At 63.4% G+C, this 227300-nt stretch carries 216 protein-coding genes, 2 tRNA genes and 2 pseudogenes (1 of these 220 running past the window's edge); 74 read left to right on the top strand and 146 right to left on the bottom strand.

Annotated features, from left to right (window positions below; translation table 11 throughout):
• Together DAD99_RS14825 and DAD99_RS14820 are read right to left on the bottom strand one after the other, a co-directional pair.
• A protein-coding gene (locus DAD99_RS14825; RefSeq protein WP_193342127.1) for a hypothetical protein crosses the window boundary here: on the bottom strand, positions 1-294 show its 5' portion. 81 nt of this gene lie to the left of the window's left edge; the window shows 294 of its 375 coding nt (coding positions 1-294); its start codon is at positions 292-294; the stop codon falls past the left edge of the window.
• 119 nt (positions 295-413) lie between these two features.
• Entirely contained in the window at positions 414-1268 is an 855-nt protein-coding gene (locus DAD99_RS14820) for a PHP domain-containing protein (RefSeq protein WP_193342126.1), read from the bottom strand.
• Positions 1269-1350: 82 nt separating this feature from the next.
• On the opposite strand from DAD99_RS14820, the gene DAD99_RS14815 reads away from it, so the two are divergent.
• From DAD99_RS14815 to DAD99_RS14800, 4 genes are all read left to right on the top strand, one after another.
• A complete protein-coding gene (locus tag DAD99_RS14815) occupies positions 1351-2949 on the top strand; it encodes an aminopeptidase P family protein (RefSeq protein ID WP_193342125.1) in 1599 nt (532 codons plus the stop codon).
• A gap of 202 nt (positions 2950-3151) precedes the next feature.
• Positions 3152-4516: an ABC transporter substrate-binding protein gene (locus DAD99_RS14810; protein WP_193342256.1), complete on the top strand. Its 1365-nt coding sequence runs from the start codon at positions 3152-3154 to the stop codon at positions 4514-4516.
• Between the two features lie 33 nt (positions 4517-4549).
• The gene (locus DAD99_RS14805) at positions 4550-5536 is read left to right on the top strand and encodes a carbohydrate ABC transporter permease (RefSeq protein WP_193342124.1); all 987 of its coding nucleotides are present in this window, start codon (positions 4550-4552) and stop codon (positions 5534-5536) included.
• An 80-nt stretch (positions 5537-5616) separates the two neighbouring features.
• Entirely contained in the window at positions 5617-6450 is an 834-nt protein-coding gene (locus DAD99_RS14800; RefSeq protein WP_227008080.1) for a carbohydrate ABC transporter permease, read from the top strand.
• 110 nt (positions 6451-6560) lie between these two features.
• On the opposite strand, the gene DAD99_RS14795 is transcribed toward DAD99_RS14800, so the two are convergent.
• Complete coding sequence (locus tag DAD99_RS14795) at positions 6561-7562, bottom strand: general stress protein (RefSeq protein WP_227008040.1); 1002 nt, start codon at positions 7560-7562, stop codon at positions 6561-6563.
• Positions 7563-7639: 77 nt separating this feature from the next.
• Here DAD99_RS14795 and DAD99_RS14790 point away from each other — a divergent pair, with 77 nt between their 5' ends.
• Genes DAD99_RS14790 through DAD99_RS14780 form a run of 3 tightly spaced genes read left to right on the top strand, consistent with a single transcriptional unit; the run spans position 7640 to position 10810 of the window.
• On the top strand, positions 7640-8923 hold the full coding sequence (locus tag DAD99_RS14790) for a magnesium transporter MgtE N-terminal domain-containing protein (protein WP_193342122.1): 1284 nt from the start codon (positions 7640-7642) through the stop codon (positions 8921-8923).
• Positions 8916-9671, top strand: a complete 756-nt coding sequence (locus DAD99_RS14785) for a DUF1003 domain-containing protein (RefSeq protein ID WP_193342121.1) — start codon at positions 8916-8918, stop codon at positions 9669-9671. Before DAD99_RS14790 ends, DAD99_RS14785 begins: the two co-directional genes overlap by 8 nt.
• An 11-nt stretch (positions 9672-9682) precedes the next feature.
• Positions 9683-10810: an Mrp/NBP35 family ATP-binding protein gene (locus DAD99_RS14780; protein ID WP_193342120.1), complete on the top strand. Its 1128-nt coding sequence runs from the start codon at positions 9683-9685 to the stop codon at positions 10808-10810.
• 25 nt (positions 10811-10835) lie between these two features.
• Here the strand turns inward: DAD99_RS14780 and DAD99_RS14775 are convergent, their stop codons facing one another.
• The 3 genes from DAD99_RS14775 to sigE all read right to left on the bottom strand — a co-directional run bounded on the left by DAD99_RS14775 (position 10836) and on the right by sigE (position 12823).
• Entirely contained in the window at positions 10836-11246 is a 411-nt protein-coding gene (locus DAD99_RS14775; protein WP_193342119.1) for a Sec-independent protein translocase TatB, read from the bottom strand.
• 69 nt (positions 11247-11315) lie between these two features.
• The gene (locus DAD99_RS14770; protein WP_193342118.1) at positions 11316-12197 is read right to left on the bottom strand and encodes an anti-sigma factor; all 882 of its coding nucleotides are present in this window, start codon (positions 12195-12197) and stop codon (positions 11316-11318) included.
• Positions 12198-12205: 8 nt separating this feature from the next.
• Complete coding sequence (gene sigE, locus DAD99_RS14765) at positions 12206-12823, bottom strand: RNA polymerase sigma factor SigE (RefSeq protein ID WP_185261101.1); 618 nt, start codon at positions 12821-12823, stop codon at positions 12206-12208.
• A gap of 227 nt (positions 12824-13050) precedes the next feature.
• Between sigE and DAD99_RS14760 the strand changes: the two genes are divergently transcribed.
• Positions 13051-13683: an O-methyltransferase gene (locus DAD99_RS14760; RefSeq protein ID WP_058931857.1), complete on the top strand. Its 633-nt coding sequence runs from the start codon at positions 13051-13053 to the stop codon at positions 13681-13683.
• A gap of 84 nt (positions 13684-13767) precedes the next feature.
• Here DAD99_RS14760 and DAD99_RS14755 read toward each other — a convergent pair whose 3' ends face one another.
• The 4 genes from DAD99_RS14755 to DAD99_RS14740 all read right to left on the bottom strand — a co-directional run bounded on the left by DAD99_RS14755 (position 13768) and on the right by DAD99_RS14740 (position 16618).
• On the bottom strand, positions 13768-13935 hold the full coding sequence (locus tag DAD99_RS14755) for a DUF3117 domain-containing protein (protein WP_009357720.1): 168 nt from the start codon (positions 13933-13935) through the stop codon (positions 13768-13770).
• A 235-nt stretch (positions 13936-14170) separates the two neighbouring features.
• Positions 14171-15418: a hypothetical protein gene (locus DAD99_RS14750; RefSeq protein WP_227008039.1), complete on the bottom strand. Its 1248-nt coding sequence runs from the start codon at positions 15416-15418 to the stop codon at positions 14171-14173.
• A complete protein-coding gene (locus DAD99_RS14745) occupies positions 15415-15813 on the bottom strand; it encodes a DivIVA domain-containing protein (protein WP_193342117.1) in 399 nt (132 codons plus the stop codon). Before DAD99_RS14745 ends, DAD99_RS14750 begins: the two co-directional genes overlap by 4 nt.
• 22 nt (positions 15814-15835) lie before the next feature.
• Complete coding sequence (locus DAD99_RS14740; protein WP_193342116.1) at positions 15836-16618, bottom strand: TIGR00730 family Rossman fold protein; 783 nt, start codon at positions 16616-16618, stop codon at positions 15836-15838.
• Between the two features lie 116 nt (positions 16619-16734).
• On the opposite strand from DAD99_RS14740, the gene DAD99_RS14735 reads away from it, so the two are divergent.
• The 4 genes from DAD99_RS14735 to DAD99_RS14720 all read left to right on the top strand — a co-directional run bounded on the left by DAD99_RS14735 (position 16735) and on the right by DAD99_RS14720 (position 20053).
• Entirely contained in the window at positions 16735-17490 is a 756-nt protein-coding gene (locus DAD99_RS14735) for an amino acid ABC transporter ATP-binding protein (RefSeq protein WP_193342115.1), read from the top strand.
• Positions 17491-17561: 71 nt separating this feature from the next.
• Positions 17562-18449 (top strand): glutamate ABC transporter substrate-binding protein, encoded by an 888-nt coding sequence (locus tag DAD99_RS14730; RefSeq protein WP_193342114.1) that lies wholly within the window; start codon positions 17562-17564, stop codon positions 18447-18449.
• Positions 18450-18548: 99 nt separating this feature from the next.
• On the top strand, positions 18549-19199 hold the full coding sequence (locus DAD99_RS14725; RefSeq protein ID WP_193342113.1) for an amino acid ABC transporter permease: 651 nt from the start codon (positions 18549-18551) through the stop codon (positions 19197-19199).
• A complete protein-coding gene (locus tag DAD99_RS14720) occupies positions 19196-20053 on the top strand; it encodes an amino acid ABC transporter permease (protein ID WP_193342112.1) in 858 nt (285 codons plus the stop codon). Before DAD99_RS14725 ends, DAD99_RS14720 begins: the two co-directional genes overlap by 4 nt.
• A 63-nt stretch (positions 20054-20116) precedes the next feature.
• Here DAD99_RS14720 and dapE read toward each other — a convergent pair whose 3' ends face one another.
• Entirely contained in the window at positions 20117-21253 is a 1137-nt protein-coding gene (dapE, locus tag DAD99_RS14715) for a succinyl-diaminopimelate desuccinylase (RefSeq protein ID WP_193342111.1), read from the bottom strand.
• A gap of 50 nt (positions 21254-21303) precedes the next feature.
• Between dapE and dapD the strand changes: the two genes are divergently transcribed.
• Both dapD and DAD99_RS14705 read left to right on the top strand, forming a co-directional pair.
• The gene (dapD, locus tag DAD99_RS14710; protein ID WP_193342110.1) at positions 21304-22332 is read left to right on the top strand and encodes a 2,3,4,5-tetrahydropyridine-2,6-dicarboxylate N-succinyltransferase; all 1029 of its coding nucleotides are present in this window, start codon (positions 21304-21306) and stop codon (positions 22330-22332) included.
• Positions 22333-22339: 7 nt separating this feature from the next.
• Positions 22340-23197, top strand: coding sequence for a hypothetical protein (locus DAD99_RS14705; protein ID WP_375372244.1), 858 nt, complete (start codon positions 22340-22342; stop codon positions 23195-23197).
• A 38-nt stretch (positions 23198-23235) separates the two neighbouring features.
• On the opposite strand, the gene DAD99_RS14700 is transcribed toward DAD99_RS14705, so the two are convergent.
• Both DAD99_RS14700 and DAD99_RS14695 read right to left on the bottom strand, forming a co-directional pair.
• Positions 23236-23847 carry a hypothetical protein gene (locus DAD99_RS14700; protein ID WP_193342108.1) on the bottom strand — a complete coding sequence of 204 codons (612 nt, stop codon included), beginning with the start codon at positions 23845-23847 and terminating at the stop codon, positions 23236-23238.
• A 94-nt stretch (positions 23848-23941) separates the two neighbouring features.
• On the bottom strand, positions 23942-24553 hold the full coding sequence (locus DAD99_RS14695) for a TetR/AcrR family transcriptional regulator (protein WP_193342254.1): 612 nt from the start codon (positions 24551-24553) through the stop codon (positions 23942-23944).
• A 64-nt stretch (positions 24554-24617) separates the two neighbouring features.
• Between DAD99_RS14695 and galE the strand changes: the two genes are divergently transcribed.
• Positions 24618-25631, top strand: a complete 1014-nt coding sequence (gene galE / locus DAD99_RS14690; protein WP_193342107.1) for a UDP-glucose 4-epimerase GalE — start codon at positions 24618-24620, stop codon at positions 25629-25631.
• Positions 25632-25714: 83 nt separating this feature from the next.
• Here the strand turns inward: galE and DAD99_RS14685 are convergent, their stop codons facing one another.
• From DAD99_RS14685 to fdxA, 3 genes are all read right to left on the bottom strand, one after another.
• Positions 25715-26998, bottom strand: coding sequence for a citrate synthase (locus DAD99_RS14685; protein ID WP_193342106.1), 1284 nt, complete (start codon positions 26996-26998; stop codon positions 25715-25717).
• Between the two features lie 229 nt (positions 26999-27227).
• Positions 27228-28376 (bottom strand): succinyldiaminopimelate transaminase, encoded by a 1149-nt coding sequence (gene dapC, locus DAD99_RS14680; RefSeq protein WP_193342105.1) that lies wholly within the window; start codon positions 28374-28376, stop codon positions 27228-27230.
• A gap of 13 nt (positions 28377-28389) precedes the next feature.
• Entirely contained in the window at positions 28390-28716 is a 327-nt protein-coding gene (gene fdxA, locus DAD99_RS14675; protein ID WP_056344030.1) for a ferredoxin, read from the bottom strand.
• Positions 28717-28850: 134 nt separating this feature from the next.
• Here fdxA and DAD99_RS14670 point away from each other — a divergent pair, with 134 nt between their 5' ends.
• On the top strand, positions 28851-29096 hold the full coding sequence (locus tag DAD99_RS14670; RefSeq protein WP_309233283.1) for a hypothetical protein: 246 nt from the start codon (positions 28851-28853) through the stop codon (positions 29094-29096).
• Between the two features lie 87 nt (positions 29097-29183).
• On the opposite strand, the gene typA is transcribed toward DAD99_RS14670, so the two are convergent.
• Complete coding sequence (gene typA, locus DAD99_RS14665) at positions 29184-31112, bottom strand: translational GTPase TypA (RefSeq protein ID WP_193342104.1); 1929 nt, start codon at positions 31110-31112, stop codon at positions 29184-29186.
• Between the two features lie 270 nt (positions 31113-31382).
• On the opposite strand from typA, the gene DAD99_RS14660 reads away from it, so the two are divergent.
• The gene (locus DAD99_RS14660; protein ID WP_193342103.1) at positions 31383-32237 is read left to right on the top strand and encodes an SGNH/GDSL hydrolase family protein; all 855 of its coding nucleotides are present in this window, start codon (positions 31383-31385) and stop codon (positions 32235-32237) included.
• 97 nt (positions 32238-32334) lie between these two features.
• On the opposite strand, the gene DAD99_RS14655 is transcribed toward DAD99_RS14660, so the two are convergent.
• The 6 genes from DAD99_RS14655 to ychF form a co-directional block, all read right to left on the bottom strand.
• Positions 32335-34041: an ABC transporter ATP-binding protein gene (locus DAD99_RS14655; RefSeq protein WP_193342102.1), complete on the bottom strand. Its 1707-nt coding sequence runs from the start codon at positions 34039-34041 to the stop codon at positions 32335-32337.
• Positions 34042-34052: 11 nt separating this feature from the next.
• Positions 34053-35000, bottom strand: coding sequence for an ABC transporter permease (locus DAD99_RS14650; protein WP_185261118.1), 948 nt, complete (start codon positions 34998-35000; stop codon positions 34053-34055).
• Positions 34990-35919 (bottom strand): ABC transporter permease, encoded by a 930-nt coding sequence (locus tag DAD99_RS14645; RefSeq protein ID WP_185261119.1) that lies wholly within the window; start codon positions 35917-35919, stop codon positions 34990-34992. Before DAD99_RS14645 ends, DAD99_RS14650 begins: the two co-directional genes overlap by 11 nt.
• Before the next feature lie 125 nt (positions 35920-36044).
• Positions 36045-37730 carry an ABC transporter substrate-binding protein gene (locus tag DAD99_RS14640; protein ID WP_193342101.1) on the bottom strand — a complete coding sequence of 562 codons (1686 nt, stop codon included), beginning with the start codon at positions 37728-37730 and terminating at the stop codon, positions 36045-36047.
• Between the two features lie 279 nt (positions 37731-38009).
• A complete protein-coding gene (locus DAD99_RS14635) occupies positions 38010-39773 on the bottom strand; it encodes an ABC transporter family substrate-binding protein (protein WP_193342100.1) in 1764 nt (587 codons plus the stop codon).
• 24 nt (positions 39774-39797) lie between these two features.
• Positions 39798-40883: a redox-regulated ATPase YchF gene (ychF, locus tag DAD99_RS14630; RefSeq protein ID WP_193342099.1), complete on the bottom strand. Its 1086-nt coding sequence runs from the start codon at positions 40881-40883 to the stop codon at positions 39798-39800.
• A 130-nt stretch (positions 40884-41013) separates the two neighbouring features.
• Here ychF and DAD99_RS14625 point away from each other — a divergent pair, with 130 nt between their 5' ends.
• Positions 41014-42222: a DNA recombination protein RmuC gene (locus DAD99_RS14625; protein WP_193342098.1), complete on the top strand. Its 1209-nt coding sequence runs from the start codon at positions 41014-41016 to the stop codon at positions 42220-42222.
• Positions 42223-42238: 16 nt separating this feature from the next.
• Here the strand turns inward: DAD99_RS14625 and DAD99_RS14620 are convergent, their stop codons facing one another.
• On the bottom strand, positions 42239-43318 hold the full coding sequence (locus tag DAD99_RS14620; RefSeq protein WP_160672795.1) for a 4-hydroxy-3-methylbut-2-enyl diphosphate reductase: 1080 nt from the start codon (positions 43316-43318) through the stop codon (positions 42239-42241).
• A gap of 9 nt (positions 43319-43327) precedes the next feature.
• Positions 43328-44179 (bottom strand): hypothetical protein, encoded by an 852-nt coding sequence (locus DAD99_RS14615; protein WP_193342097.1) that lies wholly within the window; start codon positions 44177-44179, stop codon positions 43328-43330.
• Positions 44180-44400: 221 nt separating this feature from the next.
• On the opposite strand from DAD99_RS14615, the gene xseA reads away from it, so the two are divergent.
• Together xseA and DAD99_RS14605 are read left to right on the top strand one after the other, a co-directional pair.
• Positions 44401-45726 (top strand): exodeoxyribonuclease VII large subunit, encoded by a 1326-nt coding sequence (gene xseA, locus DAD99_RS14610; RefSeq protein WP_193342096.1) that lies wholly within the window; start codon positions 44401-44403, stop codon positions 45724-45726.
• Entirely contained in the window at positions 45707-45925 is a 219-nt protein-coding gene (locus DAD99_RS14605; RefSeq protein ID WP_193342095.1) for an exodeoxyribonuclease VII small subunit, read from the top strand. Before xseA ends, DAD99_RS14605 begins: the two co-directional genes overlap by 20 nt.
• Before the next feature lie 76 nt (positions 45926-46001).
• Here the strand turns inward: DAD99_RS14605 and DAD99_RS14600 are convergent, their stop codons facing one another.
• From DAD99_RS14600 to DAD99_RS14575, 6 genes are all read right to left on the bottom strand, one after another.
• Positions 46002-46856 carry a PPK2 family polyphosphate kinase gene (locus tag DAD99_RS14600; RefSeq protein ID WP_193342094.1) on the bottom strand — a complete coding sequence of 285 codons (855 nt, stop codon included), beginning with the start codon at positions 46854-46856 and terminating at the stop codon, positions 46002-46004.
• Between the two features lie 49 nt (positions 46857-46905).
• The gene (locus DAD99_RS14595) at positions 46906-48126 is read right to left on the bottom strand and encodes a pyridoxal phosphate-dependent aminotransferase (RefSeq protein WP_193342093.1); all 1221 of its coding nucleotides are present in this window, start codon (positions 48124-48126) and stop codon (positions 46906-46908) included.
• Between the two features lie 133 nt (positions 48127-48259).
• Complete coding sequence (locus DAD99_RS14590; protein ID WP_185261130.1) at positions 48260-49213, bottom strand: ABC transporter substrate-binding protein; 954 nt, start codon at positions 49211-49213, stop codon at positions 48260-48262.
• Complete coding sequence (locus tag DAD99_RS14585) at positions 49210-49956, bottom strand: ABC transporter permease (RefSeq protein WP_185261131.1); 747 nt, start codon at positions 49954-49956, stop codon at positions 49210-49212. Before DAD99_RS14585 ends, DAD99_RS14590 begins: the two co-directional genes overlap by 4 nt.
• Entirely contained in the window at positions 49953-50663 is a 711-nt protein-coding gene (locus DAD99_RS14580; protein ID WP_185261132.1) for an ABC transporter permease, read from the bottom strand. Before DAD99_RS14580 ends, DAD99_RS14585 begins: the two co-directional genes overlap by 4 nt.
• Positions 50663-51763 (bottom strand): ABC transporter ATP-binding protein, encoded by a 1101-nt coding sequence (locus DAD99_RS14575; protein ID WP_305072215.1) that lies wholly within the window; start codon positions 51761-51763, stop codon positions 50663-50665. The genes DAD99_RS14580 and DAD99_RS14575 overlap by 1 nt, the downstream gene beginning before the upstream one ends.
• A gap of 230 nt (positions 51764-51993) precedes the next feature.
• Here DAD99_RS14575 and DAD99_RS14570 point away from each other — a divergent pair, with 230 nt between their 5' ends.
• A complete protein-coding gene (locus DAD99_RS14570; protein ID WP_193342091.1) occupies positions 51994-53022 on the top strand; it encodes a pirin family protein in 1029 nt (342 codons plus the stop codon).
• Here the strand turns inward: DAD99_RS14570 and DAD99_RS14565 are convergent.
• Together DAD99_RS14565 and DAD99_RS14560 are read right to left on the bottom strand one after the other, a co-directional pair.
• Entirely contained in the window at positions 53008-53949 is a 942-nt protein-coding gene (locus DAD99_RS14565; protein ID WP_227008073.1) for a BadF/BadG/BcrA/BcrD ATPase family protein, read from the bottom strand. The genes DAD99_RS14570 and DAD99_RS14565 overlap by 15 nt on opposite strands.
• Before the next feature lie 121 nt (positions 53950-54070).
• The gene (locus tag DAD99_RS14560) at positions 54071-55057 is read right to left on the bottom strand and encodes a LysR substrate-binding domain-containing protein (RefSeq protein WP_185261136.1); all 987 of its coding nucleotides are present in this window, start codon (positions 55055-55057) and stop codon (positions 54071-54073) included.
• 92 nt (positions 55058-55149) lie between these two features.
• Here DAD99_RS14560 and DAD99_RS14555 point away from each other — a divergent pair, with 92 nt between their 5' ends.
• Together DAD99_RS14555 and DAD99_RS14550 are read left to right on the top strand one after the other, a co-directional pair.
• On the top strand, positions 55150-56436 hold the full coding sequence (locus DAD99_RS14555; protein WP_193342090.1) for an MFS transporter: 1287 nt from the start codon (positions 55150-55152) through the stop codon (positions 56434-56436).
• A 120-nt stretch (positions 56437-56556) separates the two neighbouring features.
• A complete protein-coding gene (locus tag DAD99_RS14550) occupies positions 56557-57060 on the top strand; it encodes an Lrp/AsnC family transcriptional regulator (protein WP_185261138.1) in 504 nt (167 codons plus the stop codon).
• On the opposite strand, the gene DAD99_RS14545 is transcribed toward DAD99_RS14550, so the two are convergent.
• A complete protein-coding gene (locus tag DAD99_RS14545) occupies positions 57057-58298 on the bottom strand; it encodes an MFS transporter (protein ID WP_185261139.1) in 1242 nt (413 codons plus the stop codon). The genes DAD99_RS14550 and DAD99_RS14545 overlap by 4 nt on opposite strands.
• Positions 58299-58466: 168 nt before the next feature.
• Here DAD99_RS14545 and DAD99_RS14540 point away from each other — a divergent pair, with 168 nt between their 5' ends.
• The 3 genes from DAD99_RS14540 to corA are packed head-to-tail and all read left to right on the top strand — an operon-like array spanning position 58467 to position 60435.
• A complete protein-coding gene (locus DAD99_RS14540) occupies positions 58467-59003 on the top strand; it encodes an Lrp/AsnC family transcriptional regulator (RefSeq protein WP_185261140.1) in 537 nt (178 codons plus the stop codon).
• 9 nt (positions 59004-59012) lie between these two features.
• Entirely contained in the window at positions 59013-59438 is a 426-nt protein-coding gene (locus DAD99_RS14535) for a DUF1761 domain-containing protein (protein WP_185261141.1), read from the top strand.
• Between the two features lies 1 nt (position 59439).
• On the top strand, positions 59440-60435 hold the full coding sequence (gene corA / locus DAD99_RS14530) for a magnesium/cobalt transporter CorA (protein WP_185261142.1): 996 nt from the start codon (positions 59440-59442) through the stop codon (positions 60433-60435).
• Between the two features lie 54 nt (positions 60436-60489).
• On the opposite strand, the gene DAD99_RS14525 is transcribed toward corA, so the two are convergent.
• A complete protein-coding gene (locus tag DAD99_RS14525) occupies positions 60490-62085 on the bottom strand; it encodes an ABC-F family ATP-binding cassette domain-containing protein (protein WP_193342089.1) in 1596 nt (531 codons plus the stop codon).
• A 105-nt stretch (positions 62086-62190) separates the two neighbouring features.
• Entirely contained in the window at positions 62191-63633 is a 1443-nt protein-coding gene (gene merA / locus DAD99_RS14520; RefSeq protein ID WP_193342088.1) for a mercury(II) reductase, read from the bottom strand.
• A gap of 285 nt (positions 63634-63918) precedes the next feature.
• Here merA and DAD99_RS14515 point away from each other — a divergent pair, with 285 nt between their 5' ends.
• The 5 genes and pseudogenes from DAD99_RS14515 to DAD99_RS14500 all read left to right on the top strand — a co-directional run bounded on the left by DAD99_RS14515 (position 63919) and on the right by DAD99_RS14500 (position 67119).
• A complete protein-coding gene (locus DAD99_RS14515) occupies positions 63919-64308 on the top strand; it encodes a heavy metal-responsive transcriptional regulator (protein WP_193342252.1) in 390 nt (129 codons plus the stop codon).
• A gap of 262 nt (positions 64309-64570) precedes the next feature.
• Positions 64571-65251, top strand: a complete 681-nt coding sequence (locus DAD99_RS14510) for a haloacid dehalogenase type II (RefSeq protein ID WP_193342087.1) — start codon at positions 64571-64573, stop codon at positions 65249-65251.
• 651 nt (positions 65252-65902) lie between these two features.
• Positions 65903-66631, top strand: a complete 729-nt coding sequence (locus DAD99_RS14505) for an SDR family NAD(P)-dependent oxidoreductase (protein WP_193342086.1) — start codon at positions 65903-65905, stop codon at positions 66629-66631.
• Positions 66632-66763: 132 nt separating this feature from the next.
• A pseudogene (locus tag DAD99_RS22305) lies at positions 66764-66856 on the top strand (hypothetical protein); the annotation flags it as partial.
• A gap of 17 nt (positions 66857-66873) precedes the next feature.
• Positions 66874-67119 (top strand): hypothetical protein, encoded by a 246-nt coding sequence (locus DAD99_RS14500; RefSeq protein ID WP_193342085.1) that lies wholly within the window; start codon positions 66874-66876, stop codon positions 67117-67119.
• Between the two features lie 220 nt (positions 67120-67339).
• On the opposite strand, the gene DAD99_RS14495 is transcribed toward DAD99_RS14500, so the two are convergent.
• The 3 genes from DAD99_RS14495 to DAD99_RS14485 form a co-directional block, all read right to left on the bottom strand.
• Positions 67340-67627, bottom strand: a complete 288-nt coding sequence (locus tag DAD99_RS14495; protein WP_193342084.1) for a hypothetical protein — start codon at positions 67625-67627, stop codon at positions 67340-67342.
• A 139-nt stretch (positions 67628-67766) separates the two neighbouring features.
• Positions 67767-68957: a type II toxin-antitoxin system HipA family toxin gene (locus DAD99_RS14490; RefSeq protein WP_193342083.1), complete on the bottom strand. Its 1191-nt coding sequence runs from the start codon at positions 68955-68957 to the stop codon at positions 67767-67769.
• Positions 68950-69189 carry a helix-turn-helix transcriptional regulator gene (locus DAD99_RS14485; protein ID WP_375372242.1) on the bottom strand — a complete coding sequence of 80 codons (240 nt, stop codon included), beginning with the start codon at positions 69187-69189 and terminating at the stop codon, positions 68950-68952. The genes DAD99_RS14490 and DAD99_RS14485 overlap by 8 nt, the downstream gene beginning before the upstream one ends.
• An 817-nt stretch (positions 69190-70006) precedes the next feature.
• Between DAD99_RS14485 and DAD99_RS21805 the strand changes: the two genes are divergently transcribed.
• Positions 70007-70225, top strand: a complete 219-nt coding sequence (locus tag DAD99_RS21805) for an ATP-binding protein (RefSeq protein ID WP_227008036.1) — start codon at positions 70007-70009, stop codon at positions 70223-70225.
• A 314-nt stretch (positions 70226-70539) separates the two neighbouring features.
• On the opposite strand, the gene DAD99_RS22190 is transcribed toward DAD99_RS21805, so the two are convergent.
• From DAD99_RS22190 to DAD99_RS14415, 14 genes are all read right to left on the bottom strand, one after another.
• Positions 70540-70731: a hypothetical protein gene (locus tag DAD99_RS22190; RefSeq protein ID WP_309233279.1), complete on the bottom strand. Its 192-nt coding sequence runs from the start codon at positions 70729-70731 to the stop codon at positions 70540-70542.
• Complete coding sequence (locus DAD99_RS22185; RefSeq protein WP_309233312.1) at positions 70719-70850, bottom strand: DUF202 domain-containing protein; 132 nt, start codon at positions 70848-70850, stop codon at positions 70719-70721. The genes DAD99_RS22190 and DAD99_RS22185 overlap by 13 nt, the downstream gene beginning before the upstream one ends.
• Before the next feature lie 9 nt (positions 70851-70859).
• Positions 70860-71270: a YidH family protein gene (locus tag DAD99_RS14470; protein WP_193342250.1), complete on the bottom strand. Its 411-nt coding sequence runs from the start codon at positions 71268-71270 to the stop codon at positions 70860-70862.
• Positions 71271-71434: 164 nt separating this feature from the next.
• Positions 71435-72514, bottom strand: coding sequence for a hypothetical protein (locus tag DAD99_RS14465; protein ID WP_227008035.1), 1080 nt, complete (start codon positions 72512-72514; stop codon positions 71435-71437).
• A 171-nt stretch (positions 72515-72685) separates the two neighbouring features.
• Positions 72686-72913, bottom strand: coding sequence for a hypothetical protein (locus DAD99_RS14460; RefSeq protein WP_193342081.1), 228 nt, complete (start codon positions 72911-72913; stop codon positions 72686-72688).
• Between the two features lie 131 nt (positions 72914-73044).
• Positions 73045-74292 (bottom strand): IS256 family transposase, encoded by a 1248-nt coding sequence (locus tag DAD99_RS14455; protein WP_193342080.1) that lies wholly within the window; start codon positions 74290-74292, stop codon positions 73045-73047.
• 495 nt (positions 74293-74787) lie between these two features.
• Positions 74788-75618, bottom strand: a complete 831-nt coding sequence (locus DAD99_RS14450; RefSeq protein WP_309233311.1) for a formylglycine-generating enzyme family protein — start codon at positions 75616-75618, stop codon at positions 74788-74790.
• Positions 75619-75857: 239 nt separating this feature from the next.
• Complete coding sequence (locus DAD99_RS14445) at positions 75858-77606, bottom strand: glycoside hydrolase family 36 protein (protein ID WP_193342078.1); 1749 nt, start codon at positions 77604-77606, stop codon at positions 75858-75860.
• A gap of 197 nt (positions 77607-77803) precedes the next feature.
• The gene (locus tag DAD99_RS14440; RefSeq protein ID WP_193342077.1) at positions 77804-79342 is read right to left on the bottom strand and encodes a sulfatase-like hydrolase/transferase; all 1539 of its coding nucleotides are present in this window, start codon (positions 79340-79342) and stop codon (positions 77804-77806) included.
• Entirely contained in the window at positions 79339-80100 is a 762-nt protein-coding gene (locus DAD99_RS14435) for a carbohydrate ABC transporter permease (protein ID WP_227008034.1), read from the bottom strand. Before DAD99_RS14435 ends, DAD99_RS14440 begins: the two co-directional genes overlap by 4 nt.
• 109 nt (positions 80101-80209) lie before the next feature.
• A complete protein-coding gene (locus DAD99_RS14430) occupies positions 80210-81184 on the bottom strand; it encodes a carbohydrate ABC transporter permease (RefSeq protein ID WP_227008033.1) in 975 nt (324 codons plus the stop codon).
• A gap of 6 nt (positions 81185-81190) precedes the next feature.
• Positions 81191-82456, bottom strand: a complete 1266-nt coding sequence (locus DAD99_RS14425; RefSeq protein WP_193342076.1) for a sugar ABC transporter substrate-binding protein — start codon at positions 82454-82456, stop codon at positions 81191-81193.
• Between the two features lie 40 nt (positions 82457-82496).
• Positions 82497-84752: an alpha-galactosidase gene (locus DAD99_RS14420; protein ID WP_193342075.1), complete on the bottom strand. Its 2256-nt coding sequence runs from the start codon at positions 84750-84752 to the stop codon at positions 82497-82499.
• Positions 84727-85650 (bottom strand): ROK family protein, encoded by a 924-nt coding sequence (locus DAD99_RS14415; protein ID WP_193342074.1) that lies wholly within the window; start codon positions 85648-85650, stop codon positions 84727-84729. Before DAD99_RS14415 ends, DAD99_RS14420 begins: the two co-directional genes overlap by 26 nt.
• A gap of 1354 nt (positions 85651-87004) precedes the next feature.
• Here DAD99_RS14415 and DAD99_RS14410 point away from each other — a divergent pair.
• Together DAD99_RS14410 and DAD99_RS22300 are read left to right on the top strand one after the other, a co-directional pair.
• A complete protein-coding gene (locus DAD99_RS14410) occupies positions 87005-87679 on the top strand; it encodes a DUF4192 family protein (RefSeq protein ID WP_227008067.1) in 675 nt (224 codons plus the stop codon).
• Between the two features lie 24 nt (positions 87680-87703).
• The gene (locus DAD99_RS22300) at positions 87704-88321 is read left to right on the top strand and encodes a site-specific integrase (RefSeq protein ID WP_193342248.1); all 618 of its coding nucleotides are present in this window, start codon (positions 87704-87706) and stop codon (positions 88319-88321) included.
• Positions 88322-88480: 159 nt separating this feature from the next.
• On the opposite strand, the gene DAD99_RS14400 is transcribed toward DAD99_RS22300, so the two are convergent.
• From DAD99_RS14400 to galU, 4 genes are all read right to left on the bottom strand, one after another.
• A tRNA-Ala gene (locus DAD99_RS14400) sits at positions 88481-88553 on the bottom strand.
• Between the two features lie 127 nt (positions 88554-88680).
• Positions 88681-89574: a hypothetical protein gene (locus tag DAD99_RS14395; protein ID WP_193342072.1), complete on the bottom strand. Its 894-nt coding sequence runs from the start codon at positions 89572-89574 to the stop codon at positions 88681-88683.
• A 148-nt stretch (positions 89575-89722) separates the two neighbouring features.
• Entirely contained in the window at positions 89723-90340 is a 618-nt protein-coding gene (locus tag DAD99_RS14390) for a GNAT family N-acetyltransferase (protein WP_185261155.1), read from the bottom strand.
• A 5-nt stretch (positions 90341-90345) separates the two neighbouring features.
• Positions 90346-91251, bottom strand: a complete 906-nt coding sequence (gene galU, locus DAD99_RS14385; RefSeq protein WP_193342071.1) for a UTP--glucose-1-phosphate uridylyltransferase GalU — start codon at positions 91249-91251, stop codon at positions 90346-90348.
• A gap of 108 nt (positions 91252-91359) precedes the next feature.
• On the opposite strand from galU, the gene DAD99_RS14380 reads away from it, so the two are divergent.
• From DAD99_RS14380 to cpaB, 3 genes are all read left to right on the top strand, one after another.
• The gene (locus tag DAD99_RS14380) at positions 91360-91980 is read left to right on the top strand and encodes a 5-formyltetrahydrofolate cyclo-ligase (protein WP_193342070.1); all 621 of its coding nucleotides are present in this window, start codon (positions 91360-91362) and stop codon (positions 91978-91980) included.
• Positions 91981-92096: 116 nt separating this feature from the next.
• The gene (locus tag DAD99_RS14375) at positions 92097-92360 is read left to right on the top strand and encodes an FmdB family zinc ribbon protein (protein WP_193342069.1); all 264 of its coding nucleotides are present in this window, start codon (positions 92097-92099) and stop codon (positions 92358-92360) included.
• Between the two features lie 99 nt (positions 92361-92459).
• On the top strand, positions 92460-93206 hold the full coding sequence (cpaB, locus tag DAD99_RS14370; protein WP_193342068.1) for a Flp pilus assembly protein CpaB: 747 nt from the start codon (positions 92460-92462) through the stop codon (positions 93204-93206).
• Positions 93207-93225: 19 nt separating this feature from the next.
• Here the strand turns inward: cpaB and DAD99_RS14365 are convergent, their stop codons facing one another.
• The 17 genes from DAD99_RS14365 to DAD99_RS14285 form a co-directional block, all read right to left on the bottom strand.
• The gene (locus DAD99_RS14365; RefSeq protein WP_193342067.1) at positions 93226-97332 is read right to left on the bottom strand and encodes an AAA family ATPase; all 4107 of its coding nucleotides are present in this window, start codon (positions 97330-97332) and stop codon (positions 93226-93228) included.
• A 129-nt stretch (positions 97333-97461) separates the two neighbouring features.
• On the bottom strand, positions 97462-99051 hold the full coding sequence (gene guaA, locus DAD99_RS14360; RefSeq protein ID WP_185261161.1) for a glutamine-hydrolyzing GMP synthase: 1590 nt from the start codon (positions 99049-99051) through the stop codon (positions 97462-97464).
• Between the two features lie 101 nt (positions 99052-99152).
• Entirely contained in the window at positions 99153-99653 is a 501-nt protein-coding gene (locus DAD99_RS14355) for a DUF3817 domain-containing protein (protein ID WP_185261162.1), read from the bottom strand.
• Positions 99650-100501: an SURF1 family protein gene (locus tag DAD99_RS14350; protein WP_193342066.1), complete on the bottom strand. Its 852-nt coding sequence runs from the start codon at positions 100499-100501 to the stop codon at positions 99650-99652. Before DAD99_RS14350 ends, DAD99_RS14355 begins: the two co-directional genes overlap by 4 nt.
• 111 nt (positions 100502-100612) lie before the next feature.
• The gene (locus tag DAD99_RS14345) at positions 100613-101101 is read right to left on the bottom strand and encodes a PTS sugar transporter subunit IIA (protein ID WP_193342065.1); all 489 of its coding nucleotides are present in this window, start codon (positions 101099-101101) and stop codon (positions 100613-100615) included.
• A gap of 45 nt (positions 101102-101146) precedes the next feature.
• Positions 101147-102886 (bottom strand): glycerol-3-phosphate dehydrogenase/oxidase, encoded by a 1740-nt coding sequence (locus tag DAD99_RS14340; protein WP_193342064.1) that lies wholly within the window; start codon positions 102884-102886, stop codon positions 101147-101149.
• 136 nt (positions 102887-103022) lie between these two features.
• Positions 103023-104159 (bottom strand): GuaB3 family IMP dehydrogenase-related protein, encoded by a 1137-nt coding sequence (locus DAD99_RS14335; protein WP_193342063.1) that lies wholly within the window; start codon positions 104157-104159, stop codon positions 103023-103025.
• Positions 104156-106018, bottom strand: a complete 1863-nt coding sequence (locus DAD99_RS14330) for an ABC transporter ATP-binding protein (RefSeq protein ID WP_193342062.1) — start codon at positions 106016-106018, stop codon at positions 104156-104158. Before DAD99_RS14330 ends, DAD99_RS14335 begins: the two co-directional genes overlap by 4 nt.
• 43 nt (positions 106019-106061) lie before the next feature.
• Positions 106062-107573, bottom strand: a complete 1512-nt coding sequence (gene guaB / locus DAD99_RS14325) for an IMP dehydrogenase (protein WP_111906560.1) — start codon at positions 107571-107573, stop codon at positions 106062-106064.
• Between the two features lie 213 nt (positions 107574-107786).
• On the bottom strand, positions 107787-109829 hold the full coding sequence (locus tag DAD99_RS14320; RefSeq protein WP_193342247.1) for an acyltransferase family protein: 2043 nt from the start codon (positions 109827-109829) through the stop codon (positions 107787-107789).
• A 127-nt stretch (positions 109830-109956) separates the two neighbouring features.
• Entirely contained in the window at positions 109957-111063 is a 1107-nt protein-coding gene (locus tag DAD99_RS14315) for an NAD(P)/FAD-dependent oxidoreductase (RefSeq protein WP_193342061.1), read from the bottom strand.
• Positions 111060-111413: a hypothetical protein gene (locus tag DAD99_RS14310; protein ID WP_193342060.1), complete on the bottom strand. Its 354-nt coding sequence runs from the start codon at positions 111411-111413 to the stop codon at positions 111060-111062. Before DAD99_RS14310 ends, DAD99_RS14315 begins: the two co-directional genes overlap by 4 nt.
• A 109-nt stretch (positions 111414-111522) precedes the next feature.
• Positions 111523-113175 carry a helix-turn-helix transcriptional regulator gene (locus DAD99_RS14305; RefSeq protein WP_193342059.1) on the bottom strand — a complete coding sequence of 551 codons (1653 nt, stop codon included), beginning with the start codon at positions 113173-113175 and terminating at the stop codon, positions 111523-111525.
• Positions 113176-113277: 102 nt separating this feature from the next.
• Positions 113278-114801, bottom strand: coding sequence for an ATP-dependent DNA ligase (locus DAD99_RS14300; protein WP_193342058.1), 1524 nt, complete (start codon positions 114799-114801; stop codon positions 113278-113280).
• A gap of 169 nt (positions 114802-114970) precedes the next feature.
• On the bottom strand, positions 114971-116581 hold the full coding sequence (gene groL / locus DAD99_RS14295; protein ID WP_185261169.1) for a chaperonin GroEL: 1611 nt from the start codon (positions 116579-116581) through the stop codon (positions 114971-114973).
• Between the two features lie 77 nt (positions 116582-116658).
• Entirely contained in the window at positions 116659-116952 is a 294-nt protein-coding gene (gene groES, locus DAD99_RS14290; RefSeq protein WP_056344177.1) for a co-chaperone GroES, read from the bottom strand.
• A gap of 211 nt (positions 116953-117163) precedes the next feature.
• Positions 117164-117547, bottom strand: coding sequence for a hypothetical protein (locus DAD99_RS14285; protein ID WP_193342057.1), 384 nt, complete (start codon positions 117545-117547; stop codon positions 117164-117166).
• 55 nt (positions 117548-117602) lie between these two features.
• On the opposite strand from DAD99_RS14285, the gene DAD99_RS14280 reads away from it, so the two are divergent.
• On the top strand, positions 117603-118832 hold the full coding sequence (locus tag DAD99_RS14280) for a class I SAM-dependent methyltransferase (RefSeq protein WP_193342056.1): 1230 nt from the start codon (positions 117603-117605) through the stop codon (positions 118830-118832).
• Between the two features lie 27 nt (positions 118833-118859).
• Here the strand turns inward: DAD99_RS14280 and DAD99_RS14275 are convergent, their stop codons facing one another.
• Positions 118860-119678, bottom strand: a complete 819-nt coding sequence (locus tag DAD99_RS14275; protein WP_309233277.1) for a shikimate 5-dehydrogenase — start codon at positions 119676-119678, stop codon at positions 118860-118862.
• A 50-nt stretch (positions 119679-119728) separates the two neighbouring features.
• On the bottom strand, positions 119729-121180 hold the full coding sequence (locus tag DAD99_RS14270; RefSeq protein ID WP_193342246.1) for a glycoside hydrolase family 3 N-terminal domain-containing protein: 1452 nt from the start codon (positions 121178-121180) through the stop codon (positions 119729-119731).
• Positions 121181-121521: 341 nt separating this feature from the next.
• Here DAD99_RS14270 and DAD99_RS14265 point away from each other — a divergent pair, with 341 nt between their 5' ends.
• A complete protein-coding gene (locus tag DAD99_RS14265; RefSeq protein ID WP_185261173.1) occupies positions 121522-122673 on the top strand; it encodes a glutamate--cysteine ligase in 1152 nt (383 codons plus the stop codon).
• Between the two features lie 92 nt (positions 122674-122765).
• Here DAD99_RS14265 and tsaD read toward each other — a convergent pair whose 3' ends face one another.
• The 6 genes from tsaD to DAD99_RS14235 are packed head-to-tail and all read right to left on the bottom strand — an operon-like array spanning position 122766 to position 128092.
• A complete protein-coding gene (gene tsaD, locus DAD99_RS14260) occupies positions 122766-123890 on the bottom strand; it encodes a tRNA (adenosine(37)-N6)-threonylcarbamoyltransferase complex transferase subunit TsaD (protein ID WP_227008031.1) in 1125 nt (374 codons plus the stop codon).
• The gene (gene rimI, locus DAD99_RS14255) at positions 123887-124420 is read right to left on the bottom strand and encodes a ribosomal protein S18-alanine N-acetyltransferase (RefSeq protein ID WP_193342054.1); all 534 of its coding nucleotides are present in this window, start codon (positions 124418-124420) and stop codon (positions 123887-123889) included. The genes tsaD and rimI overlap by 4 nt, the downstream gene beginning before the upstream one ends.
• A 2-nt stretch (positions 124421-124422) precedes the next feature.
• Positions 124423-125094, bottom strand: coding sequence for a tRNA (adenosine(37)-N6)-threonylcarbamoyltransferase complex dimerization subunit type 1 TsaB (tsaB, locus tag DAD99_RS14250; RefSeq protein ID WP_185261175.1), 672 nt, complete (start codon positions 125092-125094; stop codon positions 124423-124425).
• Positions 125094-125711 carry a tRNA (adenosine(37)-N6)-threonylcarbamoyltransferase complex ATPase subunit type 1 TsaE gene (gene tsaE / locus DAD99_RS14245; protein WP_193342244.1) on the bottom strand — a complete coding sequence of 206 codons (618 nt, stop codon included), beginning with the start codon at positions 125709-125711 and terminating at the stop codon, positions 125094-125096. The genes tsaB and tsaE overlap by 1 nt, the downstream gene beginning before the upstream one ends.
• A 2-nt stretch (positions 125712-125713) precedes the next feature.
• Entirely contained in the window at positions 125714-126952 is a 1239-nt protein-coding gene (gene alr, locus DAD99_RS14240) for an alanine racemase (RefSeq protein WP_193342053.1), read from the bottom strand.
• A 48-nt stretch (positions 126953-127000) separates the two neighbouring features.
• Positions 127001-128092: a carbohydrate kinase family protein gene (locus DAD99_RS14235; protein ID WP_185261177.1), complete on the bottom strand. Its 1092-nt coding sequence runs from the start codon at positions 128090-128092 to the stop codon at positions 127001-127003.
• 70 nt (positions 128093-128162) lie between these two features.
• Between DAD99_RS14235 and DAD99_RS14230 the strand changes: the two genes are divergently transcribed.
• The 3 genes from DAD99_RS14230 to DAD99_RS14220 all read left to right on the top strand — a co-directional run bounded on the left by DAD99_RS14230 (position 128163) and on the right by DAD99_RS14220 (position 132730).
• Positions 128163-129614, top strand: coding sequence for a 6-phospho-beta-glucosidase (locus DAD99_RS14230; RefSeq protein WP_193342052.1), 1452 nt, complete (start codon positions 128163-128165; stop codon positions 129612-129614).
• Between the two features lie 113 nt (positions 129615-129727).
• On the top strand, positions 129728-130993 hold the full coding sequence (gene mshA, locus DAD99_RS14225) for a D-inositol-3-phosphate glycosyltransferase (protein ID WP_193342051.1): 1266 nt from the start codon (positions 129728-129730) through the stop codon (positions 130991-130993).
• A gap of 54 nt (positions 130994-131047) precedes the next feature.
• Positions 131048-132730, top strand: a complete 1683-nt coding sequence (locus DAD99_RS14220) for a formate--tetrahydrofolate ligase (RefSeq protein WP_193342050.1) — start codon at positions 131048-131050, stop codon at positions 132728-132730.
• A 60-nt stretch (positions 132731-132790) separates the two neighbouring features.
• Here DAD99_RS14220 and DAD99_RS14215 read toward each other — a convergent pair whose 3' ends face one another.
• From DAD99_RS14215 to DAD99_RS14180, 8 genes are all read right to left on the bottom strand, one after another.
• Entirely contained in the window at positions 132791-134686 is a 1896-nt protein-coding gene (locus tag DAD99_RS14215; RefSeq protein WP_193342049.1) for an LVIVD repeat-containing protein, read from the bottom strand.
• Between the two features lie 260 nt (positions 134687-134946).
• Positions 134947-136032 carry an inositol-3-phosphate synthase gene (locus DAD99_RS14210; protein ID WP_185261182.1) on the bottom strand — a complete coding sequence of 362 codons (1086 nt, stop codon included), beginning with the start codon at positions 136030-136032 and terminating at the stop codon, positions 134947-134949.
• A gap of 158 nt (positions 136033-136190) precedes the next feature.
• Entirely contained in the window at positions 136191-137228 is a 1038-nt protein-coding gene (gene mgrA, locus DAD99_RS14205; protein WP_193342048.1) for an L-glyceraldehyde 3-phosphate reductase, read from the bottom strand.
• A gap of 390 nt (positions 137229-137618) precedes the next feature.
• Complete coding sequence (gene treZ / locus DAD99_RS14200) at positions 137619-139409, bottom strand: malto-oligosyltrehalose trehalohydrolase (protein ID WP_193342047.1); 1791 nt, start codon at positions 139407-139409, stop codon at positions 137619-137621.
• A complete protein-coding gene (gene treY, locus DAD99_RS14195) occupies positions 139406-141733 on the bottom strand; it encodes a malto-oligosyltrehalose synthase (protein WP_193342046.1) in 2328 nt (775 codons plus the stop codon). The genes treZ and treY overlap by 4 nt, the downstream gene beginning before the upstream one ends.
• Positions 141730-143985 carry a glycogen debranching protein GlgX gene (gene glgX / locus DAD99_RS14190; protein ID WP_193342045.1) on the bottom strand — a complete coding sequence of 752 codons (2256 nt, stop codon included), beginning with the start codon at positions 143983-143985 and terminating at the stop codon, positions 141730-141732. Before glgX ends, treY begins: the two co-directional genes overlap by 4 nt.
• A 65-nt stretch (positions 143986-144050) precedes the next feature.
• Positions 144051-145646, bottom strand: a complete 1596-nt coding sequence (locus tag DAD99_RS14185) for an NAD(P)H-hydrate epimerase (RefSeq protein WP_193342044.1) — start codon at positions 145644-145646, stop codon at positions 144051-144053.
• A gap of 37 nt (positions 145647-145683) precedes the next feature.
• Positions 145684-146031, bottom strand: a complete 348-nt coding sequence (locus tag DAD99_RS14180; protein WP_056344245.1) for a holo-ACP synthase — start codon at positions 146029-146031, stop codon at positions 145684-145686.
• A gap of 132 nt (positions 146032-146163) precedes the next feature.
• Between DAD99_RS14180 and DAD99_RS14175 the strand changes: the two genes are divergently transcribed.
• Together DAD99_RS14175 and DAD99_RS14170 are read left to right on the top strand one after the other, a co-directional pair.
• Entirely contained in the window at positions 146164-146391 is a 228-nt protein-coding gene (locus DAD99_RS14175; RefSeq protein WP_193342043.1) for a helix-turn-helix domain-containing protein, read from the top strand.
• Positions 146384-147679 (top strand): HipA domain-containing protein, encoded by a 1296-nt coding sequence (locus tag DAD99_RS14170; protein ID WP_193342042.1) that lies wholly within the window; start codon positions 146384-146386, stop codon positions 147677-147679. Before DAD99_RS14175 ends, DAD99_RS14170 begins: the two co-directional genes overlap by 8 nt.
• Here DAD99_RS14170 and DAD99_RS14165 read toward each other — a convergent pair.
• Together DAD99_RS14165 and glmS are read right to left on the bottom strand one after the other, a co-directional pair.
• Complete coding sequence (locus tag DAD99_RS14165) at positions 147672-148826, bottom strand: hypothetical protein (RefSeq protein WP_193342041.1); 1155 nt, start codon at positions 148824-148826, stop codon at positions 147672-147674. The genes DAD99_RS14170 and DAD99_RS14165 overlap by 8 nt on opposite strands.
• A gap of 10 nt (positions 148827-148836) precedes the next feature.
• Entirely contained in the window at positions 148837-150729 is a 1893-nt protein-coding gene (glmS, locus tag DAD99_RS14160; RefSeq protein WP_193342040.1) for a glutamine--fructose-6-phosphate transaminase (isomerizing), read from the bottom strand.
• 88 nt (positions 150730-150817) lie between these two features.
• Between glmS and coaA the strand changes: the two genes are divergently transcribed.
• The 3 genes from coaA (at position 150818) to mscL (ending at position 153113) form a co-directional block, all read left to right on the top strand.
• Positions 150818-151783, top strand: a complete 966-nt coding sequence (gene coaA, locus DAD99_RS14155) for a type I pantothenate kinase (RefSeq protein WP_185261190.1) — start codon at positions 150818-150820, stop codon at positions 151781-151783.
• A gap of 5 nt (positions 151784-151788) precedes the next feature.
• Positions 151789-152658 carry a D-alanyl-D-alanine carboxypeptidase family protein gene (locus DAD99_RS14150; RefSeq protein ID WP_193342039.1) on the top strand — a complete coding sequence of 290 codons (870 nt, stop codon included), beginning with the start codon at positions 151789-151791 and terminating at the stop codon, positions 152656-152658.
• Positions 152659-152723: 65 nt separating this feature from the next.
• Positions 152724-153113 (top strand): large conductance mechanosensitive channel protein MscL, encoded by a 390-nt coding sequence (mscL, locus tag DAD99_RS14145; RefSeq protein ID WP_193342038.1) that lies wholly within the window; start codon positions 152724-152726, stop codon positions 153111-153113.
• A 78-nt stretch (positions 153114-153191) separates the two neighbouring features.
• Here the strand turns inward: mscL and glmM are convergent, their stop codons facing one another.
• The 3 genes from glmM to rplM all read right to left on the bottom strand — a co-directional run bounded on the left by glmM (position 153192) and on the right by rplM (position 155682).
• The gene (gene glmM, locus DAD99_RS14140) at positions 153192-154553 is read right to left on the bottom strand and encodes a phosphoglucosamine mutase (RefSeq protein WP_193342037.1); all 1362 of its coding nucleotides are present in this window, start codon (positions 154551-154553) and stop codon (positions 153192-153194) included.
• A gap of 140 nt (positions 154554-154693) precedes the next feature.
• Positions 154694-155200, bottom strand: a complete 507-nt coding sequence (rpsI, locus tag DAD99_RS14135) for a 30S ribosomal protein S9 (RefSeq protein ID WP_056344277.1) — start codon at positions 155198-155200, stop codon at positions 154694-154696.
• A gap of 38 nt (positions 155201-155238) precedes the next feature.
• Positions 155239-155682 (bottom strand): 50S ribosomal protein L13, encoded by a 444-nt coding sequence (rplM, locus tag DAD99_RS14130; RefSeq protein WP_058931751.1) that lies wholly within the window; start codon positions 155680-155682, stop codon positions 155239-155241.
• Between the two features lie 296 nt (positions 155683-155978).
• On the opposite strand from rplM, the gene DAD99_RS14125 reads away from it, so the two are divergent.
• The 18 genes from DAD99_RS14125 (at position 155979) to DAD99_RS14040 (ending at position 171906) form a co-directional block, all read left to right on the top strand.
• Positions 155979-156644 (top strand): prepilin peptidase, encoded by a 666-nt coding sequence (locus tag DAD99_RS14125; RefSeq protein ID WP_309233275.1) that lies wholly within the window; start codon positions 155979-155981, stop codon positions 156642-156644.
• A gap of 270 nt (positions 156645-156914) precedes the next feature.
• The gene (locus DAD99_RS14120; RefSeq protein WP_193342036.1) at positions 156915-157106 is read left to right on the top strand and encodes a Flp family type IVb pilin; all 192 of its coding nucleotides are present in this window, start codon (positions 156915-156917) and stop codon (positions 157104-157106) included.
• 117 nt (positions 157107-157223) lie between these two features.
• Complete coding sequence (locus DAD99_RS14115) at positions 157224-157631, top strand: TadE/TadG family type IV pilus assembly protein (protein WP_193342035.1); 408 nt, start codon at positions 157224-157226, stop codon at positions 157629-157631.
• On the top strand, positions 157619-158659 hold the full coding sequence (locus DAD99_RS14110; RefSeq protein WP_193342034.1) for a TadE/TadG family type IV pilus assembly protein: 1041 nt from the start codon (positions 157619-157621) through the stop codon (positions 158657-158659). Before DAD99_RS14115 ends, DAD99_RS14110 begins: the two co-directional genes overlap by 13 nt.
• Positions 158660-158712: 53 nt before the next feature.
• Positions 158713-159489: a Flp pilus assembly protein CpaB gene (locus DAD99_RS14105; protein ID WP_185261196.1), complete on the top strand. Its 777-nt coding sequence runs from the start codon at positions 158713-158715 to the stop codon at positions 159487-159489.
• The gene (locus tag DAD99_RS14100) at positions 159489-160688 is read left to right on the top strand and encodes an AAA family ATPase (RefSeq protein WP_185261197.1); all 1200 of its coding nucleotides are present in this window, start codon (positions 159489-159491) and stop codon (positions 160686-160688) included. The genes DAD99_RS14105 and DAD99_RS14100 overlap by 1 nt, the downstream gene beginning before the upstream one ends.
• Complete coding sequence (locus DAD99_RS14095) at positions 160685-162157, top strand: CpaF family protein (protein ID WP_185261198.1); 1473 nt, start codon at positions 160685-160687, stop codon at positions 162155-162157. The genes DAD99_RS14100 and DAD99_RS14095 overlap by 4 nt, the downstream gene beginning before the upstream one ends.
• A gap of 179 nt (positions 162158-162336) precedes the next feature.
• Positions 162337-163101 (top strand): type II secretion system F family protein, encoded by a 765-nt coding sequence (locus tag DAD99_RS14090; RefSeq protein ID WP_227008030.1) that lies wholly within the window; start codon positions 162337-162339, stop codon positions 163099-163101.
• 9 nt (positions 163102-163110) lie between these two features.
• Entirely contained in the window at positions 163111-163989 is an 879-nt protein-coding gene (locus DAD99_RS14085) for a type II secretion system F family protein (protein WP_193342032.1), read from the top strand.
• Positions 163990-164273: 284 nt separating this feature from the next.
• Positions 164274-164501, top strand: a complete 228-nt coding sequence (locus DAD99_RS14080) for a Flp family type IVb pilin (protein ID WP_193342031.1) — start codon at positions 164274-164276, stop codon at positions 164499-164501.
• 89 nt (positions 164502-164590) lie between these two features.
• Complete coding sequence (locus DAD99_RS14075; protein WP_193342030.1) at positions 164591-164965, top strand: TadE/TadG family type IV pilus assembly protein; 375 nt, start codon at positions 164591-164593, stop codon at positions 164963-164965.
• Positions 164953-165978, top strand: coding sequence for a pilus assembly protein TadG-related protein (locus DAD99_RS14070; RefSeq protein ID WP_193342029.1), 1026 nt, complete (start codon positions 164953-164955; stop codon positions 165976-165978). The genes DAD99_RS14075 and DAD99_RS14070 overlap by 13 nt, the downstream gene beginning before the upstream one ends.
• Positions 165979-166019: 41 nt before the next feature.
• Complete coding sequence (locus DAD99_RS14065; RefSeq protein ID WP_193342028.1) at positions 166020-166790, top strand: RcpC/CpaB family pilus assembly protein; 771 nt, start codon at positions 166020-166022, stop codon at positions 166788-166790.
• Positions 166787-167983 carry an AAA family ATPase gene (locus tag DAD99_RS14060; protein WP_193342027.1) on the top strand — a complete coding sequence of 399 codons (1197 nt, stop codon included), beginning with the start codon at positions 166787-166789 and terminating at the stop codon, positions 167981-167983. The genes DAD99_RS14065 and DAD99_RS14060 overlap by 4 nt, the downstream gene beginning before the upstream one ends.
• On the top strand, positions 167984-169519 hold the full coding sequence (locus DAD99_RS14055) for a CpaF family protein (RefSeq protein WP_193342026.1): 1536 nt from the start codon (positions 167984-167986) through the stop codon (positions 169517-169519).
• Positions 169520-169522: 3 nt separating this feature from the next.
• Entirely contained in the window at positions 169523-170455 is a 933-nt protein-coding gene (locus DAD99_RS14050; protein ID WP_193342025.1) for a type II secretion system F family protein, read from the top strand.
• 7 nt (positions 170456-170462) lie between these two features.
• Entirely contained in the window at positions 170463-171347 is an 885-nt protein-coding gene (locus tag DAD99_RS14045) for a type II secretion system F family protein (protein WP_193342024.1), read from the top strand.
• A gap of 94 nt (positions 171348-171441) precedes the next feature.
• A complete protein-coding gene (locus DAD99_RS14040; protein ID WP_193342023.1) occupies positions 171442-171906 on the top strand; it encodes an Hpt domain-containing protein in 465 nt (154 codons plus the stop codon).
• On the opposite strand, the gene DAD99_RS14035 is transcribed toward DAD99_RS14040, so the two are convergent.
• Entirely contained in the window at positions 171903-172706 is an 804-nt protein-coding gene (locus DAD99_RS14035; RefSeq protein ID WP_185261209.1) for a response regulator transcription factor, read from the bottom strand. The two genes, DAD99_RS14040 and DAD99_RS14035, sit on opposite strands and share 4 nt — an antisense overlap.
• 254 nt (positions 172707-172960) lie before the next feature.
• Here DAD99_RS14035 and DAD99_RS14030 point away from each other — a divergent pair, with 254 nt between their 5' ends.
• Together DAD99_RS14030 and DAD99_RS14025 are read left to right on the top strand one after the other, a co-directional pair.
• Positions 172961-174628, top strand: a complete 1668-nt coding sequence (locus DAD99_RS14030) for a cell wall metabolism sensor histidine kinase WalK (RefSeq protein WP_193342022.1) — start codon at positions 172961-172963, stop codon at positions 174626-174628.
• Between the two features lie 129 nt (positions 174629-174757).
• Positions 174758-175051 (top strand): GIY-YIG nuclease family protein, encoded by a 294-nt coding sequence (locus DAD99_RS14025; RefSeq protein WP_185261211.1) that lies wholly within the window; start codon positions 174758-174760, stop codon positions 175049-175051.
• A gap of 104 nt (positions 175052-175155) precedes the next feature.
• On the opposite strand, the gene DAD99_RS14020 is transcribed toward DAD99_RS14025, so the two are convergent.
• From DAD99_RS14020 to DAD99_RS13985, 8 genes are all read right to left on the bottom strand, one after another.
• Positions 175156-176049, bottom strand: a complete 894-nt coding sequence (locus tag DAD99_RS14020; protein WP_185261212.1) for a tRNA pseudouridine(38-40) synthase TruA — start codon at positions 176047-176049, stop codon at positions 175156-175158.
• 31 nt (positions 176050-176080) lie between these two features.
• Entirely contained in the window at positions 176081-176683 is a 603-nt protein-coding gene (gene rplQ, locus DAD99_RS14015; RefSeq protein WP_185261213.1) for a 50S ribosomal protein L17, read from the bottom strand.
• A gap of 77 nt (positions 176684-176760) precedes the next feature.
• Positions 176761-177771, bottom strand: a complete 1011-nt coding sequence (locus DAD99_RS14010; RefSeq protein ID WP_056344331.1) for a DNA-directed RNA polymerase subunit alpha — start codon at positions 177769-177771, stop codon at positions 176761-176763.
• 132 nt (positions 177772-177903) lie between these two features.
• The gene (gene rpsK / locus DAD99_RS14005; RefSeq protein ID WP_018769149.1) at positions 177904-178305 is read right to left on the bottom strand and encodes a 30S ribosomal protein S11; all 402 of its coding nucleotides are present in this window, start codon (positions 178303-178305) and stop codon (positions 177904-177906) included.
• 51 nt (positions 178306-178356) lie between these two features.
• Positions 178357-178731 (bottom strand): 30S ribosomal protein S13, encoded by a 375-nt coding sequence (gene rpsM, locus DAD99_RS14000; RefSeq protein ID WP_066293239.1) that lies wholly within the window; start codon positions 178729-178731, stop codon positions 178357-178359.
• A 176-nt stretch (positions 178732-178907) separates the two neighbouring features.
• Positions 178908-179021 (bottom strand): 50S ribosomal protein L36, encoded by a 114-nt coding sequence (gene rpmJ / locus DAD99_RS13995; RefSeq protein WP_009358722.1) that lies wholly within the window; start codon positions 179019-179021, stop codon positions 178908-178910.
• 69 nt (positions 179022-179090) lie between these two features.
• Positions 179091-179312 carry a translation initiation factor IF-1 gene (infA, locus tag DAD99_RS13990; protein WP_009358723.1) on the bottom strand — a complete coding sequence of 74 codons (222 nt, stop codon included), beginning with the start codon at positions 179310-179312 and terminating at the stop codon, positions 179091-179093.
• 168 nt (positions 179313-179480) lie between these two features.
• Positions 179481-180482: a P1 family peptidase gene (locus DAD99_RS13985; RefSeq protein ID WP_193342021.1), complete on the bottom strand. Its 1002-nt coding sequence runs from the start codon at positions 180480-180482 to the stop codon at positions 179481-179483.
• Between the two features lie 222 nt (positions 180483-180704).
• On the opposite strand from DAD99_RS13985, the gene DAD99_RS13980 reads away from it, so the two are divergent.
• The 3 genes from DAD99_RS13980 to DAD99_RS13970 all read left to right on the top strand — a co-directional run bounded on the left by DAD99_RS13980 (position 180705) and on the right by DAD99_RS13970 (position 183998).
• Positions 180705-181664 carry a carbohydrate ABC transporter permease gene (locus tag DAD99_RS13980; protein WP_193342020.1) on the top strand — a complete coding sequence of 320 codons (960 nt, stop codon included), beginning with the start codon at positions 180705-180707 and terminating at the stop codon, positions 181662-181664.
• Positions 181661-182581, top strand: coding sequence for a carbohydrate ABC transporter permease (locus DAD99_RS13975; RefSeq protein ID WP_193342019.1), 921 nt, complete (start codon positions 181661-181663; stop codon positions 182579-182581). The genes DAD99_RS13980 and DAD99_RS13975 overlap by 4 nt, the downstream gene beginning before the upstream one ends.
• A gap of 70 nt (positions 182582-182651) precedes the next feature.
• On the top strand, positions 182652-183998 hold the full coding sequence (locus DAD99_RS13970; protein ID WP_185261217.1) for an ABC transporter substrate-binding protein: 1347 nt from the start codon (positions 182652-182654) through the stop codon (positions 183996-183998).
• A 102-nt stretch (positions 183999-184100) separates the two neighbouring features.
• On the opposite strand, the gene map is transcribed toward DAD99_RS13970, so the two are convergent.
• The 23 genes from map to rpsJ form a co-directional block, all read right to left on the bottom strand.
• A complete protein-coding gene (gene map, locus DAD99_RS13965) occupies positions 184101-184928 on the bottom strand; it encodes a type I methionyl aminopeptidase (RefSeq protein WP_193342018.1) in 828 nt (275 codons plus the stop codon).
• 71 nt (positions 184929-184999) lie between these two features.
• A complete protein-coding gene (locus tag DAD99_RS13960; protein WP_193342242.1) occupies positions 185000-185569 on the bottom strand; it encodes an adenylate kinase in 570 nt (189 codons plus the stop codon).
• Between the two features lie 5 nt (positions 185570-185574).
• Positions 185575-186885: a preprotein translocase subunit SecY gene (secY, locus tag DAD99_RS13955; protein ID WP_185261218.1), complete on the bottom strand. Its 1311-nt coding sequence runs from the start codon at positions 186883-186885 to the stop codon at positions 185575-185577.
• Positions 186886-187104: 219 nt separating this feature from the next.
• Positions 187105-187587 carry a 50S ribosomal protein L15 gene (gene rplO, locus DAD99_RS13950; RefSeq protein ID WP_104062629.1) on the bottom strand — a complete coding sequence of 161 codons (483 nt, stop codon included), beginning with the start codon at positions 187585-187587 and terminating at the stop codon, positions 187105-187107.
• Positions 187588-187794, bottom strand: a complete 207-nt coding sequence (rpmD, locus tag DAD99_RS13945) for a 50S ribosomal protein L30 (RefSeq protein WP_056344352.1) — start codon at positions 187792-187794, stop codon at positions 187588-187590.
• 3 nt (positions 187795-187797) lie between these two features.
• Complete coding sequence (rpsE, locus tag DAD99_RS13940) at positions 187798-188538, bottom strand: 30S ribosomal protein S5 (RefSeq protein ID WP_056344356.1); 741 nt, start codon at positions 188536-188538, stop codon at positions 187798-187800.
• Positions 188535-188918 (bottom strand): 50S ribosomal protein L18, encoded by a 384-nt coding sequence (gene rplR / locus DAD99_RS13935; protein ID WP_056344358.1) that lies wholly within the window; start codon positions 188916-188918, stop codon positions 188535-188537. Before rplR ends, rpsE begins: the two co-directional genes overlap by 4 nt.
• A 2-nt stretch (positions 188919-188920) precedes the next feature.
• Positions 188921-189457: a 50S ribosomal protein L6 gene (rplF, locus tag DAD99_RS13930; RefSeq protein ID WP_056344361.1), complete on the bottom strand. Its 537-nt coding sequence runs from the start codon at positions 189455-189457 to the stop codon at positions 188921-188923.
• Positions 189458-189475: 18 nt separating this feature from the next.
• Complete coding sequence (gene rpsH, locus DAD99_RS13925; protein WP_056344363.1) at positions 189476-189874, bottom strand: 30S ribosomal protein S8; 399 nt, start codon at positions 189872-189874, stop codon at positions 189476-189478.
• 78 nt (positions 189875-189952) lie between these two features.
• On the bottom strand, positions 189953-190534 hold the full coding sequence (gene rplE / locus DAD99_RS13920) for a 50S ribosomal protein L5 (RefSeq protein WP_185261220.1): 582 nt from the start codon (positions 190532-190534) through the stop codon (positions 189953-189955).
• Positions 190534-190893 carry a 50S ribosomal protein L24 gene (gene rplX, locus DAD99_RS13915; protein WP_185261221.1) on the bottom strand — a complete coding sequence of 120 codons (360 nt, stop codon included), beginning with the start codon at positions 190891-190893 and terminating at the stop codon, positions 190534-190536. The genes rplE and rplX overlap by 1 nt, the downstream gene beginning before the upstream one ends.
• A gap of 3 nt (positions 190894-190896) precedes the next feature.
• Positions 190897-191265, bottom strand: coding sequence for a 50S ribosomal protein L14 (rplN, locus tag DAD99_RS13910; protein ID WP_024366126.1), 369 nt, complete (start codon positions 191263-191265; stop codon positions 190897-190899).
• Positions 191266-191799: 534 nt separating this feature from the next.
• Positions 191800-192108 carry a 30S ribosomal protein S17 gene (gene rpsQ / locus DAD99_RS13905; protein WP_056344371.1) on the bottom strand — a complete coding sequence of 103 codons (309 nt, stop codon included), beginning with the start codon at positions 192106-192108 and terminating at the stop codon, positions 191800-191802.
• Positions 192105-192434: a 50S ribosomal protein L29 gene (rpmC, locus tag DAD99_RS13900; protein WP_185261222.1), complete on the bottom strand. Its 330-nt coding sequence runs from the start codon at positions 192432-192434 to the stop codon at positions 192105-192107. The genes rpsQ and rpmC overlap by 4 nt, the downstream gene beginning before the upstream one ends.
• Before the next feature lie 2 nt (positions 192435-192436).
• A complete protein-coding gene (rplP, locus tag DAD99_RS13895; RefSeq protein WP_056344375.1) occupies positions 192437-192853 on the bottom strand; it encodes a 50S ribosomal protein L16 in 417 nt (138 codons plus the stop codon).
• Positions 192854-193696 carry a 30S ribosomal protein S3 gene (gene rpsC / locus DAD99_RS13890; protein ID WP_056344378.1) on the bottom strand — a complete coding sequence of 281 codons (843 nt, stop codon included), beginning with the start codon at positions 193694-193696 and terminating at the stop codon, positions 192854-192856. It abuts the gene before it with no gap.
• Positions 193697-194062, bottom strand: a complete 366-nt coding sequence (gene rplV / locus DAD99_RS13885; protein ID WP_056344381.1) for a 50S ribosomal protein L22 — start codon at positions 194060-194062, stop codon at positions 193697-193699. It lies immediately after the preceding gene.
• Between the two features lie 38 nt (positions 194063-194100).
• Entirely contained in the window at positions 194101-194382 is a 282-nt protein-coding gene (rpsS, locus tag DAD99_RS13880) for a 30S ribosomal protein S19 (RefSeq protein ID WP_011775591.1), read from the bottom strand.
• Positions 194383-194394: 12 nt separating this feature from the next.
• On the bottom strand, positions 194395-195234 hold the full coding sequence (gene rplB, locus DAD99_RS13875) for a 50S ribosomal protein L2 (protein WP_185261225.1): 840 nt from the start codon (positions 195232-195234) through the stop codon (positions 194395-194397).
• Positions 195235-195263: 29 nt separating this feature from the next.
• A complete protein-coding gene (rplW, locus tag DAD99_RS13870) occupies positions 195264-195569 on the bottom strand; it encodes a 50S ribosomal protein L23 (RefSeq protein WP_018773664.1) in 306 nt (101 codons plus the stop codon).
• Entirely contained in the window at positions 195566-196189 is a 624-nt protein-coding gene (gene rplD, locus DAD99_RS13865) for a 50S ribosomal protein L4 (RefSeq protein WP_056344389.1), read from the bottom strand. Before rplD ends, rplW begins: the two co-directional genes overlap by 4 nt.
• Positions 196190-196193: 4 nt before the next feature.
• Positions 196194-196844 carry a 50S ribosomal protein L3 gene (gene rplC, locus DAD99_RS13860; RefSeq protein ID WP_160673120.1) on the bottom strand — a complete coding sequence of 217 codons (651 nt, stop codon included), beginning with the start codon at positions 196842-196844 and terminating at the stop codon, positions 196194-196196.
• Positions 196845-196861: 17 nt separating this feature from the next.
• Positions 196862-197170 carry a 30S ribosomal protein S10 gene (gene rpsJ / locus DAD99_RS13855; RefSeq protein WP_038464699.1) on the bottom strand — a complete coding sequence of 103 codons (309 nt, stop codon included), beginning with the start codon at positions 197168-197170 and terminating at the stop codon, positions 196862-196864.
• Positions 197171-197616: 446 nt separating this feature from the next.
• On the opposite strand from rpsJ, the gene DAD99_RS13850 reads away from it, so the two are divergent.
• A complete protein-coding gene (locus DAD99_RS13850; protein ID WP_193342017.1) occupies positions 197617-199068 on the top strand; it encodes a GH1 family beta-glucosidase in 1452 nt (483 codons plus the stop codon).
• A gap of 83 nt (positions 199069-199151) precedes the next feature.
• On the opposite strand, the gene DAD99_RS22050 is transcribed toward DAD99_RS13850, so the two are convergent.
• The 9 genes from DAD99_RS22050 to DAD99_RS13810 form a co-directional block, all read right to left on the bottom strand.
• Entirely contained in the window at positions 199152-199277 is a 126-nt protein-coding gene (locus DAD99_RS22050) for a hypothetical protein (RefSeq protein WP_255527485.1), read from the bottom strand.
• The gene (locus DAD99_RS13845) at positions 199265-203548 is read right to left on the bottom strand and encodes a hypothetical protein (protein WP_193342016.1); all 4284 of its coding nucleotides are present in this window, start codon (positions 203546-203548) and stop codon (positions 199265-199267) included. Before DAD99_RS13845 ends, DAD99_RS22050 begins: the two co-directional genes overlap by 13 nt.
• A gap of 154 nt (positions 203549-203702) precedes the next feature.
• Positions 203703-204893: an elongation factor Tu gene (gene tuf, locus DAD99_RS13840; protein WP_111906637.1), complete on the bottom strand. Its 1191-nt coding sequence runs from the start codon at positions 204891-204893 to the stop codon at positions 203703-203705.
• A gap of 245 nt (positions 204894-205138) precedes the next feature.
• Complete coding sequence (gene fusA / locus DAD99_RS13835) at positions 205139-207253, bottom strand: elongation factor G (protein WP_185261229.1); 2115 nt, start codon at positions 207251-207253, stop codon at positions 205139-205141.
• A gap of 69 nt (positions 207254-207322) precedes the next feature.
• The gene (gene rpsG / locus DAD99_RS13830; protein WP_011692813.1) at positions 207323-207793 is read right to left on the bottom strand and encodes a 30S ribosomal protein S7; all 471 of its coding nucleotides are present in this window, start codon (positions 207791-207793) and stop codon (positions 207323-207325) included.
• A gap of 1 nt (position 207794) precedes the next feature.
• A complete protein-coding gene (gene rpsL / locus DAD99_RS13825) occupies positions 207795-208169 on the bottom strand; it encodes a 30S ribosomal protein S12 (RefSeq protein WP_011692814.1) in 375 nt (124 codons plus the stop codon).
• 333 nt (positions 208170-208502) lie between these two features.
• A complete protein-coding gene (locus DAD99_RS13820) occupies positions 208503-212402 on the bottom strand; it encodes a DNA-directed RNA polymerase subunit beta' (RefSeq protein WP_185261230.1) in 3900 nt (1299 codons plus the stop codon).
• A gap of 118 nt (positions 212403-212520) precedes the next feature.
• Complete coding sequence (rpoB, locus tag DAD99_RS13815; protein WP_185261231.1) at positions 212521-216039, bottom strand: DNA-directed RNA polymerase subunit beta; 3519 nt, start codon at positions 216037-216039, stop codon at positions 212521-212523.
• 295 nt (positions 216040-216334) lie between these two features.
• On the bottom strand, positions 216335-216805 hold the full coding sequence (locus DAD99_RS13810; protein WP_193342015.1) for a hypothetical protein: 471 nt from the start codon (positions 216803-216805) through the stop codon (positions 216335-216337).
• Between the two features lie 238 nt (positions 216806-217043).
• Here DAD99_RS13810 and DAD99_RS13805 point away from each other — a divergent pair, with 238 nt between their 5' ends.
• On the top strand, positions 217044-218243 hold the full coding sequence (locus DAD99_RS13805; RefSeq protein ID WP_193342014.1) for an acetyl-CoA C-acetyltransferase: 1200 nt from the start codon (positions 217044-217046) through the stop codon (positions 218241-218243).
• 16 nt (positions 218244-218259) lie between these two features.
• On the top strand, positions 218260-218757 hold the full coding sequence (locus DAD99_RS13800; protein WP_193342013.1) for an aminoacyl-tRNA deacylase: 498 nt from the start codon (positions 218260-218262) through the stop codon (positions 218755-218757).
• Between the two features lie 123 nt (positions 218758-218880).
• Here DAD99_RS13800 and rplL read toward each other — a convergent pair whose 3' ends face one another.
• The 9 genes from rplL to DAD99_RS13755 form a co-directional block, all read right to left on the bottom strand.
• Positions 218881-219258: a 50S ribosomal protein L7/L12 gene (rplL, locus tag DAD99_RS13795; RefSeq protein ID WP_056344416.1), complete on the bottom strand. Its 378-nt coding sequence runs from the start codon at positions 219256-219258 to the stop codon at positions 218881-218883.
• An 80-nt stretch (positions 219259-219338) separates the two neighbouring features.
• Positions 219339-219938, bottom strand: coding sequence for a 50S ribosomal protein L10 (rplJ, locus tag DAD99_RS13790; protein WP_160673150.1), 600 nt, complete (start codon positions 219936-219938; stop codon positions 219339-219341).
• A gap of 296 nt (positions 219939-220234) precedes the next feature.
• Positions 220235-221353: a GNAT family N-acetyltransferase gene (locus DAD99_RS13785; RefSeq protein ID WP_193342241.1), complete on the bottom strand. Its 1119-nt coding sequence runs from the start codon at positions 221351-221353 to the stop codon at positions 220235-220237.
• An 8-nt stretch (positions 221354-221361) separates the two neighbouring features.
• Positions 221362-222480 carry a GNAT family N-acetyltransferase gene (locus tag DAD99_RS13780; RefSeq protein ID WP_193342012.1) on the bottom strand — a complete coding sequence of 373 codons (1119 nt, stop codon included), beginning with the start codon at positions 222478-222480 and terminating at the stop codon, positions 221362-221364.
• 116 nt (positions 222481-222596) lie between these two features.
• Positions 222597-223304, bottom strand: a complete 708-nt coding sequence (rplA, locus tag DAD99_RS13775) for a 50S ribosomal protein L1 (RefSeq protein WP_111906643.1) — start codon at positions 223302-223304, stop codon at positions 222597-222599.
• 141 nt (positions 223305-223445) lie between these two features.
• Positions 223446-223877: a 50S ribosomal protein L11 gene (gene rplK, locus DAD99_RS13770; protein WP_024365990.1), complete on the bottom strand. Its 432-nt coding sequence runs from the start codon at positions 223875-223877 to the stop codon at positions 223446-223448.
• Between the two features lie 130 nt (positions 223878-224007).
• Positions 224008-224904 carry a transcription termination/antitermination protein NusG gene (gene nusG / locus DAD99_RS13765; RefSeq protein ID WP_193342011.1) on the bottom strand — a complete coding sequence of 299 codons (897 nt, stop codon included), beginning with the start codon at positions 224902-224904 and terminating at the stop codon, positions 224008-224010.
• Between the two features lie 116 nt (positions 224905-225020).
• Positions 225021-225305: a preprotein translocase subunit SecE gene (secE, locus tag DAD99_RS13760; protein ID WP_185261237.1), complete on the bottom strand. Its 285-nt coding sequence runs from the start codon at positions 225303-225305 to the stop codon at positions 225021-225023.
• Between the two features lie 81 nt (positions 225306-225386).
• Positions 225387-225459 (bottom strand) — tRNA-Trp (locus tag DAD99_RS13755).
• Between the two features lie 275 nt (positions 225460-225734).
• Here DAD99_RS13755 and DAD99_RS13750 point away from each other — a divergent pair.
• Complete coding sequence (locus DAD99_RS13750) at positions 225735-226952, top strand: pyridoxal phosphate-dependent aminotransferase (RefSeq protein WP_193342010.1); 1218 nt, start codon at positions 225735-225737, stop codon at positions 226950-226952.
• Positions 226953-227035: 83 nt separating this feature from the next.
• Here DAD99_RS13750 and DAD99_RS13745 read toward each other — a convergent pair.
• Positions 227036-227300 (bottom strand): annotated as a pseudogene (locus tag DAD99_RS13745) (hypothetical protein); the annotation flags it as partial.

Here is a 227300-nt window from a genome sequence, read left to right as displayed (position 1 = left end):
GACCAGCAGGGCATAACCGCTGCCATTCTGAAAGTTTCCCTTCTGGCCGATTGGCGCGGTTGGATCGAGCGCTTTGAGCGATCCCGGCGGTACAAAGACCCAAGCGTTCTCCGCCACGATGAAGGCCCAATTGCCCTTGATATACAACTCGAAGCCCGGGTACGGCTCGTGGAAGGTGGCGCCGGTGAGATTGGCCGGGCGGCTGACGTTACTACAGTCCAGCGCATTGGCGGCCACAGGGACGAACAACAGTGCTACGGTCAGACCGGCCGCGGCCAGGGACTTTTTGAACATGGATTTCCTCCGTCACTCGTTGGGCACTGCTTACGACGAGACACGCAATGGGCCTTCGCCGCACCCCAGTAAGCGCTAGAGTACTCAGCGTTGACTAATAGTCAATGAGCGCTCGTTAGCTACAGATCCGCGCGCACAACGGCGGTTCCCGTGCCCAATTCCTCTATCCTTGCGAGTACCTCCGGTGCAGTGAGATTCTCACCGAAAAGATTGGGTTTTCCAGTCCCGTGGTAATCCGAAGAGCCCGTGATCAGCAGTCCGTGCTTGGCGGCAAGGCCCCTGAGGAAATCGCGCCCCTCCTCCGGGTTGTCGCGATGGTCGATCTCCAGGCCCACCAGGCCGGCGTCGATCATGTCGCGGTACGTGCGCTCCTCCACGATCCGGCCACGGCCGGACGCAACGGGATGAGCGAACACGGGAACACCACCTGCGGCACGGACAAGTTCAACGGCGGTGGCCGGGTCCGGTGCGTAGTGCTGGACAAAGTAGCGCGAATGGGACGTCAGGATGGAGGTGAACGCCTCGGAGCGGTCCGAAACCACTCCTGCCGCCACCAGGGCATCAGCAATATGCGGCCGCCCCAGGGTGGCCCCGGGAGCCACATGGTGGATGACGTCGTCCCACGTGAGCGGGTAGTCCTCGGCAAGCAAGGTCACCATGCGTTCGGCCCGGGTGAGGCGAGCGACCTTGGCCTTGGTGATCTCTTCAAGCAGTCCCGGGTGGACAGGATCGTGCAGATAACTCAACAGATGAACGCTGATGCCCTGCCCGGTCCGGCAGGAAACCTCCATGCCAGGAACCAGCTCCACTCCGTTTTCCAGCGCCGCGAGGGACGCCTCGGCCCAGCCGTCGGTCGAGTCGTGATCGGTCAGTGCCACCACGTCCAGGCCCGCCCGGGCAGCCGAAGCCATCACTTGGGCAGGGGGTTCGGTGCCGTCCGAAACATTCGAGTGGGCATGCAGGTCAATCCTCACCTGCCCAGCCTAGTTGACCGCGCCCGCGCCGGTATTGGCTCCTTTGTCGCGCGTGCCCTGATGCTGGTGAGACGATGGTGCCGTGAACGATGCCGAAAACACCCTGAACTCTGCCTCCCAGCCCCTCGACGAGCGCGTCAACAACCGCTCTCAGCGGCCCAGTTCCGCCGCCTTCAAGGCCTTTATGGCCAGCAACTGGGCGCCTTCCGAGCAACAACTGCCGGCACTCGACGCCGTGGCCAACTATGCCGCAGCCCGGCGCAAGGCCATCTCGGAGAAGTTCAAAGGCGAACGCCTGGTCATCCCCGCCGGTCCGCTGAAGGTCCGCTCCAACGACTGCGACTACCGGTTCCGTCCGCATTCCGGCTTTGCGCATCTCACCGGCCTGGGCCTGGACCACGAACCGGACGCTGTCCTCATTATGGAACCTGCCGGTGAAGGAACGGGCGACGGCGGCAGTCACCACCGTGCCACGCTGTACTTCCGTCCGCTGGCCGGCAGGGATACAGAACAGTTCTACGCTGACTCCCGTTCCGGCGAGTTCTGGATCGGTGCACGGCCCACGCTTGCCGAGTTCGAAGCGCGCCTGGGCCTGCCCACGGCCCACATCGATGGACTTGAATCCGCGATCACCGAGAACGTGGGCGCCCCCGAGATCGGCGGCATCTCCATCCGGTTGGTCCGCAAGGTGGACGAGAACATCGACGCCCTGGTGGATACTGCCCGATACAACACTGCCAAAGACCCGGACAACCTGGACCTCGCTGTCCTGGATGCACTCGATGAAAAGCTTTCCGAAGCGCTGTCCGAACTCCGCCTCCTGAAGGATGAGTGGGAAATCGAACAGATGATGACTGCGGTAGCGGCGACCGTCGAGGGCTTTGTGGAAGTGGTCAAGGCCCTGCCCCGCGCCCTGACCCATGCCCGCGGCGAGCGCGTCGTCGAAGGCGCGTTCTTTGCCCGTGCCCGCGAGGTAGGCAACGAACTGGGCTACGACACCATCGCAGCCGCCGGCAACAATGCCACCGTCCTGCACTGGACGCGGAACACCGGCCGGATCAACGCCGGCGAGCTGCTGCTGCTGGACGCCGGCGTTGAAGCGGACTCGCTCTACACCGCCGACGTCACCCGGACGCTGCCGGTTAACGGCACGTTCACCGCCGTCCAGCGCAAGGTCTACGAGGCAGTCCTGGATGCTGCCGACGCCGGATTCGCCGCTGCCCGGCCAGGTGCGAGGTTCCGTGACATCCACACCGCCGCCACCACCGTGTTGGCGGAACGCCTCGCCGAGTGGGGGCTGCTCCCGGTGAGCGTCGAGGAAGCCATCAGCCCGGAAGGCCAGCAGCACAGACGCTGGATGCCCCACGGCACCAGTCACCACCTCGGCTTGGATGTCCACGACTGTGCCCAGGCAAAGCGGGAACTTTACCTCGACGGCATCCTTACGGAGGGCATGGTCTTCACTATCGAACCGGGCCTGTATTTCAAGAACGAGGACCTGGCCATCCCCGCTGAGTACCGCGGCATCGGAGTGCGGATCGAGGACGACATCCTGATGACCGCCGATGGTCCGGTGAACCTCAGCGCCGCGCTGCCCCGCAAGGCCGATGACATCCAGTCCTGGATGGCAGGCATCTACCAGGAGCTGGCCGGCGGGTTGCCAACCCGCGATATCGGCTAGAGAACGTACGTCCAGCGCATCTCCGCGGAGATGCGCTGGACGGTCATATCCCTTGGTGAAACTCTCATAACAGTTTTTGGCAATCGCTTGCCAAAAGTTGGCGTTGATGATTACGCTAGCCCCGGAGAAAGAAATCATAGACTGACTTTTAGTCTCGGGTCTCTGCCGCAATGTACGTCTTCAAAGGAGAAGTCTCATGGGTATGTCCAAACCGCGTCGCCTCGGCACTATCGCCGCCGCGGCAGTGTCCGTTCTTATGCTTGCCGCGTGCGGCGGCTCCGGCGGCTCGGGGGGCGCCACGTCCGGCGCACCGGGCGGCAAGGTGGACGGCACCGGAAAAACGCTTAACGTCCTGATGAACGTCACCGCACAGTACCCCCAGGAACAGCAGGCCTGGTTCAAGGAAATGAGCGCCAAGTTCAAGACGGAAACCGGAGCGGACATCCAGTGGGAGACCTTCGCAACCGCCAATGACGAGATGACCCGGATCCAGACGTCAGTCGTCTCGGGCCAGGGACCAGACGTCTACGGGCTCGGCACCACCTTCACCCCCACGGCGTACTCCACCGGTGCATTCGTGAAACTGGGCGACAACGAATGGGACCAGCTCGGCGGCAAGGACAAGTTCGTTCCCGCAGCGCTCGGCATCTCCGGTCCGGATGAGGCCAACCAGATCGGTATCCCCTTTGTGAGCCGGCCGTTCGTGATGGCCTACAACACCGAGCTGCTGGCAGCTGCCGGTATTGAAAAGCCTGCCACAACGTGGGATGAGTTCACCGAGCAGGCCAAGAAGCTCACCAATGGGGACCAGTACGGTGTCGCAATTGCCTACAAGGACAACTTCGATCCCTGGAAATACATCTGGGGCATGTCCATCCAGGCAGGCAACCCCCTGATTGACGGAAGCAAGGTCCGTCTCGATGACCCCATCACGAAGAAGGCCTACGAGACCTACTTCGGGTGGGTGACCAAGGACAAGGTAGTTGACCCCTCCTCCGTTGGTTGGGCCAACCCCCAGGCCCTGGCCGCCTTCGCGGCAGGAAAGGCAGCGTACTTCCCCATGACGTCGCCGCTGTCCATCCCCGCACTGGACGCCTCGGCAGTCAAAGGCAAATACAAATACGCCCTGATGCCCACTGTTCCCCCGGGGGCGACCTCCAACCCTTCCGACGGTAAACCTGCCGCCAGCATCCTCTCCGGCGACAACCTCGTGGTGGCTGACTATTCGAAGCAGAAGGACCTCGCCTTCGCGTTCATCAAGATGATCACCGACAAGGACGTCCAGCTCAACTACTTCAAGGTCTTCGGCCAGCTTCCCGCCAATCAGGAAGCCGCGAAAGAACTTGCAACCAACGAAGTCATTGCGCCGGCCCTTGAGTCCGGAGCCAAGTCTGTAGCCACCCCGTTCAGCGGCGCGTGGGGCGATGTCCAACTGTCGCTGACCAACGTGGTTGTCCAGTCCATTCCGGATCTTTCCTCCGGTGCAGTCAGTGATGCCAGCCTGTCCCAGCGGCTCAAGGACGAACAGGCCAAATCGCAGACCGCATTGGACCGGGCCAAGAAGTAAGACCGACCCACCAACTGCGGAAGGTTACGGAAAATGGCTAGCAGCGTTACCGAGCCCCGGCCATCAGACAGCAATCCGCTGGCCGGGGCGGACGCCGGACTTGGCGAAACGACACCCCCCGGGAAGCGACGCAAGGGGCTCAGCGAGAAGAACCGGCCCCTGTGGCTCCTGATCCCCGGCGGACTGCTGATGACCCTTGTCATCCTTGTCCCCTTGGCCATGGGCATCTGGATGTCCCTGATCGATCTGGATCAGTACACCCTTCGCCAATGGGTTAATGCCGAATTCATTGGCATCCAGAACTACATTGAAGCGGCCGTCAGCAGCGAGTTGCTCCGCTCCATCTGGCTCTCCGTTTCGTTCGCGGTGATTTCCACTGTGGTGACCGTCCCGCTGGGCGTCGCCGCCGCCGTCGTCACCCAGAACGCGTACCGTGGCCGCGCAATGGTGCGCTCTGTCTTCCTGATCCCCTATGTCCTGCCGTCATTTGTGGTGGCCAGCGTGTGGCGGACAATGCTGCAGCCGGATGGCATCGTGAACGTGACGCTGACCAACCTGGGAATGGACGGCGGGCTGTGGCTCAACGGGCCCAACGCATACTGGACACTGGTCTGGGTGGAAATCTGGGCGGCCTGGCCCTTCATCTACCTGCTGGCGCTGTCCGGCCTCCAGGCGGTGGACCACGAGGTCCACGAGGCATCGGCCCTGGACGGGGCACTGTGGTGGAACAAGCTGCGGTACGTGATCTTCCCCTACCTCAAAGGACCGGTTTCGCTCGCCTTCCTGCTGGCCACACTGAACCACATCAACAACTTCACTCTCCCCTATGTCCTGTTTGGTGCGCCGGCACCGTCCGATGTGAATGTGCTGCCGATCCTGGTTTACGTCACCAGCTTCCAGAGCTTCCGGTTTGGCCTCAGCGCCGCGATGGCGGTCGTTTCGCTGATACTCATTGCCATTCCGCTCTTCATCTACCTGCGCGCAGTCCGGCTTGATGTGCACGAAGGAGGAAAGAAATGACCATCGACGCGGCCAACCCGATCAAGCAGCAGAAGAAGCAGCCCATCCGGCGTGACGCAGCCCTGGAGGTTACACGCCTGATGCCGAGGCCGCTGCTTGCAACGCTCACGGTCCTGCTCTGCGCCGTGGTCCTCATCCCGATCGCGTATATCTTCCTGGCGTCGCTGAACACGGATGTGGGCGTCGCCAGCGGCGAGTTCTGGCCCAGCAGCTTCTCCTTGGACAGCTACACCAAGATCTGGGATTCCGTGGGGCTGGCGAAGGCCATCGGCAACAGCCTGATCGTTTCCGGCGCCACGGCAGTCGTCTCGGCCATCATGGCTATCGGCACGGCTTACGTGCTGGTCCGGTTTAAGTTCCGGGGGCGCCTGACCGTGCTGCGCGGGCTTCTGGGTCTCCAGTCCATTCCGGGAACCCTGATGCTCCTGCCCGTATTTGTGCTTTTCTCTTCCGCAGGCACCTACTTGGGTGTGACCGTCATCGGCACGCTCTGGGGCCTGTTTATCGCCTACCTGACGTTCGCGCTGCCGTTCTCAACCTGGGTGATGGTTACGTACCTCCGCGGCCTGCCGAGGGAATTGGAGGAAGCAGCACGCATCGATGGAGCCTCCAACCTCGGGATCCTTTTCCGGATCATCATTCCGCTCAGCTGGCCCGGAATCATCGTTTCGGCTATTTTCGCTTTCCTTCTGGGCTGGAATGACGTGCTGTTCGCGTCTGTGTTCACCCGGCCGGACACGCACACCGCCGCGGTTGCGCTGCAGGTCTTCGCGTCCGCCGTCGAGGGTGGAGCGATTCCGGTGTACTCGCAGATGATGGCGGCTTCGCTGGTCTGTGCCGTCCCTGTGGTGGTGCTGTACTTCATGTTCCAGAAGTACCTCGTTGGCGGCCTGACTGCCGGCAGCGTCAAGTAGGACGGCTTCACAAACAACTCCGCCCGGTGCAGCTGCACCGGGCGGAGTTGTTTGTTTACTGCCGGCATCGCTCCTCGGACCATGGATCACCAGGCCTCCGGGGGCGCGGCCTAAGGTGTGGATTCTCCGGAGTCCTTGGGGGCCTCAGCCTGGGACTGCGTCCGGGACTGTTCTGTGGGCCGCTGGCCTGTTCCGGGTTGTTCCGAACCGGGCTGTTCTGAGCCAGGCTGTTCTGAGCCAGGCTGTTCCGTGCCGGGCTGGCCTGTAGTGGCCTGGTCTGTGACACGGACTCCGTACTGGGGCCGGCCGTCAGGGAGGTCCGGGTAGCGGACGGCGGCCGCGGGAGCCTTCGCCGGCTGGGCCGCTGCCTCCGGCTGCTGCGCGCCCTGCTCCGGGCCGGCGGCGTGGCCTACACCTTGGGCTGCCCCCTGGCCCGGAGTACCAGCACCCTGCTGTCCGTAGGGGTCATTCCAGCCGGCAGGGCGCGCGGGTGCCGGACCGGACTGATTGCCGGGCTGGTCCTGCTGACCGGACTGCTGGCCCGTTTGGCCGTACTGCTGGTTCTGGTAGCCCTGCGGATTGTAGGGGGCCGCTGCTGCGTCCGAACGGTTCATGGGCAGTTGCTGGAGCAGCCGGCGCGCATCATGGGCGGCTTCCACCGACACCACAACGTCGTAGGTGGTGGCCACCACCTGGCTGGTGGAGGTGAAATCCCGCTTTCCGCGCTGCATGGCATACGTGACAATCCCGAACAGCATAAAGAAGGCAGCGCCCATCAGCACAGACGCCAGGATCGAGAAGTAGCCGGGCGAGGGTGCGAAGAACGAAAGCATAACGCCAACGAAAAGGCCGAACCACATGCCGCTGAGCGCCCCGGAGAGAGCTACCCGGGGGTAGCTGAGGCGGCCGGTCACCCGCTCAACCATCTTCAGTTCGTTGCCCACGATCGAAACCATGTGGACCGGGAACTGCTGGTCGGCGAGGTAATCCACCGCCTTCTGGGCATCCAAGTAGGAGGTGTACGAGCCCACGGTATCGCCGGTAGGCACCGTCCGGGCGTCGTCGGGCCCGCTGGGGCCACCGGCCTTGGGAGCACCAAAAATGTTTGACATACACCCATTCTTGCCCATCCGCATGTATGCCGCCTGTAGATTCAGCTAAAAGAGAGCAGACTCGGTAGCCTGTAGACGTGAGTACAAATCTTTCGCGCGTCTTCGTGGCCCGTCTGCTGGGTCTTGACGTCTTCGACCCTTTAGGCGACCGCCTGGGCAGGTTGCGCGATGTGGTGGTGCTCTCACGTGGCAGCCGCGGTGCCCCGCACGTGGTGGGCATCGTCGTCGAAGTTCCCGGCAAAAAGCGGGTCTTTGTACCGATGACACGCATTACCTCCATCGACCAGACACAGATCATCTGCACGGGACTGGTTAACCTCCGGCGCTTTGAACAGCGCGGCGCGGAGACGCTGGTGGTCGCGGAAATGTTCGACCGCCGCGTAACCCTCCGGGACGGCAGCGGCGACGCCACCATCGAGGACATCGCCATGGACCAGCACCGGTCCCGCGACTGGTTCGTGAGCAAGCTGTTCGTCCGCCGGGGCCACTCGCTGTCCCCGCTCAGCCGGCTGCGCCGGAACGAGACCATGATCATCGACTGGGCCGACGCCCTCCAGGGTGCCCGCACTGAACCGCAGGCAGCCACGCAGTTCGTCGCCAACCACGAGGACCTCAAACCCGCAGACTTTGCCGAAGCCCTGCAGGAAATGAGCGACAAACGCCGGTTCGAGGTGGCCAGCGAACTCCAGGACGAGAGGTTGGCTGACGTCCTGCAGGAGCTGCCCGAGGACGATCAGGTGGAAATCCTGTCCGCCCTTGACGTCCAGCGCGCAGCCGACGTCCTGGAGGAGATGGATCCCGACGACGCCGCCGACCTCCTCGGCGAACTGCCGACAGCACAGGCGGAGGAACTGCTCCAGCTCATGGAACCCGAAGGCGCCGACGACGTCAGGCGGCTCCTCGAATACGACGAGGACACCGCCGGTGGCCTGATGACGCCGGTTCCGGTGATCCTTCCCCCGGAGGCGACTGTCGCCGAAGCACTGGCCCACGTCCGCCGCGAGGAACTCTCCCCCGCCCTGGCCTCGTCCATTTTCATCACCCGGCCTCCGCTGGAAACTCCCACCGGACGCTTCCTCGGTGTGGTCCACATCCAGCAGCTCCTGCGTTTCCCACCCTTCGAGCCCTTGGGCAACCTGGTGGACAAGAACCTTGAACCGTTGTCCGATCAAGCCCACATCAGCGAAGTAGCCCGCACCCTGGCAACGTACAACCTGAACTCCCTTCCCGTGGTCAACGACGCCGGCCGGCTTGTAGGGGCGGTGACTGTTGATGACGTCTTGGATCATCTGTTACCCGATGACTGGCGCGCCCATGATGGCGAAGCCCCGATAAGAAAACTGGGAGGCCGCATTGGCTGACACCGGCGCCCCCAAGAATCCCAACAAGCAGGCCGCGGCCAAGGGCGGGCTCGACACACCCCTAAGCGGCCGCCAACGCATCCTGCCAAAATTCTCGCCGGATCCGGACGCGTTCGGCCACGCCACGGAAGGCTTCGCCCGGTTCATGGGCACGCCACAGTTCCTGGTCTACATGACGGTCTTCGTTGTCATCTGGCTGGTCTGGAACACGTGGGCACCGGAGGCGTGGCAGTTCGATTCGCGCATCCTCGGCTACACGCTCCTGACGCTCATGCTGTCGCTGCAGGCCTCGTACGCAGCTCCGCTGTTGCTGCTTGCCCAGAACCGGCAGGATGACCGGGACCGCGTCTCGCTCCAGCAGGACCGGCAGCGCGCCGAACGCAACCTGTCCGATACCGAGTACCTCACGCGGGAACTGGCCTCCCTGAGGATCGCCCTGCGCGAAGTTGCCACCCGCGACTACGTCCGGGCCGAACTGCGAACACTCCTCGAGGACATGCTGGAAGCCCAGGAGGAACTGCGGACCCATGATCACGCCGGAGCCGGCAGCCACGAGTCACCGCGCGAAAAGATCAAGGACAGGCTCAAGGAAAAGCGGGATAAGCAGCGGAATCCCCGCACGCAGCAGATTCCCAAGGTCAAATCCAGCCACGCCGCCAAAGAGCAGGCAGCCAAGGACCAGGCCCATAAGGAGTCATCCGTTCAGGACCCGGCCGTCCCGGAGCACCACCCCACCACCGAAAGCTGAGCCCTGCCCCTATGAGCCACCCCCTGGAGCAGGCAGTCAACGCTGCACTGGCCACCGTAATCGATCCCGAGCTTCGCCGTCCCATCACGGAGCTCGGCATGGTGGAGTCCGTGGACATCTCTGCGGACGGCCACGTCAGGCTGGCCGTCCTGCTGACAATCGCGGGCTGTCCCCTGCGCGGGACCATTACTGCCGACTCCGAAAAGGCGCTGTCCGCAGTGCCGGGCGTGACCGCCGTCGACGTTGAACTGAAGGTGATGAACCAGGCCCAGCGGGACGCCCTGAAGGAGCAGCTCCGCGGCGCCCCCGGCCAGCGCGGGATTCCGTTCAACGAGCCGGGGTCGCTGACCAAGGTATTTGCGGTGGCCAGCGGCAAAGGCGGTGTGGGCAAGTCATCGCTGACGGTCAACCTGGCCTGCGCCCTGGCCGCCCAGGGGCTACGGGTTGGCATTGTGGACGCCGATGTCCATGGATTCTCGGTTCCGGCCCTGATGGGCATCACGCAGGCGCCCACCCGGGTGGACGACATGATCCTGCCGCCGGTGGCCTACGGCGTGAAAGTGATTTCCATCGGCATGTTCGTGGCCGGAAACCAGCCGGTTGCCTGGCGTGGGCCGATGCTCCACCGGGCCCTGGAACAGTTCCTGACCGACGTCTACTTCGGCGACCTCGACGCCCTCTTCCTCGACCTGCCGCCCGGCACCGGCGACATTGCGATTTCGGTGGCCCAGCTGCTGCCGAAGGCGGAGATCCTGGTGGTCACCACGCCACAGGCCGCAGCTGCCGACGTCGCCGAGCGCGCCGGTGCCATCGCCACCCAGACAGGTCAGACGGTGGCCGGCGTCATCGAGAACATGTCATACCTGGAAATGCCCGACGGCGGAAGGATGGAGCTGTTTGGCAGCGGCGGCGGGGCGGTCCTCGCCGAAAGACTCACGACGACGGTGGGCACCGAGGTTCCGCTCTTGGGACAGATTCCGTTGGACATCCTGCTGCGGGAAGGCGGCGATGCGGGCGCCCCGATCGTGCTGGGCCGGCCGGAGACCCCGGCGGCCATTGCCCTGATCGAGATTGCGGGAAAACTTGCTGCCAGGCCCCGAGGCCTCACTGGGATGAACCTGGGCCTGCAGCCGCGCTAGCGCAGCCCATCAGGGGCGACGGCGCCTAGGTTGCTTCGGTATCGAACGGGGCTGGCTCGCCCAGGGGCAGTGACTGAACCATGCGTTCCGGACGGGACGAAGCCGTCCCGTCCGTGGCAACGGCCCCTGCTCCGGCGACGGCAGCCACCGCCGCCGGCGCGCCGGCACTGACGGGTTTGGCGTCGTCGTCCAGGAGCGCTTCCTTGATGATGCGCCGCGGATCATACTGGCGGGGATCGTATTTCTTCCAGTCGACATCATCGATGTCGATGCCGACTTCTTCCTTGATCTGCTCCCGCGCACCGGACGCCATCCGGCGGACTTCCTTCACCAGATTCGCAAGTTTCTGGGTGTATTCCGGCAGGCGCTGGGGACCGATCACCAGGATGCCGATGATCAGCAGGAGGAAGAACTCCGGGCCGTTGATTCCAAACACTTTAGGAAGATTACCCTCTCCGGAGCCCGGCTGACGATTCCTGCCCGCCAGCGCCGCAAAGTGCCTGCATCACGGAGCCAGCATCTCCCCGAGTTTGCGGATTCCACGCTCCAACCGCGCCGCGGGAGAGTCGTCCGCTGCAGCCGTCGGGGAGGCGTTGGTCTCCGGGCTGGCACCCGTGTTAATTCCTTCAACGGCGAGGACGCTGAGCCGCTCCAGCAGCGGAACTGCGTCGTCGGCCTGTTCCGCCGGGAGGTCTGACTCAACCGTAAAAATGCCGGCCGTGGTCTTAATGGTGGCCGTCCAGGGGGCCAGGTTGCTGACCATCAGCTTCTCATGCGCCTGGTTTGTGCTCAGGTCTGCATCCTGACCGGACTCCTGCCCGGCGTCCGCAGGATGTTGTTCGACGATCGTGGCGTAATGGCTCCCATCGGACAGGCGCAGTTCCACCGCCGGCCGCCCGTTAAGTGTTATGGCATGTGCGCTCCGGACGTGGAAGCCAAGTTGCTCCAGTTCCGGACAGACCCACCCTTCCGAGCGAAGGGCGAGCAATTGCGGGGTACCGAGTTCCCTGCCGTCGGCCGGCAGTTGGGCCGTATGCTGTACCAGGCTCCCCTTGATGGCCGTTTGGGCGACTGGCGTGCTGTCCCCCGCCAGTCCAAACGCACTGACCGCAAGAATTCCAGCGGCTGCGGCTGTACCGCCGGCGGCGAGCGCAATGACTTTCACGGGCCGGTAGGGGCGCTGGGCTGGCGCGGCCGCGGCCGCCAGCAACTGCGTCCTGGCCAGCAGCCGGGCCGTCAGGTCATCGCTGGCAGGTGGCACGGCCGCATCACGGAGACGCTCGATGTACTGGCGTTCACGCTTCAGCGCCGCTGCACATTCTGCGCAGGCCTGCACGTGTTCGGCGCCGCGGTGGTGCCGGCGGCCGAAGGGGTTCTGGGGCGTCATGGTGCCGATCAGAGGATGCTGGCGATGCGTGGCAGTGAAAGTTTCGGCTTTCGTCCTTGCTGTGGCCGGGGATCGCGGTGGGCCAGTTTCTCGCGCAGCATGGTCCGGCCCCGGTGGATACGGGAACGGACGGTACCCAGCTTGACGCCGAGTGCAGCGGCCACTTCGTCGTAGGACAGGCCTTCCAGGTCGCAAAGCACAACGGCGGCGCGGAAGTCCGGGGGCAGGTCCTCCAAAGCAGCCTGGACGTCGAGGTCCAGGTTGTTCAGTTCGAAGCTCTGTTCAGGTCCGGGTTCACGCCCGGGAATCCGGGATTCGGCGTCGTCGGCCAGCGCGTCAAACCTGATACGGGTTTTCCGACGGGCCTGGTCCAGGAACAGGTTGGTTGTGATGCGGTGCAGCCAGCCATCCAGTGTCCCTGGCTTGAAATTCTCCAGTGACCGGAAGACGCGGACAAACACTTCCTGGGTGAGATCCTCGGCGTCGAACTTGTTCCCCGTCAGGCGGTATGCCAGCCGGTAGACCTTGGCGGAGTGGTTGGCCACCACTTCCTCCCAGGTGGGCATGACCCATTCAGCGGAGGAATCTTGCGTCGCTGGCACAGGTGCCATACTCGATGCTGACATCGTCCACTCCCATCGTGGATTGCTATCGCCCGGATACTGTTGACATCTCTGGTTCGGCGCCGATCACCTCACGGATGACCGGATATCCATCATTTCAAATTTGGCTGGGAATTTCCTGACCAGGGCCGTTCTTCAGCCAGAGGCACAACGATTCCCTTCCCCGGCTGGCACCCCCGCACACAGTAGGCTGTACTAAACACTCCCCTGCCGCCCAGAAAGCGAATCACATGAGCGCCGACAAATCCACGAGCTGGTCCTATGCAGAAGATCTGCCCGCAGAGGATGAGGTTATGCTTCGTGCCAGGGAGCGCTCCTTCGAACTGGGCGTGACCCCCATCGGCGCAGGTGTTGGTGCGGTGCTGACGGTGTTGGCTGCCGGCTCGAAGGCCCAGACCGCCGTCGAAATCGGCACAGGCGCAGGTGTCTCGGGGGTTTGCATCCTGCGGGGTCTCGGACCGCAGGCCGTGCTGACCACCATCGACGTGGACGTCGAACATCTGAAGGCGGCACGTGAGGCTTTTTCGGAGGCTGGCAGTCCGGCCAACCGCACGCGCACCATTTCCGGCCGCGCCGGTGATGTCCTGCCGCGCCTGACCGACTCCGCTTATGACCTGGTGTTTGTTGACGCGGACAAGCCGGGCCTGCCCGGCTACGTGGACCAGGCCGTCCGGCTCCTGAAGGCCGGCGGGCTGCTCATCATCAATGACGCCCTGGACAAGGACCGCGTGGCCAACCCGGCTGTCCGGGAGTCCAACACTGTGGTGCTCCGCCAGGTGGGGAAGGCAATCCGCGACGACGACCGTCTGGCGTCCGCTATGCTTCCCACCGGCGACGGCCTGCTGGTCGCGGTCAAGAAGTAGATCCTCAGAAAATAAGCCAGGGTCCGCAGCCGGTTGGCTGCGGACCCTGGCCCTGCGGGATTATTCGGCATCGCCGAACAGGATTTATTCCGTTACGCCGACGAGGCATTCCTTAAGGTTGGCCGCCTCCGCAGCGTTCAGTTCCACCACAAGCCGTCCGCCGCCTTCGAGCGGTACGCGCATGATCAGGCTGCGGCCCTCTTTGGTGACTTCCATAGGGCCGTCGCCGGTGCGTGGTTTCATAGCCGCCATGAGGAATTTCCCCTCCATTTAGTCCCAGGACATATCAGCCCGGATGGGCTGTGTCCGCATGGTCAAATCAAGCCGCTATGGCGGCCCGTACTGATGCCGCCACGGCTGAACATTTCTGAATGCTTTTTGTCCCTGCTTACTTACTATTATCCCGTAATGACCCGCACGTAGCTAATCGATGGACATTTACGGCCGCGTCGGATTCCCCAATCCGCCGGCCAGGCGCCGCCCGCGATCACGGCGGATAATCTCCGCCGCCCGGAAGCTGCGCCCATGCCCACAGCCAGACGATCCAAACGATCTGGAGCAGGATAAACATTGTTAGGACCGTGCCTCGGTACGCCTTGGACCGGGACAACAGCGCAGCTGCCAGGGCCAACGGGAACAGCGGGAGCAACATCCGGAAGGTACTGGTCTGGGGATGGAGGAACAGGAGGAGGTAGCCCATATAGCAGGCGCACCAGAGGCGCAGCTCCACACCAAGCCGGACCACCGGCGGGGAGAAAAGCAGGAGCACAAAAAGGCCCGCAAAGACGAATGGTGCCACGATCCCCAGGACGGGGCCAAAGAGGTCGACGCCGGTGTCGAACCAGGGCTTGAAGGGCACCAGACCGTGGCCGCGCCACACTGTCTCGGTTTTGGTATACGCCTCAATGTCGCCGGTGGCGGCCCAGGCCGTTGCCGGCCACAGCAGTGCCGAGGCACCGCCGATAACGGTCAGGCCCGCCAGGGACGCCAGCTTTCCCAGGCTGTGGGTGCCCGGCCGCTGCTCGCGCCTCCGTTCCACGAGGCGCCACAAGAAGAGAAGCCCCACCATTGCGGCAAAGGGAACGCCCACGGGACGGGAGAGACACAGCAGGACCACCACTGGCATAGCCGCGAAATAATGATGCCCGATGACCAGCAGCAGCGCCGTGGCCAGCAGGAGAATGGTCAGGGGCTCCGCGTACGGGGCCTGGAGAATGGCGGACACCGGAAATGTCGCGAAAAATGCCACCCCCCAAAGCGCCGCAGTGTGCGAAGCCTTGTGCCTGAACAAGCAGTACAAAACCAGCGCCGCGCCCAACCCTGCGAGCATGGCGACGACCGTGAGCGCCGTGGCAGGACTGATTCCTGTCAGGCCCGCGAGCGCCTGGCCCAGGGCCGGGAAGAGCGGATAGAAGGCCCACGCATTTTCCTGCACATTGCCGGCGGCATCCGTTGGAAGTCGTGAGGGATATCCGTCGGTGATGATCCGGCCGTACCATCGCGCATCCCAGATATTGATGAAGTTCCAGTAGTCAGGGACGGCCGGAAACCACGGATTGGGGCCTTGGTGCAGGGCTGCTGCCATAAAGATGCACGCACTGACCAGGCGGGCAGCGACGTAGAGGGCGCCAACCTGCAGCCACCATGGCCAGCGTTGGACCGCACCCGCTGCGCGGGCGCCGAATGCAGTGATCAACGCCGTCGGGCCCGTCCGGTGCCCCGTGTCAGTGCTCAAGCGCCGGCCTCCGGGTGCGCCGCACGTTCCACTTCCAGCAGCCGTGCCCGGAGCATGCCCAATTCTTCGTCTTTGGCCTCGATCTGATCCCGCAATTCGTCAAGGACCTGGTCCACCTGGTCCATCCGGTATCCACGCAGGCCGAGGGAGAAGCGGACCCGGTCGACGTCAGCAGGAACAGCCTCCGCCGGCAGCAGCACCGGCGGAAGGTTGGCGGGCGGCTGCCCGAACCCCGGGTAGAGAATCGGATTCTCCGGGACCTCGGTGCTATCGGCCGGTTCACTGCCCCGGCGGAGGAGACGCAGGATGCTGCGACGGCCACCGGCGCCTGCCCACAGGGTGGCGGCGATCAGCGCGATGGCGAGGTAGACCAGGAAAAAACTCACAGCACCCATCGTGCCAGACCCGGCAGGCGGCCTATTCGGGCCGTTGCTCGCCATTGGTGGGAACGGGGGGCGTCCCGTGCAGCACCAGCTGCACCGCTTCGGCAGGATCGTCCACCACCTGGATAAGGTCCAGGTCCTTTGCGGAGACCATTCCTTCGGCCACGAGGGTGCCCTTGATCCATTCGATCATCGGCCCCCAGAAGTCGACGCCCAGGAGCACGATCGGGAAGGAAGTTACCTTGCGGGTCTGGACCAGGACCATGGCTTCGAAGAGTTCATCCAGTGTCCCCAGTCCGCCCGGAAGAACGATGAAGCCCTGGGCATATTTGACGAACATGGTTTTCCGGGCGAAGAAGTACCGGAAGTTAATGCCGAGGTCCACCCACTGGTTCAAGCCCTGCTCGAACGGTAATTCAATGCCCAGCCCGACGGAGACGCCGTTGCCTTCCACGGTGCCGCGGTTGGCGGCCTCCATGGAGCCCGGACCGCCGCCGGTGATGACGGCCACGCCTGCGGCTGCCAGCTTCCGGCCTACTTCCATGCCCATTTCGTAGTACGGGCTGCCCGGCTTGGTACGGGCCGAGCCGAAGACACTGACGGCGGGCCCCAGATCGGCAAGCGCGCCGAACCCTTCGACGAACTCGCTCTGGATCCGGAGGACCCGCCACGGGTCTGTATGGACGAACTGTCCGGCGCCCTTGGTATCAAGCAGATGCTGGTCGGACATTTCCACAGCTGCCTGCTTGCGGCGGAGTTCAAGGGGCCCCTTACGGCGCGGCTGGGAAGTTTTGGCCGGATCTGCGTTGATGCTCATCCTCCAAGGCTAATGCCAAGGCCGGCGTGCCCGTGGCAGGTATCTCTTGAATCACGATCCGCGCGAACTTGGCGTGATTCACCTCATATCCAGCCAATGTTCGCTAGATTCTTCTTATGACTACTCATGTGCCCGGCGATGCGCTCGTCTCCCTGAATGGTGTGAATAAGCATTACGGTCAGTTACACGTTTTGAAGGACATCAATCTCAACGTCCGCAAGGGCGAAGTGGTGGTGGTCATTGGCCCGTCAGGCTCAGGAAAGTCCACGTTGTGCCGTGCCATCAACCGTCTCGAAACCATTGAAGGCGGCACCATCAGCATTGATGGAAAGGTGTTGCCGGAGGAGGGGAAGGAGTTGGCGCAGCTCCGCGCCGACGTCGGCATGGTCTTTCAGTCATTCAATCTTTTCGCGCACAAGACCATCCTTGAGAACGTGACGCTTGGTCCCATCAAGGTCAAAGGCGTTGCCAAGGCCCAGGCCGACAACGAAGCCATGGCGTTGCTTGAGCGTGTGGGCGTGGGTCACCAGGCCCCCAAACTTCCGGCGCAGCTCTCCGGCGGCCAGCAGCAGCGCGTGGCAATCGCCCGCGCCCTGGCCATGAAGCCCAAGGTCATGCTCTTTGATGAGCCCACCTCGGCGCTGGACCCCGAGATGATCAACGAAGTGCTCGATGTCATGATCCAGCTGGCCAAGGAAGGCATGACCATGGTTGTGGTCACGCACGAAATGGGTTTCGCCCGGAAGGCCGCCGACCGTGTGGTCTTCATGGCGGACGGACAGATCGTCGAGGACGCCAAGCCGGAAGAATTCTTCACCAATCCGCAGAGTGATCGCGCCAAGGACTTCCTGTCCAAGCTGCTCACCAACTGATTCCACCAACGAACAGGCACACCAGTTCGCACCCAGGCCGTGACCCACGGCCAACCAATGAAAGGAATGTCATGAAGGCATTTATGACCCGCCGGAAGTCGTTCTTCGTGGCGGCTACTGCTGCCCTGGCGCTGTCCCTGAGCGCATGTGGCGGCGGTACCCCCGGTACCACCAGCGATCCCACTGTGGCCGAAAAGCCCACGTTCGCGGCCGGCACCACCATGGAGAAGCTGGCCTCTGCCGGAACCATCAAGATCGGCACCAAATACGATCAGCCGCTCTTCGGTCAAGTTGGCCTGGACGGCAAGCCCGTGGGATTCGACGTTGAGATGGGTAAGCTGATCGCAGCCAAACTGGGCATCGCTGCGGACAAGATCGAATGGTCCGAGACGGTCTCCGCCAACCGCGAGCCGTTCATTGAGCAGGGCAAGGTGGACATTGTCATCGCCACCTACACCATCAACGACAAGCGCAAGCAGGTTGTCAGCTTCGCAGGCCCCTATTACGAGGCCGGCCAGGCTTTGATGGTGAACAAGGACAACGATTCCATTAAGAAGCCCGAGGACGTCGCGGGTAAGAAGGTCTGCTCAGTCACCGGCTCGACGCCGGCCGCCACAATCGTGGACAAGTACCAGGCCGAACTCGTTCCGGCCGCCACATATTCTCAGTGCCTGGAGCCGCTGCGCAACAAGCAGGTTGAGGCCATCACCACCGACAACGTGATCCTGGCCGGTTTTGTGGATAAGGAACCCAACGCCTTCAAACTGGCCTCGGACGAGACATTCACCAAGGAGCCTTATGGCATCGGCCTGAAGAAGGACGACACCGAGTTCCGCAACTGGATCAACGACCAGCTCGAGGCGTTTGGCAAGGACGGGTCCTACAAGAAGGCCTGGGAAGCAACTGCAGGTTCGGTCATCAAGACCGCCCCCGAGCTTCCCGCGATCAACCGCTACTAGGTAAAAACGGCGCCTTCCGGGGAATGAGCTGCACAGCCCGTTCCCCGGAAGCCGCCAACCTGCTCACGAGAACGTCTACGCCCAGAGCCGAAGGACCCTATGGAAGTCATCATTGAAAACCTGCCCCTTTATTGGGAAGGACTTCTGCGCACGCTCTTTCTTTCCGTCGTCTCCGGGATCATCGCCCTCATCCTCGGAACACTCCTGGCAGCCGCCCGCGTCTCCCCCGTCGCGGCTCTTCGCGGTTTCAGCACTGTCTACGTGGAAATCCTCCGGAACACTCCGCTCACCATTGCGTTCTTCTTCGCGGCAATCGTTCTGCCCCGCCTGGGTGTGACCTTTGAACAGTTTGAGGTCGCTGCCATCATTGCCCTCAGTGCCTACACCGCCGCATTTATTGCCGAAGCCGTGCGCTCGGGCGTGAACAGCGTCCCTCTTGGCCAGGCCGAGGCCGCACGCAGCATCGGCATGAAGTTCGGCCAGGTACTGTCCCTCATCATCCTCCCCCAGGCCTTGCGGACGGTGATCCCACCGTTGATCAACATTCTGATCGCTCTCGTCAAGAACTCCTCCGTCGCCGGTGCGTTCTTTGTCCTGGAACTCTTCGGCTACGGCCGCCAGATGGCCAACGCCAACGGAGACCAGGTCCTGACGGTGCTGCTGGGCGTGGCGTTCTTCTATCTGCTCCTCACCGTTCCGCTGGGCATCATGGCCAGCGCGGTGGAACGAAAGGTGGCGATTGCCCGATGACTTCAGTCCTCTACGACGTCCCGGGTCCCAAAGCCCGCCGGATATCGCTCATTGGTTCCGTGGTCGGCTCTGTCCTGATTCTCGGACTCATTGCCTGGATTGTCATGACCCTCGCCCAACAAGGGATCTTTGAGGGCCGCCGCTGGGCCATCTTCACACGTGCCGATGTGTGGTCCCTGCTCGGAAACGGTGTCATGTCGACGCTCAGCGCCGCAGCCATCGCAGCGATCATCGCGTTTCCGCTTGGGCTGATGCTGTCACTGCTGCGGATCTCCCTGGTCGCCTGGATCCGGATCCCCGCGCGGGTGGTCCTTGAGTTCCTGCGCGGCATGCCGGTTGTCCTGATGATGTTCTTCGTCCTGCTGGTGTTCGGGACCAGTTCATTCATCGCGGTGGTGAGCGGTCTGGTTCTGTATAACGCCGCCATCTTCGCGGAGATCATCCGGGCCGGCATCCAGTCATTGCCGAAGGGGCAGCGTGAGGCGGGCCTGACCATCGGCCTGACAAGCTTCCAGTCCCGGATGCTCATCGAACTGCCCCAGGCTGTTCGCCGCATGATGCCGTCTCTGGTGGCACAGTTGGTGGTACTCCTGAAGGACACGTCACTTGGCTACATCGTGGCGTATGGCGAGCTCCTGCGCGCAGTGCAGGTCATGGCGGACTTCCTGGGCACCGCTTTCCTGTTTCCGATCTTCTTTGTGGCCGCTGCCATCTACATCGCCATCAATATTTCGGTATCCCGGATCGCGGTCTGGATCGAGCGCCGGGGTTCGAACAAGGCGGCCGGTGGCGTGGCCAAGGTGCCGACCGCAGTAGTGGCACCTGAACTACCGGACGTGCGCGAACCCAAGTAGCAATACTTCCACGCAAGCAGAAGGGTCCGCAGCCTGCTGGCTGCGGACCCTTCTGCTTGCGTGCTACGCCGCGAGCCAGCTCCGTAACGCCCGCAGGCACTCCCGGATGGCGTCGGCGTCAACGTGCTCGTTGTCCTTGTGGGCCAGCAACGGATCGCCGGGCCCGAAGTTCACCGCGGGGATCCCCATTTCGCTGAAACGCGCGACGTCGGTCCAGCCGTATTTCGGTTTCGGCTCGGCTCCCACGGCTGCGACGAAGGACGCCGCGGCAGGGTGGTTCAGCCCGGGCCGCGCGCCGGCGGCCGCGTCCGTGCGGACCACGGCGAAGCCCGCCAACAGTTCCCGGACATGCGCCTCCGACTGGTCCGGCGTTTTGTCCGGGGCGAAGCGGTAGTTGATTTCCACGACACACCGGTCGGGAATGACGTTACCGGCCGTGCCGCCGTTGATCTTCACGGCGTTGAGGCTCTCGCGGTAGTCCAGGCCATCAACATTGATGGTCTGCGGTTCGTAGGCTGCGAGCCGGGCAAGGATGGGGGCCGCCGCGTGGATGGCGTTGCTGCCCATCCACGCACGCGCGGAGTGCGCTGCCTCGCCCACGGTGGTGGCCTCAAAGCGGCTGGTGCCGTTGCAGCCACCCTCGACGGTGCCATGGGTCGGCTCCAGGAGGATGGCAAAGTCGCCGCCCAGGAGGCTGCCGTGGTTTCGGACAAGGCGGCCCAGCCCGCTCTTGACTGCTTCCACTTCCTCGTGGTCATAGAACACGAAGGTGACGTCGTGCTTGGGTTCCGCGCCGCCGTCGAACATTGTGGCCGCCAGCGCCAGCTGCACGGCGACGCCGCCTTTCATGTCGGTGGCTCCGCGGCCGTAGAGCACGCCCTCCCCCGGGATACCTGATTCCCAGGTGGACGGGACGGTTCCGCGCGCTCCTTCGGTGACGGGCAACGGCACTGTGTCCAGGTGTCCGGCGAGGATGACGCGTTCCGCCCTGCCCAGTTCGGTGCGGGCGATGATGGAGTCACCGTCGCGGACCACCAGGAGTCCGGGGATGGCCCGCAGCGCGGCTTCGACGGCGTCGGCCAGTACCGTCTCATTCCCGGAGACGCTGTTGATGTCCATGATGGCGGCCGTGAGCACAGAGACATCCTGACGGAGGTCCAAAGGCACGGTGATGGATTCAGGGGCGGTTTCGGCAGTCACGTTGCCAGTCTAGTTCGATCGCGGCGCCCGCCTCTCGCTAGACTGGGGCCATGACTGAGACCGCTACCTCCGCCGCGCCCGAGAACCAAAACGCAACTTCCGAAGCCCGCTCCGCCTACGGGTTCGGCCTGGCAACCATCGCCAGCGCCACGGGCGAAGCCACCGTCCTTGACGTCTGGTTCCCCGCGCCCGCCCTGGGCGTTGCGGCCGACAACCTGCGCGCTGTGGAGAACGCCGACGAATCCCTGGTCCAGCTCGCCGAAAGCGGCAACGACGCGGACCGCGGGACCGAGCAGAAGGTGGTCTTCGTCCAGATCAACCTCGATGAAGCTCCGGCAGACACCGCCGATGCGTACCTCCGCCTGCACCTCCTCTCCCACCGGCTGGTCCGGCCCAACACCATCAACCTGGACGGAATCTTCGGCAAGCTCCCCAACGTGGTGTGGACCAACTTCGGTCCCGCCGCCGTGGAAGGCTTCGAACTGACCCGGGCCAGGCTTCGCCGTCGTGGTGCCGTCACCGTTTACGGCGTGGACAAGTTCCCGCGCATGGTGGACTACGTGGTGCCCGCCGGTGTCCGGATCGCCGACGCCGACCGCGTCCGCCTCGGCGCCCACCTCGCCGAAGGCACCACTGTCATGCACGAAGGCTTTGTGAACTTCAACGCCGGCACCCTGGGCGCTTCCATGGTGGAAGGCCGTATTTCGGCCGGCGTAGTGGCCGGCGACGGCAGCGACGTAGGAGGCGGCGCGTCGATCATGGGCACGCTCTCCGGGGGCGGCAAGGAAAAGATCGTCATCGGTGAGCGCGTCCTGCTGGGCGCCAACTCCGGCGTCGGCATCAGCGTCGGCGATGACTCCGTGGTGGAGGCAGGCCTCTACGTCACCGCAGGAACCCGCGTGCTTGTTCCCGGGCCCAAGGACGAGAATGGCGAGGACACCGCCAAGATCGTGAAGGCAGCCGAGCTGTCGGGCGTCCCCAACCTCCTGTTCCGGCGCAACTCCACCACCGGTGCCGTAGAGGTGCTGCCGCGCAAGGGCCAGACCGTGGAACTCAACGACGCCCTCCACGCCAACTGACCTGTCCGTGGCACGTGGTCGCAGTTTCGTTCGCCCCACCGTGCTGTTGCTTACCCTGGCGCTGGCCGGCGCCGGCATCTACACGGCGGTCACCTTCCTGCAGCGCTCCGAAACCCTGGTCTCGGAGCGCTGCACGGCCGACGTCGGAAGCCAGAGCGCGGAGCTTGCAACGGACCAGGCGGTTAATGCCGCACTGATCACAGCGGTGGCGGTGCACCGGGGGCTGCCTCCCCGGGCAGCCAGCATCGCTCTTGCCACCGCCATGCAGGAATCCAAGCTGCGCAATATCACCCATGGCGACCAGGCAGGCCCGGATTCCCGGGGACTCTTCCAACAACGCCCCTCGCAAGGGTGGGGAACCGAGGCCCAGGTCATGGACCCGTACTACGCTGCCAATGCGTTCTACGATGCCCTGGTCAAGATTCCCGGCTATGAGTCCTTGGAGATCACCGACGCCGCACAGCGCGTCCAGCGCTCGGCATACCCCCTCGCCTACGCACAACACGAAGATCTGGGCCGCTCCTTCGCGTCCGGCCTGACCGGCCAGACGCCCGCCTCCGTGCAGTGCACTTTGCGAGCCCCGCAGGAGCCGGGCATCCCCGCCGCCGTCGAGTCCGGGCTCGCCCTGGCGTACGGGCCGCTCGCGATCACCACGGAAATTGAGTCCCTCGTGGTGGAAGCTGACGGCACCCAGGCATGGTCCGTGGCGCATTGGGCAGTTGCCAACGCTAAGGGCCTGGCGGTAACGCGTGTGGACGTTGCCGGCCGCAGCTGGGACCGTGAGGATCAGGGCGGCTGGCGGGAATCTGACGCTCCGGCCGGCCAGGTCAGCATTACTGTGGCACCGGCCGGCACCGGACGCTGACTGCCCGTTACTGAGGCCCGCGTGGTGTCCGCGGCACCTCAGACCAGGATGTCCACGACGGGCTGGACGTAGCTGCGGAAGAGCGCCGGCGCGGACATCAGGTTATGGCTCATGATGATCTTGTCCGGCTCCAGGTACCACGCCCGCTGTTCGTTCAGCGGAAGTTCGATAATGGTGAGGGTGAAGTCCCGCGAACCCCGGCCCACCTCCAGCAGGCGGTCATCCACCATGTCGCCCAATAGCTGGTCCGAACCGCTGGCCACCCGTTCGGCTTCCAGCCTGAAGTACTCGCTGCGGCGCTCCCGCGCCCAGGTCAGTGCTGACCCGAAATGCGCCTGCAGGACACGCTGGAGGGCCGGGGAATTTCCGAATTCCGAAAAATCCGGAGGGGACAGCTCCGGCGAGGTCTGGGGGTGTGCCTTCAGCAACTGCTCCCACCAGGCTTCCCATTCGGTTTTGAGCGCACTCTGCCCGCCGACGTCGGCCGTGAGGTGCGAGTGGTCTGCATGGCGGATCTTCGGCGCGGCATGTGACAACGCCGGGTGGCCGGCGCCGTCGAGCCCTGCCGCGTCCCGGACAAAGAGCGCGATCATCAGAGGCCCGGACGTATCCGTGGTGATCTGCCAGCCGGAACCACCTGTGTGATGCATCCCTACTCCTCCTGTGGCGTGCCTGCACCGGCCTGACCAGCCGGTTCTGCTTCCCCGGCTCCCAGTCTATTCCCCATGCCACCGGACGGTAATGTCAGGCGGCCAGGCTCCTGAGGTGTCGGTCCAGGACATCATGGCACATCTGTGCCGTCATCCAGGCGGGCTGCAGGAGGGCATGCATGCACAGCCCGTCCAGCGTAGCCAGCAGCCTCTCTGCCTCTACCGCCAGCGATTGCTGCCCGTCGCCGTCGTACGGCACAAGGGCCGTGATGACCTGCCCGACGACGGCCGCCACCTCCCGGTGACTCCGGTCGGCCTCAGCCGCGAGGAAGGGACGGATCCTGGCGGCGTTTTTGAAGGCCATCCATACACAGGCGTCCACGGCCCGTTCCTCGTCGAGCGGCAGGAATTCGCCCAGCAGGGTTAAAACCGCTTCACGATGCGGGCCGGTCCCGGGTACGCTGGCGGCCATCGCCGGCAATGCCGCCGTGAGGCGGACCATGATCCGGTCCACCACCGCGGCAAAGGAATGGCTGAGCAGTTCTTCGCTGCCGGCAAAGTAGTGCCGGACAGAGCCCACGGCGAGGCCGGCTTCGTCGGCCACCTCCCGCAGAGACGCACGCTCGAGGCCGTCGACGGCGATGATCCTGAAGACCGCTTGAACGATTTCTGCGCGCCGGGCTTCGGCATCAACAAGTTTAGGCACCATTATTATTTAGCACACCTGTGCTGAAATCCACTCATCGCCGGAATTGGGATAGCGTAGGGGCATGAAAATTCTGGTCACAGGTGGCACCGGGTACATCGGTTCGCACACAGTCTTGTCCCTGCAGGAAGCCGGCCATGACGTGGTGGTGATCGATAACCTCGTGAACTCCAGCCAGGAGTCCCTGCGCCGGGTTGCCGAACTCAGCGGCAAGACCGCGGAATTCCACAACGTGGACCTGGTGGACGAAGCCGCCGTTGAAGGCGTCTTTGCCGCCCACGCGATCGACGCCGTGATCCACTTTGCCGGGCTTAAGGCCGTGGGCGAGTCGGTCCGCGAACCGCTCAAGTACTACTACAACAACCTCGTGGGCACGCTGAACCTGATCCGGGTCATGGACCGCCACGATGTCCGCTCCATCGTCTTCAGTTCATCCGCCACCGTATACGGGGAGCACAATCCCGTCCCCTACGTGGAAAAGATGGAGATCGGCGCCAACAACCCGTACGGCCGCACCAAGGAGCAGATCGAGGACATCCTCGCCGACCTGGGCGCCGCTGACAGCCGCTGGCACATAGCCCTGCTGCGCTACTTCAACCCGGTGGGCGCACACCCGTCGGGCCGCATCGGCGAGGATCCCCAGGGCATCCCCAACAACCTGGTGCCCTTCATAGCCCAGGTGGCCGTGGGACGCCGCGACAAGCTCATGGTCTTCGGCGGCGACTACGACACCCCTGACGGCACCTGCCTACGGGACTACATCCACGTCGTCGATCTCGCCGAAGGCCACGTGGCCGCGCTCAACCACGTTGCGGACCGCCCAGGCGTCTACCGCTGGAACCTGGGCTCCGGAAAGGGTTCCTCGGTCCTGGAGGTCCTTCGGTCCTTCGAGAAGGCGGTGGGCCAGCCCATCCCCTACGAGGTCACCGGACGCCGTGCGGGCGACCTCCCGGCCTTCTGGGCGGATGCAACCTCCGCCCTGGCCGACCTGAGCTGGTCCACCACCAAGACCGTGGACCAGATGTGCGAGGACCACTGGCGCTGGCAGAAGAACAACCCCCTCGGCTACTCGGCTTAAACAGCAACGCGGGGTCACTTACGGCCCGTCCCGAAGCTCGGGATGGGCCGTAAGTGACCCCGCGTTGTTCTGTAGCGGAGTTCTTAGCGGGCCGGGTAGTCGCGCTCGGGCTCGCCGATGTACAGCTGGCGCGGGCGGCCGATCTTGGTGTTCGGGTCGCTGATCATTTCACGCCACTGGGCGATCCAGCCCGGCAGGCGGCCGATCGCGAACAGGACGGTGAACATCTTCTCCGGGAAGCCCATCGCCTTGTAGATCAGGCCGGTGTAGAAGTCCACGTTCGGGTAGAGCTTGCGCTGGATGAAGTAGTCATCGTTCAGCGCCTTGTCTTCCAGACGCATGGCGATCTCGAGCAGTTCGTCGTTGCCGCCGAGCTTGGTGAGGATTTCGTGGGCCGTGGCCTTGACGATCTTGGCGCGCGGATCGTAATTCTTGTAGACGCGGTGTCCGAAGCCCATAAGGCGGACGCCGTCTTCCTTGTTCTTGATCTTCTCCATGTAATCCTCCGGCTTGGTGCCGTCGGCCTGGATCTGGCGGAGCATCTTCAGCACTGCTTCGTTGGCGCCGCCGTGGGCGGGACCGAACAGGGCGTTGATGCCGGCCGACACCGACGCGAAGAGGTTGGCGTTGGAGGAGCCCACCAGGCGCACCGTGGACGTCGAACAGTTCTGCTCGTGGTCGGCGTGCAGGATCAGGAGAAGGTCCAGCGCCTTGGCGATGACCGGGTCCACTTCGTACTGCTCGGCGGGAAGGCCGAAGCTGAGGCGGAGGAAGTTCTCCACGAGGTTGTGGGAGTTGTCGGGGTACAGCATGGGCTGGCCGATGCTCTTCTTGAGAGCGTAGGCGGCGATGACCGGCATCTTGGCCAGCAGCCGGTACGTAGAGACCTCTACCTGCTCAGCGTTGAACGGATCCAGCGAGTCCTGGTAGAACGTGGACAGCGCCGACACAGCCGAAGAGAGCACAGGCATCGGGTGAGCATCACGGGGGAAGCCGCTGAAGAAGCCCTTGAGCTCTTCGTGCAGCAGCGTGTGGTGACGGATCCGCTGGTCGAAGGCTTCCAGTTCCGTGGGGCTGGGCAGGTTGCCGTAGATCAGCAGGTAAGACACTTCGAGGAAGCTGGAGTGCTGCGCCAGCTGTTCGATGGGGTACCCGCGGTAACGCAGGATGCCGGCATCGCCGTCGATGTAGGTAATTGCGGACGTGGTTGCTGCGGTGTTCATGAAGCCGGGGTCAAAGGTGACTGCGCCCGTCTGCTTGAGCAGCTTGGAAACGTCGTAACCTTCGTTTCCTTCAACAACCTGGATGCGCGGGAGCTTGAGCTCGCCTCCTGCATGGTGCAGGGTTGCGCTGTTGGTCTCAGTCATGGAGTCCCCTTCATGAGGCGCGTGGGCCTCTGTCGAAAGCTTGATCCAACATCCGGTGAGCCGTGGCACTGACCCTGTTCTTCCAGGAATCCAACACCCGGGCTGCCTTCTTGTAGAAAGCCACCATTGATAGTCACTTAAAAAGTACCGCCCGATTGCGGGTGTCACTAATCGGAGGCGCGGGAAACCCCCGCAAAATGCCGTCTTTGTGGCGCGAGTCACATGATTGTTACGGCGTCGTGGCCAGTCTGGCCACGGCCGCGTCAATCCGCTCATCCGTGCCCGTCAGGGCGACACGCACAAACCCGTTGCCGGCCTCGCCGTAAAATACGCCCGGACCCACCACGATGCCCCGCTCAGCCAGCCGCGCCACCGTGTCCCAGGTGCTCTCTCCGGCGGTGGACCAAAGGTACAGTCCGGCGTCGGAATCCTTGATCTCCAGCCCGAAGCCCTGCAGCGCCGGCACCAGTCGCTCCCGGCGTCCGCGGTACAGGTTTTTCTGGGCCTGGACATGGATGTCATCGCCCAGCGCAACCCGCATTGCTTCCTGCACCGGGTAGGGGACGATCATGCCCGCATGCTTGCGGCTGTTGACGAGGTTAGCCATGATGGCCGGGTCACCGGCCACGAACGCGGCGCGGTAGCCTGCCACGTTGGACTGCTTGCTCAACGAGTACACAGCCAGGAGTCCCTCGTGGGACCCGCCGGAAACGCGATGATCCAGGATGCTGGGAACTGGCTCGCCGCCTCGCTGTGCGTCCCAGGCGCCCCACCCGAGCTCGGCGTAGCACTCGTCCGACGCCACCACGGCGCCCAGGTCGCGGGCGTGCGCCACAATGGCTTGGAGTGACTCAACACCCCTTACGCTTCCGGTGGGGTTGCCCGGAGAGTTCACCCAGATCAGCCGCACGCGGGAGCGTGTGCTCTGGTCCAACTCGTCGAGGTTGTCGGTAGCCACAGAAGTAACGCCGGCGAACGTAGCCCCGATGTCATAGGTGGGGTAAGCAACCTTGGGACGGACGACGACGTCGCCCGGTTTCAGCCCGAGCAGGAGCGGCAGCCACGCCACCAGTTCCTTGGAGCCCACGGTGGGCATGACGTTCTTAGGGGCCAGACCGGGGACGCCGCGGCGGCGCTCGAACCATGCCGCAATGGCTTCCCGCAATGGAACGGTGCCGTGAACGGTGGGGTATCCCGGCGCGTCCGCGGCGGCCTTGAGGGCAGTCTGGATCAGTGCGGGAGTAGGGTCTACGGGCGTGCCGATCGACAGGTTTACGGCCCCGCCGGGGTGCTCAGCTGCCTTGGCCAGGTACGGAGCCATGGCCTCCCACGGGTAGTCGGGCAGGCTCAGGCCAAAGCTGTTCACGGCTGCCGTCAACGCGCTGCCCGGCTCAGTGGTCTTGGTTCTGCAGCGGCAGGGCGGCGATCATCGGGTGGTCCTTGCCCGTGTTGCCCACCTTCGCGGCGCCACCGGGCGAGCCCAGGTCATCGAAGAATTCGACGTTGGCCTTGTAGTAGTCAGCCCACTCTTCAGGAGTGTCATCCTCGTAATAGATTGCCTCCACGGGGCAGACCGGTTCACAGGCACCACAGTCGACACACTCGTCGGGGTGGATGTACAAGGAACGCTCACCCTCATAGATGCAGTCAACGGGGCACTCCTCAATACATGCCTTGTCCTTGACATCTACACACGGCTGCGCGATTACGTACGTCACGTCCCTTGCCTCTCCACGATATTTCCCGGCAATGGCCGGCACTTGAATCCGGCACCGGCCGGACAATTGACTTCTGAGCTTATTATCTCCCAGCCCATCCACGCGAACCTAGCGGGCCGCCTTAGTATGAACTGGTGAGTCCCGCCCAGCCTACGCCCCGAGAATTTCTGGCCAGCGCCCCGCCCGGAACCCGGGTTGTCGTCCGTTACCGGATCGACGGCGGCCTGACCGACTCCCTGGGGCACCTGGTGGCCACTGACGACGGCGGCTGCACAGTCCGCACGCGGAAGGCCGACATCGTGATCCCCCTGGACCTCGTGGTGGCGGCCAAGGAAGTGCCGCCGGCGCCCGAGCGCCGCCCAGCCCGCGTCCGCAACTGACACTCCCCTGACACAAAAGAAACTGCCGGCACGACGGCGGGGTTCCCGCCTGCCGTACCGGCAGCTTCAGTGACGTGCTATTCAGGACTAGGCCTTGGCGCGTGCCCGGGTGGACTTGGCGCGTTCGCTGGCGTCCAGGATGAGCTTCCGGATACGGATGGACTCCGGGGTGACCTCGACGCACTCGTCTTCACGGGCGAATTCCAAGGATTCTTCCAGAGTCAAGTTGCGCGGCGGCGTCATGTTCTCGAAGGTGTCCGAGGACGCTGCACGCATGTTGGTGAGCTGCTTTTCCCTGGTGATGTTCACGTCCATGTCATCGGCGCGGGAGTTCTCGCCAACGATCATGCCTTCGTAGACCTCGAAGGTGGGCTGCACGAAGAATGACATGCGTTCCTGGAGCTTGATCATCGCGAACGGGGTGACCACGCCAGAGCGGTCAGCCACGATCGAACCGTTGGTGCGGTACTCGATGGGGCCGGCCCACGGCTCGTAGCCCTCGGCGATGGAGGAAGCAATGCCGGCACCGCGGGTGTCGGTGAGGAACTTGGTGCGGAAGCCGATCAGGCCACGGGCCGGAACGATGAACTCCATGCGGCACCAGCCGGTGCCGTGGTTGGCCATGTTGGTCATGCGGCCCTTGCGGGCTGCCATCAGCTGGGTGACGGCGCCGAGGTACTCTTCCGGCACGTCGATGGTCATGTGTTCCATCGGCTCGTGGATCTTGCCGTCGACGGTGCGGGTGACAACCTGCGGCTTGCCGACAGTCAGTTCGAAGCCTTCACGTCGCATCTGCTCAACCAGGATGGCCAGCGCCAGCTCGCCACGGCCCTGGACTTCCCAGGCGTCGGGACGCTCGGTGGGCAGAACCTTGATGGAGACGTTACCGATCAGTTCCTTGTCCAGGCGGTCCTTAACCTGGCGGGCCGTGACCTTGGCGCCCTTGACCCGGCCGGCCAGCGGCGAGGTGTTGATACCGATAGTCATGGAGATCGCGGGATCGTCCACGGTGATCAGCGGCAGCGGCTGCGGGTTGTCGACGTCGGTCAGGGTCTCACCAATGGTGATTTCCTCGATACCGGCAACGGCGACGATTTCGCCCGGACCTGCAGACTCGGTGGGAACACGGTCCAGTGCCTTGGTGGCCAGCAGTTCGGTGATCTTGACGTTCTTGAGCTCTCCGTTGGCGCGGGCCCAGGCAACGGTCTGGCCCTTGCGCAGGGTGCCGTTGTAGATGCGCAGCAACGCGAGACGGCCCAGGAACGGGGAGGCGTCCAGGTTGGTCACGTGTGCCTGGAGGACACCGTTCGGGTTGTACGTCGGGGCCGGGATGTGCTCGATGATGGTCTTGAACAGCGGCTCAAGGTCCTCGTTGTCCGGAGCGGAGCCGTCGGCGGGCTGGTCCAGGGAGGCGCGGCCCACCCTCGCTGCTGCGTAGACAACCGGAACTTCAAGGATCTTGTCCAGGTCCAGGTCCGGAACTTCGTCGGCGAGGTCCGAGGCGAGGCCCAGGAGGAGGTCCATCGACTCGTGGACAACTTCCTCGATCCGGGCGTCGGGGCGGTCCGTCTTGTTGACGAGGAGAATGACCGGCAGGTGCGCGGCCAGGGCCTTGCGCAGCACGAAGCGGGTCTGGGGCAGCGGGCCCTCGGATGCGTCAACGAGGAGCACAACGCCGTCCACCATGGAGAGGCCGCGCTCTACTTCGCCGCCGAAGTCGGCGTGGCCGGGGGTGTCGATGACGTTAATGGTGATGGTTTCACCGTTGGAAGACGGTCCGTTGTAGGCCACGGTGGTGTTCTTGGCCAGGATGGTGATGCCCTTTTCGCGTTCCAGGTCACCGGAGTCCATCACACGGTCTTCGAGGTGGTTGTGTTCGGCAAAGGAGTTGGTCTGCTTGAGCATGGCGTCGACCAGAGTGGTCTTGCCGTGGTCAACGTGGGCCACGATCGCGACGTTGCGGAGGTCACTGCGTGATGCAGTGGCTACCGCAGTGTTGGTGGTGGTTTCAGACATGCGTGATTGCTCGATTCAGTGGTGAAGTCAGCTGTTGTATCGCGACATTTCCAACCGGAACGCACGACGGATTAGCCCAATAACACAGGGCTCCTTCCCTCATTCTAAACGCTGAGCCTATTGTTGGCCTAAAAATTTCGGATCGGCCCAGTTTGTCCGGTAAGCAATTTCGGCGCGCCACGCCTCAAAGAGTGATCAAGCTCACTGGATATTTATGACTTGATGCCACATCATTGCTGTGATAGCCACAGCAAGCCCGGAGAACCCCTGATGCGAAAAGCCTCGGCTCTGACCCGCTTTGTCGCATCTGGAATCGCGGTAACCGCGCTCCTGGGCGGCTACGGACAGGCCCCAGCAGCCACAACGGATTCCGGCGCGCCGTCCCCGGTTCAGGCGGCCGCGGCCGGGGCTTACCAGGCCGGCCGCGGGGATCCGATCGGTTTGCCTGCCGGCTCTGTATACAGCAACCCGGCCAGCGGACGTGACGAAGTGGTGGTGCCGGACATGCGGCACACTGCCCTCCTGATCGGCGACTCCCAATCCGAACCTACTGACGGGTGGCCGCGGCTTGGCCTCGCCGCCGTTGGTTACAAGGTCCATTTCTGCGGGCTCGGCGGGACGGGATTCGTGGCGTCCAACGGCAAGACCGGCAACTACATCGACGCCTTGCAGCGCGGCGACTGGAAGCTGCCCTACGGGACGCCCGCCCTGATCGTCATCCAGGGCGGCGGCAACGACGCCGCGCGCGGCGCCACCGATGCCCAGATTGTGGCCAACGCCGACCGTCTGATCGCTGCACTGAAGGACCGCTATCCAGGCGCCAGGATGGCCATGATCGGCACCCTGGCCCGCGGCGCCAACTACGGCGGCGGGCGCAGGACCCAGGTGGATGCGCTTCTCGGTACTGTGGCGGCCCGGCACGGCCTTCCGTTTGTGGGCGTGGGCGACTGGCTGTCGAAATACAGCCTCACGAAAAACCTGGCAGATGCCGTCCACATGGATGCCGCAGGCCGCCGGTCACTGGGCGGCCTGCTTGAAACCAGGCTTCGGCAGCTGGGGCTCGAAGGCCCGGCGCTGGACGGCACAGTCCCGGCGACAGCTTCCGCGCTCACTCCTGCGGACTGAACATTCCCTGAGCGGACTGAGCGGAATCTCAAAAGCGACGGAGCCGGTGCCCTGAGGCACCGGCTCCATCTTTTTAACTCGGGATACTGCGGCCGGATCAGGCCACTTCGGGCGGAAGCATGAGCTTCGCACCGGGAATGGCGTTGAGCAGTGCCTTCGTGTACTCCTGCTGAGGGGACTCGAAGACATCGTCCGTGGAACCGGTCTCCACCAGCTTGCCCCTTTCCATGACACAGACGTGGTCGGCGATCTGCCGCACTACTGCCAGGTCATGGGTGATAAAGAGATAGGTCAGTCCGAGGTTGGCCTGCAGGTCCGCGAGCAGGTTAAGTACCTGCGCCTGGACCAGGACGTCCAGCGCGGATACGGCCTCGTCGCAGATGATCACCTCTGGATCCAGCGCCAGGGCACGGGCAATGGCAACACGCTGCCGCTGCCCGCCGGAGAGCTCGTTCGGGTACCGCTGCATGGCGGACTGCGGCAGTGCCACCTGGTCCAGCAGTTCCCGGACCTTCTTCTCTCGGCTGGCCGCGTCACCAATCTTGTGAACGCGCAACGGCTCCTCGATGGTGCGGAAGATGTTGTACATCGGGTCCAACGAGCCGTATGGATCCTGGAAGATGGGCTGCACGCGCCGCCTGAATTTGAAGAGTTCCGACGATTTCAGCAGCGAGGTGTCGACGCCGTCGAACAGGATCTTTCCCTCGGTAGGCCTTTCGAGCTGCAGCACCATCTTTGCGACGGTGGATTTGCCCGAACCCGACTCCCCCACGATAGCCGTGGTGGTACCCCTCTTAACATCGAAGCTCACCCCGTCAACGGCCGCGAAATCCGTCGTTTTCCCCAAGCCCTGGCGGAGCTTGTAGACCTTGCGCAGGTCCTGGATCTGCAGGACGTTATCTGCGGCAGTTGCCTCCGCAGCTGGAGCCAGCAGGTCTGACGCTTCGAGACCCTGCTCCCTGGCGACCTGGATCCTTCGGCTCGCCAGTGACGGCGCAGATTCAACCAGCCGCTTGGTGTACGGGTGCTGCGGGTTCTGGAGCAATGCCAGCGAAGGTCCGGCTTCCACCACCTGCCCCCGGTACATCACCACAACCTTGTCGGCCCGTTCTGCGGCCAGCCCCAGATCATGGGTGATCAGCAGGACTGCTGTACCCAGGTCGGCGGTCATGGTGTCCAGGTGATCCAGAATCTGCCGCTGGACCGTGACATCCAATGCCGACGTCGGCTCATCCGCAATCAGCAGGCGCGGCTGGCAGGACAACCCGATGGCAATGAGGGCACGCTGGCGCATACCGCCGGAAAACTCATGCGGGTACTGCTTGGCGCGCCGGTGGGCATCCGGCAGTCCTGCCTCGGACAGTACCTGGGCGACATCATCCGGGCCGCTGGGCCTGCCGTTGGCGCGGAGAGTCTCCTTGACCTGGTAGCCGATCTTCCAGACCGGGTTCAGGTTGGACATGGGGTCTTGCGGGACCATACCGATCGTATTGCCCCGCAGTTCGATCATCCGTTGCTCCGTGGCGTGGGCGATGTCCTCGCCGTGGAGCAGGATCTGGCCGGCGGAAACGCGGCCGTTGTTGGGCAACAGGCCGATGGCAGCGAGTGCCGTCGTCGACTTGCCTGAGCCAGACTCCCCCACGATCGCCACGGTTTCTCCGGGCATGATGGTCAGATGCGCATTGCGCACGGCCTGGACTTCACCGCTGCCGGTGGTGAAGGTGATTGCCAGGTCGCGAATTTCCAGCAGTGGCTTCACTCCCGCCGACCCGGCCTCATCGATGTGGATTTCTGGAGTAATCATCTCTTCCTTTCTCATCGCTGGCGGCTCTTCGGATCGAGGGCGTCACGGACAGCATCGCCGAGCATAATGAAGCTCAATACCGTGATGGACAGGGCCGCAGCCGGGTACAGAAGGATCTCCGGTTGGGTCCGAACAGAGGACTGTGCAGCGGCTCCAATGTCGTTACCCCAGGACATGATGCTCTGGGGCAGGCCAATGCCCAGGAAGGACAGCGTTGCCTCGGCCACGATGAAGACGCCCAGTTCGAGGGTGGCAAGGACGATAATCGGTGCCAGGGCGTTAGGCAGAACGTGGCGGACCAAGGCACCAAACTTTGAAACGCCCAGTGAACGGGCAGCCGTCACAAAGTCGGCATTGCGCACTTCAATGACCGCACCGCGGGTGATACGTGCCATCTGCGGCCAGGCCAGCAACGAAATCACAAACACGACGCTCCAAACGCCCCTGTTTTCGCGGAAGAAAGGCAACTGCGTGATCACCAGTGCGCCGAGGATCAGCGGCAAAGCGAAGAAAATATCGCCCAGGCGGGCAAGCACGGCATCGACCCAGCCACCGTAGTAGCCGGCAAGGGCACCAACGGTCACACCAATAACCAGGACGCAGAGCACGGAGAGCAGACCTACTGAAAGCGAAGCCTGGGTTCCATGGATGACCCGGGAGTAGATGTCGCAGCCCTGGAACGTGAAGCCAAACGGATGCCCGGCAGAGGGGCCGCCTTCCGAATTGGACAGTAAGCACCCGTCGTTCGGAGCGACGGAGGAGAAAAGGCCCGGGAAAAGTGCCACCACGGCAAGTGCCAGGATCAGCAGCGCCGAAATAATGAACAGCGGCCGACGGCGGAGCTTGCGCCAAGCGTCCGACCACAGACTCAGCGGTGCCTGGTCGGTCTTGACGGTGTCGGTTGCCAGCAACGGAGTTTCGTCGATGGGCGCCACAAAGTGGCTGTTATTACTGGTCATAACGGATCCTCGGGTCAAGCCAGGCATATAGGAGATCAACGAGCAGGTTGGCCACCACGAAGACCAACACAAGAACGCTGACAATGGCGACGATGGTGGGGCCCTCGCTGCGCAGGACGGCCTGGTAGAGCTTGTTGCCGACGCCGGGGACGTTGAAGATGCCCTCCGTCACGATCGCACCGCCCATAAGACCGCCGAGGTTGGCGCCAAGATAGGTCACCACCGGAATCAACGAGTTACGCAGGATGTGTGCGATGACCACCCGTGGCCGTGACAGGCCTTTGGCGGTAGCAGTCCGCACGTAATCGGCGTTCATGTTTTCGCTGACCGAGGCGCGGGTCAGGCGGAGAACATAGGCGAACGACACGAGGCCCAGGACCACTGCCGGAAGCAGCAGGCTGCCCCAGTCGGCATTGGCGCCGACGGTGGGTTTCGCCCACCCGAGTTGCACGCCAAAGACGAGTTGAAAGACAAAACCCAGAACAAAGGTTGGGACAGCGATGACAACCAGCGAAACTACCAGGACGGTGGAGTCAAACCAGCCTCCGCGGCGGAGACCTGCGAAGACGCCGAAGGCCACTCCGAAGATTGCCTGGATGGCCAGCGCTTCCACCGCAAGCATTGCCGTCACGGGGAAGACCCGCGCCAAGCTTGCCGCGATGGGCTGGCCGGTGAAGTCGTTGCCGAGGTTGAACGTGAAGAGGTTCTGCAGGAAGAGTCCGTACTGGACCCAGAATGGTTCGTCCAGGTGGTACTGGCTTCGCAGGGTATCGATGACTGCCTGCGGGGGCTGGCGGTCTCCGAAGAGCGCCGCAATGGGATCGCCGGGAAGGGCGAAGACCATGTAGTAAACCAAAAGCGTGGTGCCTATGAAGACAGGGATCACTTGTAGGAGGCGTCTCAGAATAAAGCGGACCACCGGATCACCAGCCTTCCGGATGCGAAGAAAGGTGTTTCATTTGTGCCTTCCTGCCGTGCAGGACAATGGGGGCCCGGCTTTGTGCCGGACCCCCATTCGCCTGGCGGCAAGTTAGATCCTGGAGACTACTTGGCCGTGATGTTGTAGTAGAGGATTCCGCCATTCCAGCCAGTTTCGGCCTTCAAAACGTTTTCGCTCCACACAATCGGCTTTGCCTGGTCCCAGAGCGGCAATCCGGGCAGGTCCTCGAAGAGGATCTCCTGGGCCTGGTTGAACTTGTCGTTGGCCGCATCGGTGGTCTTGGCGGCAAGTCCTTCCTGGAGCAGCTTGTCGAACTCGGGGTTCGAGTACTTCTCGTAGTTGGAGGATGCGCCCGTTGCCCAGACCGGTCCGAGGAAGTTGTAGAGCGACGGGTAGTCGCCCTGCCAGCCGGCGCGGCTCAGGCCCGGGAGGGACTGGGACTTGCGCAGGTTCAGTACTTCAGCGAACTTGGCGAAGGGCTGGATTTCGGCCTGGATGCCGAGGTTGTTCTTGAAGCCATTGGCTACGGCGTCAATCCATTCCTTGTTGCCACCATCAGTGTTGGAGGCAATCTGCAGCGGCTTGGATCCGTCGTACGGCTGGATCTTGTCAGCCTGGGCCCACAAGTCCTTGGCCTTGGCAGCGTCGAAAGTGAGGACTTCGCTGCCCTTGAGGTCTGCCTTGAATCCGTCGATGACCGGCGGGGCGAAGGCCTTGGCCGGGGTGCGGGTGCCGTTGAAGACTACCTTGGCGATCTCTTCGCGGTTGATGGCGTAGGACAGAGCCTGACGGCGCAGCTTGCCGGCTTCTCCCTGGAAGTTCGGGTTGTAGCCCGGGATGTTCAGGGTGGAGTTGGTGGCCACAGCCTTGGTGGCGTTGCGGTCCTGGAAGTCCGAGACGTATGTCTTCAGTGCGTTGGACGGCAGTACGTCGGTGACGTCCAGATTATTACCCTGAAGGTCCGTGTATGCGGGGCCCGGATCGGTGTAGAACTTGAAGGTCACTCCGCCGTTCTTCGCTTCGCGGGGACCACTGTAGTCGGCGTTCTTGACGAGCGAGATCGACTGGTCGTGTACCCAGGAGCCGGTCTTTTCGAACTTGTACGGACCGTTGCCTACCGGGTTTTCGCCGAAGGCCTTCGGATCCGCCAACGCTGCGGACGGCAGCGGGAAGAATGCTGAGTAGCCAAGGCGGAGCGACCAGTCAGCTTCCGGCTGTGCCAGCTTCACCGTGAGGGTCGAATCGTCTGTAGCTGTCAGACCCGACATCGTTTCGGCGGTAGGCGCCGGGGTGGTGGTCTTCTTGCCATCGGCCGCTGTTTCGGTGGTCACGGCAGAGACGTCTGCATAGCCAGCGATGGACTCAAAGAAGAATCCGTTGTTCTGCAGGTTCTTGGAGTTCGCGGCGAAGTTCCAGGAATCAACGAACGTCTTGGCAGTGATCGCTTCGCCGTTCGTGAACTTCTGGCCCTGCTTGACCTTGATGGTCCAGTTCTGGGCGTCAGGCGACTCAATGGACTCTGCCAGCGAGTTGACCGGCTTGCCGTTGGCGTCGTAGCTTCGAAGGCCTTCGAAGAGCAGCTCGACGACGCGGCCGCCGTAAACTTCGTTCGTGTTTGCCGGAAGCAACGGGTTCTGTGGTTCGTTGCTGTACGCGGTGATGACCTTGTTGGGATCACCGGCCGACTGGCTGGCACCGTCATTGCTGCCGCCTCCGGCGCCGCAGCCGGTCAGGGCAAGAGCGGCGATCGCCACCATGCCGAGTGCTTTGGAAGTGCGCGTGAAACGCATTCCGCCTCCTATGAGTTGTGGGAGATGTTTAGGGGAAATCTTTTGCTCCCCGGCAGGTCCGTCACAGGTTCTCACTGTGACGTGGCCTACATATACGAGTAGCCTAACCGCACAAAGTCCAAATACTGGTACTCCGTTGCCAAACCGTAACCAGTTAACCGCCAATAACTAGCCGGCACCCGGAACGTTGCGCAAGTCACATGCTACTCGCTGGTAAGGATGGCTGCGAATCGCGGGCGGGGCGGGCTCCCACAACGGCGACACGCCCCCAAGGACGTCCTATTTCAGGCGCCACTCCCACGCATTCCACCAGACGCCCAAAGGGCCGGAGCTGGGCTTGACACCCGTCACGCGGCTGCTGAAGGCGACAGTTCCCGTGGTCTGGTACAGCGGCAGGCCGTAGGCGCTTTCCCAGACGCGTTTGTCGATGTCAGCCAACAGTTCGTCCTGCTTCGCCAGGTCCGTGGTGCCAGCCAGCTGCTCCATGGCTTTGTCTGCATCGGCGTCGGAAAATCCGTTGAAGTTGCTGCCGCCACCGGTCTTGAAGATCTGCGGGACGCGACTCACGCCAACCCCGGGTCCGACGAAGCCGACGATGGCGGCGTCGTAGCTGCCGCCTCCGAGCGCTTTGGCCCAGTCCGAGCTGCCAAGGCCCGCGTCTTCAACCGTGAATCCGGCCAAGCGGGCGGAGTCGCGGATCAGGGAAAAGGCCCGCACGCGGTTGGGGTTGTCCTTGTTGTACAGGATGCGGACGGTAGGAGCAGCATCCCGCAATTGCGACCTGGCGCCTTTGATATCCACGTCGGCGTAGTCGGCCGAACCGTTGTCCTTCACGGCGTCCCGATATTTGGGCTGGGCTGGCAGGAAGACCTGTGAGTCCAGCGGTTTCGCGTCGGCGACAAATCCGCCCACCACGTCAGCCACGATCTTCTGCCGCGGAACGGTCTTCAGAAACGCTTCCCGGACGTCCTTGTCCGTGAACGGTCCCGAAAAGTTGAGATCGAGGTGGTCGTAACCGGACTGGCTGAAGCGCTGGACGGTATTGCCCTGCTCCGCCAGTCCGTCGAAGAGACTTTCGGTACCGGCAGAAGGCTGCGGGGCGATGATGTCCGCCTGTCCGTTCCTGAGGGCGGCAATGGCTGTGGAGGCGGCACCGGTGAACCGCACGGTGATGTCATCCAGATAGGGCTCCGGCCCCCACACATAGTCCCTGTTCCGGACCAGCCGGATGGAGGCGTCCGGAACGATGTCCCGGACGATGTACGGGCCGCTGGAAAGGTACATGGCAGGATCATCAGGAAGCTTTTTGGTGTCGAAGCCTGAATTCCAGAAGTCGCTGACCCGCTTCAGCGGGGTGTTGACCGCGGGCCGTTCGGTGACGCCCCTAGGCGAGTCCCTGATCAGGTCCACGAGGTCATCTTCGTCGTTAAGGCCGCTTTTGGCGGCGACAACATGGGCGGGGAGCCCGACGTCGAACGCTACTTCCCAATCAGCGTACGGGGAGGCGTATTCCAGCGTGATGGAACGCCCGTCACTCCCGATCTCCGGGAGTGCAGTGGCGCCCAAGCCGCTCTTGTCAGCCGCGGCCGAAAAGTACGTAGTGCCCGTCCCCAACCGGGGATCAGCGTCGTCGAAATAGCCCGAGCCGGCTGCCCAGGACAGGAGGAGGTCGCCGGTGTCGATGGCTTCGCCGTCGGACCATTTCACACCCTCGTTGACGGTGTACTTCACCTTCAGCGGCCTATCGGAGATCTTCTCGATCCGGCCGAATTGCTCGTTCCGGACCACCTTTTCGGTGTCATCCACATAGTAGAACCCGGAATGGGTGATGTAGCCGATCTTGGTGTTGATGTCCGTGTTTCCGGCGGCGCTGAACGGGTTGAAGGAGCTAAAGGCATTCGCCTCGGCCACGGTGGCATTGCCGCCACGGTTCGTTTCACCGACTACCACCGGGGGCGCCCCCCCGGAAGCAGAGCACCCCGAGATAACCAGCGCCGCAGCGACGGCCCCGGTGATGACCTGAATCAGATGCCTCAGGGGCATGCCGTCTCCTTTGCCTGTCCGGAATCAGACGTTGAAGCGGAACTCCACCACATCGCCGTCAGCCATCACGTACTCTTTGCCTTCAATACGTACCTTGCCACGGGACTTCGCTTCAGCCATGGACCCCGCCTCGATGAGGTCATGGAAGGACACCACTTCTGCCTTGATGAAGCCGCGCTGGAAATCGCTGTGGATGACGCCTGCTGCCTGCGGCGCGGTGTCGCCCTGGTGGATGGTCCAGGCGCGTGTTTCCTTCGGACCGGCCGTGAGGTAGGTCTGGAGGCCCAGGGTGTGGAAGCCGACGCGCGCCAGCTGGTCGAGGCCGGACTCGTCCTGGCCGTTCATTTCCAGCATTTCGCGGGCTTCCTCCTCGTCCAGCTCCACGAGGTCGGATTCGAGCTTCGCGTCCAGGAAGATGGCGTCCGCGGGGGCCACCATGGCCCGCAGCTCATCCTGCTTCTCCGGGCTGCCCAGGATGCCTTCGTCGGAGTTGAAGACGTAGATGAACGGCTTGGCGGTCAGGAGGCTGAGCTCCTTGAGGTTCTCCATCTCCAGCTTGTCGCTCTTGATCGAAGAGAAGACTGTGTCGCCGCGTTCCAGGACCGCCTGCGCAGCCTTGATGGCAGCCAGCTCGGCGGCTTCCCGCTTCTTGATCCTGACTTCTTTTTCGATCCGGGGAATCGCATTTTCAATGGTCTGAAGATCAGCCAGGATCAGCTCGGTGTTGATGGTTTCCATGTCGGAGCGGGGATCCACTTTGCCATCGACGTGGATGACGTCGGGATCATCAAACACCCGGACAACCTGGGCGATGGCCTCGGCCTCACGGATGTTGGCAAGGAACTTGTTGCCCAGGCCTTCGCCCTCAGACGCGCCCTTCACGATGCCGGCGATGTCCACAAAGGACACCGGAGCGGGAAGGAGTCGCTGCGAACCGAAGATGTCAGCCAGCTGCTGGAGCCGGGGATCGGGCAGGTTCACGACGCCGACATTAGGTTCGATGGTAGCGAACGGATAGTTCGCAGCCAGCACCTGGTTCCGGGTCAGTGCGTTGAAAAGAGTTGATTTGCCGACGTTGGGCAGTCCGACGATGCCAATAGTAAGAGCCACGAGCATTGATTCTACCGGTTGCCGGACACATGGGCCCCAGCCGGTCCCCCGCGGTGCCACACCTTGGTGGAACGGGTGGCCGAATATGTCGCTTCCGTAAATTGTCACAGGGTCATGCAACAGTGAGGATATGGATGCTGTAGCCGTGATTCTTGCCCTGTTAATGCTGCTGGTGGGTGCCGTCGCCGGCGCCGCCGCCACCTACTTCCCCTTACGCCGGCACAGTGGTGCCCTGGAGGACGACTTCGACGCCGTCTCGTCGCGGCTTTCCGAGGTCAGCGCCCAGTTCGCCGCAGCGGATGCGGAGCGCCGCCTCCTTTCCCTACAGAACCGGGAGCTGGGCGAGTCCCGCCACCAGGACGGCAGTGTGCTCCGCGCGCTGGCGCCGGTGGCGGAAAAGCTGACCGCCGTGCAGCAGCAGGTGGCCCTGCTGGAACGCGACCGCCTTGAACAGTACGGCCAGCTGGCGCAACAACTGCAGGAGGCCAGGCTCTCTGATGCCCAGCTGATCCGCTCCACGCACGCCCTCGAGTCCGCCCTGCGCTCCAACAGTGCGCGTGGGCAGTGGGGCGAAGTTCAATTGCGCCGAGTGGTTGAAGCGTCGGGCATGCTCAAGCACGTGGATTTCCTGGAGCAGGTCCACAGCGCCGGCACCGATTCAGCGGTCCGCCCCGACCTCGTGGTCCAGCTTCCGGGCCAGAAGCAACTGGTGGTTGACGCCAAAGTGCCGTTGTCCTCGTACCTGGAGGCCCAGGAGCTGGGTTCGCGTCAGGATTCAGGCATGGCCGGGAACCCCGGCAGCCAGCAATCCCTGCTTGCTGCCCATGCCAAGGCGCTGCGGGCCCACGTGGACTCGCTAAGTAACAAGAAGTATTGGGACATCCCGGGGAACTCCCCTGAGTTGGTGATCTGCTTCCTGCCGGCGGAATCCATCCTGGCTGCCGCCCTGACGGCCGACGCGACGCTGTTGGACCACGCGCTCTCCAAGAATGTGGTGCTCGCCTCCCCAAGCACGCTGCTCGCAGTACTCAAATCGGTGGCCTTCACGTGGCGCCAGGATGTGCTGACGGACAGTGCACGCGAACTCTTTGACCTCGCCCGTCAGCTGTACGAACGCATGGGAACACTCGGGGACAACGTGGGCAAGCTAGGTTCGTCACTCAAGTCTTCAGTGGACCGGTACAACGCCATGATCGGCACCCTGGAAGCGCGGATCCTGCCCACCGCACGGAAGCTCAATGCCATGGATGAATCAGGGCTGCTCACCCCGCCGGCACTCGAGGTCACGCCGCGCACGCTGGCGGCGCCGGAGTTTCAGCAGGACGAGGCCGCCGCCTGACGTTGCCGGAGACTGGTCAGTCGCGGGAGCGGCGTCCGCCGAGCGCCCGGCTGACGTCCCCGGCTTCCTTCAGGGTTGCGCGGAGTTCCTTGGGCAATGAGAAAAGGAGGTCCTCTTCGGCCGTGACAACTTCTTCTACGGAGCCGTAGCCGTAGTCGGCCAGCAGGCGAAGGACGTCCGTGACCAGGATCTCCGGCACTGAAGCCCCTGACGTGACTCCGACCGTTGCCACGCCTTCAAACCACGCTTCGTCCACTTCATTGGCGAAGTCCACCCGGTAGGAGGCCTTGGCCCCATACTCCAGGGCGACTTCCACCAGACGGACCGAGTTGGAGGAGTTAGCCGATCCCACCACAATGACCAGGTCGGCCTGGGGCGAGATCTTTTTGATGGCCACTTGACGGTTCGTGGTGGCGTAACAGATGTCGTCGCTGGGCGGATCCTGCAAGGTAGGGAACCTCGCCTTCAGCAGGCGGACCGTTTCCATGGTCTCGTCCACGCTGAGGGTGGTCTGGGACAGCCAGATGACCTTTTCGGGATCCCTGACGGTTACCTTGTCCACTTCGTGGGGACCGTTAATGATCTGGATGTGCTCCGGAGCCTCGCCGGCGGTCCCTTCAACTTCTTCGTGACCGTCGTGGCCGATCAGCAAGATGTCGAAGTCGTCCTTGGCGAACCTCACGGCTTCCTTATGAACCTTCGTAACCAGCGGGCAGGTGGCGTCAATGGTGCGCAGCCCGCGGTCCTCGGCCGACTGGACGACGGCCGGCGATACCCCGTGGGCGGAAAAAATCACCAGGGCGCCTTCCGGGACCTCGTCAGTCTCGTCGACGAAGATTGCGCCCTGTGCCTCCAGCGAGCTCACGACGTGGACGTTGTGCACGATCTGCTTCCGGACGTAAACCGGCGGCCCGTAGTGTTCCAAGGCCTTCTCGACGGCGATCACGGCCCTGTCCACACCGGCGCAATAACCGCGGGGCGCGGCCAGGAGTACCTTTTTGGGACCGGTTACCGGAGCCGCCGCGGCTACCTCCTCAGGCGAGCGCCGCCTGCGCGGGACAGTTGGCATCGAGAGGGACACAGCAGAGGAAGTCATTTCTCCATGCTACCGGGTTGGGGGCCGCCGCCCCGGCGAGGCGATCCGGATCACAAGGGCCGCCGCGACCAGCACACCGCCGGTTATCGCGGCACCGCCGACCCAGGATTGGAAGCTGCTGGACGCGGCCGCCACAAACGCATTCTTGAACATGTCCGCAAGTCCGTTGCCACTCGCAGTCCCCACTACAGCGTCCCTGGCGAATTGCGAGCCGGCGGCCCACAGGCCGGCCAGCGCAAGTGCCGCAAGTCCCACCGCGAACAGCACTGACCAGCGACGACGGGCGGAAACCAGGGCAAGTGCAAAGGCGATACCAGCCCCGATAGCCAAAGAGTAGCCGAGCGGCGCGTAGGCGGACACCCTCTCGACCAGCTGGCGCTGCTCCGGTTCTCCAACGTTGATCAGCGTCTGCTCCGGCGCAGTCAGCGGCAGTCCCGTGGTGCGCGCGAGTTCCTCCGTCGCCAGCGCGACCAGTGGCGCCAAGTCCAAAGTGAGCGACGACGGGGAGCCCGGTTCGGCAGGAGCTGCTGCCGGTGCGGCGAAGCTGAGCCGGTGGCTCTTCCGCAGTGTCTCCTCCCAGGCCGCCGGGTAACCCGGTAATGCGGTGAGTGAACCGGCCGCCGCCTCAAGCACTGGCCTCACCAGACCTGCCAGAGCGTCCGGGATAGTCCCCGTGTCAATGGTGCCAACAGCGGCTGTGGCCAGCCGCTGTTGGAATTCTGCGTCCTTCCCCAGCGGACCGGCCAGCGCCACAAAGCCATCCTCCTGAACCACGTTGCGGTCAAGCCAGATGGCGGGAACGGCCAATGCGGACAGCAAAACGCCCAGGACGACGGCGATGGCTGAAACGAAGGTGCGCAAAACGGGTCCTCACGGGTTGGCGGCAGCACAGCCATCATAGGGCCGGTGTCTGGACAACGAATGTCAGTCTCGGGTGATACAGCTTATGGATAAGGTTGAATGGCATCCGCCAGCCCGCTGACAGCAGCCAGTTGACTGACCGCCGCCATTCAAACACGAACCTCCACCTCCCGAACAAAGGACCGCAATGCCGCCACCCACAGCTTCCCGGGGCAGCGGACATGTCTGACCAGGCCGCCCTGCCAGGCACTGCTGCCACTACGCTGCCTGCCACAGCCGCTGAGACCAGCCCGGACAATCCCTGGCCGCTGCAGTTGCTGTCCCAGAAACTCAAGGCCCATATCGACCGCACACCGTCGGCGTGGGTGGAGGGTCAGGTCATCGAGATGAACCGCCGGGGCGGCAATGCGTACCTCACCCTCCGGGATGTGGACGCGGAAGTTTCCCTGCCGGCGTCAGTCTGGACGAAGGTCCTGGACCGGCAGAACATGCCCCTGGAACGTGGCTCCCGCGTGGTGGCCTTGCTCAAGCCGGAGTTCTGGCTGAAGACCGGGCGGATTAACATGCAGGTAAGGGACATCAGGCCTGTAGGGCTTGGCGATCTGCTGGCGCGGATCGAACGGTTGCGGCAGGCCCTCTCAGCCGAGGGGCTGTTTGCCGATTCACGGAAGAAAGCATTGCCGCTGCTCCCCCGCCGTATCGGCCTGATTACCGGACGGGACTCCGACGCCAAAAAGGACGTCGTCCAAAACGCCGCACTGCGCTGGCCCGCCGTCGAATTCGAGATCCGGGAGGTGGCCGTCCAGGGCAACACCGCGGTCTCGCAGATCATCCGCGCCCTGCAGGAGTTGGACGGCCGCCCCGACGTTGACGTCATTGTCATCGCCCGGGGGGGCGGAGCGTTGGAGGACCTGCTGCCTTTCAACAGCGAGGAACTGATCCGTGCCGTCGCGGCGACGGCTACCCCTGTGGTCAGCGCCATCGGACATGAGGCGGACCGCCCCCTCCTCGACGACGTGGCGGACCTCCGTGCGTCCACGCCAACTGATGCCGCCAAGCGGATCGTGCCTGACGTTGCCGAGGAACTGGCCAGTGTGCGCCAGGCACGCGAGCACCTGCGCAGGAGCATCGGCAGGCTCGTGGACCGGGAGTCGGACCGGTTGTCCGCACTCCATTCCCGGCCGGTTCTGGCCACGCCCGAAGCAATGGTCACCGTACGCGCGGAGGAAATCGAACGCCTCCTCAGGAGATCATCGGCCGCCGTCAGCTCAACGGTGGTCCGGGCGGCTGACCAACTGGTTCACCTGCAGGCACAGGTCCGAGCCCTGTCACCGCAAAAGACGCTGGACCGCGGCTACGCCGTGGTCGAACTGGCCAACGGCCGGCCGGCCCACGCCGCTGAAGCTGCCGGCCACGCTGTGGTCCGCGACCCTTCGGAGGCGCCGTCGGGAACTGCGTTGTCCGTACGCGTGGCCCAGGGCCTGTTCGGCGCCACATCCACTGGGGAACTTCAACAAGGAGAAGCACATGCCCGAGACAAAGCCTGACCCGGAAATCGAAGCCCTGAGCTACGAGGAAGCCCGCGAACAGTTGGTACACGTGGTGGGGAGGCTCGAGGCGGGCGGCGCCAGCCTTGAGGACTCCCTGGCACTGTGGGAACGCGGCGAAGCCCTGGCTAAGCGCTGCGAGGAGTGGCTGGAGGGCGCCCGCAAGCGGCTTGCTGCCGCCCGCGACCAGCCGCTCTGACGAGCCCTCTGACCACCCAGTGCGGGCCTACCCTCGGAGCAACCGGCCCCAAACAAGTCAGGACCGATCGACCAAATCAGGACCGATCGACCAGTTCCCGTTCGATGGGGACGTCGAACTCAGCTTTCGGCCATTCCAGCTTCATCTCAGACATCGCGCCCAACACCAACTGCTGCACTGCGATCCTGGCATACCATTTTTTGTTGGCCGGAACCACATGCCAGGGTGCCGCTTCCGTGTTGGTCTCGTCGAAGGCAGCCTGGTAGGCGCCCATGTAGTCGCCCCAGAACGCCCGTTCCTTGAGGTCGTTGCTGCTGTATTTCCAGTGCTTGGCGGGGTTGTCAAGTCGGGCAAGCAGCCGGGTCTTCTGTTCATCCTTGCTGATATTGAGCATCACCTTGATGATTTTGGTTCCAGCCTCGGTCTGGCGCGCCTCGAACTCATTGATGGCCCGGTAGCGACGCTTAAGTTCGTCAGGCGAAGCCCAGTTGTGAACCCGGTGGATCAGGACGTCCTCATAGTGGGAGCGGTCGAAGATGCCCACCATGCCGGCTCCGGGAACCTCCCTCTCGATCCGCCAGAGAAAGTCATAGGACTTCTCTTCCTCGGTGGGTGCCTTGAAAGCCTTGAACTGGACGCCCTGCGGATCCATTGTGGCCATCACATGGTTGACGATTCCGCCCTTGCCCGCCGTGTCCATGCCTTGCAGGATCAGCAGAAGCCGTTTTTTCCCGCCGAAGCGCGACACCGCGAACAGCTTTTCCTGAAGTTCGGCCAACGCGCCGTCCAATTCAGCCAGAATTGTCTGGCCATCAGCTTTATTGCCCTTGTAACCGGGCGTCGCGTCAGGGTCGGCCTCGGCCAGCGAAAAGCCCTTCCCCACCCTCAGCGTATCGACGGGGTGCTTCTTGAACTCAACCAAGTCGGCCATTGGGGTCCTTTGTCCGCAGTGTCCGCGCCATCTGGCGCGTCCCCACAGGCTAGTTCCCTTTGTACCTGCTCAGGAAGTCCCCCATACGGTTGATGGCCTCCTCAAGGTCCTTCACCAGCGGGAGGGTAACCATCCGGAAGTGGTCGGGGCGGACCCAGTTGAAGGCCCGGCCGTGGGAGACCAGGATTTTCTGCTCGCGCAGCAGGTCCAAAACGAACTTCTCGTCGTCGCGGATGTGGAATACCTCGGGATCGAGTTTCGGGAAGAGGTACATGGCTCCACGGGCCTGCTGCGTGCTCACGCCGGGGATGGCGTTGAGCATGTCGTAGGCCTTGTTCCGCTGTTCCAGCAGCCTGCCGCCGGGCAGGATGAGGTCGTTGATGCTCTGGTAGCCGCCGAGTGCGGTCTGGATGGCATGCTGGGCGGGCACATTGGCACAGAGGCGCATGTTGGCCAGGAGGCTGATGCCCTCCAGGTAGTCCGAGGCATCCTTCTTCGGGCCCGAGATGGCCATCCAGCCGGCACGGTAGCCGCAGACGCGGTAGGCCTTGGACAGTCCACTGAAGGTGAGGCACAGGACGTTGTCGCCCGTAAGCGCGGCCATGTTGATGTGCACGGCGTCCTCATACAGGATCTTTTCGTAGATTTCATCCGCGAAAAGGATCAGTCCGTGCTTTTCGGCCAAGGCCACGATCTTCTTCAGCGTCTCTTCCGGGTAGACCGCGCCCGTGGGGTTGTTGGGGTTGATCACCACAACGCCCTTAGTGCGCGGCGTGATCTTGGCTTCAAGATCCTCAATGTCAGGCTGCCAGCCTGATTCCTCATCGCAGAGGTAGTGCACGGGCTTCCCGCCCGCCAGGGCAACGGAAGCCGTCCACAGCGGGTAATCCGGTGTGGGGATCAGCACTTCATCGCCGTCGTTGAGCAGCGCCATGAGGGACATAGTGATAAGTTCGCTGACGCCGTTGCCCAGGTAGATGTCGTCCACATGGATGTTCTGGATTCCGCGGGTCTGGTAGTACTGGGAGACGGCGGTCCGGGCCGAGAAGATGCCCCGGGAGTCGCTGTAGCCCTGGGCATGGGGCAGGTGGCGGATCATGTCCACCAGGATGGCGTCCGGGGCTTCAAATCCAAACGGCGCGGGGTTTCCGATGTTCAGTTTGAGGATCCGGTGACCCTCCGCCTCCATCTGCTGGGCGGCCTGAAGGATCGGTCCACGGATGTCGTATAGGACGTTGTGAAGCTTGGTGGACTGCTTGAATTCTGCCATCCATCAAATATGCCATATGACGGATGTACTTCCGTTGAGACCTCAGACACAGAAGCGCGGCGACGGACGACGGCGGCTGCCGGCCCATGTGGGTCCGGCAGCCGCCGTCGTGATTTGGTTCTGGAGTCAGGTGTTACTTGACGATGCCCTTGTCCTTGAGCCAGGTGGCGGCGGCGTCTTTGGCATTCTGCTTCTGGCTTCCGCTGACTGCCCGGTTGAGGTTGACCAGGTCCTCAGTGGTCAGGATCTTCGATACGGCATTGAGCGCGTCCTTGGCCTTGTCGGTCATTTTTGCCTTGTTGTAGAGCGGCAGGACCTGCTGGGCCTTGAAGTTGTCCTTTGGATCCTCGAGCACCACCAGGTCGTTGTCCGCGATGGACGGTGTGGTGGTGTAAATGTCAGCGACCTGGACGTCGTCGGTCAGAAGTGCTTGCAGGGTCAGGTTGCCGCCGCCGTCGCTGAAGGGCTTCAGCGCCTTGAGTTCGCAGCCGTAGTTCGCTTTTAGCCCGGGCAGGCCATAGGCACGGGTTTCGAACGTGGCCGGGGCCGCCATGGTCAGGTCCTTGCAGACTTTGGCCAGGTCCTCAATGGACTTCAGCTGGTACTTCTCCGCCGTAGCCTTGGTGACCACCATGGCATCCTTGGACTCAGCCTTGGACGCCTCCAGCACTCCAAGCCCTTCGGGGAGCTTACCCGGCAAGGCCTTGTATACGTCCTCGGCCGAGACCTCGGCAGCTTCAGGATCCACGTGCGAGAGCAGGTTGCCGGAGTAGTCAGGGACGAGGTCAACGGAGCCGTCCTGAACCGCCTTGAAATAGATTTCGCGGGCACCGATGTTGGGCTTGGTGGTTGCCGTGACCCCTGCAGCAGTCAGTGCCCCGGCATAGATCTCTGCCACGATCTGGCTCTCCGGGAAATCAGCCGAGCCGACCACCAATGATCCGCCGCCGGCGCTCCCGGCACTGGTGCTGGGGGTTGCCAACGGGTCGCTCCCGCCGCAGGCTGTCAGCGCAACGGCAAGGCCGACGCCAGCAGCCATGCCGGCCAGTCGCCTGCGGGTAAGGATTGTCCTGGTGTTGTCTTTCATGGGGTACCTCCTTGAACGGCAGCTGACGCAGGCGCGGCAGCTGGGAGATCAGCGGCGGCCTGCTGGCCACCGTGCAGATCGGATGTGAGGCCAGGCGAAAGAAGGACTCTTTGCACCGCGGCAAGGATGAGGTCAACAATGATGGCCAGCCCTGCAATCAACAAGGACCCGGCAAGCATCCGCGGGAAGTCCTGCAACGCCAAGCCATCAAAAAGGTAGCGGCCCAAGCCGCCCAAGGGGAGGTACGCAACCACGGAAACCGTCGCGATGACCTGCAGAACTGCCGTTCGGACGCCGCCGAACATCACCAGCAGCCCGTTGGGCAGCTCAACACGGAACAGGATCTGCACCTCGGTCATGCCAACGGCCCGGGCAGCGTCCACCACAGCCCTGTCCACGCTCGAAATGCCGGCGTACGTTCCGGCAAGGAGCGGCGGCACGGTCAGGATGACCAACGCCCACACCGGTGGCATCAGGCTGCTCCCGGCCAGGAGGGCGAAAAGGACCAACAGGCCCAGGGTAGGCAGCGCCCGCAGCGCACCTGCCACCGCTACTGCCACCACGCGCCCGCGGCCCGTATGGCCGATGTAGAGCCCGGCCGGGACCGCGACGGCGGCGGCAATCACCAGGACCAGCCCGCTGTACTGCAGGTGCTCCAGAAGCCGGACGGGGATGCCGGAACTGCCGGTCCAGTGCACCGGATCAGCTATCCAGGCGAGGGTGTCCACAAAAATATTGCTCATGGTGCGGCCCCCGCGTGAACGTTGGCATCGGCCAGGTAGCCGGCGGCCGAAGTCACCGAGGGGCCAGACGCCTTAGCGGCGCGGGTCCACGGCGTGAGCAGCCTTTCCAGGACGACCAGCACGGCATCCATCAGCAGCGCGAGGACGAGGATGGCAATGATCCCCACCACCACTTCCGTGACGAAGTTCCGTTGCAGTCCATCGGTAAACAGCATGCCCAGGTTTCCCACGCCCAGGAGCGCCGCGACGCTCACCAGGGAGATGTTGCTGACGGAAACCACCCGCAACCCGGCGAACATCACCGGCAGGGAGAGCGGCAGGTCAATCTGGACAAAGCGGAGCCACGGCTTGTACCCCATGGCGATCGCAGCCTGCCGGAGATCCTCCTCTACGGAGTCAAAAGCATCCAGCGCGGCCCGGACCAGCAGCGCCACTGCGTAGATGGTGAGGGCAACAATGACGTTGAGCGGGTCCAGGATCCGAGTTCCGAGAATCGAGGGCAGGATGATGAACAGCGCCAGCGAGGGGACGGTGTACAGCAATGAACTTGCGGTCACCACCACCGACCGCAGCGCCGGGTGGGTCCGCGCCAACTGCGCCAACGGAATGGAAATAACCAGCCCCAGCACCATCGGAATGAGGGCCAGGACCAGGTGCTGGCCGGCCAATCCCATGACCATGCCGCTGTTTGCCAGGAACCAATCCATCAGAGCGCAGCCTGCCTGACCTGGCGGGCTTCCTCAATGACACCGATGACTTCCTGAGCCCTGACGGTTCCCAGGACCTTGCCGTCGCCATCCACCGCAACACCTTGGCCGGATGGGGATGATAAGGCCGAGTCCAGTGCACGCCGTAGTGTCTCGCCGGGCCGGAAGAGTGACCCGCCCGGAATGAGCTCGGAATCCGTCCCCGGCCTCGCCCAGCCCAGGGGGCGCAGGTCCGGATCCACCACGAGCTGCCAGTCGGTCACCGCGGCGGGATCGCCGGCAAACTGGCCGGCACTCATCACAAGCGTGGGCACCGGGTGAATGGTGATGGCGTCGGACGTGGTGAACCCCAGGTGGCGGAAGCCACGGTCCCGGCCCACGAAGGAAGCCACAAAATCATTCGCCGGTGCCCGGAGGATTTCCTCAGGGGTGGCGTACTGGGCCAGCCGGCCGCCGACAGCGAAAACGGCCACCTTGTCGCCAAGAATGGTTGCCTCGTCGATGTCGTGCGTGACGAAAACGATGGTTTTTGCGAGGTCTTTCTGCAGCCTCAGGAGTTCCTGCTGTAGTTCGTCGCGCACCACGGGGTCAACGGCGCTGAAAGGTTCGTCCATCAGCAGGACGGGTGGATCGGCTGCGAGCGCCCGGGCTACGCCGACTCGCTGCTGCTGGCCGCCGGAGAGCTGGGACGGGTACCGCTTCCCGAGCGCGGAAGCCAGCCCGACGACGTCGAGCAGGTCCGTTGCGCGCTTGCGGGCTTCAGCCTTGGAAACGCCGTTAAGCCGGGGCACGGTGGCGATGTTGTCCAGCACGGAACGGTGCGGCATCAGCCCGGAAGACTGCATCACGTAGCCCATGGACCGTCTCAGCTCCGCGGCAGGCACCGAGGTCACGTCCCGCCCGTCCACGGTGATCACACCGGACGTCGGTTCCACCATACGGTTGATCATCCGCAGCGAGGTGGTCTTGCCGCAGCCGGATGGCCCCACAAAAGCGGTGATGGTGCCCCTGTCGATGGACATGGTGAGCTGGTCCACAGCAGGCTGCCCGCCCTGATACTGCTTGGTGACGCTCTGGAACTCAATCATGGCTTGGTCCATTCCCGGACTTACCTGTTCTGTTGGACGGCATCGGACAGTGTTGGGTCATAAGCTCACTGACATTCACGGTAACGCAATCCGTGATCAGCGTAACTGGATCTTCGGGCAATCCGGGCAAGAAAATCCCTACTGTAATCATTCGTTGCACAACCCCGCGTGGATGGGTCCCTCCGATCACCCCGTGCCGGGATGCGCTTACGCCCGGCTGTGCCCGCGCCTAGAGTTGGACCGTGACCAACTTGGAAGCAGCTCCCCAACAGGAACTTTGTCCGCCCGCCGGCCCTGAAGGGACGTCCGGCCCCTGCCTCCAGATCTGGCCCGAACGGGAGGTCCCGCTGGGCGGCGTGCGGGCCATGACCGTCCGGCGCACGCTGCCGCAGCGGGGCTTGCCCACCATCGGCGCCTGGTGTTTCCTGGACAGTTTCGGCCCGGACCGCACCGCGATGTCCGTCCTCCCGCACCCGCACATCGGGCTGCAGACGGTCACCTGGCCACTTGCCGGGAACATCCGGCACCGGGACAGCGTGGGCAGCGATGTTGTGGTCCGCCCAGGTGAGCTGAACATCATGACGGCCGGGCACGGGGTGTCCCACTCGGAGTTCGCCGTCCGGCTGGATCCCGACGCCGCCGCGCAGTTGCCCGTGCAGCGCGGCCTGCAGCTCTGGGTAGCGTTGCCGGACGCGGAACGCCACCGCGAACCCGCGTTCGAGCAGCACCGGGAACTGCCCTCCGTGACGGGGCCGGGTTTCACTGCGACTGTGATGGTGGGCGAATTCGCCGGGGCGGTGTCACCGGCCACGATGTACTCCCCCATCGTCGGAGCAGACATCTCCTGCGAGGGGCCGGCCGTCCTACCAATGAACGCACACTTTGAGCATGCCGTGCTGGTGCTCGACGGCGGGCTGACGCTGGACGGGCAGGAGGTCCCGCCCGGTCCGCTGGGCTACCTGGGCGCGGGACGCCCCTCACTGGAGTTCCAGGCCCTGCCCGGAACCCGGTTCCTCCTGATCGGCGGGGAGCCGTTCCAGGAGGAACTCCTGATGTGGTGGAACTTCGTGGGCCGCACCCACGACGAAGTGGAGCAGGCCCGTCACGACTGGGAGGCGCAGGTGGCACTGGCCGACGATGCCGCCTGTGGGGCCCGCTACGGGCTGGTTGAGGGGCACGGCCCGGACGCAGGCGCCGAAGCCGGACGCATCCCCGCCCCCATCATGCCGGCCGTCAGACTGACACCCCGCAAGCGGTCAGTGGGCCCCTGACCCTTCCGAGACCAGCTTCAGGACGCCAAACACGGGGTCCTGGTCCAGGACACGGACATCGATTACGCCGGCGTCGGCCAAGTGGCTCCGGAAAGAGTCCTGCAGCGGGATCACGTTCATGCCCAGTCCGCTGCCGAGAATAACGGGTCCGTCGATGCCAAGCTTCTGCAATGCCTGGGCAGCCAGGCCGGCAAGGTCCTTGCCGGCCTGGTCCAGCAGCTCCTGGCACGCCGGGTGGCCGGCCGCTGCCGCGTCCACCACCAGGCGTGCCTGCTGGGCCCAGAACCGGCGGCCGGTATCCGGAGAATGAAAGAGCGCAATCAGCCGGTTGGGGTGGTCCACTCCGCACGAGGCAAGCAGGGCCTCGGTCAGCTGGTCCGCCGGGAGTCCCTGGTTCATCCGGCGCAGGCTGTGCCGCACCGCCTCACGGCCCAGCCAGTAGCCGCTGCCTTCATCACCGAGCAGGTAGCCCCAGCCGCCGGCCCGGGCCTCGTCGCCGGTGGCGTTCCGTCCCCAGGCTGCGGAGCCGGTTCCTGCGATCACGGCCACACCCGTGCTGGCTCCGCCTGCGGCCAGCAGCAGCCGCGAATCGTGGACCACCGTGACCTTGGCTCCCGGAACATGCGGTTCTATCAGTGCGGCAAGGGCGGCGGCGTCGTCGTCGGTGTCAATGCCCCCGGCCCCCGCATATACGTGGACCACCTGGCCGCCGCCGATCCGGGAGAAGAGATCCGCGAGGTTCAGTGCCGCCTGTTCGCGGCTGACGTTCTGCACGTTGGAACTGCCGGCGGACTCGTCGGCCACGGCTACTCCGTCCACAAACCTGACGCCGCGGGTCTTTGTACCGCCGATGTCCAGGCCGATGATGACCCCCGCGAGGGGATCCGGGGCGGACGCGGCGCCGCCCACCTGGTGGATTCCGGGCAATGCGGTCTGGGGGTGCTCGCTGTCAGTCACACACCCAGCCTACTGAAATGCTGCCGGCGAATCGCGGCCGGGCCGGGGGCCGCCGTCGTGTCTCAACACGTCGTGCCTCAACATCCCGCGGTTATCCCGTCCCTGAGCGGGCGGCCACCAGGCCCGCCAGCAGGTGGGGCCCCTCTTGCAGGACCATCTCCCGGAAGAACCGGACCGGATCGGGCTCGGCATCGGGACCGGGTTTCCGCCGCCGCCAGCCCAACCCGATCTCGCGGTACGCAAGCCCGGATTCCAAGGCAAGCTCGACCCAGCCCAGGTTGCCCGTTTCCGGGCTGACATGGCGCCCCGGCGCATTGCCCCCGGGCGGAAGGATGCTGACTCCAAGGCCCGCGGTGACCAGGCCACGGGCTGTGTGGGTGTCCTGGCTTTCGAACGCGATCCGCGGCCGGAATCCTGCCTCCCGGAACAGCGCATCGGTCAGTGACCGCATGCCGTACCCCGGCTCCAGCGCCACGAAAGGGTCCCGGCGGATGTCCTGCACACTGACGCTGCCCCGGCCGGCCAGCGGATGGCCATGGTGAACCACCAGGCGGAGGGGCTCACGGTAGAGCGACGCCGAGGAGACGATGCTGCTTGCGGACGGAACCGGTGCTGTCAGTGACAGATCCGCCTGCCCCGAGGCGAGTTCCGCGAGGCAGGTGTCCCGCGCCCCCTGGCGCAGGATGAAGCCGGCCTCCGGGTGGCGGCTGCGGAAGGCGCTGATGAGCAGCGGCAGGGTGGCCTCGCCGAACGTGTGCTGAAAGGACAGCGACACCTTCCCCCGCACCACGTCCGACTCGTGCCGGACCAGGTCCAGCCCGGCCTGGAACTCGGTCAGGGCCGATTCGATGTACGGGAGCAGCGTCCGGGCGGCCGCCGTGAGGCGGATGCCCCGTCCGTCACGGATCAGCAGTTCGGTTCCGACGACGGCGCTGGCCCGGGACAGTGCCCGGCTCACCGTGGACTGGGGTACTCCCAGGAGCTCGGCCGTTTCCGTGACGTGCTGGGTCCGGCCCAGCTCAGCCAGGATAGGCAGCAGCGGCAGGAGCTTCACCAACTGCTTGTGGTCGGCGTGCATTGGCCCCACCTCTCCAAACGTTCCATTACTGACATGAATTGCGGCCAAAAGATGCATTGGAAGCATACATTGCGGAAGCCTACCCTTGGGCTATGCCACAAAATGCCGCAGCCCCGGGAACATTCGCTCCACCGCAGGGTGGCTGGGCGGGACATCCCAAGGGCTCCGCTGCCTACAGCAAGATCCTGGCCGGCCTGGCCTTCGCGGGCGTGGCCACGTTCGCCCAGCTCTACTCCACCCAGGCAGTGTTGCCGCTCCTGGCCGCAGACCTGAAAGTGACCGCGGCAGAGGCGGCGTTGACCATATCGCTGGCCACTGTGGGCCTGGCCATCACCGTCATTCCCTGGTCCTTCCTCGCGGACAGGATCGGCCGGGTCAAGGCCATGGCCTGGGGCATCTCCGCTGCCACCGTCCTGGGCCTGCTGGTACCCCTCGCCCCCACGTTCGGCGCGCTGCTTGCTTTGCGGCTGCTTGAAGGAATGGCGCTGGGCGGGATCCCGGCCATCGCCATCGCCTACCTGAACGAGGAAGTGAACAGGGCCCATGCGGCCATGGCCGCAGGCAGCTATGTTGCCGGCACAACGCTGGGCGGACTGGCCGGCCGGCTGGTGGCAGGGCCGGCCGGTGAGCTCTGGGGCTGGCGCACAGCCGCCCTGGCCGTTTCCCTGCTGGCAACAGTGGCCGCAGTGCTCTTCCTGGTTCTGGTACCGCAGGCCAAGGGATTCACAGCCGCCAAAGCCTCCGGGATCCGGGGTGCCATGGCTACGCTCGGCGGACATGTGCGCAATCCCCGGCTGCTGGCGCTCTACATCCAGGCCTTCCTCATGATGGGCGGGTTTGTAGCCGTCTACAACTACCTTGGCTTCCGCCTGTCCGCTGAGCCCTTCACGATGCCGGCAACCCTCATTAGCCTGATCTTCCTGGCCTACCTTTCGGGAACGTTTTCATCCCGCTGGGCCGGCGGGCTGACGGCGAGGCTTGGCCGCAGGGATGTGCTGCTTGCGGGCATCGTCCTGATGGTGGTTGGGCTGGCACTGACGCTGACGCCGGTGCTCGCCCTGATCCTTGCTGGCCTGGTGATCTTCACCGGCGGCTTCTTCGCGGCCCACAGCATCGGTGCAGGCTGGACCGGAAGCATCGCCACCACCGGCCGCGCCCAGGCATCGTCGCTCTACAACCTGGCCTATTACCTGGGCTCGAGCGTCATCGGCTGGGCGGGTGGACTGGTGTTCCAGTCACTGGGCTGGACGGCGCTTGCAGCGGCAATCATGGTCCTCGCCTGCATCACGGCGGTGACAGTCGCCGTCGTACATCCCCGGCGAACCCACGAAACGGCACCGCCCTGCACACGAGACCGAACGAAAGCCGCGCGGCCGTAGAACTATCGGCCAACAAATGACGGCTTCGTCTGGCGAATATTCGGAAGGAAGGATGCGTCCCAGGGTGAGCAGCAGGAATCCGCCGTCTAGGATGAATGGACGGACATTCAAGGAGATTCCATGAGCAGCAACCCAAAAAACATCCGGCCGGCCAGCCACTTTGAGCCGCTGGATGCCATTGATGAACGGCTTCTCGCCGCCTTGGTGGACGATGCACGGATCTCCAACAAGCAGTTGGCTGAACTCGTGGGAATCGCCCCGTCCACCGCGCTCATGCGGACCCGCGCGTTGTCCGAACGTGGCATCGTCCAGGGATTTGAGGCGACACTCAGCCTCTCGGCCATCGGCAGGTCCGTCCAGGCACTCGTAGCCGTCCGGTTGCGGGCCCACGACCGGGACCAGATCGACCGCTTCACAGCCCGCGTTCCGCACCTGCCCGCGGTTCTCTCCACCTTCCACACGTCAGGCTCCGTGGACTACCTGCTGCACATCGCCGTCGCCAGCACCGAGGACCTGCGGGACTGGGTCCTCGACAACCTGGCCACCGATCCTGTGGTGGGCCACACCGAGACCACCCTCGTCTTTGAGCACATCCAGGGAAACCACGGTCCGCTGCCGGATTAGGCTCCGCGCTGCAGCGCTTTCCGAAACGTGACCGCGGACAGCGCCAGTGCGGCGGCGCTGCAGAGCACCACGAAGCCCCCGACCGCCGTCGGCAGCCCGAACACCGCAGTGGCCCAACCCAGCCCGATGACCGGCACGGCACTGCCCAGGTACGTGATGACATAGACCGTGCTGATGACCTGGGCATGCTGTGACGATTCCACCTTCGCGGCCACATCGTTGAAGACCGTGCGGAAGGCGACTCCCTGCCCCAGACCAGCCAGGACGCTGGCCGCGGCCAGCAACAGCGGACTGCTCCAGGCCGCTGCTGCGGCAAGGAGCAACACCGAGCCTCCCAGGACCGCCAGCCCGGCGGGCACCACAAAGCGGCCGCGCACGGACAGCACCTGGCTCAGCGCTGAGGCGGCGAGCGTCATCCCGGCCAGGGCGCCGATCAACGGACGTGAATCCGTGTGAAGGATCGGAGCGAAATAGGCCGGGGCCAGCGACAGGCAGAATCCAAAGACCGAGAAGCTGAGGAACCCGACGGCGGCCGCGAGCCAGAACGCGCCCCGCGCTTCAGTGGATACCGCGGGCCGGCGGGGAGCCAGGACCATGACGGGGCGCCGGCCAGCCGGAGGCTTGATGGCCGGCCGGGCCTGAAGCAGGTAGAGCGGCACCAGCATTGCCGCCAGGACCAGCGAGTGAACATAGTACGGGGCGGTGGTGGGCCCCGGCAGCAGCGACAGCAGGCCACCGATGACCGGACCGGCCGCCACTCCACCCGCCGTCGCCAGCAGGGTGAAGCGCGTGGCCCACTCCGGCCGGGACGGGAGCAATTCCCGCAGCGCGGCGGCACTGGCACCGGTGGCCAGGGCAACGGCCACCCCTTGAAGGGCCCGTCCGGCCGAAAGCGCCACCAGGTTTCCGGCCTGCGAGAAGACCCAACTGCCCGCCAGTCCGGCGAAAACAGCCAGGATGAGCGCCGCCCGCCGGCCGATGTGGTCCGACCAGTGGCCTGCCAGCATCAGCGTGGCCACCAGCGCCAGCACATAGCTGGCAAAGGCCGCCGTGACCCCAAGTGCCGAGAGGCCAAGGTTTGCCTGGAGCAGCGGATACAGGGGCGTGGCCAGATTCGCACCGACCAGCAGGGTGAAGATGACGGCACCGGCCATCACCAGCCGTGCGGTGGTGGATGCATCCCAGCCCTGACGCCCGGCGGTAGCCGGACGCATACGGAGTTCATTAAAGACTGTCATTGCTGCTGCCTTGGCGTCGACCGGGGCGGGAGGTCCTTGTGGGAAGCCGCCCCGGGTGGAAATTGATACCTAAAGAATGCTTGACTGTTGACTGATTGGTTCCTTGCTAGTGAAACTATTGCGCAAAATACGCAATTTCTGGTGTCTCCAGTAACTGAAAGTGACAGTTTGCCTACCCTTGATCCCACTGACCTGAAGATCCTGCTGGAACTCATTCGCGATCCACGCGTCCAGATCGGCGAGTTGGCCGAGATGCTGGGCATTGCGCGCAACACGGCACAGTCGCGCGTGCGGCGCCTGCTCCGCGCCGGGGTGCTGCACGATGGCGGCCGCGAGATCGACCTCGAGGCGGTAGGGTACGACGTCGTCGCATTCGTCACGATCGAGGTGACGCACCGGGAACTGGACGGAGTTGTGGGCGCCCTTCGGCTGCTCCCCCAGGTTCTGGAGGTCCATGAGATCTCGGGTCGGGGTGATGTCTGGTGCCGGGTGGTGGCCACCGATACGCATAATCTGCAGTCCGCCCTCCGCCAGATTCTTCGCGTCAAGGGCGTCATCCGGACCGAAACAGTCCTGGCGCTCCACACGCATATTCCCTACCGGACCGAACCCCTGATCAGCCGCCTCGCACAGGCCGTGCCCGGCACCCCAACACGGCCGAAGCAATTGTCCGAGCGCGGCGGCGGCTCCCCAGATGGCAGTTAGGATTCGAGCATGGAGTGGCTTTCACATATTTCACAGATCAACTGGCTCGCCGTGGCACTGGCCTTCATCTCGAGCATGGCGATCGGCTTTATCTGGTACATGCCGGCCGTGCTGGGCAAGCGGTGGATGGCCGCCATCGGAAAGACTGAAGATGACCTGAAGAACATCAGCGGCGGCGCGGGGATCTGGGTTCCCATGACGGTTGCGGCCGGCCTGACTGCCATCCTGCTGGCGGTCCTGATCAGCAAGCTGGGCCTGGACAGCGCCATGGCAGGCGGCGGGTTCGCCCTGGTACTCGCGCTGGTGTTCCGCGCCGGCGGGCATGTCATCCATAACGGGTTCGCAGGCCGCCCGACCGCTGTCACGCTGATCGATTCCGGACACGATCTGCTCGCCATGACGGTGGCCGGCGCCATCATCGGGACCATGCCCTGACGTGACCATCATCGACAATGCCGTCTACGTGGACGGCGTCCGCAGCGCAGAGCCGCAGAGCCTGGAACAGACCTTCGAAACCCTCTCAGAGCACGGAGGCATGGCGTGGATCGGGCTGTACCGGCCCACGGCGGCGGAAATGACGGCCGTGGCCACCGAATTCGGGCTGCATGCCCTGGCCGTGGAGGATGCCATTTCGGCGCACCAGCGGCCCAAGCTTGAACGCTACGAGGACAACCTCTTCACGGTGCTCCGCCCGGCGCGGTACCTGGATGCCACCGAGACCGTGGAGTTCGGCGAACTGCACATCTTCACCGGCCGGAATTTCGTGGTCACCATCCGCCATGCCGAAATGGCCGGCGTTGCCCGGGTCAGGCGGCGTCTGGAGAGCCGCCCCGACCTGCTCCGGCACGGCCCCGAAGCCGTACTCTACGCGCTGCTGGACCTGGTGGTGGACGACTACGCACCGGTGGTAGCCGGGCTGGAAAACGACATTGACGAGATCGAGGACCAACTCTTCAGCGGGGACACCACCGTCTCCCGCCGCATCTATGAACTGGCCCGCGAAGTCATCCAGTTCCAGCGCGCCATCCACCCCCTGCCGGACATGATGCAGCAACTCAAACGGGGCTTTGAAAAGTACGGCGTGGATTCCGAACTGCAGCACAGCCTGCGGGACGTCGAGGACCATGTGGCGCGGGTCATCTCCCGCGCGGATTCATTTCGCGACCTGTTGCAGAACGCCCTCACGCTGGACGGAACGCTGACCGCCAACCGGCAGAACGAGGCCAGCGCCGAACAGAACGAACAGGTCAAGAAGATCTCCTCGTGGGCGGCGATCTTCTTCGCACCTTCCTTCGTGGCCGGCGTCTACGGCATGAACTTCGACCACATGCCCGAACTCCACTGGACCCTGGGCTATCCTATGTCCATCGTGCTGATGGCCGGCACCGCAGGCCTGATGTACGCCATTTTCAAGAGGAAAGGCTGGCTGTAGAGCCTCGGTCGGCGCGGGCCTCAGACGGCGCGGGGAGTCAGACGGCCCGGGGAGTCAGGCCACCTGCAGGTCCACACTCCCGTGGCCCGAGGCTTCAGCGCTGAATACCAGACGCCGGTTGGCAATCTTGTCCGTAAAGAAACGGTCGTGGCTGACCACCACCACTGCACCAGGGAAATGCAGCAGGGCACGCTCCATGACCTGGGTGCTGGAGAGGTCGAGGTGGTTGGTGGGCTCATCCAGCATCAGGACCGAAGCACCCGAGAGCAGGCACTGGGCCATAGCCACACGGGCGCGTTGGCCGCCTGAGAGGTTGCCGATCTTTTGCTTGAGGTCAGCTTCGGAGAACTGGAACATAGCAAGGAACCTGTTCACCGACTTCTTCGTCGCAGTCAGGGCCAGGCTGTCAGGCATGGCGTTGACCGCATGACTGACCGTGTCGTCGTCGTCCAGTTCTTCCAGCACCTGGTTGTAGGAGACCATTCCGGCACCCTTGGCCCAGGCCACGCTGCCCGAATCGGCCGGCTCTTCGCCGGTGAGTGCCCGGAGTAACGTGGTCTTGCCGCTTCCGTTGGACCCGATGACGGCGATCCGGTTACCGCGCCCGATCTCGAAAGTGAGGCCGCTGAACAGCGTTCTGCCGCCATATGCCTTGCTCAGGGATTCCACCCGGCACAGGACGTCCTTGACGTACAGACCGCCGTAGATCTCCGTGATGATCTGGTCTACGGGCCGGGGCGCACGGGACTTCTTGATCCTGGCCAGCTGGTTTGCGAGTCCCTTGCCAGCCCCCTTGGCGGCTTCCCGCCGGTCCGAAATACCTTCGGCTTCGAAGGCGAGCAGCTCGGACTCGTGGACGAACTGGCTCTCCAGGCTCTTGAGTTTGAACTGCTTGGCAACCACGTATTCGGCGAAATTGCCCGGGTATTCGTGGAGGTGGAAGTTCTCCACCTCGATAATCCGGGTGACCACGGAGTCCAGGAACTTCCGGTCGTGCGAGACGATGATCGCAGCGCCCTTGAAAGTCCGGAACCAGCCTTCAAGCCATTCGACGCCGGCCACGTCAAGGTAGTTGGTGGGTTCATCAAGCAGGAGGACGTCCGGGGCTTCCAGCAAAATCTTTGCCAGTGCGGCCCGGTTCCGCCAGCCGCCGGAGAGCTCGTCGATGGCGCAGGTGCGGTGGTGGTCGCTGAAGCCGAGGGTGGTGAGTACTTTGTCGATGCTGCGCTGATAGTCCCAGCCATCCAGCCGGTCCATCGCCTCAAAGAGTTCGGACTGGCGGTGGATGAGTTCATCCAGCCGTGCTGCGTCCGAGGAATCGGCGGCGATGGCCGCATCGATGCCGGCCAGCTCGGCTTCGATCTCTTTCACGTGGGCGAAGAGCCCGTCCAGGACCTCCGCAATAGTGGATTCGCCGTTCAGCTCTGAGAACTGGGAGAAGTAGGCGGCCTTGGTTCCGAGCTCGACGGCGACGGTCCCGGAATCTGGAGCCACCTGGCCCTGGATCAGCTTCAGGATAGTGGACTTGCCCGAGCCGTTCTTGCCGATCAGGCCAACCCTGTCCCCCGCTTCAAGCTTGAAAAAGGCTTCGCGGAGAACCTGGGTTTTGTCAAAGCTGACGTTGACGTCGTTCAGCCGGATCAAACTCATTGATGGTGTCCAATCCAGTCATGATAAAGCGTGGAAGCGGTGGGGGTCCTGCAAGCCTATTCGAAACCAGCATGGAGGTCTTCATCCGCGTGGTGGGTAAGTGGGTCAGAAGGCGCAGCAGGAGAGTTTGGAGACGTCCGTTTTGTAGGACTGGGCGGCGATCTTGATTCCTTCGGCCATGGTCAGATAGGGGCTCCACAGGTTCGCAACCTGGTCCACGGTCATCCCGGCTTCCAAGATGTAGACCCCGGCCGCAGCCAGGTCCCCTGCGTCCTTCGCGACGGCGGTGATTCCCACGATGCGTCCGGTGTCGGCGTCGGCGACGATCTTGATGAAGCCGCGGGTGTCCCTGTTCACCAGGGCCCGGGGGACGTATTTCAGGGGCAGGACCCGGCATTCGCACCGAATGCCGGCCTCGTTGGCTTCCTTGTCCGTCATCCCGACTGCGGCCAGGGCTGGGCTGGTGAAGGTGACCCGGGGCAGGTGCCGGTAGTCGACCTCGCGGCCGGCGTTGTTGAAGGCGTTCTCCACCACCAGGGATCCGTGGGAGGCTGCGACGTAGACGAATTCTCGGTGCCCGGTCACGTCTCCGGCGGCCCAAATCCGTGCATTGGAGCTGGCCAGCTGGCTGTTGACCAGGATCTCGCCGCTGTTCCCGGTCCTGACGCCGACGGCGGCCAGGTTCAGGCCGTCCGTGACCGGGCGGCGGCCCGTGGCGACGAGCAGTTTGGCGGCCCGGACTTCCTCCTGCCCGCCGGAGACGGCCGCGGTCGCGACGATCCCGCCGGTGGCCGGGTCCGTGCGCACGGAGGACACGGCCGCCCGACGGACGACACGGATCCCTTCGTCCGCGAAGACACCCATCAGGGCACGTGAGGCCTCGGGCTCCTCGGCCGAGGCCAGACGGGAGCGGACCACCATGGTGACCTTGGACCCGAGCCGGGCGAAGAGCTGGGCTTGCTCCAGGGCCACGTACCCGCCGCCGATGACGAGCAGGGACTCGGGGACCTCCTCGAGTTCCATCGCCGTGGTGGAGGTCAGGTAGCCTGTGTCCGCCAGCCCATCGATGGGGGGTGCCCACGGGGCGGACCCGGTGGCAACCAGATAGTGCAAGGCCCTTACGGATTCCCGGGTCCCGTCGCTTCCTGTGATTTCCAGGAACGGATCGTTCTGGGTGCCTGCGAACACTGCATTGCCTTGGCGCAACTCCCAGCCGTAAGCCGTGATCAGGTCGACGTATTTATCCGACCGCATTGTCTCCACCAGGGAACGCTTACCGCCGATCAGCCCGACCATGTCCACTTCCTCGGCAGTGGTGCTGATGCCGGGGAACCGGCCGGACGCGTCCAACGCGACATGCCTGGCCTCGGCCGCCGCGAGGAGCGCCTTGGAGGGAACGCAGCCGGTGTTCACGCACGTCCCGCCGACGGTGGAACGCTCGATCATCAGGACGCGTTTGCCCAGGCTGGTCGCCCGGATCGCGGCCGCGAACGCTCCGCCGCCGGAGCCGATGATGGCAAGGTCGAAATCAGGTGTTGGTTCAGACATGAAATCCTCCAAAGTCGTACAATATCGCCGTCCCACAAGCCCTCGACGGTGCCTCGTATAGGGGTCTTCCCCCAGTCTGCACCTTCCACTATGGGGGAAGGTCAAGAGCCAGACCCGTTACCGGCCCCGAACCCTTGAGCCACCACCCGGCTCACCGCCGCCGAAAAGGGTGGGTAATTGGGTAATGACTGTCCCAAGCCGGGAGATAAAAGTTCCTTTATCCGTTCTTGACCTTCCACTAATCTGGAAGGTCAAGAGGGAAATCCCCGGGACAAGAGGTGCATGATGCGTATTGGCGAAACCGCCACAGCTGCCGGCTTGACGTCCAAGACCATGCGGTTTTACGAGGACCGGGGCCTGCTGCCGGCCGCTGACAGGGCGCCGAACGGATACCGCGACTACCCCCAGGAAACGGTCGGAAGGTTGGAATTCATCCGCCGCGGCCGCACCGCCGGGCTGACCCTGGCCCAGATCGGAGACATCCTCGCCGTCCGAGACACCGGCCAGGCCCCCTGCATACACGTACGGGACACGCTGGCCAAACAACTCCGGGACCTCGACGCCCGGATCGCAGAACTCACGGCACTGCGGGCGACCGTCTCCGAATTTCATGACGCCGCGGCCGCAGGGGACGCAGCCGCCTGCGACCCCGAACGCATCTGCAGCTATCTCTAACGAGAGCCAGAGCCGTGCCAGTTCCCGCTGCTGAATTACCCAGTGCCGTCTATCTCTTCGACGACGGGGAAAACAGGGCTTCCGGTATCGGCACGCGGTCCAAGCAGTCCTCCAGAAGGAGTTTGCATTCACACGTGCGGTTCACATCCTCCGGGAACACCGGACGCCGATACGCCCGGTTGGCACCGCCAGTGGTTCCCTGTCTTTCCGTGAAGGCGGCAGACTTGCACTGGAGCCGTAAACGCGACCACAAGGAGAACCCATGACCACCGCCATCTCAGTCATTGTCTTTGATGTCAACGAAACCCTGTCAGATATGTCACCCATGAGGGAACGCTTCAGCGAGGTCGGGGCTCCGGCAGAACTGGCCAAACTCTGGTTCGCCACGCTGCTGCGTGACGGCTTCGCACTGACGGCCACCGGAGACAACGGATCGTTCGCCGCCATCGGGGCCGACGCACTCCGGGGACTTCTGACCGGGGTGGAGCTTAACCGCCCTCTTGAGGCGGCGGTCGACCATGTCATGGGCGGCATGGCCGGCCTTGGGGTACACCCGGATGTCCCCGAGGGGATCAAGGCCCTCGCCGCTGCAGGACTCCGACTGATCACACTCAGCAACGGCTCCGCCCAGATCGCCGGGAAGCTGTTCACCGAAGCCGGGATCCGCGACGCGTTTGAGTCACTGCTTTCGGTCGAAGACGCGGCCGCCTGGAAGCCGGCCCGGGCCTCCTACGAATATGCCGCCGACGCTTCCGGGGCCGACCCGGCCGGCATGCTGCTGGTCGCCGTGCATCCCTGGGACATTCACGGCGCCGCCCGTGCCGGGATGCGTACAGCATGGCTGAACAGGACCGGGGGCAGCTACCCGGGATACTTTGAGGCCCCTACATTCGTCGTCACAGCTTTGACCGAACTTCCCGCGGCCCTCGCAGCAGCGCACTGACGAGGACCGTGCCCCGCCCGGACCGGGGCCGGCCGCTGCCTGCTGGTTTGAACGGTTAAACCGCGGACCGGGGGAAGGGGGCCGAGGCTCCCTTTCACCTTCCCGGTGTTTCAGGCCGTGTTCGGCGATAGCGGCGGACATCCCCATGTAGGAGGCGATCACGGCCGGTGAGTGGGCCATCCCGGCGTGGATCTTGAGCAGTTTGCCCATCTTCTGCTCCAGTTTCCGGGCGTTGCCTTGGGAGGCTTCGGGGGCTGTGGCAACGGTGTGGGCGGGAATGCGTGGCATGCGGAAACTCTCTTAACTTTTGGGACTTACAGGACAAAACTGTGGGGCGGAGGAAGCGGCAGACGCGACCGGTCAGGGCCGGGCGCCGCTGACGATATCGCCCCCGCCGGCGGCCAAGGCGACGTTCGTCCCTGAGCAGGCCCGGATCTGATTCTGGTCTGGTTCTGGTTCACATTCAGCTCTTCAGCCGCCTGCGCGATGGTGAGAAAACGGTGATTCTTGGGTCCGTCGGAAACAGGTTCATCCTATGTGGGGGCTTGGTGCCTGGCGCTCAACTTCTGCCCAGGAATTGGGTCTGGCGTTCAAGGCCGGCCAGGCCCATAGTGTCTCTACCTGTTCATCAAGAACTAGCAGGAGGCATCAATGGCTGGCGAACGGACCGTCTTGGTAAGCGGCGGCGCACGCGGCATCGGCCGGGCTATTACCGAGAGGCTGGCGGAGGACGGCTGGAATGTCATTGCCACCTATCTCACCGGTGTCGACGAAGCGAAGGAACTGGCCCGGACCCACGAGGTCCAAATGCACCAGGTTGACCTGGCGGACAGAGCAAAAACAGTTGAGTTCGCTCATCGAATCTGCGACGAATTCCCCCTGACTGCCTTGGTCAACAATGCCGGGATCCTCGAGAAGCAGCGATTCGAAGAGATGACGCTTGAGGCTTGGGACAGGACGATGGAGGTCAACGTCACAGCCCCTCTGATCCTTGCCCAGGCGATAGGCCCCCGCCTTCCCCTTGGTGGCAGCATCGTCAATATTGCCAGCACGGACGCGTATGTCGGGTCGTTCCGGGGCATCGGCTACTCAGCCAGCAAGGCGGCTCTCCTCTCAGTCACCCGGAGCCTCGCCAACGTCTTTGGGCCCCGCGGCGTCCGGGTCAACGCGGTAACACCAGGCTGGATCGACTCCGGGATATTGACCGAGTCGTACGAGGCAGCAACGCTCACTCCACTAGGCCGGAACGGCAGCCCCGAAGACATTGCGAAAGTCGTCGCCTTCCTTCTCAGCTCGGAGGCTGCGTTCATCACCGGAGCATCGATCGTGGCTGATGGTGGATACACCAACGTCGACTACTTCATGAAGAAGGAGGAGTAATTCTTCTGCTGACGGTTCGCCGGGCCCACACAGTACTTTGCCGCCCGCCGACTGCAGCACGGACTGTGAAGGCCGAGGGCGACGCGATTGCAGTTCAACGGGTCCAAGCTCGCCTGCGCATATAATTCGACCGTGCGACGAGTCTTCGACACCACATTCGATTACAAAACGGACAAGCCTGCGAGGACCAAGCCCGACGCGGACCGGGACAGCCTGCTACTTCGTGCGGATCATGAGCTGCTGTGGTCGAAGGACCTGCCCTCCAGGAAGGACTTGCCCTCCAGAGAATTTTCAAACCGGAAGCGCCGGCGGTCCGCCGGAAGGGCTACCTCATCTTCGCCGGCCCCTCGACCGAGGCAATGCACTGGTACGGCAGCGACACCATCACCAGCTCCTACGCCAGTTGGCTGGCGCCTACGAACCCGAGGCCGAAAGCTTTGGTCGACGCCATCGCCGGGCTGAGCAAGGACGAGAAGGCCCTTACCTGAACCCTCCGTATAGCATCGGCAGCCGATGATCTGGCCGGTCCGAAAGAAGGACTACTGGACCGACGCCGGCAACCCAAGGAAAAGGGTCCAGAAGGGTCTGCCAGTACAGGCGGTGGCCGGCAAGCCGCAGACAAAAGTTCACCGCCCAGAACAGACCGACACCGATGTTCCTCCAGTCCGACGTCATTGGCTTCGGAGAGCATCATAGTGCTTCCGCCTGCTACGGTCCGACTGGGCTTTTTCGGGCCGTGGTGTCCCTGAAAATCGTGGTTCCCATCACCAGGAAGACTTCCAGGAACCCAACGACAAGCCAGGTCAGGATGGTGGTCAGCGCGAAAGCGAGCCCCATCATGCCGCCCAGTAAGACCATCGACACGGCCGACAGTGGCAGGCCGGCGAGGAGAATCCCGCGGGTCCAGACGTACGCGCGGTTGCCGGTGATGGCCAGGAAAGCGTGAATCAGCCAGAGAACACCGACGACGGCCGGTACCGTGCTGAACGGGCTCACCTGGCAGCGCGTTCTTTGGCCCTGGAGTCTCTCGCGTCCACACGTGGCTCCGCCGCGTCTCCCAACGTCATGGCCCCAGCCTATCGTTCACCGATGACGCCGCAGACGGACCCCTCCAGCCCCGGCAATGGTAGCCCGATCAGCCATCGAGCTGTGCCCGACGGAACCTCAGCTCGCGCAGGGCACCGTTCAGGGGCGATCCGGTGAAGGGCAGGGCTTCCAGGTCGATGGCCTGGGCAGCGGCCACTGCGATTTTGTTGGCGGCGGTGGCCGCCCGTTCTGGGAGCCCGATACTGGCAGCGAACTCCTGCCAATGCTTGGCCTTGAGGTTTTTCACCTTGCCGGCGACCGTCAGCGCCATGGTGTCGTCGCCGTAGAGCAGGGTGCACGGGATGTCATAAACGGGTGCCACCACCCAGCCTCCGTGCCGGCCTTCCAGCACCGAGGCGTTCTTGGCGTGCAGGTCGCCGTTGCCCGTCAGCCAGCCGAAGACGAACTGCAGGTACAGGTTCCTGACGGCGACGGCCCTGGCTTTGCACAGCCCAGCCAATGCCAGCACTGCTTCCTCAGAGCTCACGGCGTATTTTGATGCCGGCGGGAGGTTCAGCACCTGCGCAGCGTCCTCCAGGGCCAGGCGAAGTGGCCCGCCGTCCGCGGAGCGGTCGAACCGCTCAACCAGCAGCCCGGGCAGTCCTTTCCGGTCCGTGACGACACTATGCCTGGCGACAGGAATTTTCAGCGACTTCGCTCCGGCGAGATGCGCTGCCTCGTTGAGGACCAGATGCGGATGCTGCGGCGGATCCAGCTTGAGCAGGTAGCGGCGGCCCGCCATGGCTAGCGGAGTCGTCGGCATCGAGGCGCTGGCTTTGGCCTGGACCCCCGGCAGACCATGAGGATCCACGGCGTCGGCGAGGGCAGCAAAGTCCAAGTCCTCCGGCCGCGACGTGTCCGCCAGGGGCGGCGGCTCTTCGGGCGGCTCCCCGGCAGGAACGATCTGGACATCGCCCGGTACGTCTGCGCCGACGGCCAGGAGGAGGCTGAGCTCATCCCCCAGGCTGGTCTTCACGGCATCCTTGAGCACGGTCAGGCGGTGCCCCTCGGGAAGGAGGCCTGAAAAGAAGGATGGCAGCGCCCCGCTGGGTGCCTCCACGGGCCCTGCGTCGGAGGGCAAAGTGGTACTGACTGGACGGCCACCGGAGCTGAGGTAGCCGGCCGTATAAGAGAAGACGACACTGCCCTGGTCGGTCCTGTCCAGGTGGCCAGCCAGCATGCCGGCTTTGTAGACGTCGGCGCTGCGGACAAATTTGAGGCGGGGCAGGTCCTCAATCATCGGCGGCCTTGAGATGCAGCCCCACCGCGTTGGCCGCGGCGGCAACTGTGACCAGGGAGGGGTTGCCGGTCCCGGTTTCGATCGCGTGAACGGTGCGGGAGGACGTCCCAATCAGGTCGGCCAGCGTAGCCTGGGTGATACCAGCCTCTTTGCGGGCCTGCCGGATGCTGGCACCGATGGCCGTGACGTCGTCCACCCCGGTCCCTTCTGAAATATATTGCTGAAACAGCACTGTCACCCTCCACCATGCCTCATGAGTACGCAAATCTGCAACATATTTCTGAAACCGCTTATCCAGGTGTGGTCACGTCAGGCCGAGGCGAGATTCGGCAACATATTGCTGGCATGGACTCATCCACCGCATCCGATCGGGCTGAATGCCAGCGCCCAGGAGCGCCGGCGTTCTGTTGATCCTCGGTCTCGTACATTCAGCGTTGGAGCGGATACGTGAAGTCAGCGGGGCTACCACCTTGGAGCGGCAGGTGTACCCCCGTGGACCTGGAGTCGGCTGACCAATTGACGGGAATGTAGCCAGAAGCAGCCTGGCCCAGTAATAGACTGCCCGAGGAGAATGGCCCAGAAACGGGCAAGGAAAAATCCCTCCAACCCAACGTTTCCGCAGGCCAAAGGGATTTCAAAGTGGAGCTAAGGAGATTCGAACTCCTGACCTCTTCTCAGAGGACAGCATATTTCATTGGTTGCCGAGGTCTTGCATTGCCTTGCTAATCCGCGGAATCTAGGCGTTTTTGGAGTGAGGGACAACCCCTGACATGTCAACGTTTTTCATTATTTCCGTGGGGTAAACGTGTGGCGGACACGAGCCAGAACAGCTCGCCGGGCAAGAGCGCGCGCCTACACCGCGCGTATCCGATTAGAGTCGTTGCTACCCGCTCCAAGTGTCTCGTATCTAAAGGTCAGGACCGCGATTCAACCACAGGGTTTCGATACTTAGTTATGAGAATCGCCGACTCGCAGCGGCTCCGCCGCTGTGAGTTGCAGCCGTAAATGGCGGTGTTTTCGCAGCGCTGAATGGCCCCCATTACGTCCGCATGCACCGACCTCGAGGAAGCCTGGGCCACGGCGGAAGACACCCTGGCGGCGCCGGGAAGTTCCTGCGCAAATACGCCGCCTTCACCCAGCTGGTCATTGACGAGTGGCTTCTGGGCCCGCCCACGGAATCGATGCGCGGCATGCCGCTGGAGTTGATGGAACGCCGCAACGACGCCACGTCGACGGTGTTCTGCACCCAGCATCAGCAGAAGGACTGACACCAGCGGCTCGGCTCTGGTGTCCATGCGGACGCGAACGTTGACCCGATCATCCATAACACGATCTGGGTCGAGACCGGCACCTACAACGTGCGAGAGCACACCGCCCGGGCCAGCACCCAAATCCGATGGAGGGCGTCAGCGGGCACCATGCCACACCGCTGCTGGCGTTCTCTCGCACGATCGGTGGCGCCCAACTGCGCGATTGGGTGGCGCTCAAGGCCTCGTTCCGGCTCTTCCGGGTCGAGGCTCTGACCGAGTCCTTTTGTGGGTCGGATCACTGAACCCGGGGAGCGACAGCCGATAGTCGGCCTCTAGAACGTCAGCCGTGCGATCATGCTGAATGCGCCCAGCAGCAGAACTGCAGTGGACAGGGCAAATACCCCGCTCACGTCGGCACGTATTTGTTCTGTGCACACTCCTTGGGAGCCGCGGCGGTAGCGTTTGTTCTGTGTGGCAAAGATGCAGGTAGCAGCCGCGGCCGCGGTGGCGATCAGAGCAAGCACAGGTAGCCCGTGGGCGGGCAGCCAGCGCAAAAGATGGTGCTCACGGTGACCAATGCCAGCAGCGTGCGGCCCCAGGCTATGACGGTTCGTTCGGGCTGGAGCCCGGGATCTGAGTGCATGGACATAGATCAGTTTTGCAGGATCAGAAATATGATTGTGGCCGCCGCCAGGGCTCCGCCGAGGCCCAGCACCGGCACAATCAGCGGCAGCGGCAATGGTGCCTTGTGACGCATGCTCCGTTCGACTGAAAGCCATCTCACGGCTGCCCCGGCACTGATGAACATACCCAGAACCAGCATCAGTGTGGACAGACCTTCCCGAATAGGTCCTAAGAAGATTTCGTTTGCAAAAGCTTCGATTGCGATGCCTCCGGCCAAGAAGGCCAGTGATGTTCGGATCCAGGCCAGAAAAGTACGTTCGTTGGCCAGGGTGAAACGGGGATCCGGTTCGGTACCGCCAGCCAATATCTTCCTGGCCAGACGGCCCCGTGGCTGTGGCACGGAATCTGACGCGGATTGTGGGAGGGGTGAAACCCGCATAGCTTTATCAGGCTGCGGTTCTTGTCGGGTCTTCCTGAGATTCGTCAGCCGGCGCCATTTGGGCGCGTCGGCTGTTACGGCTTCCACACAGCATTTTCGCTTCAGAAATCGCCGGGTTGTGACCTGTCCGCTCAGTCTTCGTTGGTGGAGTAGCAGACGACGTTTCACTGGGAATAGCCTTTGTCTTCGGCGTGCCGGACGGTTTCGGGGGGCCACTCCAGGCGGACCCGTCCGTGACCGCTGTTGACGACGACCATCTGGGCCTGATCATCGAGGGCGGTGAAGGTCCGCCAGGCACCCGCCGGTACGGAAATCGTGTCGTAAGGATATAAAACTGTCGCTACTTTGTAGTCGCCTTCATTCAGGGTCACCAGCCAGGTGCCGCGGTAGCCCACCAGCACCTGGCTGTGGCCGTGGCGGTGCTGAAGCATGCCTTCGTCCTTGACGGCCCGCAGCCATGCAAGATTGAAGTCATGTGGGGAGTGGACCGGCGGAACCTGGTCCCGGTCCTCGGTCATTCCGTAGCCGATGACCATGGCGAGCTCGGCCCCGCCCCCGGGCAGTTCATGGCACCGGAACGGCTGGCTGCTCCAGTTCAGGTCCCGGTGACGGACCACACGCTGCTGCATCTGCTCGACGGTCCAGATGCGCACCCGGTCACTCTCGGCCTGAGGCAGGGACGAAATGACCTCAACGTCTTCGGGCACGGTGTCGCCGGACACGGTCTCGATCAGCTGGTTGTCCAGGGTCCGGAACAGGCCGTGGTTTCCGGCCTCCTTCAGCACCAACGGTCCCCAGGTCATGTCCCCGGTGTTGTCGAAGCCCCGGGCCGTGAAAAGCCACCCATGGGAACCGCCCACGTTGGTGAATCCACGGGAGATCCAGGTCGGCACACTGACGATGTCACCTTCGTCGCAGATGAGTTCACCGTCGGCGCCCCAGCGCATCTTCCAGGTTCCGCTCCAGTTCAGGAGCACTTCAGCGGTGGAGTGGAGATGGAGGTTGTTTACGCCTCCGTCCGGCATGGCGGCAGCACCGATGTTGAAGCCGTCCGGTTCCCGAAGATTCATGGCCTGCTGGGCGCTCTGGGCCACCCCGGGTCCGATGATCGAGTCGTTCTCCTTGGTGTCGCTGCCGGGGGTATGGCCGTCGATGAAGGCCTGGCTGACGTAGTCGTTGCGGCGGATGATCCGACGTCTGAGTTCTTTTTCATCGACGACAGGGGCTGCAGTTTTCTGTTTCACGTCAACTTCCATGGCGTCATGTACGCGTGTGGGGCATTTAAGCCGTTTTGCTTGTCCACGCGGGAGGGGCACCCAGAGCACTGGCTTTCTCGTCCAGCTGCTACGGCGTGTCTCCGCATAGATCTTTTGGGCCCGTCCGGCTGGACGCGCGGGCCCAGTGAATGCAGACCGTCAGGCGGTTTGGCGTCGGAGGTCGAGTTGATCCGTATGGCCAAAGGGGACTGCCTTGCTGAGGCCGACGACGAAGTGCCCGTCTCCGAGCCGGATTACCAGGATGCCGTGCGTCCTTTGCCCCCTGGCGCTCTCGATCATTCGGTCGACTGCCACAGTGATACAGCGGTCCATGGATGCCCTGTCGGGGACCTTGATTTCGATGGGTTGAACATGCTGCATGTTCATGACTTGCTCACCTCGCTGGTCGGATAGATAGGACGGTATATCCCTGCGCTTTTTCATACAGGGTTCGAGATTCGGGTTACGTCCCGCTGAGTGGTGGAGTTTTCTCGACACCGTGCAGGTCAGTTATTTGATTATGCTGCCGTTAGTTCGGGGAGCAAAATCGTGTCCTCTATCGGCGTGGCGGGTGCGGTGTTCATGGCCTTGAGTTCGGCCATGGAGGCCTCGGAGAGGTAGCGGCGGTCTCCTGCTTCCCATTCATCGTGTTGCTCGACGAGGACGGCGCCGGCGAGCCGGAGGAGGGCAGCGGGGTTGGGGAAGACCCCGACGACGTCGGTCCGTCTTTTGATTTCCTTGTTGACCCGTTCCATGGGATTCGTGGACCAGATCTGGCGCCAGTGCCTGGCCGGGAAACCGGCGAATGCGAGGACGTCGTCCCGGGCGTCGCCGAGCATCGCGGCGACCTTCGGGTGGGATTTGGCGAGCATCCGGGTGACTTCGTCGAACTGGGTGTTCACGTGTCCGGCGTCGGGCTGGGCGAAGGCGGTGCGGATGATCGAGGCGACCATGTCCTGAGATCCCTTCGGCACGGTCGAGAGCACGTTACGCATGAAATGCACCCGGCAGCGCTGCCATGCTGCGCCCTGGAACACCGTGCTGATGGCTTTCTTCAGGCCGCTGTGGGCGTCTGAGATCACCAGCTTCACCCCGTCCAGCCCGCGGGCCTTCAAGGACCGCAGGAACGCGGTCCAGAATCCCTCGTTCTCGCTGTCGCCGACGTCGAAGCCGAGGACTTCCCGGCGCCCGTCCGCGGCGACGCCAAAGGCAACCACGATCGCCTGGGAGACAACGCGGTTCCCGACGCGGGCCTTGCAGTAGGTCGCGTCCAGGAACACGTACGGGTAGTCCATGGCAGACAGATCACGGTCCCGGAACGCACCGACCTCGTGGTCCAGGTCCTCGCAGATCCGGGAGACTTCGGACTTGGAAATCCCGGTGTCGGCCCCGAGCGCCTTGACCAGGTCATCGACCTTGCGGGTCGAGACCCCGTGCAGGTAGGCCTCCATCACGACCGCGTACAGGGCCTGGTCCACGCGCCGGCGGCGTTCCAGCAGTGCCGGGAAGAATGATCCGTTCCGCAGCTTCGGGATCTTCAAGTTCAGGTCCCCGGCGGTGGTCGTCAACGTCCTGGACCGGGACCCGTTGCGCTGCGTCGTGCGTGCCTCGGAGCGTTCGAACGGGGCAGCGCCGATGAACGCGGTTGCCTCCGCCTCGATCAGCTGCTGGTACAGGGTTTCGGTCGCGGCGCGGATCCGGTCGGAGACATCGGTGAGTTTCAGTTGGCCAAGGAGGTCAAGCAGGGCAGACTGGTCTAGAGCCATCGTGTGTTTGTGTCTTTCTGTGAGTGACTTTGATCGGTACTCACTGACCATCGCACGATGGCTCACTACGTCGCCGGAGCAACGCGCAACTGCGGAGATCTACACCACTCCACGGGACGTAACCGAGATTCGGCGCCGTAGGCTTCCAGCCAGAGAGCATCCGCAGTGACTGTAACGTCCTTGACATACCCGGTCCGGATGGTGCGGCCTTCTTTCCGAACCTGGACCTGCCTACCGGCCAAATCCTTCCAATCTGCATGTTCGCCCATGGAGCTGCCTTTCGTATCGCAATTCACTGTTTTGCTTGTGCCTGCGGCTTATTGCCAAGGGAATTTCCGCCCCGCGGTCAATCCGGACTGGCATCTGCGGTCCGAGCCAGGAAGCATCTCGCTGTTACTACCGGGCAAGGCGCGCTCCATGGGTACTCTCCAGCAACGCCTATTGGGAGACACGCTTTAGCTGCAGCCTGCCGAGTCACAGTGGATGCGGACGGATTCAGGGTGAGACTGTTCTGAAACCAGCGTTGCCCATGGAGGAATCCGGAGTGTTGGAGGACCGGGCAGCGTTCCTGTATCGGTTGCAGTATGAATCATGGCAGAGGTACGAACCTCCCCTTATTGATCGTTGGCTTCCTTGTTCTGGGCCTTTGGGGTTCATTTCGGGGGAGATCCGGTAGTAGTCGTGATCGAACCGATCTGCGCACCACTCCCATACGTTCCCTACCATTTGCCAGAGTCCCCAGGCGTTGGGTTCATAGCTGCGGACAGGCGCCGTGGTGAGTGCCCCGTCTTCCAAGGTATTCACCGTGGGAAACAGCCCCTGCCAGATGTTGCAGCGCCAGCCGTTTTCGGCGTCGAGCTCGTCGCCCCATGGGTAGCGCATATGCTCGCGCCCGGCCCGTGCAGCACGCTCCCATTGGGCTTCGGTGGCTAATGCCCTATCGGCCCAGGCACAATACGCCAGGGCGTCATTCCAGCTCACGTGGACGACCGGGTGGTCTTCGAGATTGTCAAGACCCGACAGCCGCCCGTGGGGGTGTCTCCAGTCCGCGCCGCGGACGCCTACCCACCATGGTGTCCCGGCTGCTGTACCGATGAGGTCTGACGGGTGTGCCTGCACGGCCAGGTGGAAAACGGCGGAAAAGCCGAATACCTCCGCTTCAGTGCGGTATCCGGTTGCCGAGACAAATTCGGTGAACGCCGTATTGGTCACTGTCGTTGCATCGATTGAGTACGAATCCGTGAACACCCGATGCACGGGAGTTTCACCGTCTGCGTTTAGGCCGTCTCGATGTGAGTCGCCCATATCGAAATAGCCTGCCGGGATATGGATCTGTTCAATAGGGTGTGCCCCGTTGCCAATGTGCCGCGCTGCACCCCAAGCGGGTGCAGCGCGGCGCGGTTGCGATGCCGGGACACAGCAGTTGGGCCGGTCTGCAGGGTTGCCGTCTGAGACTGCAGTTCGTCTTTTTGTCATGAGCTTTCGACTCTCTGTAGCTACCAATGCTTTCGGCGATGCCCATTTGGGGCTGTGCCGAACATGCCTAAGCTATGGCCACATTCCCTTCAGGGTGTCATTTGAGTCAGTCGTGCCCATCCGCAGCGCGGAATTTTGAGTTTGATAAGGCCCGTCAAGTTCTGCTTCTCTGTGCTGTGCTTGACTCCCGCTGCATCAAAAACTTCGACGAGAGTCGGCGCCGATCCTTCAACGTCTATCACGACCATGTCCTCGGCCGTGACGTTGAGTATCAGGCATTCCTCACCGATTTGCGTGTTGTACTTAACCACTGACGGCGCGTAGAGCCCAATAACGGTTTGTTTACCGGGACGTTGTGCCAGGACGGTTGTATATCCATCGATCGGAAGCGAGGGTTCCAGTTGGGCTTCCAGGACGGTCGCACTGCAGTGTTTCCACAACCCGAGGAACGCCTTGATCGTATCCAGGTGCCCGCGGTCAAGTGTTGACAGGGGCATCGAGATCTGTGGAACACCAAAGAACGCATTCATGAGTTGGCGTGTGCTGACAGCCGGGTCGGCTGTTGGATCCCACATGATGGGATCTGAGTGAACAATACGACTGCCGGCAAGCATGCGGGCATCGATGATAGCGCCCCGGTTCATGTAGGCGTCTCCGGGGCAGTCGTCGGCGCGTAGAACATTTGCAAAGGGTGCGATTGCGGGGCTTACGTAGGGATGTCTGAACTCGATAAGGAGGTCGCTGAGTCCCCGGAGCTCCAAAGCGCTATTAAGGTCGGCAAGAAGCTGCTGCATCGCTTGCCCGACGTCGGGGATATCGCCGTCGGTTGGCGTGGACGCATAGATCATTGATTCGTTGAGGAAATCGATCTTGAGTCCATCAAGATCGAAGGTTTCGATGAGGCGGACGCAGGTGCTAACAATGTGCTTTCGAGCTGCAGCGATCCTGGGGTCGTAAATGTGGCAGTTGAGGCTTGGTTTGAAAGCGGGCGCCAGGTCCGACAGTTCGGCGAAGTCCGCGCTCTCGGTGCCCAACAGCAGCGGTGCCACCCATAGGACTACCCGCATTCCCTTTTTGTGGACGGTTTCGATTAATCCCTTTAGGTCAGGGAACTTCTGCGGGTCGGCTGTCCAGTCACCGCATCCTTGGTAGCCCCGCCCGTTTCCGAAGTTTTGCCAGCCGTCGTCGATGAAGAGCGTTCGGATGCCCAGGTCCGCAGCAACATTGACGTCGGCGAGAATCTTGGTTTCAGAGATGCGTTGGTTATAGGCATACCACGTCGAGTAAACGGGTTCCGACGCGAAGCCGGGTGCGTTCATCGGATCGGCGTGTTTACTGGCTAGCCAGCTGGCGAGGTGGGGAACACTCTCATTTAGCGTGCCGTCCGATGATCGAAGAGCCAGCTCATGGGTGGCACTTCCTTCCGGGAGCACCAAGTGCACAACAAATGATTTTCCCTCCTCCGAGACCCCATATTTCATTGTCACTTCACGCACGGTTTCATCCAAAGCAAAAGAAAGCAGGGAGTGGCCGCCCCCGTCGTAGAGACAGCCGAGTGGCACCGAGTTCACGATGCTCGCGACTTGCCGTCCCATCCAGTCGGGATCGAGTGAGCGATGATTCCGCGCTGAAGAACCAGCGTTCCAGAAGCCAGCAGAATCCCCCAGCGGTACTTCGATGGCCACTACGCCAGGGTTCGCGCTGTTGTTTCGAAGCCGGAATATGGCAAGCTTGTCGTCATCAATTCGCCCGGTTACTTCCACGCCGTGAGTAAAGATCCTGGCGTTTCGCACGTCTGCGACGTGGCTAAGATTTCCTTGAAAAAGTTCCTGCAGCAAAGTCTCTCCCTTGATTCAATATTGCGATACTAAGGACGTCCCGTGGAAGTCAACGTCTGCTCTACGAGCCGGATTTTTCGTCCCTCTCGTGCCAGTCCTTTTCCGTCCGCGACGATCCGCCCGAATAATGTCTACGGCCGAGTTGTGCTGCCGTATTAGCCGCACCTGCTGGCCAAAACATCCGCATTGCCTGGACATCAGCTCGGATTTACTACCAGCTGCGGGATCGGGCCAAACGTGGCGAGAGCTGTCAAAATATACTCGTTGACTACCTCGTCGTCGTGGTCGATCGCGAATCGCCAGATTTTTTCATAGAGCTCATGAACGATCGGCACATACTCATGTGGCACGTTGGCAAGTGGCGGCCTCCCGACTTCGCGTCCGGTCTCCTCAATCGCTAGAAGATTGGTGAGTTCGTCCGGGTCCTGATGAATGTTGTAAAGCTCGTCGAAATCGAAGAGGTTGACGACGAGCTTCCACTTCCCTGAGATGACTGCCCGCTGTATCCCATATGTCTCGTTCCCATTGGTTTGGAAGAAGACATCTCTTGGGGTGTGTGGGTCATGTGTTCCTCGTACGATTCCACTCAAATCCAGCCCCGAACGCTCCCGGGCCGATTCCACGCCGCAAATCTCCATCAGCGTTGGGCCGATGTCCACCAGGGTGATGGGCGAAGTAGCGACTGTCGGGCGCCCGTCCTGCTGTGGCCTTGGATCGCGGAGGATGACCGGAATCTCGTACGCCGGGCTGAAGGCGGGAAGTCCTTTGCCCCAGAGTCCGTGCTCCGCCGTGTAATCGCCATGATCGGAGAGGTACGCGACGATGGTGTTCTCTGCCTTACCGGACCGTTCCAGAGCCTCCAGCAATCGGCCGAAAAGGTGGTCTTCGTAGCTACAAAACGCCAGGTAGTGCAGCAAGGCTTCCTGATGTTCCTTCACGGTCAGTTGATCGAAGCGATCGCGTGTCCGTCGATAGAGATTCGGCTTGTCTGTCATGGGATCGTGAAAGCTCGCCGGAAGCTCGATTGAGTCCAGGTCGTAGAGGTCAATGAATTGCTGTGGCGGGATATAGGGGTCGTGCGGGCCGAGCGTGCCTACGTAGAGGAACCACGGTTCGTCGCCTGTGGTCTGAATGAATTCGATGCCGGCGTTCACGATGGATGAATCACCGAACGGGTCTTCTTCCGAGCCGTACAGGTGGTAGGCCGGCCAGCCGGGGCGGATGATTTCGCCCCTGCCTCGGAGCCCCGGGTCCGGGCTTTGAGGCATTGTTCGAAGAACACCCAGTTCTCGCTCGCGTGCTGCTGCCCGTTGCTCCTCAAGGGTCCCGCCGTCGTCCCTGACGTACTTCTTCGATTGCAACTCTTTCCACCCATAGGATGCCGGGGGTTCCGAGTTACTCACGTGCCATTTACCGCTGATTCCCAGCGCGTAGCCTGCGTCGAGGAACTCTTGGGACCAAAACGGCGTGTCGGAGCGCGGACCTCTGCTGAGGGCATTCGTGACGTTGACGTTGTTCCACACGCCGTGTTCAGACGGGTACACCCCTGAAAAGAAGCTGGCCCGCGAGGGGCAACAGTGGGGTGATGGTGCATACCCGTTCGTGAAGGCAACCGCTCCCTCTCTAAAACGGTCAAGGTTGGGGGTGATTGCCCTCGTGGGGCCGTCGCCGAAGACGGTGCTGGCGCGTTGTTGATCCGTCATGAACACGATGACGTTAGGCTTTTCGGTACTCACGATTTAGCTCCCGAAAAAGCAATTCCTTCGATGAACTGTTTCTGCATAAACAAAAAGAGAACAATGAGCGGCAGCTGCGCGAGAAAAGAGCCTGCCATAAGGAGTGGATACGGCGTGATAAATTCTCCACCAAAGGTGGAGAGTCCCGCCGCCAGATTGAGCTTTTCGGGGTCTGAGTTGACGATCAAGGGCCACAGCAGTTCATTCCAGGAATAGATGGAAGTGAAGATTGCAAGTGCAATCAGCCCGGGTTTAGCAAGCGGGAGCATGATAGCGAAGAATATTCTGAAGGGCCCTGCACCATCGATGCGGGCAGCCTCTTCGAGTGATGCCGGCAAGGATAAGAAAAACTGACGCATGAGGAAGACGCCAAATGCGCTGATGAAGCCCGGCAGTACCAGGCCGGTGACGGTGTTGAGGAGCCCCAGTGACCCAAGTATCTCAGTCTGAGGTAGCAGGTAGAGCTCGCGGGGCACCATCATAATGCCGAGCAGTGCAAAGAAGAGGATGTTCCGGCCCGGGAATCGAAGCCTTGCGAAAGCATAGCCAGCGGCCGAGCAAAGGATCAACACGACCGCGGTTCTCGACAGAACAGAGATTGTCGAGACAAGCAGCTGGTCAAAAAATGGGATAAGAGTCGTCGCTGAGATGTAATTGTCAAGGCGCCACTCGGACGGAAAAAGCGTGGCAGGGACTGACAAGGATTCCGAAGTCGTCTTGAAAGAAGTCAGAAACTGCCAGATGAACGGGAAGAGCATGACAGTGGCGCCTGCAATGAGTACCACATGGACAGCCAGGCTCTCCCAATTAATCGGCTTACGGACAGGTCCTCGAGAGCTAATGGTGTGGCTCTCCTGAGTCGTTAGGCTACTCATAATGAACCCATTTCTTTTGAAGTCTGAACTGAGCAAGGGTAAGAAGGAGAGTCAGGACGAGCAGGACGCATACTATCGCGGCACCGTAACCACGGTTCTGTTCGACGATGGCAGTCTGATAGAAGTAATAAACAATAGTCTCCGCGTTGCGCACATTCGGGCTGGTGGGACCGATCATGACAAACACCAAATCGAATACCTGCAACGATCCGATGACGGTGAGCACTGATACGAGAAATATTGTCGGGCTCGCTATCGGAACGCTGATCCGGAAGAACCGTCGGATGGATCCCGCACCGTCGAGGGCTGCAGCTTCAAGAAGGTCGGACGGGACTGTCTGGAGTCCTGCAATCATCAGCACGATGTTCTGTCCCAGGGAGGCCCAAATGCCGACCAGCGCGATGGTGATCATTACGGTGTTTGGATCTGTCAGCCAGGCAATGGGTGGAATGCCGACTGTCGACAGTGATTGGTTCACGAGCCCATACTCCGTGCTGAAAAGGAACTTCCAGACGAGGCCAACGGCAACCGGCATGGTGACGACCGGTATGAAGTAGATGATCCGATAGCCGGAAACGAAGCGTAGTCCTTTGCGGTTGAGGAGTCCCGCGATCATCACCGCAATTGGTATTCCGAGCAGACCCACGACGGCGTAGGTAAGAGTATTGCCGAGGGCGCGCCACATCTCCGGGTCCTGCAGCAGCTTCGTGTATTGCTCCAAACCCACGAAGGTTTCCCCGGAGAAAAAGCCGGTTTCTGTCAGGGACAAGTAGAGGCTGCGGACTATCGGATAGAAGTTGAAGATGATGGCACCGATAAATAGTGGCAGCAGGAACAGGTAGGCAGTGAGCGCTTCGTTCCTTTTTCGCCGTGAACTCACCGTCATCATCGTTTTTCTGGCGGTCTTGGACCGGGCACCTTCCCGGCCCTGAGGCCGGGAAGGCTCCGCTAGAGTCGTATCGCGCATGGAATGCTACTTCTTCTCCGCGTCCAGCGCCGCTTGGATGTCGTTGTTCGCCTTCGCCGCAGCATCAGCAACCGATGTTTTTCCTTCAAATGCCGGCGTGAGGTCGGTGGCCATCTTCCTGGACCACACTGAGGTGTTGTTTGAACGTTCGATCGGGTAAGCCTTCGCAACCGCATCGGAGAAGCTACGCACATCAATTGTGCTGGCGAAGTGATCAATGAAGGTCTGATCAAGTTCCGGATACGCGGTGAGACCAATTCCGCTATCTGCGTAGATCTTGGCAGCCTCCTTTGAACCCAGGAATTGGACGAGCTTCAGGGCCTCTGCCGGATGCTTTGCCTTTTGAGGCATAACGTTTCCAAGCGAGGATGTGGAAGTTTCGTTGGTTCCCGCTGACCCCTTCGGGTAGGGAGCAACACCAATACGTCCGGCTTTACCAAGAGGTGAGTCTGCGAAGCTGCGGCTCATCCAGGATCCGTCAGGGTGCATTGCCGCTTTTCCAGAGAGGAACAGACTGATCGGATCCGTCTCTGATTGTTGGGTAAGGGTTGGTGCACTGCCCTGGGCGATGAGGTCTGTCCAGAACTGAATACCCTTAATGGCCGCGGGCGAGTCAATTTCGGCTTTCGTTGCGTCCGAATTGATGATGTGGCCGCCTTCGTTGTGGATAGTTGCACCATAAGTGGCGCGGCTATCCAGCGGTGCCGTCGTTCCCCATACCTGTGTCCCTGAATTTGCGAGCGACTTGGCTGTTGCAGCGTAGTCAGACACAGTCCAGTTATCCGCCGGGTACTTGACCCCGGCCGCGTCGAACAGATCCTTGTTGTACCAGATCCCGATAGCATCCCGGTTGTTCGGGAATGTGTACAGTTCGTTGTTCCAGGTGTACAGCCCGCGCATTGTCGCAGGGATGGCATCGGCCGTGACGCCTTCCCCTTCCTTGACAGGAGCAAGTATTCCCTGCGATGCGTAGATGGGGAAGTTCTGCGGGTTCGTCCAGAACACGTCAGGAAGAGTGCCGTTGCTGGCTTCTGTCTGGCGTTTGGTCCAGTAGTCACCAAAAGCGAGGACCTGGGTCTTAACCGTAATGTTCGGATTTTTTTTCGAAAATTCGTCGAACATTTTTCTGAAGACTGGTTCTTGGGTGGTGTCCCACATTGCGTATGTGAGCTCCACCGGTTCGTCCTTGGCGCTTGTCGCCCCGGTGGAGCAGCCTCCCAGGACCATGGCTGCGACAATACTTGTCGCTGCTGCAAGAATTCGTTTCCTCATTTTGTTCCTATCTGTATCGCCGCTGTTTTCATAGCGGACATTAGTTAGAGCAGGTAACTTCAAATAACACGAGTGATTCGGGTTGGAGAGACGGAGCAGGGAGCCCCACCGTGGAGAGCAGCTCACCCGAGATCGTCGGGGATCCTGTACCACCATGAAGATCTCGGAGCCAGCGCACGTTGCGCCAATGCCCAACGAAATCCGGCGAATCCACCAAATCAATGCGATAGAGCCGGTCGGGAGCCAAGCCCGGAAACCTGATACGTCCCGGAACGCCACTGGCCGACTGACGCATCCCAACAAGTGCGTAAAGACCCACCGACTGGTCTCGAGCCACGACACCGTGCAGGAGCTGGCAGTCATCGTCCATGTCAGCTCGGACCACCCGGCCGCTATGCAACAAGGGGCGCCACGTCTTGTAGATTTCGAGCCATCTCGCCAGCCCCTGCCGTTCTGTTTCGTCGATCTCCGAGATATCCCACTCGATGCCAAAGTGCCCGAACAGTGCCGTCCCCGCCCGGAAGGCAAGTGAATGTGTCCGTCCGGTCGTGGTTGACTGCGGACGTGCTACATGTGCGCCGATAAGTTCCGGAGGAACGAGCTGCCCCGTCCAGCGTTGAATAAGTTGCCTGTCCAACGCATCATGGTTGTCAGAGGCCCAGAATCGGTCTGTGGTTTCGGCAATACCGAGATCGATTCTCGCCCCGCCGGCGCTGCAGGATTCGATCTCAACTCCGGGAAACTCGCGCTTAAGCTCGGCCATCAAGCGGTACACCGCAACTGTCTGCCGGTGCACGGCAGGCGCATGATTAATCGACGACCCGGCTTCGAGGAGGTCTCGATTGTGGTCCCATTTGATGTATGCGATGTCGTTGTCGCGCAGCAACGCACGCAACTGCGCCAAGATGTGGTTGTAAGCCTCTACGCGCGTGAGGTCCAGTACATACTGGGTGCGTGCACTTCGGGGAAGTTCGGCCGATGCCTGGAGGAGCCAGTCAGGATGTGCGCGGATCAGGTCCGAATCCAGGTTCACCATCTCAGGTTCAATCCATATACCGAACTCCATGCCGAGACGCTTTACGGACTCGATCAGGGGCCGGAGACCGTCTGGCCACCGCTCCTCGTCCACAACCCAGTCACCGAGACCCGCCTTATCGTTCACGCGGCCCTTAAACCAACCGTCGTCCAAAACGAAGCGTTCGACTCCGATGCCCGCGGCCTTCTCCGCGAGAAATATCAGGTGTTCGGGAGAATGGTCGAAGTACACCGCCTCCCACACGTTAAGAACCACGGGACGCGGCTTCCAAGGGTGCTGTTCACGATTCCTCAGAAATTCGTGGAACCTGGACGCCGCAGCATCCAGGCCGTCGCCATATGTCCAATAGACCCACGGAGTCGCGAAGTCATCGCCGGGCCGGATAGTGACCTCCCCCGGAAGCAGAAGCTCACTGCCACCCAGGACCTGGACTCCATTTCCCAGCCGTTCGAGGAAATGCCTATGGTTTCCGCTGAACCCTACATGAACCCCCCAAACCTCGCCCGATTCGAAGCCAAAGCCTGGCACCCCGGCATGCAGTACATATGCGCTGTCGTGACCCGTACGGCCGCGACGGTTCTCCCTTACATGCGAACCGATACTGATCGGTGCCCGTTGCGGTGCCCGTTCGTAACCCCAGTGGCCAGAGAAGTCCAGCCGCTCCGAGGCCCTGAGCGGCACGGGGAAAGCCATGGCGAGCTCGTCAAGGGAGTAACTCGGGAAGGGTTCCGAACTTCCCGCGGTCTGGTGAGGAACGGCGACCGTTGCGCGGGTTCGTACCAGGCCGGACGCTGTCATCTCGATTTCGAGCCGAACCCGGAGGCCACTGTTGCTGTCAACAAGGTCGTACTCGACGTGTCCCCCGGGAGCTTCGATCTCAGATTGATGTACTTGTTCACCATTCAAAGAGACCGACTGGACATGAAATCGAGGAGACCATGAAGAGCCGTTCGAGTGTCCGCTCAGACCGAAGCGCCCCATCCATCCCTCATGATGAGATGGGAGTATCGCAAGTCGCGTAGGTGTGTCAGCGGTGCTGTTCGCCGATGGCATTTCATCGAGTTGGGCCCACAGCCGCAACTCTTGAATCGGCGATGTCAGGGAACGGCCCCAATGGACAACAGCTGGGGATCGACGCTGGGAAGTGTCTAAGACGAGGGAGACGCCTCCGCTAGAGAGGTGAATAAGCTCAGATACTGAGTCCTGGGTTGCAGCCGTGGACCCTTCTTCGACTTCAGTTGATGGGTGCTGCGCTGTCACGAATGACGCTCCTTAATGCCACTGCTGCGGCGCCTTTGGACCATCCTGCAAGTGGCAGGTGGTCAACGAGTGTTTCTGACTTCGCGGCCCGCCAGTGCCGCGCGCGTTCGAATTCGCGATCCACTGCGTGCCCGTAGGTCGTGTAGACGGCGATGCCGTCACCGGTGACGATTACGCGTTCAGGTCCAAGCATGTTTACTACCAACGCCAGCGCCCGACCGATGGCAATAGCCGCGTCATTGAAAATCCGATCGGCAATGGCATTGCCCGTTCCTGCTATCTCAAGCAAGTCCTCGAATGAGCGGCCCGGAAAATACGGTGACGCTTGCCTCAGAATTGATGGAATGGACGCGTAGGAAGACAGGCACCCGCGGTGTCCGAGATCGCATATCGGCCCAGATCGATCAATTTCCAAATGGCTCAGCAACCCTGAACGACCCTCAACACCATGCACAATCTCGCCGCTGACAATCAGCCCGCATCCGATACCCGTTCCCAGCGTCAGCACCGCAAGGTCCTTGCATCCCCGCCCGAGACCGAACCAATGCTCGTAGGTCGTCGCTGCGTTAACGTCATTGCTTAGAACCGTCCTGAGCCCTGTTCTCGCCTCGACCGCGTCAGCGAGCCGCCCTGAACTCCAACCAAGGTAAGCAACATCATGAACCCCACGGCCATCTGGATCGACGGTGGCTGGCAAGCCCACACCGATTGCCGCCACATCATATTCAAATGGCGTGCGCTCCATCAGTTCAGCCGTTGCTTTAACAGCGGCGTCAATGCTCGCCTCTTCAATCGAAAGCTCAGCGTAATGCAGCTGTTTTCCTTGCATGTCAATCCACGTGCCAAAGGCCATATCCGGCGTTAACTTGACGCCTAGAGTAATGATCCGATCCGCCACGGGGAGGAGAATACGGGCTGGCCGGCCTGTGCCTCGGAGTATCTCTTCCGACTCTTCGAGATACCCATGAGAGATCAAGGACGCTATCAACTTACTGACACGGCCATTCGAGAGGGCAAGAGCCTGTGCTACCTGCGCTCGACTGGAAACCTGCCCGGAAACTATGAGCTCGAGGGCGCGCCGTTCGCTGTCCCCCAACTGTGTGAGGTGTGACTCTTTGTACATGCCAACACTGTATCTTAGTTTCCTAAGGAAAGGAAGGTTCTCATAAATGAACTGTTACACCCCTTGTTAACGCGTACTTAAATACCAATGGAAAGTATTAGGCGTTGCGCCTTGGCTGTGCGCTCGTTTGCGTTTTCCATGACTCACTGCGTGCGCCCCAATGCTTCGACAACCCGGCCTCCGGCCCCGGCTCGGAGTCCGGGGGATGCTCGCGTGGGCATCCGACGTATGTCCGTGGGGGCCGGTGAAATTCAGTGATTCATTCATGATTCTCGTACTTCGCTGAGGATTCCGGGGCCGTCTTCAGGGACACCGATCCGGTGTACCGGGGCGTGAACCTTCCGCTGGTTTTCTTCAAAGTCGCCGTATTCCTCCACGGCAGGGAGCTCGCGGCCACCGGCTAGATCGCGGACCAGACACCGCAGCTGCCAGACGTACTAGGGCCCGGGGCCGTGGACGAGGCCCCCCGCGGGGTCCGCGCCGGACCTTCCAGGTCCCCGTCCGGGACATAGCCGCCCTCACCGGCCTGGACATGGACCAGCGAAAACAGAATGCCGCCGCCCAGCCCTGAAATCCGCAGGACCGCGCGTGGATACCCCCCATAATGTCCCTGAACCCAAGTCACAAGCGTTCAATTTCGGTGCAAAAGACCACGGCGGAGTCGGACTAACCGTACTCAAGCACGCAAACCCGCTCCGGAACTCAGCGGACACAATAGGGTTAACGCCAATCAGCAACGACGCCCCGGCATCATGCCGCGCCATGCAAGCCGAGCCATGAATGGTCAGAAGCATCATCGCTGTTTGTCATTCTGATCCCCATCATCGCCGGGCGGGTCCTCCGCGAAACCAGTGCGCGCAGCGCCGGTCACGAACCAGATTTTCGTTCGGCACTCCTCCGTCGCCTATTCTCCTCGCGAAATTTTGGCTCGCTCCCGGTTCCCCAAGTTGCACTCCGGCCCCTCGTACCCGCGGTGATTCGTCTATCAGAACGGCGCACACATCTGACTGACGCGCCCTGTGCCGGCCAGCCGCTGAAGGAGAAAGAACATGGAACCGCTCACCATCAAAACCCCCGCCGACGTCCTCAGTTTCATTGGCCACACCTTGGGTTTTGGCCCCAAGAAAGCCTGGTCTTCATCACCCTCGCCGACAACCACGTAGGGGCAACCCTCCGCGTCGACCTGCGGAAGCCAGACGCCGAAATCAGTTACGCAAAGATGGTCGCCGAATACCTCGGCCACGACACCAGCGCCGAAGGTGTGATCCTCGCCGTCTATACCTCGGAGCCCATGAATGGCGGCCACAAGCCACACGCGGCAACTATCGCTGCGCTCACGGGCGCCCTGGCCGGGCGAGGACTCACCATCGGGGAAGGACTCCTCGTCGGAGATCAGACGGTGTCACAGTACGACGGCGATCCTAAGAAGGGCGTCCGGCTCCCCTTGAGTGCCACCCAATCCAGCCAGACCAACGCCGCATTCCGTCCCGTGCGATCCTCCGACGAAATCGAGAACAACGGTCGAGCAGGCCGAAGGACCATCGATGGCTACCGCGACACCTACCGGCGTGTCATCAAACCCGCGCTGGCCGGTCTCCGCCTCCACGAGCTGAGCATCGGCCGTATTGACCGGTTCCTCAAGAACGTCGCCGCAGACCACCCTGCCACCGCACGTCATTCCAAAATCGTGCTGACCGGCATGATCGGTCTCGCGGTCCGGCATGATGCCCTGCACAGCAATCCAGTCCGGGATGTCGGACCCATCAAAATCGCAAGGAAGGACGTCAAGGCCTTTTCAGTCTAAGACGTTCAGAAGCTCCGGACTGTCATTGGCAAGTGGCAGGAGGACCCCACACACCAAGGACGGCCACGCGCAGCAGACATACTGGACGCTCTCGATATCTTCCTTGCCGCCAGCGCCCGGATTGGTGAGGTCCTGGCCATCCGGTGGCAGGACGTTGATCTCCAAGCCGAACCGCCAACCATCACCATCTCGGGAACTGTAGTCCTGGAGAAAGGCCGCGGCGCCTACCGCCAAGACCATCCGAAGACAAAAGCCGGCTTCCGCACCATGAAAGTTCCGCCCTTTGCCGTGCCAACACTCCAACGCAGGCATTCAGCCGAGCAGCCCAAACCCGAAGACATGTTATTCCCCTCCTCCACAGGAACTGTTCGCAGCCCACATAACTTCCGCAGGCAGTGGCGGGACGCCCGGGCCGGATCTGACTATGAATGGGTCACCCCGCATGTCTTCCGCAAATCCGTTGCCACCCTCATCGACCAGGAATACAGTTCCAAGCAAGCTGCCGCCCAGCTCGGTCATTCAGGAACCGCAATCACAGAGAAGCACTACATCGCCAAGGCAACCGAGTCACCGGATCTCACGGCAGCCCTGCAAAAGTTTGGGACAGAATCACCATCCGGTCCGGAACGCATGTCCAGATGAATAACGGCCACCGTCACCTAGTCCGGACGCACGGAATGAAATACCTCAAGTCCAACCCAAATTTTTCGAAATCGTGTGGTTTCCGTGTGGTTGCGCCATCGCGAGGCAAAGAAAAAGCCCTCCAACCCAACGTTTCCGCAGGTCAAAGGGCTTTACTAGTGGAGCTAAGGAGATTCGAACTCCTGACCTCTTCGATGCGAACGAAGCGCTCTACCAACTGAGCTATAGCCCCGGAACAGTCCGCCTTCCCTGGTGAACGGGCGGTACCGGTGACCTTAGGCTACAAATTTTCGTCCCGCATTGCGAATTGACACTCCGCACACGGGCGGGCAAACGGCGTGGGCTGCTCTGGCAAGCTATCAGGCGCGGCGGCGCTGCAGGACGTCGTCGAGGTTGCTCAGGGCGCTCTGCGCCTTGGTGAGGGGCTTCGCGGCAGGCGTGGCAGCGGGTACGCCCTGCTTCAGGAACGGCTTGCCGACGGCTTTGGGTGCCTCAGGAAGATCAAGCGGCTGGGGAGCCGGGCGCTCTGCCTTGGCGGCTTCAACGTAGACCGGCTTCGGCACGTCTACCGGTTCCCAGGTGGTGTCAGCCGGCTTCAGCGATACGGCGGCGCTGGTATCTCCGGCGGCAACGGCAACAGCCAGTGCCGCTTCCCGGAGTTCCATCGCAGTCAGGGGCTTGGGCTTCGGTTTGGGCTGGTGGGCCTCGGCGTCAAAGAGCCGGCTTTCCGGCCGGGCGGCGGGACGGGCCACGGTATCCGTGGCGACAGATCCTGAACGCCGCACGGGGGCACTCATCGCTGAGCGAAACGCGGCGTTCACCTTCGCTTGGCGGTCCCGGACAGCCAGGGACCGGAGCACCGCCACAGCTGCGACGGTGGCGGCCAGGCCGGCCACCGGCAGCAGCGCGCTTCCGATTCCGAACGGCAGAAGAACACCCGAAACAAACGCGGTCAGCAGCGACAGAACACCGACGAGGGCGATCGCTGTCCTGCCATAGCGGATCCGGAACGCGCCGCCCGTCGTCGAACTGCCGGACGTTTCCGTTGCGGTCTCGGGGCTCTTCCTGATCTCCATGGCTTTCTCCTGCTGGGCGGTGATGTTCAGTACCGTCCCGGCTCTCGGTTCCGATGATTCAATGGCTGGTACTTCTGCCAGGAAATCGCCAGCGGCCTGGGCCTGGTGCCGGCGGTTCCGCAGAACGTAGGGCGCAACCCACACGATCCAGAGCACAACGGCAACCACTAGGATCACTGAGCTGCTTAGGGGGAAGTCCACAATCAAAACCGTATGAGTATTACGGCAGCCGCCCCCGCATTAGCCACGGTGTGTCGCGGGCAACGTGGCAATTGATTGGATTTATGACTTTGGAAGTACGTCTGGCGGGTTCAGCTGCCGGGGGTCAGGACCGGGACGCGAGCCACCGCGCGAGCAGCCCCTCCGGGACCTCTTCAGCGGTCAGCGCGAAAGTCCGGTGGTCCGCCCACTCGCCGTTGATGTGAAGGAAGCGTGGACGATAGCCTTCGTCGCGGAATCCCAGTTTCTCAACCACGCGCAGGCTGGGGCCGTTCTCGGGCCGGATGTTGATCTCCATCCGGTGCAGGCCGAGGGCCTGGAAGCAATGGTCCGTGGCCATGGCCACGGCGGTAGGTGCGATGCCATGACCGGCGCGGGCCTGGTCAACCCAGTAACCCAGTGTGGCCATCATGGCGGAACCCCACACAATCGAGGACACGGTCAGCTGGCCAACAATGACCGGGGCGGCCAACCTGGGTGTGCGCTCGGCGATCAGGAACGGCAAGGCCGTCCCTTGGGCGGCCTGGATTTTCAAGGACCGCACCATCTGCCGGTAGTCAGGCAGCGCACCGCCTGACGCCGGGTTGGATGCTTCCCAGGGCGCCAGCCACTCGCTGTTGCGCCCCCGGACCTGGGTCCATTCCCTCTTGTCCCGGTACCGGATGGGGCGCAGGATCAGGTCGCCGCATTCGAGTGTCACGGGCCAGATGGCTCCGGGGCGCACGGCAGCTATTTAGTGAGGCCGGCCGCGAAGCCCGGCAGCCACTCCCGAAGGCCGGGGCCGAGGTCGTCGCTGTCGATGGCGAGCTGGACGCAGGCCTTGAGGTAGCTGAGCTTGTCACCGGTGTCGTAACGGCGGCCTCGGAAGACCACGCCGTAAACTCCATAGCCCTCGCCTTCGCCGGCCGCCAGTTCCTGCAGGGCGTCCGTCAGCTGGATTTCCCCGCCCCGGCCCGGGCCGGTGCGCTCGAGCACGTCAAAAACTGCCGGGTGGAGGACGTAGCGGCCAATGACGGCCAGGTTGGAGGGCGCCTCCTCCACGCTGGGCTTTTCGACGAGCTTGTTGATCCTGACGTAGCCTTCACCGTCGATCTCCTGCACGTCGGCACAACCGTAGGCACTGATCTGGGAGGGCTCCACCTCGATGAGGGCCACCACGGATCCGCCGGTCTTGGACTGGACATCGATCATGGTGCTGAGAAGTTCGTCCCGGGCATCGATCAGGTCATCGCCGAGGAGGACAGCAAACGGTTCGTTGCCAACGTGCTGCTTTGCACGCAACACTGCGTGGCCCAGGCCGTTGGGGTCACCCTGCCGGACGTAGTGGATGTCACCGAGGTTGCTTGCTGCCTGGATGGACTCAAGTTTGGCGAGGTCGCCTTTGGCTTCCAAGGTGTCCTCCAGCGAAGGAACCCTATCGAAGTGGTCCTCCAGGGCACGCTTGTTGCGTCCCGTGATCATCAGGATGTCGTTCAGGCCAACGCTGACAGCTTCTTCAACCACGTACTGGATGGCCGGCTTGTCCACCACCGGGAGCATTTCCTTGGGCATGGCCTTGGTGGCCGGCAGGAACCTGGTGCCGAGTCCGGCAGCGGGAATAACGGCCTTGCGTACTGTCTGCTGAGTGGTAGTCACTGGACTAATCTAACGGAGGGGCTGATCATTCAGTAATTATTGGTGGCTCCCGGGCCAACGAGCCGCAGCGACTGCGACGGCCACAGTGAACGGCAACGAAGGAGCGGCATGTCCGAAGGCAGCAGCGCAGCCAAGGCGGACATCCGCGCACGCCATCGTGCGCGCCGTGCCGCGACGGATCCCACTCACCGCGACGCCGCCGGTGCCGCCCTGGCCGCCCACGGCGCCGCGTGGGCCGAACAGTTGACCGGCGGGACGCCGTCGACCTTTTGCGCATACCTGGGCGTAGAACCCGAACCACCCACACTGCCCCTGATCATCGAACTCCATCGGCATGGCCACGCAGTCCTGCTCCCTGTCTGTGAGCCCGGACGCCGGCTGAGCTGGACGCAGTGGACCCCCGGCGTCGAGTTTGTCCGCAGCCGTTATGCGCCGGTGCTGGAACCGGCCGGACCTCGCCTTGGCCTCGGCGTCATGACGTCTGTTGCCGCACTCTTCATCCCCGCCACGGCCGTGGACAGGGACGGCAACCGCATAGGCCAGGGCGGCGGCTACTACGACGTCCTGCTGGGCTCCCTTGGCCGGGACGGACTTGAGATCCCGTTTGCGGCCGTCGTCTTCGATGCCGAACTGCTTCCGGCCGGAAGCATTCCCGCCGAAGTCTTTGACCGGAGGGTGCCGGCTGCCCTGACGCCGTCAGGTTTGATCCGGCTACCGGACCCTGCCTGACGGAGGGCTACTTTCCGGGGGTGATAGAATTGGCACTCAGGCCCTGCGACTGCTAATGGACGGTTTGCGTTCAGCGCGGCACAGGACCTCTCGTTTGCCCCCGAGGAGGATCACCAGTGCCCACTTATGCTTACGCCTGCAAGGATTGCGGCCACGCCTTCGACGTTTTCCAGTCGTTTACCGACAGCACCCTGACGTCGTGCCCGGAGTGCCAGGGCGCCTTGCGCAAGAAGTTCAACAGCGTGGGTGTGGTCTTCAAGGGCTCCGGTTTCTACCGGACCGACTCCCGGGATGCCAAGGGAAGCACCGTTTCGGCTGCTCCCGCCGCCCCCGCGGCCGCACCGGCGCCGGCACCTGCCACCGCCGCTGTCGCCAGCTGACCTCCGGTCTGACAAGACGTACGACGCCGGCAGCACGGTTGTCCACATAGGCACCTTTGGTTCTATCGGGTTCGCTTGCCGCTCCGTAGCGTGGTTCCCATGCCCGCAACCCTCTTTCGCTCCGGCCGCGGATCCGCCCCGCCGGGACGCCAGGTCCGCCGCCCGCTTCCGCCAGCACGCCCCCGGGGCGCGCGCGGCCCCAGGCTGTTGTCCTGGCTTGGCCGGAACCGGCGACTTGCGATAGCCCTCCTGCTCAGCCTTGCTGCCGGCATCACGGTCCATCAGCTCACTCCCCCGCCCGCTGATACGGTCTCAGTGTTGGCGGCGGCTCGGGATATCCCCGCAGGCACGGCGTTGTGGGCCACAGACCTGACGGCAATGCATATCCCGCCGGGGATGCTCACTGAAGGGTCCATGTCCGACACCAGTGAAGCCGCGGGAAAACAGCTGGCAGCGCCGTTGCGGCAGGGCCAACTGGTGACGGACTCCCTGCTTCTGGGACCCGGACTCCTGACAGGCACGCCTCCGGGATCCGCGGCCGTGCCGTTGAGGATGGCCGATCCTTCCTCCATCCAGCTGGTATCGCCCGGGCAACTGGTCAACGTGGTACTAACCCGGGCGAACGGCTACGATCAGCAGTCCCCCTCAGAAGTGCTGGCAACGTCCGTTCCCGTCCTGTGGACGTCAGGACAGGGCGGCAAGACGGGTCAGTGGTTGGGCACCGGCGAAACCGACGGGCTGATTGTCGTGGCGGCGGCCCCGGAGCAGGCTGCGCGGCTGGCCGGGGCCTCCACCCAGGGCAAACTGTTTTTCGTTCTGGTGGGACCCGAAGGCGGGGCGGGGTGAAGCCGTTGCAGCTTGCAGGTCAGCCCCAGTGCGGCGGCTTGTTTTCCTTCAGCCAAGCATCGTGATCGTTGTCGGGGCCATCGCCCCAGCGCTTCGGGTCATCCTCCGCAGCCTTGTTGGGCAAGATGCCAGCTGCCCCTGGCAGCTGGCGGTCCGGCGCAGCGGCCGTCCCGTTTCCTGCCTCATCTGGCTGGCCGTTACCGCGTGTCTCGGCCTGATCGGCATTTCGTGGCGTCACAACAACCGCCTCCTCACTGGCCAGGCGTCCGGCCTGGTCTTCGTTCCTGTCGTTTTCAATATTTCCCAGCGCGAGCGCGTCCATGTCCTCGTCAAAGAATCCGCCCGAGGCTGTTCCTCGTCCGGGCGGCAGAACATTCTCAAGGCCCAGGTAACCCGCGATCCGGTCCGCGCAGGCGGACGGGTCCGTAAAGACTTCGATGGTCCATAGCGGCATGTACCGCCAGCCCATCCGTTCCAGCAGCTGAGGGCGGAGCCGGCTCCGCTCGCGGACACTCATGGTGCGGTACTGCTCCGTGCCATCCGATTCGATGGCCACCGGTCGCGGAATCTCGGCGTCGTCCTGGCCCATGGTGCTGAGCGGGTCTGCTGCAGCCACCACGTCAATCACGCCGTCGTACTGGTGCCAAACTCGGGCGCCGCGGGCACGCAGCCGGTCGCCAAGATCGGCCACGAGGGGATCTGCCCCAAGCGCCTGCTCGCTGGCGGCCGCACGCGAGGCCGGGGTACCGAGATCGGTCTTTCCGGCAATTTCACGGTTGAGGAGCTCGTAGAAGTCCACCGCCCCGTAGGACAGCCGCGTGTGGTCAAGGTCTTCGGGCTGGAAACACGTCAGTACGTGGAGCGATCGGCGGGCACGCGTCATGGCCAAAGCGAACTTTTCCCGCCCGCCCTCAGCCGACAGGGGTCCGAAGTTGTGCAGCGCCCGGCCATGCGGAGTGCGGCCGAAACCGGGTGAGAAGATCACGTGGTCACGGACCAGGCCCTGCGCACGCTCAAGGTCAACCACCCGGAAGGACTCAGGTCCTGCGCTGAAGAAGCTGGCCAGCCCCGGGTGGTTCGGGAGCTGAAGACGGATTGACTCACCGATCCGGGCAGCGTGGCGCAGGCTGGCGGTGACCACTGCCAGCGACGTCCGCGGCCGCGTCCGGGCGTGCTCAAAGACCAGCTGGACCACACGGTTAACCTCGGCCACCACGGATTCCACGCCTTCGTGGTCGGCGCTGGGCAGCCCCGTGCCGTCGGGCAGGTACTCGACCAGGAGCGCCCTGTCCAGTCCCGTGGCCGATTGCCCCTCCGGGAGCCTGCGGAGGGCGCCGTCGTAGGAGTTCTTGCTCAGCTGCAGGACCAGGTCCTCGTCAACCGCGCGGTAGACAAAATTCAACCGCCAGACAGGCAGGACCGCAGACAGCGCCGAATACGCGCTTTCGACGCGATGGTGGGCCGCTTCACCGGCGGCCAGCCGCTCAACACCAACAGTGAAAGTCCGGGGGCTGGCGATCTTGGCATCACCGAAGGCAATGACCTGCCCGGCTCGGGCGATGGCAGGCAGGACGGCCTGGAGCGACGTCGCTTCGGCGTCCAGGATGACCACGGCGTCGAAGTGCCGTTCGGCCGGCAAGAGCCCGGTCATGAGGTACGGGCTGACCGACCAGACCGGCACCAGCATGGGAACCAGCTCGGGGGCCTGGGCCGTCAGCGCCGCGAGGGTAACCCTGCCGTCCTTGAGCAGGCTCCTGAGCAGCTGGGCCTGGCGCGGGTGTTCCGCAAGCGCGGTCCCCCACCGTTCGGACAGTTCCCAGCGGAGGCGCGCCGCGCCGCTGGCAATATGGGCGTTGTCCGCGAGCCGGTATTCGGCCTCAAGCTGCCGGAGCGCGTCCCCGTCAGACATGGCAAGGTAATCGTCGCCGCTGATCATCGCTTCCAGCGCGGACTGCCACCAGGCCAGTTCAAGCTCTGCTGCGACGGAACCTGCCGGAACCTCCCGGTCCGCAAGATCGGCCAGGAGCTCCCCCAGGCCGTGCTCGCGCATGTTTTCCACGAGCAGCGTGCGCTCGGGAAGCGTTTTGAGCGTGTGGGTGTCGGCCACGAGCCGCTCCAGCCGCTCCATGAGTTCCTCATAGCGGGCCGTTGCCAGCGAGCCACCGGCCTGGGTGTGCCGGAGGGCCTCGCCCAGCTGGGTCAGCTCCCGGTCCAGCGACCGGTACATCACATTCATTTCGGCAAGGCCCGAGGGGACGGCCGGGTGGCGCTGCGAAGTGGCGTACCCGGACCAGAGGGCACGCTGGTCCTGCACCAGCACCAGCGAGCTGTGGAGATCGCTGATGTGGACGCCCGGGCGGACGTACTCTTTCGCGACCCGGCGCAGGCGGGAACGCTGCATGGAGGCCATGTCGACGTTCCGCTCCCGGCGCCAGACGGAGGACGCCGTGGCGGAAATCAGATCGTTGACCGGCCTGTCGAAGATGTCCGGGGTGAACTTATCAAGGCTTTCGCGGACAGCCATGAGGAGTTCGAGCTGCTCCCCCCATTCCGAGAAGGACGAGCCAAGCCGGATTTCGGCATGTTCGGCCACGCTGTTCATCCGGTCACGCAGAATAGGCAGGTTCTTCGCCACTGACCGGGCGAGCTCCTGGGCTTCCTCGGTCTCCTTGCGGGTGAGCAGCCGGGCGCCGTGCCACGGGCTGGCGGTGGACGCGCGGCTGAAGCTGCCAAGCTCGGCGGCGCGGCGGAGCCGGCCGGCGAGCTCATTGCGGTCGCGGATGCTGTCCAGCACACTGCGCTTGAGACGCACCGTGGTGGCGGGAGCCGGATGGATGGACGTCAGCTCGGCCAGTGACTGCATGGCCTGATACGGCGAGCAGCCCCAGCGCTGGCGCACGTTATGCAGAGACGCCACGTGGTCCATCAGCGCGTGCCGGTGCTCGGTCAAGGTCCGGTGGAGATTCCCCAGCTGCGGCTCGAGTGATTTTTCGTTCCTCACAATGGCCCGCACCAGCTGGGCCTTGAGCTGCTGGGGGGTGGCTGTGCCGGAGAGCTGGAACAGGATGGATTCAAGTCCAAGCGATTCCAGTTGCGCCGATACTTCGTTCAGGCTGGCCCGGCGGTCGCCCACCACCAGGACAGACTTGCCCGCATCCACCAGGGCACCGATGGTGTTGATGGCCGTCTGGGTCTGTCCTGTGCCCGGCGGGCTGCTGACCACCAGGGAGTCGCCTGCACGGGCGGCATCTATAACGTATTGCTGGGCCGGATCGGCGTCGAGGAGGAGCAGTTCGTCGTCCGGGTGGCGCGCGTCCACACTCGGGAAGCGGGAGGGGTCCGGCACAGGTACTTCAATGACCTCACCGCCGGCTGCCTTGGCCAGGGCGGCGACCAGCGGGTTGCCCTCATTGATCCAGGGATCGTCCAGGTTGCCGGAGAGGTCCGCGAAAGTGGACACCAACAGATTGTGCTGGGCTTCGGCGCCGTGGATGGGCCGGATGAGCGTTGCGAGCCTGTCCAGGACAGGCTGGGGATCGAAGCGCGCGGTGCTGTAAGCGAGGCGGGTCACGGCGTTAACGTCAAAAACGATGCCGTGGACGGTTTTCAGGTGCCGGACCAGGGCCGGGTTGATGTTGGCCTGCTCGGTGAGCTGCAGTTCGTAGTCGTCCTCACCCGGCCGGACCGTAAGCGAAATTGCCGTTAGCATCACCGGCGCGGAAATCCGCTGGGGTTTGCCGCCAACGGCGGAGGTCCACACAACGGTGCCTGCGGATAGGTAACCGGCATCAATGCCCCGGTCATTTCCGAGTTCGAAGATTTTGGAGCGGATGTTCCGCGATGCCCGGGCCGCGACGACGTACTGTTGGTGGTCGCGGATGAGTGTGGACAACCGTGTGCGGCGGCCGGCCATAAGCTGGGCCAGGCCGGAAGGGTGCGCATGGGTCAGGTCAATGGAACCTTCGGGGGTCTTGGTGAAGCGCAGCATAGTGTCTGCCCCGGTGACGGGCTTAAGCCCGGACAGCCATTTTCCAAGCTCCTCAGAACCCTCCGGGTGGCCTTGACCAACTGACACTACTGCCTTCTTTTCTGCGTTTGCACGTGACGCCCTGGACCATACCGGCATACTTTCGAGCGTAGCCGCAAAGAAGCCGGGATGAGAGACCGCAACACTGAATCAGGCCAAATTGCGGTGGATTCCAACGGATGATAATAATGGCCGGCCTCCGCTGACGGAGACCGGCCACTCACACTGCTATTCCCACTCGATGGTTCCCGGCGGCTTGCTGGTCACGTCCAGCACCACCCGGTTGACGCCTTCCACCTCGTTGGTGATCCGGTTCGAAATCCGGGCCAGGAGATCGTACGGCAGGCGGGACCAGTCCGCCGTCATGGCGTCCTCGGACGAAACGGGACGGAGCACAATCGGGTGGCCGTACGTGCGGCCGTCACCCATGACGCCGACACTGCGGACATCGGCCAGGAGGACTACCGGCATCTGCCACACCTCGTTGTCCAGCCCGGCTGCGGTCAGCTCGGCACGCGCGATGGCGTCTGCCTTGCGGAGCAGGTCCAGGCGCTCCTGGGTGATGTCGCCGACGATGCGGATTCCCAGTCCGGGGCCGGGGAACGGCTGGCGCCCGACGATTTCCTGTGGCAGGCCCAGCTGGGCGCCCACGGCGCGGACCTCGTCCTTGAACAGTGCGCGGAGCGGTTCAACCAGTTCGAACTGCAGGTCCTCGGGAAGGCCACCGACGTTGTGGTGGCTCTTGATGTTCGCGGCACCTTCGCCGCCGCCGGATTCGACGACGTCCGGGTACAGCGTGCCCTGGACCAGGAACTTGATCTTCTCGCCGTGGGCCGCGGCCTCGGCGATGATGGCCAGCTCGGCCTCTTCGAACGCGCGGATGAACTCGCGGCCGATGATCTTACGCTTGGTTTCCGGATCGCTGACGCCGGCCAGGGCCGACAGGAAACGCTCCTGCTCGTTGGCTACGTACAGCTTGACGCCGGTGGCGGCAACGAAGTCGCGTTCCACCTGTTCGGCTTCGCCTTCGCGCAACAGGCCGTGGTCAACGAACACACAGGTCAGCTGGTCGCCAACGGCCCGCTGAACGAGCGCCGCCGCAACGGCAGAGTCAACGCCGCCGGAGAGCCCGCAGATAACCCGGGCGTCGCCGATCTGCTTACGGATCCGGTCCACCTGCTCCTCGAGGATGTTCCCCGTGGTCCAGTTGGGCTCCAGCTTTGCGCCCTTGAACAGGAAGTTTTCCAACACCTGCTGGCCATAGGCCGAGTGCTTGACCTCGGGGTGCCACTGCACGCCGTAGAGGGCCTTCTCTTCGTTGGCGAAGGCAGCCACTTCAGCGCCGGCCGTCGTCGCCAGCACTTCGAAGCCTTCGGGGGCCTCGTGCACAGAGTCGCCGTGGCTCATCCAGGTGTTCTGGTGCTGCGGCATCCCTTCGAGGACGGAGCGGCCCTCACCGAGGATGGTGGTTTCGGTGGAGCCGTACTCGCGCAGGCCGGTCTTGTCGACCTTCCCGCCCAGGGCATTGGCCATGGCCTGGAAGCCGTAGCAGATGCCGAAGACCGGAATGCCGGCCTCAAACAGGTCGGCGCCGACGGCGGGTGCCCCGTCCGCGTAAACGCTGGAGGGACCACCGGAAAGGATGATGGCGGCGGGGTCCTTGGCCAGGAGCTGCTCGGTGGTGAAGGTATGCGGAACCACTTCCGAATACACATTCGCTTCCCGGACGCGGCGGGCAATCAGCTGCGCGTACTGGGCACCGTAGTCAACAACCAGCACCGGCTTCTGGGAAGTCTGGGATGCAGTGGGAGTAGTCACCGCACTAGCCTACTTGCGTGGTCGCCCTGCCGCACCTTGGCGGGCCCCGCTGTGACGGAGCAGACTCTCCCCGTCCCGGCGGCGCTCCCGTTTACGCCGTCTCAGTAGCGCTGTGTGGCCTGGGGGTTCGCCGCCAGTTCAGCCTCCACCTCGGCGTGGAACTTCTTCTCCACGATAAAGGAAAGGAAAGGCACCACGCCTCCCAGTGCCAGGAGGATCAGCTTCATAAAAGGCCACCGCATCAGCGACCACAGGCGGAAGTTGGAGATCAGGTAAACCACGTACATCCAGCCGTGGAGGATCAGCACGGCGACGGAGATGTTCACGCCGCCCTCCACGCCCTTGGGCTCGGCGTCGGCGAAACCCAGGCCGAACGGCTGCCCCGTGCCGGCGCTGGTGCCGCCGGCAAAAAGGTACTGGCCAAAGGCGTAACGTGCGATGAGTTCGGCGCAGAGCAGCAGCAGCATGGCGCCGGTGAGGTACGCCAGCACCTTGTAGAACTTCAGGGCGGAACGGATCTGCCGCTCGGTACCGCCGAAGCGGCGCTTCTTGCCCTTGCCCTGCGCAGGTCCCTGCTGGATGGCCGGTTTCGGTTCGATCATGGCTTTACCTTTTGTTGGAGCTGTTCAGAGGTTGCTTCGGCGGGCGGAGCATCATGGTGAGGATTGTCGTCGAGTTCCTCTTCGAGGTCCCGCCGGTAGTCGTCCTTCACGAGGCGCCACCAGATAAACAGGGCGAAGCCAGCGAACACCACCCACTCGAGCGAGTAGAAGAGATTGAGCCAGTTGACTTGCTGGGCGGGCGGCTGGGGACCGATTTCCAAGGGCTTCAGGGCTCCGTCAACGGCCGCCGCGGACAGGTCGGACCCGGCCGCCAGTTCCGAGGTCGCGGCCACGAATCCCGGGTACATGCTGATGTGCCAGTAGTTGATGAGTTCGGCAACCGACACGGCAGAGGCGCGTCCGGCGTCCGGCGCGGTGGACGGCAGCGGCGATTCAGACGGCAGCAGCCGTCCGGTCAGGTTCACAATGCCCGACGGCGGTGCGCCGGCGTCGTCGGGATCTGCCACCCAGCCGCGGGCTACGGGAATCCAGGTCTGCGGGGAAGCCGCGACACCGGTGACCGCGGGCGCTCCGGTCACGGCGAAGGCGGAAACCACCCAGTAGCCGTTCTCGCCATTCTTCAGGCGTTCTGGCACCAGAACCTGTTTGGCGGGGTCGTAGGTTCCTTCGGCGGAGACCATCTGGTCTGACACTGACCCGGGGAAGAATGATCCGGGGACAAGCGTCTCCGTCAGCACCCTCACGTCCTCGGTGTCGGGATTCACCGCAACCTCGGGCTGCGTGGAGCGCCCGAACTGCCACTGGCTGAGCAGGACAAACACCCCGGAGACAACGATCGCGAAGACCAGGCCTGCGATCCATCGGGGCTTAAGGGCTGTTTTCCACACGTCTTAACCGTACTTCGTTCCTCTGTAGAACAACTAATAGCCCACACCTAGAGTGGGGCAGCCGGGTCCCTACGTGGCGACGGAGTCGACACGAAAGGGCCTGCCCCAATCTCAGTGGTCGAAGAACACCAGGCTGGAGTTGATGAGTTCGGCGATGACTTCGGCATCGTAGGCCCGGCGCAGCGACTCCCGAAAGGATTCCTTGGACAGGGAGCGCGCCAGCGTGGCCAGGACTTCGAGGTGATCGGAAAACGAGCTTGCCGGGGTGGCGATCAGCAGGATGACGGTGGCCGGACCGTCAGCGGCACCGAAGTCCAGGGAGTGGCCGTACTTGGTGATGCCCACGGCGATGGACGTCCGCGAGACGAATTCGCTGCGGGCGTGCGGGAGACCGATCCCGCCCGGCAGGCCGGTGGCGAGCTGGTGTTCGCGGGCGTTGACGTGCTCCAGGAACCGCGGCAGGTCTGTGACGCGCCCGGCGGCGAAGAGACGTTCTGCGAGTTGCGCCGCGGCGTCCGACTTGCCCGTTGCTTCCAACTCCAGAATCACCAGATCGGAGGTGGTGAGATCGGCATCGTACCGGTCAAGTGGTTCCGCCAAGGCGTATCCCTTCAGTCAGGAGAAATGCTGGTATGCGGTGCCGCCTCAGCGCAAAGGGACAATGTCCTCCACACCCACCCGTGCGGCGTCTGCGGATTCGTCGTCCGGCTGCTGCTGGCTCAGCCGTTCAGCTTCAACGCGTGCTATGTAGTGCTTTATTTCGCTTTCGCGTTGTACATCGCTCCAGCCAAGGACTTCGCCCATAAGTTTAGCGACAACCGGCACGGCCGATACACCACGGTCCCAGGCCTCGATGGAGATGCGTGTCCGCCGGGTCAGGACGTCATGGACATGCCGGGCGCCCTCGTGGGTTGCGGCGTACACGGCTTCGGCCTGCAGGTAATCGTCAGCACCCGGTAACGGCTCCGCCAATTCGGGATTCCGGGCGATGATGTCCAGTACCTCCGGAGTCATGGACCCGTAGCGGTTCAGCAGGTGCTCCACCCGGGCCACGTGTACGCCGGACTCTTCGGCGGTCCTGCTCCTGCGGTTCCAGGCGGCCTTGAATCCGCCGGCACCGAGCAGCGGGATGGTTTCGGTGCAGCTCGCCGGGACCCGCTCATCCATGGTGCGGGTGGCCTCGTCCACTGCGTCCTTGGCCATAACCCGGTAGGTGGTCCATTTGCCGCCGGCCACCACCACCAGGCCCGGTACGGGGTGGGCCACGATGTGTTCACGCGACAGTTTCGCCGTGGAATCGTTCTCCCCCGCCAGGAGGGGGCGCAGCCCGGCGTAGACGCCTTCAACGTCCTCCCTGGTCAGCGGGCGTTTCAGGACCCGGTTGACGTGCTCGAGGATGTAGTCGATGTCCTTGCTGGAGGCCGCCGGGTGGGCCTTGTCGAGGTTCCACTCAGTGTCCGTGGTGCCGATGATCCAGTGCCTGCCCCACGGAATAACGAAGAGCACGGACTTTTCGGTGCGCAGGATCAGCCCAACCGTGGACTGGAACCGGTCGCGGGGCACTACGAGGTGGATGCCCTTGGACGCCCGGACTTTGAGCTGCCCACGGTCCGTGACCATCGCCTGGGTTTCGTCAGTCCATACACCGGTGGCGTTGATGACCTGCTTGGCTTTGACGTTGAAGTGTGTACCGTCCTCGTGGTTGACCACTTTTGCCCCCACCACGCGTTCACCTTCCCGCAGGAAGTCCACCACCGCCATCTGGTTCACCGCATGGGCGCCGTAGTGTGCGGCCGTCCGGACGAGGTTTGCCACGTACTTGGCGTCATCCACCTGGCCGTCGTAATAGCGGATGGAGCCCACAAAGGCGTCTTTTTTCAGGCTGGGGGCGGCTCTGAGGGTGCCCCGCCTGCTGAGGTGCTTGTGGAACGGCACGCCGCGGCTGTGCCCGCCGCTAATGGACATGGCGTCATAGAGTGCGATCCCGGCGCCCACATAGGGCCGCTCGAGGAACGGTTTGGTCAGCGGATACAGGAACGGCACGGGCCGGGCCAGATGCGGTGCCAGGACCGAAAGAATCAGGCCGCGTTCGTGCAGCGCCTCCTTAACCAGCCCGAAATCCAGCATCTCCAGGTAGCGCAGGCCGCCGTGGATCAGCTTGGAAGAACGCGACGACGTGCCGGCCGCCCAGTCGCTGGCCTCCACAATCCCCACGCTGAGGCCTCGGGTCACGGCGTCCAGCGCCGCCCCGGCGCCCACGATGCCACCGCCGACGATCAGGATGTCCAGTTCGTTGCCGGGTTCCGAGGTAGCCCTGAGCCTGGCGATCGATGCTTCCCTGGCCGCGGGACCAAGGACCCCGCCTTCGTTTGGAACATTGTTCACTGAACGCCTCCCTTGCCGCTGCTGCCGGTAGTTCATCAACACTACTTCTTTGCTGCCCGGTTGGGCAGGGCAGGGTCCACCGACGGAGGCGCTCCGGATGACGTCAGCGGTATCCGCCGCTCACTGTTTGAGGTTGTCAGTTACCGGTGTATGGAGAAACTACGACGTCGACGCGCTGGAATTCCTTGAGGTCCGAGTAGCCGGTGGTCGCCATCGAACGGCGGAGTGCGCCGATCAGGTTGGACGTGCCGTTAGTGTGATGGCCGGGCCCGAAAAGCACCTCTTCGAGCGGTCCGACGGTGCCGACGTTGGCGCGGTCACCGCGGGGAAGCTCCAGGTGGTGGGCCTCCTGGCCCCAGTGCCAGCCCTTGCCGGGGGCTTCTTCGGCGCGGGCGAGGGCGCTGCCCAGCATCACGGCGTCGGCGCCCATGGCAATTGCCTTGACGATGTCACCGGAGGTGCCCATGCCGCCGTCGGCAATGACATGGACGTACCGTCCGCCGGACTCGTCCATGTAGTCACGGCGGGCGGCCGCGACGTCGGAGATGGCGGAAGCCATGGGCGAGTGGATGCCCAGGGCGCGCCGGGTGGTGGCGGTGGCTCCGCCGCCGAAGCCGACCAGGACGCCGGCGGCGCCGGTGCGCATGAGGTGCAGGGCGGGCGTGTAGCCGGCCGCGCCGCCCACAATCACGGGGACGTCCAGTTCGTAGATGAACTGCTTGAGGTTCAGGGGTTCGTGGTCTTTCGAGACGTGCTCGGCTGACACTGTGGTGCCGCGGATGACGAAGATGTCGACGCCGGCAGCCACCACGGTTTTGTAGTGTTCCTGGGTGCGCTGCGGGGTCAGTGAGCCCGCCACCGTAACGCCGGCCGCGCGGATCTCGGCGAGGCGGGAGGTGATCAGTTCCGGCTGGATGGGGGCACGGTACAGCTCCTGCATCCGGCCGGTCACCACGGGGCTGTTGACCTCGTCCTGGAGGGCGCTTATCTCGTCGAGGACGGGCTGCGGGTCCTCGTAGCGGGTCCAGAGGCCTTCGAGGTCCAGCACGCCGAGTCCGCCCAGCCGGCCCAAGGCGATGGCCGTCTCCGGGGACATGGCCGAATCCATGGGGGCGGCAATCACGGGCATGTCGAACTTGTAGGCATCGATCTGCCAGGAAACGGAAACGTCCTTGGGGTCGCGGGTACGACGGTTGGGGATAATCGCAATGTCATCCAGGGAGTAGGCACGACGCCCACGCTTGCCACGGCCGATCTCGATCTCGTAAGTCACTGCTCTAGGTTATCCTCCACGGCTGTCAACTGCGATTCGAACATCCTGAAGTAGCGGCCGCGCAAGGCCACCAGCTCCTTGTGCGTCCCCTGTTCCACAATCTGACCGTCTTCGAGCATGTAGACAATGTCGGCCTTCTCAATGGTGGCGAGCCGGTGGCTGATGGCAATGATGGTGCTGCTGCGGTCCGCGAACAGCCGGGTGAAGATCCGGTGCTCGGCCAGCGCGTCAATGGCAGATGTCGGCTCGTCCATCACCATGAAGGTGGCGTTGCGGTAGAAGTTCCGGGCCATCGCGAGCCGCTGCCACTGGCCGCCGGAGAGCCCGCTCCCCTTCCGGCCGCGCGGATCCTCCATCCAGTTGCTGACGTAGTTATCCAGGCCGTTGGGCAGCTTATTGATGAACTCCAACGCTTCGGCGTCGCTGGCCGCCCGGCGGATCCGTTCATCATCCCGGGGCGACTCGACGTCGCCAAAGCGGATGTTGTCGGCGGCAGTGGCGAACTCGTACTTCAGGAACTCCTGGCTCAGCACCGCCAGGTGGCGGTGCCAGGACTTCACGTCGACGGCAGCCAGATCGACGCCGTCGAGCATTACCTGCCCTGAGTCCGGCCGGTAGAGTCCGGCGAGGACTCGGATCAGGGTGGACTTTCCGGCCCCGTTCTCACCTACGACGGCGATGTGCTGGCCCTCGTGGATGGTCATGTTGATGCCGCGGATCACCTCGGTGTCGCTGCCTGTGTAGGTGAAGCGGATGTCGCGCAGTTCCACTGTTTTGGGTGCCTGCAGCAGCGGCGGCGAATGGTCCGAATGCACGAGCATGGCCATAAACAGCTCGTAGTCCTTGAGATTGGCGAGGTCCTCGTCAATCGAACTGAGGGAGGAGACCAGGCTGTTGGCTGTGGACAATGCGCGGCTGACGATCTGCTGGACATAGAGGAACTGGCCAACAGGCTGGGCGCGGACGATGATCTGGCCCACCACCCAGATCAGGGAGATCACCTCGGCGCCGTACTGCAGGGCCTCGGCGGCGAGTTGCTTGGGAATGTAGCGCTTCTGGAAGTCCAGGCGGCGCCGCTCATCAGCATCGCGCAGCCGGGAGCGGAGATCCATCAGGTAACCGACAATCCCGTAGAGCCGCATCTCGGCGATGTGCTGCGGACGGAGCAGGTTGGTTTCGATCATCCGCCGCTGCCGGCGGGAGTCCACCTGCGTGTTCCAGTGGGCGATCTGTTCGCGCGAGAGCTTGAACTGCAGGTAGACGCTGGGCACGATGGCCACCAGGACAATCACCGCAATCCACCAGCTGACCAGAAGCAGGGCTCCCACGGCCAGGATCACCGAGACCAGCTGGGTGAAGATGGCGGCGATCCGGTCCAGCACGCGCGCATAGGAATCGGAGAACCGCTTGGCCCGGTCGTAGAGGTCGACGGTTACTTTATCGTCATACCGCCAGAACTCCAGGGCCAGGAAGCGCTCATACATCTGGTCGCCCACAATGGCGCCCACCTTGAAGCTCATGAGCTGCTGGATGTAGCGGTCCACGCTGCTGAAGCCGCCCCAGAAGAGCCCCAGGGCAGCCGTGATGATGACGTACACAATGGCCTGCTGGCCTGCTGCGGAATCACCGGAGTAAGCGGCCGCCAGCGCCGTGGTGGACAGCGCTGCGAAGTAGGTGGTCACCAATGGCAGCGTCGCCGAAATGAGCGAACCGATTACTTTCATCACGACGGCGGCTGGCGAGGCCCGGAAGCTGACCCGCAGCACCTGCGCCACAGCCCGGGCGTAAGGCCTCAGGGCCAACCGCCGCTGAGGGTCCTTTTTTTGGTTCAGCTCGGCGGGATGGCGTGGATGGGACATGGCTTCAGCCTAGTTCCCAGCTGTGGACCCACGCCGGTGGGGATTAGCGCGAACCGTAGTTCGGGGCCTCCACAGTCATCTGGATGTCGTGCGGGTGCGATTCCTTGAGGCCGGCCGGGGTGATGCGGACGAACTTACCGCGGGCTTTGAGCTCCGGGATGGTTGGCGCGCCGGTGTAGAACATGGTCTGGCGGAGGCCGCCGACCAGCTGGTACGCCACTGAGGCGAGCGGGCCGCGGTAAGCGACGCGGCCTTCGATGCCCTCGGGGATGAGCTTGTCATCACCGGAGACGTCCGCCTGGAAGTAGCGGTCCTTGGAATAGGACGTGTTCTTGCCGCGGGACTGCATGGCTCCCAGCGAGCCCATGCCGCGGTAGCTCTTGAACTGCTTGCCGTTGACGAAGATGAGCTCGCCCGGGGACTCATCGCACCCGGCCAGGAGGGAACCCAGCATGACGGTGTCGGCGCCGGCAACCAGCGCCTTGCCGATGTCGCCCGAGTACTGCAGGCCGCCGTCGGCGATCAACGGTACGCCGGCAGGGATGGCTGCCTTTGCGGACTCGTAAATGGCGGTGATCTGCGGGACACCCACGCCGGCCACCACGCGGGTGGTGCAGATGGAGCCGGGGCCCACGCCCACCTTAATGCCGTCGGCACCGGCGTCGATCAGGGCCTGGGCGCCTTCGCGGGTGGCAGCCTGGCCGCCGATGATGTCCACGTGCGCCGTGACGGGATCGGACTTCAGGCGGCGGATCATGTCCAGCACACCCTGGGAGTGGCCGTTGGCGGTGTCAACGAACAATGCGTCCACGCCGGCGTCGACGAGTGCCATGGCGCGTTCCCAGCCGTCACCGAAGAAGCCGATGGCGGCACCTACGCGGAGCCTGCCCTCGTCATCCTTCGTGGCCAGCGGGTACTGCTCTGCTTTGGTGAAGTCCTTGGTGGTGATGAGGCCCTTGAGCCGCCCCTGCTCGTCAACGAGCGGAAGCTTTTCGATCTTGTTTGTGGCCAGCTTGTGGGAGGCTTCCTCACGGCTGATGCCCACATGACCGGTGATCAGCGGCATCTTGGTCATGACGTCGCTGACCAACCGCAGCGGGAAGTCGGCTTCGGGCACAAAACGGGTGTCGCGGTTGGTGACAATGCCGAGGAGCCGCATGCCCTCGTCCACAACGGGGAGTCCGGAAACCCGGTACTGCGAACAGATCTCATCCAGTTCCGCCAGCGTTGCTTCAGGGCCGATGGTCAGCGGGTTGGTGATCATCCCGGACTCGCTGCGCTTCACGCGATCCACCTGGTCCGCCTGGTCCTGGATGGACAGGTTGCGGTGGATCACACCGAGGCCGCCCTGGCGCGCCATGGCAATCGCCATCCGGGATTCGGTGACCGTGTCCATAGCCGCTGACAGCAGCGGTGTGTGGACGGTGATCCGCTTCGAAATCCGCGATGACGTGTCAGCCTCGGACGGGATGACATCCGTGTGGCCCGGAAGGAGCAGGACGTCGTCGTAGGTCAGGCCGATGAAGCCGAAAGGATTGTGCTCGGGCTGGGTCATGAGTGCGCCTCTTACCTTGGTTATGGGGTCACGGGTAGGGGTTGCAGCTAATGACCAGCCCGTCATTACGGGACTGGTCCGTGCAGGGCCTTAGTACATGCGGGTGCCTCATGCGCGGACACCGTGCAGAAAGCTTTGAATAAATATTAGAACCTCGACGCCGATCCCCCTATTCCGGGAGTCCATTGTGAGCAACGGCACGCAGGGCGCACGTCAGCTCCAGCCCGTCGCCGCCAGCAGCCGGTCCTCAAACATGGGAATCATGCTTTCCACATACGTCCTGCTGAGGTGGTTGTCGTCCTTATACACGTAGACGTTGCCTACCACTGCCGGGCAGATACCGCCGGCGCAGATGAAGTCGCTAAGGTCCATCAGGTACAACCCGTCCACTTTCCCGCGGTAACTGTCCAGCGGGGACGGCTCCGCCAGCGATTCGTTCAGCGGCGGGTTGCAGGCCGGGGCGTCCAAGCTGTGGCGCTGGACGCACTCGGGCATGTTGATGGTGAAGCGCGGGTTGTCCCGGATACCGACGATCTCTATGCCGGCGTCCGCGATGGGCTGGATTCCTTCGAGGTACGCGGGCACCTCGGTCTCGAACGGTGCTTCCTCATGAGTCAGGGTGGCCACGGTGAAGACGGCATCGGGCCGGTGTTCCAGCACGTACGCTGCGCTGGCCCGGTTGTAGGCGTTGCACTCGGCGTTCCGGGTCGCGGATTCGGCCCCGAACCGGCAGGCCGGCATCAGCAGGGTGACCAGCTCCCAGCCGCGGGCTTCGGCGATGGGAGCCAGGGCGGCAAGATACTGCTGGGCATGGGAGTCGCCCAGGACAACGATCCGTTTGGTGGGGTCGCCTTCGGGGAGCGCCTGCCGGCACCCTTCCAGCACAGGGTCTTCGGTGGCGTTGGGACCGACGCAGGGCGCATCTATGCCGGCCCAGTCGTTGTCCAGCGCCGCGGGCCCCGGAATGATCCTCCCCTGCGGAGCGGACGCCCCGGCGTTGCCGGGGGCCAGCATGGCGGCTCCCGGCGTCAGCTCGCGGGGCTGGGCGGCAGTGGCGGCTTCCTCCGCTGTGAGGCTCGTCTGCCAGACCGCCACCGGTCCGGCCAGCAGGGCACAGCTGGCAACGACGACGACGGCGGTGCGCCAGGTGCGCACCTGCGGCCAGCGCCACTCCCGGAGGGGTTTTTCCACAAAGCGGGTGGTGAGGACGGCCAGGAACACCGAGGCGGCGATGATTGCCGCGCCCTGGATGAGGGTGGGCGCCTCGACGCCGGTAGCTGCCAGGGCAAGCACCAGGACGGGCCAGTGCCACAGGTAGAGGGCGTAGGAGTTGTCGCCCAGCGAGACCAGCGGCTTCCAGCTCAGGAGACGGTCCACGCCGTACGGGCTCCCGCTTTGTCCAGCCACGATGATCGCCGCGGCAGCCAGCGTGGGCCACAGCGCCACGAAACCGGGGAACGCCCGGTCCACGGTCAGCAACAGACCGCAGGAGACCATGGCCACCAGGCCGGCCCAGCCGAGCACCACACGCAGGAGTTTCCCTGGTTTCAGGTACGGCAGGACAAGCGCCAGCAGCGAGCCCAGCGCGAATTCCCAAAGCCGCGTCCGGGTGTCGAAGTAGGCGTACGCCTGGTTCGTGGCCGTCTGGTCAATAGAGAACGCGAGCGAGGCAACGAGGATCCCGGCGAACGCGGCTGCCACCACGGCCCGATAGCTGGCGTTGTACCGGTGCCGGAGGAGCCGCCACAGTACAGCGGAAGCGGCAAAGACGAGCGGCCACAGGATAAAGACCTGCCCTTGGATGGACAGGGACCAGAAGTGCTGCAGGGGGCTCGCCGCGGCGTGGTCCTGGGCGTAGTAGTCCACGGCGGTGTCCGCCAGCAGCCAGTTCTGCCGGTACAGCAGCGCCGCCCAGGCCTGGTCCAGGATTACGGGCCAGCGGCCTTGCGGGAGGATGAGCCAGGTGCCTGCCAGGACCCCGAGGATTACCACGACGGCGGCGGGCAGCAGCCGTTTGAAGAGGTGCAGCCAGTGCCGGAGGAGATTGAGGGAGGCCCCGGCTTCCACCTTCCGGACGAAGGACAGCGTCAGCAGGAAGGCCGAGATCAGGAGGAAGACATCCACCCCGCCGGACACCCGGCCAAGCCACACATGGTAAGTCACCACCATCAGTACGGCGAGCGCGCGGAGGCCCTGGACTTCGGGACGGAACGTCAGTTTCCGGACGGGCGTCCGCGTGCCGGTCTTTGCGTCCAGCGCAGGGCGCGGGGCAGCCTCGGCTGGTGCACTGGACACAGAGACCTCTCCAAGCGGGTAAGCAAAGCATCAAGCCTACGGAGCCGCAGGGCCGATGGCCAATCAGGGTCCGGCCCCGTGGGGCATTTCAGGTCGCTGCGCGTGCCGCTACGCGGCGGGACGGAACAGGTATCTGCGCCGCCAGATAGCGCGCATCACGGGATGCTCCGGGAAGTGTCGCCGACGCCGCCGCGTACATGAATTCCTGGCCCAGGAAGAACAGTCCGGGAGTATCCAGGGCCACTCCGCGCCGCTGCCTGGGCAGCGCGTCGCCGTCGAGCATTGCCGGATCCATCCAGCTGAAGTCATCCCGGAATCCTGTGCACCAGATCACGTTTGAGACCTCCAACAGGGTCCCGTCCGCGAGGACAGGAAGCCCGCTCTCAACCCCGGCAACCCGCGGCGTAAGCCTGACGCCTGCGGCGGCCAGATCTTTGGACTTCGTCCTGATCAGCGGCGCCGCGTGTGTTTTGAAGGACGGTGCCGCTTTGCGGCCGATCGGGCTATTGAGGGTGAGGACGTGGAGTCCGACGAACCGCACCACCGGCAGGAAGTACCGGGCCGCCGTCGGGCCGTGCTTTACGGGAATCTCACCGCCGGGTTTGCCGGCCAGGACAGTGGGATGGCTGCGGGAGACTTCGAGGCCGATCTCCGCTCCCGAGTTCCCCAGCCCCACTACCAGGACAGGTCCTTCCTGCAACTGCCCGGGATTGCGGTACTCGCTGGAATGGAACTGGACGACGGCGGGGTCCAGTTCGGCGGCGAAGTCCGGTATCTTTGGCGCCTGGCTGCAGCCGGTGGCGACGACAACGTTATGCGCCTCCCAGCGGCGGCCGTTGCAAGCGGCGAAGAAACGGTCATCTTCCCGCCACAGGTGGTCGATCCGGACCCCGTTAAGGACGGGCAGGTCGAACCTGGCGGCGTACCCCTCAAGGTATCCGGCCACCTCATCCTTGCTGGGGAAGGACAGTCGGTCCGCCGGGAAGGGAAGGCCCGGGAGTCCGTCGTACTTTGCGGGCGTGAAGACCCGCAGTGAATCCCAACGCTGGCGCCAGGCGTCCCCGGTTCGGGGGCTCGCGTCCAGGATGAGGAACGTCCGGTCCTGCGCTTTCAGGTAGTAGCCCAGGGCAAGGCCTGCTTGCCCGCCACCGATGATCAGGGTGTCCAGCGTGCCGGTCACGTCGCTGTTGTTCATGGCTGCTCTCCTTTGCTTTCCATGGGGATGGTGATGGCAGAACCTTCCGTGGGTCCGCTGTCCCGGCCGTGCGCGTCATCGCTGCCCTGTCCGGCTTCCCGGTACCGGAGCCACCATGCCAGCATCAGCGCGGATGCCAGGAGATAGGCCAGGTGCAGGGCCCAGATGGGTCCGGCGGGTAGGTTGAAGACGTACACGGAGTGGACGGCGTTGGCAATGTTGGTCAGCATCAGGTTCCCGAGGCTGTAGGACGCCAGGTTCCTTGTCCGGGCCGCCTTGACCAGCATCGGCAGCATTCCGGCGGCGAAGAGCACCGTCGAAAGTGTGCCGGCGAGGACTGGAAGGTTCATGCTTTGAGGCTATGGCCGCGGCCGTGGTGGCCGCGTCGGCCGAATCATGCAAAGTGGGCCACGCGCAGCTGGGTATTTCTATGTAGCCGGCGAGGTACTGCGTAGGACGTCAGCCCGCGAGTCCGTGTTCGTAGGCGTAGCTGGTGGCGGCTGCCCGTGAAGACAGGCCCAGTTTCAGGAAAATGTTGCTGACATGCCGGGCCACAGTCTTCTCGCTCAGGTACAGCTCGCCGGCAATGGCCCGGTTGCCCTTTCCGGTTGCCACCGACTGAAGGATTTCAAGCTCGCGGCGGGTGAGAGGACCCGCGGAGACGGGAGTGGCCCCGCTGTCCACCATCTCTTCGTGCAGCAGCGAAGCGGCCCAGGCTGCGGCCGGCGCCGCACCCAGGTCCAGGAGCGCGGCGTGGGGTGCCTCCAGGTACATCAGCGCAGAGGCCTCATCACCGAGCACGCGGCAGGCGCGACCCGCCAGCGCCTGGCAGCGCGCCCCTTCGTACGGCACACCCAGCTCCTGCCACAGTATCCACGCCTCACGGAGCGGTTTCAGGGCCGCGGAGGGGTCGCCGTCGGCGAGCCGGAACTCCCCGTCCGCCTGGCCGGCAACGGCCCTGATCATGGGCATTTGGCACTCTCGGGCCAGGGCTTCCAGCTCCTGAACACCTCGCCGCGCGGCTTCCAGGTTGGAAGCGGCAAGCTCGATCTCCACCAGTGCCGGCAACATGTTCCGGCGGGTAGCGACGTCTGCCGCGCCGGCTGCCCTGCGGATCATCGCCTGCGCCTGCTGCGCATTTCCACGGGCAAGCCAGAGCAGCGCGAGGCCAGGCTGTGGCTCATAGCCAGAGCGGGCAGCCTGCCGGTAGGAAGTTTCGGCGTCGTCCAGTCTTCCACTCAGCCGTTCCACCTCTCCTTGCTGGTAGTAGCCTCCGTAAAACGCCTGGGGATCACCCATTACGGAAAGTCCCTGCGCAGCCGCGGCGGCCATCAGTGCTTCGGCCCAGGCCCCGTGGAGCATGAAGAGTTCGGCGCGGTGTGACTGGCACTGGCCGCTGAATGACACCATGTCAGGGCGTGCACTGCACCAGCTATCGAGGGCCGCCGTCCATTCCAGGGCCCGCTCCAGGTCGAAGGCCAAATGGCAGTTGCCGATTACTGAACAGTAGATAATCCCTGAGGGGACCGGGGAGAGTTCACCTGCCGTGACGGCCACCATGACCTCGTCGAACATCTTGAGTCCCTTCTCAGGGTGACCAAGCATCAGCGTGGCCTGGCCTGTGCCGAGCAGGCCCAGCGCGGACACGTCTTTGTCGTGGAACCGCTGGCCGAACTCTGCGACGCGGGAGAAGACCTGAAGCGCGCCCGCCGGATCACCGCTGTAAAGTTTGCCCAAGCCCTCTGGGAGGAGCAGGAGGCCCTGCACGGCGCCCGGCTCGGCCAGTTCATCCACGAGCCGCTGGCCGCGCGCCAACCACCCTCCGGCCCGAGCCTGCTCCCCCAGGAACATCAGTTGCATGCCCATCCAGCCCGCGCACCGCGCGGCGCTCTGGACGTCGCCCATCACCAGGTACTCCTCGTGGGCACGGGTGAGTGTCTGCATCCCCGTGCTGATTTCGCCGGTCAGGACTTCGGCCGTGGCCAACCGTTCGAGGTCGGCTGCCAGCAACCCACCGCGCTTGTCGGCTTCACGGAAGTTCTGGTACGCCTCGGTCCAGCGATGTTCCTGGAAGGCTGACCTTCCCCGGTCAATGCCTGTTTCAGCTGACATCTGGCCCCTTTCGGATATCAACCGCCCCACCTGTTGGCCGCCGCACGCTCGACGAGACGGTGCCTAAGCGCCACGGTACGCCCGCTCGAGAACCGGCACAACCTACGAACGCAGCAGCGCGCGGAGCGTCTGAATGGTGTCGGCCTCCGCCGCCGTTTTGTCGTCGCGGTAACGCTTGACGCGTGCGAACCTCATCGCGATTCCGCCCGGATACCGCGAGGATTGCTGCACGCCGTCGATCGCGATCTCAACCACCGTGATGGGCTCAACCCAGACGGTGCCCGCCGTTCGCCGCACCTCAAGTTCCTGGAACCTCTCGGTCTGCCAGCCCAGCAGCGCGTCGGTGAGGCCTTTGAAGGTCTTGCCCACCATCACGTAGCCGCCGGGTTCGCCGAACTCGCCGCTCGGGTCGAGGGCTCCCAGGTGCAGGTTCGAGAGCAGCCCGGTGCGGCGTCCCGATCCCCATTCGCAGGCGAGCACCACCAGGTCGTAGGTGAGCACCGGTTTCACTTTGATCCAGTTGGAGCCACGCCGGCCGGCCGCGTAGGCCGATCCGACCGCCTTCACCACCACGCCCTCATGGCCCGCGGCCAGCGCATCGCGCGAGACCCTCTCAGCAACGGCCGCATCCGCCGTGATCTCCCCCGGGATCCGGTACCCGGGGGCGATGTGCTCGAGCACGCCGATGCGCGTCGACAGCGGCTCCTCAAGCAGGTCGCGCCCGTCAATGTGCAGCACGTCGAAGAACCACGGATGCAGCACTGTAGCGCGCACGGCATCCGCCCCGAACCGCGACATGGTCTCCTGGAACGGTCGGGGGCCGCCGTCCTCGTCGAGGGCGAGGGTCTCGCCGTCCAGGATCACATCACGTACCGGCAGTCCGCGCACCACCTCCACCACCTCGGGCAGCCGGTGGGTCACCTCGGCCAGGGTGCGCGTGTAAATGCGCACATGGTCGCCGGCGCGATGCACCTGGATGCGCGCCCCGTCGAGCTTGTATTCCACGGATGCTTCCCCTGTTACCTCAAACGCCGCGCTGGCACTGGCCGCCGTTGCGGCGAGCATGGGCTGCACGGGACGGCCGACGACGAGGCCCACGTCGTCAAGCTCGGCCGCCGTACCCGTGATGGCCAGCAGGGCGGTTTCGCCGAGATTGCCGGAGAGCATCGCGGCGCGGCGTACGGCGTCGACGGGCCGATCGGCGGCGCGGGCAACAGCCTCCGTCAGCACGCCCTCAAGCGCACCCGTTCGCAGTTCACCGAGCAGCACGCCGGCGATGAAGGTCTGTTCACGCTCGGTGGCCGCCGCAGTGACCATCCGGAGGGTCGCGGCGCGCTCCGCGGCTGATCCAGCGCCTGAGGTGGCAAGCAGCCGGTCCAGGGCAGCGTCGAGGTCGGCCACCGTCAGGCTCGGCTCGGCGGCCGGCTCTCCCATGGCTGCCGTCATGCCGCGCCAGCCGATTCCGACGCGGCCTTGCCGAGGCTGGGCGATAAGCAAGCCGACGGCCGTCGCGATGTCCACTGGCTCGAGCCGGCGCAGGAGATCGGCCAGTGCGTCGACCTTCGCGAGCCGGGAGCGGGTGGACGCGACGGTATCCGAGGTTTTCACGAGCTCATCGAGCAACATGGCATCAGTCTGCCACGTTCGGCAACGGCGTCCTCCTCCATCCGCTGCCATGAAACGCGCACGGACATGCCGGGCGCATAGGGCGGCAAAGCGGGCCGCAGGTGGGCTGTGAGCACAAAAAACCGGCCCAGCAAAGGCTGGACCGGTTTTTTATGAAGAGACGCGGGAACTAGTGGCTGTGGCCTGCGTGCTCGTCTTCGTTTGCGGGCTTCTCCACTACGAGGGTCTCGGTGGTGAGAACCAGCGCAGCGATGGATGCCGCGTTGCGCAGGGCTGCACGGGTGACCTTGACCGGGTCGATGACACCGGCGGCGATCAGGTCCTCGTACTCACCCGTCTTGGCGTTGAAGCCATTGTTGGTTTCGAGTTCGGCAACCTTGGCGGTGACAACGTAGCCATCGAAACCGGCGTTCTGGGCGATCCAGCGAAGCGGCTGCACCAGCGCGCGGCGGACGATGCCCACAGCAGCGGCGGCGTCGCCTTCGAGGGCCTTGACTGCAGGATCCTCGTCGAGGGCCTTCAGCGCGTGGATCAAAGCGGAACCGCCACCGGCCACGATGCCCTCTTCGAGGGCAGCGCGGGTGGAGGACACTGCATCTTCGATGCGGTGCTTCTTTTCCTTCAGCTCAACTTCGGTGGCTGCGCCGACCTTGATGACGCCGATGCCGCCGGCCAGCTTGGCCAGGCGTTCCTGGAGCTTTTCCTTGTCCCAATCGGAGTCGGTGCGGGTCAGCTCGGCGCGCAGCTGGGAAACCCGGGCTGCGACGTCTTCTGCGGAACCGGCGCCGTCAACGATGGTGGTGTTGTCCTTGGTGACCGTGATGCGGCGGGCGGTACCCAGCACCTCAAGGCCTACCGAATCCAGGCTGAGGCCCAGTTCCGCGGAGATGACCTGCGCACCGGTGAGGGTGGCAATGTCCTGCAGCATGGCCTTGCGGCGGTCGCCGAAGCCCGGAGCCTTGACGGCAACAACGTTCAGGGTGCCGCGGATGCGGTTGACGATCAGCGTGGACAGGGCCTCGCCCTCAACGTCTTCCGCAATGATGAAGAGCGGCTTGGAGCTCGCCAGCGCCTTCTCCAGCAGCGGCAGGAAGTCCTGCACAGAGGAGATCTTGCCCTGGTTGATCAGGATAAGGGCGTCTTCGAGGACGGCCTCCTGGCGTTCGGAGTCGGTCACGAAGTACGGGGACAGGTAGCCCTTGTCGAACTGCATGCCTTCGGTGAGGACCAGTTCGGTCTGCGTGGTGGAGGACTCCTCGATGGTGATCACACCATCCTTGCCGACCTTGCCGAATGCCTCGGCGAGGAGCTCGCCGATTTCGTCGCTCTGGGCCGAGATGGCTGCAACGCTGGCAACCTGGGTGCCTTCAACCGGGCGTGCGTTCTCGAGCAGGCGGGCTGCAACGGCTTCTACGGAAACTTCGATGCCGCGCTTGATCTGGCCAGGAGCGGCGCCCGCCGCAACGTTGCGCAGGCCTTCCTTGACCAGGGCCTGGGCGAGCACGGTGGCCGTGGTGGTGCCGTCGCCGGCAACATCGTTGGTCTTCGTGGCGACTTCCTTGGCCAGTTGCGCGCCAAGGTTTTCGTACGGGTCATCAAGCTCAATTTCGCGCGCGATGGTGACGCCGTCGTTGGTGATGGTGGGTGCCCCCCACTTTTTGTCGAGGACAACGTTGCGGCCGCGGGGGCCGAGCGTCACCTTGACAGTGTTGGCGAGCTTATCGATGCCGGCTTCAAGCGACCGGCGGGCAGCGTCGTTAAACGCAAGCTGCTTTGCCATGGTTTTGTCCTTTCAAGACAGAACCCCGCACAGCTGACCAGCGGAATGCATGATCAGCGGCACGGGGATCCAAAGAGTTACTTTACGACGATCGCCAGAACGTCGCGGGCGGACAGCACGAGGTACTCGTTGCCACCGGTCTTGACTTCGGTTCCACCGTACTTGGAGTAGATAACAACGTCGCCAACGGCTACGTCGACAGGGACGCGGTTGCCGTCTTCGAAGCGGCCGGGGCCTACTGCAACAACTTCACCCTCCTGCGGCTTCTCCTGTGCGGAGTCCGGGATAACCAGGCCGGAAGCCGTGGTCTGCTCGGCTTCGAGCGGGCGGACAACAATACGATCCTCAAGAGGCTTAATAGAGACCGACACTCGGACCTCTCCTTCTACGTCAGCGAAATTTGTGGACAGTTGAGCTGTTTCGCCGTGGCTGGCTAACCGTCGTCGCGGTGCCGGCAGCAGCCTGGCTGGCAGCTCGTCATGTGTTAGCACCCTCCTAGGGAGAGTGCTAATGATGACTCTATGTTTTGGTTAGCACTCGGTCAAGGCGAGTGCCAGAATTATGTCTCAGGCGAACAGCCTGTTACCGGCCGGTGAGGTCCTCGAGATCGACGTCCTCGTCGCCGTCGTCCCCTTCATCGGCTGTGCCCCGCCGCAGATACAGCACCACGGCGCCGCCCACGGCAGCCAGCAGTGAGACCACCAGCAGGATGATGCCGCCTACGCGTGCCCCGGCGTAGAGCCCGCGAATCTCCCCCGCTTCGTCCGTGGCGTCCTGGATGTTCTTGCCGCCCACTGAGTAGACAGTGGCGTTGAACGTGTCCAGGAAGAAGATGATCACGAGCAGTGCGACGCAGACAACGGCCACTGCGGATCCTGCAATCAGCGCGGGGCGGGCGAACTTCACCAGGTCCGGTTTACTGGCTTGGGGTAGTCCGGACGGCTGGGTGCCTGCGCTGTCTTCCATGCCTTCAACCCTAGCGGGATCTGGCCACCGGGCCACCTCCACTAGGCTTGAACCCATGGCTCAAGCACCGCAGGACCAGATCGCCCCACTGCTCACGAGCGAAGGCTGGGAGCTCCTGGCGTCCCTGGGCCCGTATCGGGAGGACAAGGCGTTCGAGCTCAACGCGGCCCTCCGCAAGGCCGGCCACTCCCCTGCATTGGTCTCCGCCGTCCTCACCCAGTCCCGGCTCCGCACCAAGGCCGAGCTGAAGTTCGGCGAGTTCGCCCGGAGCATGCTCTTCACGCAGGCCGGGCTGGAACAGGCCACGCGTCTTACGGTCGCGGCAAGGCATGCCGAGCGCTTTGCGCAGGCCGGCGTCCGCCATGTGGCCGACCTCGGGTGTGGCCTTGCCGCGGATTCCCTGGCCCTGGCCTCAATGGACATCACGGTCACGGCTGTGGAAATGGACGAAACCACCGCCGCCTGCGCCACGGTCAACCTGATCCCCTTCCCCAACGCCACGGTGGTGCATTCGGACGCCACCACCCTACCTTTGGACGGGGTCGACGGCGTCTGGCTGGATCCCGCACGCCGCGTCACCTCCACCTCGGGTACCAAGCGGATCTGGGATCCTGAGGCGTTCTCACCGCCCCTGTCATTTGTGGAATCACTCGCGGCCACCGGGCGCGCCGTTGGCGTCAAAATGGGCCCCGGCATGCCGCACGAGTCGGTTCCCGCTGGCTGCGAGGCGCAGTGGATATCGGTGGGCGGCGACGTCACCGAGGTGGCCCTGTGGTTCAACTCCGTGCGCCGGCCCGGAATCCGCCGGGCCGCGCTGCTGCTAGGCCCGCAGGGTGCCGCCGAGCTGACCAGCGCTGACGACTTCGACGGCGGTCCCGCGGCGCCGGTGGGTCCGGCTGCGGGCTACCTGTATGAGCCCGATGGTGCGGTGATCCGCGCCGGCCTGGTGGCCGACGTCGCGCTGCAATTGGGCGGGCACCTGCTGGACGAGCACATCGCCTACATCTGCGCTCCGGAACTGGTGGACACGCCCTTCGCCCGGGCGTACAAGGTCCTGGAGGTGATGCCGTACAACGTCAAGGCACTGAAGGCCTGGGTGAAGGAGAACGGCATCACGGTACTGGACATCAAAAAGCGCGGCACGTCGGTAACCCCGGAGGAACTGCGCAAGCAGCTGTTCGCCGGCAACAAAGGTGCCGGCAAGAAGGCCGGACAAAAAACAGCCACCCTGGTCCTGACCCGTATTGGGGAGGATCGGGTGGCCATCTCGGTGGAACCAGCCTGAGGCAGCCAACGCTCCCGAGACCGGGCCCTACTGGGCGCGCATAAAGTCTTCGGCGGCCCGGACCTGCTCGTCGGTGGGCCGCACGCCGGTATAGAGCACAAACTGCTCGAGCGCCTGGATGGTGGCCACCTCTGCGCCCGTGATCACCTGTTTCCCGGCGGCCCGGGCGGCCTTGATCAGCGGCGTCTCGGCGGGCAGCGCCACAACGTCGAACACCACTTTGGCTGCCGCGATGGCATCTTCCGGGAAGGACAGGGAGTCCGCCTCCGGACCGCCCGCCATACCAATGGGAGTGACGTTGATGATCAGGTCCGCGGTGCCGCCGTCGAGCGTTGCCCGCCACTGGAACCCGTACTGCTCAGCGAGCGCCCGGCCGGCGTCTTCGTTCCGGGCGATGACCGTGACGTCCGTGAAGCCGGCGTCGCGCAGGGCCGCGACGGTGGCCTTGGCCATGCCGCCGGCGCCCTGGACCAGCACCGAGTAATCCGCAGGGACGGCGTTGCCGGCGAGGAGCTGTTCGATGGCGGTGTAGTCGGTGTTGTAGGCCAACAGACGTCCGTCCGTGTTCACGATGGTGTTGACCGAATTTATGGCTTTGGCGGAGGGATCCAGCTCATCCACGAGGGCCATGACGTCCTCCTTGTACGGCATGGACACCGCGCAGCCGCGGATGCCCAGGCCCCTGACGCCGGCGATCGCCTGGGCCAGGTCGGTGGGGGCGAAGGCCTTGTAGATCCAGTTCAGATCCAGCTGGTCGTACAGGTGGTTGTGGAACCGCGTCCCGTTATTGCTGGGCCGGGCCGACAGCGAAATACACAAGGTCATGTCTTTATTTAGAATGGGCACCTGTCCATTAAACCGCCGTTGACCGATTCGGCGATGTGTTGCGGGCCAAGTTACGGGCAGCCTGTCCCGGCCGGATAGCTTCCGACGGCGGCGGGCAGCTTTCCCGGTGCAGTCGCCTTGCCTGCCAGCACGGCAACGAGGGCGTCAAAGGCACCCGGTGTCCGGCCGTAGAGCGCAATTTTCACCGGAGCGCTGGAATCCTGCAGCGGCCACGGCGCATCCAGTGCGACGGCGATATCGCCCCCGACCGGACGGCCGGCGTAACCGATGAGGCTGACCAGTGGGCCCGCCCCGGTGCCGAGCCCGGCCTTCGCCGCGGCAGCCTCAAACCGTGCCCTGTCTTGCGGTGATCCGCCCGCGATCCGGATGCTTCCCTGGACTATTGGCGCGCCGCAGTGTCCGGACAGAACTGTGACGGCGCCCGCGGAGACCCGCGCCGAGATATCGCCGCCGCTGCCGGGGGCTGCGCTGGCGGGGGCCGAGCCGGCGGGCGGCGAGGTGACGCGGCCGCGCCAAATCATCATGGTGGCCACCCGGATGGCTGCTTCGTCCAGGCGCGCCGCGGGCAGGGTTCGGGCCGCCACGGCGCTCACGATGGCCGCGTGGGCCTGCCCCACATCCGTCGGCATCAGCAGCAGGTCCGCGCCGGCAGCCAGCGCCGTCGTTGCTGCGGAGCCGCCAGGGTATTGCTTTTGAACTGCCCCCATGTTGAGGGCATCGGTCACGGCCACACCCTTGAAACCCATGCCGCGCAAGGCAGCGTAGGCGGGGCCGGACAACGACGCCGGGACGCCCGGTTCCAGGGCCGGTACGGCGATGTGCCCGGTCATAACCATCGGCACACCGGCGACGATGGCTGCCCGGAACGGCTTCCAGTCCCGGGCCTCGAGCTCCGCAATGCCCGCGGGCTGCACAGGAAGGTCCTGGTGCGAGTCAACCGTCACGGAGCCGTGGCCCGGGAAGTGTTTGAGGGCCGGCAGGACGCCTGCCTCCTGCATGCCCTGTGAGAACCCCACTGCCAGCGCTCCCGCTGCGTCCGGGTTGCCGGACATTGACCGGGCACCGATGGTCGGATCTGCGGGGCCGATGGTCACGTCAGCAACGGGCGCGAAGTCCACGGTGAAGCCCAGCGACCCGATCTCCGCGGCCAGGCCGCGGCCTGCATCCTTGGCGAGCGGCACATTTGCGGCGGCTCCGTAGCTCAAGGCTGTTGGCCATTCGGTCAGGGGCGCACCGATCCGCGCTACGATCCCGCCCTCCTGGTCGACGCCGATGAGCCCGGGCCAGGGCCTGCCGTCGGCTTTTGTGGACTGGGCCAGCCGGGCGTTGACCGTCGCCATGGCAACCGGATCCGCCTGACCGCGGGCGTCGAGCGGGACGTTGTCGCCCATGATGATGGACCCGGCCAGATGGAGGCGTTCAATGGTTGCGGCCTGGGCTTCGGCGTCGGTACCGGCATACATCGGGATCAGCACCTGACCGGCTTTCTGCTCCACCGACATCGCCGCCACGGCGGCAGCGGCGGCATCCTGGTCCCGCTGTTCAGGGCCCCAGCCCAGCGGCAGCAGCCCGGTGTCAGGTGAAGGGGAAGCGGACGGAGGTGCCGCCGTCGGACGCTCTGATCCCGGGGTCGACGCCGGCGCGGGGCTGGAGGTCGCCGGGGTGGTGGTGGGAACCGCCGTGCATGCCGTCGTAGCGGCCACGGCGGCGGCCGCGAAAAAGAGGGTGGATTTGTGAATACTCTCACGGCTCCATATGAACAAGGCCATCAAGACGATGCTACCCCTGGACTAGACTTGAACGCGGCGCGTGCCCAGTGATATCCGAACAGTTAGGGGAACGCATGAAGATTGATTTCGCTTCATCGAAGCAATCAACTCTTGGTGTGGAATGGGAGCTGGCGCTGGTGGACGGCCAGACCGGTGAACTGGCATCGGTCGCCAACGAAGTGCTCAGCGGCGTGGTTGCCAAGCACCCCGAACTCAACGAAGACGACGAGCACCCGCACATCAAGCAGGAACTCCTGCTCAACACCGTGGAGCTGGTCACCGGCATCTGCGAAACTGCCGCCGAAGCCAAGGAGGACCTCAACCGGTCCCTGGCCGCGGTGCGCGAAATCACCGACCCCATGGGCGTGGAGGCTTTCTGCGCCGGCAGCCACCCGTTCAGCCCGCCGCAGCTGCAGCCCGTGACGGACAAAGCCCGGTACGCCAAGCTGATCGACCGTACGCAGTGGTGGGGCCGGCAGATGGTCATCTATGGTGTGCACGTCCACGTGGGCCTGGACCGGCGCGAAAAGGCACTCCCCGTCCTGGATGGCCTGGTCAACTACTTCCCGCACTTCCAGGCTCTCTCGGCGTCGAGCCCGTTCTGGGGCGGCGAGGACACCGGCTACGCTTCGCACCGCGCCCTGATGTTCCAGCAGCTGCCGACCGCGGGCCTGCCCTTCCAGTTCCCGTCCTGGGGCGAATACGAGTCCTACGTCCAGGACATGTTCACCACCGGCGTCATTGACACCCTGTCCGAGATCCGCTGGGACATCCGGCCGGTTCCCAACCTCGGCACCATCGAAATGCGCATCTGCGACGGCCTGGCCACCCTGGAGGAAGTGGGCGCGATTGCCGCCCTCACCCAATGCCTGGTGGATGAATTCTCCACCACCCTGGACAACGGCGGCACCATCCCCACTATGCCGCCGTGGCACGTCCAGGAGAACAAGTGGCGTGCCGCCCGCTACGGCATGGAGGCCATCATCATCCTCGACGCCGCCGGCAACGAACGGCTGGTCACCGACCACCTCCTGGAGACCCTGAACCGGCTTGAGCCAGTGGCCGCGAAGCTCGGCTGCCCCGACGAACTGGCAGACGTCGAAAAGATCATCCGCCGCGGCGCAGGGTACCAGCGGCAGCGCCGCGTCGCTGCCGAGCACGGCGGCGACCTGCAGGCCGTGGTGCTGGACCTGGTCAAGCAGATGCGGAACGGGCCCACGGGGTAATCCCCACCCGTTGCTCTATCAGCGGGGCAGTCAGCTGGGCGGTCAGGCGGGGCAGTCAGCTGGGCGGTCAGGCGGGGCAGTCAGCTGGGCGGTCAGGCGGGGAGTGACACCGCGGTGACCGGCATCGAGGAGTCGGGGGCGAAGCGGATGCCGCTGGGCCCGATCCCGGCCATCACCAGCTGGGCACCGAGGGCCGCCACCATGGCGCCGTTGTCCGTGCACAGCTCCAGCGGCGGCACATGGAGCTTGATTCCGGCGGACGCACAGCGCTGACCGGTGAGTTCCCGCAGCCTGGAGTTGGCGGCCACTCCCCCGCCTAAGAGAACGTCTTTGATGCCATGCTCGCGGCAGGCCAGGACGGCCTTGGACGTGATGACGTCCACCACCGCTTCCTGGAAGGCTGCGGCGACGTCGGCCACCGGCACCTCTTCGCCGCAGGCCTCGAACTGCTCGACGCACCGCGCCACTGCCGTCTTCAGGCCGCTGAAGGACCAGTCGTAGCGGTGCTTTCCAGGCTCCTCGGCGGTGCCCATGTACTTGGGCTGGCTGAGGCCGCGCGGGAAACGGATGGCTTTGGGGTTGCCGGTGCGGGCGAGCTTGTCGATGGCCGGGCCGCCCGGGTAGCCGAGGCCCAGGATGCGGGCCACCTTGTCGTAGGCTTCGCCGGCGGCGTCGTCGATGGTGCAGCCGAGGAGCTGGACGTCGCTGGTGATGCTGTCGATCTTCAGGATCTCGGTGTGCCCGCCGGAGACCAGCAGGGCACCCAGGTTCTCCGGGAGACGGCCGCCGTGGCCGAGCCCAACCGCAGCACCCGCAGCAGCACCGCCGTCGGGGTTTACGTCCAGTAGCCCGACGCCGACGTGCGCCACCAGGTGATTGATGGCATACAGCGGCTTGCCGGTGGCCACGGCCAACGCCTTCGCGGCGCAGACCCCCACCATCAGGGCGCCTGCCAGCCCGGGGCCGGAGGTGACGGCAATGGCGTCCACGTCCTCCAGCGGCACGTCGGCGTCGGCCAGGGCCTGCCGCAGAGTGGGCACAAAGGCATCAAGGTGTGCGCGGGAGGCGATCTCGGGGATCACGCCGCCGAAGCGGACGTGCTCGTCCATCGAGGAGGACACCGTGTTGGTGAGCAGCGCGGTGCCGCGGACGATGCCCACGCCGGTTTCGTCGCAGGAGGATTCGATGCCCAGCACCAGGGGCTGCGAGCGGTTCATGCTTTGCCTGCTTCTGTTGTGGGGTCCGGGGCTGGTGCCGGGTCGGCTGGTGCGGGGGCTGTGCCTTCGGGGACCAGTTGCAGCCGCATGATCAGGGCGTCAACGCCGTCGCGGTAATACCCGCGGCGGACATGGATCTGTTCGAAGCCGAACCGCACGTACAGCTGCTGCGCCCGGGGGTTGTCCGCACGGACCTCCAGGAGGACGTCCGCTGCTCCCCGGTGCCGGGCTTCGTCAACCAGCCGGGTCAGGAGTGTTGAGCCGACACCCCTGCCTTCGAATTCAGGCACCACGGCGATGGTCTGGACATCCGCGACGGGCTCGATGCACATCAGGCCGGCGTAGCCCACAATGTCCCCGCCACTTTCCGCCACCAGGTACCGGCGCGTTTCGTGCTGGGACAGTTCGGACAGGAACATGTGCAGCGGCCACGCGTCCGCCGGGAACAGCCGCTGCTCCAGAGCGTCCACTGCGGGCACGTCTTCCAGGGTCATATCCCGGAAGACCACTCCGTCTGCGCTGGTAGGCATGCTCACAGGGCCCGCTTCCGTGGGCCGGGGACCTGGGCGTCCGACTCGCGGAGGTACAGGGGTGTGGAGTCGAGCAGTTGCCCGCCGGAGGCGAGCCGGGCCAGGGCGAACTGTCCGAGGTAGAGAGCGTCGGGCTGCTCGTTGCTGAAGCCCGGGTCTGCGCGCAGCACGTCACTGTAGAGTCCGGCGCCTGCGCCGTAGGCCGGGAGGTGCGGGAGGTCGGCGGCGAAGCTGACGTGCGGGCCGTCCTCGAGCTGCGGCAATTGGCCGTCGGCGAGACTGTACCGTGCCCAGTAAACTTCTTTGCGCCGGGCGTCCGTGACCACCAGGAATTCGGCCGCGGCATCAGTGGACTCTGCCACTTCCAGCGCCACAGCGTCCAGGCTCATCAGCCCGTACAGCGGTTTGTCCCAGACGAAGGCGAGCGTCCGGGCGGTTGCGATCCCCGAGCGCAGGCCGGTGAACGGGCCTGGGCCCACGCCTGTCACGATCGCGTCAATGTCCCGGCCGGTGACGCCGGCAGAAGCCAGCAGGTCCTCGATGCCGGGGGCCAGTACTTCGGCGTGGCTGCGGGTGTCCTCGGTGGAGAAGCTGGCCACAACGCCTTCAAGGGCGTCGTCCGAAACCAGCGCAGCACTGGCTACGGCGGAGGTGTCGATGGCAAGAATAAGCATCAGGGTGTCCCTTCGAAGGCCCCGCCCAGGGCAGGGATGGTGCTCCAGCGGGGACCGAAACCGCGCAGCACGATGGTGCGCGGCTCGTCGAGGTCCTCGGTGTCGAAGTCCAGGATTTCAGTGTGGGCGGGGTTGGGTTTCCGTTCCGCCGCGTCCGCCACCCCGTCCGGCCCGACCGGTTCCAGCCCGATCGCGCGGTGCAGGTCCACTTCCAGCCGGCTCTCGCTCAGGTGCTCCACCCGGCCGCGTCCCCACTCCACCACGGTCACGGCCGAGTCCAGCGTGTTTTCCAGGTCAATGTCGTCAATTTCCGACGCCGATCCCAGCCGGTACGCGTCCACGTGCACCAGGTCGGGGCCACCGGGCCGCGGGCCGTCGGGCAGGTTGGGGTGGATGCGGACCAGGACAAACGTGGGCGAGATGATGCCCGAGCGCACGCCCAGGCCTTCGCCAAGGCCCTGCGTGAAGGTGGTTTTCCCGGCACCCAGCTCGCCGGTCAGTACCACCAGGTCCCCGGCCTGCAGCTCCGCCCCCAGAGCGGCGGCGAGCGCGTGGGTCTGGTCCGCCGTCGTGACTCTCAGCGACTCTTCCCAGTGGGGCATCTCTGCCGGCGCCATGCTCACGGCGTTGCCTGCCCGGCGTCGGGATTTCCCACGGCAGGACGGCCGACGGCGGGACTTTCGTTGATGACCCGGCGTGGCACCCGCGGGCTGATCCGGGTCACGATCTCGTAGTTGTTGGTGCCGGCGGCGACCGCCCAGTCGTCCGCCGTGGGACCGCCGTCGTCCCCGTTGCCGAACAGCACCGCTTCGGCGCCGAAGAGGTCTGCGCCGGTGGGGCCGATGTTGCCGAGGTCGATGACCATCTGGTCCATGGCGATCCGGCCCACCACGGGGTAGGTCCGGCCGGCCACCCGGACGGGACCGCCGGTGGCAATGCGGGGCACGCCGTCCGCGTAGCCCAGCGGGATCAGCGCCAGGGTGCTGGGGCCGCTGGTGCGGTAGCGCAGGCCGTAGGAAACGCCCTGCCCATCAGGGACCTGCTTGCACTGGGACACCAGGGTGCGCAGCGTCATCGCGGGACGGAGGCCCAGTTCGGCGGACGTCTGGCCTTCAAAGGGCGAGAGACCGTAGATGCCCAAACCCACGCGGACCATGTCAAAGTGGGTATCGGGGCGGGACAATGTGGCCGGGGTGTTGGCCAGGTGGCGGACCTCGGGGTCCACGCCCGCGTCCTCAGCCACAGCCAGCACCTCGCGGAAGGCCGCCAGCTGATCATCGGTTTCCGGCCGTTCGGGTTCATCGGCCACGGACAGATGGGAGAAGATGCCCACCACCCGCAGGAGGCCCTGGTCCTGGTACTCCATGGCCTCGCCCAGCAGCTGGTCCCAGGCATCGAGCGCTACGCCGTTCCGGCCCAAACCGGTGTCCACTTTCAGGTGGATCCGGGCGGGACGCTCCTGGTCACGCGCGGCGGCCACAATCCGGTCCAGTTCCCACCCGGAGCAGCCGATGTCGACGCCGGCAGCCACGGCTGCGGCGAAGTTGCTTTCCGCCGTGTGCAGCCAGGCCAGCAGCGGAGCTTCGATGCCCGCCGCCCGCAGTGCCAGCGCCTCGGAGATGTGTGCGACGCCCAGCCAGGACGCGCCGGCGTCCAGGGCGGCCCGGGCTACAGGAACCGCGCTGTGTCCGTACGCGTCAGCCTTCACCACGGCCATGACCTTGGCGGGCGAGGCCGCGTCTGCCAGCCGTCGCACGTTGTGGCGGATTGCGTCCAGGTCGATAACGGCGGACCGCTCGTACCGAGGATCGGGTCCTGAGGCCGCGCGGAAGTCACCTGTTGTTACGGGATAAGTCACGCTAGTGATTCTAGTGCGGGCGCTCAGGGCGGGATAATCGCGGCGCCCTCAGGCATCGGAAAGGTGCGCGATCGTGGCGGTGGCCCGGCGCTGGGCCGCGAGCGGTATGTCGTGGAGAATGTCGGCCAGGAAGCCGAAACGGCGGAGCCACTGACTGCTCTGGCGTTCCGGCCTGGAGTTGGCCCGCTGCCACCAGTCCGCGATGTCTCCCCAGCCGGGTGCCGCCAACGAACCGCCCACCTCCTGCACGGCGAGGGAGGCGCAGAGGTTTGCGAAACGAAGCCTGTTGCCCAGCGGCCAGCCAGCCAGGCTGCCCACGATGAAGGCCGCGTCGAAGCAGTCTCCGGCGCCGGTGGGATCCAAAGCAGTGACCGGCGGCGACGGTACCCACTCCTCCTCCCCCGTCTCCGAGTCCACGGCCATGGCACCCTGCGCGCCGAGCGTCACCACGGCCACGGGCACGCGATCGGCGAGGGCGTACAGCGCGGACCACGGATTGTCCTTCCCGGTGAACGCCATGGCCTCGCGCTGGTTGGGCAGGAACGCATGGAAGTACTGCAGGTTGTCCAACCGGACCGGTGACCATTCACCGCTGGGATCCCACCCCACATCCCCAAACAGCTTCACGCCCCCCTTCTGTGCGGCCACGGCCCAGGGTTCAATCTCGACGCCGAGCTCGGCAATGCCGGCGAGCGCCCGGGGCGGTGAACCAATCAATTCGGACGACGTCACGGGGGCCGGGTGGCCGTGGGTCACCAGCGACCGGTCCTTCTCCACACAGAGCGAGACGGTGACCGGCGAATGCCACCCCTCGACTTTGCGCGACATACTCAGGTCCACATGCTCTTGCCGGGCCAATATCTTCCAGTTGTAGTCCCCGTAACCGTCGTCGCCGAACGCGGCGGCCAATCCGGTGCGCAGTCCCAGCCTCGCCGCCGCAATAGCCTGGTTTGCGACGCCGCCGGGGCAGCTGCCCATGCCGTTGCTCCAAATTTCCGTGCCCGGCTCCGGCGCGTGGGGCAGGCCGGTGAAGATGATGTCCTGGAAGACCGTTCCGGCGAGGATCAGGTCGAACCCGCCGCCGGACTGCGCGCGGACGGACGAGAGCGGATCGAAGCGACGGTCCGGGATGGCGTCCATGTCCGGCACACTACGCCCTGTCGACGCCACGCGGTAGGGGCGCGCCCCGCGGAGGCCTACACTGCTGACTATGCGGCTTATGATTGCCGGCGGCGGCGGATTCCGCGTGCCGCTTGTCTACCGGGCGCTGTCCTCGGGCGCGTTCGCGGAGCTGGTCAGCGAACTGGTGCTGTTCGACGTCGATCCCGCCCGCCTGAGAGCCATCAACGCGGTTCTGCATGCCATGCCGGATTCCGGCGGCCCTGCCGGCGGCCCTGCCGGCGGCCCCACCGCTGGCCATCACACCGGTGCCCGGCCGCCTGCCGTGCGTTCCACCACGTCCCTGCCCGAGGCCCTGGCGGGGACAGACATGGTGTTCGCGGCGATCCGCCCCGGCGGTACAGCCGGCCGGATCCACGACGAACGGGTGGCCCAGGACCTCGGCCTTCTTGGCCAGGAAACCACCGGCGCGGGCGGCATCTCCTACGCGCTGCGCACCGTTCCGGAGATGCTGCACCTGGCGCGGCAGATGCGGGAGTTTTGCCCGGACGCGTGGCTGATCAACTTCACCAACCCGGCCGGCATGGTCACCGAAGCCCTCCTGCCCGTCCTGGGCCGGAAGGTCATCGGGATCTGCGATTCTGCGGGCGGCCTGGTGCACCGGGCGGCCCGCGCGGCCGGCCTGTCGCTGCCGGACGGAAAGCTCGACGGCGTGGGCTACTTCGGTCTGAACCATTTGGGCTGGCTCTACCAGCTGGAGTCCGGCGGCCACGATCTGCTGCCCGGCCTGCTGTCCGACCCGGCCGCCCTCGGCACATTCGAGGAAGGCCGGCTCTTTCCGCAGCCCTTCCTCCAGGGCCTCGCCGCCCTGCCGAACGAATACCTCTATTACTACTACCGGCGGGACAGCGCCGCCGCGGCCATGCGCGCGATGGCGCGGACCCGCGGAGAGTCCATCCATCACCAGCAGACAGAGCTGTACCCGCGGCTCGCCACTGCCGGGGCGGACGCCTACAGACTGTGGGACGCCGCCCGCCGCTCGCGGGAGGAAGGCTACCTCGCCGAGGCACGGATCCACGGCGAGCAGCGCGACGAGGACGACCTCGCCGGCGGCGGCTACGAACGCGTGGCCCTCGCCGTGATGCGCGCGTTGGCAGGGGCCGGGGATTCCCAGCTCATCCTCAACACCCCCAACTCACTTCCGTCCGATCCTGGCGGGGCGACCGCCCCCGGGGGCATCCCCGCGGAACCGGCCATTCCGGGACTCCCCGCGGACGCCGTCGTCGAGGTCCCCTGCACCGTAACGCCCGACGGCGCGGCGCCGCTTCCACAGTCAGCCCCGGGGCCGGAGCAACTCACCCTGCTCCGGCGCATCAAGGAGGTCGAGCGGCTCACCGTCCGGGCCGCGATGCACGGAGACCGGGCGGCCGCCGCCGACGCCTTCAGCCGGCACCCGCTCGTGGACTCACCCGCGCTCGGGGCCAAGCTGCTGGCCGGCTACGAGCGTGCGTTCCCTGCGCTGCTGGAGCTTTGGCGCAGCTAAAGTTTCCGGTACATCACGTGCCGGGAGGCCGCCCCGGAGCGGCTGGAGTAGTGTTTTACCGAGCGGGCAACATCAGGTCCCGCGCCGCGCGCCAGCGGTGGGAAGGAGAAGCCATGACATTGATCCGCAGGGTCGCTTTACTCTCCCTCCACACCTCCCCGATGGAGCAGCCCGGCGCCGGCGACGCCGGCGGGATGAACGTCTACATCCGGGAGCTGGCCTCGGCGCTGGCCGAGACTGGCGTGGAGGTGGAGATCTTCACGCGCTCCACCTCAGCCAAGCAGGCCGCCGTCGAACATCCCTTCCCCGGCGTGTGCGTCCACAACGTGCTGGCCGGGCCGCCGCGGAAGATCCCCAAGGAAGAACTGCCCGCGCTGCTCCACAGCATGGTGGCCGAGATCGACCAGATCCGCCGGCGCCAGCCGCACGGCCGCTATGACGTCATCCATTCGCACTATTGGGTGTCCGGGATCGCCGGCCTGGAGCTTTCGGAAGTTTGGGGTGTGCCGCTCGTCCACACCATGCACACCATGGCCAAGGTCAAGAACCTCCTGCTGGAGTCCGGCGAACTGCCCGAGCCACGTCGGCGTGAGGAGGGCGAGCACCGGATCGTCGACGGCGCCGCCCGCCTGATTGCCAACACCACGGCCGAAGCCGAAGAGCTGGTGTCCCACTACGGTGCAGATTACGACCGTATCGATGTGGCGCCGCCGGGCGTGGACCTCAGCACCTTTACACCCGCGTTCCGCGCGCGGTCCCGGGCCGAACGCGGTGTTTCGCCGGAGACGTTCCACCTGGTGTTCGCCGGCCGGATCCAGCGGCTGAAGGGCCCGCAGATCCTGCTCAAGGCCGCGGCCCTTCTTCGCGCCCGGCGGCCGGGGATCGATCTCCGGCTCACCATCCTGGGCGCCCTCAGCGGCAACAAGGACTTCAACCTCCGGCACCTGATCGCGGAGTCCGGAATGGACGACGTCGTCACGCACCTTCCCCCGGTCAGCGCGGCTGACCTGGCGTCCTGGTTCCGGGCGGCGGACGTTGTGGTGATGCCTTCCTACAGCGAATCGTTCGGACTCGTGGCCATTGAGGCGCAGGCCTGCGGAACCCCCGTGGTGGGCACCCGGGTGGGCGGACTGTCCCGCGCCATCTGCCATGGCCGGACCGGGCTGCTGGTGGACGGGCACCACGCCTCGGACTGGGCGGACGCGCTCGAAGCCATGTACGACGATCCGGACACCCGCGCCGATATGGGGCGGGCCGCGGCCATCCGCGCGGAGAACCTGGGGTGGAACCGCACTGCCGCGATCACGCTCGAGACTTACCACGCCGCCGTCGAACAGCAGCTGGCCAGCCGGCTGATCCCGGCGGTGCCGGCACCGTAAGCGGCGGGCAACCGCCGTCGGCCTTCAGTACCCGGCCCCAACCAAAGGACAAGGATGTCTGAACGGAATACCCTCAGCGACCTCGAGATCGCACGGCAGGCTACGATGCGGCCCATCGGGGAGATCGCAGCGGCCGCGGGCATCAACGCCGCCGCGCTGGAACTGTACGGGCGTTACAAGGCGAAGGTTGACCCGGCACTGCTGACCGCTCCCGCGCCGGCGGGGAAAGTGGTGCTGGTCTCGGCGATGTCGCCCACGCCTGCTGGTGAAGGGAAGTCCACCACCACGGTGGGGCTCGCCGATTCGCTGGCCCGGGCCGGGCACAAGGTGATGATCGCGCTGCGGGAACCCTCGCTGGGTCCCATCCTCGGCATGAAGGGCGGCGCCACCGGCGGCGGCTACTCCCAGGTGCTGCCGATGGATGAGATCAACCTGCACTTCACCGGTGATTTCCATGCCGTGACCTCAGCCAACAATGCCCTCATGGCGCTCGTGGACAACCACATCTACCAGGGCAACGAACTGAACATCGACCCCCGGCGGATGACGTTCAAACGGGTCCTGGACATGAACGACAGGTCGCTCCGCGAGGTGATCATCGGCCTCGGCGGTCCCACCCAGGGTGTCCCCCGGCAGGACGGCTTCGACATCACCGTGGCTTCGGAGATCATGGCGGTTTTCTGCCTGGCCTCCAGCCTTGCTGACCTCCGCGAGCGCCTGGGCCGGATCACGTTCGGCTACACGTATTCCCGGTTTCCGGTCACCGTGGCGGACCTCGGAGTCCAGGGCGCCCTGACCCTGCTCCTGAAGGAAGCCATCAAGCCCAACCTGGTGCAGACCATTGCCGGCACTCCCGCGCTGGTGCACGGCGGGCCGTTCGCCAACATCGCGCACGGCTGCAACTCGCTGATTGCCACCCAGACGGCGCGGCGGCTCGCGGACATTGTGGTCACCGAGGCCGGTTTCGGCGCAGACCTGGGCGCGGAGAAGTATATGGACATCAAAGCGCGGATCGCGGACGTGGCGCCGTCGGCCGTCGTGGTTGTGGCCACCGTCCGTGCGCTCAAGATGCACGGCGGCGTGCCCAAGGACCGGCTGACGGAGCCCGACCTTGAGGCGCTGCAGGCCGGCGTCGCGAATCTCCGGCGGCACGTGCACAACGTCGAGAAATTCGGGGTGGCGCCCGTGGTGGCCATCAACAGGTTTTCGTCCGACACGGAAGAGGAGCTGGACTGGCTGCTGGAGTGGTGCGCGGCGGAGGGGGTCCAGGCTGCGGTGGCGGATGTGTGGGGCCGGGGCGGCGGTGGCGACGGCGGCGACGAACTGGCCGCGAAGGTCGCCGCTGCGGTTGCCGGGCCGAGCAGCTTCCACCATCTGTATCCCTTGGACCTGCCTGTGGAGGAGAAGATCCGGACCATTGCGCAGGAGATCTACGGCGCGGACGGTGTGGACTTCTCCGTCCCTGCCCTGAAGCGCCTGGCCGAGATCGAAAAGAACGGCTGGACCGAGCTTGCCGTCTGCATGGCCAAAACCCAGTACTCCTTCACCGACGACGCCTCCCGGCTGGGGGCTCCCAAAGGCTTCACCGTGCACGTCCGCGACCTTATTCCCAAGACCGGAGCGGGTTTCATCGTGGCACTGACCGGTGCCGTCATGACGATGCCCGGCCTCCCCGCCGCCCCCGCCGCCATGCGTATGGACGTGGACGACGCCGGCAACCCGGTAGGCCTCTCCTGATACTTCCCTGACGCGGCGAAGGGGGCATTGCCGCCCCCTTCGCCGGTTGTTCCGGGCCCCCTACGGGTCCCTGAAGATCCACAGGCCGCTGTCGCGGTCGCTGGCGAGGATGTAGGTCATGCCGTCCTCACCGATGAACGTTTCCACTCCCCAGAAGTCGTTTCCTTCCGGGTCGAGGTAACTGCCAACTTCCACAAGTTCACAGGTGGAGTTGTCTGCAGGGTTACTGCACTGGATCTGGACGGCCCGCAGACCGCCGGAGTAGTACGACAGGTAGGCGAGGGACGGATCCTGCGGGTCCACCGCTACTTCGTGGACGCTCAGATCCCCGTAGCCGAACGCAAATGCCGGATCATGCGCTTCCGGGATGGCGTATGTGTCCAGTTCCTCGAGCGTGTTGGCGTCCAGGAGGTGGACGTAGCCCCAGCCATCAAAGATGGAGCCGACTTCAATCTCCGCCCCGATTGTGCCGACGGACAAGTCTTCAGGGTAGGTCCAGGGTCCGTCGACCGGAGCCCGGTCGAAGAGCCGGTGGAATGCTGCGTGTGTGGTGCAGATGGCAACGATCTCATCCACGAAAGCACCGGAGCCGCAAAACGGCTCGCCGCCGACTGCCTCGCCGCTGTGGTGGTTCACGAATACCACAGCGTCCCAACCGGCCAGGGCCGCTTCATGGGCCTTCTCGCCAGGAAAGCAAGCGCCTTCCGGGGCACTGGCGTCACCAACGGGGCCCCGCTGGAGCACCAGGATGGTCTCTTGGCCGGCTACCAGTGACTCCAGATAGCCGGGGACGCTCGCAGGGGTGGGAATTGGCGCTGAGTCCGGGCAGCCGTAGCCACCGTATACAACCGGACCGTTCAGGGTTCGGTCCGCCAGAATCGCCGGGGCCTGCCCGCCGGAGACGATCGCCGATGGGTAGATGCCCTGGAAGGCGCCGCTGGTGATCGTGAAGTCGTCAGTGCGGTAGGGCGCGAAGTCCTCATCGGTTCCGATGATAAACCGGTTGTCGGTGGTGAATTCAGCCTGGTGGGCGTTACCCTCCGGAGTCAGCGATACGCCGAGGGATTCCAGCAACTCGGGGTCAACTGGGGCGAATTCGGAGTCACCAAGGAACACGGCATTAGCGGGATCATCGACGTTTAGGAGAACGTAGCCGCCGTCCCAGTAAGAGAGCAGCATGATGAATTTCCCGTTGATTTCCTTGACCACCATGTCATGCAGGAAAGAGTCGGTGAGTCCCAGGTCGGGTTGTTGCACGCCGAAATCATTCAGGTCATATTCCGCGACCAGACGGGGCCGGTGTGGGTTGGTGATGTCGAAGATGTCCACATCCGTGGCTTCTGCATTGTCGGTTACCACGACGTAGGCGTTGTCGCCGGCATCCCAGGCGAACGCGCTATGGATTTCGTTAGAGTCCCGGCTGCCCGGTTCGCGGTCACCGAAATTTTCGGACAGTTTCTTCGGCTTGAGCGGGTTGGTGACGTCAAAGAGGGATAAGCCGCCCTTGCCGTTCTTTCCGCACTGTTCGTTGTTCACGACGAGGACATCGCCGCTGAAGCGTGCGGTGGTGATCTCCACAACCTGCAGGCCTTCGCCTGGTCGGGTGTCCTGGTGCGATGGGATGAATCCGACCTGTTTCGGTTCGGATCCGGGCGGGGAATCCGACTGGTCCACGCTGGAAATATCTACAATGTAGACCCCGGCGTCGGGGCTGGTTTGGCCGCCGGTTTCCGGTCCGGCGCAGTCGGGCTCGCCCCAGTTGGCGAGAAAAGCGGTATTGCCGTCGGGTGAGACGGCGACATCTGCGATCAGGTCGGGCGTGTTGGTCAGTCTGACGACGTCCACGAGTTGAATTTTTCCGGACTCTCCGTCTCCGAGGAGATGTCCGTCGTCGGTGCCGTCCTGACCGTCAGGGTCCGCGATGGCACCGGTCAGTCCGAATGTTGATAGCGCCAAGGTACTCAATACTGCACAAACAACCAATCTACTGCGTTGTAGCATGGTTTGCCTCCGGCTGTGATTTTTTGGGACCCCCCAATGGCGCTCAGCCTAAACGTGCCTTTTTCCAATGTCCAGCTAAATTTCAGACTCCTTTCAGATCCGGAAGGTCATGTCTGGTTCCGCTGCCAGGTGAGCACGTGTCACTCCGGAGCATGAACGCAAACGCTCCCCCACCAAGCAGGTGAGGGAGCGTCCGCCATGCAGGGTAGAGCGGGTCAGCGCTCCAGGTCGCCGCGGATGAAGGCCTCGACCTTTTCCCGGGCGAGGTCGTCGTTGAACTGCTCGGGCGGGGACTTCATGAAGTAGCTCGAGGCGGAGAGCAAGGGGCCGCCGATGCCGCGGTCCAGGCCGATCTTGGCGGCGCGGATGGCATCGATGATCACGCCGGCGGAGTTGGGTGAGTCCCAGACTTCCAGCTTGTATTCCAGCGACACGGGGGCGTCACCGAAGTTGCGGCCTTCGAGGCGGACGAAGGCCCACTTGCGGTCATCGAGCCACTGGACGTAGTCGGACGGACCGATGTGGACGTTGCGCGGTGCAATGTCAGCTTCAACGTTGGACGTCACCGCCTGGGTCTTGGAGATCTTCTTGGACTCGAGGCGGTCCCGCTCCAGCATGTTCTTGAAGTCCATGTTGCCGCCGACGTTCAGCTGGTACGTGCGGTCCAGCGTGACGCCGCGGTCTTCGAAGAGCTTGGCCATCACGCGGTGAGTGATGGTTGCACCGATCTGGCTCTTGATGTCATCGCCCACGATCGGGACGCCGGCGGCGGTGAACTTGTCGGCCCATTCCTTGGTACCGGCGATGAACACGGGAAGGGCGTTGACGAACGCCACGCCGGCGTCGATGGCAGCCTGCGCGTAGAAGTGTGCAGCGTCCTCGGAACCAACCGGGAGGTAGCAGACCATAACGTCTGCCTTGGATTCGCGGAGGGCTGCGACGATGTCAACGGGCTCTTCGGCGGACTGTTCGATGGTCTCGAGGTAATACTTGCCGAGGCCGTCGAGGGTGTGGCCGCGCTGGACGATCACACCTGTGGGGGGCACGTCGGCGATTTTGATGGTGTTGTTCTCGCTGGCCAGGATGGCGTCGGCGAGGTCCACGCCCACTTTCTTGCCGTCAACATCAAAAGCGGCAACAAACTGGACATCGTTGACGTGGTACTTGCCGAACTCTACGTGCATCAGACCCGGGATCGTGGCCTGGGGATCGGCGTCACGGTAATACTGCACGCCCTGGACGAGCGAGGCGGCGCAGTTACCTACACCAACGATGGCAACACGAATCGGATTTGCAGACACGGAACTCCTTTGAAGAAAACTTCAGCCGCCAGGACGGTCAGTACCGGAAAGGTACGACGGCGGCACGCTGGCAGTGCGCCATTCGGCGCCATTTCATCTTACCCAACCAAGAGGGGGCCGGGATTGTTCCCGGCCCCCTCTGTCGAAGCGTTACGTGGTTACTTTTGCTTCCACAGGTTGATGTCCGACTCGACGGCGAACTCGTCGATGGCATCAACCTCGTCGGCGGTGAAGTCCAGGTTGTTGATGGCGGACAGGGTGTCTTCCAACTGCCGGACGCTGGATGCGCCGACGAGCGCCGAGGTCACGGAGGAGCCCTTACCCTGCTCACGCAGGATCCAGCCGATCGCCATCTGGGCCAGGGTTTGGCCCCGGCCCTCGGCGATGCGGTGGAGCCCGCGCACGCGGTCCAGGTTTTCTGGACTGATCATGGCTTGGTCCAGGGACTTGTGCTGCGCTGCCCGGGAATCTGCGGGCACGCCGTTGAGGTAGCGGCCTGTGAGCATCCCCTGGGCCAGCGGAGAGAAGGCGATGCAGCCGGCGCCCACCTGCTCCAGCGCCTCGTAGAGGTTGGGGCTGCCGTTCTCGGTCCAGCGGTTCAGCATGGAGTAGCTGGGCTGGTGGATCAGCAGCGGCGTGCCCAGTTCCTTCAGGATCCGGGCCGCTTCGAGGGTCTGCTGCGGGGTGTAGGACGAGATGCCGGCGTAAAGGGCTTTGCCCGAGCGGACTGCGTGGTCCAGCGCGCCCATGGTCTCTTCCATGGGCGTTTCCGGGTCCGGCCGGTGGCTGTAGAAGATATCCACGTAGTCCAGGCCCATTCGTTCCAGGGACTGGTCCAGGCTGGCCAGCAGGTACTTGCGCGAGCCAAAGTTGCCGTACGGGCCAGGCCACATGTCGTAGCCGGCCTTGCTGGAGATGATCAGTTCGTCGCGGTACGGCTTGAAGTCGTCCTTGAAGTGCCGGCCGAAGTTGGTCTCGGCGGCGCCGTAGGGCGGACCGTAGTTGTTCGCGAGGTCGAAGTGGGTGACGCCCAGATCGAAGGCGCGGCGCAGGATGGCGCGCTGCACTTCGAAGGGCTTGTCGTCGCCGAAGTTGTGCCAGAGGCCCAGGGAAATGGCTGGCAGCTTCAGTCCGCTGCGTCCGACGCGGCGGTAGGGCATGGTGTCGTAGCGGTTCTCCGCAGCGATGTAAGTCATGTTGACTATCCTGCCAGCCCCGTCTCACATAACAGCACAAAAGCGAACTATTAAGCCCGGGGCTGAGGTCCGGCCTGAGGCAATCCACTCACGACGTCGTCAATCGCCTCTTGGTACTGAGGCGTCTGGAGGTAAGAACCGGGATACCGAGGTAATCGGTCTTGCGGTAGAGATTCACCCATCGATTCGGGCCGGCGCCGAGGACGTGGCTGAGATTCACATCGAACTGAACCGTCGGTTCGCCCGTGATGATGCGCTCATCGTCCGGGATTACGGCCGCGGTGAGTTTTGTCCGGCCCACCGGTGCCGTGGCGAGTACGGCCGGCCCGAGCCGCCCATCACGGCTGGTCAGTACGCGAATAGTACGCCCGTGTCACTCCAGTGTCTACGTTAACTCGAGGTTACTTCTGCCCCTGTAGTAAGAACCGCCCCACTGTGCGCCGCCAGCACGAACGAATCGCCGTGGAGCAGGGTGGCCTCGTCCGTCGACAGCAGCACCGAGCCGCCCAAACCGTCCAGCCGCACCGGCGATGCCGAGAAATTCAGCAGCACCTCCATCGACCCGCGCCGGAAGCGCAACCAGCCGGCGTCGTCGTCGAACGTCACGTCCGTTTCCTCGAACCCCAGCCCGGCCAGTTCCGGGTAAGCCCGCCGCAGCGCCGTCAGCGAGCGGTAGAGCGACAGGAGGCGCGCGTGGTCACCCTCAGCGGCCTCCGCCCAGTCGAGTTTGGAGCGCAGGAACGTTTCGGGATCCTGTGGATCGGGGACGACGGCGGGATCCCACCCCATGCGTTCGAACTCTCGGATTCTGCCCTCCGCCGTCGCCTTGCCCAGCTCCGGTTCGGGGTGCGAGGTGAAGAACTGCCATGGGGTGGAGGCCCCGAATTCCTCGCCCATAAACAGCATGGGCGTAAACGCCGCGGTCAGGGTCAGCACTGCGGCCACGGCCAGCGGGCCGTACGGGAGGGACTGGGACAGCCTGTCGCCGATGGCACGGTTGCCGATCTGGTCGTGGTTCTGGCTGCAGACCACCAGGGCCGCGGGGTGGACCAGCGAGGTGTCGATGGGCCGGCCGTGGTGGCGTCCGCGGAAGCTGGAGTAGCTGCCATCGTGCAGGAAGCCATCCTTGAGGACCTTGGCCAGCACGCCGAGGGACGCGAAATCGCCGTAATACCCAGCAGTCTCGCCGCTGACATTGACGTGCACCGCATGGTGGAAGTCGTCGCTCCACTGCCCGGCAAGACCGAAGCCGTTGGAATCGCGGGGATAGACCAGCCGCGGATTGTTCAGGTCCGATTCGGCGATGAGGGTCTTGGGAAGCCCTGTCTCCGTGGAGATGGCATCGCCCAGCGCGCCGAACTCCTCCAGGAGGTGCACGGCCCGCTCATCGCGGAGTGCGTGGACGGCATCCAGTCGCAGCCCGTCCACGTGATAGTCGCGCAGCCACAGGGCCGCGTTGTCCAGGATGTATTCACGGACGACGTCGGAGCCCGGGCCGTCGAGGTTGACCGAATCGCCCCACGTGTTGGCGTCCCCCTGCTTGAGGTAGGGGCCGAATTTGGGCAGGTAGTTGCCGCTGGGTCCCAGGTGGTTGTAGACCACGTCCTGGATGACGCCCAGTCCGGCGGCGTGGGCGGCGTCCACAAAGCGCTGGTAGGCCGCAGGCCCGCCGTAGCCTTCGTGGACCGCGAACCACTGGACACCGTCGTAACCCCAGTTGTGGGTGCCGTTGAATCCGTTGACCGGCAGCAGCTCCACAAAGTCGATGCCGAGGTCCGCGAGGTAACCGAGCTTATCCGCGGCGGCGTCCAACGTTCCTTCGGGGGTGAAGGTTCCCACGTGAAGTTCGTAGATGACCGAACCGCGCAGTTCCTTGCCCTGCCAGCCGGCGTCCTGCCACCGGTGCGCGGCGGGATCGAAGGTTCGCGAGAGACCGTGGACGCCGTCCGGAACCCGCCGGGACCGGGGATCCGGCACGGGGGTGGTGTCGCCGTCGAGCAGGTAACCATAATCCACTTCGCCGCCGGCCGGCGCGTCCGGCGCGGACCACCAGCCTTCAGAGCCGGGAGCGGAACGGACCTTCTCCATGGGGTACTCCCGGCCGTCAGCCACGAGCACCACGGCGGCGGCGTCCGGCGCCCAGACATCAAAACGGCCGGTTCCCACGTTGGCCAGGGTCATCGTGTTTCTCCATTCGCTGGTACCAGCAGGGCCACCGGATAGGTGCCCAGCAGTTCGGCCACCGGAACGCTGCCGGGCCGGTACCCGACACCGGTGAGTTCATCACGCATCGGAACGGAAAGCTCGACGGCGGTATCGCGCCATCCGCCGCCGGCCGCCAGTCCCGCAGGGAGCCTGGTGGCCAGGGCGAGCACGCCGGGGGCGTCCGCCGCCGCGCCGCGGGAGAAGGCCACAAGGTGGCCGGCCGCCGCGCCGGCTGCCTGCACCGGGCTGTAGCCGCCGAAAAGCTCCGGCTGGTCCCGGCGCAGCCGCAGTGCCCGCGAGGTGACCAGGAGCTTGCTGGCCTCCGTGCCCGCGGCGGGCAGGGTGCCGGCGTCGATGGTTGCCAGTTCGTCGCGGCGCTGCCCGAAGTCCACAGGGCGGCGGTTGTCCGGATCGGTCAGGGACCGTTCCCAGAACTCGCTGCCCTGATAGACATCCGGGACTCCCGGCATGGCCAGCTGGACCAGCTTGGCCGAGAGGGAGTTGGACGCTGCATGGGCATCGATGCGGTCCACAAACGACGTGAGGGCTGCCGCCACCTTGGTGTTGTCGAAGACCGCATCCACGGCTGCCGTGACGGCCGCCTCGAAGGCTTCGTTGGGTTCAGTCCAGGTGGTGGAGTTGCCGGCCTCGCGGGCCGCCTTCTCCGCGTAGCCCTGCAGCCGCTCCAGGCTGGCCGGCCACGCGCCCACAATGGCCTGCCACAGCAGGTTTTCAAACGGGCCGTCCGGAATGGGGGCCAGCCGGCGGAGGGTACCAAGGGTGTCGGCCCATTCAGCGGGGAGTTCGGCGATCACAGAAATCCGGGCCCGCGCGTCCTCGCTGCGTTTGGTGTCATGGGTGGACAGCGTGGTCATGGACAGCGGCATGTCGCGTTGGCGCCGCTCCATCCGCCGGTGGAATTCCGCCGGCTCCAGGGCGAACTCGGTGGGTTCGGCGCCCACTTCCGTGAGCGTGCCCAGCCGGGTGTACCGGTAGAAGGCGGTGTCCTCCACACCCTTGGCCATGACCATGCCGGAGGTCTGCTGGAACCGGACGGCGATGGCATTGTCCGGATCCAGCAGCAAGGGCAGGAGCGTGTCCACGGCGCCTGCCAGCTCGGGGCGGTGGCCTGCTGCGGCGCCGGCTGCTTCGTTCAGCACTTCGGCGCCTGTGGGCAGGTAGGTCCGGTAGACCGGGAAGGCGGCGATGATTTCGGCGAGGGCGTCCGCAGCCTCGGTTACGGACAACCCGGCGGCCTCCGGCACGAGCCGGGCCAGCCGCAGCACCTCGGAGCGCAGGATGCCGTCCGCGATCATGCGCTTGGTGCCGAGGATCATCCCGGCGTAGTCGGCGGGGCTACCGCCGCGCAAGGATGCGTCCAGATCATCAAGACCCGGCTGGCCGGCCGGGTCCACAAAGAGCCGGTCCACGTCCGCCAGGGCGTCGTAGCCGGTGGTCCCTTCGCAGGCGAATTCGCCGGGCAGGACTTCCCCGGGTTCGAGGATTTTCTCCACCAGGATGTACGCACCGCCGCTGAGATCCTTGAGCCAGCGCAGGTATCCCCCGGGATCGGCCAGGCCGTCCGGGTGGTCCACGCGGAGCCCGTCCACCAGGTCCTCGGTGAACCAGCGGCCCACTTCAGCATGGGCTTCCTCAAAGACGCTCGGGGTTTCCACGCGGATGCCCGCCAGGGTGGTGACGGCGAAGAAGCGCCGGTAGTTCAGGTCGGCGTCGGCCCGCCGCCAGCCCACCAGCTGGTAGTGCTGGCGGTTGTGGACGTCCTGCGCGGAGTCCCCGGCCGAGTACGTTCCGATGGCCAGCGGGAACCGGTGGTCGTAGTACCGCAGCTCGCCGTCCACAATTTCCAGCTGGGCCAGGTCATCGTCCGAGCCCAGCATGGGCAGGCGCACCTTGCCCCCGGCGAGGTCCCATTCAACGTCGAACGCGTCCGCGTATGGAGAGTCCTTGCCTTCCTTCAGCAGGGACCACCACCACGGGTTCTGCACAGGAGTGGCAACACCCACATGGTTCGGCACGATGTCCACCAGGACACCCATGCCGTGGGCACGGGCGGCCTGGGACAACGCCAGAAGACCTTCGGGGCCGCCGCGTTCGGGGTCCACAGCGGAAGGGTCGGTGACGTCGTAGCCGTGGTCCGATCCCTCCTCTGCCGTCAGGATGGGTGACAGGTAGACCCAGTCAGCACCCAGGTCTTTCAGGTAAGGGACGGTGGCTGCAGCGTCGAAGAGCGTGAAGCTGCGCCGGATCTGCAGCCGGTAGGTGGAGGCAGGGACCTTCACTTTTCGTCCGCCTTCGCTTCACTTGCCCTCGCTTCGCTGGCTTTGGCTGCCTGGGTCTGCGCCTCCACCATTTCTTCCTGCGCTTCTTCATGATCGGCCATGGAAGCCAGGGACGCGGCGGCGGACAGGTCCACGTCAGCTTCGGGGCCGGAGTAGGCCCGCAGGACCACCATGGATTTGGCATGCAGGGTCAGCGTGGCGCCGGCCTTGAGCGGTTCGTAAGCGTCTGCCTGGGTGGCGGTGTCGATCATGACCTCCCAGGACTGGGCGTACTCCTCCGACGGAAGGAGGAAGTCCACACTGTCGTCATGGGCGTTGAACGCCATCAGGAAGCTGTCGTCGGTGATCCGGCGGCCGCGGAAATCCTTCTCCTGGATACCGTCGCCGTTGTAGAAGACACCGATGGTCCGGCCGAAGCCGTTCCCCCAGTCCTCGGGCAGCATCTCGGTGCCGTCGGTCCGCAGCCAGACGATGTCCGGCAGCTTCTCACCTTCGCCGCGGCGGACAGGACGTCCGTCAAAGAAGCGGCTGCGGCGGAACGTGGGGTGGTCGCGCCGGATCTTGTTCACAAAGGCTGTGAACTCGACCAGGGGCTGGTCCATGGCATCCCAATGGATCCAGCTCAGTTCCGAATCCTGGCAGTAGGTGTTGTTGTTTCCCTGCTGCGTGCGGCCCAGCTCGTCGCCGTGGAGCACCATGGGCACGCCCTGGGAGAGCAGGAGGGTGGCGAGGAAGTTCCGCTGCTGGCGGGCGCGGAGCGTCAGGACTTTCTCGTCGTCCGTGTCGCCCTCTTCGCCGCAGTTCCAGGACCGGTTGTGCGACTCCCCGTCGTTATTGCCTTCACCATTGGCGTCGTTGTGCTTCTCGTTGTAGGACACGAGGTCGCGCATGGTGAAGCCGTCGTGGGCGGTGACAAAGTTGATGGAGGCCACCGGCCGGCGGGCGGAGCTTTCGTAGAGATCCGCGGAGCCGGTCAGCCGGGAAGCGAATTCCCCCAGTGTGGCGTGCTCGCCACGCCAGAAATCACGGACTGTGTCGCGGTACTTGCCGTTCCATTCGGTCCACTGGGGCGGGAAGTTACCCACCTGGTAGCCGCCCGGACCGATATCCCAGGGCTCAGCGATCAGCTTGACCTGGGAGACAATCGGGTCCTGCTGGATCAGTTCGAAGAAGGTGGACAGCTTGTCCACGTCGTAGAATTCGCGGGCCAGCGTGGAGGCGAGGTCGAACCGGAAGCCGTCAACGTGCATTTCCGTGACCCAGTACCGCAGGGAGTCCATCAGCAACTGCAGGGAGTGGGGGTGCCGGACGTTCAGGGAGTTGCCGGTGCCGGTGTAATCCATGTAGTGCTTATTGTCGCCGTCGACAAGGCGGTAGTAGGCCTGGTTGTCGATGCCCTTGAAGGACAGGGTTGGGCCCAGGTGGTTGCCCTCGGCGGTGTGATTGTAGACCACGTCCAGGATGACTTCGATGCCGGCACGGTGCAGGTCGCGGACCATGGCCTTGAATTCCTGGACCTGGTTTCCCACGTCCCCGGCGGAGCTGTAGGTATTTTGCGGGGCGAAGAAGCCGATGGTGTTGTAGCCCCAGTAGTTGTTCAGGCCCTTCTCCACCAGGGTGCCGTCATTGACGAACTGGTGGACCGGCATCAGTTCGATCGCTGTGGCGCCGAGCTTTTTGAGGTGCTCGATGACCGCGGGGTGGGCAACGCCGGCGTAGGTGCCGCGCTGCTCCTCGGGAATTTCGGGGTGCAGCTGGGTGAGGCCCTTGACGTGTGCTTCGTAAATGACCGACTGGTGGTAGGGAATACGGAGCTGGCGGTCGCCATCCCACTCGAAGAACGGGTTGATGACCACGCCGTGCATGGTGTGCGGCGCCGAGTCGGCGTCGTTGCGGGAATCGGGGTCGCCGAATTCATAGGAGAAGAGCGCAGGGTCCCAGTCGATCTGGCCCTCAACGGCCTTGGCGTAGGGGTCCATCAGCAGCTTGTTGGCGTTGAACCGGCTGCCGCCTGCAGGATCGTAAGGTCCGTGGACCCGGTAGCCGTACTTCTGGCCGGGCTGGATGTGGGGCAGGTAGCAGTGCCATACGTAGGCGTCCACTTCAGTGAGCTCGATCCGGGTCTCGGTGAGGTCATCGGCCAAGAGGCAGAGTTCCACCCGCTCCGCCTGTTCGCTGAACAGGGCAAAGTTGGTGCCGGTACCGTCGAAGGTAGCTCCGAGGGGGTAAGCGGTTCCAGGCCAGACTTCCATGATGCTCCTCTTTGGTTGCTGCAGCAGGGGAAACGGAACGCCCCACTGCAGGTGCGAACGTATGCCTACCGTAGCGGCAGGCTGTGACTATTACGTGAATGGGGCCCAGAGTTACTAAGCCTGCTGACTTTACCCCAGGTGTAGGGTAAGGCATCGGCGACACTGCCGGCGGTGATGGGCCCGCCCTCGCAGGCGTCCGACGCCGACCTGCCGGCCTTGCCGTGCATTGCGGCGCCCAGTGCGGCCAGCGCAGCCCAACGCGCCGGGCCTGGAATGTCCAGTGTTTGGAACCGCCCGACGTCGGTCCCTGACTGCGCCAGCAGCGCACCAATGATGCCGGCCAGGACGTCGCCGCTGCCGCCCGTGGCCAGCCACGGGACGCCGTCGGCCTGGCTGAACACGGCTCCGTCTGGGGCCGCCACCAGCGTGGTGGCGCCTTTCAGGAGGACCGTGGCGCCCGTCAGCCCGGCGGCTTTGCGCGCGGCCGCCAGCGTTCCTGCCTCCACCTCCGGGCGGTCGGCGGGTTCGCCCAGCCGCGCCAGCAAGGCGGCAAGCTCGCCGGCGTGCGGCGTGAGCAGCACCTGCGGCCCCAGGACCGCGGGCAGGGCAGGCAGCGCCCCGGCGTCGGCGATGACGGGCAAGCCGGATTCCACGGCGTCGCGGGCGCGCTGGAGCTGTTCGGTGTCGCCGGGCCCCATGCCCGAACCCACGAGCCACGCCTGGACGTGGGTGTCCGCCACGGAGCCCGTACTGCACACCCCTTCCGGGCAGGACTGACGCACCAGGTTGGCTACCTCGGGCGGGCCCAGGTAGCGGACCATGCCCGCGCCGGCAGCCAGCGCACCGCGGCAGGCCAGCACGGCGGCGCCCGGATAATCGGCGGATCCGGCCACGACGCCCAGGACGCCGCGGGAATACTTGTGCGAGCGCCTCCCGGGCTGCGGCAGGAGCCGGGCCAGGTCCGCCAGCTCAAACCTGCGCAGTGCCGGCCATGGCAGGTCTTCTTCGATTCCGATGGGCACCACCTGGACGCGGCCGGCGTGATCGGCGCCCGGGTCGGCCAGCAGCCCCACCTTGGCTGCGCCGAATGTTACGGTCACCTCCGCGGACAGCACCGGCGCATGGGCTTCCCCGGTATCGGCATCCACGCCGCTGGGGACATCGCACGCCACCACGATCCCCGGCTCCCCGGACGAGAGCCGCAGTTCCGAAAGACCCCTGACCAGGTCAGCGGCCGCCCCGCGTAGACCCCCGTTGGCGCCCGTTCCCAGAATTGCGTCAATCACCACGTCGGCACTCGCCACGTGTGCCGCAAGCTCGCCGGCGTTGAGTTCGGTAAGGAGGTACACCCGGCCGCCGGCGCGCTCGAAAGCAGCCAGCGCCTCGGGGTGGGCGGTTCCGGCGGCGAGCACCGCCGTCGTACGCATTCCCCTGGCCGCCAGGAACGAGGCGGCGAAGAGGCCGTCTCCCCCGTTGTTGCCTTTGCCCGCCAGGACGGCCACGCTGGCGCCGTAGATGCGCCGCCCGCGTGACTTCAGCTCGTGGACCGCCGCGTTGGCGAGCCCGTAGGAGGCCCGTTGCATCAGAACAGCACCCATCCCTGCAGACAGGAACGGCTGTTCGGCGGCCCTGATTTGGGTTCCGGTATAAGCGCTGATCATGGCATCAGGTCCGTTGGCGGGTTGAGCAGGAGGTGGCTCAGCCTTCGGCCAGTACCGTGGCGGTGGCGATACCGCCGTCGTGGCTCATGGAGACGTGCCACCGCTTGACGCCCTTGGACTCGGCCACTGCCAGGACGGTGCCTTTAACCTGGATGGTGGGTCCATGCTGGTCCAGCCCGATCCAGCAGTCCTGCCAGTTCATGCCTGCAGGCGCGCCGAGCACCTTGGCCACGGCTTCCTTGGCGGCGAACCGCGCGGCCAGCGAGCGGGTGTTCAGCTCACGTTCAGCGGGCACGAACAGCCGGTCCCGGAGCCCGGGGGTGCGCTCAAGCTGGCGGCCGAACCGCTCTATGTCTACAACGTCTACGCCAATGCCAACAATCATGGCGCTATTCTACGGGGACGCTCCGCGCTTGCAGTGCACAGGGCCGCCATTACGTTTTCGTAATCACGCTGGTATGATTACGAAAACGTAATCATTTCTCGGCTATTACGAATAACTCATTAAGGAGGCTGCGTGCACGGCGTCATGAAGTCAGTAGCGGACCTTGGCCTGTTGGTCTACGGCGTCCGCCAGCGCAACGGGCTCTCCCAGCGCGAGCTTGCCGGCCGGCTCGGCGTCAGCCAGCGGTACCTCTCCGAACTGGAGACGGGCAAGCCCAAGGTGCTCAACGACCAGTTCTTCGCCGTCATGGAAAAAATGGGCATTGAACTGACGTTCCGGGAAGGCGCCGACCGTGGCTGAAGCGCAGGAAGTCCACCTCTACGGCACCGTCATCGGCCGCATGGTCCGCAACAGCGCGTCCACCGTGACGTTTGAATCTTCCGACGCCGGGATGGCCCGCTTCGGGATCGGCTCGCGGATCCTGTCCGCCAATCTGCCCCTCGGACCCCGCCCCTCGACCCCGGAGGCGGCCACCGCGTTCTTTGGTGGACTGCTGCCGGAAGGATCTGGCAGATCCAACCTAGCGAAACAGGCGCAGGCCGGCCGCGATGATGTCTTCGCGTTGGTATCCTACGCCGGCCGTGACGTCGCCGGCGCCATCCGCGTCGGCGGGGACCCTGGGGAACCGACGGAATCCTATGAGTCGCTGACGGATGAACAGATCGCGGAGCGGTTGACCCTCATCAACGACTACGCGTTGGGCGCTATCGGCGGCGGCGGCTCCTTGGCGGGCTACCAGCCCAAGACCACCCTTGCCCTGTTGGACGGGGTCTGGCATGCCGGCATCGACGGTGCCGCCTCCACCCACATCATCAAGCCGGTGGCCGCCGGGAACGAGCATGCCCTGCACGCCGAGGCGTTCTGTCTAGAGCTTTCGCGGCGGATCGGTCTGACCACGTTCGCCAGCGACGTGCGCTCCTTCGCCGGCCGGACCGTCCTCGTGCTGGAACGCTACGACCGCCGCGTGGCCGGTCGGAGCGTGGAGCGTATCCACCAAGAGGATGGCGCCCAGGCCCTCGGACTGCCTTGGGACACGGACAGCAAATTCGAAGGCGTCAATCCCACCGCAAACCTGAAGACCCTCGCTGGGCTGCTGCGACGACGCCGGGACATCCTCGGAGCCGGGCCCGACGACCGCGAGACACTACTCGCGCACACGGCCTTCAACACCGCCGTCGGCAACACCGACGCCCACGCCAAGAACTTCTCCACCCTCCGGAGTCCGAACGGAACCGTCACTCTGGCGCCGCTCTACGACGTGTCAACACACGCCCTTGCCCCGAACGGCCAGCTGAATATGTCCCTCCGGATTAATTCACGCGCCTATCAGCCGTCAGTGACCGTAGATGACCTTGTCGCCGAGGGCCTCTCCTGGGGACTCGACGAACGGCATGCACGGCACTCGGTCACCGGCACACTCGAGGAATTGGCCCACGCCCTCGAACAAGCGGACGCATCCGCCGTCGGGGAGAAAGTGGCACGCTACATCGGCCACGGGACGAGGAATCTTCTGGACGGCAAGGCCGCCGGGATCGGTGGCGCGCACCCGTCCCTTGCCGCACTGGGTCCAGTTCCGGGCTCTAGCTGAGCCGGCGGTATTCATCGATCAGCGATGAAGGCACCGGCGAGACGCCAGGAAGTTCCTTGCCCCCGCCGAAATCCGGCTTGTGCCGGCGGAGCAGGGCCGCGCCATCAAGTTCCCAGCGGAATCCGGGGCTGGACAAGGCAGCCCGGTAGGCTGCGTCGACCGTGTCCGGGTATTTCGCCGCGAGGTCCTCAAGGACGTAACCGGGAACCGTCTTGTCCTCCACATAGCCACGCAGGACTTCCGCAGCGGGGTCCTCCGCATTGGCTGGCGGCGTACGGTACGCGGCCTCGACCTGCCCGTAGCAGACCAGGAAGGACACACCCATCAGCGGATGATGGTAGAGCGCTACGTCGCCGGACTCTGCCAGCTCCGGCGGGAAGGAATCATCCGGCGCGATCTGTTCGGCGGCGGTCACCAGCGCGGAAGCCTTGGGATTTGCAGCGACGGACGCCTCGCTGCAGGCATTCAGAAAACTGCGGTACGCCGCGATGATGTCACCCCCGGTACCGCTCACGATATGCGCGCCAAAGAGGTCCAGGAACGTGGTGTGGTGCTCTCCGACGATCCTGCGTCCCTGCTCGACGTTCGCCGGATTATTGAATACCAAGGTGGGAAAGCGTTTGAGCAGCGACGCCGCCAGGGTCCGGACGCCGGGGAGGTCCCGCGGGCCGAACAGGCGCATGGTCCCGCTGATCGTCCAGAGATCCCCGATGGGCACCAGTCGCGTCATGACGTAGCCGCCTCGCTGGACGAAGCTGATTGCCTCCGCCCCGGCGGTGGCGTAGGAATCGTAATCCATCTGATCGATGAGGTTATGCAGGCTAAGCTTGGCACCTTTGCGGGCATCGACGCGGAAGACGCCGATAACATTACGCTCCCGCCAACCCTCGTAGACGAGTCGCTCGTCAGGCCCAATATTCTTGTTGGTGCGCAGATAGCGGTCAAGCAGCGGCTCGCGTCCGCCCTGGTCCGGGTCATAGAGCAGCGACTCGATGGCCTCCGCCCATTGATTCCGTTCCCCACCCCCAAGCCCGGAGAAGTCTGACATGGCCTGCGAAAGACGCCGGGCGAACCCCGGGGAGGATGCGTAGGCGACCAGGGCTTCCTTGAGGTTCCCCGCCCGGTCCAACAGTTCGTCGGTGTTCATCAGCCTGCGGTTACTCTACGGTGACGCTCTTGGCGAGGTTGCGGGGCTGGTCCACGTCGTAGCCCTTGGCCGAGGCGAGGGCCAGGGCGAAGATCTGCAGCGGGACCGTGCTGAGCAGCGGGGCCAGCAGGGTGTCGGTCTCCGGGATGTAGAAGACGTGTTCGGCGTAGGCCTTCACGGCCTCGTCGCCCTCTTCGGCGATCACGATGGTCTTGGCGCCGCGGGCCCGGACTTCCTGGATGTTCGAGACGACCTTGGCGTGCAGCGAGTCGCGGCCGCGCGGGGACGGGACCACCACAAACACGGGCTGGCCTTCTTCGATCAGCGCGATCGGGCCGTGCTTGAGCTCACCGGCGGCGAACCCTTCGGCGTGGATGTAGGCGAGCTCCTTGAGCTTGAGTGCACCTTCCATGGCCACCGGGAAGCCAACGTGGCGGCCCAGGAACAGCACCGACTTCGCATCCTTCATGGACACGCCGAGTTCCTTGATCTGCGCCTCGTTGTCCAGGATCCTCTGGATCTTCGCGGGGATCTTGTTCAGGTCCGCCAGGATGTCCTTGATCTCGCCCTGGAACTTGTTCCCGCGCAGCTGCGCCAGGTACAGGCCCAGCAGGTACGCGGCCGTGATCTGCGCCAGGAACGCCTTGGTGGAGGCAACGGCGATTTCCGGGCCGGCGTGCGTGTAGAGCACGGCGTCGGATTCCCGCGGGATGGTGGAACCGTTGGTGTTGCAGATCGAAACCGTCTTGGCGCCCTGTTCCTTGGCGTACCGGACGGCCATCAGGGTATCCATGGTCTCCCCGGACTGGGAGATCGAGACGATCAGGGTGTTCGCGTCCACGATCGGGTCGCGGTACCGGAACTCGTGGGAGAGCTCCACCTCGGTAGCGATCCGGCACCAGCGCTCAATGGCGTACTTGGCCACCTGCCCGGCGTACGCGGACGTACCGCAGGCCAGCACAATGATCTTGTCGACGTTCTTCAGCAGCTGCGGGTCAATGCGGAGCTCATCCAGGGTCAGTCTGCCGTTAAGGTCCGAGCGGCCCAGCAGCGTCTGCAGGACGGCGTTGGGCTGGTCATGGATTTCCTTCTCCATGAAGGACGGAAACCCGCCCTTTTCCGCGGATTCGGGGTCCCAGTCAACGTGGTATTCCTTGCCTTCGGCCGGGGCACCGAAGAAGTCCGTGATCTCCACCGTGTCGGCGGTGATGGTGACAATCTGGTCCTGGCCCAGCTCCACCGCACGGCGGGTGTAGTCAATGAACCCGGAAACATCCGAACCCAGGAAGTTCTCGCCCTCGCCCAGGCCAACCACCAAAGGTGAGTTACGGCGGGCAGCGACCACAACGTCCGGCTGGTCAGCATGCACGGCCAGGAGGGTGAACGCACCCTCAAGGCGCTGGCAGGCGAGCTGCATCGCAGTGGTCAGGCCGCCGTCGGAAACGTCGCCGTTAAGTTTGGTGCGGAAGATATCGCCCAGCAGCACGGCAGCGACTTCAGTGTCCGTCTCGGACTCGAAAACATAGCCCTTGCCCACGAGCTCGAGCTTCAGCTCGGCGAAGTTTTCGATGATGCCGTTGTGGATCAAGGCCAGCTTGCCGCCGTCGGCCAGGTGCGGGTGCGCGTTCTGATCCGTGGGACCGCCGTGCGTGGCCCAGCGCGTGTGGCCGATACCGGTGAAGGTCTCCGGCAACGGACGCTCCTCCAGCTCAGCAAGAAGGTTGCTCAGCTTGCCGGACTTCTTCCGGGACTGAATAGACCCCGCAGAGACCACTGCCACCCCCGCGGAGTCGTACCCCCGGTACTCGAGACGGCGCAATCCCTCAAGGACTACATCCAACGCACTGTGACCGGCAATCCCACGGCCAGCAGAATGGCCCACATATCCAACGATTCCACACATGGACTCCAGCTTATCGGCAGCCGGGTTGAGTTCTAAACTCAGGGTCCTCCATTTCGCTCTGAGCCGCGCGCGGGGCAGAATCTCTATAGTGACTTTGCAACGCAACGAAGCGAATGGAGAGGGTGCCTCCCCATTCGTTGAGCTGGACCGTCAGACCTGGTCCCGGCTCGCCGCCCAGATGGAGCAGCCCCTTAACGAAGAGGACATTGTCCGCCTGCGTGGCCTCGGCGATCCCCTGGACATGAAGGAGATCCGCGAGGTCTACCTGCCCCTTTCCCGGCTCCTGCACCTGTATGTGGAGGCCGCGGGCCAGCTTCATTCGGCCACCACCACCTTCCTGGGTGAGCAGACCCAGCGGACTCCCTTTGTCATCGGCGTGGCCGGCTCGGTGGCCGTGGGCAAGTCCACCATCGCCCGCGTGCTCCGGGAGATGCTGCGGCGCTGGCCCGGCACTCCCAACGTCGAGCTGATCACCACGGATGGTTTCCTTTATCCCCTGGCCGAGCTCAAACGGCGCCAGCTGCTGGAACGCAAGGGCTTCCCGGAGTCTTACGACCGCCGCGCACTGCTGCGTTTTGTGAGCGAGATCAAGGGCGGCGCGGAGGAGGTCCGGGCACCCTGGTACTCCCACGTTACCTACGACATCGTGCCGGAGAAGGAAGTGGTGGTCCGCCGCCCGGACGTGCTGATTGTGGAGGGCCTGAACGTGCTGGCCCCGGCCCGCCCGCGCCACGACGGCAAGCAGGGGCTGGCGCTGAGCGATTTCTTCGATTTCTCCATCTATGTGGATGCCAAGACCTCCTTCATCGAGGAGTGGTACGTGGAGCGGTTCCGGAAACTCCAGAGCACCGCGTTCGCGCAGCCGGAGTCCTATTTCCACAGGTATGCCACGCTGTCCGACGAGGAAGCCGAGCGCACCGCCCGGGACATCTGGAAGCGCATCAACGAGCCTAACCTGGAGGAAAACGTCCTGCCCACGCGCGGCCGCGCCCAGCTGGTTCTGACCAAGGACGCGGACCATTCCATACGCCGCATGCTTCTGCGGAAGGTTTAACCCACATGTGCCACGACTGCGTGGCCGGAGGCCCTTCGGGGGCCAGCCGCCGCTCCTTTGCCCGCTTCCTCGCCGCCGGAGCGGGGCTGACCGTCCTGGCAGCCTGCACGCCGGAGGCGTCGGCCGGGGTGCCGCCGTCGTCGTCCTCCGCTGCCCCGGCGGTGACCTCCCAGGTCCCATCCCCGGTCGCGGCCCCCTCGGTGGAAAGCACGACGGCGGCAGTTAAGCCGCCGCCGCAGGCTCCCGTGCCGCCGTCGGCAACTCTCCCCGGTCAGTTCTCGCTGACGGATCCGGCCAGTCCGTGGCTGGTGGTCAACAAGCACCGTCCGCTGTCGCCGGCGGACTACGTTCCGGCGGATCTGGTCCAGCCCAACGTCCGGCTGGCTGTTTCGGGCGAGGCGGCCCTGTTGAACAGCACGACGGCTGCTGCCGCGGAAGCGATGTTCGCCGCCGCCGCGCAGGACGGCGTGAGCATAACGCTGGCGAGCGGCTACCGCTCGTATGGCACCCAGGTGGCCACGTACAACGGCTATGTGGCCACCCGAGGCCAGGCCGATGCCGACACCGCCAGCGCAAGGCCCGGCTACTCCGAACACCAGAGCGGCTGGTCCTTTGACATCGGCGACGGCGGCGGGGCATGCGGCTTCCAGCCATGCTTCGCGGACCAGCCCGCGGCGGTGTGGGCGAAGGCGAACGGCCACCGCTTCGGATTTGTGGTGCGGTACCCGTGGATGTTCCACCCGGTCACCGGCTACTACTACGAGCCGTGGCACCTACGGTATATCGGAGTGGACGCTGCCACCGACATGGCGGCCCGGGGCATCAGCACCGTGGAGGAGTACTTCGGGGTGGATGCGGCGCCGGGGTACCCCTGACCACCGTGGTGGTGTGTTGCAGGCGCGTCATCCCCTGTTAACGGCGATGCGCTAGCTTGGTACTCATGCTGACAGGATTCAAGAATTTCATTATGAAGGGCAATGTCGTTGACCTTGCCGTAGCAGTTGTGATGGGTGCCGCATTCAGCTCCGTCGTGACCTCTATCGTCCAGGGCCTGCTGACGCCCCTGATCGGACGTCTGTTCAGTGCCAAGGGCGTTGAAGAGATGCAGTGGGAGGGATTCATGTATGGGTCCGTCATCTCCTCCATCATTTCTTTCGTACTGGTGGCCGCCTCCATCTACTTCGTGGTGGTACTTCCCATGAACCACATGATCGAGCTCCGTAACCGCCGCCTCGGCATCAGCCCCGATGTGAAGGAAGAGGCTGCGGAAGATCCGCAGATCGCGCTTCTGACCGAAATCCGGGACTCGCTGCAAAGCCGAACCCAGTAACTTCACGGCAACCATCTGTGGCCCGCTTCCTGAAGGAGGCGGGCCACACTTTGTTGTCTTGGATCAGTTGCTCAGCGGTCAGTCGGTGACCAGCTCGAGCGCGAGTTCTGTGCGGACCACGTGGACGAGACGCTCGGCGATGGCCTCAGCCGTCGCTTCATCGGCAGCTTCCACCATGACGCGCACTACAGGCTCAGTTCCAGACGGACGGAGCAGGACGCGTCCGGTGTCGCCCAGTTCAGCTTCGGCCTCGGCCACGGCCGCTGCAAGCACCTCGGAGCTGTGCACGCGGCTGCGGTCTACGCCCTTGACGTTGATAAGTACCTGCGGGAGCTTGGTCATCACGGTGGCCAACTCCTTGAGCGGCTTGCCCGTCAGGGCGATCTGCGCGGCAATCTGAAGCCCGGTGAGGACGCCGTCGCCTGTGGTGGCGTAGTCAGCGAAGATCACGTGGCCGGACTGCTCCCCGCCGAGGTTGAAGCCGCCGTCGCGCATGCCCTCCAGAACGTAGCGGTCCCCCACTGCCGTTTCGCGGATGCTGATGCCTGCCTCGCGGAGGGCAATCTTGAGGCCGAGGTTGCTCATGACGGTAGCCACCAGGACGTCGTCGGTGAGCTTGCCCGAGGCTTTGAGGGCGACGGCCAGGATCGCCATGATCTGGTCACCGTCCACTTCGGTGCCTTCGTGGTCGACGGCGAGGCAGCGGTCGGCGTCGCCGTCGTGGGCGATGCCGAGGTCGGCTCCGTGCTTCAGCACGGCGGCTTTGAGCGGACCGAGATGGGTGGAGCCCACGCCGTCGTTGATGTTGTGGCCGTCCGGCTCGGCGCCGATCACGATGACGTCGGCGCCGGCGTCCTTGAAGACCTGGGGTGAGCAGCCGCTGGCGGCGCCGTGGGCGCAGTCCAGCACTACCTTCAGCCCGTCCAGGCGGTGCGGGAGGGTGCCCAGGAGGTGCACGATGTAGCGGTCCTCGGCGTCGGAGAAGCGCTGGATCCTGCCGACATCACTGCCGACGGGACGCTCCGGCTCTTTGCCCATCTGCTCCTCGATGGCGTTCTCCACGTCATCAGGGAGTTTCTGGCCACCGCGGGCGAAGAACTTGATGCCGTTATCCGGGGCAGGATTATGCGAGGCCGAGATCATGACGCCGAAATCGGCGTCAAGGTCTGCCACGAGGTAGGCCGCGGCGGGCGTCGGGAGAACACCGGCGTCGTAGACATCAATACCGGAACTGGACAGCCCTGCCTCGACTGCGGCGGCGATGAATTCCCCGCTGGCGCGGGGGTCGCGCGCCACCACGGCGCGGGGCCGGGCGCCGTTGGTATTGCGGTCATGACCAAGCACGACGGCGGCCGCCTGGGCCAGGTTCATCGCCAGCTCGGCAGTCAACAGGCCGTTAGCCAGGCCCCGGACACCATCTGTTCCAAATAATCTAGACATCGTGGACAAGTCTAGAGGATGGACACGCGCGGGCTTGAACCGACTGGTCAGCGTGACGCCGTCTTTGCTTGGCGGGAGCACAGCATTAAAGGCAGAAGCCCGCCCCACCAACAGTGGGACGGGCTTCTGCGTAAGCGGGTTTAGCGCTTGGAGTACTGCTGAGCCTTACGGGCCTTCTTGAGACCGGCCTTCTTACGCTCGATGACGCGGGCGTCGCGGCGCAGGTAACCGGCCTTCTTCAGGGTGGCGCGGTTGTTCTCGGTGTCGATCTCGTTCAATGAACGGGCGATGCCGAGGCGCAGGGCGCCGGCCTGGCCGGAGATGCCACCACCGTGGATGCGGGCAATGACGTCGTACGCGCCATCAAGATCGAGGATCTTGAAGGGCTCGTTGACGTCCTGCTGGTGCAGCTTGTTCGGGAAGTAGTTATCCAGCGCGCGGCCGTTGATGGTCCACTTGCCGGTGCCGGGGACGATGCGCACGCGGGCAACAGCTTCCTTGCGGCGGCCAACTGCGGCGCCGGCGACGGTCAGTGCCGGGCGCTCCTTCTTGGGCGCTTCTGCTTCTGCAGGACCGCTCTCCGAGGTGTAGCTGGTCGGGTTTTCCTCAGCCACAACGGCCTCGGTGGTCTCTTCGTTCTGAGCCACGATTCTCCTTGTATAGATAAGTTGTTTGGTGGCCAGGACTACTGGGCGACCTGGGAAATTTCGAACGTCTTGGGCTGCTGGGCGGCGTGCGGGTGCTCTGCACCGCGGTACACCTTCAGTTTGCCCAGCTGCTGTGCAGCGAGGGAGTTCTTAGGGAGCATGCCCTTGATGGCCTTCTCAACGGCGCGGACCGGGTTGGATTCCAGGAGTTCCGCGTAGTTGACGGAGGTCAGGCCGCCCGGGTAGCCGGAGTGGCGGTATGCGCGCTTCTGCTCCAGCTTGGCGCCGGTCAGGGCAACCTTCTCAGCGTTGATGATGATGACGAAGTCGCCCATGTCCATATGGGACGCAAAGGTGGCCTTGTGCTTGCCGCGCAGCAGGATTGCGGTCTGGCTCGCAAGACGACCAAGGACAACGTCTGTGGCGTCAATGACGTGCCACTGGCGGTTGATATCGCCGGGCTTCGGGGTGTACGTACGCACGGTTTTTGCCTCGTTCTTGTTCTGGCGTTCTTGTTTAGGTGTCACTCAAGCGTGTGCACCTACTATCTATGCGCTACCGGAACAGAGGTGAGGGCTCTATGTAACCAGTAATCCTGAGGTCCCGAATGTGCTCGTTGAGTAGTCATCCTGCAACCGGATTCTCAAGCGGGCACGCATCATCGAGAAAGGACACGCACAACGACTACCAATGTTAGCTTGAACCTGGCCTCAGGGTCAAAATGGGGTAGCCGGACACCCATGAGTAATTCCGCCGGCCCGACATAACAGGGGATGCAGTGACTACTTGGGGCGACGCTGGCTTAGCAGAACCACTTTTTGTGGCCGTCATCGGCCTGATAGGACTCATCGCCTCACCGTTGGCTGAGCTGCTTATCGCAAAGATGCTCCCCCGTGTCGGCCCGATGCCCGGTTGGGGAGCAAGGATCACGACGGCGGCGATCACCGGAGCCCTCAGCGGAGCCTTCGCACTCCGTGTGGGCGCCGACCCCGCACTGCCGGCCTTTGTACTTTTCGTCATTTTGGGTGTGCAACTGGCTCGAATTGACATCTCGCTGCATTTGCTGCCGGATCCGCTGGTTCTTTTGCTGCTAACAGGATGCCTTTTCTTACTTCTAGGGGCCGCCTTGAGCGGGGGACCCTGGTCCAGCCTCGCTCGCGCACTGGCCGGGACCGCAATTCTTTTCGTCATTTACCTGGCTCTGGCGTTAATTTCGCCAGCAGGCCTGGGAATGGGCGACGTTAAGCTCGCCGCACCCGTAGGCCTCTACTTGGGGTACCTAGGCTGGAGCCAACTCCTTTATGGCGGACTGCTGGGGTTCGTTCTCAATGGCGTTGTCACTGTTGTAGTGGTAGCGCGAAAGCGCAAAGAACGTACAGCAGAGGTGGCTCATGGGCCGTCAATGATCGGCGCCGCCGTGGGTATCGGGCTTTTGTTTTCCTAGTCCTGGAATCGGACACGACCCCAAGGCCAGGCTGCCCAGAGCAGCAATCCAAGTAGCAGCGCCTCCAACCGTCTGAGTAGTCGCGTACGGTTCCGAGTACGCGCTGAAAATACCAGGAAAAAAGTCGAGTACTACTACGCATTGTTGCGCTGAACGTCCGAATGCCAATCTCGTCTTAGCGAAGTCCAGCAAGCGCTAAGAAGTATGGGGCAGCTGGAAATTCGTTGAAATCAATTCACATCAAATTTCACCGAATCTAAGGAAAATAAAATGACTTCTCTCATGGTCTCAATGACTGCTTTCATCGCCGGCATCAAGGATCGCCTCGCTTCCGAAAAGGGCGCGACGATGGTTGAGTACGGCATCATGGTGGCTCTAATCGCGGTCATCGTCCTCGCAGCCGTCGGTCCGCTCGGCACCGCCATTCACGATATGTTCGTCGGCGTCACCGGCGCGCTCTAACCAAAAGCCTCGTTGGCCGGCTCTGCTAGCTCTTTGGCTCCAGAGCCGGCCAACTCCTTTTGAAGAAAAAGGGAGTCCAGAACTCTATTTAGTGGCATCGGGCCCGGGGAGACGGTTGTGCAACCGAAACAGAAAGAACGCGGCGCGGTAGCCGTGGAAATGGCTATGATTTTGCCGCTACTGCTTCTCATAGTTATGGGAACTATCGAATTCGGCCGGGTCCTTAATGTCCAAATCTCTATGACCCAGGCAGCACGTGAAGGCGCGCGATACGCAGCCATTCATTACAAGGACTCGAACTTGGATGTAAGAGCAGCGACGCTCGCTGCAGCGCCGTCACTCGCGGGTCTGCCCGTCGGGGTTACCCACAATGCTGGCAGCTGTACTAGTGGTGCCAACGTCACAGTCACGACCAAGGTGTCGCTGCCTTCCCTCTCCGGCTTTCTGGACGCCGGCTTTTTTGGGTCTCCTGGGATGTTTCCCATGACCCTCACCGGAAAAGGAGTCATGAGATGCGGCGGTTAGATCAGGTTCGGGCTCAATACGGGCATGGAGCGAAGGCCGAAAATTCCCAGCGGGGCGCCGCGAGCGTTATCGTGGCCATTCTTTTGGTGGTCCTCCTGGGCTTCTCGGCGTTGGCCGTCGATGTTGGTGCCATGTACGCGGAGAAAGCCCAGCTGCAAAACGGCGCGGATTCCGCCGCCCTGGCTGTGGCGAACCAATGCGCCAAGGGCGCTTGTGGCAACAGCACTGCGACAGGGCAGCTGTTTGCCAACAGCAACGCCAACGACGGCGCGAGCGGAGCCACCGTAACATTTCCCAGCGCCACCACCGTTCGAGTCGTAACCAAGGCCAGGGCAGCCGGCGCAACCGCGGACGGATTTTCCCTGTTCTTCGCCCGCGTAATGGGGTTCAACACCACCCAGATTGGCGCGACTGCCCAAGCCAAATGGGGGGCGCCTTCTGCAGCTACCACCCTGCCCTGGACATTCAGCGAGTGTGTTTTCAAGAAATACCTCAGCGCTACCCAACTCAATGAATTCAATTCGACCGGAACCTTCACGGGAAGTCCTACACCCACACACATTCTGCTCCGCTACGACACGAATGCCCCAGCGTACCCCGGCTGCGCCTCACAAAACGGCTACATGCCTGGTGGATTTGGTTGGCTGGATACGGACACAGGGTGCTCCACGGATGTCAATGTTGCAAACGCCGAAGTCGGCAGCAATCCGGGCAACGACCTACCCGCAGCTTGCCGCGATATGCCGGCCACCATAAAAGACTCACCGGTCCTCATCCCTGTCTACACATCTGCCGTTCAGAACGGTCAGAAGACAACTTATACGCTCAAGGGCTTCCTAGCGTTCCAGGTTACCGGTTATAAATTCGGCGGAGCCGTCCAAAGCCTCGACCCACTCGCCCCAGCCTGTAACGGCAACTGCCGCGGCATCCAGGGCTACTTCACCCGCTTTGTCTCCCTCCAGGAAGGGCTGACCACAACGAGCGGGACGCCCAACTACGGAGGCTCCGTAGTTTCACTCACTGAGTAGACACTGGCCTTATCCGCCGAACCGATGTACACAACTTTGGAAGGAGCAAGAAAGTGAAATCTCGCCTGCTGGGAGGCATTGCCGCACTATTGCTAGCAATCACCGGGACCATACTGCTGGCCGTTTACGTCCAGGCAGCCGATAGCAGGGCAGCCCAAGGGCTGAACCCTGTGAAAGTACTCGTCGCGAAGGAACACATTCCCGCCGGCACGAAAGTGGAGGATCTGGCCAGCAAGCTGAAGCTGGAGTCCCTGCCACAGTCAGCCGTACCGGCTGCCGCCCTGGAGAGCCTCGACGGCCACGCCGGCAAAGTCACATCCGCCAGCTTGGAGCCCGACGAACAGTTGCTGGCCGCCAAACTGTTGGATCCCAAGGAACTGGTTCCCGGGACTGTGCCGGTGCCGGATGGGCTGGAGGAAGTAACTTTCCTGCTGGCCCCGGAACGAATCCTGGGCGGCAGGCTCGAAGCCGGAGATGTCGTAACTGTTTACGGCTCTTTCAAGACTGAGGATGGAATTCCGGCTGACGCCAACGTGCCGGCGGAGGTCAAAGGTTGGAAGCAATCCACTGGTCTGCTCTTCCACGACGTTCTGGTGACAGCTGTCCAAAAGGCCGCCCCGGAAACAGCCAACTCGGGCTCTAATGGCTCCTCCGCCGATTCCGCGGTTGCCATGCCTAACGGCTCCGCTTTTGTCACCGTGGCAAGGAGCGATGCAGACGCCGCGAAAATGGTCTTTGGCGCTGAATTCGGAACACTGTGGCTCGCCAAGCAGACCGCCACGAGCACCAAATCGCAGCCTCCGGTCACTACCTTTGGTGGGCTGTACTGATGAGCCGGTTTGTTGCTATCACCGGGGTCCGCGACTTCGAATCCCGGGTGCGCCAAGCAGTATCCACCGCGCTACATGGCGAGCTGCAAACCCTGTCCCCGGAGGTTTTGTTCGGGGGGCCCGATGATGTCTTGGGACAGCTCACCGGCGCAGCGCCAGAAGTGCTGATCCTCGGTCCTGGAGTCAACGCGGAAGATGCACTCAAGCTGGCAACAGTGTTTGATCTGCAATTCCCCGAGATCAGTCTGCTCCTTGTCGCAGAGCCAACACCCGAGCTCGTTCTTCGTGCGATGCATTCCGGGATCCGCGATGTGGTCACCCCTGAAATTGAGACAAACGAGCTTCGTGTTCTTTTGGAGCGTGCCTGCTTGGCATACGCCAGCCGCCGCCGAGGGATGGCACTGCCCACGGATCCTGGTCAAGAGCGGGGCCGCGTAATAGCCGTCATGTCGCCCAAAGGAGGTGTAGGTAAGACCACCGTTGCAACGAACCTGGCGATCGGTTTGGGCAAAGTGGCGCCGATGAGCGTGGTGATCGTTGATCTTGACCTGCAGTTTGGCGATGTTGCATCAGGATTGTTGCTCGAACCCGAGCATTCGATCACGGACGCCGTTCACGGAACAGCCTCGCAGGACTCGATGGTCCTCAAAGCGTTCTTGACCGTGCACCCCGCGGGAATCTATGCTCTCTGCGCCCCAAGGACCCCCGCGGAATCGGATTACATTACAGGGGAGCATGTGAGCCGGCTCCTTGACCAGTTGGCAAGCGAATTCAAATACGTCATTGTGGACACCGCGCCGGGCCTGGGCGAGCACGTGCTGGCAACGTTGGAGCGGGCTACCGATGGGGTGTGGGTGTGCGGCATGGACGTTCCGAGCGTGCGCGGGTTGCACAAGTGCTTCGGGGTTCTGAGGGAGCTGCAATTACTGCCGCAGGGCCGTCATACAATCCTTAATTTCGCGGACCGTAAAAGCGGACTGTCGGTCCAGGACGTAGAGGCCACCATAGGAGTCCCCGTGGACGCAATAATTCCACGGTCAAGGACCCTGCCCTTCTCCACCAACCGGGGCGTACCCGTCCTCCAAGCATCCACCAGGGATGCGGCTTCGAAGGGGCTGAAAAAACTAGTGGACCGGTTCGACCCAGAGTGGGTAGCTTCCTCTCGCAATAAATTGCACCGAAGGGTGGTTGTGTCATGAAACTTTCAGATCGGCTCGCCAAGTCACAGAGCACTTCCACCCCCGCAATTGACACAAGCCACGGCTTACAGGCTGTACCCGAGCCAGCCATTCCACCTTCCCCGCCGGAAGCCTCCGGTTACGCTTCGGCAAGCCCGCCGCTGGCTCCGCTCTCCCTTGGGGGCATTCCCGTTGCCACACCCACCGACGCCCTCGCCGGGCTCAAGCAACGAGCCGCCCTGGCCCTGTTCCAGCGGCTGGGAACACGCTTCGGAGACACAACCTCTTCGGAGGAAGAACTGCGCGCTATAGCGGTTGACGAACTTTCGGCGGTCATCGACGAGGAGCAGGTACCGCTGTCCCCCGAGGAACGGCGCAGGCTCATCCGGGAAATCGCAGACGAGGTCATGGGATTCGGCCCACTCCAGCGGCTGCTCGAAGACCCTTCGGTCACTGAGATCATGGTCAACAAGTTTGATCAGATCTACATAGAACGTAACGGCCGTTTGTCTCTAACGGGATCGCAGTTCAGTTCCGACGACCACCTGCGCAAGGTTATCGAACGGATCGTTTCCAAAGTAGGCCGACGCATTGATGAATCGTCGCCGCTGGTGGACGCCCGGCTCGAAGACGGTTCGCGCGTGAATGCCATCATTCCGCCCTTGGCTGTAAATGGCCCATCACTGACGATCAGGAAGTTCAGCAAGGTTCCGCTGACAGTAAAAAATCTCATTGACTGGGGCTCGCTGACCCCCGAAATGGCTGAACTGCTGAGCGCCTGTGTTCGGGCCCGGCTTAACGTCATAGTCTCCGGCGGAACCGGCACGGGTAAAACTACCCTCCTGAACGTGCTCTCGTCGTTCATCCCCGAGGATGACCGCATTGTCACCATAGAGGACGCGGTGGAGCTTCAGCTTCAGCAAGAGCATGTAGTCCGGTTAGAAAGCCGCCCTCCCAACATTGAAGGGAAAGGCGCCGTGGGCATCCGGGAGCTCGTCCGGAATTCGCTACGTATGCGGCCTGACCGGATCATTGTGGGGGAAGTACGCGGCGGCGAGTCCCTGGACATGTTGCAGGCAATGAACACTGGTCACGACGGATCACTGTCCACCGTCCACGCGAACTCGCCACGGGATGCCATCGCCCGGCTTGAGACGCTTGTGCTCATGGCCGGGATGGACCTTCCGCTGCGTGCTATCCGTGAGCAAGTCTCCTCGGCCGTGGACCTCATTATCCAAGTCACCAGGCTGAGGGACGGTAGCCGGCGGGTTACGCACGTTACAGAGGTGCAAGGAATGGAGGGTGACATTGTCACACTGCAGGATGCATTCCTCTTCGACTACTCAGCAGGCGTTGATCAGCACGGAAGATTCCTCGGCAAGCCGATCCCCACGGGTATTCGGCCGCGGTTTCTGGACAGGTTCGCGGACCTTGGCATAGCTATTCCCCCTGCTATCTTCGGTACGCCGATTTCAGTGGGGAGGGGGTAGCAGTGGACTCACCGGCTCTTTTTGTCGCGGCAGTCGCGTTATGCTTCGGTGCCCTCCTTGTCCTTGTCCTTGTTGTCCTTAAGCCTCGCTTCACTCCAATTCCCGTGGAACGCCGTCGACCCCATGGCGGTCCGGATAGAACTGCGCTAGGCCGGGCCTCGGAGTCGGCGACAAAATTGATGGGCGGATTCCTCGGCAAATCCGGGGGTCCCTATAACCAGGACCTGCTCTACAACGCGGGCGTAAAGCTGACCCCGGCCGAATTCTCGGTTTTGGTGGCCACTGCTGCCTTTTTGGTCGGGTTGCTTGGCGGGCTGCTTAGTAGCCCGCTTATCGGAACGATGCTGGCGCTTGCCACCCCGCTGGGAGCACGTATGGTCTTGGCATTCCGCCGGGACAAGCGACGTGGCCAGTTCGACGCCCAACTATCGGGCACCATTCAAGTGCTCATCGGCGGACTCCGCGTGGGCCACAGCGTGATGCGCACCATTGAGGCCGCCGCTCACGAATCCGACGCACCCACCTCCGAAGAACTCAACAGAATTGTCAACGAAACCCGGATCGGCAAGGACGCCCGGGAGGCCATCGAGGACGCCGCAAATCGGATGGACAGCGAAGATTTCAGGTGGATCGGCCAAGCTATCCAGATCAACCGAGAAGTTGGCGGTGACCTCGCGGAGGTGCTGGAACAGGTGGCGGGTACAATCCGGGAGCGCAGCGAAATCAAGGGCCATGTGAGATCCCTGAGCGCTGAAGGCAAAATGTCGGCCTACATCCTGATGGCTTTACCTGTCGGTGTCGCGATGTTCGTCAGCATGATCAATCCCGGCTACTTGAATGTATTCGTAGAAAAACCCATTGGTCACGTGATGATGGTCGTCAGTATCCTGATGTTCGCCATTGGTGGTTTTTGGATGAGCCGCATCATCAAGATCAAGTTCTGAGGACCCGCCATGACTACACTCGCTTGGATAATCATCGCTACAGTAGTTCTCCCCCTCACATACTTCGCGTGGTCCCTGGTGACCCTCGACCGCGGAGGGGCCTTGGCGGTTCAGAGCAACCTCGCCCGCGGATTCAACCTGGGCGCCGCCAGCTCCGCTCAACGTCCACCAGTTCTCCTCGGAATCTCCAAACGGCTTACCCCTGGAAGCTACGAAGCGAAACTCGATCGCTGGCTGTCGATGGCCGGGCGCCCAACCTCCATGCCGCTGGCAAAGCTGATCGTGGCCAAACCACTACTGGCATTTGCCGGCGCGGTGGCAGGAATCCTGCTCCTGGCGAACTCGTTCACATCCGCGAATATAGCCCTCGCTGTTTTTATTACCTCGTTGTCGTACTTCCTGCCCGATCTGCTGGTATACAACAAAGGCATAAAGCGGCAAGAGGCCATAGAACTTGAATTGCCCAACACGCTGGACCAGATGCTGATTTCCGTGGAGGCGGGACTGGGGTTTGAATCCGCTATGGCCCGGGCAGGGTCCTCCGGCGATGGTCCATTAGCCCAAGAACTAATGCGCACGCTACAGGACATACAGGTGGGCCGGCCGAGACAGGAAGCCTACGAAGCTTTGGCGGATCGATCTTCGGTCCCGGACTTGCGAGGTTTTGTGCGGGCTGTAATACAGGCTGATAAGTACGGAATTGGTATCGCGAAGGTCCTCCGGACCCAAGCAAAGGACGCTCGGGTGAAGCGTCGCCAGCGAGCAGAAGAAAAGGCCATGAAGCTTCCAGTAAAGGTACTCTTTCCGCTAATTTTCTTTATTTTCCCCGTGCTGTTCATCGTCCTGCTCGGGCCTGCAGCGATCAACATTATCGAGGCCCTCTCGTAGGCGTGCTGCGACCTACAGCTGTGGCAGAACAGTAAGCGCGCCAATCGGCGCCCCAAATGCCGGACCCCCTCGGAACCCAGAACCGAGGGGGTCCGTTTGTGTGCCCAGGTATTGCCTATCCACGCCTGAGCGCAGTATTCCGCGAGTGAATACGCAGGAAACGCGCAGCCGGAGAAGTCTTTGCGCAGGAAGCTACAAGTTCTCATCAGCATGGCGTCAAGCGTTGCTAGTTTCGTATCTGAGCTGGTGCAGGGCCAGCCAACCGAACTCGCTCAGGAGTCCAAATGCTTTCTCTCCACACCAACCTCATGATCCGCCTTCGCAGTGAAGAAAAGGGTGCCACCGCCGTCGAATACGGCATCATGGTCGCACTTATCGCTGTCGCCATCATCGTCGCCGTCACCCTTCTTGGAACCACCCTCACAGACATGTTCAATAGCACCGCCTGCAGCGTCAAGGGCGGCACTATGTCCACAGCCACGGCAACGGCGGCCGCCGCCTGCTCCAAGTAGTAGGGCACAGCCATAAGAATGGCGGCGGCATTCAAGCCGCCGCCACTCCACTTTCCCACACCAACCTGACCTGACTGAAAGGCAGCATCATGTCCAGGGCATCCGAGCGTGGAGCTGTCGCGGTCGAGTTTGCGATCGTGGCGCCCCTCCTCGTCATGCTGCTCCTGGGCATCATGGAGTTCAGCCGGGCCTACAACGCCCAGGCCACACTCTCCGCCGCCGCCCGCGAAGGGGTCCGGGTCATGGCCATCTCCGGCCAGCAGACGTTGGCAATTGCGGCAGCCAAGAATGCTGCGATATCGCTCCAGCCAGCATTGACCGATGCCAACATCACTTTCGGCAGCGCGACATGCAGTCCCAACGCCCAGATGACTATCAATATCACTTACACCCTGTCCACCATGACAGGCATTGCGGGCCCCTTCGCCATGACGGGCAAAGGGGCCATGTTATGCGGCGGCTGACACGCAGAAAGCACGACGGCGAACGCGGCGCAGTGAGCGTCATCGTCGCCCTGATGCTGGTCGCGCTCCTGGGCTTCGGAGCCATGGCTGTGGACGTGGGCATGCTCTACTCCGAACGCACCCAGCTGCGCAACGGGGCCGACGCGGCCGCCCTTGCCATCGCCCAAAAGTGTGCCAAGAGCGCCACCGATCCTGACTGCTCCAACACATCATCGTTGGCGGCTGGTTTCGCCAACAGCAATGCCAACGACGGCCTCAGCAACGTCAAGTCAATTTTGCTGGACAAAACGGGTGGCACCGTGACTGTCACGGTGGGCTCCCAAGAAGCAGGCCATACCCCCAACCAGGTATCCCTCTTCTTCGCCCGCGTCTTTGGCCTCAATGCCACCGAAGTCAACGCCCCTTCGACAGTCCAGTGGGGCAGTCCGGTGAAGGGCACCACCGCGTTTCCCATCACCGTATCCATCTGCCAGGTCCGCGGCCAAACTGGCGTGATGCAGCTTCTGCGCCTGCATGGGACCGGGGCCAATCCCGGCTGCTTCTACGGACCGTCCGGCGCCGCCGTCGAGGGCGGGTTCGGTGGCCTCAAACAGGATTCCGGCCAGTGCGGCGCGTTCATTGACATCGCCAAGAGCATGGCCAACGGCGACACCGGCAACAACCCCCCGCCCAACTGTGAGGCCACGCTGAACTCCTGGGCGGCGGATATGAACGCAGGCAAGGACGTCATTGTTTTGCTGCCCATTTTCAATAAAGTGACCGGCACAGGAAACAACGCAGTCTTCGGACTCACCACCTTCGCCGCATTCAAAGTCGCCGGGTGGAAGGTTGGCAATACGGGACTTCCATACACCTTCCGCAACAGATCGCCTGATGTCCCGGCCGCTTTCGAGTGCAAGGAACCGTGCCGGGGCATCATCGGAACATTCGTCAAATACGTATCCTTGGCCAACGGCTACACCTTGGGCCCAGTGAACCCGGACGGCGCGACCGTCGTCGCGTTTAGCAGTTAAACCATGCAGCACCATGATTTTGATACACACAGGAGCGCTCAGTGAAGTCACGTTTGTTGGCAGGAGTGGTGGCAGTCTTGCTGGCCATCGTCGGGGCGGTGATCGTTGTCAGCTACGCCCAAGGCGCGGACCAGCGAGCTGTCCAGAACCTTGATCCTGTGGGCGTCCTGGTGGTCAGCAAGGCTGTGCCGGCAGGCTCCTCCGTCGACACCTTGATGGCAGCGGTGGCGCTACAGCAGCTGCCCGGCACCGCCGTCGCAAAAACCGCCTTGAATACCCTGGACGGCTCGGGCGGAAAGGTCACCTCCGCAGATCTCGTCCCCGGCGAGCAGCTGCTGGCCGAACGCCTAGTCTCCCCCGAAGAACTAAAGTCCTCGGGCTCCGTGCCGGTGCCCGCGGGCCTACAGGAAATCTCTTTCCAGCTGGAGCCGCAGCGCGTCGTCGGTGGACGCGTGACGCCAGGTGATCATGTTGGCATTTTCATCTCCATGCCCACCGGCGGCATCGAAGCAAAGTCGGATAAGGAAACCGTCCAGCTGTCCATCCACAAGGCCCTTGTCACCGCCGTCCAGCGAGCGCCGGAAGGAGCTGCCGCAAAGCCGGCACCTACGGCAACCGACGCGCCGGCCCCAGATCCCCGTGACGTGAACCTTCCCACCGGGCTACTGATGGTCACCGTCGCGGTGGATGACATCAACGCGAACAAGATCGTGTTCGCTGCCGAGTACGCTTCCATCTGGCTCAGCAGGGAACCCCTTGACGCCAAGGACAGCGGACCGCGCATCATGATCCGGCCGGACGTCTACAAATGAGCCGCTTCGTCCTCATCACCCCTGACGTGGACTTCGACTCCCGTCTCCGCCAGGCAGTCGCCGGCGGTCTGCAGGGCGGCGTGCAGACCTTCTTCACCAGCCTGCTGCCCGCTGACCCGCACCAACTCTTTGCCAGCCTGGACCAGGAGCAGCCCGAGGTCCTGATTCTGGGACCTGAAGTCCCTTTGGACGAAGCCCTTCGGTTCGCCACCGTCTTGAACGTCAGCTTCCCGGATCTCAGCGTCATTGTGGCTGCCGAACCCGAGCCCGACTTCCTCCTACACGCCATGCGGGCAGGCATCAAGGACATAGCCTCCCCCGATTCGGATGCCGCCCAGCTACGGGTCCTCCTGGAGCGCGCCAGCCAGTCCTTGGCCAGCCGCAACCGCACGCTCGCGCCCCAGCAGGTGCCTGAAGGCAACAAAGGCTTGGTGATCGGCGTCTTCTCGCCCAAGGGCGGCGTAGGCAAAACCACTATCGCCACCAACATCGCCATCGGGCTGGGAAAAATTGCCCCGATGAGCGTGGTAATTGTCGACCTCGACCTCCAGTTCGGGGACGTCGCTTCAGGGCTCTACTTGGAGCCGGAGCACACAGTGACGGACGCCGTTTCCACGGCCGCGAGCCAGGATTCCCTGGTCCTCAAGGCGTTCCTCACGGTGCATCCGGGCAGCATCTACGCCCTTTGCGCTCCCCCCACCCCCGTCGATGCGGACGAGATCACACCCGACCAGATCACCCGGCTGATCGAGCAGCTGTCAGAGCAGTTCCAGTACGTGGTGGTGGATACGGCGCCGGGGCTGCCCGAGATCGGGCTGGCAGCCATGGAAAAGTGCACCGATGTGGTCTGGGTCAGCGGCATGGACATCCCCAGCGTGCGTGGCCTCCGGGCGGGGCTGGATATCCTGCGCCGGCTGGACATCCTTCCCGAGACCCGGCACGTGGTGCTGAACATGGCGGACGCCAAGAATGGCCTCACGGTTCAGGACCTGGAATCAACCATGGGCGCGCCCGTTGACGTAAGCATCCCGCGGTCCCGCGCGGTGGCCCTTTCCACGAACCGCGGTATCCCCGTACTCCAGGAGCAGGTCAAAGACCCTGCGACCAAAGGGCTCAATCAACTCGTCGAACGGTTCAACCCTGCGTGGCGGGCAAAGTCCCAGCGCAAGCTGCACCGAAGGGTAGTGGTCTAGATGAAACTTTCAGAGCGCATCAGCGCTGCCGAGGCAAAAACCCCGACCGGACAACACGCGGTTCCGGTCAGGGCTTCGTCCCCCACCCTGGAGCTGCCGCGTCCGGAAGTCCCCGCCCCGCGGGTGCAGTGGTTTGACCAGACTTTGGAACAACGTACGACGACGGCGGCACCGCCTGCCGCGGTCGTCGTCGCCGACCATCCGGAGGAGATGAGAGTAAAACCCCAGCAACCGGTGGACGCTTTTGCCGCCCTCAAAGAGAGAGCTGCCACTGCCCTTTTTGAGCACCTCGGCGCCCGGTTCAGCGACTCAGCCATTACCGAACAGGAGCTGAAGTCGTCTGCCAAGGACGAACTCACCCGGATCATCGATGCCGAACAGGTACCGCTCTCCCCCGAGGAACGCAAGCGCCTGGTCCAGGACGTGGCCGATGATGTCCTGGGCTACGGCCCGCTGCAGCGGTTGCTGGATGATCCTGAGGTCACCGAAATCATGGTCAACCGCATGGACCAGATCTACGTGGAGCGTAAAGGCCATCTCACTTTGGCGGATTCCCGGTTCAGCTCCGAGGAGCACCTGCGCAAGGTCATCGAACGCATCGTGTCGAAAGTGGGCCGCCGCATCGACGAGTCCTCGCCCCTCGTGGATGCCCGGCTGGAAGACGGCTCGCGTGTCAACGCAGTGATCCCGCCCCTGGCCGTGGGCGGATCATCGCTGACCATCCGTAAGTTCAGCAAGGTGCCCCTCACCGTCCGCAACCTCATCGATTTCGGCACGTTGACGCCGGAAATGGCGGAACTGCTGAACGCTTGCGTCAAGGCCAAACTCAACATCATCGTGTCCGGCGGAACCGGTACCGGCAAAACCACGCTGCTGAATGTCCTGTCTTCCTTCCTGCCGGCAAACGAACGGATCGTGACCATCGAGGATGCTGTTGAGCTCCAGATCCAGCAGGACCATGTGGTTCGGCTCGAGAGCCGCCCGCCCAACACCGAAGGCAAAGGTGAGGTGACTATCCGCGAACTCCTCCGGAACTCGTTGCGTATGCGCCCGGACCGCATTGTGGTGGGTGAGGTCCGCGGCGGTGAATCACTTGACATGCTCCAGGCCATGAACACCGGGCACGACGGCTCTCTGTCCACGGTGCACTCCAACTCACCGCGCGACGCCGTCGCCCGTCTGGAAACGCTCGTGCTGATGGCCGGAATGGACCTGCCGTTGCGGGCCATCCGCGAGCAGATAGCCTCCGCCGTCAACCTTATTGTCCAAATCTCGCGCCTGCGCGACGGGTCCCGGCGCATTACTCACGTGACCGAAGTGCAGGGTATGGAAGGCGACATTGTGACCCTCCAGGATGCCTTTGTCTTCGACTACTCTGCCGGTGTGGACGCCCACGGGCGTTTCCTTGGCAAGCCCGTGGCCACCGGAATCCGGCCGCGGTTCATCGATCGTTTCGAGGACCTGGGGATCCACGTTTCGCCGGCGGTGTTCGCCGCTCCAGCGGGCGCCGCCACTGCCGGCGACGGGAGGGGCTAGGCGATGCTCATTATTTTGGGAGCGACATTCCTCTTCCTTGCCCCTCTCCTGGTGGGCGTGGCGCTGGTGCTGCCGCGAACCCCCGACATAGCGCTCGACCGGCGCCGCCCTTATGAGTCGGAGCCGCCGTCAGGCCTTACCCGGCTGGCCGGCACCACGGTGAGGGCCCTGGACCGATTCCTGGCGACCCGGAACGTTCGGCTTTATAGCCGCGACGCACTGGAAACTGCGGGGATCCGGCTGAGCCAGGCTGAGTTCATGGTGCTGGTCATTGCCGGCGCCACTGTGGGCGCGTTGGTAGGGCTGGTGATCGATGTACCCTTTGTCTCCGTCCTCTTGGTCATCCTGGCGCCCGCCATTGGGCACGTCCTGCTGGGGTTTCTGGCCGGCAAACGGCGGGCCAAGTTCGATCAGCAATTGGGTGACACGCTTCAACTGCTGTCCGGCGGGCTGCGGGCCGGACACAGCATTCTTCGGGCCGTCGATGCGGCCGCGTCCGAGTCTCAGAGCCCCACGTCCGAAGAGATGCGCCGCGTCATCACCGAGACCAGCTTGGGCCGCGATCTGCTGGATTCATTGACTGACACGTCGGAGCGTATGCGCAACGAGGACTTCGTCTGGATCGCCCAAGCCATCCAGATCAACCGCGAAGTGGGCGGAAACCTGGCGGAAGTCCTGGACCAGGTGAACGAAACCATCCGCGAGCGCAGCGAGATCAAGGGGCACATCAAGTCGCTGGCCGCGGAGGGCAAGTTTTCCGCTTACATCCTCATTGCCATGCCGATAGGGATCGTGCTGATGCTGATGACGGTCAGCCCCGGTTACATGAACTCGATGTTCACCCATCCGCTGGGGTGGGGCATGATCGGGGCTTCGGTCATCCTCATGACGATCGGCAGCCTGTGGATGCGCAAAATCATCGACCTGAAGTTCTGAGGCGGCAATGAGTCCGTTGATAGTTTCCTCGCTCCTGCTGGTTTCTCTGCCTCTCGGCTACCTGGCATGGGCAGTCCTCTCCGTGGACCGGAAGGCGCGGACTGCCACAGTAGCCATCCTGAACCGGGGGCGACGGGTCGCCGACGCACCTGAGAAGACATCCGCAGATCTGCTCGCCGGAATTGGCTACCGCCTGACGCCCCCGGCCTACGTCCGCAAACTGGACAGACTCCTGGCACTGGCCGGACGGCCAAATAGCTGGCCGCTGAGCCGAATCCTGACAGCCAAGCCGGCGCTGGGCCTTGTGGGAGCCTCGCTGTTTTTTCTGATCAGCACGAGCAGCCCTCAGCCCATGATGAAGCTCGCGGGCATTTTCCTCCTCTTCCTGGGCTATTTCATTCCGGACCTGATGCTGTACAGCAAAGGCCTGGAGCGTCAGACGGCCATGCAGCTGGAACTGGCCAACACCCTTGACCAGATGCTGATTTCCGTAGAGGCGGGTCTCGGCTTCGAGGGGGCGATGGCCCGGGCCGGCGAAAACGGCAACGGACCTTTGGCGGACGAACTGGTCCGCACTCTGCAGGACATGCAGGTGGGCCGCAGCCGCCGCGAGTCCTACCAGGCGCTTGCGGAGCGCACCAGCATCCCGGAGCTGCGAAGCTTTGTCCAAGCGGTGGTACAGGCGGACACCTACGGCATCGCCATCAGCCGCGTCCTGCGGATCCAGGCCAAAGTCATGCGGGTAAAACGCCGCCAGCGTGCCGAGGAAAAGGCCATGAAACTGCCCGTGATGATCCTGTTCCCACTGCTGTTCTTCATCTTTCCCGTGCTCTTCATCGCCATTCTGGGTCCCGCGGTTATCAACACGGTTGTCACTTTCAGCGGGCAATGACTGCTTTAAAGCGCAAAGTCAGGGATGACTCAAGGTTTCCACAGGATCTACTTAAGACAGGCTCTCACGTTTCTACAGGAAGTAGCCTTGAAGCATGGATAGTCCACCACTCCCCTTCAGCAGCGGGGATGTCCCTGCCCAGCCGTCGGCTGCGGGGGCTGCTGCGGGCGTGGGATCGGGCCCGCCGACTACAGGAGAAAATACCCTGCGCTGGGTCGACCCGGACATCCTGGCGGAGTTGGAAGAAGAACTCGACGGCCCCGAACTTGCCCTTGGATTCGCCCGAGACTACGCGTCTTTGTGGGACCAACGCTTCAGCCGGCTTGCGGCAGCGGTCCACACCGAAGACCGCCCCGCTGCGTTGGACGCCGTTATCAGCCTGCGGATCGCTTCAGCCATGGTGGGCGGGACCCGGTTGTCCGTATTGGCCCAAGCCCTGGAGGAAGCCATCCGCAGCAGGGACTTCGTCCAAGGCCAAGGTCTCCTGGCAATCGTGGCTGAGCACGGCGGGCATACAGTCTCAGAGCTCCAGGCAAGCTACATCCTCAAAAACGACTAGTGATCGGTTCCCGGCCAGCCCTGTAGGTCGGTCCTCTTCGGTGCGAGCCGGTAGCCCACCCCCCGCACGGTCTGCAGCCAGCGCGGTGCCAGCGGATCTTCCCGCAGCTTGCGGCGAAGGTTCCCCACGTGGACTTCCACAGCCCGCTCGTCTGCCTCACTGATGTAGGCATCCGCCTCATAAAGGTCACCCCGGACCGCCCGCACCAGATCGGATCTCGTACACACCGCCCCCTCGCCCCGGAGCAAAATGTGCAGGAGATCGAACTCGCTGCGCGTGAGCCCGAGATTGACCTCACCAATCGCCACCGTGCGGGTGCGGTAATTCAAAATGAGCCCATTGTGCTGGATAACCCCCTGGTGGGTGAAGGTTGCCGGCGCGGCCGGAGGGGAAGCCCACGAAGCAGCCTGCGGCGGACTGGTGACCTCATGCCGCGGCCGCCGCATCATAGCCGCCACCCTGGCCCGAAGTTCACGCGGCCGGAAGGGCTTGGCGATGTAGTCATCGGCTCCCGCGTTCAGGGCCGAGAGCAGATCGGGTTCCTCTGTCCGGCCGGTCAGCATGACTACATAAGCATCACTGAAATTGCGGATCCGGCGCAGAACCTCAAAACCGTCAATGTCCGGAAGGCCGATGTCCAGCGTGACCACCTGGGCTTTGTTGTGCCGTACCGCCTCGACGCCTTCCCGGCCCTCGGCAGCGGTATGCACCTCAAAGCCAGCCTGACTCAGGATTCCCTCCAGGAGATTCCGTACATCAGCGTCGTCTTCAATTACTACTGCTACGCCAAGATATTCCATGTCTATCCCTGTTGCCAGGTGGAAGAGGTCCCCATCAGCCCAGCGCCAATCCCTCGTCCACTCCAACTCTTTACACGCTACAAGTATGAACGGCGGATGACACGCCTTTCCGCATTTAGTTTTGAAAAGTCAATTACGATGACAACACAGCACACTAAGATTCGTAGGGCTGATTAGCTCAGTGTTCAGATATTCTGCTGCATCAATTTCATTGGTGACGGAGTGGGGGCCGTCAGGAAAGTTGGAGACCCCGCATGGCTCGACGTCCCTCGCCCAAGGGAGTTGCCCTCTACTTCAGAAACCTCGGCCCCCGCACCCAGGTTGCCTTGTGCCAGCTTCCGCTGTCCCTGATTGTCACGGTCATTGGCGTGATGACACCCGTCGGCTGGCCATCGCTGCTGGGCAGCCCCCTCTACATGGCCGGGATCGCCCTTCCCATCATTCTTTTCGGGGCGTGTTTCCTGACGCCATGGGAGCGGATGCCAGACAGCTCCTATCTGCTGATTCCGGTCCTTGACCTGCTTGCGATCGGGCTCCTCCGGAACAGTGCCACAACCCTGCTCCCAGGACTCGTGGTTTTGGTCGTCTTCCCGGTCATTTGGTTGGCCGCCTCGGGGTTGCTGGTCCGTTCCAGCCTCTTACTGTGCGCAGTAGGGCCATTCTTCATCATGTTGCCGTCCGCCGCCGGAAAATTCCCGGTCATGACGGCAACGGACCTTACTCCACTCGTCCTTTTCCCGCTGGTGATGCTTGCTGTTTCACTCGCAATCCGCTTCGCCAGCGTCAATATTCGCGCCCAGCAGCGCGAGCTGCAAACCTTGAGCGAGGAACTACGGGAGCTGCTGGCCGCGAGCCAGGAACGCGAGAAACTGCTGATGACCATCCTGGACGCTACCGATGTCGGCATTGTCGCCGTCGATTCGAACGGTGACCAACTGCTGGCCAATGACATGATGCGGCGATGGCAGCAGAACGCCGCAGCCGCCGGCGTCCTGCGTGCTGACCACAGCGAAGAGCTGGTCTTCGCCCAGGACAAGATCACTCCCCTGCCGCCGGACAAACGTCCCCTCCGGCGCGCCATCGAAGGCGAATCTTTCGCCGACTATCTCGTGTGGATCGGTAAGGGCCCCCAACAGCGCGCGGTGTCTACCGCCGCCAGGCCGTTAATGGACGACGGCGGCCGCCTCACCGGAGCGGTGGTTGTCTTCAGCGACGTGACGGGGATGGTTGAAGCCATGGCCGCGAACGAGGAACTGGTCTCCAACGTCTCCCACGAATTCCGGTCCCCGCTCAATTCCATCCTGGGCAACATCGACCTGGTACTCGAGGCCGGCGACGGGCTTCCCGCCATTACACTCCAGCGGCTGGACGTGGTGCAGCGCAACTCCGAACGGCTGCTTGCCCTGGTCTCTGACCTGACGCTCGAGGCGTCCGCCGCCCTGAATGTCCACCCGAAACGCACCGACATTTCCGGACTCGTGGAGACCAGCATCGGCTCAGCCCAGGCATACGCGGAACGGGCAGCCGTAGCGCTGATGGCCGACGTTCCCTCGCCGCTCTGGGCCCACGCCGACCCGCTGCGGATCGGCCAGGCACTGGACAATGTGGTGTCCAACGCCATCAAGTACTCCCCCAACGGCGGCACTGTGACTATCAGCGCGGCCAGCACCGGAGACTGGGTCAAGCTTGTTGTCCAGGACACCGGTATGGGCATGGCGCCAGAGGATGCGGCCAAGGTCTTCAGCCGGTTCTTCCGCACCGAGTCTGCCCGGGACGCAGCCATCCCCGGAGCCGGGCTGGGCCTTGCCATCACCAAGACCATCATGGAACGCCACGGCGGGGCCATCGCCTGCGCCAGTGCCCTGGGCGGGGGCAGCACGTTCACCATGACCCTGCCCGTCGAATCCAACCCCGGTGGTTGAGCCCGTCGAAACCCAAGCCCGGTGGTTGAGCCTGTCGAAACCCAAGCCCGACGAAACCCCCAGCACCGGTTTTCCACATAAAGCATCCTCCCACTCGTAGGGCCGCCGACTGCGCTGCAGAATCGTCTCATGCCATTCGCGTATATGCTCCGCTGCTCAGACGGCTCCTACTACGTGGGCAGCACGGTGAATATCGAAATGCGTCTCGCGCAACATCAATCGGGTGAAGGGGCCGCCTACACGCGCCGCCGACGGCCGGTGGAGCTCGTTTGGATTGAAGAGTTCAGCCGTGTTGACCAGGCGTTTGCGCGGGAGAAGCAGGTTCAAGGCTGGAGCCGCGCGAAGCGGGAAGCGCTTATGTCAGGGCGGTACGGCGACTTGCCGGGGCTTTCGGCCGCTCCTGGCAGGCCAACGATTCCGTAGGGTTTCGCCAGGCTCAACCACCGGACCGCCACTCGGTTTCGACAGGCTCAACCACCGAGCTCTGTTTCGACAGGCTCGGTTTCGACAGGCTCAACCACCGGAGCTCAATGCTTGCGGACTGCCCTCGTCAGTTCGGCGCGGGCCGGCATCTCGTCGTCGGACGGGTAGGCAACTTCTTCCAGGACGAGCGGGTGCGGGGCGGCCAGGACGGACTTCGCGTCCCGTTTTTTGGCCAGCAACCGCTCATGCATCCAGCCCGGCTCCTCGATTCCCTCGCCCACGAACAGGGCCGAGCCAACCAGTGAGCGAACCATGTTGTGGCAGAACGCGTCGGCCTGGACGGTGGCCACGATGACTCCGTCCTCACCGCGGTGGAACTCGAAGCGCTGCAGCTCGCGGATGGTGGTGGCGCCGTCCCGCGGCTTGCAGTATGACAGGAAGTTCTGCAGCCCAAGCAGCGGCGCGGCGCCGGCGTTCAACAGGTCCACGTCCAAGGGGCTTTGGTGCCAAAGCGTGAAGTACCGTTCGAGCGGATCCCACAGGGCGGGACCGTCAGCGATGCGGTAGCTGTACCGCCGCCACAGCGCGGAGAACCTGGCATCGAACCCCACGGGCGCCAAGGACACGAGGTGAACCTCGATAGCCCCCGTCAAGTTCCCCAGCCCGCGGCTGAGGGCGCCACGAATCCGCCTTAGGAACGCGACGGCGGGATCCAGTTCGTGCCCGCGCGGCAGTTTCAGCCACTCGGCCTCGGTCAGGTCCAGGTGGACCACCTGGCCGCGGGCGTGCACGCCCGCGTCGGTACGTCCCGCCACGGTGACCCGGATGGGCCGGCGGATCAACAACGCCAGCGCCTCTTCCAGGATCCCTTGGACGGTGCGCAATCCCGGCTGCACTGCCCACCCATTGAAGGGGCCGCCGTCGTACGATAAATCAAAGCGGACACGCAAAAACCCGCCGCCCCCCAAAACGGGGGCAGCGGGTTTTTGGTCGTTCATAGACATAAGTCTATGCGACGGAGTTGGCGAATTACTTCGCTTCGTTCTCGTCCTTGTTCTTAGCGGCGGGAGCCTTAGCAGCCTTCTTAGCGGCCGGAGTTTCTTCGGTGGCGGCTTCCTCAGCGGCTGGAGCCTCTTCGGTTGCAGCTTCCGTCTCAACTTCAGCAGCTTCGGTCTCGGTTTCGGCAGGCTCAACAACCGGAGCTTCTTCAGCAACCGGAGCTGCCTTTGCGGCGGCCTGGGTAGCCTCGGCCACAACAGCCTGCTTGGCGGAAACCGGCTCGAGAACCAGTTCGATGACAGCCATGGGAGCGTTGTCGCCCTTACGGTTGCCGATCTTCGTGATGCGGGTGTAGCCGCCGTTGCGGTTCTCCACTGCCTGTGCAATGTCGGTGAACAGCTCGTGGACGATGCCCTTGTTGCTGATCAGGCCGAGTACACGGCGGCGGGAAGCCAGGTCGCCACGCTTGGCGAAAGTCACCAGACGCTCGGCGTAGGGCTTCAGTCGCTTGGCCTTGGTCACCGTGGTGGTGATCCGCTTGTGCTCGAACAGTGCGGCGGACAGGTTCGCGAGCATAAGACGCTCGTGAGCCGCTCCGCCTCCGAGGCGCGGACCCTTAGCGGGGGTAGGCATAATAGTTTCTCCTCATATGGAAGCCAGTGGGCTGCGCACACCGTGGTGCATCCAGCCAGCCGGCCAAGATCTGTTATTTAGAGTTCGTCGTCGCCGAAAGCGGCGTCGTCCTCTTCAATTGCTGCGGCGCGTGCTGCGAGGTCAAAACCGGGAGGCGAGTCCTTGAGGGACAGGCCCAGTTCAACCAGCTTTGCCTTGACCTCGTCAATGGACTTCGCACCGAAGTTACGGATGTCCATGAGGTCAGCCTCAGAGCGTGCAACAAGTTCACCCACGGTGTGGATGCCCTCACGCTTGAGGCAGTTGTAAGAACGGACGGTGAGGTCCAGATCCTCGATCGGCAGTGCCATGTCTGCTGCCAGGGCAGCATCCGTCGGCGACGGGCCAATCTCGATACCTTCAGCTGCGGTGTTCAGCTCGCGGGCCAGACCGAAGAGTTCCACCAGGGTGGTACCTGCGGAAGCAACAGCATCGCGCGGGGCGATGGCCTGCTTGGTCTCGACGTCGACAATGAGCTTGTCGAAGTCGGTGCGCTGCTCAACACGGGTTGCTTCCACGCGGAAAGTAACCTTCAGGACCGGCGAGTAGATCGAGTCGACCGGGATACGGCCGATCTCGGAGTCGCCGGACTTGTTCTGAGCTGCCGAAACGTAGCCGCGGCCGCGCTCGATGGTCAGTTCGAGTTCGAACTTGCCCTTCGAGTTCAGCGTGGCAATGTGCAGATCCGGGTTGTGGAATTCGACGCCGGCCGGCGGAGCGATGTCCGCGGCGGTGACGACTCCGGGGCCCTGCTTGCGCAGGTAAGCCACAACCGGCTCGTCGTGCTCGGAGGAAACCGAGAGGCTCTTGATGTTCAGGATGATCTCAGTGACATCTTCCTTGACACCCGGAACCGTGGTGAACTCGTGCAGCACGCCATCGATCCGGATGCTGGTTACAGCGGCACCGGGGATGGAGGAGAGCAGGGTACGGCGGAGGGAGTTTCCGAGGGTGTAGCCGAAGCCCGGTTCCAGCGGTTCAATGATGAAACGCGAGCGGTTATCGGAGACGACCTCTTCGGAGAGGGTGGGGCGCTGTGCAATGAGCACTTAGGTTTCCTTTCGGCGAGCATCCGCTATATGACGCAACACAGGTGGTGGAAATTCGGTCTGAAGACTTAACGCGGCTGGGCTTGCCCGGACCATTGAAGGTCCGGGCAAGCTCAAGCTGCTGGAAAAGCCTTAGACGCGGCGGCGCTTCGGCGGACGGCAGCCGTTGTGCGCTGCGGGGGTGACGTCCTGGATGGAGCCAACCTCCAGGCCAGCGGCCTGCAGCGAGCGGATTGCGGTCTCGCGGCCTGAACCCGGTCCCTTGACGAAAACGTCAACCTTGCGCATGCCGTGCTCCTGCGCACGCTTGGCAGCAGCTTCGGCAGCCATCTGGGCTGCGAACGGGGTGGACTTGCGTGAGCCCTTGAAGCCAACCTCACCTGAGGAAGCCCAAGAGATAACAGCGCCGTTCGGGTCCGTGATGGACACGATGGTGTTGTTAAAAGTGCTCTTGATGTGCGCCTGGCCCAGCGCGATATTCTTTTTGTCCTTCTTACGCGGCTTGCGAACCGCGCCACGAGTCTTCGGGGGCATTTTTTCTCCTACAGAAAGTTATTGGGGGAAGACGAGTCAATCCCGAGGGATTTAACGGGCCTTCTTCTTGCCTGCAACGGTGCGCTTCGGACCCTTACGGGTACGTGCGTTCGTCTTCGTACGCTGTCCGCGCACTGGCAGGCCCTTGCGGTGGCGAATACCTTCGTAGCTGCCGATTTCAACCTTGCGGCGGATATCAGCTGCTACTTCGCGGCGAAGGTCACCCTCAACCTTGTAGTTGCCTTCAATGTAGTCACGAAGTTCTACCAGCTGGGTATCGGTGAGGTCCTTAACGCGGACGTCAGCGCTGATGCCAGTGGCAGCCAGGGTTTCGTGTGCACGGGTCTTGCCCACGCCGTAGATGTAAGTAAGCGCAATTTCCAACCGCTTTTCGCGGGGAATGTCTACGCCAGCGAGACGAGCCATAGTGGCAGTGCTCCTTGAATAAACCGGAGGTCGTAGGCAGTACACCCGCACGTTCTGTGCGGCCCCAGCCTCCGACCGGGGGTTAGCTGTCCGGGCTCATACGTCCCAGTTCAGCTTGTGCTGCCTTTTATTTACTTGCGTGGGTTAGCAACCCAGGATTTCCCTTGGAGGGGAAATTAGCCCTGGCGCTGCTTGTGGCGCGGGTTCTCGCAGATCACCATGACCCGGCCATTACGGCGGATCACTTTGCACTTTTCGCAGATCTGCTTGACGCTCGGCTTGACCTTCATGGCGTTCCTTTGCGTGTGGCAGTTGGTCAACTGGTGCAGCCTTCAGCTCGCGCTGATGCCGCCCAGAATTTACTTGTAGCGGTAGACGATACGACCCCGAGTGAGGTCATAAGGGCTCAGTTCCACCACTACCCGGTCCTCAGGGAGAATCCTGATGTAGTGCTGGCGCATCTTGCCTGAGATATGCGCGAGTACGATGTGCTTGTTGGTCAGCTCAACGCGAAACATCGCGTTAGGCAGCGCCTCAGTCACAACGCCTTCGATCTCAATGACCCCGTCCTTCTTGGCCATACCCTCCGCTAACTGTTGTTGCCGCAGCCCTGCCGGATTGCACCGGACATGGCCACGAACGTTTTTGTTGGATCGGTTATCGCCTCCGGCCCCAAACAGGGCACAGCTGGGCAGACAACCAACAAGCAACATTACTACATCTGTACTCAGTTACCAAAAAATACCGAGTTACACAATCCCGTCCAGGATCGCCAAGCGTACGACGTCGGCTGCCGCGCTCTGCAGGGAAATAAGACTCACCTGCCGGGCAGTTTCAGTACTGCGGTCCAGCGCCACGTCGCCAGTGGCGAGGCAGAACACAGTATCCCCGTCGGCCAGCGTGTGCGACGGATTGAGCGCGCGAGCCAGCCCAGCATGTGCAGCAGAGGCAGTCCGGTAGCACTCGGCGGGGTCCAGGATGGCGTTTGTCGCCACAACTACAAGTGTCGTGTTGAGCGGCGGTGGGCCGGCATCCGCTGACGGGGAATCGGGAACCCGCAAGCGCGCGTCTAAGGTGGGCCCACGCGAGCCGGGTTCCCTGGCCGAGCTTGCGAAGTTAGGGAACTCGTGGGGCGGCACGACCGAGCGCGCGGAGGGTTCGGGATTTCCCGGAAGTGCCTCCACGGGAAACCCCAGTGCGTTCACCACGGCCAGCGCCCCTACAACCACGCCGTTCTCGAGCATGACCGATGCCGTACCCAGTCCGCCCTTGAACTGTCCCCGGCCAATGAGAGCTCCGGTGCCGGCGCCCACACTGCCGCGTCCGACGTCGTGCCCGTCCTTTTCGGCAGCGGCCGCAACAGTCGCTGCGTAGCCCATGTCCGCCGTCGGGCGCGCAGAGAAGTCGCCGCCCCTGCCCAGGTCGAAGATGGCGGCGGCTGGGACGATCGGCACCACTCCCCCGGGGACGGCGAAGCCCCGGCCGTTCTCTTCGCACCAGCTCTGCGCACCGTGGGCGGATGCGAGCCCGTAGGCACTGCCGCCGGTGAGGACCACAGCGTCCACGGTGGACACCAGCGTGGTGGGGTCCAGCGCGTCAGTCTCATGCGTGCCGGGACCACCGCCGCGGACGTCCACGGAACCGACTGTCCCCGGCGGCGGCAGGACCACGCTTACGCCTGTCAGCCAGCCGTCGCCGGTCCTCTGCTGGTGTCCTACCCGAATCCCCGGCACGTCAGTTATGGCTCCCATGGGCTCCATTGTGCTCCATCGCGGACCGGCGCTCCGGCGCGTCAAACAAACACTGTGCAATACTGCTGGAAACACGGCGTTAATGGGCGATGAAGCCTCCAACAACAATCCTCTGGCGAGGGCTTATGCGGGATTCTGCTCACCGACCGTGTGGTGAAGTATGGCTAGATCCCCTGCCCGCCGGGCCCGCCTAGAGCGGGCCCCGATCTGTTGGAGACCCTCATGACTCGTCAACTCGCCTCCACACTTTCCACAGAGCCGCCTGGCCCTCCTGGCCCGCCAATGCGGCGACGCCCGAAGCACTGGTCCGGCCGGGCCCGGCGGGACTTCTTCGTGTTCCTGGCGTTGGCACTCCCAAACCTCGTACTCATCGCCGTGTTTACCTACCGCCCGCTTATCAGCAATATTTACTACTCGACCCTTGACTGGACCCTGGGTTCGGCGTCGGCAACGGTGGTGGGACTCGACAACTACGTCACCTTCTTCAGCAGCAACGACGCTACCAAGGTGCTCGGCACCACGGCAGTGTTCACACTGGTGACAGTGGGCGGCTCCATGATCCTTGGCCTGCTCATCGCCCTGGCGCTGAACTCCAAGGTCCGCGGCACAACGTTCGCGAGGTCGGCGGTTTTCGCTCCGTACGTGCTGTCCGGCGTGGGGGTGGGCCTGGTCTGGCTGTTCATTTTCGATCCCGGCTACGGTGTGCTGGCCTGGATCCTCCGCGGCGTGGGACAGCAGAGCCCGCAGTGGATCAATGACCCGCAGCTTTCCCTGGTGATGGTCATCCTCGTCTACATCTGGAAAAACCTCGGATATTGCGCCGTGGTCTACCTTGCCGGCCTGCAATCACTGCCCCAGGACGTTATGGAAGCCGCCTCGCTCGATGGGGCGAACGGATTCAGGCGCTTCGTCAGCATGTCGATCCCGCTGCTGTCACCCACCACCTTTTTCCTGCTCATCACCAGCATGCTGAGCTCCCTTCAGGCCTTCGACCTGATCCGGATAATGACGCCGCTCGGGACTGGCACCAGCACCCTGATCTACGAGGCCTACCTGCAGGCATTCGGGGCCTTCAACAGGGCCGGATACTCCGCCTCGATTTCCGTGATCCTGTTTGCCATCCTGCTAGTCGTCACCCTGCTCCAACTCCGCTTCGTGGAACGAAAGGTGCATTACTCATGAGTTCCCTGTCGCCGGTCAACCCCGACCCGGGCGCTCCCCCGCTCGTCCACCCTGAAGCATTTGTGCCCCGGGAGCGTCCGTTCTCGGCCCGGAACCTGGTCCAGACAATCGTCGGCGGGTACATTCCGCTGTTTATTGCCACGATGGTGGTTTTCCTGCCCCTGCTGTGGATGATCCTGAGTTCCCTCAAACAGCCTGGTGAAATCATCACCACGGACCTGCAGATTCTTCCGGACAGCGTCAACCTGGAGAACTACAACATCGCAATGACCACCGTGCCGTTCGCCCAGTTCTTCATCAACAGCACGATCGTGACCGTGGTTGGCGCCACCGTCAAGGTGCTGCTGGCCATCCTGACCGCTTATGCGCTGGTTTTCGTCCGCTTCCCCTTCAAAAACGCCATCTTCATACTGATTCTTGTGGCCCTGATGGTACCGCCGCAGGTATCCATCCTGCCCAACTACATTCTGATCGCCGGCATGGGCGGCAAAAATACTCTCTGGGGCATCATCCTCCCAGGACTGGGAACCGCATTCGGAACGTTCCTCCTTCGGCAACACTTCCTGACCCTGCCAGCATCGATCCTGGAATCCGCCGAGATTGACGGCGCGGGTCATTGGCGCCGCCTGTGGCAGATCGTGGTCCCGGTCTCGGTTCCTTCCATTGCCACAGTTGCGCTGGTGACAGTTGTCAGTGAATGGAACGAATACATCTGGCCGCTCATCATCACGGACCGTCCGGAAACCATGACCCTGCCGGTCGGCCTGACGCTGCTGCAGAACTCCGAAAGCAACGCCTCCGGCTGGGGCATCCTCATGGCCGGCGCCGTGCTGGTCATCGTACCCATCCTGGTGATCTTCGCAGCACTGCAGCGCTACATCGTTGCCGGCCTCACCCAAGGCAGCGTTACCGGCTGACCCGCGTCCGCCGTCGTTCTTCCACCAGAAGCAGCAAATCCCTTTAAGGCAACAACCGAAAGGAACCATCATGACCACGAATCTTGACCGACGGCACTTCCTGGGCCTCGCCGGCGTCACCGCCAGTGCGGCAGCGCTTTCCGCCTGCGGGGGCCCTGACACGGGCGGCACCACGGCAGCAAGCGAAGCGGCGGACATTGATTTCAGCGGCGTCAAGCCGGCCGCGAAGATCGATTTCTGGTCCAACCACCCGGGCAAGTCCCAGGACGTCGAGAAATCCATCATCGAAAAATTCCACGCGAAGTACCCGGACATCAAAGTAAACCTGGTCACGGCCGGAGCGAACTACGAGGAAATCGCGCAGAAGTTCCAGACCTCGCAGGCCGCCAAATCGGGGCTGCCCGCTGTTGTGGTCCTGTCCGATGTCTGGTGGTTCCGCTACTTCACTAACGGCAGCATCATTCCGGTCGACGGACTGATCAAGGAGCTGGACATCAAAGTCGACGATTTCCGACAATCCCTCGTGGACGATTACAAGTACGACGACAGGCAGTGGGCGCTTCCCTACGGGCGCTCTACGCCGTTGTTCTACTACAACAAGGACCACTTTGCTGCCGCAGGCCTGCCGGACCGGGCGCCCGCAACGTGGCAGGAATTTGGCGAGTGGGCCCCGAAGTTGAAAGCGGCCTCCGGTGCACAGTATGCCTACATCTATCCCGCCCTGGCCGGCTACGCAGGCTGGACCCTGCAGAACAACCTTTGGGGCTGGGGCGGCGGCTGGTCAACGGACTGGGAGATCACCTGTGATTCGGCCGAATCGGTGGAAGCTTTGCAGTGGGCCCAGGACTCCATCTATAAGCACGCCTGGGCGGGGGTCTCGTCCAAGGAAGCCGCCGACGATTTCTCGGCCGGTCTGACCTCCTCCACCATCTCCTCGACCGGTTCCCTGCTCGGGGTGCTGAAGTCTGCCACCTTCAACGTTGGCGTAGGTTTCCTTCCTGGCGGCCCCAAAGCGAAAAGCGGAGTTTGCCCCACGGGCGGCGCCGGCCTGGGCATCCCGAGCGGTATCAGCAAGGAGGAACAGCTCGCCGCGGGAACGTTCCTGAAGTTCATGACCGAGCCTGAAAACACGGCGGCATTTTCCGCCGCCACCGGTTACATGCCGACCCGCACCTCCGCCGACATGACGGCGGTGCTGGCCAGAACTCCCCAGATCAAGACCGCCATGGACCAACTTGCCGTAACCAAGGTGCAGGACCGCGCCCGCGTGTTTCTCCCAGGCGCCGACCAGGAGATGGCCAAAGCTGCCGCCAAGATCCTTACCCAGGAAGGCGACGTAAAGGCCACCATGACCGAGCTGAGGGCCACACTCGAGGGAATCTACACCAAGGATGTTAAGCCGAAGCTCAAGGCGTGACGATGCACTAAGTGCCATGCGATACGCAAAATCCCTGCCGCTACCGGTATTCAGATAGCGACAGGGATTTTGCGCGTCGACGGCAAACCTGCGTCGAAGAACCTACGGGATCGGGACAGGCACGACGCCGAGCGGCACCAGGTGCTCCGCTCCGCCGTCGGGGGCTGAAAGTACCCAGATCCCCTTCTCGTGGACGGCAACCGAGTGCTCCCATTGGCACGAGCGCTTGCCGTCCGTCGTCACCACGGTCCAATCGTCCTCCAGCACGGCGGTGTCGATGCTGCCGCGGACCAGCATAGGCTCGATGGCGAGGCACAGTCCGGGCTTGATCTTGGGACCGCGGTGGCTGGTGCGGTAGTTCAGGACATCCGGGGCCATGTGCATTTCGGAGCCGATACCGTGGCCAACGTAGTCCTCCAGGATGCCCAGCGGCTTCCCAGGGACGGACGAGACGTAGTCGTCGATGGCTGCGCCGATGTCGCCCACGTGGCTGCCGGTGGCCAGCGCAGCGATGCCACGCCACATTGCGGCCTGGGTGACGTCGGAGAGCCGCTGGTCCTCAGGGTCAACCTTGCCCACAATGACGGTCCGTGCAGAGTCGGAGTGCCAGCCGTCAACAATCGCGCCGCCGTCGATCGAGATGATGTCGCCGTCGTTGAGGATCTTGCCGCCGGGGATGCCGTGCACCACTTCCTCGTTCACGGAGGTGCAGATGGTGGCGGGGAAGCCGTGGTACCCGAGGAAGTTCGATTTGGCGCCGGCCTCGTTCAGCACCGCGGCGAAAACATCGTCCAGCTGCTTGGTGGTGACGCCGGGAGCCGCGGCCGCCACGGCGGCGTCGAGCGCGCGGCCCAGCACCAGCCCGGCGTCGTGCATGATGCGCATCTGGGCGTTCGTCTTGTATTCGATACGGGGCTGGCCGAAGGCCATGGTGTGTCCTCTCAATAGCTGAGGCTCCTCCCGGATGCCGGGAGGAGCCTCGAAAAGCTGGTGTGCCTGGCTTAGGCGGCCTGGGCTGCCTTGATAGCCTGCATCACGCGGTCGGTGACCTCGTCGATGCCGCCGATGCCGTCAACCTGGGTCAGGATGCCGCGTTCGGCATACTTGGCCACAACGGCTTCGGTCTGCCCGTGGTACAGGTCCAGGCGGTGGCGGATAACGGCTTCGTTGTCGTCGCTCCGGCCGGTTTCCTTGGCACGGCCCAGCAGGCGGGAGACGAGTTCTTCGTCGTCGGCTGTGAGCTGCAGGACGACGTCGAGCTTTTCTTCGCTCTTCGCGAGGATACCGTCCAGGTAGTCCACCTGCGCCGTGGTGCGCGGGTAGCCGTCCAGGAGGAAGCCGTTTTCGACGTCCGGCTCGCTGAGGCGGTCACGGACCATCTTGTTGGTGACGCTGTCCGGAACGAAGTCCCCGGCGTCCATGTACTTCTTGGCCTCGATGCCAAGAGGAGTTTCGCCCTTCACGTTGGCGCGGAAGATATCACCGGTGGAAATCGCCACGACGCCGAGGCGCTCGGAAATGCGTTCCGCTTGCGTTCCTTTTCCGGAACCGGGGGGTCCAATAATCAACATTTTCGTCATCGCAAAAGCCCTTCGTAGTGACGTTGCTGTAGCTGCGCATCTATTTGCTTGACGGTTTCAAGGCCAACGCCCACCATGATCAGGATCGAGGTGCCACCGAACGGGAAGTTCTGGTTCGCGTTGATCAGTACCAGTGCCACCAGCGGAATCAGTGCCACGAAGCCCAGGTACAGGGCACCGGGCAGCGTGATCCGGGAGAGCACGTACTGCAGGTAATCCGCGGTCGGTTTTCCGGCACGGATACCCGGGATGAAACCGCCGTACTTCTTCATGTTGTCCGAGACCTCTTCAGGGTTGAAGGTGATCGCGACGTAGAAGTAGGTGAAGAACACGATCATGGCGAAGTACAGCGCCATATAGATCGGGTGGTCGCCTCGGGTCAGGTTGTTGTTAATCCACTCAACCCACGGCGCGAGAGCCTCGCCCGCTTTGGGCTGGTTGAACTGTGAGATCAGTCCCGGCAGGTAGAGCATGGACGATGCGAAGATCACGGGGATCACGCCTGCCATGTTCACCTTAATGGGGATGTAGGTGCTGGTGCCGCCGACGGTCCGGCGTCCGATCATCCGCTTGGCGTACTGCACCGGGACACGGCGCTGGGACTGCTCCACAAACACCACCAGGGCAACCGTCACCAGGCCGATCACCAGGACCATAAAGAACGTACCCGGGCCCTGTGAGCTCCAGATGGCGCCCAGAGACGTGGGGAATGTTGCCGAGATGGAGGTGAAGATGAGCAGCGACATGCCGTTGCCCACACCCTTTTCGGTGACGAGTTCGCCCATCCACATGATGAGCCCGGTGCCGGCGGTCAGCGTGATGATCAGCAGTATGGTGGTGATGATGCTGTCGTCAGGAATGATCGGCAGGGCACAGCCCGGTAGCAACTGGCCTGAACGTGCCAGCGATACCAGCGTCGTGGCGTTCAGCAGGCCCAGGGCGATGGTGAGGTACCGCGTGTACTGGGTGAGTTTGGACTGCCCGGAGGCGCCCTCCTCGTACAGCTCCTGGAACCGGGGAATGACCACCCGGAGCAGCTGCACGATGATGCTGGCCGTGATGTACGGCATGATACCCAGCGCGAAGATGGACACCTGAAGCAAGGCACCGCCGCTGAACAGGTTGACGAGCTGATAAAGCCCGCCAGCGCTCTGACCGTTCTGCAAGCATTGCTGGACATTCTGGTAGTTCACACCAGGCGAGGGGATGAACGCACCCAAGCGGAAGATTGTGATGATTGCCAGCGTGAACAACAACTTGCGTCGCAGGTCAGGCGTGCGAAAGGCCCGGCCAATTGCGCTAAGCAAGCGTCCTCCTGTGTTGTTTATAAGCGTGGTGTGATGGGGGACAATAATCCCAACAACCGAGTCTAACGGGTGGATCGGCCATGCGAATAATCCGCGAACCCGCGATTGCGGCGAACGGGCGGAAATAGTCGGCAGGCGGATGCGAAAAAACTCCCGGTGTGCAGGGCCCTGGGGGCCTTGCACACCGGGAGTTCACAACGGGCGTTCGCCCACCGTCTACTAGAGAGCGGTGGTGCTTCCGCCTGCTGCTGCAATCTTTTCTGCGGCGCTGGCCGAGAATGCGTGGACGGTGACGTCAACCTTGACGGTGATGTCGCCGGTGCCAAGCACCTTGACGGGCTGGTTCTTGCGAACAGCGCCCTTTTCGACCAGGTTCTCCACGGTGACTGTGCCACCTTCCGGGAACAGCTCGTTGAGCTTGTCCAGGTTTACAACCTGGAACTCAACCCGGAACGGGTTCTTGAAGCCGCGCAGCTTCGGCAAGCGCATGTGCAGCGGCAACTGGCCGCCGGCAAAGCCAGCCTTGATCTGGTAGCGGGCCTTCGTACCCTTGGTACCGCGACCAGCGGTCTTACCCTTGGAACCTTCACCACGACCAACTCGGGTCTTGGCGGTCTTGGCACCCGGGGCGGGACGCAGGTGGTGAACCTTCAGTGTGTTCTGCTTCTCAGCAGTCTCTGCGGCGATCTTTTTCTCTGCCATTTACTTCGCCTCCTCTACCTTTACCAGGTGCGGAACCGTGTTGAGCATTCCAACCGTCACGGCGTCGGCGGTGCGGACAACGGTGTGTCCGATCCGCTTCAGGCCGAGGGACCGAAGGGTGTCGCGCTGGTTCTGCTTGCCGCCAATGGCGGACTTGATCTGAGTGATCTCCAACTGAAGGTCGGAGGGAATCAGGTTCTTAGCCATGGCTTAGACACCCGCCTTCTGGTTCAGGATTGCCTTCACCATTGCCGGCGGAGCAACCTCGTCCAGCGGCAGGCCGCGGCGTGCTGCCACTGCTGCCGGCTCTTCGAGCTGCTTCAGCGCAGCAACAGTCGCGTGAACGATGTTGATGGCGTTGGAGGAACCCAGCGACTTGGAGAGGATGTCGTGGATGCCCACGCACTCCAAGATGGCGCGAACCGGACCACCGGCAATAACACCGGTACCGGCAGAAGCCGGACGCAGCATTACGACGCCGGCAGCGGCCTCACCCTGAACGCGGTGCGGGATGGTGTTCCCAATGCGGGGAACGCGGAAGAAGGACTTCTTGGCCTCTTCAACGCCCTTCGCGATTGCGGCGGGAACTTCCTTAGCCTTGCCGTAGCCCACGCCGACCATGCCGTTACCGTCACCAACGACGACCAGAGCGGTGAAGCTGAAGCGACGACCACCCTTGACCACCTTGGAAACGCGGTTGATGGTGACAACGCGTTCAATGAACTGGCTCTTCTCGGCTTCGCGGCCGCCGTCGCGGCCACCACGGCCACCACGGCCGCCGTCGCGACCGCCCTGAGCACGGTCGCCACGCTCGCCGCCACGACGAGCGCCACCACGGCGGTCATCGGCAGCAGCTGCGGGCGCAGTGGTCTCAGTGGCCGGAGCAGCTACGGCTTCAGTAGCCTTCTGATCTGCAGACACAGTGTCCTTTTCCTTGTTTGCTTCCGTCACAGTGACAGCCCACCTTCACGTGCACCGTCAGCTACGGCGGCGATCCGGCCGTGGTACTTGTTACCACCGCGGTCGAAGACAACAGCTTCGATACCGGCAGCCTTGGCACGAGCGGCAACGAGCTCGCCAACGCGCTTGGCCTTGGCGGTCTTGTCGCCTTCGAATGCACGAAGGTCGGCTTCCAGTGTGGAGGCGCTTGCTACGGTCAGGCCCTTGGTGTCATCGACAACCTGGACGAATACGTGGCGTGCGGAGCGGTTGACGACCAGACGAGGACGTACAGCCGTGCCGGAGATGCGCTTGCGGATACGAAGCTGGCGGCGGCTGCGCGAAGCAGACTTGCTCTTGTTCGTACGCTTCTTGTTAATTGAGATGGCCATGGTTACTTACCAGCCTTTCCGACCTTGCGGCGGATGACTTCGCCTGCGTAGCGGATGCCCTTGCCCTTGTAGGGGTCCGGCTTCCGCAGCTTGCGAATGTTGGCAGCAACCTCGCCGACCTGCTGCTTGTTGATACCTGAAACAGAGAGCTTGGTCGGGGTCTCAACTGCAAAGGTGATGCCGTCCGGTGCGGTGACATTTACCGGGTGGCTGTAGCCGAGAGCGAACTCAAGGTCAGATCCCTTGGCCTGAACGCGGTAACCAGTACCAACGATTTCAAGCTTCTTCTCGTAGCCCTTGGTAACGCCCTCGATCATGTTCGAGATCAGGGTGCGGGTCAGGCCGTGGAGTGAACGGGAGGCGCGCTCGTCGTTCGGGCGGGCGACAGTCAGGGTCTCTGCTTCCAGGGAAACCTCGATCGGGCTGGCCACAGTGTGGTTCAGCTCGCCTTTGGCACCCTTGACGCTGACGACAGAGCCGTCAACCTTGACCTCAACGCCGGCAGGAACGGTGATGGGGAGACGTCCAATACGTGACATTATTCTCTTCCTTTCCCGTTACCAGACGTAGGCGAGGACTTCGCCGCCCACGCCCTTCTTGCCGGCTTGCTTATCAGTCAAGAGGCCGGAAGAGGTGGACAGGATTGCGACACCCAGGCCACCGAGCACGTGCGGGAGGTTGGTGGACTTTGCGTAAACACGCAGGCCCGGCTTGGAAATACGGCGAACGCCAGCGATTGAACGCTCGCGGTTCGGTCCGAACTTAAGGTCCAAGGTCAGCTTCTTGCCAACCTCTGCGTCTTCTTCTTTCCAGGAGGCGATGTAACCTTCAGCCTTCAGGATGTCGGCAACGCGTGCCTTGAGCTTGCTGTACGGCATGGACACGGAATCGTGGTACGCCGAGTTTGCATTGCGCAGACGCGTAAGCATGTCTGCGACCGGATCAGTCATTGTCATTTGGGCTCTTGCCCTTCCTCATAACGGTTTCCTCGCTGCCGCATAAAGCTTCAGCGAAGGACCTGTTACGTAGTTAGATTAGTCTTCGGCCTTGAACGGGAAGCCGAGTGCCTTAAGCAGCGCGCGGCCTTCGTCGTTGGTCTTGGCGGTGGTTACAACCGTGATGTCCATGCCGCGTACGCGGTCGATGGAATCCTGGTCGATTTCGTGGAACATAACCTGCTCGGTCAGACCGAAGGTGTAGTTGCCGTTGCCGTCGAACTGCTTGCCACTGAGGCCGCGGAAGTCGCGGATACGGGGCAGAGCCAGCGTGACCAGACGATCCAGGAATTCCCACATGCGGTCTCCACGCAGAGTTGCGTGCGCGCCGATGGGCATGCCTTCGCGCAGCTTGAACTGCGCGATCGACTTGCGGGCCTTGGTTACCTGCGGCTTCTGGCCGGTGATCAGGGTCAGATCGCGGACAGCGCCGTCGATCAGCTTGGAGTCCTTAGCGGCATCTCCAACACCCATGTTCACAACGACCTTCACCAGGCGGGGAACCTGGTTCACGTTGCTGTACTTGAATTCCTCAACGAGCGTGCTCTTGATGGAATCGGCGTACTTGGTCTTCAGACGAGGAACGATCTTCGCTGCCGGAGTCTCGAGAGTCTCAGTCATTAGATGTCCTTCCCGGAGCTCTTGGCCACGCGGACACGCACTTCGCGCTTCACGCCATCGCGCTCAACGGTCTCGGTGCGGAAACCGACGCGGGTGGGCTTCTTGGTGGACGGGTCAACCAGAGCCACGTTGGAGATGTGGATCGAAGCTTCTACGACCTCGATGCCACCGGTCTTGGTGCCGCGCTGCGACTGACCGGCCTTGGTGTGCTTGGTTACGCGGTTAATGCCCTCAACCAACAAGCGGTTGGTCTCGGGGAATACGCGCAGAACCTTGCCCTGCTTACCCTTGTCGCCGCCGCGCTCAGCCTTGGCGCCAGTGATGACCTGAACGAGGTCACCCTTTTTGATCTTAGCCATGGACTAGAGCACCTCCGGAGCCAGAGAAACGATCTTCATGAACTTCTTGTCACGAAGTTCACGACCAACCGGTCCGAAGATACGGGTACCGCGGGGGTCACCGTCAGCCTTCAGGATCACAGCTGCGTTCTCGTCAAACTTGATGTAGGAACCATCCGCACGGCGGCGTTCCTTCTTGGTACGGACGATGACTGCCTTCACAACATCGCCCTTCTTTACGTTGCCGCCCGGAATTGCATCCTTGACGGTAGCGACGATGACGTCGCCAATGCCTGCGTAGCGACGGCCAGATCCACCGAGAACGCGAATGGTAAGGATTTCCTTAGCACCCGTGTTGTCGGCGACCTTGAGTCGCGACTCCTGCTGAATCACTATTTACTCCTTGCGTCGCGCCGGTTCTCAGACCGAAAATCTTCCTACGGAATGAGCCTTGCGGAACGGTTGATCGGGGTGTCTCTTGACCTGCCTGGATTTTGCCAGACCAGGCCTAAACTCCCGTGCCAAAAACATTTGCTTCCCAGGCGGATCCGGACAGGTCCGAGGCGCTAGGGGGCACTATGCCGTGGCACGATTGTTTACGAGGTTGATAACGGCGCACAGAGGGCGCCATACAAACTCAATATCCTAGCACAGTTGGGGCCATCTCCCATATCACACGGCGGCATACAGAGCACAACCACTGCCTTCTAGAGCCGGCAACGCACGACGGCGTCACGCACGGCACGCTTTCGGCCCACCAGCGGTGCCACTCCCCCGGAAACCCGGCCTCCCGCCGTCGGACGTCCCCCAAGAACCTGCTCCGCGTGACACCGCCAGCCGGCCCACCCGCAACAAAACGCAGGAAACCCCCGCGCCCAAGAGGGAGCGGGGGTTTCCGGTGCAGTACCTGCAGGCAGGCTGCGGGTGTTACTTAGCCTTTTCGAGGATCTCGACCAGACGCCACCGCTTGGTAGCGGACAGCGGGCGGGTCTCGGCGAGGAGAACGAGGTCGCCGATGCCGGCGCTGTTCTCTTCGTCGTGAGCCTTGATCTTCGTGTTGCGGCGGATGACTTTGCCGTACAAAGCGTGCTTTACGCGGTCTTCTACCTGGACAACGATGGTCTTTTCCATCTTGTCCGAGACTACGTAGCCACGCTTCGTCTTACGGTCACCGCGTTCGCCAGCCGTAGCTGCTGCGGAAACAGTTTCCGTCACGTTCTCGTCCTTTTCACTCACTTGGCATCCTCCTCGGCCTCAACCGTTTCAGCCGTTTCGGCCTTCTTGGCTGCAGCCTTCTTGGACTTCTTCTCTTCCTTGGCTTCCACAACCGGTGCGGCAACCTCGGCACGAATGCCCAGCTCGCGCTCACGGAGAACGGTGTAGATGCGTGCGATGTCCTTCTTTACCGCGCGCAGACGACCGTGGTTCTCCAGCTGACCGGTGGCGGACTGGAAACGCAGGTTGAACAGCTCTTCCTTAGCCTTCCGGAGTTCTTCAACGAGGCGCTCGTTGTCGAACGTGTCCAGCTGTGCGGATGCAAGTTCCTTGGATCCTACTGCCATTTCTATTCACCACCTTCGCGACGCAAAATGCGTGCCTTCAACGGGAGCTTGTGGATTGCCAGGCGCAGGGCCTCGCGAGCTACCGATTCCTCGACGCCGGAGATCTCAAAGAGAACCCGACCCGGCTTGACGTTTGAGACCCACCATTCCGGCGAACCCTTACCGGAACCCATGCGGGTTTCGGCAGGCTTCTTGGTGATCGGACGGTCCGGATAGATGTTGATCCAGACCTTGCCGCCACGCTTGATGTGGCGGGTCATCGCGATACGGGCAGACTCGATCTGACGGTTGGTGACGTATGCCGGGCTCAGAGCCTGGATACCCCATTCACCGAAGGAGACCTTGGTGCCGCCCGTAGCAGCGCCGGAACGACCCGGGTGGTGCTGCTTACGGTGCTTGACTCGACGTGGGATAAGCATTTAAGCCTGTCCTCCTTCTACTGCAGCAGGTGCAGCCTCAACTGCCGGAGCCTCGGCAGCCGGAGCTGCCTCCGCTGCCGGACGGTCGGTACGACGACGGCGGTCACCACGGTCAGCGCCGCCGGCGCCACCCGGGCGGCCCGGACGGTCGCTGGGGCCGCGGCCACGGGACGGAGCAGCAGCTGCCTGCTGAGCCAGTTCCTTGGCGGTGACGTCGCCCTTGTAGATCCAGACCTTCACGCCGATGCGGCCGAAGGTGGTCTTGGCCTCGTAGAAGCCGTAGTCGATGTTCGCACGGAGGGTGTGCAGGGGCACACGGCCTTCGCGGTAGAACTCCGAGCGGGACATTTCTGCCCCACCCAGTCGACCGGAGCAGGCGATACGGATGCCCTTGGCACCTGCACGCTGAGCGGACTGCATTGCCTTCTTCATCGCACGGCGGAAAGCCACGCGGGAAGTCAGCTGCTCAGCAACGCCCTGGGCAACAAGCTGTGCTTCCATCTCGGGGTTCTTGACCTCGAGGATGTTCAGCTGGACCTGCTTGCCCGTCAGCTTCTCAAGCTCGCCGCGGATGCGGTCTGCTTCAGCGCCGCGGCGGCCGATAACGATGCCGGGACGTGCCGTGTGGATATCCACGCGGACACGGTCACGGGTGCGCTCGATCTCAACCTTGGCGATACCGGCGCGCTCCATGCCAACTGACATGAGCTGGCGGATACGGATGTCTTCGCGAACGAAGTCCTTGTACCGCTGTCCGGGCTTGGTGCTGTCAGCGAACCAGTGCGATACGTGATCGGTGGTGATGCCGAGTCGGAACCCGTGCGGGTTAACCTTCTGTCCCACTTAGCGAGCCTCCTCTTTCTCAGGTGTAGCGACTACCACAGTGATGTGGCTGGTGCGCTTCTTGATCTGAAATGCACGACCCTGAGCACGCGGCTGGAACCGCTTCATGGTCGGGCCTTCATCAACGAACATTTCGCTGATGATGAGGTCGCTTTCGTCAAACGAAACACCGTCGCGGTCCGCGAGGGACCGGGCGTTTGCGATTGCCGACTGTACTACCTTGAATACCGGCTCCGAAGCTGCCTGGGGGGCAAACTTCAGAATTGCCAGAGCCTCATTCGCTTGCTTACCACGAACAAGGTTGACGACGCGCCGGGCCTTCATAGGCGTTACGCGGATGTGACGCGCAATTGCCTTGGCTTCCATTGCTTTCCTTCTCTCGTCTTTGACGTAAGTGCAGGCGCCTAGCGGCGCTTGCCCTTACGGTCGTCCTTGACATGGCCGCGGAATGTCCGCGTGGGAGCGAATTCGCCGAGCTTGTGCCCGACCATCGACTCGGTGACAAACACCGGAATGTGCTTGCGTCCGTCGTGTACGGCGATCGTGTGCCCGAGCATGTCGGGGATGATCATCGAACGGCGGGACCAGGTCTTGATGACGTTCTTGGTGCCCTTATCGTTTTCCCTGGCTACCTTTACAAAGAGGTGCTGGTCAACGAAAGGACCTTTTTTCAGGCTGCGTGGCATGTGTCCAGGCTCCTATCGCTTGTTCTTGCCAGTACGACGGCGACGAACAATAAGCTTGTCGCTCTCTTTGTTGGGACGCCGGGTGCGGCCTTCCCGCTTACCGTTCGGGTTGACGGGGTGACGTCCACCGGACGTCTTACCCTCGCCACCACCGTGCGGGTGGTCAACCGGGTTCATCGCGACACCACGGACGGTCGGGCGAACGCCCTTCCACCGCATGCGGCCGGCCTTACCCCAGTTGATGTTCGACTGCTCGGCGTTGCCGACCTCGCCGACGGTTGCGCGGCAGCGCACGTCAACGTTGCGGATTTCGCCGGAAGGCAGACGCAGCTGGGCGAAGCGGCCTTCCTTGGCAACAAGCTGGATCGATGCGCCGGCGGAGCGGCCCATCTTGGCGCCGCCACCCGGACGCAGTTCAACTGCGTGGATTACGGTACCAACCGGGATGTTGAGCAGCGGCAGGTTGTTACCGGGCTTGATGTCAGCACCGGAACCTGCCTCAACAACGTCACCCTGGGAAAGCTTGTTCGGAGCGATGATGTAGCGCTTGGTGCCATCAATGTAGTGCAGGAGGGCGATGCGAGCCGTACGGTTCGGATCGTACTCGATTTCGGCAACGCGGGCGTTGACGCCGTCTTTGTCGTGGCGACGGAAGTCGATCAGACGGTACTGGCGCTTGTGGCCACCACCCTTGTGACGGGTCGTGATCTTACCGGAGTTGTTACGGCCGCCCTTTTTGGGCAGCGGACGTACCAACGACTTTTCCGGCGTCGACCGCGTGATTTCGGTGAAGTCCGCTACGCTCGAGCCACGACGGCCCGGGGTAGTCGGCTTGTACTTACGGATTCCCATAATTTATTTCCTCGTTAAAGTGGTCTCCGCTACGAGAGCGGACCGCCGAAGATGTCGATGGTGCCTTCTTTGAGGCTCACAATTGCACGCTTGGTGTTCTTGCGGGTACCCCATCCGAATTTGGTGCGCTTGCGCTTACCGGCACGGTTGATGGTGTTGATCGATTCGACCTTGACGGAGAAAATCTTCTCCACGGCCAGCTTGATCTCGGTCTTGTTCGAGCGGGGGTCCACCAGGAAGGTGTACTTGCCCTCATCGATCAGGCCGTAGCTTTTTTCCGATACGACGGGTGCAAGCACGACGTCGCGCGGGTCTTTGATGGTGGCTGCACTCACTTGGCATCCTCCTCGTTCTTTGCTACTGCCCGGTCAGCAACGAATGCTTCGTAGGCAGCCTTGGTGAAGACAACGTCGTCAGAGACGAGTACGTCGTAGGTGTTCAGCTGGTCTGCGTACAGAACGTGAACACCGGCGAGGTTGCGCACGGAAAGTGCTGCAACATCGTTGGCGCGCTCGATGACAACCAGCAGGTTCTTGCGCTCGGAAACTCCGCGCAGCGTTGCCAGTGCGTTCTTGACGGACGGCTTGGTGCCCTCCACCAGTTCAGCAACAACGTGGATGCGTCCGTTGCGTGCCCGGTCAGAGAGTGCGCCGCGCAGTGCAGCGGCAATCATCTTCTTGGGGGTGCGCTGGCTGTAGTCACGCGGTGTGGGACCGTGGACTACGCCACCACCGGTCATGTGAGGAGCACGGATTGAACCCTGACGGGCGCGGCCGGTGCCCTTCTGCTTGAACGGCTTGCGACCTGCACCGGAAACCTCGGCGCGGGTCTTGGTCTTGTGGGTACCCTGGCGAGCAGCAGCGAGCTGGGCTACGACGACCTGGTGCAGCAGCGGCACGTTGGTCTGAACGTCGAAGATCTCTGCAGGCAGGTCAACCTTGACAGTGCTAGTCATTGAACTAGGCTCCCTTCACGGCGGTGCGTACGAGTACGACCTGGCCGCGGGCGCCGGGGACGGCACCCTTGATGAGGAGCAGCGACTTCTCGACGTCAACTGCGTGAACCGTGAGGTTCAGCGTGGTGTGACGAACGGCGCCCATGCGGCCGGCCATTTTCATGCCCTTGAAGACGCGGCTCGGGGTGGATGCGCCACCGATTGAACCGGGCTTACGGTGGTTCTTGTGAGCACCGTGTGAGGCGGGAGCACCGTGGAAGCCGTGACGCTTCATAACACCGGCGAAGCCCTTACCCTTGGTGGTGCCAATAACGTCGATCTTCTGGCCGGCTTCGAAGAGCTCAACAGAAAGCTCCTGGCCCAGCTCGTAAGTGTCAGCATCTGCAGTGCGCAGTTCGACGACGTGGCGGCGAGGCGTGACGCCTGCCTTTTCAAAGTGACCAGCCAGCGGCTTGGTGACCTTGCGGGGATCGATCTGGCCGTAGCCGATCTGAACAGCTACGTAGCCATCAGTGGCTGCGTTGCGCAGCTGGGTGATGACGTTCGAATCTGCCTGGACCACAGTGACGGGGATGAGCTTGTTGTTCTCGTCCCAGACCTGGGTCATGCCGAGCTTCGTGCCCAGCAGGCCCTTTACGTTACGGGTTGCGGTCATAGTCTCTCAGCACCTCCCTACAGCTTGATTTCGATGTTCACGTCGGCCGGCAGGTCGAGACGCATAAGCGAATCAACAGCCTTCGGCGTGGGATCGATGATGTCGATAAGACGCTTGTGCGTGCGCATTTCAAAGTGCTCGCGGCTGTCCTTGTACTTGTGCGGAGAGCGGATAACACAGTAAATGTTCTTCTCCGTCGGCAGCGGCACGGGGCCAACTACCGTTGCGCCTGCGCGCGTGACCGTCTCAACGATCTTCCGTGCTGAAACGTCAATGACCTCGTGGTCATATGACTTCAGCCGGATGCGGATTTTTTGTCCCGCCATGTCGCCTGACTCTCTTTCAGTTAGTGCTGCTCCCGGTGAGGGCTGCTCTGTTCACTTTCTTGTTGCATGTGGCTGCCGAAGCATTTGAAGTCTGAACTACCACCCGCCGCACAAGCTGAATCCGGATGAATCCGGGTTCCTCAACCTGCCGACGTAACCGACCCCCGCGGTCGGGCGTGTCGCGCTTAGCACGCATACAAATCCGCAGTTCCATGGGGAGTGGGTTATGTTTGGGCTTCCACTTGGACCCTGACACCCGGCATTATCCGGATCGGGACACGAAGAAGCGCTTGAACAACTCATCTAGTATGCCGGATATTATGCCCAGAAGCGAATCTGCAGGCTGGCACCTCCCGTTACAGCGGACGTGCCAGCACACTGCGCATTCGGATCTTGCGCCGCCCGGGGTCATTGCCTTCGGCATTGTCCGAATGGATGATTGGGGGATGACCGTCGAACATGACGTTTCCGTCCAGGATCTGGCCGGCCGTCTTCCCCGCTCGTTCACCTTGGGAGTTGCCGCGGCCGCCTTCCAGATCGAAGGCGCCCTGTCCGTTGACGGACGGGGCCCCTCCGGCTGGGACGCCTTCGCGGAGAAACCCGGCGCCATCATCGATGGCCACTCCCCCGCGGTGGCCTGCGACCACTACAACCGCTCGCCCGAAGATGTGGCCCTGATGCGGGATCTCGGCGTGGATTCCTACCGTTTTTCCATCTCGTGGCCGCGGATCCAGCCGGACGGCCGCGGCGCGTTCAATAAGCAGGGCCTGGACTTCTACGACCGCCTGATCGACCAATTGCTCGAGGCCGGCATCTCGCCCATGGCCACCCTCTACCACTGGGATACGCCCCTGCCCCTGGAGCACCGTGGCGGCTGGATGAACAGGGCAACCGCCGATCGCTTCGCTGAGTACGCCGGGGAAGCCGGCAGGCGTTTTGGTGATCGCGTGGACCAATGGGTCACCCTCAACGAACCCGCCTCTGTAGTTCTCAACGGCTATGCTTTGGGCGTTCACGCCCCCGGACAGGATTTGCTCTTTGATGCCTTTCCTGCCGTCCACAACCAGTTGCTTGCCCATGGCATGGCTGTCCAGGCGTTGCGTGCAGCCGGGGTCCGCGGCGGAATCGGCGTGACCAACCTCCACTCCCCCGTCCGGCCAGCCACGCGGAAAATCACGGACAAGTACATCGCGCTGGTGTTTGACCTGATGCTCAACCGGATATATGCCGATCCGGTCCTCCTGGGCAGCTACCCACGCCCGCCGCTCATCGCCAAGCCGTGGTTCCGGTCCTTCGGCAGAATCTCCGACGCCGACCTCCGCACCATCCACCAACCCCTGGACTTTTACGGGGTGAACTATTACTACCCCACGAAGGTGGCAGCCGGACGGGGCCCGGCCGAAAGCCCCACGGGTCCCGCCGAGGCCATGGTGCGGGTGCCGTTCCACCAGGAGACGTTTCCCGAATACGGCACCACGGGTTTCGGCTGGCCGGTAGCACCCGAGCATCTAGGCATCCTGTTGCGCGAGCTGAAGGACCGCTACCGGGATGCCTTGCCGCCGATCTACATCACGGAAAGTGGTGCCAGCTTCCCTGAACCCGACCATGTAAGCGGCCCTATCCGGGACCAGCAGCGGATCAATTACATCGCGGACCACCTGCGGCACGCGCTGGAAGCGACGGCACCGGGTGGAATCGCCCACGACGTGGACCTCCGCGGCTACTACGTCTGGACCTTTATGGACAACTTCGAATGGGCTGCAGGGTATTCGCAGCGCTTCGGCCTGGTGCACGTGGATTTCGACACCCTGCAGCGCACACCCAAGGAATCGTTCTACTGGTACCGGGCGCTGAGCCAGGCCAGGAAATCCCTGGCCGGCGAAGGCCCTCCAGCGTGAAGCTGCTCGGCTGAACTGCGGCTGACACCAGGCTGACCCCCGGCGATCCCGGACGAACGCCCCGCTGACGCCGGCCGGCCCTGCTACTTGTCCTTGTTTGCCCGGTTGATGCGTTTGGCGCGGTCAATCTCGGTGCGGAAATGCTTTTTGGCCCAGAAAACTCCGGCGACCACGGCTACCGCGATGATCAGAAATATCAGCCATCCCATGATGTACTCCTCTCGCTGTCAGCAACAGTATCAGGGCCGGCGTGACGGTACCTGTCCTCGCGGGACGGCTGGTTCAGCTCAGGACCAGGATTCATCTCCGGGCCTTCGTCCGGCGTTTGACCGGCCGTTCCGTGGTTCAACCGCCAGACGGCAAAGACGATCAGCCCGACGGCGATGAACGCCAGCAACAGGAATGTGTACTGCCGCATGGCCCACAGAATGCAGGCCGCCACCCCGGCCGCGCCCCACCAGACAAACATCCGTTCCCCCAGGCCAAGTCCGGCCGCGAGCAGAAGGGCGAGAAGAACCAGAACCCACAGCTGCTGCCCACCGTTGCCGCCGAACACTATGCCCAGGCCGCTCACGGAGAGCAACATAGACGCCGCGCCCACCATAAACCGGCCGGCAGATTGATTGCCGGAAAAGTACCGCAACCCACCGAGGACAGCGGCCAGGACCACGTACCACTGAACAACCCAGAATGGACTCGGAGAACCGGTCAAGTGCCGGCCTGCGCTTCCACCCGTCGCGTCCAGTTCGAAGATGGCAGCACGCTGGACGGCAGCGGTCAGAAGCAACGAGCCCAGTTCCACGGCGATCCGTCGCGCCCTTGCGGGTGCCTCCCGGTAGAAGATTCCGACGGCGGCGGCCAGTACGGCCGCGGCCGTCCAGGACGTTGCATCGAGCCGGATTCCGACGAAGACCGTCAGGACGAGGCCCAGGAAGGCCATGCCGGCCAGCGACCAACGGCGCACCGGCTCAACCTGCAACGGGCCGCTGCGCACGAGCCGCACCGCGTAGAGTCCGGCCGAAGCCACACCCGCGCCGGTCAGCCACGGCAGGAATCCGCCCCAGGCGCCCGGGACGTCCTGATAGGCCTCCGCCGCCAAGGCGACGGACCCGCCGAGCGCGGCCAGGGCTGCCGGCGGATACAGGACCGGCAGCTCCTCGATGTGGGACGCGGTAAAACACACGGCTGACAGAACCAGTACGGCCGCTCCCGTCACCCAGTCGGCCGCCAAGGGCGAGATCAACAGCCCGGCACCGGCAAACGAACCGGCGGCAACCAGCCAGAGCCAGTGCTCGACATCCGCGGCGCCAGCCTTCTGCCGGCGAGCGTTCTCTAGGTGTCCGTTCTGTTCCTGCCCGTGCTGTGAGCGGCCGTTCAGTAAGCGACCGTACTGCCGCCGTCGCAAGATGCCGGTTGCGGCTGCGAGCAGCGCGACACCCAGCAGGGCCACCGCAGTTCCTGTGTGGCTCAGGACCGGGAACACCACGAACGTCCCCCCGAACGTGAACAGCGGGCCGAGGGCGAGTACTCCGAAGAGGGCCGCATACACAGCGAAGTAGGAGGCTCCCCTGGCACCGAAAAGTCTCCTGGCCACCACTGCCGAGACCAGCAACACCAGCAGTTCCAGCAACACCACCCAGCGGCCGCCGTCGTCATCCTGCCGCAGCAGCCCGACGCCACCAGGCCTCGTCATGTACGCGAGCGGCAGCAACGCCTGCCCCGCCAGGGTGATCCAGACTGCGGCCTGCTGGAAGGGGATGACCGCCAGCCGTGAGCGCATCAACCAGCGGACGGCGTGCTGGGCCGCGAGCACCAGCGCAAACGTCACCGAAACCACAGTGGGCGAGGCGGTGATGTCGTAGCTGAGGACCAGCGCGAGGCCCGCGGTCAGCCCGCGGGCCGCCACAAAGTACCATCCCTTCCTGGCGCGCTGCTGCTCGGCCACCACCATCAGCATGGCGTAGACCGCGAATGTACCCACAATGAGTTCCACCCGAAGCAGGTCGCCGTCGCTGAGGACCAGCAGCGATACAAAGGCAAACGGGGCCAGCCAGACGGCACCCGCCTCCCAACGGAGGAAGTACCCCGAAGCGGCGGCGCCGAGGGCGACGACTCCTGCAGCGGAGTTCCCCTGCCAGTCGGCGGAACCTGCCTGCGCAAGGCTGGCGCTGCCTGCCAGCTGGAGAAGGATCAGGGCGCCCGCGTCCGCAAGGATCCCGCGGGGAGCACGACGGCGGATAGCGGCCACCAGCGGAAGACACAGCTGAAGTGCCAGTACGGCCACCAGGACCATTTCCGGACGGACCACTTCGGCCGCGATGACCACCGGGCCTCCATCCTGCTGCAGCTGGTGAAAGGCTGTCAGGGCAAGGACGGTGGCTGCCGCCCGGGCGAACCACCAGTACGCCCAGCGGTGTTGGCGCAGGCGCTGACTCGTCGCAGTGACGACCAGATACGCCATTACCAGCAGCAGCGCCACGTTGCCGGCACCTTGTGAAACGGCCTGGAACGCGACCGCCGCGGCCACCACAGACATACCCAACGGCAAGGCCTCCCACACCGTTGCAAACCATTCCGGTTCCAAAGGCCGTGGAACCATCAGGGCCCCGACGACAAAAGCGGCAGTGAGCTGGACGATCACGCCGACGGCCGTCAAGCCGTGATCCGGCGAGGCCTCAATGAACGGCAGCCCGACCAGAACCAGTGCGCCCCCGGCACCGAAGCCGCCCAAGGTTGCCTCCGGCGCTAACGTCCGTACGCCCGCGCGTTCCACGACCGCCGTCAGGAGTTGCTGGCACACGAGTGCCAGCAACAGCGCGAACACGGCCGCCTCTGCCCGCCCGGAGTGGTCATCCATCACCGCCGCGACGGTTACGGGGACCGCACAGGTGAGGGCCAACCGGGACCCCAGAACCAACCGGCCGCGGAAATCGCCTGCCACGAAGACACTACGGATCGCCCAGAAGCCTGCAGCTGCCAGCAGCATTCCAGCCAGCGGCCACGCACCCATCGAAGGAGAAACGATGCCGGCCAAGACGAGTGCGGCTACTGGCGCCCATTCGGCCCGGCCGGCCCATCTGGCGGCCAGGACCATGCCCGTGGCCAGCGACAACGCCACCGGCCCCCAAAGCGGCACGGTTGCGCCGGCTTCGACTGAACCGTAGCCCTCAATTGAACCGAAGAAGCCAGCAGCCATCCTCTGAATGCTGAACGTCGTCACGGCAGTAAGTTGGAGGGCAAACGTAGCCAGGGCATCAAACTGCCAGCGCGCTCCGGTGGCAGTGGGGCTGTTGCTGGCGGCGGATGACTCAGCCTGCCGTGGCTCGGGGAACCACAGTGTCAGCTTTTCCGACAGAAGCGCCAGTCCCCCAGCCTGCGCGCCGAACAGTACGCTGGCGGCGAGCAGGGCATCGGTCCCCCGGCCGGTCAAATGCCAGATTTCGACGGCGGCAGCCAGGGTCAGGGCGGCTCGCGCCGCGTAGAAGTTGATCAGCCGGAACCGCCCCGGGATGGCGGCCATCAGGGCGAAGTAGATACCGCACATCCCCATGACCAGGGCGTACTCTGCCTTGTCCAGGAGTAAGGGTGCGCAGGTGGCGACGACGGCAACGGCGGGAACCACCAACGGGTGCAGGACCATCAACGGCCTCACATACACCGGCGGCAGCCAGCACGGCCGGGCGAGGGCAACGCCCGTGAGCAGCACCGCCACGGCTATGAGCACAGCAAAGTACCAGACAAGCGCGCCACCCAGGAGTGAAACACCGGAGAACGCAGTGGAGGCCACAAACGTGAGGGAGAGGTACACCAGGACCCTGCTCTCGAGCCGGACGGCCGCCGCAACATAGGCAGCAGTCCCAATCAGCGACGTGATCAGCCAGGCGGCCGGGCCCTGATGCAGCGCAAAGTTGTAGAGGGCAAGGCCGGTCACAGGAACGAGGGCGAGCCCGGTGCCGGTGAATGCCACGGCGGCTGGCTTCAACCGAGGGGCCCGGGCGTGCAGCACAAATCCCGCTCCATAGAACAGCGCCGTGACTGCGCACACTCCGGCAAAGCGCAACATGGGCGGAAGGCTGGTACCGATGAAGAGTGCCGCTGCAGCCACCAGCAGCAGGCTGGCCACGTACAGCGTGATGTTGATGTTCTGCCGGTCCCGCATTTCACGCCGGGCCTGGCGCTCCGCCGGCGACTCCGGATCTCCCTGGAAGGCGGCTACCGGGGACTGCGGCGGAATCCGCTGCGGCACCGGCGCGCTGGGCGACAGAGTCGAAAAAGGTGCCGAACCTGACGGCGCCTGGATGATCGTTCGTTCAGGAGGTGATACCGGCAACCACTCCGGCGGCGAGTCTGCTCCGGTGGAACTTGGGGCTGGCGTGGCGCCCGGAAATGACTGGCCTGACGACTGAAGTTTGGCCACGGCGTCAAGCCACCCCTGAAGGTGACCGGCGCGGTAGCCCGCATCATAAGCCTCGTCCCTCACGGCGATCCCCCTTCAAGGGCAGGCCAGCCCGCACAGTTAATCCATTGATTAGATTAATCCTAACAAAGAACAGCCCCGCTGCACTAGCAGCGGGGCTGTTCCAAACTTTGCGTCAGGCCGTCAGGCGGCCATCCGCTCCGTAATCAACAAGTAATTACTTGACGATCTTGGTAACGCGTCCTGAACCAACGGTGCGGCCGCCTTCGCGGATAGCGAAGCCGAGGCCCTCTTCCATGGCGATGGGCTGGATGAGCGCAACGGTCATCTCAGTGTTGTCGCCAGGCATAACCATTTCCGTGCCTTCCGGCAGGGTGATAACGCCGGTTACGTCCGTGGTGCGGAAGTAGAACTGCGGGCGGTAGTTCGAGTAGAACGGGTTGTGGCGTCCGCCTTCATCCTTGGAGAGGATGTAGACGTTGGCCTCGAAGTCGGTGTGCGGGGTAATGGAACCCGGCTTGACGACAACCTGGCCACGCTCTACGTCATCGCGCTTCAGACCGCGCAGCAGGAGGCCACAGTTCTCGCCGGCCCATGCTTCGTCGAGCTGCTTGTGGAACATCTCGATACCGGTAACCGTGGTCTTCTGGACCGGGCGGATGCCGACGATCTCGACCTCAGAGTTGATAGCAAGGGTTCCACGCTCGGCGCGGCCCGTTACAACGGTGCCACGGCCAGTGATCGTGAAGACATCTTCGATCGGCATCAGGAACGGCTTGTCACGGTCGCGTACGGGGTCCGGAACGGACTCGTCGACAGCTGCCATGAGGTCCTCAACGGACTTGACCCAGATGGGGTCGCCTTCGAGAGCCTTCAGACCGGAAACGCGAACGACCGGAGCTTCATCGCCATCGAAGCCCTGAGCCGAAAGCAGCTCACGAACTTCCATTTCAACGAGGTCCAGCAACTCTTCGTCATCAACCATGTCCGACTTGTTCAGCGCAACCAGCAGGTAGGGAACGCCAACCTGGCGGGCAAGCAGAACGTGCTCGCGGGTCTGAGCCATCGGGCCGTCAGTGGCGGCAACCACGAGGATTGCACCGTCCATCTGTGCAGCACCGGTGATCATGTTCTTGATGTAGTCAGCGTGACCCGGAGCGTCTACGTGTGCGTAGTGGCGCTTCTCGGTCTGGTACTCAACGTGGGAAATGTTGATCGTGATGCCACGCTGGCGCTCTTCCGGAGCAGAGTCAATCGACGCGAAGTCGCGCTGCTCGTTGAGAGTCGGGTACTTGTCGTACAGCACCTTGGAAATGGCGGCAGTCAGCGTCGTCTTACCGTGGTCAACGTGACCAATGGTGCCGATGTTGACGTGCGGCTTAGTCCGCTCGAACTTTGCCTTTGCCACAGGTTCCTCCTAGAACGTTTTCAAATGACTTACCCTTCAACCGCGCTTATCGCGGCAGAAACTCAGGCAAGTCTACTTGGGGGGCTTTGGATTGGTGAAATTGCAGATTCAGGAACTAATACTAGTCCCTCGAGCCTGTTCGTGCAGATGGCCGGGGCCCGGCTTGACCGGACCCGGCCATCTGCACCAGGTGAGCTTCCGTGAACCGGAAACCCACCCGAGTTTTTGCTGCGAAAGTCGGAAGACTACTCGCCGCGGTTCTTCTGGATGATCTCGTCGGCAAATGCCTTCGGAACCTCCGCGTAGCTGTGGAACGTCATGGAGTACACAGCGCGGCCCTGAGTCTTCGAACGCAGGTCACCGATGTAGCCGAACATGCCGGACAGCGGGACGTGCGCACGGATTACCTTGACACCCTGTGCATCTTCCATGGACTGCATCTGGCCACGGCGGGAGTTGAGGTCACCGATTACTTCACCCATGTATTCCTCAGGGGTGCGGACCTCTACATCCATCAGCGGTTCGAGCAGGATGGGGTTAGCCTTGCGTGCGGCTTCCTTGAAAGCCATACGGCCGGCGATCTTGAACGCCATTTCCGAAGAGTCAACATCGTGGTAAGCGCCGTCAATCAGCGTCGCCTTGATGCCAACAACCGGGTAACCGGCCAGGACGCCGTCGTTCAGTGCATCCTGGATACCGGCGTCAACCGACGGGATGTATTCGCGCGGAATACGGCCACCGGTGACCTTGTTCTCGAACTCGTAGAGCTCGCCCTCGGAAGTGTCCAGCGGCCCAATGGCAATCTGGATCTTCGCGAACTGACCCGAACCACCGGTCTGCTTCTTGTGCGTGTAGTCGTGACGCGCAACAACATTCTTGATGGTTTCGCGGTAAGCGACCTGGGGCTTGCCGACGTTGGCCTCGACCTTGAATTCGCGGCGCATGCGGTCCACCAGGATATCCAGGTGGAGCTCGCCCATGCCGGCGATGATGGTCTGACCGGTGTCTTCGTTGAGGGAGACCTGGAAGGTCGGGTCCTCGGCGGAGAGCTTCTGGATAGCCAGTGAGAGTTTCTCCTGGTCACCCTTGGTGTTCGGTTCGATGGCAACCGAGATCACGGGCTCCGGGAAGCTCATGGACTCGAGGACGATCTGGTTGGCGGAGTCACACAGGGTGTCGCCCGTGGTGGTGTCCTTCAGCCCGATTGCTGCGTAGATGTGGCCGGCGGTAGCGCCCTCAACAGGCATTTCCTTGTTGGCGTGCATCTGGAACAGCTTGCCGATGCGCTCCTTCTTGCCCTTGGTGGAGTTGACCACCTGAGCACCTGCTTCGACGTGACCGGAGTACACGCGGATGAAGGTGAGCTGGCCGAAGAACGGGTGCGCGGCAATCTTGAACGCCAGAGCAGAGAACGGCTCCTCGGAGGAAGGTGCGCGCGTGAGTTCCTTCTCTTCGTCGCGAGGATCGTGGCCGATCATCGGCGGGACGTCGAGCGGGTTCGGCAGGTAGTCAACCACGGCGTCAAGCATCGGCTGAACGCCGCGGTTCTTGAACGCGGAGCCACAGAAGACCGGGTAGAGCTCAGAGTTGATCGTCATCTTGCGGATGCCGGCCTTGAGCTCCTCGACGGTGAGTTCTTCACCCTCAAGGTACTTCTCCATGAGCTCTTCGGTAGCGTCAGCCACCGTCTCAACGAGGGCTGCCCGGTATTCCTTGGCCTTCTCCAGCAGATCCGCGGGGATCTCCTGAACCTCGTACTTGGCACCCATGGTGACGTCACCCTTGGAGTCGCCCGGCCAGACCAGCGCGCGCATTTCCAGGATGTCGACAACACCGACGAAGTCGTTCTCGGCACCGATCGGCAGCTGCATAACGAGCGGCTTGGCACCGAGGCGGCTGATGATGGTATCTACCGTGTAGTAGAAGTCAGCACCCAGCTTGTCCATCTTGTTGACGAAGCAGATACGCGGAACGTTGTACTTGTCAGCCTGGCGCCAAACGGTCTCAGACTGCGGTTCGACACCTTCTTTACCATCAAACACGGCAACGGCGCCGTCGAGGACGCGCAGTGAGCGCTCAACCTCGACGGTGAAGTCAACGTGGCCGGGGGTGTCAATGATGTTGATCTGGTTGTTGTCCCAGAAGCAGGTCACGGCGGCAGACGTGATGGTGATGCCGCGTTCCTTTTCCTGTTCCATCCAGTCAGTCGTCGAAGCGCCGTCGTGCGTTTCGCCGATCTTGTGGTTCACACCTGTGTAGAACAGAATGCGCTCGGTGGTGGTGGTCTTGCCGGCATCGATGTGAGCCATGATGCCGATGTTGCGGACCTTACTAAGGTCTGTAAGCACGTCCTGTGCCACGGTGTCTCCCTTTCGGATGGACTACGCGTTCGCCGCCGGCTCAGTTGAGCCGGCGGCGTCCGGGAAGTATTACCAGCGGTAGTGTGCGAAGGCCTTGTTGGACTCGGCCATCTTGTGGGTGTCTTCGCGACGCTTCACAGCGGCACCGAGACCGTTGGAGGCATCCAGGATTTCGTTCTGGAGGCGCTCGGTCATGGTCTTTTCACGGCGGGCCTTGGAGTAGCCAACCAGCCAACGCAGAGCGAGGGCGGTGGAGCGGCCCGGCTTGACCTCAACCGGAACCTGGTAGGTGGCGCCACCAACGCGGCGTGAACGGACCTCGAGGGAAGGCTTGACGTTCTCCATGGCCTTCTTGAGGGCTGCTACGGGGTCGCCGCCGGACTTGGCGCGGGCGCCTTCGAGGGCACCGTAAACAATGCGCTCTGCGGTGGACTTCTTACCGTCAACCAGCACCTTGTTGATCAGCTGGGTGACCAGCGGGGAGCCGTAAACGGGATCTAGTACGAGCGGCCGCTTGGGGGCCGGACCCTTGCGAGGCATATTACTTCTTCTCCATCTTTGCGCCGTAGCGGCTGCGTGCCTGCTTACGGTTCTTCACACCCTGGGTATCGAGGGCGCCACGGACGATCTTGTAACGGACACCGGGGAGGTCCTTCACGCGACCGCCGCGAACGAGCACAATGGAGTGCTCCTGCAGGTTGTGGCCTACACCGGGGATGTAAGCGGTAACTTCAACGCCACCGTTGAGGCGCACACGTGCAACCTTACGAAGAGCCGAGTTCGGCTTCTTGGGGGTGGTGGTGTAAACGCGGGTGCAAACACCGCGGCGCATCGGGCTGCCGTTAAGCGCGGGAGCCTTGGTCTTTTTGACCTTAGGCGTGCGGCCCTTGCGGACCAGCTGGTTAATCGTAGGCACTCTCGTGTTCTCCGTTGGTTTGATCTCTACCTTCACGCTCAAGCGCCAGCCTGAGCACAATGGTTTTGGCGTTGTTCCTTGCAGCTGCGGCTCTGGAAGCTTGCGCAGGCGTGCAAAAGCGTGGCATTCGTTGCGCACCTTACCCGCAACCCGGAAACAAGCTCCACCCAGCATCATGAGAACAAAACCAAAATGATGCTGCGGCGGCCTTCATCCACTGCCACACAGAACAATTACACAAAGTTTAGCACGGCTGGACCCGGGCCTTTAAACGGGTATAGAGGAAAGGCCCCGCCTCCACGGAGTGGAAGCGGGGCCTTTCAACGCAATCGACTAGCGGAAATCGTTGCCGAGATCGTAGTCATCCAGCGGGATGGCGTGGAACTCGGGAGCTCCGTCGCCGCCCAGGGAGTCGTACGAGAAGTCACTGAACGCGCTGGGGCCGGTGAACAGGTTGGCCTTGGCTTCTTCAGTGGGCTCCACGGTGACCTCGGTGTAGCGCGGGAGACCCGTGCCTGCCGGGATCAGCTTACCGATGATGACGTTCTCCTTGAGGCCGAGCAGCGGGTCGCTCTTGCCTTCCATGGCCGCCTGCGTCAGGACGCGGGTGGTCTCCTGGAAGGAAGCTGCCGACAGCCAGGACTCGGTGGCCAGGGACGCCTTGGTGATGCCCATGAGTTCAGGACGTCCGGAAGCCGGAGTCTTGCCCTCGGACACAACGCGGCGGTTGGCGTCCTCGAAGCGGCTGCGCTCGGCGAGCTCGCCGGGGAGCAGATCCGATTCGCCGGACTCGATGACCGTGACGCGGCGCAGCATCTGGCGGACGATAACCTCGACGTGCTTGTCGTGGATACCGATGCCCTGGCTGCGGTACACGCCCTGGACCTCGTCCACCAGGAACTTCTGCGCGGCACGGGGACCCATGATGCGCAGAACCTGCTTCGGATCCACCGGACCGTTGATGAGCTTCTGGCCTACTGTGACGTGCTCGCCATCCTCGATGAGGAGGCGTGAACGGCGCAGCACCGGGTAAGCGATCTCTTCAGAGCCGTCATCCGGGGTGATGACCAGGCGCATCTGACGCTCGGACTCTTCGATGGCGATTCGGCCGGCTGCTTCAGCAATCGGCGCGACACCCTTCGGAGTACGGGCTTCGAAGAGCTCCTGGATACGGGGCAGACCCTGGGTGATGTCGTCTCCACCGCTGGCGGACACAGCACCACCGGTGTGGAACGTACGCATGGTCAGCTGGGTACCGGGCTCACCGATGGACTGTGCGGCGATGATGCCGACAGCCTCGCCGATGTCCACGGTCTTGCCCGTGGCCAGTGAACGGCCGTAGCACAGGGCGCAGGTGCCGACGCTGGACTCACAGGTGAGTACGGAGCGGACCTTGACCTCGGTGATGCCGGCTGCGAACAGTTCAGCGATCACGACGTCGCCGCAGTCGGTGCCGCCGGCTGCAAGGACATTGCCCTTGGAGTCCACAACATCAACAGCGAGCGTGCGGGCGTAGGCGCTGTTCTCGACGTTCTCGTCCAGGACCAGCTCGCCGTTGGCGTCCGGCACGGCGATTGCCGTGACCAGGCCGCGTTCGGTGCCGCAGTCCTCTTCGCGGACGATGACGTCCTGCGACACGTCCACCAGACGACGGGTCAGGTAACCCGAGTTGGCGGTACGCAGCGCAGTGTCAGCCAGACCCTTACGGGCACCGTGCGTGGCGATGAAGTATTCCAGCACCGACAGGCCCTCGCGGTACGAGGACTTGATGGGACGCGGGATGATTTCACCCTTGGGGTTGGCCACCAGGCCACGGATACCCGCGATCTGACGGACCTGCATCCAGTTACCACGTGCCCCGGAGGACACCATGCGGTTGATGGTGTTCATCGGCGACAGGTTGTCACGCATTACCTGGGCGATTTCGTTGGTTGCCTTGTTCCAGATCTCGATCAGTTCCTGGCGACGCTCGTCGTCGTCAATCAGGCCCTTGTCGTACTGGCCCTGGATCTTGGCAGCCATGGTTTCGTAGCCGGCGAGGATCCGTGGCTTGTCCTTGGGTACCTCGATGTCCGAGATGGCAACGGTAACGCCTGACCGGGTGGCCCAGTAGAAACCGGCATCCTTCAGGTTGTCCAGCGTTGCCGCCGTGACCACCTTCGGGTAGCGCTCGGCGAGATCGTTGACGATCGTGGACAGTTCGCCCTTGTCCGCAACGTTCTCAACCCACGGGTAATCCGCCGGCAGCGTCTGGTTGAAGATGACCTGTCCCAGGGAGGTCTGGACGATCACCGGCTGGCCGGCTTCCCAGCCTTCCGGAGCTTCCCAGCCCGCGTACGGAACGAAGCCTTCGAGACGGATCCTGACCTGCGAGTTCAAGTGCAGCTCGCGGAGGTCGTAGGCCATGATGGCTTCGGAGACCGAGGAGAAGACGCGGCCTTCGCCAGCTGAGCCGACACGCTTGGTGGTCAGGTGGTAGAGACCGATGATCATATCCTGCGAAGGCAGGGTGACCGGGCGGCCGTCGGACGGCTTCAGGATGTTGTTCGAGGACAGCATCAGGATGCGTGCCTCAGCCTGGGCCTCGGGGCTCAGCGGCAGGTGGACTGCCATCTGGTCGCCGTCGAAGTCAGCGTTGAAGGCGCCACAAACCAGCGGGTGGAGCTGGATTGCCTTGCCTTCAACAAGCTGCGGTTCGAACGCCTGGATGCCAAGGCGGTGCAGGGTGGGTGCACGGTTGAGCAGCACCGGGTGTTCGGTGATGATCTCTTCCAGAACGTCCCAGACCTGCGGACGGTAACGCTCGACCATGCGCTTGGCCGACTTGATGTTCTGTGCGTGGTTGAGGTCAACCAGTCGCTTCATCACGAACGGCTTGAAGAGCTCCAGTGCCATCTGCTTGGGCAGACCACACTGGTGCAGCTTCAGCTGCGGGCCGACGACGATGACCGAACGGCCGGAGTAGTCAACGCGCTTGCCGAGGAGGTTCTGGCGGAAACGACCCTGCTTGCCCTTGAGCATGTCGCTCAGGGACTTCAGCGGACGGTTGCCAGGACCCGTGACCGGACGGCCGCGACGGCCGTTGTCGAAGAGGCTGTCAACAGCTTCCTGAAGCATGCGCTTCTCGTTGTTGACGATGATCTCCGGGGCACCGAGATCAAGCAGACGCTTGAGGCGGTTGTTGCGGTTGATCACACGACGGTAGAGGTCGTTGAGGTCGGAGGTCGCGAAGCGGCCACCATCCAGCTGCACCATCGGGCGCAGTTCCGGCGGGATCACCGGAACGGCGTCCAGCACCATGCCCAGCGGGCTGTTGTTGGTGGTCAGGAACGCGTTGACCACCTTCAGGCGCTTCAGGGCGCGGGTCTTGCGCTGGCCCTTGCCGTTGGCAATGATGTCGCGCAGCAGGTCAGACTCGGCCTGCATGTCGAAGTTCTCAAGACGCTTCTTGATAGCTTCGGCACCCATGGAGCCTTCGAAGTACATGCCGTAGCGGTCGCGCAGCTCGCGGTAGAGGCCTTCATCGCCTTCGAGGTCTGCGACCTTGAGGTTCTTGAAACGGTCCCAGACCTGCTCGAGACGTTCGATCTCGGCGTCGGCACGCTTACGCACGTTAGCCATCTGACGGTCCGCGGAGTCGCGGGCCTTCTTCTTGTCGGCCGCCTTGGCACCTTCACCTTCGAGGCGCGCGATCTCGTTTTCGAGGTCACGGGCGATCGTGGCGATGTCGGAGTCGCGGTTGTCGATCAGCTGCTTCTTCTCGATGTCGTGCTCAACCTGCAGGTTGGGCAGTTCCTCGTGGCGGCTGTCGGCGTCGACGCTGGTGATCATGTAGGCAGCGAAGTAGATGACCTTTTCGAGGTCCTTCGGTGCCAGGTCAAGGAGGTAGCCCAGACGGGACGGAACACCCTTGAAATACCAGATGTGCGTGACCGGGGCGGCCAGTTCGATGTGGCCCATGCGCTCACGGCGGACCTTTGCACGGGTGACTTCAACGCCACACCGCTCGCAAATGATGCCCTTGAAGCGCACGCGCTTGTACTTACCGCAGTAGCATTCCCAGTCACGGGAAGGGCCGAAGATCTTCTCGCAGAAGAGGCCGTCCTTCTCGGGCTTGAGCGTGCGGTAGTTGATGGTTTCCGGCTTCTTAACCTCGCCGTAAGACCAGCCACGGATGTCATCCGCGGTGGCAAGGCCGATCTGCATGAGGCCGAAGGAGGATTCGCTGGACATATGGTCCCTGTTCTCTCTTGTTCTCTAAATTCTGAAGTCTTGGTTACGGGAAGAGGGAGGTGACTTACCGGGAAAGTCAGCACGGCGGGGCCGCTTGCTTTTCCCGGTAAGTCCCCTGCTAAACCTCTTCTACGGAACTGGGCTCTGCACGAGACAGATCGATGCCCAGTTCTTCCGCAGCCGTGAAGACTGCGTCATCAGAGTCACGCATTTCAATTGTGGTTCCGTCCGTGGAGAGTACTTCCACGTTCAGGCACAGCGACTGCATTTCCTTGATCAAGACCTTGAAGGACTCAGGAACGCCCGGCTCGGGGATGTTCTCGCCCTTGACGATTGCTTCGTAGACCTTGACACGACCGTGGATATCATCCGACTTGATGGTGAGGAGTTCCTGGAGTGTGTACGCGGCGCCATAAGCTTCCAGCGCCCACACTTCCATCTCACCGAAGCGCTGGCCACCGAACTGTGCCTTACCACCCAGCGGCTGCTGCGTGATCATGGAGTACGGGCCAGTGGAACGGGCGTGGATCTTGTCGTCCACCAGGTGGTGGAGCTTCAGGATGTACATGTAGCCGACCGAGATCGGGTCCGGGAACGGCTCGCCGGAGCGGCCGTCGAAGAGGCGGGTCTTGCCTGAGGAGTTGATCAGGCGGTCGCCGTCGCGGGTGACGTTGGTGGAGTCCAGCAGACCCGTGATTTCCTCTTCACGGGCGCCATCGAACACCGGCGTTGCAACAGTGGTGGAGCCACTCTCGCGCGGCAGGTTCGGCAGCTGCTTCATCCACTCGGGCTCGCCTTCGATCTTCCAACCGGTCTTGGCAACCCAGCCGAGGTGCGTTTCCAGCACCTGGCCGACGTTCATACGGCCCGGAACACCCAGCGGGTTCAGGACAATATCAACGGGGGTACCGTCGGCAAGGAAGGGCATGTCCTCGATCGGGAGGATCTTGGAGATAACACCCTTGTTGCCGTGACGGCCGGCGAGCTTGTCGCCGTCGGTGATCTTGCGCTTGGCGGCCACGTAGACGCGCACCAGCTGGTTCACGCCCGGGGGCAGTTCGTCGTCGTTGTCGCGGTCGAAGACGCGGACGCCGATGACGGTGCCGGACTCGCCGTGCGGAACCTTCAGGGAGGTGTCGCGCACTTCGCGGGACTTCTCACCGAAGATGGCACGCAGCAGGCGCTCTTCCGGGGTCAGCTCGGTTTCACCCTTCGGGGTGACCTTTCCGACCAGGATGTCGCCGGCTTCAACTTCGGCACCGATGTGGATGATGCCGCGCTCGTCCAACCCTGCGAGGACTTCCTCGGACACGTTGGGGATGTCACGGGTGATTTCCTCGGCACCAAGCTTGGTGTCCCGGGCATCGATCTCGTGCTCCTCGATGTGGATGGAGGAAAGAACGTCCTCGGCAACAATGCGCTGCGAGAGGATGATGGCGTCCTCGAAGTTGTGGCCTTCCCATGACATGAATGCCACGAGCAGGTTCTTACCGAGGGCGAGTTCGCCCTGGTCCGTTGCCGGACCGTCGGCGATGATGCCGCCGACCTCGAGGCGCTGGCCTTCGTTAACCAGGACACGGTTGTTGTAGCAGTTGCCCTGGTTGGAGCGTGCGAACTTGTTGATGCGGTAGTTGGTTTCCGTACCGTCGTCGTTGAGCATGATGACGAGCTCAGCGGAAACCTCGGTAACGACACCGGCCTTCTTCGCGATGGTGACATCACCGGCGTCGACGGCGGCGGCGCGCTCCATGCCGGTGCCCACGAACGGAGCTTCGGAACGGACCAGCGGCACGGCCTGGCGCTGCATGTTGGCACCCATGAGTGCGCGGTTAGCATCGTCATGCTCGAGGAACGGGATCAGTGCCGTAGCCACGGACACCATCTGGCGCGGGGAAACGTCCATGAACTCGACCTCGCCGGCGGGAACGAGCACAGGCTCGCCTCCACCACCACGGGCGCGGACCAGGACGGTCTCTTCGGCGAACTTCTTGTTCTCATCCAGCGGAGCGTTGGCCTGAGCGATCAGGACCTCTGCCTCGTCGTCGGCCGTGAGGTACTGGACCTCATCGGAGACAACGCCTTCAGCGACGAGACGGTAAGGAGTCTCGATGAAGCCGAACGGGTTGATGCGGCCGTAGGATGCCAGCGAACCGATCAGACCAATGTTCGGGCCTTCAGGGGTTTCGATGGGGCACATACGTCCGTAGTGGGACGGGTGAACGTCTCGAACTTCCATGCCTGCGCGGTCACGGGACAGACCACCCGGGCCAAGCGCGGACAGACGGCGCTTGTGGGTCAGACCCGAGAGCGGGTTGTTCTGGTCCATGAACTGCGACAGCTGGGACGTTCCGAAGAACTCCTTGATGGCTGCAACAACAGGGCGGATGTTGATCAGTGTCTGCGGCGTGATTGCCTCGACGTCCTGGGTGGTCATCCGCTCGCGGACAACGCGCTCCATACGGGACAGGCCGGTGCGGACCTGGTTCTCGATGAGCTCGCCGACGGCGCGGATACGACGGTTGCCGAAGTGATCGATATCATCGATATCAACGCGCAGCTCGTGGTCCTGGCCATCACGCTTGCCCGTGAGGGTCTTCTCGCCGGCGTGCAGGGCAACCAGGAACTTGATCATGGCCACGATGTCTTCAACGTGCAGGACCGAAGCTTCCTTGTCGCCAAGGGAGCGGTCGATGCCAAGCTTGCGGTTGATCTTGTAACGGCCAACCTTGGCCAGATCGTAGCGCTTGGAGTTGAAGTACAGGTTGTCCAGGAGGGACTGGGCAGCCTCGACTGTGGGCGGCTCGCCCGGTCGCAGCTTCCGGTAGATGTCCAGCAACGCGTCTTCGCGGGTCTCGGTGGCGTCCTTCTCCAGCGTTGCGCGCATGGAGTCGTACTGGCCGAACTCTTCGAGGATCTGGCCTTCGGTCCAGCCCAGGGCCTTCAGCAGAACAGTGACGGACTGCTTGCGCTTACGGTCGAGGCGAACGCCGACCTGGTCGCGCTTGTCGATCTCGAGTTCAAACCACGCACCGCGGGACGGGATGATCTTGGCAGTGAAGATGTCCTTATCACTGGTCTTGTCGGCGGTGCGCTCAAAGTAGGCGCCCGGTGAACGGACCAGCTGGGAGACGACCACACGCTCGGTGCCGTTGACGACGAAGGTGCCCTTCTCCGTCATGAGGGGGAAGTCGCCCATGAACACGGTCTGCTGCTTGATTTCGCCCGTGTTGTTGTTCATGAACTCGGCCTTGACGTACAGCGGTGCCGAGTACGTTGCGTCCCGGTCCTTGCACTCGGCCATGGTGTACTTCGGGTCAGCGAACTCCGGATCGGAGAAGCTCAGGGACATGGTGCCCTGGAAGTCCTCGATCGGGGAGATCTCTTCAAAGATGTCCGACAGCCCGGACGAGGTGGCGACGCTGAGATCGTTTTCTTCGACGGCCTTCGCTACGCGCGCCTGCCAGCGTTCGTTTCCGACCAGCCAGTCGAAGCTGTCCGTCTGCAGTGCAAGGAGATTCGGAACGTCCAGCGGTTCGTGAATCTTTGCGAATGACAGCCGGCGCGTGGCACCATCAGTGCTGTTTGATTCGATAGCGGTGGCAGTGTTATTTACATTAGAGGTGCTCGAGGCGACCAAGAGGGATCCTTCCACAGACCTTCAGGCGTTTTCAGATCTCCCCCGCTGTGCACCCTGCGGAATGACTCCGCAGTGCTACCATCCGGTTCCGCTATATGACCCGGGCCGGGGCTTTCCATACAATGACGTTGTTGACGGCACGTTGATGGTCAGCTGCCAGGCAAAGCCCACCGCTATATGAAGGCTGAAGGTAAACAGGGAAGACGCAAATATCTACGATACGGCAAAACCAATTACGTGTCTACCCCACAACCGGACTTATTGCAAGCACCTATTTTTTGTACCGGAAGAGGCGTCAGAGGTGCAGCGTAACGCCTGCTGCTGTGCATTCGCCGGCGTTGGCGAACACGGCGTCACGCACGGCGTCCTTTGATTCCTGCTCGGGAGCGGCGCCCTTTTTAACTGCCGATGAGTGGTCAAGCGCCAGGACGCTGAGCGAGGTAAACAGTCCCACCAGGTTTCCGGACACTGATTCCTTGGCGTCCTGCGCGGCAAAGTAGATGTCCTCGTAGGCGCTGGAATCGTCCCGGATGGTCCTGTACTCGGCGTAGAGCGAGTTGAACGTCTCGCAGGCTCCCTTAACTCCCCCGGCCTGGGGGGCGGCCGACGGACTGGAAGAGCGCGACGGCGACGCGGTGGAGGGCGCGGAAGTGGACGCAGTGGGGGCTGCTGTTGATGAAGAACCGGCCGGCGCAGGAGTGGCAACGCTGCAGGCGGTGAGCCCGGCGAGGCTGGCTATGGCTGCCGCGGCGACGATGTTCTTCAAGATGCTGCTCCCTGTTATTGCGTTGCCCTGATTTTTTGTTGCTCAGACGCATTCGTCTTCGCCGTCCACCCTACGCACCGCCGCGACCACGCGCACATCCGGCGGATGGGTAGTTCTCCCCTACGGGCCGCGGCCGGCACGACTGGAATCAGCGGTGCCCATTCGGCGTTTGGATTAGTGGGTGACATGACTCACGGTAGCCTTGGAAGTACATCGATTCAGAGCGGAAGAGATCACAATGGGCAACTCCAACGACAATACTGAGGTTGTTATCCTGGCTGGTGCGCGCACGCCGCAGGGCCGGCTCAACGGGCAACTGGCGAGCTTCACCGCCGTCGAACTCGGAGCGCACGCGATCAGGGCCGCGATTGCCGCGAGCGGCGTGCAGGCCGGCCAGGTGGATGCCGTCATCATGGGCCAGGTCCTGCAGGCCGGTGCCGGGCAGAACCCCGCCCGCCAGAGCGCCATTGGTGCAGGGATCGGCTGGAATGTTCCCACTCTCACCATCAACAAGGTGTGCCTGTCCGGGCTGACCGCCGTGATCGACGCCGCCCGGATGATCCGCAGCGGCGACGCCACCGTGGTGGTGGCCGGTGGCCAGGAATCCATGTCCCGAGCGCCCCACCTCCTGCCGGGTTCGCGCCAGGGCTGGACCTACGGCGCCATCCAGGCGCTGGATGTAGCGGCCCACGACGGACTCACGGACGCATTCGATGGCCAGTCCATGGGGCTGTCCACCGAAACCAAGAACCTGACGCTGGGAATTGACCGGACCTCGCAGGACAACGTTGCCGCCCAATCGCACCAGCGCGCGGCGCTGGCGGCGAAGAACGGCGTCTTCGACGACGAGATCGCACCCATCAGCGTCAAACAGCGCCAAGGGGATCCCCTCGTGGTGGACACCGACGAAGGCGTTCGCCCGAACACATCCATCGAGTCCTTGTCCGGGCTGCGGGCAGCCTTCGTCAGCGACGGAACCATCACGGCCGGCAACTCCTCTCCCCTGTCCGACGGCGCCTCCGCCCTTGTGCTGGCATCGCGCCGGTTCGCGGAGGAGAACGGCCTGGAATACCTGGCTGTGGTCGGAAAGCCCGGCCAGGTTGCCGGTCCGGACAACTCCCTGCACTCGCAGCCATCCAACGCCATCAAGAACGCATTGCAGCGGGCAGCATGGAGCACCGCCGACCTGGACTTCATCGAAATTAACGAAGCATTCGGTTCGGTCGCAGTGCAGTCGCTGAAGGACCTGGACTACCCGCTGGAAAAGTGCAACATCCACGGCGGCGCCATTGCGCTGGGCCACCCGATCGGGGCGTCCGGTGCGCGGTTGGCGCTGCACGCGGCCCACGAACTCAAACGGCGTGGCAGCGGCAAGGCCGCGGTCTCGCTGTGCGGCGGCGGCGGCCAGGGTGAAGCCCTGCTGCTGTACCGCGACTGAAGGCGGGCAGGGACTGATGGTGGGGCAGGCCGGCAACGGAAGTGCCGCCGTCGGACGTCAGCGCTTCCTTGCTGACGCCGCCGCGCGCGGCCTGGCCGTGCAGATTGTGGAGCGCCTCGCCGCGCGGAGCCTCGAGGAGGCTGCCGGGATCCTGGGCATCACGCCTGCGGAGATCGTGAAGTCCCTGGTGGTCAAACACAAGGACGGAACGTTCCTGTTCGCGCTGATTCCGGGTGACCGGCAAATCTCCTGGCCAAAACTGCGGACCCTGGTGGGCGTCAACAAACTCTCATTGCCGTCCGCGGACGTGGCCCTTGGTGCGACCGGCTACGAACGGGGCACCATCACTCCGCTCGGCAGCACCACCGCCTGGCCGGTGTACGCGGACGTCACCATTGCCGGCCGCCGCATCTCCATGGGTGCCGGTGAACACGGCTACAGCGCGTTTGTGGACGCCGACGCCCTCACCGCGGCACTGGGCGCCGTCGTCGCCGATATCTCCGAACCCAACTAGCAACGCGGGGTCACTTACGGCCCATCAGTGGGCACTTCATGGGCCGTAAGTGACTCCGCGTTGGGTTAAATGCAGGAAACCCCGCCCACCGAAGTGGACGGGGTTTCCGTGAAGCGGCGTGAGTTACTTGAGGGTAACGGTTGCGCCGGCAGCCTGGAGCTGCTCCACTGCCTTCTCGGCAGCTTCCTTCGTGACGCCTTCGAGAACAGCCTTCGGAGCGCTGTCAACAACGTCCTTAGCTTCCTTCAGACCCAGGGAAGTGATTGCGCGAACTTCCTTGATCACTGCGATCTTCTTTTCGCCAGCTGATTCGAGGATAACGTCGAATTCAGTCTGCTCTTCAGCTTCTTCAGCTGCGCCGCCACCGGCGGGGCCAGCAACAGCAACTGCAGCTGCAGTAACTTCGAAGGTCTCTTCGAAGAGCTTGACGAACTCGGAGAGCTCGATGATGGTCAGTTCCTTGAAAGCTTCAATGAGCTCTTCGTTGGTGAGCTTCGCCATGGTGTGGCGTCCTTCCTATAGGTGGTGCTTGGCGGCCTGGGCCGTTGCCTTCACACCGGAGTCTGGTGGGTGAAGAGAAACTAGTTCTCTTCGGCAGCGGGTGCTTCGGCGGGAGCCTCTGCAGCTGCTTCGGGGGCTTCGTCTGCGGCCGGAGCTTCTTCCGCGGCGGGAGCCTCGGCTGCTGCCGGTGAACCGTTCGCTTCTTCGAGCTTGAGGCGCAGTGCATCAATGGTGCGTGCAGCGGCGGCAGCAGGAGCCTTGAGGATGCCTGCAACCTTTGCGAGCTGCAGCTCGCGGGACTCGAGTGCTGCCAGGGCAGCGACTTCGCTCGCGTTCAGTGCCTTGCCCTCGAAGTAACCGGTCTTGATGACCAGCTGCTTGTTGGCCTTGGCAAAATCCGTCAGGCTCTTGGCAGCGGCAACTGCGTCACCCTTGATGAACGCGATTGCAGTGGGGCCGGAGAGCTGGTCGTTGAATGCTTCGACACCAGCTTCCTTGGCTGCAATTGCGGTCAGGGTGTTCTTGACGACCGAGAACTTGGTGTCCTGGCCGAGAGAAACACGCAGCTGCTTGAGCTGTGCAACGGTGAGCCCACGGTATTCGGTCAGGACAGCGGCGTTCGATTCCTTGAAATCGTTAGTGATCTCAGCTACTGCTGAAACCTTTGTAGGCGTTGCCATAACCCTCCTTCCGGGGATAGTGCCGGTATGCGACGGTCCCCGCTCAGATGAGCTAAAACTAAAAAACGCCCCGCGCAGATGCACGGGGCTTGGCTCGACACGGCTTTCGCTGTGGAGCGTTGCTTCGTTCACCTGCGCCGGCCGCCCTATGTTCAGGGTCCTTCGTCCAGAAATACATTTGGCCTCCCGCACACAACTGCAGAGTTGAGCTGCGTTCAGGAGAATGGATTTCCAACAACCGACGGTCTTTGGTAGTTCAAGCTTACGGGACGGGCCGCCGGACCACCAAATCGGCCTCAGCTCTTACTGGTCCCCAGGTATGGGAGCTCTTTTTGCCAGATGCCGGTCACGCCGGCCGTGGTGAAGCCCAGCTGCTGGTTGACCGTCAACAGGTACCTGTTCTCCGGCGCGTTCCAGGTGTAGATCACCCGGGCGTCGGGGAACTGCTCGGTGAGCCGCTCCATGTTGGCCACCTTGATCAGCAGCCCCAGCTTGTTCCCGCGGTGCTCCTGCAGGACCAGGGTGTCGTCCTGGAACACCACATCGGGCCGGTGGGCCAGTACGCTGATAGTGGTCAGACCTACCAGTGCCCCGGTGGCCAGATGCTCAACGGCGGTGACCACCGTCCGCCTCCCCTGCGCGATGGTGACCTCTTCCGCCCCGCGGAGGATGCCGCCGTCGAACACCATGTCCTGCTCTACGGGGGCCTCCAGGGAAGGATCGACGTCGGCGCCCGCCTGGTTCTCGAGCACGGCCACGGCTTCCAGCCACTCATCCGGGCAGCGGTCAGTCCAGTGATGGAGCCGGTACCGCGCGTCGTTGGCTTCATCGGCCTCGGCCTGGAGATCGGCCACGAGTTTGGTGTCCAGGGGCAGTGCACAGGCGCTGAACTGTTCGATGTGCTGCAGCGTGTAGCCCGTCCGGCGCGCGAATTCGACTTCCCGGCTCTCCAGCGGCACAAAGCCCTGGCCTGAACCCGGCACCAGCTGGGCAGCCTCGAACTCGTGCAGGGACGCGCCGGGATGGTTGGTGTCAACAAGGATCAAGGTGCGGCCCTCGCTGCGCGCCAGGTGTTCGGCCGCGAGGAGCAGCTTGCGGCCCACCCCCTGGCGCTGGAATTCCGGCAGGATGTCCAGCGTGAACTCCGCCATGTCCAGGTTGTCAGTCAGCGGCAGGGCAATGTCCACCGTACCGATGATCTGGTCCCCGGCCTTGGCCACCAGGATGATCTGGCGCTCATAGGGATCGGCCAGCTCCAGGAGCTTCTCCAGCGGCGTATAAGCGAGGTCATCACTGCCCCAGGTCTGCATCCGGACTTTGCGGCCCACCTCGACGGCAGCCAGAAAATCCGTTGCGTCAGGCGCGTCCACGGTATCCGGGATCCACAGCTGCTCGATCCGTACGTCTTCTGCCATCAGGTGCGTCATCCCAGCCGTTTCTGCCATTCGCCCTCATAACCAGCAGGTTTGAATCCAAGCACATTATTTATCGCCAGCATATGCCGGTTTTCCACAGCGTTCCATGTCAGCACCGAACGCGCCGCGGGCCACCGATGCTGGGCCGCCCGCAGGTTCGCCGTCTTAATCAGCAATCCCAGCCTCTTGCCGCGGTGCTCGGACGAGACCAGCGTGTCCTGCTGGGCAGTGCTCGCAGGAATGCCCGGCCGCCAGTTTAGGACCGTGTAGGCCACCAGCTTGCCGGTAGGCCTGTGCAGCGCTGCCGCGACCTGGCTCTGTACGCCGCCGCGGCTGCTCGACTGCTCCTCCTGCCGGACCCTGGCTGGGTCCCAGTCCTCAGCTTCCCAGTCCAGGCCGGCGATAGGGACATCCGTGCTCATCCGGTTCTTGAGGACTGCGTATTCAGCCACGAGTTCGTCAGGACAGCGATCAGACCAGCCCACCAGGGTGTAGCCGGTTGCCCGTGAAGATGCCTCCAACTCCAGTGCATCGAGTTGGTTCGCCGGGACTGGCAGCGTGAGCCGGCTGGCCCTCTCCACCTGCTCGAGTTCGTAACCCGCACTGGCCGCAAAGGCGACGGCAGGATCATCTGCGGGGAGCCCGCCCGCTCCCGATTTGGCGGGGATCAGCCGGACCGCATTCTCCACCGTCCCGGCGGGCAGCTCGCAGTAGGCATCCAGGGAAGTGCGGCCAGCGTCGGCGGCCGCAGCCTCGGCGTGCGCCAACAGCCGGCGGCCCAATCCCAGCCTCCGGAAGCGTGCCGACACGTCCACCAGGATCCCTGCGGTGGACGTGTTTTCACGCAGGGGCAGGGTTACGGAGCAGGTTCCCACCGTCTGCTGGCCCAGCCGTGCGATGAAAAGCCTGCGATCTTCGTACTTATTGCCGCGCCAGTATTCCAGGCTCTCCATGGCTGTGGGGCAGCGGTCCAGGTCTCCCCATTTATCCAGCTCATGCTTCTCGCGCAAGGCGTGGCACGCGTGGAAGTCCATTATGCCGCCGGTGCCGCCGGCACTGTGGTTAGTCCCGGCGTCGAGCGCTGCAGGAATGGCGACTGCGGTGATCTTCAGCTGCTGGCCGGTCATGCCCTCCAGCCTAACGATCTGCACGGTTTGGTGGGGTTAAACCCAAGGACCGCCCGGCGCAGTGCCGGACGGTCCTTGGGTGTGCCGGAATCGACCGGCGGAGGTACTGCTGAGGACTAGACCTCGGTCAGGACCTTCGTGACGTTGGGGTCGACAGCGATGCCGGGACCGAACGTGGTGGCCACGGTGGCCTTCTGGATGTAGCGGCCCTTGGAAGCGGACGGCTTCAAACGAAGCACCTCTTCCAGTGCAGCTGCGTAGTTCTCGGCCAGCTTGATGGCGTCGAACGAAACCTTGCCGATGATGAAGTGCAGGTTCGAGTGCTTGTCGACGCGGAAGTCGATCTTGCCACCCTTGATGTCGTTGACAGCCTTGGCGACGTCTGCGGTCACGGTGCCGGTCTTCGGGTTCGGCATCAGGTTACGGGGACCCAGGACCTTACCAAGACGGCCAACCTTGCCCATGAGGTCAGGGGTGGCAACGGCTGCATCGAAATCGGTCCAGCCGGCTGCGATCTTTTCGATCAGGTCATCGGAACCAACGAAGTCGGCGCCGGCAGCGATTGCTGCCTCAGCCTTGTCGCCCGTTGCGAAGACCAGGACGCGGGAGACCTTACCGGTGCCGTGGGGCAGGATAACGGTGCCGCGGACCATCTGGTCAGCCTTGCGAGGGTCAACGCCCAGGCGGAAGGCAACCTCAACGGTGGCGTCGAACTTGGACGGGTTGGTGTCCTTGGCGAGCGTTACTGCCTCGAACGGCGCGTAGAAGTTCTCCGCGTCGATCTTGGCGGCTGCTGCCTCATATGCTTTGCTGCGCTTTGCCATGCTGCTTATTTCTCCTTGTGCAGTTGTGGTCTGCGGACCGCGCTGGGCCCTGCCACAGCCGAGGATCCTGCATGGATCCTGCGACATTTCGGTTATGCCGGTTGTCCGGCAGTGGTGCCGGTTTCCCGACGGTGAAGGCTATTAGCCTTCTACGGTGATACCCATGGAGCGGGCGGTACCGGCGATGATCTTCGCTGCGCCTTCAAGGCTGGTGGCGTTGAGATCTTCCATCTTGGTGGTGGCGATCTCGTTGACCTGGGCCTGAGTCAGCTTGGCAACCTTGACGGTGTGCGGGGTGGGTGAACCCTTGGCAACGCCTGCAGCCTTCTTGATGAGCTCTGCAGCCGGCGGGGTCTTGGTGATGAACGTGAAGGAACGGTCTTCGTAGACCGTGATTTCCACGGGGATAACGTTTCCGCGCTGGGCTTCTGTGGCAGCGTTGTACGCCTTGCAGAATTCCATGATGTTGACACCGTGCTGGCCAAGCGCAGGACCGATCGGCGGGGCCGGGTTAGCGGCGCCTGCCTGGATCTGCAGCTTGATGAGGCCGGTGACCTTCTTCTTGGGAGCCAATGTAAGGTCCTTCTCTCAATATCTTCCTGGGACACAGGAGCGTGCCTCAGGTTGTTGGCCGCCATGGCGAGGCGACCGGCCGTTCCGGGGCTGCTAAGCGGGCAGCCCGGAACGAATTCTGTGCGGGTAACTAGATCTTGCTGACCTGGTTGAATGCCAGCGTGACCGGTGTTTCGCGTTCGAAGATCGACACGAGCACCACGAGGGTCTGGGATTCCACCTTGATCTCGGAGATCGTGGCGGGAAGGGTCTCGAACGGACCTTCCTTGACGATGACCGATTCGCCGACCTCGAAGTCAACATCGATCTGCGCGGCAGCGTGCTTGACGGGCTTGCCCTTTTCGGCCTGCTCTTCTTCGAAGACCGGCGCGAGCATGGAGAAGACTTCGTCGAGGCGCAGCGGCACCGGATTGTGGGCGTTGCCCACGAAACCGGTTACACCGGGGGTGTGGCGGACGGCGCCCCAGGAGGCATCCGTCAGGTCCATGCGGACCAGGACGTAGCCGGGGATCCGAACCCGGTTGATGACCTTGCGCTGAGCGTTCTTGATCTCAACGACCTCTTCCATGGGCACCTGGATTTCGAAGATGTAATCTTCCATGTCCAGGGTCTGGATGCGGGTCTCAAGGTTGGCCTTGACGCGGTTTTCGTAGCCGGCGTAGGAGTGGATGACGTACCAGTCACCCTCCTGGCGGCGCAGCTTGGCTTTGAATTCGTCGGCGGGGTCAACTTCGGCTTTGGCGGCCGCGGCTGCCAGGGCGTCTGCATCAGCGTCGCCCTCAGCGAGTTCGCCTTCTACGGCGTCACCCTCTGATGAGTCGCCCTCAGCGAGTTCGCCCTCTACGGCGTCACCCTCTAAATCGGCATCCTCTGAATCGTCTGAATCGGCGGCGGAATCGGCGTCGGCGGAATCGGGCGCAGCGGACTCAACCTCAGACTCTTCACCGGCTTCAACCGTGGGGGCCGCCGTGTTGTCCGTGGACTCTTCCAGCTCAGTCTCGGTTACCTCGAGCTCCTGCTCAGACACTTGGTCTCCTGCTTCCTCATTGCCTAACATGCCTATTTAAATGGCTCAATTCCGCACACCGCGTGGATTCTTCCGGTTTACCCGGACAAGGCCACGCGGCCTGCGGACGATATGCCTTAGCGGTCCCCGGGAGCTATCCCGCCGAAGACCCAGCTGACCACGGTTCCAAAACCGATGTCCAGCAGGCTGACGATCACCATCATGATGGCCACGAACACCAGCACCACGAACGTGTAATTGATCAGTTCCTTGCGGGTTGGTGCAACAACCTTCTTCAGCTCGCCGATGACCTGGCGCATGAAGAGTGCAATACGAGCGAAGAAGTTTGCCTTGGCGTCCTTCTTAGCTGGGCGGCCCTTGGAGCTGCTGGCAGCTGTTTCGGTCACCTGGTCCTCGCTCATCTTCGCAATGTTGGATTACCCGGTCCTGATCAGAACCATGGTTGCTGCGCTTGCTCCGGCATTCCGCCGGAACAGCTTGCGCAGGGCAGACAGGACTCGAACCTGCAACCTGCGGTTTTGGAGACCGCTGCGCTACCAATTGCGCCACTACCCTATGGATCGAAAACAGCATCCTGACAAAACTTCCGCAGTTCGCACTGGGGCGCACGTCATCATCCGTGTTTTCAACACCGGAGAACCAGTCTACGCAACAACTTCGTCTACGTCGAACCAGCCTCATTCCGGGCCGTCCAATCCGCCCTGGTGGGTGACTTGACCTGCAGTCACATCCACGCCGGCAGCCCGAACGATCCGCTGAACAGCATAGAGTAGATCACGTCGAATTCCACCATTCAGCCTCCGGGCTGCAAGCGAAGAACGGACCCTGCCATGTCTGCCGCCCGCGTTTCCAAGCGCATTTCCGCTATTGCCGAATCTGCAACCCTGGCCGTTGATGCCAAGGCCAAGGCGCTGAAGGCAGCTGGCCGGCCGGTTATTGGCTTCGGGGCAGGGGAACCGGACTTCCCCACCCCGGACTACATCGTCAAGGCGTCCATCGAGGCCGCCAGCCAGCCCAAATACCACCGCTACTCCCCCGCCGCCGGGCTGCCGGAGCTCAAAAAGGCCATCGCCGAGAAGACGCTCCGCGACTCCGGCTACGCTGTGGATCCGTCCCAGGTCCTGGTGACGAATGGCGGTAAGCAGGCCGTGTACAACACTTTCGCCACGCTGGTGGATCCGGGCGACGAAGTGATTGTCCCGACACCGTTCTGGACCACGTACCCGGAGGCCATCCGGCTCGCCGGCGGTGTCCCCATTGAGGTATTCGCCGGACCTGAGCAGGACTACCTGGTCACCGTTGAGCAACTTGAGGCCGCTGTGACGGACAAGAGCAAGATCCTGCTGTTTGTCTCGCCGTCCAACCCCACTGGCGCTGTGTACAGCCCGGAGCAGGTGGCTGAGATCGGCAAGTGGGCCGCCGCCAAGGGGCTCTGGGTGGTCACCGACGAGATCTACGAGCACTTGACCTACGACGGCGTCCCGTTCACCTCGATCGCCACGGCAGCCCCGGAACTCGGCGACAAAGTGGTCATCCTCAATGGCGTGGCCAAGACCTACGCGATGACCGGCTGGCGTGTGGGCTGGATGATCGGCCCGGCCGACGTCATCAAGGCGGCCACCAACCTGCAGTCGCACGCCACGTCCAACGTTTCGAACATCATGCAGATTGCAGCGCTCGCCGCCGTCTCCGGACCGCTGACCGCCGTCGACGAGATGAAGGTGGCGTTTGACCGCCGCCGCAAGGCGATCGTGGCCGGCCTGAATGCGATCGAGGGTGTTGAATGCCCGACGCCGAAGGGTGCGTTCTACGTCTACGCGGACGTCCGTGCGCTGCTGGGGAAGGAATTCCCGACGGCGGCGGGCACCGCAACACCGTCCACCTCCGCCGAGCTCGCTGCTTTGATCTTGGACGAGGTTGAGGTGGCCGTGGTGCCCGGTGAGGCGTTCGGCCCCTCCGGCTTCCTGCGGCTCTCCTACGCCCTGGGCGACGAGGACCTGGCCACCGGCGTCGCCCGGCTCCAGGACTTCCTGGGCAAGGCCAAGTAGGGACGCTCTCTCACTTCCTGCAAGAAAAACGCAATCGCTCTCTCACTTGGTGAGAGAGCCGAAAATTGTCAAGCTGTGTGGAGTCACTGGGCTAGTTTTTGGGGTGTTTTGGTCTCGGGCAGGTTGATCCCGACGTGTTGGGCGGGGGCCGGTGTGGTGGGTCGTTGGCGGAATCTTTCTGGGTGTCGTTCGTAGTAGTCCTGGTGGACTTGGTCTCGCTTGTCCCAGAGCTCTTTCCAAGAGCCGTTGTGGACTTGTGAGGGTGAGAACAGCGCGATGCCGGAGTGTTTGTGATCGGTGCTGTACCAGTGCACATAGTCGGTGAGGTACTCCCTCGCGGCCTCGAGA

The sequence above is a fragment of the Pseudarthrobacter sp. AB1 genome (assembly GCF_014926485.1).
Lineage (GTDB): Bacteria > Actinomycetota > Actinomycetes > Actinomycetales > Micrococcaceae > Arthrobacter.
Note: the sequence above shows the minus strand (reverse complement) of the source record. Positions and strands in the feature narration are given on the sequence as shown.

What these genes read in the sequence shown, in the direction of transcription:
- DAD99_RS14805 (WP_193342124.1), top strand. Translation starts at nt 4,550, where the DNA reads ATGGCTAGCAGCGTTACCGAGCCCCGGCCATCAGACAGCAATCCGCTG.
- DAD99_RS14235 (WP_185261177.1), bottom strand. Translation starts at nt 128,092, where the DNA reads ATGGACGCCATCCCGGACCGTCGCTTCGATCCGCTCTCGTCCGTCCGC.
- rplQ (WP_185261213.1), bottom strand. Translation starts at nt 176,683, where the DNA reads ATGCCTACCCCCGCTAAGGGTCCGCGCCTCGGAGGCGGAGCGGCTCAC.
- DAD99_RS14110 (WP_193342034.1), top strand. Translation starts at nt 157,619, where the DNA reads ATGCGGCGGTTAGATCAGGTTCGGGCTCAATACGGGCATGGAGCGAAG.
- DAD99_RS14095 (WP_185261198.1), top strand. Translation starts at nt 160,685, where the DNA reads ATGAAACTTTCAGATCGGCTCGCCAAGTCACAGAGCACTTCCACCCCC.
- mshA (WP_193342051.1), top strand. Translation starts at nt 129,728, where the DNA reads ATGACATTGATCCGCAGGGTCGCTTTACTCTCCCTCCACACCTCCCCG.
- DAD99_RS14745 (WP_193342117.1), bottom strand. Translation starts at nt 15,813, where the DNA reads ATGGGTGCTGTGAGTTTTTTCCTGGTCTACCTCGCCATCGCGCTGATC.
- DAD99_RS14285 (WP_193342057.1), bottom strand. Translation starts at nt 117,547, where the DNA reads ATGGAAGACAGCGCAGGCACCCAGCCGTCCGGACTACCCCAAGCCAGT.
- DAD99_RS14150 (WP_193342039.1), top strand. Translation starts at nt 151,789, where the DNA reads ATGTGCCACGACTGCGTGGCCGGAGGCCCTTCGGGGGCCAGCCGCCGC.
- DAD99_RS14650 (WP_185261118.1), bottom strand. Translation starts at nt 35,000, where the DNA reads ATGACCAGTAATAACAGCCACTTTGTGGCGCCCATCGACGAAACTCCG.
- DAD99_RS14545 (WP_185261139.1), bottom strand. Translation starts at nt 58,298, where the DNA reads ATGACAGTCTTTAATGAACTCCGTATGCGTCCGGCTACCGCCGGGCGT.
- DAD99_RS14700 (WP_193342108.1), bottom strand. Translation starts at nt 23,847, where the DNA reads ATGCATCACACAGGTGGTTCCGGCTGGCAGATCACCACGGATACGTCC.
- DAD99_RS14435 (WP_227008034.1), bottom strand. Translation starts at nt 80,100, where the DNA reads ATGCTCTTCCCGTTCATCTGGCAGTTTCTGACTTCTTTCAAGACGACT.
- merA (WP_193342088.1), bottom strand. Translation starts at nt 63,633, where the DNA reads ATGTCTGAACCAACACCTGATTTCGACCTTGCCATCATCGGCTCCGGC.
- DAD99_RS13985 (WP_193342021.1), bottom strand. Translation starts at nt 180,482, where the DNA reads ATGGGAGCCATAACTGACGTGCCGGGGATTCGGGTAGGACACCAGCAG.
- galE (WP_193342107.1), top strand. Translation starts at nt 24,618, where the DNA reads ATGAAAATTCTGGTCACAGGTGGCACCGGGTACATCGGTTCGCACACA.
- DAD99_RS14090 (WP_227008030.1), top strand. Translation starts at nt 162,337, where the DNA reads ATGGGCGGATTCCTCGGCAAATCCGGGGGTCCCTATAACCAGGACCTG.
- rplC (WP_160673120.1), bottom strand. Translation starts at nt 196,844, where the DNA reads ATGACCGCAACCCGTAACGTAAAGGGCCTGCTGGGCACGAAGCTCGGC.
- rplJ (WP_160673150.1), bottom strand. Translation starts at nt 219,938, where the DNA reads ATGGCAACGCCTACAAAGGTTTCAGCAGTAGCTGAGATCACTAACGAT.
- rplF (WP_056344361.1), bottom strand. Translation starts at nt 189,457, where the DNA reads ATGTCACGTATTGGACGTCTCCCCATCACCGTTCCTGCCGGCGTTGAG.
- DAD99_RS13800 (WP_193342013.1), top strand. Translation starts at nt 218,260, where the DNA reads ATGGTGGGGCAGGCCGGCAACGGAAGTGCCGCCGTCGGACGTCAGCGC.
- rplD (WP_056344389.1), bottom strand. Translation starts at nt 196,189, where the DNA reads ATGACTAGCACTGTCAAGGTTGACCTGCCTGCAGAGATCTTCGACGTT.
- DAD99_RS14595 (WP_193342093.1), bottom strand. Translation starts at nt 48,126, where the DNA reads ATGGCAGAATTCAAGCAGTCCACCAAGCTTCACAACGTCCTATACGAC.
- DAD99_RS14100 (WP_185261197.1), top strand. Translation starts at nt 159,489, where the DNA reads ATGAGCCGGTTTGTTGCTATCACCGGGGTCCGCGACTTCGAATCCCGG.
- DAD99_RS14075 (WP_193342030.1), top strand. Translation starts at nt 164,591, where the DNA reads ATGTCCAGGGCATCCGAGCGTGGAGCTGTCGCGGTCGAGTTTGCGATC.
- DAD99_RS14660 (WP_193342103.1), top strand. Translation starts at nt 31,383, where the DNA reads ATGCGAAAAGCCTCGGCTCTGACCCGCTTTGTCGCATCTGGAATCGCG.
- DAD99_RS14755 (WP_009357720.1), bottom strand. Translation starts at nt 13,935, where the DNA reads ATGGCGGCTATGAAACCACGCACCGGCGACGGCCCTATGGAAGTCACC.
- rplB (WP_185261225.1), bottom strand. Translation starts at nt 195,234, where the DNA reads ATGGGAATCCGTAAGTACAAGCCGACTACCCCGGGCCGTCGTGGCTCG.
- DAD99_RS14720 (WP_193342112.1), top strand. Translation starts at nt 19,196, where the DNA reads ATGACTTCAGTCCTCTACGACGTCCCGGGTCCCAAAGCCCGCCGGATA.
- DAD99_RS13850 (WP_193342017.1), top strand. Translation starts at nt 197,617, where the DNA reads ATGACCGTCGAACATGACGTTTCCGTCCAGGATCTGGCCGGCCGTCTT.
- mgrA (WP_193342048.1), bottom strand. Translation starts at nt 137,228, where the DNA reads ATGACTTACATCGCTGCGGAGAACCGCTACGACACCATGCCCTACCGC.
- DAD99_RS14620 (WP_160672795.1), bottom strand. Translation starts at nt 43,318, where the DNA reads ATGACTTCCTCTGCTGTGTCCCTCTCGATGCCAACTGTCCCGCGCAGG.
- DAD99_RS14795 (WP_227008040.1), bottom strand. Translation starts at nt 7,562, where the DNA reads ATGTCAAACATTTTTGGTGCTCCCAAGGCCGGTGGCCCCAGCGGGCCC.
- DAD99_RS14555 (WP_193342090.1), top strand. Translation starts at nt 55,150, where the DNA reads ATGCCACAAAATGCCGCAGCCCCGGGAACATTCGCTCCACCGCAGGGT.
- DAD99_RS14355 (WP_185261162.1), bottom strand. Translation starts at nt 99,653, where the DNA reads ATGATCGAACCGAAACCGGCCATCCAGCAGGGACCTGCGCAGGGCAAG.
- rpsS (WP_011775591.1), bottom strand. Translation starts at nt 194,382, where the DNA reads ATGCCACGCAGCCTGAAAAAAGGTCCTTTCGTTGACCAGCACCTCTTT.
- DAD99_RS14265 (WP_185261173.1), top strand. Translation starts at nt 121,522, where the DNA reads ATGAAGATTGATTTCGCTTCATCGAAGCAATCAACTCTTGGTGTGGAA.
- DAD99_RS13820 (WP_185261230.1), bottom strand. Translation starts at nt 212,402, where the DNA reads ATGTCCAGCGAATCCTCCTTCGGCCTCATGCAGATCGGCCTTGCCACC.
- DAD99_RS14305 (WP_193342059.1), bottom strand. Translation starts at nt 113,175, where the DNA reads ATGTCAGCTGAAACAGGCATTGACCGGGGAAGGTCAGCCTTCCAGGAA.
- DAD99_RS14740 (WP_193342116.1), bottom strand. Translation starts at nt 16,618, where the DNA reads ATGAGCATCAACGCAGATCCGGCCAAAACTTCCCAGCCGCGCCGTAAG.
- DAD99_RS14730 (WP_193342114.1), top strand. Translation starts at nt 17,562, where the DNA reads ATGAAGGCATTTATGACCCGCCGGAAGTCGTTCTTCGTGGCGGCTACT.
- DAD99_RS22185 (WP_309233312.1), bottom strand. Translation starts at nt 70,850, where the DNA reads ATGCACTCAGATCCCGGGCTCCAGCCCGAACGAACCGTCATAGCCTGG.
- DAD99_RS14455 (WP_193342080.1), bottom strand. Translation starts at nt 74,292, where the DNA reads ATGGCTCTAGACCAGTCTGCCCTGCTTGACCTCCTTGGCCAACTGAAA.
- DAD99_RS14585 (WP_185261131.1), bottom strand. Translation starts at nt 49,956, where the DNA reads ATGAGCAATATTTTTGTGGACACCCTCGCCTGGATAGCTGATCCGGTG.
- DAD99_RS14045 (WP_193342024.1), top strand. Translation starts at nt 170,463, where the DNA reads ATGAGTCCGTTGATAGTTTCCTCGCTCCTGCTGGTTTCTCTGCCTCTC.
- DAD99_RS14080 (WP_193342031.1), top strand. Translation starts at nt 164,274, where the DNA reads ATGCTTTCTCTCCACACCAACCTCATGATCCGCCTTCGCAGTGAAGAA.
- DAD99_RS14365 (WP_193342067.1), bottom strand. Translation starts at nt 97,332, where the DNA reads ATGCCGGTATGGTCCAGGGCGTCACGTGCAAACGCAGAAAAGAAGGCA.
- DAD99_RS14220 (WP_193342050.1), top strand. Translation starts at nt 131,048, where the DNA reads ATGTCTGAACGGAATACCCTCAGCGACCTCGAGATCGCACGGCAGGCT.
- DAD99_RS13975 (WP_193342019.1), top strand. Translation starts at nt 181,661, where the DNA reads ATGAGTTCCCTGTCGCCGGTCAACCCCGACCCGGGCGCTCCCCCGCTC.
- DAD99_RS14040 (WP_193342023.1), top strand. Translation starts at nt 171,442, where the DNA reads ATGGATAGTCCACCACTCCCCTTCAGCAGCGGGGATGTCCCTGCCCAG.
- DAD99_RS14560 (WP_185261136.1), bottom strand. Translation starts at nt 55,057, where the DNA reads ATGCACGCCGACCACAAGCAGTTGGTGAAGCTCCTGCCGCTGCTGCCT.
- DAD99_RS14165 (WP_193342041.1), bottom strand. Translation starts at nt 148,826, where the DNA reads ATGAACACCGACGAACTGTTGGACCGGGCGGGGAACCTCAAGGAAGCC.
- DAD99_RS21805 (WP_227008036.1), top strand. Translation starts at nt 70,007, where the DNA reads ATGCACCGACCTCGAGGAAGCCTGGGCCACGGCGGAAGACACCCTGGC.
- DAD99_RS14330 (WP_193342062.1), bottom strand. Translation starts at nt 106,018, where the DNA reads ATGTCCCATCCACGCCATCCCGCCGAGCTGAACCAAAAAAAGGACCCT.
- DAD99_RS13960 (WP_193342242.1), bottom strand. Translation starts at nt 185,569, where the DNA reads ATGTTGATTATTGGACCCCCCGGTTCCGGAAAAGGAACGCAAGCGGAA.
- guaB (WP_111906560.1), bottom strand. Translation starts at nt 107,573, where the DNA reads ATGACCCAGCCCGAGCACAATCCTTTCGGCTTCATCGGCCTGACCTAC.
- DAD99_RS14685 (WP_193342106.1), bottom strand. Translation starts at nt 26,998, where the DNA reads ATGACTGAGACCAACAGCGCAACCCTGCACCATGCAGGAGGCGAGCTC.
- treZ (WP_193342047.1), bottom strand. Translation starts at nt 139,409, where the DNA reads ATGACCCTGGCCAACGTGGGAACCGGCCGTTTTGATGTCTGGGCGCCG.
- rplL (WP_056344416.1), bottom strand. Translation starts at nt 219,258, where the DNA reads ATGGCGAAGCTCACCAACGAAGAGCTCATTGAAGCTTTCAAGGAACTG.
- DAD99_RS14625 (WP_193342098.1), top strand. Translation starts at nt 41,014, where the DNA reads ATGGATGCTGTAGCCGTGATTCTTGCCCTGTTAATGCTGCTGGTGGGT.
- DAD99_RS22050 (WP_255527485.1), bottom strand. Translation starts at nt 199,277, where the DNA reads ATGGGATGGCTGATATTTCTGATCATCGCGGTAGCCGTGGTCGCCGGA.
- DAD99_RS14315 (WP_193342061.1), bottom strand. Translation starts at nt 111,063, where the DNA reads ATGAACAACAGCGACGTGACCGGCACGCTGGACACCCTGATCATCGGT.
- DAD99_RS14515 (WP_193342252.1), top strand. Translation starts at nt 63,919, where the DNA reads ATGCGTATTGGCGAAACCGCCACAGCTGCCGGCTTGACGTCCAAGACC.
- DAD99_RS14575 (WP_305072215.1), bottom strand. Translation starts at nt 51,763, where the DNA reads ATGGACCAAGCCATGATTGAGTTCCAGAGCGTCACCAAGCAGTATCAG.
- DAD99_RS14310 (WP_193342060.1), bottom strand. Translation starts at nt 111,413, where the DNA reads ATGAACCTTCCAGTCCTCGCCGGCACACTTTCGACGGTGCTCTTCGCC.
- DAD99_RS14605 (WP_193342095.1), top strand. Translation starts at nt 45,707, where the DNA reads ATGCCCGAGACAAAGCCTGACCCGGAAATCGAAGCCCTGAGCTACGAG.
- DAD99_RS14490 (WP_193342083.1), bottom strand. Translation starts at nt 68,957, where the DNA reads ATGATTGAGGACCTGCCCCGCCTCAAATTTGTCCGCAGCGCCGACGTC.
- DAD99_RS14460 (WP_193342081.1), bottom strand. Translation starts at nt 72,913, where the DNA reads ATGAACATGCAGCATGTTCAACCCATCGAAATCAAGGTCCCCGACAGG.
- rpmJ (WP_009358722.1), bottom strand. Translation starts at nt 179,021, where the DNA reads ATGAAGGTCAAGCCGAGCGTCAAGCAGATCTGCGAAAAGTGCAAAGTG.
- DAD99_RS14025 (WP_185261211.1), top strand. Translation starts at nt 174,758, where the DNA reads ATGCCATTCGCGTATATGCTCCGCTGCTCAGACGGCTCCTACTACGTG.
- DAD99_RS14425 (WP_193342076.1), bottom strand. Translation starts at nt 82,456, where the DNA reads ATGAGGAAACGAATTCTTGCAGCAGCGACAAGTATTGTCGCAGCCATG.
- DAD99_RS14525 (WP_193342089.1), bottom strand. Translation starts at nt 62,085, where the DNA reads ATGAGTTTGATCCGGCTGAACGACGTCAACGTCAGCTTTGACAAAACC.
- rpmD (WP_056344352.1), bottom strand. Translation starts at nt 187,794, where the DNA reads ATGGCTAAGAACCTGATTCCCTCCGACCTTCAGTTGGAGATCACTCAG.
- DAD99_RS14780 (WP_193342120.1), top strand. Translation starts at nt 9,683, where the DNA reads ATGAGCCACCCCCTGGAGCAGGCAGTCAACGCTGCACTGGCCACCGTA.
- DAD99_RS14280 (WP_193342056.1), top strand. Translation starts at nt 117,603, where the DNA reads ATGGCTCAAGCACCGCAGGACCAGATCGCCCCACTGCTCACGAGCGAA.
- DAD99_RS13750 (WP_193342010.1), top strand. Translation starts at nt 225,735, where the DNA reads ATGTCTGCCGCCCGCGTTTCCAAGCGCATTTCCGCTATTGCCGAATCT.
- rpsM (WP_066293239.1), bottom strand. Translation starts at nt 178,731, where the DNA reads ATGGCTCGTCTCGCTGGCGTAGACATTCCCCGCGAAAAGCGGTTGGAA.
- DAD99_RS14270 (WP_193342246.1), bottom strand. Translation starts at nt 121,180, where the DNA reads ATGTCGGTGGAGCAGAAAGCCGGTCAGGTGCTGATCCCGATGTATGCC.
- DAD99_RS14505 (WP_193342086.1), top strand. Translation starts at nt 65,903, where the DNA reads ATGGCTGGCGAACGGACCGTCTTGGTAAGCGGCGGCGCACGCGGCATC.
- DAD99_RS14800 (WP_227008080.1), top strand. Translation starts at nt 5,617, where the DNA reads ATGCCGAGGCCGCTGCTTGCAACGCTCACGGTCCTGCTCTGCGCCGTG.
- DAD99_RS13980 (WP_193342020.1), top strand. Translation starts at nt 180,705, where the DNA reads ATGACTCGTCAACTCGCCTCCACACTTTCCACAGAGCCGCCTGGCCCT.
- rplE (WP_185261220.1), bottom strand. Translation starts at nt 190,534, where the DNA reads ATGACTGAGACTCTCGAGACTCCGGCAGCGAAGATCGTTCCTCGTCTG.
- DAD99_RS14070 (WP_193342029.1), top strand. Translation starts at nt 164,953, where the DNA reads ATGCGGCGGCTGACACGCAGAAAGCACGACGGCGAACGCGGCGCAGTG.
- DAD99_RS14550 (WP_185261138.1), top strand. Translation starts at nt 56,557, where the DNA reads ATGAGCAGCAACCCAAAAAACATCCGGCCGGCCAGCCACTTTGAGCCG.
- DAD99_RS13785 (WP_193342241.1), bottom strand. Translation starts at nt 221,353, where the DNA reads ATGGCAGAAGACGTACGGATCGAGCAGCTGTGGATCCCGGATACCGTG.
- DAD99_RS14060 (WP_193342027.1), top strand. Translation starts at nt 166,787, where the DNA reads ATGAGCCGCTTCGTCCTCATCACCCCTGACGTGGACTTCGACTCCCGT.
- DAD99_RS14655 (WP_193342102.1), bottom strand. Translation starts at nt 34,041, where the DNA reads ATGATTACTCCAGAAATCCACATCGATGAGGCCGGGTCGGCGGGAGTG.
- rpsG (WP_011692813.1), bottom strand. Translation starts at nt 207,793, where the DNA reads ATGCCTCGCAAGGGTCCGGCCCCCAAGCGGCCGCTCGTACTAGATCCC.
- DAD99_RS14510 (WP_193342087.1), top strand. Translation starts at nt 64,571, where the DNA reads ATGACCACCGCCATCTCAGTCATTGTCTTTGATGTCAACGAAACCCTG.
- mscL (WP_193342038.1), top strand. Translation starts at nt 152,724, where the DNA reads ATGCTGACAGGATTCAAGAATTTCATTATGAAGGGCAATGTCGTTGAC.
- groL (WP_185261169.1), bottom strand. Translation starts at nt 116,581, where the DNA reads ATGGCAAAGCAGCTTGCGTTTAACGACGCTGCCCGCCGGTCGCTTGAA.
- DAD99_RS14810 (WP_193342256.1), top strand. Translation starts at nt 3,152, where the DNA reads ATGTCCAAACCGCGTCGCCTCGGCACTATCGCCGCCGCGGCAGTGTCC.
- xseA (WP_193342096.1), top strand. Translation starts at nt 44,401, where the DNA reads ATGTCTGACCAGGCCGCCCTGCCAGGCACTGCTGCCACTACGCTGCCT.
- tsaD (WP_227008031.1), bottom strand. Translation starts at nt 123,890, where the DNA reads ATGAACCGCTCGCAGCCCCTGGTGCTGGGCATCGAATCCTCCTGCGAC.
- rpsJ (WP_038464699.1), bottom strand. Translation starts at nt 197,170, where the DNA reads ATGGCGGGACAAAAAATCCGCATCCGGCTGAAGTCATATGACCACGAG.
- DAD99_RS14185 (WP_193342044.1), bottom strand. Translation starts at nt 145,646, where the DNA reads ATGATCAGCGCTTATACCGGAACCCAAATCAGGGCCGCCGAACAGCCG.
- DAD99_RS14635 (WP_193342100.1), bottom strand. Translation starts at nt 39,773, where the DNA reads ATGCCCCTGAGGCATCTGATTCAGGTCATCACCGGGGCCGTCGCTGCG.
- DAD99_RS14760 (WP_058931857.1), top strand. Translation starts at nt 13,051, where the DNA reads ATGAGCGCCGACAAATCCACGAGCTGGTCCTATGCAGAAGATCTGCCC.
- rplA (WP_111906643.1), bottom strand. Translation starts at nt 223,304, where the DNA reads ATGGCAAAGCGCAGCAAAGCATATGAGGCAGCAGCCGCCAAGATCGAC.
- rpmC (WP_185261222.1), bottom strand. Translation starts at nt 192,434, where the DNA reads ATGGCAGTAGGATCCAAGGAACTTGCATCCGCACAGCTGGACACGTTC.
- DAD99_RS14020 (WP_185261212.1), bottom strand. Translation starts at nt 176,049, where the DNA reads ATGAACGACCAAAAACCCGCTGCCCCCGTTTTGGGGGGCGGCGGGTTT.
- typA (WP_193342104.1), bottom strand. Translation starts at nt 31,112, where the DNA reads ATGTCTGAAACCACCACCAACACTGCGGTAGCCACTGCATCACGCAGT.
- DAD99_RS14055 (WP_193342026.1), top strand. Translation starts at nt 167,984, where the DNA reads ATGAAACTTTCAGAGCGCATCAGCGCTGCCGAGGCAAAAACCCCGACC.
- infA (WP_009358723.1), bottom strand. Translation starts at nt 179,312, where the DNA reads ATGGCCAAGAAGGACGGGGTCATTGAGATCGAAGGCGTTGTGACTGAG.
- DAD99_RS14735 (WP_193342115.1), top strand. Translation starts at nt 16,735, where the DNA reads ATGACTACTCATGTGCCCGGCGATGCGCTCGTCTCCCTGAATGGTGTG.
- DAD99_RS14580 (WP_185261132.1), bottom strand. Translation starts at nt 50,663, where the DNA reads ATGGATTGGTTCCTGGCAAACAGCGGCATGGTCATGGGATTGGCCGGC.
- sigE (WP_185261101.1), bottom strand. Translation starts at nt 12,823, where the DNA reads ATGTCAGCATCGAGTATGGCACCTGTGCCAGCGACGCAAGATTCCTCC.
- map (WP_193342018.1), bottom strand. Translation starts at nt 184,928, where the DNA reads ATGGCCTTCGGCCAGCCCCGTATCGAATACAAGACGAACGCCCAGATG.
- DAD99_RS14430 (WP_227008033.1), bottom strand. Translation starts at nt 81,184, where the DNA reads ATGCGCGATACGACTCTAGCGGAGCCTTCCCGGCCTCAGGGCCGGGAA.
- rpsH (WP_056344363.1), bottom strand. Translation starts at nt 189,874, where the DNA reads ATGACAATGACTGATCCGGTCGCAGACATGCTTACGCGTCTGCGCAAT.
- DAD99_RS14120 (WP_193342036.1), top strand. Translation starts at nt 156,915, where the DNA reads ATGACTTCTCTCATGGTCTCAATGACTGCTTTCATCGCCGGCATCAAG.
- rplP (WP_056344375.1), bottom strand. Translation starts at nt 192,853, where the DNA reads ATGCTTATCCCACGTCGAGTCAAGCACCGTAAGCAGCACCACCCGGGT.
- DAD99_RS14470 (WP_193342250.1), bottom strand. Translation starts at nt 71,270, where the DNA reads ATGCGGGTTTCACCCCTCCCACAATCCGCGTCAGATTCCGTGCCACAG.
- DAD99_RS14600 (WP_193342094.1), bottom strand. Translation starts at nt 46,856, where the DNA reads ATGGCCGACTTGGTTGAGTTCAAGAAGCACCCCGTCGATACGCTGAGG.
- secE (WP_185261237.1), bottom strand. Translation starts at nt 225,305, where the DNA reads ATGAGCGAGGACCAGGTGACCGAAACAGCTGCCAGCAGCTCCAAGGGC.
- DAD99_RS14535 (WP_185261141.1), top strand. Translation starts at nt 59,013, where the DNA reads ATGGAGTGGCTTTCACATATTTCACAGATCAACTGGCTCGCCGTGGCA.
- rplX (WP_185261221.1), bottom strand. Translation starts at nt 190,893, where the DNA reads ATGGCTAAGATCAAAAAGGGTGACCTCGTTCAGGTCATCACTGGCGCC.
- DAD99_RS13780 (WP_193342012.1), bottom strand. Translation starts at nt 222,480, where the DNA reads ATGACCGGCCAGCAGCTGAAGATCACCGCAGTCGCCATTCCTGCAGCG.
- DAD99_RS13970 (WP_185261217.1), top strand. Translation starts at nt 182,652, where the DNA reads ATGACCACGAATCTTGACCGACGGCACTTCCTGGGCCTCGCCGGCGTC.
- tsaE (WP_193342244.1), bottom strand. Translation starts at nt 125,711, where the DNA reads ATGGCGCCGGCAGAGATGCCCCACTGGGAAGAGTCGCTGAGAGTCACG.
- DAD99_RS13805 (WP_193342014.1), top strand. Translation starts at nt 217,044, where the DNA reads ATGGGCAACTCCAACGACAATACTGAGGTTGTTATCCTGGCTGGTGCG.
- DAD99_RS14640 (WP_193342101.1), bottom strand. Translation starts at nt 37,730, where the DNA reads ATGCGTTTCACGCGCACTTCCAAAGCACTCGGCATGGTGGCGATCGCC.
- DAD99_RS14035 (WP_185261209.1), bottom strand. Translation starts at nt 172,706, where the DNA reads ATGGAATATCTTGGCGTAGCAGTAGTAATTGAAGACGACGCTGATGTA.
- DAD99_RS14085 (WP_193342032.1), top strand. Translation starts at nt 163,111, where the DNA reads ATGACTACACTCGCTTGGATAATCATCGCTACAGTAGTTCTCCCCCTC.
- DAD99_RS14725 (WP_193342113.1), top strand. Translation starts at nt 18,549, where the DNA reads ATGGAAGTCATCATTGAAAACCTGCCCCTTTATTGGGAAGGACTTCTG.
- rplO (WP_104062629.1), bottom strand. Translation starts at nt 187,587, where the DNA reads ATGGCAGAGAAAAAGATCGCCGCAGAGACTGCTGAGAAGCAGAACACA.
- DAD99_RS14380 (WP_193342070.1), top strand. Translation starts at nt 91,360, where the DNA reads ATGTCCGAAGGCAGCAGCGCAGCCAAGGCGGACATCCGCGCACGCCAT.
- DAD99_RS14300 (WP_193342058.1), bottom strand. Translation starts at nt 114,801, where the DNA reads ATGTTGCTCGATGAGCTCGTGAAAACCTCGGATACCGTCGCGTCCACC.
- glmS (WP_193342040.1), bottom strand. Translation starts at nt 150,729, where the DNA reads ATGTGTGGAATCGTTGGATATGTGGGCCATTCTGCTGGCCGTGGGATT.
- rpsK (WP_018769149.1), bottom strand. Translation starts at nt 178,305, where the DNA reads ATGCCCCCGAAGACTCGTGGCGCGGTTCGCAAGCCGCGTAAGAAGGAC.
- DAD99_RS14590 (WP_185261130.1), bottom strand. Translation starts at nt 49,213, where the DNA reads ATGAAAGACAACACCAGGACAATCCTTACCCGCAGGCGACTGGCCGGC.
- glgX (WP_193342045.1), bottom strand. Translation starts at nt 143,985, where the DNA reads ATGGAAGTCTGGCCTGGAACCGCTTACCCCCTCGGAGCTACCTTCGAC.
- rimI (WP_193342054.1), bottom strand. Translation starts at nt 124,420, where the DNA reads ATGCCTACCAGCGCAGACGGAGTGGTCTTCCGGGATATGACCCTGGAA.
- glmM (WP_193342037.1), bottom strand. Translation starts at nt 154,553, where the DNA reads ATGTCTAGATTATTTGGAACAGATGGTGTCCGGGGCCTGGCTAACGGC.
- dapD (WP_193342110.1), top strand. Translation starts at nt 21,304, where the DNA reads ATGACTGAGACCGCTACCTCCGCCGCGCCCGAGAACCAAAACGCAACT.
- DAD99_RS14030 (WP_193342022.1), top strand. Translation starts at nt 172,961, where the DNA reads ATGGCTCGACGTCCCTCGCCCAAGGGAGTTGCCCTCTACTTCAGAAAC.
- tsaB (WP_185261175.1), bottom strand. Translation starts at nt 125,094, where the DNA reads ATGCTTATTCTTGCCATCGACACCTCCGCCGTAGCCAGTGCTGCGCTG.
- rplR (WP_056344358.1), bottom strand. Translation starts at nt 188,918, where the DNA reads ATGGCCATCTCAATTAACAAGAAGCGTACGAACAAGAGCAAGTCTGCT.
- cpaB (WP_193342068.1), top strand. Translation starts at nt 92,460, where the DNA reads ATGCCCGCAACCCTCTTTCGCTCCGGCCGCGGATCCGCCCCGCCGGGA.
- DAD99_RS14180 (WP_056344245.1), bottom strand. Translation starts at nt 146,031, where the DNA reads ATGATTGTTGGCATTGGCGTAGACGTTGTAGACATAGAGCGGTTCGGC.
- DAD99_RS14230 (WP_193342052.1), top strand. Translation starts at nt 128,163, where the DNA reads ATGCGGCTTATGATTGCCGGCGGCGGCGGATTCCGCGTGCCGCTTGTC.
- DAD99_RS14050 (WP_193342025.1), top strand. Translation starts at nt 169,523, where the DNA reads ATGCTCATTATTTTGGGAGCGACATTCCTCTTCCTTGCCCCTCTCCTG.
- DAD99_RS14770 (WP_193342118.1), bottom strand. Translation starts at nt 12,197, where the DNA reads ATGACGCCCCAGAACCCCTTCGGCCGCCGGCACCACCGCGGCGCCGAA.
- rplV (WP_056344381.1), bottom strand. Translation starts at nt 194,062, where the DNA reads ATGGAAGCCAAGGCAATTGCGCGTCACATCCGCGTAACGCCTATGAAG.